A 230686-nucleotide genomic window follows, 5' to 3' on the forward strand; every position below is an offset into this window, starting at 1 on the left:
TCGTCGGCGCAGTCGTACTGTTTGCGGTAACGGTGATATCCCGTTTACGCGGCAAGAAATAAGTTAGGCGATATGGTGAGCGACATCAGAGCGGAATAGTATCTGCTCTGGTGTTTATTTATCGCGTGATTGAAAGAAACTTGCCTTTTAAAATAACGTTAACCTTCCGGTGGAAAAATATTAATTAACCGCCGCGAACGTTTATATTAATCGTATTGTAATTATTGAGTTTTTATTTTTATCCTGATGTTTTATTAGCCATGCTTATGTTTTTTAAAGCGGTTTGAATATGGCGAAGCAGCAAAATAAGCCGATAAAAACCGATAAATCCCCGCCGTCTTTATCCCGCCTTTGAGAGTCCCAGTCTAGAGATAAATTGGCTATAGATAGTTTTTTTTCTCATTTTACAATGGAATAGCGGTATGTTTTTTTATGGCTTCTTTGTTTGATTCCATATTGAAAATCAGGGCATAAATACCCCTGCAGCGCTTGCGCTGCACTATATTGTTCAGCAAGCGATACCGCCACGGATGCCGGGACAAAGATATTCATCAACTCAATTCGTACCCGAATTAATTAAAGGATAACGATGAAAGATAATGAATCTTTTCGGCAGTTTATCGAGCGATTGAGAAATGAGGGCGAACTCATTGATTTCAGACAGCCGGTAGATATTCGCCATATTGCGACATTGGTCGATCAGTCCGATAAGGCCATCATGTTTCACCATGTCATCGGCTACGATATCCCGGTTGTTTCCGGCATCATCCGTTCGCAGAAGCGGGTCATCATGTCGATGGGGTGTCAAACCTATCAGGAAATAGAGGGCAAGCTGCAAAAAGCCATCGATAATCCGCTCCCGCCGACGCGGGTGGCAACGTCCCCCATACAGGAGGTGGTGCTTGAGGGAGACGATATCGATCTGTACAAGCTGCCGATTCCCATGAGTTCGATCTATGACGGCGGCCCGATGATCACCGCCGGGGTGGTAATTGCCCGCGATCCTGAGTTCGGCCTCAATTCCGGCATCTATCGTTTTATCGTCAAGGAGAAGGACCTTACCGGCATCGATCTCGTTACCCCGAATAATATGCGGCTTTTCGCCCAGCGGGCGTTCGAGGCCGGAAAACCTTGTCCCATTTCTATTTCGATCGGCACGCATCCCTATGAAATCATGGGTTCGGGATTTCGCGCGCCGCTCGGCGTCGACGAAATGGCGATTGCCGGCGGACTGCGCGAGACGCCGGTCGAGCTCGCGCCCGGCCACCTGATCGACGTGCCCTGTATCGCGGATGCGGAAATTGTTATCGAAGCGGAAATCCTGCCGACGGGATGGGTCTATCCGGAAGGCCGCTTCGGCGAGTTTACCCGGCTGATGGGCGGCCTGCACTGGAACCCGATCGTGCGGGTAAAGGCGATCCGCAGGCGCAAGGACGCCATTTATTATGCGCTGCATATGCCGTGGGAGAATACCTGGCTTGCCGCGCCTACCCGTTACACGCAGATTCGCCAGGCGCTGAAGACGGCGGGGGTGGCGGTCAAGGATATCAACGTCACCTTGGGGGGATGCGCCTTCTGGCACGCGGTGATCTCCATCAGAAAACAGGCGGGCGAGGGGAAAAACGCCTTGCTCGCCGCGCTCTCGGTTATGGATCTCAAACATGTGGTGGTGGTTGACGACGATATCGACGTCTTCAATCCGGTGGACGTCGAATGGGCCATCGCCACCCGCGTGCAGGCGGACAAGGATCTCGTCATTATCAGCGGCGCGCGCGGCAAACCGCTGGATCCCAGCCTGCCGGTGATGCCGCCCGGCGTGGTGCCGACCACGGCGAAACTGGGGATTGACGCCACCATTTCGGAGGGGATCCCCCATGAGCGCTTTGAGCGCATCGCTTACGCCTATGCGGATAGCGCGCGGCTGGAGGAGTATATCGCCGGCAAAGCGGACGTGGACGGAACCACGGCAAGTGATGCGCAGATCGACGCCGTAGCCGATGAGATCCTGAGCATGATCCGCACCGAGCCGCGTTTCTATACCGACATCGCCGATACGCTTGGGCGCTATAACTTCGAAACCGTCGCCCGCGCCCTGGGCAAACTGCATAGTACGCAACGGCTGTGGCAGGATGCCCGCGGGCGAATGTGCGAGCGCGGGTCAGAGTTTGCCGTGCGCTTTCCGCAGTAAATGCGTCGTTTATTTACCCCCAACGTCAGACCTTCTTATCTTCGGGAAATATTATGCTAACGAAACACGCCATACTTATCGGGGCGCTGATGGCCATCAGCGGACTGTTTTCGGTTGCCGCCGCCCAGGAGTCCGTCATCAAAATCGGCGCGGCGCAGACATCGGCCGCGTCGCTGCCGATTATCGTTGCTGACCAGGAGGGGTTACTGAAAGCCGAGGGGCTTTCCTATCAACGTTTCGATTTCAAAGGCGGCGGCCCGGCGATTCAGGCTCTGGCATCCGGCAGCGTTGATGCGTGCATCTGCGCGGTCGAACATGCGGTTCGCCTACAGGAAAGGGGGCTGGGGGGAAAGGTGCTGGTCTCCCTGGCTGACCGCCACAGCTACGCGTTGCTCGCCGGGGCCGGTTTGTCCGCAACGCGTCTCGCGGATCTCAAAGGGCAAAAAATCGGCATCACCTCCGCGGGCAGCCTGACGGATACCACGGTGCGCTACGCCATTCGCCAAATCGGCCTCGATCCGGATAAGGATTTTAGCCTTATCGCCGTTGGCCGCGCCGGCGCGCAGCGGGCGGCCATCCAGGCCGGCGCTATCTCCGCCGGCATGTTCACCACCCCGGATATCCAGATCACCCTCGCCGATAGCGGCAAGTTCAAGATCCTGGAAGATTACCGCACGCTGGCCTACCCCTCGCAGGGGCTGATCGTAACGGACGCCTGGCTGGAGAAAAATCCGCAGCGGGCCGCCGCCCTTTCCCGGGCCATCACCAAGGCGCTGGCGATTATTCATCAGGATCCGCATGTGCTGACCAAGGCGCTTAAAGAGATGTTCCCCGAGGTTAAAGACGACGCGCTTATCCGGCAGATCGTTACTGACGTCACCTCCGGTTACCTGTCGACCGATGGCGTGCTTTCTCCGGAGAGCTACGCCACCCTTGGCGAGATTGTTCGCGCGGTAAACCCGAACCAGAACGTCTCCCCATACCGGGATATCACCATTAACACGCATCCCTGAGAGGGGGTTAATGCTTTTCGCAACCATGTTCGGGAGCCGTCATGCCCAAGACAACCCTGCCCGGGAGCACCATAAGCGTACGTAATAATGCCGGCTTGCCCGCGCGGCGGTGGTGCCGCAGTTGGCGTTGATTATCGTGCTGCTTTTGCTCTGGGAACTGGCCTCATACCATCTGTACAATCCGTTCTGGGGCAGCCGCCCCAGTATGATTGCCGAGCGCCTGTTCGAACTGGCGCTCAGCGGACATCTGTGGCTGCACACCTCCATCACGCTGCTGGAAGCCGCCGCCGGACTGCTGCTGGCGGCGATTGTCGGCGTGCCCGTCGGCATCGGGCTTGCCTGCGCGCCGCGGCTGGCGCGCCTACTCGATCCCATCATTATGGGGCTGTATGGCCTGCCGCGCGTGGCGCTGGCGCCGCTTTTTATTCTGTGGTTCGGCATCGGCCTGTTTTCCAAAATCACCATGTCGTTCACCATGGTGATCTTTATCTTTATTCTCAATGTGATGGAGGGCATCAGAACCATTGATGCCGACCAGATCGACCTGATGAAATCGATGCGCGCAGGACGGTTATATATCGCCAGAACCGTGCTTTTTCCCGCGGTGGTGCCGTGGATCCTGGCCTCGTTTCGCATCGGCGTCGGCCTGGCGCTGATTGGCGCGGTGGTCGGGGAACTGATCGGGTCCAACCGGGGTCTGGGCTGGTACATTGAAAGCTCCGGCGGCCAGCTCGATACCACCGGGGTGTTCAGCGGTCTGGTTGTGCTTATGATTCTGGCCATGCTCGCCAATTACCTGATCGGCTTTATTGAAAAGAGGATGATCCGGTGGCGTTAATGACCAATATTCATCAGGCGGCGGGAGCGAGCGATCCCCGGCAGCCTTATCGCGCGGAATTGCGCGATCTTCGCGTCGCCTTTCCCCTGGCGGATGGCGCACAGCTTGAGGTTCTCGCGGGGGTTTCGCTGACGGTGGCGGAAGGCGAATTCATTGCCATCGTCGGCCCGAGCGGCTGCGGAAAATCCACCGTGCTGCGCGCGCTTTGCGGTTTGCTGCAACCTTCCGGCGGCATCAGCATGGTGGATGGTAAACCGGTAACGGGCACGCCGCCCGGCGTGGGCTTTATGTTCCAGAAAGATGCGCTCCTGCCCTGGAAAACCGTGAGCGGCAATATTCGCATCGGCGCCGAGCTGGGCGGGATGCCGGCGGAGCAGCGGGACGAGCGCATTGCCGCGCTGATAACGCTTCTGCGTCTGGATGGTTTTGAGCATGCCTGGCCGCATCAGCTCTCCGGCGGGATGCGCCAGCGCGTTTCTTTGGGCCGCCTGCTGGCCTACCAGCCCTCTTTGATGCTGATGGATGAGCCTTTTGGCGCGCTTGATTACCAAACCAAGATCGCCATGGGCAGGGAACTGCTCAGGGTGTGGGAGGCGGAACGCCGTTCGATTATCTTTGTCACCCATGATATTGAGGAAGCGGTGGCCCTCGCTGACCGGGTGATCGTCTTCAGCGCCCGTCCGGCAAGCATCATCGCGGATTACCGCGTTACCTTGCCGCGGCCGCGCCACCTGCGCGCTCTGCGCGGCGCTCCCGCTTTTATCCAACTTACGGAGGCCATCTGGTCCAATTTGGCGCTGCCTTCCTGAATGTCGCGGCGGACTGGTTTTAATTTTTTTAATAAGCGACGCCGTAAACGGCATTTAAATTTAACCGGCCGGCGATGGACTGGATGCCGTATTGAATGCAGAGACGCCTGGTCTGTTATTTAAGGTATAGGGAAAGGTGATATTAGTCGCTAACGATTATTAGCGGCTAAAAAAACGATATACCCGTCATACTTCAAGCTGCAGATGCGTTGGCTGCGTTCAGTCACCCGAATCACTTACTTGAGTAAGCTCATCGGGATTCCTTCCCTTGCCGCCTTCCTGCAACTCGAATTATTTAGGGTATAGCGGAAAATTAGATGGAAAAATCTTCCAGTTTTTTGCCGCTTTCCAGCGCGGCTGTTATGGCTTTTGGCGTTCGCCCCTGACCGGTCCAGGTTTTTTCATCGCCGTTCTCATCAATATATTTGTATTTAGCGGGGCGGGGATGACGTTTTGCTTTGGCCGGTTTAGATTTTACGCTTTCCAACAGTTCCGCCGGGTCTATACCGTCTTCAAGCAATTTAGCGCGAATCGCTTCCAGTTTGGCCAGCCGCGCAGCCTGCTCCTTTTGAACTTTGCTTTCTTCTTCACGGCGCTCTTCAACAATGGCGGTGAATTTGCTTAACAGATCTTCAAGCACCTCAAGATCGGTATCTCTGGCCTGAGCACGAAGAGAGCGGACATTATTGAGGATATTAAAACTCATCATGGGGTTTCCTTATGTTGAAAAGACATTATCAGCATACAAGATATTTGGCGCTAAAACGAGATCGATGTATTGCTATATAAATATTACCTTGTGTTAAATCTGAATTTCATTCAAATATAACAGGTCAGCTATAAGCTATCGCCTTATGCCGCTTGCCGGAAAATCAGCTGAATATTTATTTCTCCTATTGTTCACTCACAATTAATTGATCATATCCCATATCATTTAAATGACCGCGCAGGTAAACCGACCTGGCCGTAAAAGAAAACTAACAGGGATTTACCTGTCGGACGATTTTTAGTTTTGGGGATTATTGCCGCCAATGACTATGACGCGACAAATAGGGTTAATGCAGGCGCCGGACGTTGGGGATGATGGGGTTGTTGTGGTCGGTGCGCGCCGCTTGGCGAGTGATGGTGTCCCCGACTGGAATCGAATTTATTTATTAATTGTTTGTTTTTTAAGTGATTTATTTTTTGTGTGTTTTTATTTATACATGTGCTTATACGTGAATAAAAATTCGGTGATGCCTCCAATCAGTAGATCATGTATTTTTCGATGAAGGCACGAATGACCTCTCCATGCAGTTCTACAGAGCGCGAGAAGCGGACTAGTCTGTTTATTCGGGTTCTCAGCGTCAGGTCGTTACGTTCAATACGTTGAGTAAATATTTTGTGGGTCAGATGTTTTTCTTTGGGAACATCTCTGGCCTAACTCCCGCTGTCGTCGCTGGTTATCATGCAGATTTAAAGGGATGAGCCGCGCCAGCAATTCACGGCTGGTTTCACCGTTCGCGGCCAAAGGTGTCGGTCAGTACGTCACCTGTTTTTGTTTTGTACTCGAAACAGATCCAGTGCTGATGGGTTTTACTACCGACAAAACTCCATTGCGCATCAAGCTTGCAGATCAGCATCACTTCAGCATGGGCTACCGGAGAGGAAGTTATTCATCGTGGCGAGTGTTTTTTAAAGTGCGAATGGCGGTGTAATGCCGATTTCAGCGTCCGGGGGGAAACCTGAGCAGAGTTGCGATGGGTGCAATGATTGTTGACGCTGGCCATGGAAGAACCTCACAAGCGGACGTTATACATCAGATTCAACCAATCATAGACACGACTAGAAATGCTAAGGCCGAGTGATGATGTTGTGCATTTACAATTCTTTACCTTCTGAGTCGAGTAATTATATAGTGATAATGAGTGATAAATACGACTAAATATTATTGAATATGATGGGAGGACTATTAAACAAAACACTATTTACCTATATGTGAAAATCCCCTCTATTTACAAGATGTACTCTACATGTAAATCTATATACATCTTACGAACTCCTTTTGAATCTGAATTTATCTCATGGGTATCGTGCGGCTAAAATAAAAATGGTAAAGGTGTAGTTATGGGTGCTTATTTAAATAAAGGCAAAGAAATACGCTTGATTCGATTAAAGGATGTAATGGCCAAAACCGGGCTTCCGCGTTCAACGATTTATCACAGAATGAAGGATGGTCGATTCCCGCTTAATGTATCGATCGGGGAAAGAACGGTGGCGTGGGTAGAGCAAGAAATTATCGATTGGATTAATAGCAATCTGGTAAATAGGAAAGGAGTGGAGTAATAAAATGAAAAAAATAGAACACTGTAAATACGACAAAGCCATGAACATCATCGCGGCTTATCATCCGGTTCCATTTGAACCTAAATACGGGGATGGCGGTTATGCGATCCGGGTAATTGAAATCTATCGCCTGTTTAAAATGGAGCGCTCATTAGCCGAACTGGAAACTCTGACCGGCTATAACATGCCCAGCTACATGTGTGACCCGGACGAAATCAACGTCCTGATAGAGCGTGGCACGGCGATTTGTGTTACCGCGCAAAAAGCCGTTGATGAAGCTCAGAAAGGCGTTATCCGATACGGCGGCGAGGCTGATATCCTTCACCAAAATATGCCTGATACCAGGGAAAGCCTTGTTTCCATGAAAGAAGCCATGAGGCAGATGCAGGAGCGGCGGTTACAGGCACAAGATGATTTTGAACGGGCTAAATTAATTTACCAGGCGCGATACGGATTATTAGGTTTATTACGCCCCGTTGTGGAAGCAATGCTGAAAAAGAACATCAAAGGCTTTATGAATAAGGTGATGGAAAAGCTGCCGGTTGCTTCTTTACCTGAGTATGCTTATAAAATAAGCTCTTATTCTGATGGTTTAAGCTGTGAATCCCATATTTATGCCTGGTCGGCAATGGATGAATTACAAAAAGCGGTTGAAGAGATATTAAAATGCTGTCGTCACCCCATAGATAAATATGAGTTAAATAATAATGGGATCGCAAAATCTGAATTATGCCGTTTGTATTACGGTCATGACGGTGAACTATTTCGCCAACTCATGCCGGTAAATGATTATGTGAAATTAATGATAGAAACGTTAGAGGCCGAACAATATAAAAATAGCATGATGCGAAACGCACTGTAATTCACCGTATTACCCCATTTTTATAAAAGGATATTTTATGCATCACGTTAATGCTCCTGCATTGGCGGGGGAATTTCATCGCAATTTTACCCGCGGCGCAAGTTATTTAAGCAGCAACAAAAAAACGTTTTCTGTATCAGAAGAGGCAGAAAATAAATTACGCGTCGCCTTACTGGAATCCGGCTGGATGATGCAGGGCATCACCTTGATGGATATGGCGGAAGAAAGCGGTCAGGCGATCACCATTGGGGATAGCAGCCTGCATACCGGGCGTGCGATGGAGGGGCGATTTAATAAGCCGCTGGCTGTCAACGGTACGCCGTATGTGCTGGTTGAAACGGATTCCTGCGCATCGCTGTCGTATGAGCAAATGTCACTCATTGCCAACGTAGGCGGGATTGACCATTTCACCCGAACGGTGGCGGCGTTCTTTGAACGGGCAATGGCGTTAGATATTTTGCGCATCGGGCTAAATGGCGCGTTTCTCAGCCCGGAAACCAATCCCGCGAAGTACCCCAAAGGGGAAGATATCAATCTTGGCTGGCATGCCGTTGCCAAACAATTTAATGGCGGCTCACAAGTGCTGACTGATGCGATCGCCCTGGGAAATGGCGGCGACTTCCCGCACCTGGATGCACTGGCCAATCACCTGATCACCCAAAAGATACCGGAAGGCTTGCGCGAAGATCCGCGCCTGGTGGTATTGGTGGGCGCTGAACTGGCTGCTGCGGAACGGCTACGGCTGTTCAATATGGCAGACCGGCCAGCGGATCTCGCCGCCGCGCAGATGGCCGCCAGTTCAGTGGCGGGGCGCTTTGCCTTTGTTCCGCCGTTTATGCCGGGTAAACGGCTGGCCATTACCACGCTGGAAAACCTGCACGTCTACACGCAAAAACACAGCCGCTACTTTCGGGCTGAATTCATTGATGATCGTTCCGTATATGAGCATAGCTACTGGCGTAATGAGGGGTATGCGCTGGGGGATGGTTATCTGTATGCCGCTGCCGATGAGCAGGCCATCACGCTGTTGCAGTGAGGGAGCATATGAACGATTCACAGTTAACGACCGGCTGGTTTTGCGTGGCCACCGAAGGCGCAACCATTGACGGGCGCTATATCGATCCGGCCTGGCTGAAAGACATGGGGGCGACCTACAACCCGGCACGCTATACCGCGCTGATTTGGGGCGAGCATAAACGCAATGGCGATAACCTGGGGGAAGTGCTGGCCGCAAAACACGAGGTTATTGAAGGCGAATCCCGGCTGTTTGTGCGCATTCGTCCCACGGCGCAACTGGTCAGCTACAACGAGAAAGGGCAAAAGTTGTTTTGCTCGATTGAGATTGAAGAGGATTTCCCCGAAGCGGGGCGGTTTTATCTCAGCGGGTTGGCGGTAACGGACAGCCCCGCCAGTGTGGGAACGGATCGCATCCGCTTTAGCGCTAATCGGGCGTATTTCTCACGCCGTGGGAAACGCGCCCGGCTCAGCCAGCCGATCCCCTGCCGGTTTTCGCTGTCGCCGTCCGGCTGGTATTCAGCGATATCAGGCGGCTAAACGCAGGCAAAAAAATACCCGGTGCGGTAGGCACCGGGTAACACTCCCTTGTCATCTAACGTCATGGCTCGTCACTGAGCAGGAAACACTATGTACGCGATAACGCACCCGGTCAATCACCGGCATTCGGATAAAAATTGCTTGCTGTCGTTAGAAAACGCGGGGTATAGTCTGCCCGTTGCCGCAAAATCGGCAACCGGGCGTGGAAACCCGTGTAACTCGTTGGCGACACCAGACGCGCCTTGCGTCTTTTTTATTGTCGCAGCCTTAGTACACCTATTTTTTACGGCATCGATCCGTACCGAATCAATGGTGGCTCAGGCGGGGCAGCCTACGGGCTGGCCGGTATCCAACGAGGCCGGTATTTCCACCCCCGTCTGGGCTACCACCAATCATGAGCGTGGAAACTCTGGTGGTAGCAATTTAGCTACTCGTTGGAGGTTGACGCCATGTCATCTACCCCTACCCAAACTCACCCTGAATTTGTCTTTTTATTTCTTGCCGTGCGCCGTACTGATGTTCACGCCGTCCCGCACCGTGAAACCGTTATTGCCCCGAATGAACGTAGCGCCCGCCGTCTGCTGGCGCGTGACTATGTGCTCGCTTTTGCTGGCCGTCTGCCGGTTGAGGGGGCGCGTCATGTTTGATAACACGCCGCTGGAACTCGAAGAAATCATCGACCAATGCCGGGCGCTGGCGTATGCGCTGGTTGAACTGGAACAGCCCCAGGCCAAAGAAATTCTGGCCTTTGTTCTATGGGAGCGGCTGGACAACTTGCACCGCGCTTTTCACCAGCCGGTAGCGGGGGGTGACCATGACTAATCCCCTTTTCCCTTGCGGCTACACGCAGAACGGCGAAGAACGTATACACCGTGCCTTACAGGCCACCGAGTGCATGGCCGATCTGTTACGCCACCATGCCGATCACCCCAATAAGCCGCTTAATTCGGACGGCCTTGCCGCCATTTTTGAATGTGTTCGTGACCAGATCAATGGCGCGGTAGAAACCAGCGCATTCTTTGCCGGAGGGGAACGCCATGAGCGCAATTAACATGCCGACCTCACCGGCTTTCAAAATGGCGCTGCTGCGCCATTACATCGCCAGCGCCTTTATTGAGGCCATGACTGCCCAACACGGCCAGGCGGTTTATGTGCTGAACGGTAGCCGCATTCCGCTGACCGCCGACAAGGTGGCGATTAACATCATTCGCCATCTTGAAGCGCCCTATATCGACCAGTTCGGCTGTGATATGGGGCAACCGATGGTGGCGCAGACGCTGTATGAAATGCTCGAACCGGGCTTTATGCGTGAGGCGGTGCGCCTGTCGGCGTATGGCTACCTCTGCTTATCGGCGGTGTACGCGGAGATTGCCAACGGCGCGACGGATGGCGAATTGCCGCCCGGTGCCGTGGTGGAAACGCTGACGGCGGGAGGAAAGGTGCAATGAGCAGACCCAAACTCTCCGAGACGGTCAAGGCGGCAAGCAACCGCTGGGCGCAGATATTACCGGCGCTGGGGATTACGATTCCGGCTAACGGCAGGCACGGCGCCTGCCCGAAATGCGGCGGCACCGACCGTTTCCGCTTTGATGATAAGAACGGGCGCGGGACGTGGTTTTGTTCGCAGTGCGGCAACGGCGACGGGCTGGATTTGGTGCAACTGGTCAGCGGCGGCGACAACAAAACCGCTGCCGATGCGGTGGCGTCCGTGCTGGGCTTACCGGAAGTGCAACACCCGACAACTCCGCCCGCTAGGAAAGAAGCCGACGAAGCCGAAAAGCGCCGCCAGTTCAGCGTCGCCTATCGCAAACTGCGGGCGACCTGTGAGACAGGCGAAAGCGCCTATCTGACCAACAAAGGCTTAACGGGGCACGGCTTGCCCCTGATTGGGCAGGAGAAACAGAGCGGCGGCGTGGCATTTCCTGCCGGTTCACTGCTGCTGCCGCTGACTGACGTTGACGGCCAGGTGACCGGGGCGCAGCTAATCAGCCCGCTAGGGGATAAACGACTGCTGGCCCATTCCACCCTGGCGGGCAGCTTTATTGCCCTGCAACCGCTACCGCTGGATGTGCCGGAGCAGGTCACTATCACCGAGGGCTACGCTACCGCGCTGACGGTGGCGGCACTGACTGAGGGCGTCACGGTGGCGGCTGTTGCCGCCAGTAACTTGCCGAATGTGGCGCAGGCGTTCCGTCAGCGCTGGCCGGATGTGCGGCTGGTGATAGCCGGGGATAACGACTTTGACGACGGCAAGGAAAACACCGGGAAACAGTGGGCGGAGAAAGCGGCCAAAGCGGTGGATAGCTGGGTATCGCTGCCGCCGACGCGCTATAAAGCGGATTGGGATGATTTCAGGCAGGAGCATGGCCAGGAGCGCACCAAAGAGGCGTTGCGCGAGGAAATGATTTTGTTTGGCAAGGGCAAAACCCGTCTGCCGCAAGGCTTCCGGCTGACCAAAGAATACCTGTGGTTTGACAAACTGGTGAACAAGTCGGACGGCGATACGGAAATCCGCAATATCAAGCTGTGCAGCCCGGTACGGGTGACGGCTATCACCTGCGATATGGACGGCAGCAACTACGGCCGCCTGCTGGAATGGGAGGACACCAACGGCGTAAGCCGCAAATGGGCGATGCCGATGGAGCTATTAGGCGGCAGCGGGGAAGAGTTGCGCCGGGTACTGTTGGTTAACGGCCTGTCGTACATCAACACCAACGGCCAGGCGCGGGCGCACCTGATGGAATACCTTTCTCTGTGCAAGCCAGACCGCAAGGTGACGTGCGTCAGTAAAACCGGCTGGCACGGCTCGGTGTACGTGCTTCAGGATGAAGTGATAGGCGAGGGGGCGGAATCGGTGATTCTGCAAACGTCCAGCGTTCAGGGGCGGGATTTTCGCACTGCCGGAACGTTGGCTGACTGGCGCGACCAGGTGGCGCGGTATTGCGTGGGTAACGCCCGCGTGGCGTTTGCCGTCAGCCTGGCCTTTGCCGCGCCGCTGCTAAAGCTGGTCGGCGTCGGGGGCGGCGGCTATCACCTGAAAGGGGAATCGACGGATGGCAAAACTACCACCATGAAGGTGGCGGCGTCGGTGTGCGGCGGCGCGGATTTCTGGCACACCTGGCGCTCAACCGGCAACGCGCTGGAAGGCACGGCCAGCCGCCGTAACGATGCCACGCTGATGCTTGATGAAATCCGCGAGGTAGACGGACGCGAGGCCGGGAATATCGCCTATATGCTGGCCAACGGCCAGGGTAAGGCCAGAGCCAGAACGGACGGCAGCGTAAGGGAAACGAATCGCTGGTGCCTGCTGTTTCTCTCTACCGGGGAACTGTCGCTGGTTGAACATGCCGCTAATGCCGGGGAACGCACCTATGCCGGGGTGGAAGTGCGTATGGTGCAAATCCCCAGCGATTCGGGTAAGTACGGCGTGTTTGAAGAGCTTCACGGCTTTTCGGGCGGTAAGACGTTGGCCGAGCATTTAGAGCAGGCGGTAACGGAATACCACGGCGCGGCGTTCCGCGAGTGGTTGCGCCACCTAACGGCGGATTTATCCGGCATGACGGCGAAAGCCAAAGCGCTGCTGAAAACCTACACCCGCGAGTTAACCCCAGCGGAGGCGGGCAACCAGGTGGGGCGGGCGGTGACGCGCTTTGCGCTGGTGGCGATGGCGGGCGAACTGGCCACCGAAGCGGGGATAACTGGCTGGCCTGCCGGGGAAGCGCTACGGGCGGCAAAAGTCTGTCTGGATGCGTGGATGGTCGATCGCGGCCATGTGGCCAATCAGGAGGAAGCCGCCGCGCTGGAGCAGGTGAAAGACTTTATCACCCGTAACCAGTTCAGCCGCTTTGCCGACTGGCACAACGAATACAGCCGCCCGGCCAATCTGGTGGGCTTCCGGCAAGTGGCCAAAGGCCATAACACAGAGGATGCGGTAACCACGTTTTACGTGCTGTCGTCGGGCTGGAAAGAAATCTGCAAAGGGTTCGATGCAAAGAAAGTGGCGCAGCTTTGCGCCAGGGCGGGGTATCTGGATTTGCCGGAAGATGCTGCCCGGACACAGAAAAACATCCGCCTGCCAGAAATAGGCGTCAAGCGGGTGTACCAGTTTAATAGCAGCGTATTGGGGTAATACTCTCGCGTGAATCTTATTTTTCTGAGGTAACAGAGGTAACACTGGTAACAAGTAGACAGAACAAGGGCTGAACGTGTTACCAGTGAATAAAGGTCAGTGGTAACACTGGTAACAAAAAGCAGTTTGTTACCGCTGTTACCAGTAATGAAAATTCAGTGGTAACAGAGAAAAGTCTTTTATATCAAAGCTGTTACCAGTGTTACCGCTGTTACCACACGCAGAGAAGAGAAACATATTAAAAATGGCCGTCCGTTAAGGCTTTATTTCTGGCGGGCGGGGTTAACAGAATGGAAGGAGTGAGTGATATGAGGATAATGCGTGTTTATTGCCCGGAATGCGGCACGGTGGCCAGGGTGAAGAAAACCCATCGGAAGCATCCGCATATCTCAGATATTTACTGCGCCTGTACCGATGTGGAATGCGGGCATACCTTTGTGATGAATATGACGTTCTCACATACGCTTAGCCCCAGCGCCAAAACCCACGGGCATGTGATTAAGAGCGTGATAGACGGTATCGCGCCGGATAAGCGCAAGGAGATGATCGACATGCTGAGGCAGGCGCAGGAGGACGACAAAAAGGCCGAAAACGTGGACGAGCCGGAAAATTCCCTGGTTGTGGTGCGGCGTAAAATTGGGGAGAAATAAAGCGCGTAACGCCGCATTGGCCATTCTCATTTTTTCAGTTATTCCAACATCATTACTCGTCTGTAAGCCCCGTCCGGCAAGGGATTGCCGGAACGGCGGCGCACTGTCTTTCCCGCCTATTTTTTTTCATTACGCCACACAAAATCGCATCGTGTCTTTAAATTCAAAGAGATAGCGTGATTTTTTGCAAATTTTAGAATTGACGAAAAACGGCAAAACTGAAAAAAGCTGAAATTTGTTTCAATGATTTCAGTTGGCATCGGAACGCACCAACCCAGCCACGGCGCGGGCTGGCGGGTTGGTTTGTAGAAAAAGAAAATTGAAAAATTTCTATGATCCGAAAACCGCAGGCGGGTGCGGTGTAGTGCCGATTTTGTCATGTGAGTGTTTATTTGTGTTGGCACTGATTGCGTTAGCGGGGCGTGGTTGAGATATCTTGCAGAAGGTAGTATTTTTAGTTAATAGCTAAATACGAAGCGTATAGTGTGATTGAGAACGATTTAACACGTTAACGCCTGAGTCACTATACTTAGCGCATGTTCTGTGTATGGGTTAGGTTCAGGTATAACTGATGACTATTTTTCAGGAAGCTCTATGTTTCAGAAAAAATGTGATATCGATTTTTGAAGTATCAGCAGAACGCTTGATTTTTAGATTTTATTGGCTTTTTGTTCTATATGCTAAGGAGGAACAATTGATAGATTCATTAATTCTAAAAAATTATAAAAACTTTAAACTCTTAAAGTTAGATGATCTGAAGCGGATTAATATTTTTTCTGGAAAAAATAACACGGGAAAAACATCCGTATTAGAAGCGATTTTTATGTTTTATGATCGTGCTTCTCCAGATCTAACAATTAAATCCAATGTATGGCGAGGTGTAACAAATATTGAGCTTAGCCCATCTTATCTATGGCAACCTTTTTTTTATAATTTTGATTTAAGTGAGACCGTTTCTATAGAGATTACGGATTCTGGACACAAGGGGAAGGCTGAATATAAACATGTGGAAGAAACTGTTCAAAACTTGACCATTCCTAAAGACTCTATTATAAGAAATAAAATAGAATCTTCTGGTAATATATTAATGGGATCATTAGAGTCAAGTTATTATGGAGATAAGGACCGGTCTGTTGGTAAAACATCATTATTTGTCAATAATAATCAATTAAATATGAATGTTAATGATTTGATGGGAGTCACGAAAGAAACAATATTTTTGAATTCATCAGCTAGAGGTAATGGACAACATGATGCTGAAAGGTTAGGTAAACTTGATATAGAAGAAGGTTTAGATGAAATAACAGATTATCTGCGTATTATAGAACCCCGACTAAAGAGCGTTAGTATCGTACCTAAAGGTTCACACAGTATAGTCTATGCGGATATTGGATTGAAAAGGAAAATACCTTTATCTTCCATGGGGGAAGGGATTAATAAATTTCTTTCAGTTCTAGTCTCTTTGCTCACAAATAGTAAAGGTATTGTTTTAATTGATGAAATTGAAAATGGGATACATTATTCTTTTTTTCCTAAAATTTGGGAAATAATAGATAAGGTTTCTAAAGATAAAAAAACACAAGTCTTTATCACTACGCATAGCAATGACGTTATTAAAGGTGTGTATTCGTACTGGAAAGAGAATTCACAAGATATTTCTGTGAAAGATAAGGATCTTTGTTTTATTCGGTTTGATGAAATAAATAAAAATATAATTCCTAAATATTATGATAGCTCGGCTCTTAATGCTGCGGTTGATCGTGAATGGGATGTTAGATGATGATAGAAAATAAAAAGTTACTTCTTGTTGAGGGAAAGGATGAAGAAGGTTTTTTTGAGGCCCTTTGTGATTTTTTAGGAATTGGTGATATTAAGATTATTAAAACTAATGGGAAAGAGAGATTTAAACCAGAGTTTGATGCTATAATTAATGCGCCTGGATTTGAGATCGTTACTTCATTAGGGATTGTACGTGATGCTGATAATACAATGGCTGGTGCAATTAGCAGCATTAATAGTTCTCTTAAGAAACATAACATGCCCCAACCTCAAGGTCATAATACATTTTCTAGTAATGAAAAAATCAAGGTTGGTATATTTATTGCTCCAGGGTTTCAGGATAATGGAATGCTTGAAAACTTGGTGTTAGAAACAGTATTAACACATCCAGTTAAAAAATTCAGCGATAAGTATATTGATGATCTTAAGGGAAATCTAGCTCCGACAGTTGATGACTGCCAATATAATTTTCCTAGAAATGAACATAAAGCTAGGCTTCATAGTTTCTTAGCAGGGATGGAGCACTACGTGCCAAGCTTAGGAATTGCAGCTCAGAAAGGATACTTTAATTTGGCAAGTGAGTCTTTAAATGATATTAGTCATTTTTTAAGATCTTTATAGATGGGAATGGATAATTAAACATGATTACACTGTGAGCATTTTATTAAAAAATGTCCATACCACTGCAACATTTCCCTACGCCTTTCCAGATACTGCGCATGATTATAAGTTCCACGGATGGAATTTTTATCAACATGCGCAAGTTGGGTTTCAATCCATGCGCTGTTAAATCCATGTTCGTGCAAAATGGTACTCATGGTATGCCTGAAGCCATGACCGGTAAGCCTGCCGTGATAACCCAGCATCTTGATCACTTTATTAATCGCGGCATCGCTCATCGGCTTTCTAGTGTCATTTCGGCCAGGAAAAACAAGCTGATAATAACCAGTAAGCACTTTCAGTTCTTTCAGAATAGCAATCGCTTGTGTGGATAGCGGCACCAAATGCGGGCGGCGTTTCTTCATACGTTCTTTGGGGATCTCCCATAGCGCATTCTCTAAATCAAACTCAGCCCATTCAGCCGAGCGTAATTCAATGGTTCTTACTCCGGTCAGCATTAAAAGCTGAGTGGCGTATTTTGTGATCTGGCTTCCTTTGTAATTATTGACTGCCTTAACAAAGTCGGGCAGTTCACTTTCGGTGAGGAACGGGAAATGATTGCTCTTTGGCTTGTTCATGGCGCTGGCCAGATCCGGTGCCGGGTTATACATAGCGCGTCCCGTTACCACCGCGTAACGGAATACTTCACCACAGCGGCGGCGAATCTTGCTGGCTTGTTCCAACGCACCACGTTTTTCGATCTTTTGCAGAACGGACAAGAGTTCAAGCGGTGTGATCTGGTCTATCGGGCGTTTACCCAGGAACGGAAAAATTTCTTTTGCCAGATAGTGTATAACTTCTTTGCCATACCCTTCTGACCAGGTAGCGAGTTTTGAGGTGTGCCATTCTCTCGCTACTACTTCAAAGGTGTTTTCCGTAGAGAACTGCAAAGAGAGCTTATCCGCTCTACGGGCGTCGCTGGGATTAATACCGTTGCCTAACATGGCTCTGGCTTCATCACGTTTCTTACGAGCGTCGGCAAGAGACACGGTATCGTAAGTGCCAAACGAAATGAGTTTAGGCTTACCGGCGAATCGATAGCGGAAGCGCCAACCCTTTGTCCCTTTGGTATCAATCAGTAAAGACAGCCCGTTGCCGTCATTGAGTGTGTAGGGTTTGTCCTGGGCTTTCGCCTTCTTTATTTTTAGGTCGGTTAGCAGCATGTGTATAAGAAAAAGATCGAACTGAGTGTATACACGATTCTATACGCATATGTGTATAGCTTCTACAAGATTTTATGGTATCAGTTAAGACAGGGGGTTGATTGTATTTTTTGTTTTTAAAGGGTTTTTTAGACGATTGGAGAATGTGTAAGATAGTGTTCTGGTGTCCCCGACTGGAATCGAACCAGTAACTAGCCCTTAGGAGGGGCTTGTTATATCCGTTTAACTACGGGGACTTAGCGCGGAGCCATTATACGCATTTTGGCCCCGATAATAAGCACTTGACTGCTCGTTTGCTCAAAGTGTCAGCACTCAGGCCGCTTTTTTACCCGTCGCCGGTTTTTCCCCGCCGCCTGTCGGCGCTTTCTTGTTTTGGCTGCTCATATCGTTACGGATTTGGGCATGGCTTATCAAGGCGAAAATAAAGGTGCCGCCGATAATGTTGCCCGCCAGCGTCGGCAGCGCAAAAGGCCAGAGAAAATCCTGCCAGGTGATTTGACCGATAAACACCAGGTAAAAAATTTCCGAGGCGCCGGCGACAATGTGGGTGAGGTTGCTGAAAGCGATCAGCCAGGTCATGATGATGATGATCCATATTTTGGCTGAACCGGAGCGGGGGAGCATCCAAACCATGGTGGCGATAATCCAGCCGGAAACCACCGCGTTGGAGAACATTTCACCCGGCGAGTTTTTCATCACTTTCAGGGAAAGCTCGATTAGCGCATCGCGGGTGGCGCCGTCAAAAACGGGCATATAGGTGAACGCCAGCGCCGCCAGCGCCGTACCCGCCAGATTGCCGCCCAGCACCAGCCCCCATAGCCGGGACAGCAGATAAAAGTTATGCCGTGCCGGGTTTTGCATGATGGGCAGTACCGCGGTCACGGTATTTTCGGTAAACAGCTGCTGGCGCGCCATAATAACGATGACAAAACCGATGGTGTAGCCAAAGCTCTGCAGTAAAAAAGCGCCGGGTACGCCCACCAGATTGATGTGCAATATGCCGATGGCCATAAACGACGTCCCCATGGACAGGCCCGCGGCGACGGCCGACCAGAACAGCGCCATGGCGTCACGTTCCAGCTCTTTCTGTCCTTCCTGGCGGATCTCTTCATGGATGGCGGCGGCGGGAGAGGGCAGGATATCTTCATCAATCTCGATCTCTTTTCCCTGGCTTTTTTCTTCGCTTTCGACTTCGTTATCATCATTCCGCGGCTTGGCTTTTTCCTTATGAATAGGCTTTTTCGCTGACGGTTGATTCATCTGTGTTCCCTCTGTTTTTCTGCTGATGGTTATAGCGTAGCCATTTTCAACATATCTGGTAGCGACGGTCGTGCGGTTGCGGGCTTATGCTATGATTCTGTCATGCTGGCGGAGGGTAGCGCGCGTCGGGCGCGGTTTAACCGAGCGGACCGGCCGGCCGTATTTCCCCTGTCGGGGGATTATTGAGAGTTGTCTGACAATCGTCCGAAAAGACAGGAATACACAAGCCGAAGTAGAAGCGAAGCAATAAAATGTTACACTGTTGGCCGATATTCCGCCCTCGCCGCAGCTTGGGGTATGACAGGCAGAACGTAGTATAAACAGGGAGAACAGATATGAATTACCGCCTGAGTGGGGTGGCGTTTGCCAGCTTGTTGCTCGTTGGCTGCGCCAGCTCCGGGGATCGCTCTCAAGAAGGGCGTTCGGACCCGCTTGAAGGTTTCAACCGTTCCATGTTCAGCTTTAACTACAACGTGCTGGACCCTTATCTGGTAAGGCCGGCGGCCGTTGCGTGGCGGGATTATGTACCGACGCCGGCGCGCAACGGGCTGAACAACTTTTTCGGTAACCTGTCGGAACCCGCGGCAATGGTGAACTACTTTATTGAAGGCAAGCCGTACAAGGCGATGATTCATTTCAACCGTTTCTTTCTCAATACCCTGTTGGGAATGGGCGGTCTGATTGACGTGGCGTCAATGGCGAACCCCAAACTTGCAAAAGAGGAGCCTCGCCGTTTCGGCAGTACGCTGGGTAATTACGGTATAGGATATGGGCCGTACGTGGTGTTGCCTGGCTATGGCAGCGTCACCATCCGTGAAGACGGCGGCGGTTACGTCGACACGCTCTATCCGGCGTTGAGCTACCTGACATTCTGGATGTCGGCGGGTAAATGGGTGCTGGAGGGGTTGGAAACGCGGGCGCAGTTGCTGGATTCCGACGGACTGCTGCGTAACTCTTCCGATCCTTATCTGATGGTGCGCGAAGCCTATTTCCAACGGCATGATTTTCTGGCCGGCGACGGGCAGCTTAACGCGCCGGTAAATCCCAATGCGGCGGCGATTGAAGACTCGCTGGGCGAGATCGACTCCGCCCAGTAGCGACGCGTCGTGCTGACCAAGGCGCCTGCGGGCGCCTTTAGCTTTTATAAAATGCTGCTAAACTTGTTTCCCATTGGGGTATTACTCGATTTGTTTCGTAAAAGTTATTACATTGTTGACTGTTTATTTACTTACAAAAATTTCTTTTCTTCTCCAGATAACAATAATGTTGTGTGCTGGCCAGAGCCGATGCCCCTTTGATGCTGAAAAGAGTCAGCCAATTGATTTTTTTGTTAAAAACCGTATTAACAAAAAGGTCATGAAATGATGGTTTTTCGCTATGAAAGGTGCAGGGTCTTGCTGACGATAAGGGATGTCTGAAAAGTCTATTTGCCTGCAATTATAAAAATTCAATGAATAGAGATATAAGTATGAAAAAACTACTCACGATGATTTTATGCCTGAGCATGGTTGGGATATCCCCACTGGCGACGGCGGAAGAAAACGGCACCGCGGACAAAACTACGGATGTGGTGCTGATTGGCGGCGGTATTATGAGCTCGACCCTTGGCGTCTATTTGCAAGAGCTTCAGCCCGACTGGTCGATCGACATGATCGAACGTCTGGATAACGTCGCGGAAGAGAGCTCTAATGGCTGGAACAACGCCGGCACCGGTCACTCCGCCTTTATGGAGCTGAACTATACGCCGGAGCCTAAGAATGAAAGCGACCCGGTCAATATCAGTAAAGCGGTAGAGATCACCGAAGCCTTCGAGATATCGCGCCAGTTCTGGTCGCATCAGATTAAAAACGGCGTGCTTCACGATCCGCACTCCTTTATTAACAGCGTGCCGCACATCAGCTTTGTATGGGGGGATGAAAACACCCGCTTCCTGCAACGCCGCTATGAAGCGATGCAGCACAGCACGCTATACCGCGGGATGGAATTTTCCGATGATCCGAACGTCATCAAAGAGTGGGCGCCGTTGATTATCGAAGGCCGCGATCCGGCACAGAAAATCGCCGCCACCCGTATGCCCATCGGCACGGATGTCAACTACGGCGAAATTACCCGCCAGTTGGTGCGCTCTCTGCAGAAAAAGCAGAATTTCGCCCTGCACCTTAATTCTGAAGTCCGTGATATCAAACGTAATGCGGATAACACCTGGAGCATCACCTACGCCGATCTGAAAAACGGCGAGAAAGAGAGCGTGGTCAAAGCCAGGTTTGTCTTTATCGGCGCGGGCGGGGCGGCGTTGCAACTGCTGCAGAAATCCGGTATTCCGGAAGCTGACGGCTACGGCGGTTTCCCGGTCGGCGGCGATTTTCTGGTAACGGAAAATCCTGAAATAGTGAAGCGCCATCTGGCGAAAGTTTATGGCAAAGCGTCCGTCGGCGCGCCGCCGATGTCGGTTCCGCATCTGGATACCCGTATTTTCGACGGCAAGCCGGTGCTGCTGTTCGGGCCGTTCGCCACATTTTCCAGCAAGTTCCTGAAAAATGGTTCGCTGTGGGATCTGGTAGATTCGGTTACCCTGTCCAACGTTTTACCCATGGCGAAGGTGGGGCTGGACAATTTCGATCTGATTAAATATCTGATTAGCCAGGTGATGATGGACGACGACGACCGTTTCGCCGCATTGAAGGAGTATTTCCCCGACGCGAAGAAAGAAGACTGGAAACTGGTCGTTGCCGGACAGCGCGTACAGGTTATCAAGAAAGATGAGGATAAAGGCGGCGTGCTGAAGCTGGGCACCGAGATTGTCAGCTCGCAGGATGGTTCCATCGCCGCCTTGCTGGGCGCCTCTCCGGGCGCGTCCACCTCGGCGCCGATCATGCTGAGCCTGCTGAAAACGGTCTTTAAGGATAAGGTCGCGACGCCGGAATGGCAGGCCAAGCTGAAGGAAATCATTCCTTCCTACGGCCAGACGCTGGACGGCAATATTGAATTGACCAATAAGATCCGCAGCTACACCAGCAGCGCCTTGCAGTTGAACTATATTGAAGTAAAACCGGAATAACGTTGTGATATGGCGTTGATAAGGCCGTGCAAGCGGCCTCAGCCCATTGATAAAGCTCGTTATTAGGGAGAGCGTGGCGAGGGGCCGTAGCGGCGTAAGCCGCCGGAGCGCCCCTCGGTACGGTAGGCCCGGGTATCGCCGACTTACAGGCGACTTTGTCAGCAATCTCAGGTCGCGCAAGCGGCCTTTTTTACGTTACGGAGCGCAGGTTTAGAACGCGTAGTTGAGGTTCACGCCGTACAGCCAGGCCTTGCCTTCAGAGCTGTAGGTATAAGTGTTTACCCCCACGGGATCCGCCTCGCGGATGGTGACTTTCTTACCGTGCATATAGGAAACCCCCACGTCCACCGACGCGTCTTTATTAAAGGCGTAGGTGGTGCCGGCGCTCAGCCAGAAGCGGTCCTGATCCGGAATGGAGACGGAGCGCTTGTCGGCGGGAACCGGGCTGTCGTCAAAGGCGACGCCGCCACGGAAGGTCCAGTTATCGTCATGATAATAGGTGGTTCCCAGGGCGATACGGTAGGCGTCGCGGAAACCTTCTTCTTTCTGGAATAGCGTCCGCCCATTATTACCCGTCGCTTTCAGCTCCTGGAACTGGCTCCAACTGGTGTAGGCCAGGCTGTAATGCACCGCCCATTTGGGCGCCACGCGATGGTAGGCCGACGCTTCCCACATTTCCGGCAGATTCAGCGTCAGTTTGCCGGGGATGGTCGCTCCCCCGGTGCCTCCGATGGCGACAGGGATGTCGTTGCTGTAATCGCCGTTAAAATCGATATCGACCTTGGAACGGTAGGTCAGGCCGTAGCGGTTGTTTTCATCCACTTCATACAGAATGCCGGCGTTCCAGCCGTAGCCCCACTCTTTACCCTCCAGACGGGATATTTCGGAGGAGGGCTGTAAACCAAGCGCCGGCGCCAGTTCCCCCGCATTGCGAACGATTTTCGCATCGGCGTACACCGCATTCACCCCCAGACCAAAGCTGAAGTGCTGATTGAGGCGATACGCGGCGCTCAGGTTCAGGTTGGAGGTCACCAGATCGGTTTTGCCGCCGATGGAACCCGCGACGTAATTATCGTTGAATTCCGTCGCCAGACCGTAATTGGTCACGGCGGAAGCGCCGATGGCCCACCGATCGTTAAGCGGCATAACAAAGTGCAGGTTCGGCACCCAGGCATGGGGCGCAATGTTTTCGGCATCGGCGTTTTGGCCGGATGAGCTTGAACCGTTCAGATCAATATCCGGGTTTATATAGGTCACGCCGCCGGAGAAAGAGGGACGATCAAACAGGGTCATGGTTGCCGGGTTACGGCTGCCGGAGGCGGCGTTATCCGCGACGGCGCCTTCACCGGAAAACGCGCGTCCCAGACCTGACGAGGAGTATTCGTTGAGCTGGAAGCCAGCCGCGGAAGCGTTTGCTGAAACCAGTGCCACTGCAACAGCAATTGCGGATTGTTTTAACCGGTTTTTTTGGCTCATGACCAAAACCTCTTTATGTGCTCGTGAGTTAACTTTGTTACATCAAGTAACAAGGGACGCGCATTGTAGGGGGCGCTCTCAATCTGGCAAATCGGACCAGTTGCCAAAGTATATGTGGGGAATATTTAAATGTTGCATGTATGTAGTTAAAATATGTCGTAATTGATACAGAAATAAGATCTGCTTAACATTTTGGTTGATTTTAACGGCGAGAATTAGCGAGATTTTACCCTGCTATAACAATGGAATGTGACGGTTCTCACTAAATGCCGCGGCGGGCAGTAAGTTCTAGTGCTGAACTGAACCGGTGAGTAGAATAGAGCGGAAAGTAAGTTTTTTTGAATCGGATCATAGCCGTTGTACAGATCTCCGCCGTATAGAGGAAGAAATGATGACAAACGCCATAAACAAATGTTCTGCCGAAGAAACCGCCGCCTGCTGCTGCGTGGATGTTGGCACGGTGATGGATAACACCGATTGCACCGCGTCTTACAGTAAAATCTTTATCGAGCGGGCCGAGGCCGAGGCCACGCTGCAAGCGCTGACGGATAAAGCCCGTTCGGTGGAGTCGGACCCTTGCCAGATCGAAAGTCGGCTGGAAAGCGTGGACGGCGGCGTGAAGCTGGACATTGATTTCACCTTCAGCTGCCAGGCTGAAACGATGATTTTCCAGCTTGGGCTGCGTTAAGCGGCCTTGTTTCCGTCTCGCCGCGGCTCCCTGCTTTAGTCATCAATTGCAATAGGATAGCTATTTTTATCACTGGCAGATAATTCTGTGATTCTATTTAATTTCAAGATTATCGTTCGCTAACAGGTTGCAAAGATGAGTACGGTGGATGCCGCCCGTCACCGGGCACAGATTCAGTCCCATATTGAACGCTCCGCTCAGCGCTATCTGCGGGTCAGCCATCAGATTCACGCCCGGCCGGAAATCGGCAATCAGGAATTTTTCGCCGCCGAAACGCTGGTCGATGTGCTGCGTGAGGCGGGATTTGCCATCACCCAGAATATCGCCGGGCACGAAACCGGGTTTATCGCCCGCAAGGGGGAAAGGCATAGCGGGCCGCGCATTGGTTATCTGGCGGAATATGACGCGCTGGCTTTGTCCGGCTATCGTCTGCTGACCGAACCGTCGTTGCTGGCGGCGGTGAAAGCGGATTTTCAGCGCACCCACTAGCCGGCCCCGTGCCGGACGGACATTTCCCCTCTCATTTTGCCTCGCCGCGGTTTGCGTAATGTAACTATCTGGTTAACAATCAGATCAGGTCTGACCTGTTGGGCGCAGGCTCGATTTTATCAGTTAACAGGGGAGCGTTTATGAGCGAGGTGTTACCACTGATAACCCGTCGTGGCGATCGCGTGGCGATTGTCGGCGGATTACGTACCCCGTTTGCCCGCCAGGCGACGGCCTATCATGGCGTGCCGGCCGTGGATCTGGGAAAAATCGTGGTGAATGAGCTGCTTATTCGCACCGGCATCGATCCCGAACTGATCGAACTGCTGGTTTTCGGTCAGGTGGTGCAAATGCCGGAGGCGCCCAATATCGCCAGGGAAATTGTGCTGGGAACGGGGATGAGCGAGCATACCGACGCGTACAGCGTATCCCGCGCCTGCGCCACCAGTTTTCAGGCGGTGGCCAACGTGGCGGAAAGCATTATGGCGGGCGTCGTCGAGGTGGGGATTGCCGGCGGGGCGGACTCCTCCTCGGTGCTGCCGATCGGGGTGAGTAAAACCCTCGCCGCAACCTTGGTCGATATCAGCAAAGCCCGCACGCTGCGCCAGCGCCTTAAACTGCTCGCCCGGCTGCGCCCCGGAGATTTGCTGCCCGTCGCCCCCCCGGTGGCGGAATACTCCACCGGCCTGCGCATGGGCGATACGGCGGAACAAATGGCGAAAACCTACGGCATTACGCGGGAAGAGCAGGACGCGCTGGCGCATCGCTCCCATCGTCTGGCCGCCCGCGCCTGGCAGGAGGGGCTGCTGCGCGAAGAGGTGATGACGGCGTACGTGCCGCCTTACCGGCAGGCGCTGGCCGAGGATAATAACGTGCGTCGCGACTCGGCGCCGGAGCATTATGCCCGCCTGCGTCCGGCCTTTGACCGCAGGCACGGCAGCGTAACGGCGGCCAACAGCACGCCGTTGACCGACGGGGCGGCGGCGGTTGTGCTGATGAGCGAATCGAAAGCCAAAAGTCTGGGGATTACCCCGCTGGGTTATCTGCTCAGTTACGCTTTCAGCGCCATCGGCGTGCGGGAGGATATGTTGCTGGGACCGGCTTACGCCTCTCCGCTGGCGTTGGCGCGGGCCGGGGTGGCGTTGTCCGATCTGGCGCTGATCGATATGCACGAAGCCTTTGCCGCCCAGACGCTGGCGAACCTGAAAATGTTTGCCAGCGAGGATTTCGCCCTCAGCAAACTGGGGCGGCCGGCGCCGCTGGGCGAGGTAGAGATGGAGAAATTCAACGTGCTCGGCGGCTCCATTGCCTACGGGCATCCGTTTGCCGCTACCGGCGCCCGGATGATTACCCAGACGTTGCGCGAACTGCGCCGCCGCGGCGGCGGACTGGGGTTGACCACCGCCTGCGCGGCGGGAGGACTGGGTGCCGCAATGGTACTGGAGGTGACGCCATGAACGATCGGCAACCCTTATCCGCATTCCCTACCGGGGCTTCGGCTTTTTCCCTCGCTATCCGCCCGGACAATATCGGCATCGTCACCATCGACGTGCCGGGAGAAAAGGTCAATACGCTGAAAAGCGAATTTGCCGAGCAGATCGTCAAGGTTATTGAACAGGCTCGGCAACATGCGGCGCTGCGCGGGCTGGTGCTGGTGTCGGCCAAGGCGGATTCGTTTATCGCCGGCGCGGATATCGCCATGCTGGACGGTTGTACCAGCGCCGAACAGGCGCAAGATCTGGCCCGAAAGGGGCAGGAAACCTTTTCCTATATCGCCGCGCTGCCCTTCCCGGTGGTCGCGGCGATCCATGGCGCCTGTCTGGGCGGCGGGCTGGAGCTGGTGCTGGCCTGCGATTACCGCCTGTGCTCGCTGGATGAGAAAACGCTGTTGGGGCTGCCGGAGGTCAAGCTCGGCTTGTTGCCCGGTTCCGGCGGCACCCAGCGCTTGCCCCGGCTGATCGGCGTCGCGCCGGCGCTGGATATCATCCTTACCGGGCGCCACGTCCGCGCCGCGCAGGCGCTGAAACTGGGACTGGTGGACGACGCGGTGCCGCACAGTATTTTGCTGCAAACGGCGCTGGAGATGATCAGGCAGGGTAAGCGTAAAGCATCGCCGCCGGACTGGCGCGCCCGCCTGTTGGCGAGCCCGGCGATCCGCCCGCTGTTTTTTAATATCGTTAAGCGCAAAACGCGGGCCAAAACGCATGGCAATTACCCGGCGACGGAGCGGATTATTCAGGTGATTCGCCGCGGAATGGAAAAAGGCATGGCCGAAGGCTACCGGCTTGAGGCCCGCGCTTTCGGTAAGTTGGTTATGACGCCGCAGTCCGCCGCGCTGCGCAGTCTGTTTTTTGCCTCGACGTCGTTAAAAAAAGAGTCCGACGGCGCTGCGGCGCCCCCCATCCGCCGGGTGGGGATTCTGGGGGGCGGGCTGATGGGCGGCGGTATCGCCAGCGTCACGGCGGTGCGCGGCGGTTTACCGGTACGTATTAAAGATATTGATGAGCAGGGCGTTAACCGTGCGCTGAACTACAGCTGGCAGTTGCTGACCAGACGGGTGGAGCGCCGGCGTATGCCGCCAGCCGAGCGGCAACGCCTGATGAGCCTGATTTCCGGCAGCACCGATTACCGGGGGTTCGAACAGAGCGACATGGTGATTGAAGCGGTATTTGAGGATCTGTCGCTGAAACGGCAGATGGTGGCCGAGGTGGAGCGCCATGCCGCGCCGCATACCATCTTTGCCTCGAATACCTCGTCATTACCGATTCACCAGATCGCCGCGCAAGCCCGGCGCCCGCAGCAGGTGATCGGCCTGCATTACTTTAGCCCGGTGGATAAAATGCCGCTGGTGGAAGTGATTCCGCATGCGCACACCAGCGCCGAAACCATTGCCGCCACGCTGGCGCTGGCGCGAAAACAGGGTAAAACGGCGATTGTGGTGGCCGATAGCGCGGGCTTTTATGTTAACCGTATTCTGGCGCCCTACATTAATGAAGCCGCCTACTGTCTGCTGGAGGGCGAACCGGTCGAGTCGATCGATTATGCCCTGGTGCGCTTTGGTTTTCCGGTCGGCCCGTTGACGCTGCTGGATGAAGTCGGCATTGACGTCGCGACCAAAATCGTACCGGTGCTCAGTCAGGCGCTCGGTGAGCGTTTTATCCCGCCTCCCACCTTTGACGCCGTCCTGAGGGATGGCCGTAAAGGGCGTAAAAACGGCAAAGGGTTTTATCGCTATAACCGGAAACGTTATTTCCATTGGCGGCATAAGGCCAGAGAAGTGGACGCTTCAATCTATCCGCTGCTGGATGTGACCCCGAAAGCGCATCTCGATCCGGCGCTGATCGGCCAGCGCTGCGTGATGCTGCTGCTGAACGAAGCGGCCCGTTGTCTGGATGAAAAAGTGATCCGCTGCGCGCGCGACGGGGATATCGGCGCGGTGTTCGGCATCGGTTTTCCCCCGTTTCTCGGCGGCCCGTTCCATTATATGGATCGCCTTGGCATCGCCACGGTGGTAAAAACGTTGCAGGTATTGCAGCAGCAGTATGGCGACAGGTTTGCGCCCTGCGAAGCCTTGCTGGCCATGCGGGACGGTCAGCAGCGGTTCTACCCGCTACCAGACGAGGTTACGCCGTCGGCGCTTCCGCCCGGCGATGCGCCGGTTGACGCTGGTTAATATTGACGCCCAGCCAACACCTAAGGTAGAAAGTGCGCTTTACCGGACGGTTAAATTTACATCAGGCAGCGGCGATAACGATTTTCGTGATAGCCTGTATCGTCCTGCTTCAGTGTGCGCTTATACAACGACTGATTGCTTTATAAGCTTTTTAATTACGATATGTTCGTCAAATAGCGGTGTGATATGCAAGTTTTGATTATGCGTCATGGTGATGCGATACCTGATGCGGCCAGCGACGCGCTGCGGCCTTTGAGCGCGCGCGGCTATGATGAGTCGCGCAAGATGGCAAGCTGGCTGAATAACCAGCAACTGGATATTGATCGTATTCTGGTCAGCCCTTATCTGCGCGCCCGGCAAACGCTGGAGGCGATTCGGGGGCTACTGCCCTTGCCCGAGGGAGATGAATGCCTGTCCGAGCTCACCCCCGGCGGCGATGCCGGCTTTGTCGGCAGCTATCTGCAAGCCCTGGCCAAAGAGGGGACGGAAGCGGTGCTGGTCGTCTCGCATCTGCCGTTGGTCGGCTATCTGGTCGCGGAGTTGTGTCCCGCTGAAAACGCCCCCATGTTCGCCACCTCAGGCATTGCCAGTGTGAGCATTGATACCCCATCGGGGCGCGGCGTGTTTGACTGGCAGGTGAGTCCGGCGCAGCTGGCGCTGAAGAGGTAATCGCCGCCGCGCCGATCTCCCGCCGCCCTGGCTAGCCGAGCGACGGCGCTTCCAGCGCCACCAGTATCAGCAGCGCGGCGTCGCCGCCGAACTCCTTGGGCGCCTGATGGAAAGCCAGCACGTCCGGGTGCTGCGCCAGCCACAGCGGCGTCTGCTGCTTCAGAATGCGTTTGCCGTGGCCGTGCATCACGCAGGCGCAATAAACGTGTTCCCGGCGGCAGGCGGCAAGCAGCGCGCCCAGCTCCTGTTTTGCCTGCTGCTGCGTCAGGCCGTGCAGATCGAGAAACAGTTCCGGGGAGTAGTCGCCCCGCCGCAGTTTTTTCAGTTCGTAATGGCTGGCGCCGGGGCGCACATAGCGCGTCGGCCCCGCGCTTTCCAACTGCGGTTGAAACTCGTCCGAAAAGTAAAAGCTGGCATCGGCCTGCTCCCGCAGCGCCCGCCGGGGAGGCAGTTCGCCGGTTTTGGGACGAACCGGCTTATGGACATAGGTATCCTGGCGTAATTTTTTAGTGCCGGAGACTGAAGTACGAAAAAGCTGTAGTTCTTCGTCGTTCAGCGAATATTTATTACTCATTGGCCGCTCACTTCGCATCGATATCCGTTCAGTTTACCTTTTCTCTTCGCGGCTGCTAAATAAAAGTCGGCGCAACCTTGAGTTCCGCCGGTTATATCTGCTGATTTGTCGCGGGCTTCATGGCAAACTATGCCTTTCTTATGTGTAACAGCGCCAATTTCCATTCAGATGTGTCTGCGGAGGACAAGCTTGGACAAAATTTTCGTCGATGAGGCCGTCAGCGATCTTCATACCATTCAGGATATGTTGCGCTGGGCGGTCAGTCGGTTTAACGCAGCCAATGTCTACTATGGTCACGGTACGGATAATCCCTGGGATGAAGCGGTACAGCTGGTGCTTCCCACTCTGTTCCTGCCGCTGGATATTCCTGAGGATATGTATATTTCCCGCCTGACGTCCAGCGAGCGTCATCGTATTGTCGAACGCGTTATCCGCCGGGTAAACGAGCGCGTCCCGGTGGCTTATCTGACCAATAAAGCCTGGTTCTGCGGGCTGGAGTTTTACGTTGACGAGCGGGTTCTGGTGCCGCGTTCGCCCATCGGCGAGCTAATCGGCAATTATTTCGCCGACCAGTTGCCTAAAGCGCCGGGCCATATTCTGGATATGTGCACCGGCAGCGGCTGTATCGCCATCGCCTGCGCCCAGGCGTTTCCGCAGGCGGAAGTGGACGCGGTGGATATCTCCGACGATGTGCTGGCGGTGACCGAGCAAAATATTCAGCAGCACGGTGTGGAATACCGCGTCACCCCGATTCGCTCCGACCTGTTCCGCGAGCTGCCGGCTATTGCGTACGACCTGATCGTCACCAATCCCCCTTATGTCGATGAAGAGGATATGGCGGATTTGCCGCAGGAGTTCCGCTATGAACCGGAACTGGGATTGGCGGCGGGCAGCGATGGCCTGAACCTGGTGAGGCGCATTCTGGCGAGCGCGCCGGATTACCTCAGCGACGACGGCGTGCTGATTTGCGAAGTGGGCAACAGCATGGTGCACCTGATCGAGCAATATCCCGCCATTCCGTTCACCTGGCTGGAATTCGCCAACGGCGGAGAGGGCGTGTTTATGCTGACCAGGCATCAGCTAATTGATTGTAAAGAATATTTTAGCATTTACCGCGACTGATTCGCGATGGCTAACCCTATCTGTATAGGCTAAGGAGCCGTGATGGCAGGAAACAGTATCGGGCAGTTTTTCCGCGTCACCACATTTGGTGAGTCCCACGGAATTGCCCTGGGCGGTGTTGTCGACGGCGTACCGCCGGGGATCCCGCTGACGGAGGCGGATCTGCAACAGGATCTGGACCGGCGTCGTCCGGGAACGTCGCGCTATACGACCCAGCGCCGCGAGCCCGACCGGGTGCGCATTCTTTCCGGGGTGTTTGAAGGCGTTACTACCGGCACCAGCATTGGTCTGCTGATCGAAAATACCGACCAGCGCTCGCAGGATTACAGCGCCATTAAGGACGTTTTCCGCCCCGGTCACGCCGACTACACCTATGAACAAAAGTTCGGCCTGCGCGACTATCGCGGCGGCGGGCGTTCATCCGCCCGGGAAACCGCGATGCGCGTCGCGGCCGGCGCGATAGCGAAAAAATATCTGCAACAGCGGCACGGCGTGAAAATTCGCGGCTATCTGGCGCAAATCGGCGATATAGCCTGCGAATTGAAAGACTGGGATCTGGTCGAGCAGAATCCGTTCTTCTGTCCCGATGCCGACAAGCTGGAAGCTTTGGATGAGCTGATGCGGGCGCTGAAAAAAGAGGGCGATTCCATCGGCGCCAAGGTCAGCGTGGTGGCGGAATCCGTTCCCGCCGGGCTGGGCGAACCGGTGTTCGATCGTCTGGACGCCGATCTGGCGCACGCCCTGATGAGCATCAATGCGGTCAAAGGGGTGGAGATTGGCGACGGTTTTGCGGTAGTGACCAGGCGCGGCAGCGAAAACCGCGATGAGATTACTCCGCAGGGTTTCCAGAGCAACCACGCCGGGGGGATTTTAGGCGGCATCAGCAGCGGACAGCATATTGTGGCGCATCTGGCGCTGAAACCCACCTCCAGCATTATGGTGCCGGGGCGAACCATTAACCGTCAGGGTGAAGCGGCGGAAATGGTGACCCGCGGACGTCACGATCCCTGCGTGGGGATCCGTGCGGTGCCGATCGCCGAGGCAATGATGGCGATTGTGTTAATGGATCACCTGCTGCGCCAGCGCGCGCAGTGCGGCGATGTGGCGAGTCAGGTTCCCCGCTGGTAAGAGATGATGAAAAAAGGGTTTATCGGGGTTATCGCCCTGGCGCTCGGTGCGTCAGGGGGAATGCAGGTCGGATGGGCGAAAACCCCCTGGCAGGAAATGACGCACCCGGTGGCGGGCGCGGCGCAGTCCATCGGCGGCTTTTCCAACGGCTGTATTATCGGCGCCCAACCGCTGCCGCTGCAATCGCCTGATTATCAGGTGATGCGCGTCGATCAGCGACGCTATTTCGGTCACCCCGATCTGCTGGCGTTTATTCATCGCCTGAGCGCCAATGTAAAACGCCGTACCGCCGCCAATGTGTTGATTGGCGATATGGGCATGCCGGTGGGAGGACGTTTCAGCAGCGGCCACGCCAGCCATCAGTCCGGCCTGGATGTCGATATCTGGCTGCAATTGCCCAAACGGCGCTGGAGCGAGCAGCAGTTGCTTAAACCGCAGCCTATCGATCTGGTTATGGCCAACGGGCGTCAGGTTAACCCGCGCGTCTGGCAGCCAGAGGTAACGACGCTGGTGAAACTGGCGGCGCAAGACCATGATGTAACGCGTATTTTCGTCAATCCGGCGATAAAAAAACAGCTGTGCGCCGAGGCCGGCCAGGATCGCGACTGGCTGCGCAAGGTGCGCCCCTGGTTCGGGCATCGCGCGCATATGCACGTTCGCCTGCGCTGTCCGGCGGATAGCCTGGAGTGTCAGGAGCAGGATTCGCCGCCCGCCGGCGATGGCTGCGGCGCGGAGCTGACCAGCTGGTTCCAGCCGCGCCAGCCGGGGCGTGAATCGCCGGTCAAAACAACGCCGCCTCCATTACCCCCGTCTTGTCAGGCCCTGCTCGACAGACATTTCGCCGCGGAATAACGCATGGACTGGTTTGTCGTCGGGCCGGAAATGTTGGCCATTTTGTTCTTCGTCGCCGTGCTGGCCGGGTTTATCGACTCCATCGCCGGCGGCGGCGGGCTATTGTGCGTGCCGGCCTTGCTGGCCGTCGGGCTGTCGCCCGCCCAGGCGCTGGCGACCAATAAGCTGCAATCCGTGGGCGGTTCGTTTTCCGCCAGCCTCTATTTTATTCGCCGCCGGGCGGTCAGCCTGGGCGAACAGAAGTTGGCCATCGCCTTAACCTTTGTGGGCTCAACCTTTGGCGCCTGGCTGATTCAGCAGATCCACGCCGATTTTCTGCGCCAGCTGTTGCCGCTGCTGATCATCGGCATCGGGCTCTATTTCCTGCTGTCGCCGAAGATCGGCGATGAGGATCGTCAACGCCGTCTGTCCGCCGTTCCCTTTGCGATTGTCGCCGGCTGCGGCGTCGGATTTTACGACGGTTTTTTCGGTCCCGGCGCCGGATCTTTTTATGCGCTGGCGTTCGTCACCCTGAGCGGTTTTAATCTGGCCAAGGCCACCGCCCATGCCAAAATCCTCAATTTCACCTCCAATTTCGGCGGGCTGCTGTTTTTTATGCTCGGCGGGAAAGTAGTGTGGGGGCTGGGGATGGTCATGCTGGCGGGGCAGTTTATCGGCGCGCGTCTCGGCGCCAAAATGGTGCTGAGCAAAGGCCAGACGCTGATTCGTCCCATGCTGGTGATCGTCTCCGCCGTTATGAGCTGCAAACTGATTTACGACAGCCACGGCGGCGAGATCGCCCGTTGGCTGGGACAATTTTTCTGATGACGGTGAATAATATGGGTTGCCATCACTACCAGCAACTGATTGATATCTTTGCCGCCTGCTTTAGCGATGAGTACAACACGCGGTTGGTTAAAGGCGACGATGAGCCAATCTACCTGCCGGCGGACGAGCAGGCGCCGTACCACCGGATTATCTTCGCGCACGGTTTTTACGCCAGCGCGCTGCATGAGATTTCCCATTGGTGCATAGCCGGCGAGCAGCGGCGCCTACAGGTCGACTTCGGCTACTGGTATTGTCCGGACGGGCGCGATGCGCAGACGCAGTCCCGCTTTGAGTCCGCGGAAATTAAACCGCAGGCGCTCGACTGGCTATTCTGCGCGGCGGCGGGTTTTCCGTTTAATGTCAGCTGCGATAATCTGAATGGCGACGGCGAACCGGATCGCATTGCTTTTCAACGTCGGGTTCATGCGCAGGTGATGCACTATCTGCACCAGGGGATCCCGCCGCGTCCGGCGCGCTTTATTAATGCGTTACAGACGTTTTACCATACGCCGCCGCTGACGGCGGCGAGCTTTCCGTATCCCGCCGACCTCTGCTGAGCGGCGCGGAAAACAGTTTAACCGAGGATGATAAATGATCGCAGAATTTGAGGCGCGTATTCTGGCGCTGATTGATGACATGGTGGAGCATGCCAGCGACGATGAACTTTTTGCCGGCGGGTATTTGCGCGGTCATTTGACTGTGTCGGTGGCGGAAGTCGAAGAAAATGGCGAACACACGCTGGAGGCTTTACATGCGCGAGTCAGCGACAGCATTGATAAGGCGATAAAAAACGGCGAGCTTTCCCCGCCGGATCAGATCCTGGTCAACCGCATGTGGGATAATTTATTCCAGCAGGCGCGGAGCCGGCAAACGCACTGACTTCCCATAATCCCGCACGCCCGGGCGCGCCTGGGCTTTCGTCCGGTCAAACCGGTCGCCCCTTGAGCAATTTTCTGATCCAGAATCGATTAGGGTTCAGCGCCGCCAGCGTGTCGCCATCCAGCGGCAGGGGTTCGCCGTAAATCTGCGAGGCCAGAATCTCCGCCGCCAGCGGGGCGGAGCAGAGTCCGCGCGACCCCAGCGCGCCGATGATAAACAGGTTGGGGTAGACCGGCGCGGGCGGCAGGTTTTGCGCGTCGCGCCGCTGCGGCGACAGATGCCGGTAGCAGTCCAGCGTCCGCTGATAGTCGGCGACCGCGCCCACCAGCGGCAAATGATCGCGCAGCGCGCAGCGCACGCCCTGCCGCGCCTGACGGCCGCTGATATCGATCTGCTGCGCCCATTCCGCCTGCGGCAGGCAGTTCAGCAGGCGCCGGCGATTTTCCTGCTGTTCATCGTCCCGGTAGTCGGTGGCGCTATCGCCGCGCTGATAGCTGGCGCCGATGCAGTGTTCCTGATGCCGCGGGCTGACCGGCGTCAGATAGCCGTCATAGCAAAGCACCTGTTTCAGCCGCCGCAGCGCCGGGGTGGTCGGAATATGGCTGACCTGGCCGCGCACCGCATAGCACGGTAAATGTTGGGTCTGATTCCAGTCCGACAGTTGATGTCCGTTCGCCAGAATCAGCGCGGCATGATCCGCCTGCCGCTGGTTATCCAGCGTTAGACGCCAGCCTGAGCCGGTTTGTTCAAGCGCGGAAACCTTGGTGCTCACATGTACGGCCAGCCCCTGTCGCCGCGCCAGCTCCAGCGCCGAGGCGGTCAGCTCCGCCGGGCACAGCCAGCCGCCGTCGGGGTAGGTAACGCCGCCGGCGCCCAGCATCAGACCGTTCACCTCTTCAAGCTGCCGCGCCGTAACGCCGAAAACCAGTTCCGGCGGCCACGCGCCTTGTAAAACCTGCGCAATCTTGCGGGCGCTTTTTTCGTCATAGGCCAGTTGGCTGACGCCGCACCACTGATGTTCAAAAACGACGCCCTGCGCCGCCAGTTCGTCATACTGGCGGCGGGCGAAGGCGAAGGCGGCGGCGAAGAAACGCGACGGGGCGTCGTGCCTGTCGTTCAGCAGAGGGTACAGCGCGCCCTGCCGGTTGCCGGACGCGCCCTGCGCCGGTTGTTGGTCGGCGCAGTACAGCGTCACCCGCGCGCCGCGTCGCTGCAGGGCCAGGGCGGTCAGCACGCCGGCGATGCCGCCGCCGATAATGGCGATATCGTCGGTGGCCGCGGCCGGCGGCCGGGCATACCAGGGGGCGGCGGACGGCGCGGCGATGCCGACGGGAAGATGGCCGCTCAGCATTTCGCGTTTGCGGCCGAATCCTTTGATTTTACTGACGCTGAAACCCGCCTGCCGTAGCCCCCGGCGCACGAAGCCGGCGGCGGTAAAGGTGGCGAAGGTGCCTTGATCGCGGCCAAGGCGCGCCATGGCGTGAAACAGGTTATCCGTCCACATATCCGGGTTTTTGGACGGCGCGAAGCCATCAAGAAACCAGGCGTCGACCTGATGATGCAGCGAGTCGTCCAGCGTAGGCAGCAGCGTGTTGACGTCGCCAAACCACAGGTCGAGCGTGACGCCGCCCTGGGCCAGAATCAGACGGTGGCAGCCGGACAGGGGCAACGGCCATTGCCGTCGCAATTCCGCGGCGTATGTCGCCAGTTCCGGCCATTGGGCGTGCGCCGCCGCCAGATCGTGCCGCCGCAGCGGAAATTTTTCAAAACTGATGAAATGCAAACGGCGCAGTGGCGCGTGGGGATGCTGGGTGCGGAAGACATCGAAAGCCTGCCACAGCGTCAGAAAATTCAGCCCGGTGCCGAAGCCGGTTTCCGCCACTACGCAATTTTCACGCGCGTGGGTGAGAAAACGTTCGGGAAACCGGTTGCCCTGTAAAAACACATGACGGGTTTCCGCCAGCCCATCCTGATTGGAAAAGTAGACGTCATCAAACTGTTGCGATACAGGTGTACCCTGTTCGTTCCAGCTCAACGACGCATGTTGAACGGGGCGGTTATTCACGGCAAATGACTCATTACTCAGGCGGTGCGGCGATTTTAACGGTCCGCCCGCCGCGGAGCAAATTTAGCAAAAGTTCGGCTGATCGGACTTGTTCAGCTTACAAGTGTACGCTAAAGTGCGTTGCGAAATCCCAAACTTTATAAGTGGAAGAGGTATTGAATGAAACGTGCAGTGATTACTGGTCTGGGGATCGTATCAAGCATAGGTAATAACCAGCAGGAAGTTCTGGCATCTCTGCGGGAAGGCCGCTCGGGTATTACTTTTTCTCAGGAGCTGAAAGATTCCGGCATGCGTAGTCACGTCTGGGGTAACGTTAAACTGGACACCACAGGCCTCATCGATCGCAAAGTTGTGCGCTTTATGAGTGATGCATCGATTTATGCTTATCTGTCTATGGAACAGGCGATTAAAGATTCCGGGCTAAGCGACGATCAGGTTTCCAACGATCGTACCGGTCTGATCGTCGGGTCCGGCGGCGGTTCTCCGCGTAATCAGGTTGCCGGCACCGACGGCATGCGGGCCAAAGGTCTGCGCGGCGTGGGTCCCTATATGGTCACCAAATCCATGGCTTCGGGCGTTTCCGCCTGCCTGGCGACGCCGTTTAAAATCCGCGGCGTCAACTACTCCATCAGCTCCGCCTGTGCGACTTCCGCGCACTGTATCGGCAACGCGGTGGAGATGATCCAACTGGGTAAACAGGATGTGGTATTCGCCGGCGGCGGCGAGGAGCTGTGCTGGGAAATGGCCTGTGAATTCGACGCCATGGGCGCGCTATCCACCAAATATAACGAGACGCCGGAAAAGGCTTCCCGCACCTATGATGCGGATCGCGACGGTTTCGTTATCGCCGGCGGCGGCGGCATCGTGGTGGTTGAAGAGCTGGAGCATGCGCTGGCGCGCGGCGCGCACATCTACGGCGAAATCATCGGCTATGGCGCCACCTCCGACGGCGCGGACATGGTCGCTCCCTCCGGCGAAGGCGCCATGCGCTGCATGAAGATGGCGCTGCAGGACGTGGATACCCCGATTGATTATATCAACACCCACGGCACCTCCACCCCGGTTGGCGATGTGAAAGAGCTGGGGGCGATCCGCGAAGTGTTCGGCGACAATGTTCCGGCCATTTCCGCCACCAAAGCCATGACCGGCCACTCGCTGGGGGCGGCGGGCGTGCAGGAAGCGATTTACAGCCTGCTGATGCTGGAGCACGGCTTTATCGCGCCGAGCATCAACGTGGAAACGCTGGATGAGCAGGCGATCGGGATGAACGTCATCACCGAGCCGACGGAGCGCAAGCTGACTACCGTGATGTCGAACGGTTTCGGCTTCGGCGGCACCAACGCCACGCTGGTGATGAGAAAGTTCGAGCGTTAACCACGCGTCGATCGTCAGCCCGCGTCAGGCGGGCTGAGAACGTACCCCCCGTTGCGCCCTGCCTGCAGGGCGTTTCTCTTTTCGCCGCCGGCGAAATCAGAATACCACCCATAACAGAAATAGCGCCACGCCAACGCCGGCGATGGTCCAGAACATCGATTTCTGGAATAACGCCGGCCAGTTAAGCGGCAATGCGGCAATAAGCGGGTTCAGCAGCGGCTGCGGCGCCGTCCAATCGGTTTCCTGCGCGCGCTGTATGCGCTGGGTGAACAGGAAGGTGAGCGCCTCGCTAAGCTGCATCGGCGCCAGCGGCGTCTGCCATCCGGCGTTAAACCGGTTCTGCATATAGTCCAGCAGCATCTGCTGCTCTTGGGCAGTGAGCGGCTGCGGCAACGCCGCCTGCAACGTGGCGATGGCCGCGGTCTGCGGCGATATTGAGGCCGCGTTGGCCGTGCCGGCGGAAGTCTGGGCGGCGTTCGCCGCGGGTTGATTCGGGGCGACATCGGCGGCGAGGGTTGTCGGCGCCCCCTGCGGTAAAGGCGGCGATGAAGCGGTCGGCAACTGCTGCAACGACGCCTGCGTTTGCAGGAACTGGGTCAGCAACGGCAGATTTTTTAGCGGAATCGCCTGCCCGGCATTGAGGTTCTGCATCGTCATCAGCGTGGTCCAGATTTTTACCGGCTGCTCGCCGCTCTGCGACGCCAGGCGGGTAACCAACTGGTTCAGGCTATGCTGCTCGGCCGGCGACAGGGAACGCTCAGGCGGGTTGGCAACGGAGTGCGGCTGGGTGGACGCCGTATTGGCGGGCGCCGTCGGTCCGGGTTGCAACAGCGTCGCCACCTGTTGCAGTTGCGCTTTGTTCAGTGAGCTCAGCGTGGTATGGCCGAATTGCTGATGGATAAAATCACTGACCACCTGTCGGTTATTCCCCTGGGTGAGCAACTCCGTCACCCGTTGCATCAGCTGTTGGCGGGCGCCGTTATCCTGCGCTTGCGTCTGGGTTAAGCGCGTTTGCAACTGCTGCTCCGCCGGCTGATAGTGGCGTGAGGTCAACTCGGCGTTTTCCTGTAGCCCCAGCCCTTGCTTCACGCTGCTCCAGACTTCGCTCGCTTTTAACGTGCCGAGCGCGACGATTTTAACCATCAGGTTTTCAAGCGTGGCGCGCTGTGCGGGCGTCAACGGCGCATCGCCGCCGTCAGTCCCCGGCGCATTGGCCGCCGGTGACGTAGCCTGCGGACTGACAGCGCGATCGCCGGGCAGTGGGGCTCCTGGGCCGCTTACAGGTTGCATACCGATTATCCTCACCGCTGCTAATGGGGCCTGACGATGGGCAGGCAGTCTCAATTATTGAGACGAATCATAGCAAGCTCCATCGCCGTTCGATAGTCACAGATAAGCGCTGAACGTCCGCTGAATCCGGCCTTTGCCGCCGGGCCCCGCGCCGGCCCTCCGCTAATGGGCGCCGCGCGACTTCGCCTTGGCCAACGGGGTGCGTAACCGCTGCGCCAGAATGACCCCCAGCAGCGCAATTCCGCCGCCGATCAGGTGGTAGCCGTGTAACGGCTCATGGAGGAAAATAATGGCGATGGCGGCGGTGAATAACGGCATCAGGTTCATAAAGACGGACGCGGTGCCGGCGCCCAGTCGCATCACGCCCTGGATCCACAAAAAGGGCGCGATAATCGACGCCATAACGCCGGCGAAGGCGACCAGCGGTATGTTCTGGCCGGTGAGTCGCACATTTTCCGTCAGCAAAAAATTGGGCAGCAGCAGAACCACGGCAAAGGCAATCTGCACGTAAAGCGACAGCCAGTTGGGCAGGGGGATGTTCCAGCGTTTGGTTAATACGCCATAGAGCGCATAGGCGCAGACGGCGCCGAACATCATGATTTCACCGGCGCCGATGCCCTGGACAAGAATTTGTTGCGGATGGCCGGCGCTGATCAGCCAGACGATGCCGCCGAACGACAGCAATCCGCCGCCAACGATGCCCACCGTAGGCGCGATGCGCAGCAGCGGAATGCTGATCAACACGGTGAGCAGCGGAATGAGCGATCCCAGAATCCCCATCATCAGCGCGCTGGTGGTGTGCGCCGCGTAGTAAGCCAGACTCTGGTACAGCACCATGCCCAGCAGTCCGAGCGCCAGCAGTTTCCAGCCGTATTGGCGAATGGTGGCTAGGTGCCTGCCGATGCCCGGCAGCATAAACGGCGTCATCACCGCAAAAGCCAGCAGCCAGCGATAAAAAGAGATGGCCGCCGGATCGATGACGGCGGCGGAGAGTTTATTGACGATGATATTAACCGACCAGATCAGCACGGCAATAATGGGGAACAGGGAATTCAAAATAGGGATTCTCAATGATGATGACTAAACAACAGCCGCTGAGTTTAATACCGTTGCGCTTATTTTCCATAGCCAAAATCAGCGAACCGCCGGTCAGGTTTCCGCGCCGCGCGGGCGCTATCCCGCCGCGTTTGCGGAGGGAAGCGGCAATAAAGGCCCACTCCGGCTGCCGATAGCGTTGGGCTTCCTCCCCATTCAGTGGCAAAATAGCCACCCTCTTTTTTCAGGGTAACGGGTTACCGGGGAAGGCAATGAAGGTTGTGGTTGACGAAAATATGCCGTACGCACGCGAACTGTTTAGCCGCCTGGGCGAGGTTCGGACTGTGCCGGGGCGCCCGCTGCCGCGCGCCGCGCTGAACGGCGCCGACGCGCTGATGGTGCGGTCGGTAACGAAAGTGAATGCCGAACTGCTGGCCGGCAGCGGGGTAAAGTTTGTCGGCAGCGCCACGGCGGGCACCGATCACGTCGACCGGAACTGGCTTGACGCCAACGGCATCGGCTTCTCGGCGGCGCCGGGTTGCAATGCGATAGCCGTCGTCGAATATGTCTTTTCTTCCCTGCTGATGCTTGCCGAACGGGATGGATTCCAACTGCGTGATAAAACCGTCGGGATTGTCGGCGTCGGCAACGTGGGCGGACGGCTGAATAAACGGCTGAAAGCCTGGGGAGTCAAAACATTATTGTGCGATCCGCCCAGGGCGGCGCGGGGCGATGATGAAAATTTCCTGCCGTTGGAGGCGCTGGTGAGGGAGGCGGATATCCTGACGCTGCATACCCCGTTATACCTTGACGGCGCGTACCGGACCCACCATCTGGTTGATGAGGCGGTGCTGCATGATTTCGCCGACGGGCGCATCCTGATTAACGCCTGCCGCGGGCCGGTGGTGGATAACGCCGCGCTGCTGAAAGCGTTAAAACAGGGGAAAAAACTCAGCGTTATTCTCGACGTCTGGGAGACTGAACCGGCCTTGTCCACCGAGCTGCTGGCGCTAGCGGACGTGGCAACCGCGCATATCGCCGGCTATACGCTGGAAGGCAAAGCCCGCGGCACCACCCAGGTGTTTGAGGCGTGGAGCCGGTTTATCGGCAATCCGCAGCGGGTGGCGTTGTCTTCGTTGTTGCCGCCGCCGGAATTCTCCGCGCTGACCGTCGCCGCGCCCCTGGATGAAGCGTTATTAAAGCGCCTGGTGCATCTGGTGTATGATGTGCGCCGGGATGACGCCCTGTTGCGCCATTCAGCGCATCAGGAAGGAGGATTCGATCGCCTGCGCCGCCATTATCAGGAGCGGCGCGAATGGTCGTCGCTGCATATTGTCTGCGCCGACGCTGCCAGCGCGCAATGTCTGAACGAATTGGGATTCACCGCGTCGCCGGCCGCCGGCCTGTAACGCGCTGCTACTGCGCCAACGCGGCGGTAATGGCGTTTTATTTACAAGTTAGGGGAGAATAACCACATGTCTGACGGTTGGAATATTGCTCTGCTGGGCGCCACGGGCGCCGTAGGCTCGGCGTTGCTGGAGTTATTGCAGGAGCGCGAATTCCCGGTGGGTGAACTCTATCCGCTGGCCAGCGAACGTAGCGTGGGGGAAATCATCCGTTTTAACGGTAAATCCCGCCGGGTGGAAGATGCGGCGGGTTTCGACTGGTCGCAGGCGCATCTGGCGTTTTTCGTCGCCGGCGAGGAAGCCAGCGAGCGCTATGCGCAAGAGGCGGGAGATGCCGGGTGTCTGGTTATCGACAGCAGCGGCCTGTTCGCCCTGGAGCCGGACGTGCCGCTGGTGGTGCCGGGGGTTAACGCCCACGCGCTGGCCGATTACCGCAACCGCAATATCGTGGCGGTGGCGGATAGCCTGACCAGCCAACTGCTGACGGCGATCAAACCATTGACGGAAGCGGCCGGATTATCCCGCCTGCACGTCACCAATCTGCTGTCGGTTTCCGCGCGCGGCAAAGCGGCGGTGGATGATTTGGCCGGCCAAAGCGCGCGTTTGCTGAACGGCATTCCGCCCGAGGCGGGGATATTTCCCAAACAGCTGGCGTTCAATCTGTTGCCGCTATTGCCTGATAATGAAGGCAGCGTGCGCGAAGAGCGCCGCCTGGTGGAGCAGGTGCGTAAGATCCTGCAGGATGAAGGGCTGCCGGTCTCCGTCACCTGCATCCAGTCGCCGGTATTCTACGGCCATGCCCAGGTGGTGCACCTGGAGGCGCTGCGTCCGCTTTCCGCGGAGGAAGCGCGGGACGAACTGCGGCAGGCCGGCGATATCGAGCTTAGCGAAGAGCAGGATTACCCGACGCAGGTGGGCGACGCCTCCGGCAATGCGCTGCTGAGCATCGGCTGCTTGCGTAATGATTACGGTATTCCCGAGCTGCTGCAGTTCTGGTCGGTGGCGGATAACGTTCGCTTCGGCGGCGCGCTGATGGCGGTGGAAACGGCGGAGCGTCTGGTGCGGGAGTATCTGGGGTAATGTCGCAACCGATGCTGGCGGAGGACAATACCGCGCTGAAAATTGCGCTGGGGATAGAGTACGACGGCAGCCGCTACTATGGCTGGCAGCGGCAGGCGGAGGTCGACAGCGTACAGGGCTGTCTCGAACGGGCGTTGAGCAAGGTGGCGAATGAACCCATCGCGGTGTTCTGCGCCGGACGCACCGACGCCGGCGTGCACGCCACCGGGCAGGTGGTGCACTTTGCGACGCGGGCGGCGCGCAAGGACGCGGCCTGGACGATGGGCGTCAACGCCAATTTGCCGCCGGATATCGCGGTGCGCTGGGTAAAAGCGGTGGATGATGATTTTCACGCCCGTTTCAGCGCCACCGCGCGCCGTTATCGTTATGTCATCTATAATCATCGCTACCGTCCCGCGGTGCTGGCCAGGGGCGTCACCCATTGCTATTTGCCGCTGGACGCCGGGCGGATGGAACGCGCCGGCCAATGTCTGCTGGGAGAGAACGATTTCACCTCCTTTCGCGCCGTGCAGTGCCAGTCGCGCACCCCCTGGCGCAATGTAAATCATTTAAAGGTTAGGCGTCATGGCGCTTATATCGTGGTAGATATTAAGGCCAATGCGTTTGTCCACCATATGGTGCGCAATATCGTCGGCAGCCTGATGGAAGTGGGCTGCGGCAATCAGCCGGAAGGGTGGATTGCGCAGTTGCTGGCGGCGAAAGATCGCTCGTTGGCGGCGGCGACGGCCAGAGCCGAAGGGCTGTATCTGGTCGCGGTGGATTATCCCGCGCGTTTTGCTTTACCGCAGCCGGTGATGGGACCTTTGTTTTTGGACGATTAGTTTCCGGGTGACTCGTTTCTGGCCGGCCGGTGGCGGCCAGAGGTAAAAAGGCGACATCAAGAGAGATGTTTATGGAATTTATACGCTTTATTATTGATTTTATCCTGCATATTGACGTTCATCTGGCGGAACTGGTGGCGCAATACGGCGTGTGGATTTATGCCATTCTGTTTTTGATTTTGTTTTGTGAGACCGGGCTGGTGGTCACGCCGTTTTTGCCGGGAGATTCTTTGCTGTTTGTCGCCGGCGCCCTGGCCGCGCTGCCGTCCAACGCGCTGGATGTGCACCTGATGGTTTTGCTGATGCTGGTGGCGGCCATCCTCGGCGATGCGGTGAATTACACCATCGGCCGCCTGTTTGGGGAAAAGCTGTTCAGTAACCCGGATTCAAAAATTTTCCGCCGCAGCTATCTGGATAAAACGCATCAGTTTTATGCCCGCCACGGCGGCAAGACGATAATTCTGGCGCGCTTTGTTCCTATTGTGAGAACATTTGCGCCGTTTGTGGCGGGAATGGGACATATGAGTTACCGCCACTTCGCGTTCTATAATGTAACGGGCGCTTTGCTATGGGTTCTGCTGTTTACCTATGCGGGCTATCTGTTTGGCGATTTGCCGGTGGTGCAGGAAAACCTGAAGCTACTGATTGTGGCGATTATCCTGGTCTCCATTCTGCCCGGCGTAATTGAAATCGTACGGCACAGAAGAGCCGCCGCGCGCGGCGATGTAAAACAAATGAAGTGAATTTTAACCTCCGGTTCGACCAGTTTTTTATCCACAGTACCGGAGCGTTATGGTTTAATGGGCGGCATTTATGGTCTGTTCACGGCAACAATCCTTGGCGCCGACGCTCCGGCAACGCTGGCAAAGCGCGTCCCGGGCATATTTCAAGCGGCAGCGTCGTCAAGGAATACATGAGCAGCGGACTGGCGTTTGCCAGGTTCAAGCAGAAAGGTTATCAATGAGCTGGATTGAACGAATTCTTAACAAAAGCAATATCACTCCGACCCGTAAAGCGAACATTCCTGAAGGGGTCTGGACGAAATGCGATAGCTGCGGCCAGGTTCTTTATCGCGCCGAGTTGGAACGAAATCTGGAAGTGTGCCCCAAGTGCGATCACCATATGCGCCTCTCCGCGCGCGCGCGCCTGCAGGCTTTTCTGGATAAGGAAGGGACGGTGGAGCTGGGCAGCGAACTGGAACCGAAAGATATCCTGAAATTCCGCGATTCCAAAAAATACAAAGATCGCCTGGCCGCCGCGCAAAAGCAGTCTGATGAAAAAGATGCCCTGATCGTCATGAAAGGCACGCTATACGGTATGCCTGTTGTCGCGGCCTCCTTTGAATTTTCCTTTATGGGCGGTTCGATGGCCTCGGTGGTGGGCGCGCGTTTCGTCCGCGCCGTCGAGCAGGCGCTGGAAGACGGCTGCCCGCTGGTCTGTTTCTCCGCCAGCGGCGGCGCCCGGATGCAGGAAGCGCTGATGTCGCTGATGCAGATGGCGAAAACCAGCGCCGCGCTGGCAAAAATGCGCGACCGCGGCCTGCCTTACATTTCCGTGCTGACCGACCCGACCATGGGCGGCGTCTCCGCCAGTCTTGCCATGCTGGGCGATCTGAATATCGCCGAACCCAAGGCGCTGATCGGCTTTGCCGGTCCGCGGGTGATCGAGCAAACGGTGCGTGAAAAACTGCCGCCGGGCTTCCAGCGCAGCGAGTTCCTGATTGAGAAGGGCGCCATCGACATGATCGTCCGCCGCCCGGATATGCGTTATAAACTGGCGACGATCCTCGCCAAGTTGACCAATCATCCGGAACCCGGCGGCGATGTGGTGGAGGAGAGTCACGATACCGCCTCCGAATCACAGGATGAAGTATAACCGAACCGATGAACAGGAAGCGTGAGCGATGCACCGAACGGCAGCCATGCTTCCTGTATAAAATGAACCGTAAGCCAGTGAACGGGACTCATGGATAATCTTCAAGTACCCCAAGCCACGTCGCCATTGGTCACGTGGCTTCATTATCTTGAGCACCTGCACGCCCAGGCCATTGATTTGGGGCTGGATCGCGTCAGGCAGGTGGCCGGGAATCTTCAATTGTTACAACCCGCCGGCGTGGTATTTACCGTCGCAGGGACCAACGGCAAGGGCACGACCTGCTGTACCCTGGAGTCGATACTGCTGGCGGAGGGACTGCGGGTGGGCGTTTACGGCTCGCCTCATTTGCTGCGCTACACCGAGCGGGTGCGGATTCAGGGCAAAGAACTGCCCGAGACGCAGCACTGTCAGGCATTCGCGGAGATTGAAGCCGGCCGGGGCGATGTGTCGCTCACCTATTTCGAATTCGGCACCCTGGCCGCGCTGCGGCTGTTTAAGCAGGCGCAACTGGACGTGGTGATCCTGGAAGTGGGGTTGGGCGGACGCCTTGACGCCACCAATATCGTCGATGCGGACGTCGCCGTGGTCACCAGCATCGCGCTGGACCATACCGACTGGCTGGGTAAAGACCGCGACAGCATCGGCCGGGAAAAGGCGGGCATCTTCCGCGCCGGCAAACCCGCGGTGGTCGGCGAACCTGATATGCCCGGCTCGATTGCGCAGGCGGCCGCTGAACAGGGCGCGGTGTTGCTGCGCCGCGGCCGCGACTGGGATTTCTCCATACAGCGTGACGGATGGAGCTGGCAGAATAAGCAGCGCGAGCTGTCGGGGCTGCCGCTGCCGCATGTGCCGTTGGCCAATGCGGCCAGCGCCTTGGGCGCGCTGAACTATTCGCCCTTGAACGTCAGCGAAGAGGCGATTCGCCAGGGGTTATCCCAGGCCGCGTTGCCCGGCCGTTTCCAGATTGTCGGCGAGAAACCGCTGCTGATTCTGGACGTGGCCCATAATCCCCATGCCGCCGCTTATCTGGCGAACCGCCTGGCGATGCTGCCGCAGGGCGGGAAAGTCCGCGCGGTGGTCGGTATGCTGGCGGATAAAGACATCGGCGGCACGCTAAGTCATTTAACGCCGCAGGTGGACGAATGGTATTGCGCGCCGCTGGACGTCCCGCGCGGCGCCACGGCGGGGCAACTGGCGCAATATCTGGAGCATTGCCGACAGTTCGCGGATGTGGCCGGCGCCTGGCGGCAGGCGATGTCCGAGTCGGCGGAACAGGATATCGTCATTGTGTGTGGATCTTTTCATACGGTAGCGCAGGTCATGGAAGCGCTGGATGAGGGGAAAGCGTATGGCGAGTAAATTTCAGAATCGTTTGGTCGGCACGATCGTTCTGGTCGCGCTGGGCGTTATTGTGCTGCCCGGCCTGCTGGACGGCAATAAAAAGCACTATGCCGATGAGTTCGCGGCTATCCCGCTGGTTCCCAAACCGGGCGACAGCAACGAAATGGAAGCCTTGCCTGCGTTGAACCAGCCGCTGCCCAGCCAGCCGCCGGAAGGGGCGGCGTCCGCCATGGAGGATAAGAGCGCGGCTTCCGATGCCGAAACTCCCGGGATAATCGCCCGGCCGGAAAGCCCGCCTCCGGCAACGACGGCTCCCCCGGCGACGATCGCGCCGCCGGCGGTGGTTGAGCGCCCGACGGCGCCCAGTGAACCCAAGGCGCAGCCTAAGGTGGAAGTGAAACCCAAATCTGAACCTAAAGCGGAACCGAAGCCTGAAGCCAAACCGGAGACCAGGCCCGCGCAACAGGCGCCCGCCGGGCAAGCCTATGTGGTACAACTTGGCGCATTGAAAAACGCCGACAAGGTGAATGAGATTGTCGCCAAGCTGCGTCTTTCCGGCTACCGGGCCTATACCGTGCCGGCCACCCCGGTGGCGGGGCAGATAACCCGTATTTATGTCGGGCCGGACGCGTCAAAACAGAAGCTGCAGTCTTCGCTGGCGGAATTACAGCGGCTCAGCGGATTGAGCGGTCAGGTCAGATCGTACAGTGTGCGTTAAAGGATTAACGCGCCGGCGGGCGGTTTTTGTTCTGTCCGCCGATTGATAAAATCGGCGGAAATACGCTACGCAAACGTTTTCTTTTTCTGTTAGAATTCGCCGCGAACAGGATGATGCGGCGGCCGGGCGGTTGGCATCGTTCATAATTAGGATGGCTCATGGTTTGGGTTGATTACGTCATTATCGGCATCATCGGATTTTCGGCTCTGGTCAGCCTGATCCGGGGGTTTATACGTGAAGCGTTGTCGCTGGTGACCTGGGGATGCGCATTTTTTGTCGCCAGCCATTACTACGCTTATCTGGCGGTGTATTTCACCCGCTTTGATGACGAACTGGTCCGCAACGGCATCGCCATTGCCATTCTGTTTATTGCGACCTTGATTGTGGGTGCTATTGTCAACTATGTGATCGGCTCTTTGGTTGAACGCACCGGATTGTCGGGCACCGATCGCGTATTGGGCGTCTGTTTCGGGGCGCTGCGCGGCGTGTTGATTGTTTCCGCGCTGCTCTTTTTTCTGGATACCTTTACCGGTTTTTCACAGAGCGCCGACTGGAAGCAGTCCCAGTTAGTTCCGCAGTTCAGTTATATTATCAGGTGGTTTTTTGACTACCTGCAAAGCACGTCAAGTTTCTTGCCGCAGCATATAGAGCTGCGATAGCGTTGATGAGGAAAAGACACCATGTGCGGTATTGTCGGTATCGCCGGTTTTACACCGGTCAACCAGTCTATTTATGACGCGTTAACGGTGTTGCAACACCGTGGGCAGGATGCCGCAGGCATCATAACCATTGATGCCTTAAACTGTTTTCGCCTGCGCAAGGCCAACGGCTTGGTGAAAGATGTGTTTGAAGCACGGCACATGCAACGTTTGCAAGGCAATATGGGCATCGGTCATGTGCGTTACCCTACCGCGGGCAGTTCCAGCGCCTCCGAAGCGCAGCCTTTCTACGTTAACTCGCCGTTCGGCATCACTCTGGCGCATAACGGTAATCTGACCAACGCTCACGAACTGCGTAAAAAGCTGTTTGAACAAGAGCGTCGCCATGTCAACACCACCTCGGATTCGGAAATTCTGCTGAATATTTTTGCCAGAGAGCTGGATCGTTTTCAGCACTATCCGCTGGAAGCCGATAATATTTTTGCCGCCGTTGCCGCCACGCATCAGCAGATTCGCGGCGCTTATGCCTGCGTGAGCATGATTATCGGCCACGGTATGGTGGCGTTCCGCGATCCCAACGGCATTCGCCCTCTGGTTATCGGTAAACGCGATCTGGAAGACGGCCGCATCGAATATATGGTGGCGTCGGAAAGCGTGGCGCTGGATACGCTGGGTTTTGAATTCCTGCGCGACGTGGCGCCGGGCGAGGCGATTTACATCACCGAGAAAGGACAGCTGTTCACCTGCCAGTGCGCCGAGAACCCGAAGAGCAACCCTTGTCTGTTCGAGTACGTTTACTTTGCGCGTCCGGACTCGTTTATCGATAAAATTTCCGTGTACAGCGCCCGCGTGCGCATGGGGCAGAAGCTGGGCGAGAAGATCGCGCGTCAGTGGGAAGATCTCGATATCGACGTGGTGATCCCCATTCCCGAGACCTCCTGCGACATCGCGCTGGAAATCGCGCGCATCATTGATAAGCCGTATCGCCAGGGATTCGTCAAAAACCGCTATGTGGGCCGGACCTTTATCATGCCGGGGCAGCAGGCGCGCCGTAAATCCGTGCGCCGCAAGCTGAATGCCAACCGCGCCGAGTTCCGTGATAAAAATGTGCTGCTGGTGGATGACTCCATCGTGCGCGGCACCACCTCGGAGCAGATTGTCGAGATGGCGCGCGAGGCGGGAGCCAAACGGGTCTACCTGGCGTCGGCGGCGCCGGAAATCCGCTTCCCCAACGTGTACGGCATTGATATGCCGAGCGTAAATGAACTGATTGCCCACGGCCGCGAAGTGGAGGAGATCCGCCAGCTTATTGGCGCGGATGCGTTGATTTTCCAGGACCTGGACGATCTGATCGCCGCGGCCCGCGAGGATAACCCGGATATCACCCAGTTTGAATGCTCGGTATTCAACGGGGTCTATGTGACCAAGGACGTCGATCAGGGCTATCTGGACTACCTGGAAGTACTGCGCAATGACGACGCCAAAGCGCTGCGCAGCCAGAGCGAAGTGGAAGATCTGGAGTTGCACAACGAAGGTTGAGCGCTGAAAATCTTGTAGTGCGATAACGAAAAGGGGAGTGCGTTCGGGCGCGCTTCCCTTTTCTTATTCTTGCCTATCGCCCGCCGATGCGGCAAAGTCAGCGCAGATTCGTTATTCGCGTTGAGCGTCAGGCGCGCTCAGTTCAGAGGCAGTATTGATGAAACGACTTATTATCGGCATTTCCGGCGCCAGCGGCGTGATTTACGGCGTTCGCCTGCTGCAGGTGCTACAGGCGGTTGAGGGAATAGAAACCCATCTGATTATCAGCCAGGCGGCCCGGCAGACGCTGCCGCTGGAGTCTGACTTCACTCTGCGCGAGGTTCAGGCGCTGGCGGATGTGGTGCACGATACGCGTGATATCGCCGCCAGCCTCTCTTCCGGATCGTTCAAGACGGCGGGAATGGTGATTTTGCCCTGCTCGATAAAAACCCTGTCGGGGATCGCCCATAGCTACAGCGACACTTTGCTGACGCGGGCGGCGGACGTGGTGCTGAAAGAGCGTCGCCCGCTGGTGCTTTGCGTGCGTGAAACGCCGCTGCATCTGGGGCATTTGCGCATCATGACTCAGGCGGCGGAGCTGGGGGCGGTTATTATGCCGCCGGTGCCCGCTTTTTATCATCGCCCGCAAACGGTGCAGGATATTATCGATCAGACGGTGAACCGGGTTCTCGATCAGTTTGAGATCACGTTGCCGCAAGATCTGTTTACTCGTTGGCAAGGCGCGTAAATCCTGCATATTTTTTGCGCATTGATTGAAATTACGATAGGTAAAAATAAGATTCGTCGCCCCGTTTTGGGGCTTTTTTGCGCTCATGCCCCATTATATTGCGCGAATGCACTTTAATGGCGCCAGTAGATCGCCATCGTTGTTGCCCTGAGAGCGGCCGATGTCATTCTTTCAGAGGAAGTAAGTGTAAAATAGTTTATTAATTAATTGCTTATATCGTTTATCACGCTTTGCTGCTCGTGTTTTATGACCTTATTAATAGTGATTTCTTATTATGGCATGAAAACTGCAATATCGCGGTGGACGACATGTGGCAATCATGTGGCGCTTTAAGGCGATAGCTGATTCTGACTCCGGCAAATAAACTTTGCCCTTCCATCCACATTGATAAGGATAACAATATGAAAAAACTGATAAAAGTTTTACCGCTGGCATTCATTCTGGCGGCAGGAAGTACCATGGCGGATATTCCTAAAAATATTAAATTAGGCACCGATCCATCTTATGCCCCTTTTGAATCGAAAAGTGCCAGCGGTGAACTGGTCGGGTTTGATATCGATCTGGCAAAAGAATTATGCAAACGTATCGCGGCCAACTGTACCTTTGTCGAAAGTGACTTTGATGCGTTGATTCCGTCGCTGAAAGCGAAAAAAATCGACGCCATTATCTCTTCGCTCTCCATCACCGAAAAACGCCAGCAGGAAATTTCCTTTACTGAAAAACTGTATGCAGCCAACGCGCGTCTGATTGCCAAGAAAGACGCCGATATTCAACCGACGCAGGCATCCCTGGCCGGCAAACGCGTTGGCGTATTACAGGCCTCCACCCAGGAAGCCTATGCCAATGCTTACTGGCAGCCGAAAGGCATTGAGGTTGTCGCTTACCAGAATCAGGAATTAATCTATTCCGACTTGACGGCCGGCCGTATTGACGCCGCGTTTCAGGATGAGGTGGCGGGCAGCGAAGGTTTTCTGAAGCTGGCTATCGGCAAGGATTATGCGTTTGCCGGCCCGGCGGTAAAAGATGATAAATATTTCGGCGTGGGCACCGGTATGGGGCTGCGTAAAACGGATACCGAGCTGAAGGCCGCGCTGGATAAGGCCTTTGAGGAAATGCGTAAAGACGGCACCTACGATACCCTGGCGAAAAAATACTTCGATTTTGACGTCTACGGCGGCTAAGTCTCCGTTATTGGTTGTTTTGGTCGCTGATAAACCGCGACGGCAGGCCGCGGTTTATCAGGATGCCCGCCCGCGCGTGAGTAACGCCGGCAAAGGCCGTACGACGGATTCAGCAAGTCCGTCACGCCACAATGCCTGGCGGTTAACCTCCATTTTACTCTTAACGGATATGAGCAATGCTGTATGGCTACTCGCAATTAATTCTGGATGGCGCGGCGATGACGCTGGAGCTGGCGGTGAGTTCGCTGCTGCTGGCGTTGGTCATCGGGCTGATCGGCGCCGGCGCGAAGCTGTCCGCCAATCGGCTGCTGTCGGGATGTTTCTCCTGCTATACCACGCTGATTCGCGGCGTGCCCGATCTGGTGCTGATGCTGCTGATTTTTTACGGTCTTCAGATCGCGCTGAATAGCATAACGGAGGCGCTGGGTTTCAGCCAAATCGATATCGATCCCCTAACGGCCGGCGTTATCACGCTGGGCTTTATCTACGGCGCCTATTTTACCGAAACATTTCGTGGCGCCTATCTGGCGGTGTCTCGCGGTCAGATTGAGGCCGCCGTCGCTTTTGGTTTTACGCCGATGAAAGTATTTCGCCGCATCCTGTTTCCCTCAATGATGCGTTTTGCTTTACCCGGTATCGGTAATAACTGGCAGGTTATTTTAAAGGCGACGGCGCTGGTGTCGCTGCTTGGCCTGAATGATGTGATTAAGGCAACGCAACTGGCCGGTAAAGGAGCGCATGAGCCATTTTATTTCGCACTGGTCGCTGGAGCGATGTATTTGATCTTTACCACTGTCTCCAACGGGGTTCTGTGGTGGCTGGAAAAACGCTATTCGCAGGGAGTCAGAAAAATAATCTATGAGTGAGATCCTGCAACAATACTGGCAGTCTCTGCTATGGAGCGACGGTTATCGCCTGACCGGTCTGGCGATGACCATGTGGCTGCTGATTTCCTCCGTGGCGATTGGCGGGACGTTGGCGTTACCTCTGGCGGTGGCCAGAGTCTCGCCGCGGCGTCGGTTCAGCCTGCCGGTTTGGATATTTACCTATGTTTTTCGCGGTACTCCGCTTTATGTGCAGCTATTGGTGTTCTATTCCGGGGCTTACAGCCTGGAGATTGTACGCGGAAGCGATCTGTTAAACGCGTTTTTCCGCAGCGGTTTGAACTGTGCCGTTCTGGCGCTGGCGCTCAATACCTGTGCTTATACCACTGAAATTTTCGCCGGTGCGATTCGTTCCGTTCCCTATGGGGAAATCGAAGCCGCCAGGGCCTATGGCTTCTCTCGCTTTAAGCAATACCGCTGCATTATTCTGCCGGGCGCCCTGCGTATCGCGCTGCCGGCTTACTGTAACGAAGTGATCCTGATGCTGCACTCCACGGCGCTGGCGTTTACCGTCACGGTGCCGGATATTCTGAAGATCGCCCGCGACATTAATGCCGCAACCTACCAGCCGTTTCACGCCTTCGGCATCGCCGCGGCGATCTATCTGGCGGTTTCTTTTGCGTTAATCGGGTTGTTCAGAAAAGCGGAACAGCGCTGGTTACGCCATCTTATTACCCGTTCATCCCATTAAATCCAGGAATAGAGTATGTCGAATAATCAGTTGATGGTGACGGATCTGCATAAACGTTATGGTCAGCATGAAGTGCTGAAGGGCGTTTCGCTACAGGCTAACGCCGGGGATGTGATTTCGATTATCGGATCGTCCGGCTCCGGCAAAAGCACCCTGCTGCGCTGCATCAACTTTTTGGAAAAACCCTGCGAAGGGACCATCTATGTCAACGACCAGGAAATCCGCATGGTGCGCGATAACGGCGGTGAGTTGAAGGTGTTCGATAAAAAACAGCTGCAGATGTTGCGTACCCGTCTGACGATGGTATTTCAGCATTTTAACCTGTGGAGCTTTATGACCGCGCTGGAAAACGTGATGGAGGCGCCGGTTCAGGTATTGGGGCTGAGTAAGGCCGAGGCGCGCCAGCGCGCGGCGTTTTATCTGGATAAAGTGGGCATCACCGGGGAGGCGCAGAGTAAATACCCGGCCAATCTCTCCGGCGGACAGCAGCAGCGGGTATCGATTGCGCGGGCGCTGGCGATGGAGCCGGAAGTGCTGCTATTCGACGAACCCACCTCCGCGCTGGATCCGGAACTGGTCGGCGAGGTGTTGCGTATTATGCGGCAACTGGCGGAAGAGGGGAAAACGATGGTGGTGGTCACCCATGAAATGGAGTTTGCGCGCCACGTTTCCAGCCATGTGATTTTTCTGCACCAGGGCGTGATTGAAGAAGAGGGGCCGCCGGATGTGCTGTTCGGCAGCCCCAAAAGCCCCCGTTTACAGCAGTTTCTGTCGGGAACCCTGAAATAATTTCGTTTCGGCTGGCGTTACGTCAGCCGGTTTTTTTCGTCACGTCCCGCAGCGCCTCTTCCAGTTCAAAAAAGCGAAAGCCGAAACCCGCCGCCTCCAGCCGCTGCGGAATGGCCCGCTGCCCGCCCAGCACCAGCGTGGCGGCTTCCCCCATCAGCAGCTTGATGGCCCAGGCGGGAGCGCGCACCAATCCCGGCCGGTTCAGCACCTGCGCCAGCATGGCCGAAAACTGTTCGTTGCGCACAGGATAGGGCGACACCATATTGAACGGGCCGCTAAGCACTGTGTTATCCAGCAGATAAATAATCCCGTTCACCATATCGTCGAGATGAATCCACGGCATGTACTGTTTGCCGGACCCCAGCGGGCCGCCAAGGCCCAGACGGAATAGCGGTAACATCTTGGTCAGCGCGCCGCCCTGCGCGGAGAGGACGATGCCGGTGCGCAACAGGCAGACGCGGGTTTTGTCGCTCTCGGCGGACTGCGCCAGCGCTTCCCAGCGGGCGCAAAGATGATGGGTGAATTCGTTGGCGGGGGTTTCATCCTCCGTTACCAGCGCCGCCCCCTGATCGCCGTAATAGCCCACGGCGGATCCGGAGATAAAAACGGCGGGCGGTTCGCTGCTGGCGTTAATCAGGTTGGCAAGCCGTTCGGTAATACTCCAGCGACTTTGGCTCAGGCGCTGTTTCTGCTGCGGAGTCCAGCGTTTGTCGGCGATCGGCTCGCCCGCCAGGTTAATCACGCCGTCGAAATCGTTCAGCGCGGTTTTATTGTTCAGCGTCGACCAGTATTCCACCTTATCGCCCAGTCGCTTCCGGGCGCGTTCGGGATCGCGGGTCAATACGGTGACCTGGTGGGAAAGCAGCTGTAATCGTTCAATCAGATGGCGGCCGATAAGACCGGTTCCACCGGTAATTAATAATTGCATATCTTACCTCATTGAGAACCCATGCCGGCCAGGGGGTGTCATAAGGCTTTTTCCTGACGGGCCACGGCTAGCGTGATTCCTTGTAATAGCGCATGGTCATGGAGACCGAGTCGGCGTAGCGCAGGGCGAAGGGTTTATCCACTTCAACTTCAGCATAGGTGATCCAGTCATGATTGCTGGCGATATCAAGCACATCCTGGGTTAATTTTTCCAGCAGGGCAAAACGGTGCTCCTCAATATGGCGAATAATATTCTTGGTGATTGTACGGTAATTCAATGCATCATCGATATTCTCGCTATGTCGCGCGCGCGCCGCCGGGTAGTGGATCGTCACGTTGACGACAATATCCTGCCGGTTATTGATCTCTTCTTCTTTAATTCCAATGAACGTGCGTAACCGCAGGTTTTTTATACGGATAATTGCATCGTTGTTGCTGTGTGACATTCATCGGCCCTCGGTGATAATTGATGTTTGGCTAACCATACCAGAAGATAACCGCAGGCCGAATGGGATGAATAGCAGAATAATTACCGCTCAGCCAATTTGTAGGCGCGCTCCGTGGCCGGACGGGCATTAATCCGCTCATACCAGCTTTTCACCGCCGGATAGTCGGCAAGATCAATACGTTGACGGGCATAAGAGACCACCCACGGATAGGTGGCGATATCGGCGATGCTGTAATTTTCACCCGCCAGCCAGGGGCTTTTCTGCAGCTGTTTATCCAATACGCGGTATAAGCGCTGCGTTTCCTGCTGATAACGCTCAATGGCGTAGGGAACGGGCTGCGGCGCGTAGTGGTTGAAGTGGTGGTTTTGCCCCAGCATCGGGCCGAAGCCGGCGACCTGCCAGAATAGCCATTGCAGCGTCGCCGTGCGTTCGCGCAGATCCCGGCTCAGCAAGGCGCCGCTTTTTTCCGCCAGATAGAGCAGGATCGCCCCCGATTCAAACAGGCTGATGGCGGCGCCGCCATCGGCGGGCTGATGATCGACGATCGCCGGGATCTTGTTGTTGGGAGAGATGGTCAGAAACGCCGGCTTAAACTGCTCGCCGGTGCTGATATTAACGTGATGAAGCTGGTAGGGAATATTTGTCTCTTCAAGAAAAAGGGTGATTTTATGCCCGTTGGGGGTAGGGGCGTAATAGAGATCAATCATAAATAGCGTCTCCGTTGCTGGAACTGCGTGACTATCGATCACGTTTGATCACGTTGCCGTTCGGGCAGGATTAACCTGCCGTTTCTGAAAAGCCGGGAGATTACCCTACCACTTCTGCGGCGGGAAAATAAGCGGCGCCGAGCTAATCTTGTGGCGCGGATCAAGCTGCCGCGCGCATGTCGATGGGTAATACCCTAGGCTGTTTATGGCGCAGGCCGCGCGTTTCGCATCTCAATGGCGCATGCCCTGAAATTATGCATCAAATGCCGCATTATGGAGCGGACCGTCTCGGCGCGGTGCGCAAGACGGTGATGGATCGTTGGCAGATCGGCATAGCGCGGGCATATTTTCTCTCCGGCCATCTGGTACGCACTTTGCAATATCCCTGGATAATATATTGATACCAAAGGATGGCAACATGAAAAGCAATAACGCGGAACCGGGGTTAAAACGGACCCTGGGCAGTTTCCATTTATGGGGGATCGCCGTCGGGTTGGTGATTTCCGGTGAATATTTTGGCTGGAGCTATGGCTGGGCGCAGGCCGGTACGCTGGGGTTCCTGATCACCGCCTTGGCGATCGCCGCCATGTATTGCGCCTTTATCTTCAGCTTCACCGAGCTGACCACCTCGATACCCCATGCCGGCGGCCCGTTCGCCTATGCCTACCGCGCTTTTGGCCCGACCGGCGGTTTTATCGCCGGGTTCGCCACGCTGATCGAGTTTGTATTTGCCCCGCCGGCTATTTCCATGGCTATCGGCGCCTATCTGAACGTGCAGTTTCCGGCGCTGGATCCCAAATGGGTCGCCGTCAGCGCCTATCTTGTTTTTATGGGACTCAATATCCTGGGCGTCGGCATCGCCGCCACCTTTGAATTGATGGTGACGCTGCTGGCGATTTTTGAGCTGTTGGTGTTTATGGGCGTGGTCGCTCCCGGTTTTGAATGGGACAACTTCACCAATCTGGGCTGGGCGGGGTCAGACGAATTCAGCGCGGTGGCGATCTCCGGTATTTTTGCCGCCATCCCGTTCGCCATCTGGTTCTTTCTGGCGATTGAGGGCGCGGCGATGGCGGCGGAGGAAGCGAAAGATCCGCGCCGCACCATTCCGCGCGCCTTTATCTGCGGCATCCTGACGCTGACGCTTTTAGCCATTGGCGTCATGCTGTTTGCCGGCGGCGTGGGAGACTGGCGTCAACTGGCGAATATCAACGATCCGCTGCCCCAGGCCATGAAGCTGATCGTCGGCGGCGATAGCGGCTGGCTGCATATGCTGGTATGGCTCGGGCTGTTCGGTCTGATTGCGTCGTTCCACGGCATTATCATGGGTTATTCCCGGCAAATATTCGCACTGGCGCGGGCGGGCTATCTGCCTAAGCCGCTGGCGCGCATCCATACCCGCTTCCGTACGCCTCACCGGGCGATTCTGGCCGGAGGCGTGGTCGGCATCGCCGCCATCTTCTCTGATTCGCTGGTAACCATCGGCGGGCAGCCGCTGACGGCCAATATCGTCACCATGTCGGTATTCGGCGCCATTGTGATGTATATCACTTCAATGGCGTCGCTGTTTAAACTGCGGCGCAGCGAACCTGAGCTGGACCGTCCGTTCCGCGCGCCCTGGTATCCCTTTGCCCCGGCGTTTGCGCTGGTGATGGCGATAATCTGTCTGGCGGCCATGGTGTATTACAATAGCTTATTGGCGACGATTTTCGCCGCCATGATGCTGATAGGCTACGGCTGGTTTCGCCTGACCGGCGAATCGCGCGATGCCGCGGCGTTGGACCCGCAGTTGACGGCGTCCAAGTAAGCGACGGATTTACACACCGGACAGCCGCCCGTTGTCCCGATGGCGGGTGGTTGCCGACACCATTGAGGCGCAAGCATGTATCAGACTACGCTGAGTCACCGCAGCTACCGTTTTAATGATTTGCGCGAGCTGATGGCCAAGGCGTCGCCGGCGCGTTCCGGCGATATCCTGGCCGGCGTGGCGGCGCAAAGCGCCGAGGAACGTATGGCGGCGCGCATGGCGCTGGCCGATTTACCGCTGGATACCTTTCTACAGCAGGCGTTGATTCCTTACGAACAGGATGAGGTGACGCGACTTATTATCGATACGCATGACCCTAAGGCGTTTGCCGCGATTTCTCATCTGACGGTGGGGGATTTTCGCAACTGGCTGTTAAGTGAAGGTACCGATAGCGCGCTGCTGGCCCGGGTCGCCCCCGGCATCACTCCTGAAATGGCGGCGGCCGTCAGTAAAATCATGCGTAATCAGGACCTGATCCTGGCGGCCAAAAAATGCCGCATCACCACCCGATTCCGCAACACCATCGGCCTGCCGGGGCACATTAGCGTACGGTTGCAGCCTAACCATCCGACCGACGATCTGAAAGGCATCGCGGCAAGCATGCTGGACGGTCTGCTGTACGGCAGCGGCGATGCGGTGGTGGGCATCAACCCCGCCAGCGACAGCCTGCCGCTGCTGGAAAAGTTGAACTATATGCTGGATGACGTCATCAGCCGTTTCTCCATCCCGACGCAATCCTGCGTGCTGACGCACGTTACCAATACCTTGCAATTGATGGAGCGGGGCGCTCCCGTCGATCTGGTGTTCCAGTCGATCGCCGGCACCGAGGCCACCAACGCCGGCTTTGGTTTTAATCTGGCCACGCTGGAAGAAGCGCATCAGGCGGCATTAAGTCTGAAGCGCGGTACGGTGGGCAATAACGTGATGTATTTTGAAACCGGGCAGGGGAGTTGCCTGTCCGCCAACGCGCATCACGGGGTGGATCAGCAAACCTGCGAGGCGCGGGCCTATGCGGTGGCCCGCCGTTTCTCTCCGCTGCTGGTGAATACGGTGGTAGGGTTTATCGGTCCCGAATATCTGTATGACGGCAAACAGATTATCCGCGCCGGGCTGGAGGATCATTTCTGCGGCAAGCTGCTGGGCGTTCCGCTGGGATGCGACGTGTGTTACACCAACCATGCCGAGGCCGACCAGGATGATATGGACACGCTGCTGACCCTGCTCGCCAATGCCGGACTGACGTTTCTGATGGGCGTTCCGGGTGCGGACGACATTATGCTCAACTATCAGAGCACCTCCTTTCATGACGCCCTTTACATCCGCGAACTGCTGGGGCTGAAGCATGCGCCGGAATTCGGCGCCTGGCTGGAGCAGATGAGGATCATCGACGCACAGGGACGCCTGTGCGATGCCGGCAGTCAGCACCCGCTATTACGGCATCAACCCTATCTGGAGGAGAACGCATGAGCAAGGTGATCCACGCTAACCCCTGGGAGGCGCTGCGCGAGTTTACCGCCGCGCGCATCGCGCTGGGGCGTGCCGGGGCCAGCATGCCGACGGGGGAGCTGTTGAAGTTCGGCATGGCCCACGCCCAGGCCCGCGATGCCGTACATCAGGCGTTCGACAGTGAAACCCTGGCTCGTCGCCTGGAAAGCGCGGGACTGAAAACCCTTAGGGTGCACAGCGCCGCGCAAAGCCGGGAGCAGTATCTTTGCCGCCCCGATTTAGGGCGCCGGCTTGCCGATGAGAGCCGCGAGTTGCTGCGGGCCTCGTCCGTTAAGCCGGCCGATCTGCTGCTGGTGGTGGGCGACGGTCTCTCTTCCAAGGCGGTACATCGGCAGGCTGCGCCGTTGATCGCGGCACTGCTGCCTTATCTCTCCCGTCTGGAACTCTCGCTGGCGCCCGTCGTGTTGGCGCATCAGTCGCGCGTGGCGCTGGGAGACGATATCGGCGAGTGTTTGCAGGCCAAGGCCGTCGCCATTCTGATCGGCGAGCGGCCGGGACTTTCTTCACCGGACAGCCTGAGCGTTTATCTGACCTGGGGGCCTCATACCCGGCGTCTGGAGTCGGAGCGCAACTGTATTTCCAATATCCGTCCCGAAGGGCTGGATTATCCCCAGGCCGCCTTTAAGCTGGCCTGGCTGCTGGAGCAGTGCTTCCGGCGCCGCCTGTCGGGGATTCAACTGAAGGACGAAAGCGACAATCCCGTGCTGCACGGGCGCATCGCGCCGCCGTCCGCCGGGTTGCCGTCATGCTAGCCCCCATGTGAAAACGGCTTTGCGGCGACGGCGCGATTTATCCTGAATTCGGGGTAAGACCGGCGGCGTAACTTTGGTAAACTATGGAGGTATGACTGATAACGTGCTTTGGGGCGCTAACCAAAGTCACTGGAGTCGCCGAACCCTGTTTTAACCTTGAGAAGGCGGCGACTGCGACGCGAGAAAGGGTATAAACGATGAAATTAATGTTTGCTTCAGACATCCACGGATCCTTGGCCGCCACCGATCGGGTGCTGGATATTTTTGAGCAAAGCGACGCCGCGTGGTTGATCCTGCTGGGTGACTTTCTGAATCACGGTCCGCGAAATCCATTGCCTGAACGCTACCTGCCGGCGGATGTCGCCGCCCGGCTGAACGCCTATGCGCGGCGTATCATTGCGGTACGGGGAAACTGCGACAGCGAGGTGGATCAGATGCTGCTTGATTTCCCGGTGACGGCGCCTTGGCAACATGTGCTATTGCCGAAAAATCGCCTTTTCCTTACCCACGGTCATCTCTATCATCCCGACAATCTTCCGCCGTTAAATACCGATGACGTGCTGGTTTACGGCCATACGCATATTCCCGTGGCGGAGAAGCGGGGTGACCTATACTACTTTAATCCCGGCTCGGTGAGCCTACCCAAAGGCGGCTACCCCGCCAGCTACGGGATGCTGTCGCAGGGCGCCTTACAGGTTCTTCCGTTGCAAGGCGGGGAACCTATTGCACAAGTGACGATTAGCCACTAATTTAGCGGTTGTCTCCCGGCAACACACCATTATTCAACACCGACGCGCGCGGCAACGCGCCAATACTAAAGGGTTTCAGAGGATGGCGGAACAAAGTCAGTCAGCAGGCACCGAGTGGGTGGATATCGTCGATGAAAACAATCAGGTTATCGCCCAATCCAGTCGTCAGCAGATGCGTGCTCAGTGTCTGCGCCATCGGGCTACTTATATTGTCGTGCATGACGGCATGGGGAAAATCCTGGTTCAGCGCCGGACCGAAAGCAAAGATTTCTATCCGGGATGGCTGGACGCGACGGCCGGCGGCGTCGTGCAGAGCGGAGAGAATATGCTGGAGTCCGCCCGGCGCGAGGCGGAGGAAGAGCTTGGTATTGCCGGGGTGCCCTTTGCCGAACATGGTTTGTTTTACTACGAAGGGGAAAATTGCCGGGTGTGGGGGGGATTATTCAGCTGCGTCACGCACGGGCCGTTTGCGCTTCAGGAGACGGAAGTCGACGAGGTAAGCTGGCTGACGCCCGAAGAGATCACCGCTCGCTGCGACGAGTTTACGCCCGATTCGCTTAAAGCCCTGTCGCTGTGGCTGACGCGCTACAACGACAAACACTACGGCAAACCGCTCTCGCCTGAAAGCCGGGTAGATAGCCAGGGCAAACCCGAAGGCAGCGACGCCATTGAACTGGAAAAGTAACCGCGCCTTTTAATAACCTGAACGTCAGGCTTTCGCCTGCCGTTCAGGCAGTTGACAAAGTTCGTTATTAGGGAGAGCGTGGCGAGGGGCCGTAGTGGCGTAAGCCACCGGAGCGCCCTCGGTACGGTAGGTCCGGGTATCTCAGGATCACAGGCGAGGTTGCCGACCGCTGGGGTTAACGCACAATAATCCCCAGCAGGATCCCCAACGCGCCGAAGTCCGCGTCACTGAACGTGGTGTTGGCGAAACCGATTTCCCCCAGCACCGGCAGCAGAAACACCGGCAGAATGGTAATCAGCAGCCCTTGGGCAAAAGCGCCCAGAATCGCCCCGCGGCGTCCGCCGGTGGCGTTGCCGAATACGCCGGCGGCGGCGCCGACGAAGAAGTGCGGCACCACGCCGGGAATAATCACCGTCATGTCGAGCAGATACAGCGCGAACATGCCGAGAATACCGGCGGCGAAGCTGCTGAGAAAACCGACCAGCACCGCGTTTGGCGCATAGGGAAACACCACCGGGCAGTCAAGCGCCGGTTTGGCGTTGGGCACCAGCCGGTCGGAAATACCTTTAAAAGCCGGGACGATTTCGGCGATCACCATGCGTACGCCCTGTAAAATAATATACACGCCCGCGGCAAAGGTAATGGACTGGATAAGCGAGAACATCAGCCAGTGCTTGCCGCCGCTGATGCTCTTGACGAATTCCGGTCCGGCGAACAGGCAGGTAATGATAAAGATAATGCTCATGGTGAAGGCGATCGCCACCGGCGTATCCCGCAGGAACAGCAGACTCTTCGGTACGTTCATATCTTCGGTGGAATGCGCCTTGTTGCCGAACCGGCTGCCGATAAAGCCGGACAGCACGTAGGAGAGGGTTGAAAAATGGCCGATCGCCACCTCGTCCGAACCGGTGACTTTTTTCATATACGGGTGCACAATCGCCGGGAAGAACACCATCGCGGCGCCGACCACCACCGAACCGACGGCAATCAGCGTCACGCCGGATATTCCCGCGGTCGCCAGGATCACCGCCACCATCATCGACATAAACAGCGTGTGGTGTCCGGTCAGAAAGATAAACTTCCACGGCGTGAAACGGGCGATAAGGATATTAATCACCATGGCGAAGAACATGATCATCGCCATTTCCTTGCCAAAGCTTTTCTGCGCTACCGAGACAATCGCCTCATTGTTCGGCACCACGCCCTGAATACCGAACGCGTGCTGAAAGATATTGGCGAAATCCCCCAGCGATGCCACCACCAGCCCCGCGCCGGCGCCCAGAATAAGGAAACCCATCACCGTCTTGACCGTGCCTTTAATACATTCGGTAACGGGTTTTTTCTGGGCAATAAGACCAATTAAGGCGATCAGGCCGACCAGGATCGAAGGCTCGGACAGCACGTCGCTCATCAAAAAACGAAAGAAATCCATACTCACCTCCGGTTACAGGGCGCCCAGTTCGCTGAGCGCGACGGACAAACGTTCTTTCATGGCGTTTTTGTCGATCATATTGTCGAGCGAGACGATTTTCCCGCTAACGGACTGGGCGACCAGCTGTTCCGCGATATCTTTGGTGCCGACAAAGATGTCGCTTGGCGTGCCCTTGGCCGATCCCAGATCGACATGGTCGACCTCGGCGCTGACGCCCAGATCGCGGATGATGTTTTTGATGCTCATTTCCATCATCAGGCTGGTGCCTAAACCGTTACCGCAAACGACTGTGATTTTCATGTTAATAACTCCGGAACTGGTGATTAATAGGATGCAATAATCGCGAGGATCTGTTGCGGGGTGGTGGCTTGCATAATGGCGGCGGTGTCATCGCCGTTGTCGAATAGCGCCGCCAGTTGTGAAATCGCCTCAATATGGCTGTTGCCGTCGGGAGCGGCCAATACCACCAGCAGCCTGACCGGATCGTTGTCGCCGGCCGCAAAAGCCACGCCGCTGCGGATCACCGTCAGGCTCAGTGCCAGACGATTCGCCCCTTCTTCCGGGCGAGCGTGCGGCATGGCGATGCCGGGGCCAATGACGTAATACGGGCCAATCGCCTGGTGCGAGCGGTAAATGGCTTCCAGATAACGAGGCTCGATGGCGTGATTATCGATCAGCGGCTGACAGGCGGCGGCCACGGCGCCGCGCCAGTCATCTACACGGTCAATCAGTTGGATAACATCCGGCGTTAACAGATTTTTAACATTTACGTTTCTCTCTCTTTACGTTATATCGCAGAGCGTAGTGGCTTTATTGGCTGATTAATGTGATGGGGCTCCCACTTGGTAGCGCTAACTGATAGCGCTACCAAATTATGTGATAGCGCTATCAATAATGATGTGATGCTTTGAAGATACCGCCCCGCGGCGGTTACAATGGGGCTTCATATCATCCAACGGCTGCGGCGGGGCACGATGTCGGAAACAGGGAATAGCGGAATGGAAAAATCACGTAAACGCCGCACCACCGGGCGGGTTACCCTGCAGGATGTGGCGAACTACGCCGGCGTTGGCATGATGACCGTCTCGCGGGCGCTGAGAACGCCGGAACAGGTGTCGGATAAGCTGCGTGAGAAAATAGAGCAGGCCGTGGAGACGTTGGGGTACATTCCCAACCGCGCGGCGGGGGCGCTGGCTTCCGGGTACAGTAACACCATTGCGGTACTGCTCCCTTCGCTGGCCGACCAGGCCAGTTCGGCCTTTATGCAGTCGCTGCAACAGGTGCTTAAGCGCAACAATTACCAACTGCTGCTGGGCTGTCATGATTACAATCAGCAGCATGAGGCCAGCATTCTTGGCGCTCTGCTGCAAAATAATCCCGATGCGCTGGTGGTATTCGGATCGCAGCTTGCCGACGGCACCTGGCAGTCCGTTGAACGGGCGTCGGTACCCGCCTTGAATATTGCCGGAGACGGCAACCCGTATGCCAACCTGACCCTTACCGTCGATTTTCCCGCCGCCGCGCAAGAGCTTACCCGACATTTACTGGCGCGGGGTTGCAAGAATATCGGTTACGTTTGTGCGCATATGGATAATCGCCTGCAACGTCAGCAGTTGAACGGCTGGCACAAGGCCATGCTGCAAGGCTACCAGAATGCCGATCTGGTGGTCGCGACGCCGGATGCCTCCAGCATGCGGTTTGGCCGCTATGCCTTGGGCGAGCTGCTGCTCAGGCAGCCGGAGCTGGACGCGCTGGTCTGCAGCCATGAAAATATTGCCCTCGGGGTATTGTTCGAGTGTCAGCGCCGGTTGATCAAGGTGCCGGGAAATCTGGCGATAGCCTGCCTGGACGGCAGCGACAATTGCGATCAAACCCATCCGGCGTTGACGTCGGTGCGGGTGGATTATGAAAAAATGGGGCGGGAGACCGGCAAGCTGCTGACGGCAATGCTAAGCGAAAGCGTAGCGGAGCCGGTCAATCGTCCGTTCAGCTATCGATTTGAGCCCGGCGCCAGTAGTTGAGGCGTACCGGTCGGTCGCTAAGCGAAAAAAAACGCCAACCCGCGGGTTGGCGTTTAGCCTGTATCGGGCGGCAGAATTAAAGCTGGGTCGCCTGAATCGCCGTCAGGGCGACGGTGTAAACGATATCGTCCACCAGGGCGCCGCGCGACAGGTCGTTAACCGGTTTGCGCATACCTTGCAGCATCGGCCCGATGGAGATCAGGTCCGCCGAACGCTGCACCGCTTTGTAGGTGGTGTTGCCGGTGTTCAGATCCGGGAAGATAAACACCGTCGCTTTACCCGCCACCGGCGAGTTCGGCGCTTTGGAGAGCGCCACGTCGGCCATGATGGCCGCGTCGTACTGCAGCGGTCCGTCGATGATCAGATCGGGGCGTTTTTCCTGCGCCAGCTGGGTGGCTTCACGCACTTTTTCCACATCGCTGCCGGCGCCGGAGTTGCCGGTGGAGTAGGAGATCATCGCCACGCGCGGGTCGATGCCGAAAGCGGCGGCCGAGTCCGCGGACTGAATGGCGATTTCAGCCAGCTGCTCGGCGGTCGGATCCGGGTTGATGGCACAGTCGCCGTAAACCAGAACCTGCTCCGGCAGCAGCATAAAGAAGACGGAAGAGACCAGCGAACTGCCCGGCGCGGTTTTAATCAGCTGCAGCGGCGGGCGGATGGTATTGGCGGTGGTGTGTACCGCGCCGGAAACCAGGCCATCGACTTCGCCCTGTTCAAGCATCAGCGTGCCCAGCACCACGTTGTCTTCCAGCTGTTCACGGGCAACCACCTCGGTCATGCCTTTGCTCTTGCGCAGTTCAACCAGACGTGGAACATAACGCTCACGTACGGCAACCGGATCGACGATCTCAATGCCTTTGCCCAGCTCGACGCCCTGAGCGGCGGCGACGCGCTGGATCTCTTCCGGGTCGCCCAGCAGCACGCAGTGGGCGATGCCGCGTTCAGCGCAGATAGACGCCGCTTTAACGGTACGCGGCTCATCGCCTTCCGGCAGAACGATGCGCTTGCCTGCTTTGCGCGCCAGTTCGGTCAACTGATAGCGGAACGCCGGCGGGGAGAGGCGACGCGAACGCTCGGATGCGGCGCTCAGCGACTCAATCCACTGGGGATCGATATGGCGCGCCACGTACTCCTGCACTTTTTCCACGCGCTGGTGGTCGTCCGCCGGCACTTCAAGGTTGAAGCTTTGCAGGCTGAGAGAAGTCTGCCAGGTATTGGTCTTGACCATAAAGACGGGCAGGCCGGTCTGGAACGCGCGTTCGCACAGCTTGCTGATGCTGGGATCCATTTCATAGCCGCCGGTCAACAGCAGGGCGCCGATTTCGATACCGTTCATGGCCGCCAGGCAGGCTGCAACCAGTACGTCCGGGCGGTCGGCGGAGGTGACCAGCAACGAACCGGGGCGAAAATGCTCCAGCATGTGCGGAATGCTGCGCGCGCAGAAAGTAACGGATTTGATACGCCGCGTCTGGATGTCGCCTTCGTTGACGATGCGGGCATCCAGGTGCTTCACCATATCGATGGCGCGCGTGGCGATCAGATCGAAGTTCCACGGAATGCTGCCCAGCACCGGTAACGGGCTGTTGGCGAACAACTGCCTGGGATCGACATTCGCCACGTTGGCTTTGGTTGAATCATCAAAGATTTCAGACAGGTCGGGACGGGTACGGCCTTGCTCATCCACCGGCGCGTTCAGCTTGTTGATGATCACGCCGGTAATGTTTTTGTTCTTGCTACCGCCGAAGCTGGAGCGGGCCAGTTCGATACGCTCTTTCAACTGCGCCGGCGAGTCGTTGCCCAGCGCTATCACAAAGACGATTTCCGCATTCAGGGTCTTGGCGATTTCATAGTTCAGCGCATTGGCGAACTGATGTTTGCGGGTCGGGACCAGCCCTTCCACCAGAACCACTTCCGCATCTTGGGTATTTTCATGGTAGCGGGCAATGATTTCTTCCATCAGCACGTCTTGCTGATTGGAGCTTAGCAAGGCTTCAACGTGGCTCATTTGCAGCGGTTCGGCGGCATTGATGGATGAGTTGGCGCGGATGATGGTGGTGGTCTGGTCCGGTTTGTTATCGCCGGAACGGGGCTGGGCGATAGGCTTGAACACGCTCAGGTGTACGCCTTTTTGCTCCATGGCGCGAATGACACCAAGGCTGACGCTAGTCAAGCCGACGCTGGTGCCTGTAGGGATCAACATGATTGTACGGGACACGGCTGAACCTCTTTACGGTTGCTCGTTAGTCAAAAACAACTCCGTCAGCCTGAGCTGACGGAGTTGGGATTTATTTTTACGCTGTCAGACGGAGGGCGTCCTGGGCGATCACCAATTCTTCATTGGTGGGAATAACCAGCGCCGGGCGGCTGCCGTCTTTGGCTATGTTGCCGCCTTTGCCGAAGCGCGCGGCCAGATTACGCTCGTGATCGACAGCAAAGCCCAGCAGGCCCAGCTTGTTCAACGTCAGTTCACGTACCATCGCGGCGTTTTCACCGATGCCGCCGGTGAAAACCACCGCGTCCAGGCGGCCTTCCATCAGCGCGCTGTACGAACCGATGTATTTGGCCAGGCGGTGGCAGTATACGTCCATGGCGCGTTTGGCATCTTCTTTGGTGGTATAGTTATCTTCAACATAGCGGCAGTCGCTGGTGACTTCGGTCAGGCCCAACAGGCCGGACTCTTTGGTCAGCAATTTGTTGATTTGTTCTACGCTCATGCCCAGCGAATCATGCAGGTGGAAGACGATCGCCGGATCGATATCGCCGCTGCGGGTGCCCATCACCAGCCCTTCCAGCGGGGTCAGCCCCATGGAAGTATCAACGCACTTGCCGTTACGCACCGCGGCGACGGAACCGCCGTTACCCAGATGGCAGGTAATCACGTTCAGTTCGTCGACCGGTTTGTTCAGCGCTTCGGCCGCCTGTTGCGTGACGAAGAAATGGCTGGTGCCGTGCGCGCCGTAGCGGCGGATATGGTGATCCGTATACAGTTTGTACGGCAGGGCATAAAGATAGGACTCTTCCGGCATGGTCTGATGGAACGCGGTATCAAATACGGCCACGTTTTTATCAGCCAGCTTCGGGAAGGATTTCAACGCCTCGGCGATACCGATCAGGTGAGCCGGATTGTGCAGCGGCGCGAAAGGTACGGAATCCTTGATGCCCTGCAGGACATCGTCATTGATAACGGCCGACCGGGTGAATTTCTCACCGCCGTGCACGATACGATGACCGATGGCAACCAGTTGAGCAGACAGCTCTGGTTTCTGGGCCAGAATGGTATTAACGATGAAGTTCAGCGCCTCGCTGTGAGCTGCGCCAGCACCCAGTGCGGCTTCCTGTTTACCACCCTCGATTTTCCATTTGATACGGGCTTCGGGAAGGTGGAAGCACTCGGCCAGACCAGACAGGTATTCTTCCCCGTTAACAGCATCGATGATGGCGAACTTCAGGGATGAACTACCACAATTAAGAACCAGTACTAACTTACTCGACATGGAAGTACCTACTTGTTATATATGGTTAAAAAAATGCCAAACGCAGCTAGCGTATCGCATATCGCTGTTAGCATTTATGATTAACATCATACCTTGGTGTGAAACACCCGACATGACGATGAAAAAGTGCCGATGTTATCAAGTATTGTTATACCGAATGCACAGTATAATGACATGACACTGGCCTTATGAAGCCGCAGTTTAATAAGGCGATGGGTCATCGCCGATGGCTGTCGACAGCACTTGTTGCGCCATGGGGAATTATATCCCGTGCGAATAGTCTTACAGCGTGAGTATATGGCGGCTAAAAGGCGCGACTAGAATACCGATAGCGTCCGGCAAACACAAAATATATTTTAACCTTGTCAAAATGAGTTGTTGATTTGTGAGAAAGTTTTATTCTTTATCAGTAAAGTTGAGGGGTGACCATGGCAACGAAACCTAGCGGTCGAATCAGTTGGCTACAGTTACTCCAGCGCGGGCAACGCTATATGAAAACCTGGCCCGCGGATAAACGTCTGGCGCCGGTGTTTCCCGAAAACCGGGTGGCCCGCGCCACGCAGTTCGCGATTCGGCTTATGCCGCCGCTGGCGGTATTTACCCTGACCTGGCAGATTGCGCTTGGCGGGCAGTTGGGGCCGGCAATCGCCACCGCGCTCTTTGCCTGTAGCCTGCCGATGCAGGGGCTATGGTGGCTGGGGCGTCGTTCGGTTACTCCTTTACCCCCTACGTTATTGCAATGGTTTCATGATATCCGCCATAAGCTGCTTGAGTCCGGCCTGGCGCTGGCCCCGCTGGAGGAAACGCCGACCTATCAAGCGCTGGCCGAGGTGCTGAAACGTGCGTTTAAACAGCTCGACAAAACATTTCTCGACGATCTGTGATCTCCGTCAGATAGACGGCGGGCGGAAGGCTATTTTTGCCCTTGCTGCCGCGTTAAATCAAAAAACCGGGCGCTACGGCTACCGCGACACGATTCAGTATGCGATTCTGCTGGCAAGATAATAGCGATCGGCGCCATGCCGGAAATAGAGGTTCAGGAGAGCACGATGGAAATGACGAATGCCCAGAGATTGATCCTTTCAAATCAATATAAAATGATGACCATGCTCGATCCGGATAATGCAGAGCGCTACCGCCGGTTGCAAACCATCATCGAGCGCGGCTACGGTTTGCAAATGCGCGAGTTGGATCGCGATTTCGGCGATCTGAGCGAAGAGGTCTGTCGCACTATTATCAACATCATGGAAATGCATCACGCCCTGCAGGTCTCCTGGGGGAATCTGAAAGATAAGCAGGATCTGGACGAACGCCGCCTGGCCTTTCTGGGCTTTGACGCCGCCACCGAGGCGCGTTATCTCGGCTTTGTGCGTTTTATGGTGCACGTGGAAGGGCGCTATCCGCATTTCGATTCGGGAACGCATGGTTTTAACGCCCAGACAAAAATGTGGGATAAATATGGCAGAATGCTGGCTATCTGGCAGTCTTGTCCGCGTCAGTATCATTTGAGCGCGGTCGAAATCGCCCAGATTATCAACGCCTGATTAATTGCCAAGGAGCCCGCCGTGGAGTGTAAAGGTTTTCTGTTTGATCTGGATGGTACGCTAGTCGATTCATTGCCGGCCGTTGAGCGGGCCTGGGCTAACTGGGCGCAAGCGCACGGTATCGAACCGCAGGACGTTCTCGATTTCATTCATGGCAAACAGGCGATTACCTCTCTGCGCCACTTTCTCAAGGGGCAGACAGAAGAATCGATCCAGCTGGAGTTCGCCGCGCTGGAAAAAATAGAGGCGGCGGATACGCACGGCGTTGTCGCCATGCCGGGCGCGAAGGCGCTGCTGGAACGGCTGGATGGGCTGGGTATTCCCTGGGCGATCGTCACGTCCGGCACCGTGCCTATCGCCAGCGCCCGTCATCAGGCCGGCGGGTTGCCTGCGCCGCATGCCTTTATTACCGCGGAGCAGGTGGCGCAGGGCAAACCCCATCCCGACGCCTACTTGTTAGGCGCACGGCGGCTGGAATTGAAACCGCAGGATTGCGTCGTCGTCGAAGACGCCCCCGCCGGGGTTTTATCCGGTCTGGCTGCAGGCTGTCAGGTTATTGCGGTAAAGGCGCCGTCCGATACGCCGCAACTCGATCGGGTTGACCTGATCCTGGATTCGCTGGCGCAATTGCGCATTGAGCCGTCGTCTAACGGCGCCCGGATTATCCTCAATCGGTAGTTTCGTCTAACTTATTGATAAAAACTTACTAAATATGATCAAACCTCGTATCCGCGGGGTTTTTTTATGGCAGACTATCCCTGTCTGCCACCCTTCGGGCCGCAGCAGGGCAGCGTTAAAAAATGCTCCTGCATTTTTTTATGGCAGACTATCCCTGTCTGCCTCCTTCCCATCCTATTGGTTCGCAGCAGAATGCTTATCCATGAGTTTTTTTCCGTCAGGGGAACCGTTTTGAATAGCGAACTTCTCTGGGTCTTATCCTTGTTGCTGATCGCCATTGTGTTGTTTACCACCAATAAATTACGCATGGACGTGGTTGCGCTACTGGTCATTATCGCTTTTGTGCTGAGCGGGACATTGACGTTACCGGAGGCGCTGGTGGGTTTCAGCGATCCCAACGTTATTCTGATCGCCGCCCTGTTTGTTATTGGCGAAGGTCTGGTGCGTACCGGCGTGGCTTATCAGGTCGGCGACTGGCTGGTGCGGGTTGCCGGCAACAGCGAAATAAAAATGCTGGTGCTGTTGATGGTCGCCGTCGCGCTGCTGGGCGCATTTATGAGTTCAACCGGCGTGGTGGCCATCTTTATTCCGGTAGTGCTTAGCGTGTCCGCACGCATGAAAACATCGCCGGCGCGGCTGATGATGCCGCTCAGTTTTGCCGGGCTGATCAGCGGGATGATGACGCTGGTGGCCACGCCGCCCAATATGGTCGTCAGCAGCGAACTGGTGCGGGAAGGTATCGACGGGTTCGGTTTTTTCAGTATGACGCCGATTGGCATCGTGGTGCTGTTGATCGGCGTGGCGTATATGATGGTGGCTCGCTACTGGCTCAGCGACGCCCAAACCGCCGCGGCCAAAGAGGGGTGGAAAAGAAGAACTTTTCGCGATCTTATCCGCGATTACAAACTAACGGGCCGGGCGCGCCGTTTGGCCATCCGCCCCGGTTCTCCTTTTATCGGCCATCGGCTGGACGATCTGCGTCTGCGTCAGCGCTATGGGGCGAATATCGTTGGCATTGAACGCTGGCGCAAATTTCGCCGGGTGATGGTCAGCGTGGCGGGAAATACGGAGCTGCGGCTTAATGACGTTCTGCTGATCGATATGTCCGCCTCGGAAGTCGATTTACGCGAGTTCTGCACCTCGCAGCGTCTGGAGCCGATGGTACTGCGCGGCGAGTATTTCTCCGAGCAGGCGCGTGATGTGGGGATGGCCGAGGTCTCCTTGATCCCTGATTCCGAACTGTTGGGGAAAACCCTTTACGATGTCGGTTTTCGCAGTCGCTATGGTCTTAGCGTGGTGGGGATCCGGCGCAACGGTGAAGCAATGGAAGGGATTCTGGCTGACGAACAGCTGCAGTTGGGCGATATTTTGCTGGTTATCGGCGACTGGCGCATGATTCGGCAGTTGCACACGCAGAAAAACGACTTTCTGCTGCTTAGTCTGCCCGCGGAGGTGGATGACGTGGCCCCGGCGGTCAGTCAGGCCCCCCATGCGCTGTTCTGTCTGGCGCTGATGGTGGCGATGATGCTGACGGACGAAATTCCCAATGCGGTTGCGGCGCTGATTGCCTGCTTATTGATGGGAAAATTCCGCTGTATCGATATGGAAGCGGCCTACCGCTCCATTCACTGGCCGAGCATTATCCTGATTGTGGGGATGATGCCGTTCGCGCTGGCATTGCAGCAAACCGGCGGCGTAACGCTGATCGTTAATGGGCTTATGGATGTCGCCGGGGGATCCGGGCCTCATATCATGCTGGTGTGTCTATTTATTCTTTGCGCCGTTATCGGCCTGTTTATCTCCAATACCGCGACCGCGGTGCTGATGGCGCCAATTGCCATCGCCGCGGCGAAACAGATGGGGGTGTCGCCCTATCCTTTTGCCATGATCGTTGCGATTGCGGCTTCCGCCGCTTTTATGACGCCGATATCATCACCGGTGAATACGCTGGTGCTGGGACCGGGAGGATATAAGTTCGGCGACTTTGTGCGTATCGGCGTTCCATTCACCGTACTGGTGATGATCGTCAGCGTGATAATGGTTCCATGGATTTACCCTTTCTGACGCGTGCGGGGCGCTCGCGGCATAAGGAGGCGTTACAACGGGGAGTCCTGGCTGATCTCATCCAGCGATAAACTGAAGCTGGGGATGAATACGGTCATGAAATAATCCATCTCCGGGCTTTGGCGCTGCTGTAACGTTTTTTCCAACCGGGCCTTGGCCAGGGCAAATTCCGTGTTGCCCGCCGACAACTCCTCCAGACATTTCAGATAGGCACACAGCGCATCGGCCTGCTTGACGATCGCCCGCTCTTCTTCGCTCATCTGTTGTTCGTCCAGCAAAGAGTGGTAATCCTGCTGTAGTTCCGCCGGCAGCATATCGATCAGTTTCTGCCGGGCTATCTTTTCAATTTTCTTATATTCATGGGCGATCTGCGCATTGTAATACTTGATGGGGGTAGGCATATCTCCGGTCAGAACTTCGCTGGCGTCGTGGTACATCGCCAGCAGGGCGATACGCTCCGCATTAATGTTGCCATTGAACTTGCGGTTTTTTATCACCGCCAGCGCGTGGGCGACAAAGGAGACCTGAAGACTGTGCTCTGATACGTTTTCTGTGCGGACGTTACGCATCAGCGGCCAACGGCTAATGAGTTTCAGACGGGATAAATGGGCAAAAAAGTGACTCTGAATCATGACAATCTCTCGGACAGCGGCACGATGGAAATCTATTGTGGCACCTGGCGGGGATAATGCAAACATCACCCCGCTCCGGCGCGGGCGCTCAGACGGCACGCCCGGCGCCGGGAAACGGGCGTTGCGTTACTGGCGATAGTTCTCCAGGAAGCGGCCCAGCTTATGCACGGCCATATCCAGTTCGTCGATACGGGGCAGAGTCACGATGCGCACATGGTCCGGATAAGGCCAGTTGAACGCCGTTCCCTGAACCAGCAATACTTTTTCCTGCAAAAGAAGATCCAGCACCAGTTTCTGGTCGTCTTGAATGTTAAAGCGTTTGGCGTCGATACGCGGAAACATATAGAGCGCGCCGCGCGGTTTTACGCAGGATACGCCGGGGATCTGGTTAATCAGCTCCCAGGCGCGGTTACGCTGTTCGTATAATCGCCCTCCGGGCTGAATAAACTCGCTGATGCTTTGATAACCGCCAATGGCGGTCTGAATGGCGTGCTGCATGGGAACATTGGCGCACAAACGCATCGACGCCAGCATTTCCAATCCTTCGATGTAGCCTTTGGCGTGCTTTTTCGGCCCGTTCAGCACCATCCAGCCCTGGCGGAAGCCGGCGACGCGATAGGTCTTTGATAACCCGTTAAAGGTTAAGGTCAGCAGATCCGGCGCCAGTGCGGCAATCGAATGGTGCCGGGCATCGTCATAGAGGATTTTGTCGTAAATTTCGTCGGCGAAAATGATCAGGCCGTGTTCGCGGGCGATGGCCACGATTTCCAGCAGCAGTTCTTTGCTGTATACCGCGCCCGTCGGGTTGTTGGGATTAATAATCACAATTCCCCGGGTACGAGGCGTGATCTTGCTGCGGATATCGTCCAGATCCGGGAACCAGTCGGATTCTTCATCACATAAATAATGTACCGCGTTGCCATTGGACAGCGACACGGCCGCCGTCCACAGCGGGTAGTCCGGCGCCGGGACCAGCATCTCATCGCCGCTGTTGAGTAATGCCTGCATCGACTGCACAATCAGTTCGGAGACGCCGTTGCCGATATAAACGTCTTCGACGGTCATATCGCGCATATCTCTGGCCTGGTAGTGCTGTACGATGGCTTTACGCGCCGAATACAGGCCTTTGGAATCACAGTAGCCCTGCGCCGTCGGCAAATTACGGATAACGTCGACCAGAATTTCATCAGGGGCTTCAAAGCCGAAAGGGGCCGGATTGCCAATGTTCAGCTTAAGGACTTTATTGCCTTCTTCTTCCAGGCGCTTGGCTTCCTTCAGAACTGGACCACGGATGTCATAACAGACGTTCTCCAGTTTCTTTGATTTTTCAATCGGAGACATAAATATTACAAACCTTTTGCGGGAAAAGCGTATTCTCGGGTGGAATAGCATAACCTGCTTAATGTACTCCTCCCATAGTACCTTTTGAAGAATGATTATCGCTTTCTCTGCAAATTATTACCCTGATGCACTATGAGGGTTGTGTACTAGTCTGATAGTGCGATAGGGTGAGTGGCAGCAGGAACTTTCGCCACCGAATGGCTTTGCTATGAAAATACGCCTGCGGTTATTCAAAATAATGGAGATTATTTATTTTGCAGGCTGAAAAAAGAAAGGTAATTTTTATCGGATTAATCGTTTAACAATTAAGGAGGTGGATCCTTTAAAATAAGGATGACTCATCAATTGAAAAGGCGATTGTGGTAACGAAATATAAGTATTTTTTTGCCCTTATCGTGCGTCTGCGATAGTGTCTTTAAACTGTATGGGTTGTTACCAATACATGTAATAAAACACCAGGAATATTTTTGTTAAAAATTAAAATAGATAAGTGATGAATCGTATGACTAATGCAAATCGACCAGTACTTAATCTTGATCTTGACCTATTGAGAACGTTTGTCGCCGTTGCGGATTTGAACACTTTTGCCGCCGCGGCCGTTGCCGTACGCCGTACGCAATCGGCGGTCAGCCAACAAATGCAACGTTTAGAGCAACTCATCGGCAAAGAGCTGTTTGCCCGTCACGGGCGCAATAAACTGTTGACCGGACACGGTATCCAGTTTCTTGGATACGCCAGAAAAATATTACAACTCAACGATGAAGCATGTACTTCATTAATGTACAGCGATATTCAGGGCACCCTCAACATCGGCGCCTCCGATGATACCGCCTACACCATCCTTCCTTATATTTTACATCGGGTAACCTCTGTTTTTCCTAAATTATCCATAGCCGTCAGCGTGAAACGCAGCGCGGAAATGTTGGAAATGCTACATCAGGGAAAAATTGATCTGGTGATTACCACGATGAGCAGTATGGCATTTCCCCACATCTTATTACGAACGTCGCCAACGCTGTGGTATTGCGCCGCCGATTATGCGTTCAGACCGGAAGAGCCCGTCCCGCTGGTGGTAATGGATGACCCCAGCCCTTTCCGCACCCTGGCGTTGGAGTACCTGACCGCGGCAGGCGTCCCCTGGCGGATTTCTTACGTGGCATCAACGCTGTCGGCCGTCCGTGCCGCGGTTAAAGCCGGTCTGGGGGTAACCATCCGCTCGGTGGAGATGATGAGCCCTGAGCTAAGAGTGCTGGGCGAGGAGGACGGGTTGCCGAGGCTGCCGGAAACCCGTTATTTTCTGTGCAAAAATCCGCAGCATGAAAGTGATCTGGCAACGGCGATTTTTAATGTGATTGGGGCGGGCGCTAAATCCTATATGCCAGCGGCGGATGATGCTTTGCTCGGTAATGACATCAACATCCCGCCTGCGGCGCCTCTGCTGAAGGATGTAATATAGCGGCGTGAAAAGTCGGACATCGTTCGGGTCAAAGGATCCGACCTGAACGATGGCGGCTTATATTATCGCGTTGTACCCAGGTTAACGAATCTGTATTCGGGCCTTTTCTCCTCTCCCAGACGGGCGAAAAGTTGTTATCGCCGCTCCTCCTCGTATTTATGAAATCATGGTTCCTTTTTTTTAAACTGAAGGTGTAAAAAATCATCCCGAAACCGCTGTTGACCCGGCCAGTTTTTTTACTAACTAAATTGGGAAAAATGTGTGCCAGATCAAAAAATAACCCTAATAACACTATGGGAGAACAGGCATTTCTTTTGAAAATGGTATAGTGGCCGGGTAAACCTAAAGTTGCCTGCGATAGCAAGTTGTTAATGTGTAACTGCCACTGACTCGATTTAGCCTGAGAGGGGGGATGGATATGTTAACAAAACTGTATGCATGTAAACTAATATACTGCTATTTTTAGTAAGGTTGAAAAAAAGGTTATAAAATTAGGGGTTCAGCCAGAGGGAAGCCGCTTACCTGACACGTTTCCGTGCTTTTTGTATGGTTATTGACCTTTTCCTTTTAATCGATGTGGTGCATTAGCTGCCGAAAATGAAGAGCAGACGTTACCCGCCACTTTTGATGAGTAAGCAACGAGTATGTCAACAACTACTGAAGTCCTCGCCCATCATTGGGCATTCGCGCTATTCCTTATCATCGCCGTGGGCCTGTGCGGCTTCATGTTGACGGGGGGATTTTTGCTCGGCGGCAGAGCAAAGGCCAGAGCTAAAAATACACCTTATGAATCCGGGATTGATGCGGTAGGCTCCGCGCGTTTGCGCCTGTCCGCCAAGTTTTATCTGGTCGCCATGTTTTTTGTCATCTTCGATGTTGAAGCCTTATATCTATACGCTTGGGCCGTTTCCATCCGGGAAAGCGGCTGGGTTGGCTTTATCGAAGCAGCCATTTTCATTTTGGTGCTGCTGTCCGGTTTGATCTACCTGGCACGCATCGGGGCGCTGGACTGGATCCCCGAGCGTTCCAAGAGACGGGTCGTTAAATCAGACGCGGTAAGCTCCGCCAACAATCATCAGCAGTAACAGCGAGGCATTTAAGATGGACTATACGCTCACCCGCATAGAGCCGGACGGTGAGAATGACCGTTATCCCCTGCAACGGCAGGAGATCGTTTCCGACCCTCTGGAGCAGCATGTTCACCGCAGTGTCTATATGGGCAAGCTGGAGCATGCGCTTCACGATACGGTGAACTGGGGTCGCAAGAACTCCCTTTGGCCTTATAACTTCGGCCTTTCCTGTTGCTATGTGGAAATGACAACCTCTTTTACCGCGGTACACGACGTGGCCCGTTTCGGTTCCGAAGTTATCCGCGCCTCGCCGCGCCAGGCCGATTTCATGGTCGTCGCCGGGACGGTGTTCACTAAAATGGCGCCGGTCATCCAGCGTCTGTACGAACAAATGCTTGAGCCCAAATGGGTCATTTCCATGGGAGCCTGCGCCAACTCCGGCGGGATGTACGACATTTACTCCGTGGTGCAGGGCGTCGATAAATTCCTGCCCGTCGACGTGTACATCCCCGGCTGCCCGCCGCGCCCCGAAGCCTATATGCAAGCGCTGTTACTGTTACAAGAATCAATCGGCAAAGAGCGTCGCCCGCTGTCATGGACGGTAGGGGAGCAGGGCGTTTATCGCGCCAATATGCAGTCCGAACGCGAACGTAAACGCGGTGAGCGCATCGCGGTGACCAATCTGCGTTCCCCCGATGAGATTTGACCGGTAAATGATGAGTATCCCGATCGCGTAATATCACGATAACAGTGTGCGGACGGGATCAGATACAGAAAATGGCACATTTAATGTGGTGACATATTTATGACAGATTTAACGACGCACGATATCGCTCAGCCAGCCTGGCAAACCCGCGATCACCTTGATGATCCGGTGGTTAGCGAACTGTGCAACCGTTTTGGGCCGGAAGCATTTACCGTACAGGCGACGCGCACGGGCGTTCCCGTCGTATGGATTAAACGTGAGCAATTACTGGAAGTCGTTTCTTTCCTGAAAAAACAGCCGCAGCCTTATGTGATGCTGTTTGATTTGCACGGCATGGACGAACGTTTGCGCACCCATCGCGAGGGTTTGCCGGCCGCTGATTTCTCTGTTTTTTACCACCTGATTTCCATCGAGCGTAACCGCGACATCATGCTGAAGGTCGCGCTGGTCGAAAGTGACTTGCATCTGCCGACCATGACCAAACTGTTCCCCAACGCCAACTGGTATGAACGTGAAACCTGGGAAATGTTCGGGGTCACCTTTGACGGCCATCCCCATTTGACGCGCATCATGATGCCGCATTCCTGGGAAGGGCATCCGCTGCGCAAGGATTATCCGGCGCGCGCCACCGAGTTCGATCCTTTCGTGCTGACCAAGCAGAAAGAAGATCTGGAAATGGAGTCGCTGACTTTTAAACCCGAAGAGTGGGGCATGAAGCGCGGCACCGAAAACGAAGACTTCATGTTCCTCAACATGGGGCCGAACCACCCCTCGTCGCACGGCGCTTTCCGTCTTATTCTGCAACTGGACGGCGAAGAGATCATCGACTGTATTCCCGATGTCGGCTATCACCACCGCGGCGCGGAAAAAATGGGCGAGCGTCAGTCCTGGCACAGCTACATTCCTTATACCGACCGCATCGAATATCTGGGCGGCTGCGTCAACGAGATGCCCTATGTGCTGGCCGTTGAAAAACTGGCGGGCATCGAGGTGCCGGATCGGGTTAAAACCATTCGCGTCATGCTGTCCGAACTTTTCCGCATCAACAGCCACCTGCTATATATCGGTACTTATATTCAGGATGTCGGCGCCATGACGCCGATCTTTTTTCTGTTCACCGATCGCCAGAAAATTTACGATCTGGTGGAAGCCATCACCGGATTCCGTATGCACCCGGCGTGGTTCCGCATCGGCGGCGTGGCGCACGATCTGCCGCGCGGCTGGGAACGCCTGCTGCGCGAGTTCCTCGACTGGATGCCATCCCGTTTGGACACTTATGTCAAGGCCGCTTTGCAGAACACCATCCTGAAAGGCCGTACCCAGGGGGTAGCCGCCTACAACGCCAAAGAAGCGCTGGAGTGGGGCGTTACCGGCGCCGCTCTGCGGGCGACCGGCGTCAATTTTGACGTGCGCAAACAGCGTCCCTATTCCGGTTATGAAAACTTTGACTTTGAAGTGCCGGTGGGCAACGGCATCAGCGACTGCTATAGCCGGGTGATGCTGAAAGTTGAAGAGCTGCGCCAGAGCCTGCGTATTCTGGAACAGTGCCTGAACAACATGCCGGAAGGGCCGTTCAAGGCGGATCACCCGCTGACCACGCCGCCGCCGAAGGAACGCACGCTACAGCATATTGAAACCCTGATTAACCACTTCCTCCAGGTTTCCTGGGGGCCGGTCATGCCCGCCAATGAATCCTTCCAGATGATTGAGGCGACAAAAGGCATCAACAGTTATTACCTGACCAGTGACGGCGGCACCATGAGCTACCGTACTCGTATTCGCACGCCGAGCTATCCGCATCTGCAGCAGATTCCGTCAGTTATCCGCGGATGTCTGGTATCCGATCTGATCGTTTACCTCGGCAGTATTGATTTTGTCATGTCAGATGTGGACCGCTAATTATGCACGATCATAACAACACTCACGATCATATCGGCGTTCAGGGGCAACCCGCCGCCGTTTCACTGACGAAAGATACTGTTTTTGTGCTGAGCGACGCGGAGCGTGACGCCATCGAGCACGAAAAACATCACTATGAAGATGCGCGCGCCGCTTCGATCGAGGCGCTGAAAATCGTGCAAAAGCAGCGCGGCTGGGTGCCGGACGGCGCCATCAAGGCGATCGCCGACCTGCTGGGCATTCCGGACAGCGACGTAGAGGGCGTGGCGACATTTTACAGCCAGATTTTCCGCCAGCCGGTGGGGCGTCACATCGTGCGCTACTGCGATAGCGTGGTTTGCCATATCAACGGTTATGAAGGCGTTAAGGCGGCCCTGGAGCGCAAACTCAGCATCAAGCCGGGACAGACTACGTTCGACGGACGTTTCACCCTGTTGCCCACCTGCTGCCTGGGGAACTGTGACAAAGGTCCGTCAATGATGATTGACGATGATACCCACACCCACGTCAAGCCTGAAGATATCGAATCGTTATTGGAGCAGTATCAATGAGTAAAAACATTGTCCTGACTGCTGAGCAGCATCCTCTGACCTGGCGTCTACGCGATGACGAACAGCCGGTATGGCTGCAAGAGTATCGCGGCAAAAACGGCTATGCCGGCGCGAAAAAAGCGTTGAGCGCCATGGCCCAGGATGAGGTGGTTTCCGTGGTTAAAGACGCCGGTCTGAAAGGGCGCGGCGGCGCGGGCTTTTCCACCGGGCTGAAATGGAGCCTGATGCCGAAAGACGAAAGCATGAATATCCGCTATCTGTTGTGCAACGCGGATGAAATGGAGCCGGGTACCTACAAAGACCGCCTGCTGATGGAGCAGCTTCCGCATTTGCTGATAGAAGGGATGCTGATTAGCGCCTTTGCGCTGAAAGCCTACCGCGGCTACATCTTCCTGCGCGGCGAATATATTGAAGCGGCGGTGAATCTGCGCCGGGCCATTGAAGAGGCCAAAGACGCCGGTCTTTTGGGCAAAAATATCCTCGGCAGCGGGTTTGACTTCGAGCTGTTTGTGCATACCGGCGCCGGCCGCTATATCTGCGGCGAAGAAACGGCGCTGATCAACTCGCTGGAAGGCCGTCGCGCCAACCCGCGCTCGAAACCGCCTTTCCCGGCTTCCGCCGGCGCCTGGGGCAAACCGACCTGCGTCAATAACGTGGAAACGCTGTGTAACGTGCCGGCCATCATCGAACATGGCGCGGCCTGGTATCAGGGGTTGTCCGCGGGGAAAAGCAAAGATGCCGGCACTAAACTTATGGGTTTCTCCGGCCGGGTTAAAAATCCGGGCCTGTGGGAGCTGCCGTTCGGCACCACCGCGCGCGAGATCCTGGAGGATTACGCCGGCGGTATGCGCGACGGGCTGACGCTGAAAGCCTGGCAGCCCGGCGGCGCCGGTACCGACTTTCTGACGGTGGATCATCTCGATCTGCCGATGGATTTCGAACATATCGCCAAAGCGGGCAGCCGCCTGGGCACCGCGCTGGCGATGGCGGTCGATCATGAAATCAACATGGTTTCCCTGACCCGCAATCTGGAAGAGTTTTTCGCCCGTGAGTCTTGCGGCTGGTGTACCCCGTGCCGCGATGGTTTGCCCTGGAGCGTAAAACTGCTGCGCGCGCTGGAGCGCGGGGAAGGGCAACCGGGAGATATTGAAACGCTGGAGCAGCTTTGCCGCTTTCTGGGGCCGGGCAACACCTTCTGCGCCCACGCGCCGGGGGCCGTGGAACCGCTGCAAAGCGCCATCAAATATTTCCGCAATGAATTTGAGGCGGGTATTTCTCCACAATATCTGGGTAACACCAAAGCGATTGGCGGCATTCAACCCAACCTGTTGAAAGAACGCTGGTAACTAATCGCCTGATGAGCTTGAGATGCAGTAAATGTATCCGCCGGGCGGCGCAAACAAGCCGCCCTCATAAACAGAATTTTTGATTAGCGCCTGTGGTAACTCAGGCCTTTATGGAAGCATGCTGACTATGGCTACTATTCATGTAGACGGCAAGGAGTATGAAGTAAACGGCGCGGACAACCTGCTTGAGGCCTGTCTGTCCCTGGGACTTGATATTCCTTATTTTTGTTGGCACCCGGCGCTGGGGAGCGTAGGCTCCTGCCGCCTGTGTGCGGTCCGGCAATATCAGAACGCGGAAGACACCCGCGGTCGCCTGGTAATGTCCTGTATGACGCCGGCAGCCGACGGTACCTATATTGCTATTGAGGAAGAAGAAGCCACGCTATTCCGTAAAACGATAGTCGAGTTTCTGATGACCAATCACCCGCACGACTGTCCGGTGTGCGAGGAGGGGGGCAACTGCCACCTGCAGGATATGACGGTGATGACGGGACACAATTTCCGTCGCTATCGTTTTACCAAGCGCACTCATCGCAATCAGGATCTCGGGCCGTTCATTTCCCATGAGATGAACCGCTGTATCGCCTGTTACCGCTGCGTTCGCTACTACAAGGATTATGCAGACGGATCCGACCTCGGCGTTTACGGCGCGCACGATAACGTCTACTTCGGGCGCCCGCAGGACGGCACGCTGGAAAGCGAGTTCTCCGGTAATCTGATCGAGGTTTGTCCCACCGGCGTCTTTACCGACAAAACGCACTCCGAGCGTTACAACCGTAAATGGGATATGCAGTTTGCGCCGAGCATCTGCCAACAGTGCAGCGTCGGCTGCAATACCAGCCCGGGCGAACGCTATGGCGAGCTGCGCCGCGTTGAAAACCGTTTCAACGGCAGCGTAAACCACTACTTCCTATGCGACCGCGGTCGTTTTGGCTACGGTTACGTCAATTTGCAGGATCGTCCCAAACGGCCGCTGCAACGCCGCGGCGAGGACTGGATTGCGTTGAATGCCGACCAGGCGTTGCAGGGGGCGGCCGACGTGCTGCGCCAGGCAAAGAAAACCATCGGCATCGGTTCGCCGCGCGCCAGCATCGAAAGCAACTTTGCGCTGCGCGAGCTGGTGGGGGCGGAAAACTTCTATACCGGCATCGCCCAGGACGAACAGGATCGTCTGCAACTGATCCTGAAGGTGTTGCGCGAAAGCGGCGTACGTACCCCGGCGCTGCGTGAGATAGAGAGCTACGACGCCGTGCTGGTGCTGGGAGAGGATCTGACCCAGACCGGCGCCCGCATTGCGCTGGCGGTGCGTCAGGCGGTGAAGGGCAAGGCGCGTGAAATGGCGGCGGCGCAGAAAGTGGCCGACTGGCAGATTGCGGCCATTATGAACATCGGTCAGCACGCCAAGCATCCGCTGTTTATCACCAACGTCGATGATACCCGTCTGGACGATATCGCCGCCTGGAACTACCGCGCGCCGGTGGCCGATCAGGCGCGGCTGGGCTTTGCCATCGCCCATGCGCTGGACGACGGCGCCCCGGCAGTGCCGGATCTGGCCGCCGGGCTTGAGCAGAAAGTGGATATCATCGTTCAGGCGCTGGCCGGGGCGAAAAAGCCACTGATTATCTCCGGCACCAACGCCGGCAGCCGCGATATCATCGCGGCGGCGGCCAACGTGGCGCAGGCGCTGAAGGCACGCGGTTCCGACGTCGGCATCACCTTTGTCGCTTCCGCGGCGAACAGCATCGGCCTGTCGATGATCGGCGGCGGTTCGCTGGATGAGGCCCTGGCGCAGTTGGAAAGCGGCGAGGCCGACGGCGTGGTGGTATTGGAGAACGACCTCTATCGCCATGCACCTGCCGCGCGCGTCGACGCGGCGCTGGAGAAAGCCGGCAATCTGATCGTGCTGGATCATCAGCGCACCCGCATCATGGAGAAAGCCAGCCTGATCCTCTCATCGGCCAGTTTTGCCGAGAGCGACGGCACGCTGATCAACCAGGAAGGGCGCGCCCAGCGTTTCTTCCAGGTGTATGACCCCACTTACTACGACGACCAGGTGGTGATGCTGGAAAGCTGGCGCTGGCTGCACTCGCTGTTTATTACCTATAACAGCCGCCAGATCGACTGGACGCAGCTCGACCATGTGATTGACGCCTGCGTCGCCGCGCTGCCGCAGCTGGCGGCGATCAAGCAGGCCGCGCCTGATGCCTCCTTCAGGATCAAGGGGCAAAAGCTGGCCCGTTCGCCGAACCGTTCAAGCGGGCGAACCGCGATGCGCGCCAATATCAGCGTGCACGAGCCGCGTCAGCCGCAGGATAAAGACACCATGTTCGCTTTCTCGATGGAGGGGAACAACAGCCCGACGGCCGATCGCCAGCAGATTCCATTCGCCTGGGCGCCGGGCTGGAACTCGCCGCAGGCGTGGAACAAGTTCCAGGATGAAGTGGGCGGTCATCTGCGCCACGGCGATCCCGGCGTGCGCCTGATTGAAGCGGGCGAGAAGACGCTGGATTATTTCGCCGATATCCCGGCCGCCTTCGTCGCCCAGTCGGGCAACTGGCGCGTGGCGCCGTATTATCATCTGTTCGGCAGCGACGAGTTGTCGCAGCGCTCGGCGGTGATTCAACAACGTATGCCGGAGCCTTATGTGGTGGTTAATCCCGCGGATGCGGCGGCGTTGGGGGTTAATCCGGGTTCGCTGGTGGAGTTGAGCTGCGGCGGTCAGACATGGCGTTTGGCGCTGCGGCTAAGCGCCGGACTGAGTCAGGGACAGGTTGGTTTACCGTTGGGGCTGCCGGGCATCGCCCCGGTGCTGGCGGGCGCAACCGTTGAGAATCTGCGGGAGGCTGCACAATGAGTTGGTTGACACCGGATCTCCTGGAGATACTGAGTTCTGTCGGAAAAGCGGTTGTTATCCTGCTGGTCGTGGTGACCTGCGGGGCATTTATGAGTATGGGCGAACGTAAGCTGCTGGGGCTGTTCCAGGGGCGTTACGGACCGAACAGGGTCGGCTGGGGCGGTTCGTTACAGCTGGTCGCCGATATGATCAAAATGTTCTTCAAAGAAGACTGGGTGCCGAAGTTTACCGACAAAGTGATCTTCACCCTGGCGCCGATGATCGCCTTTACCTCGCTGTTGCTGGCCTTCGCCATCGTACCCATCACCCCGACCTGGGGCGTATCGGACCTGAATATCGGGCTGCTGTTTTTCCTGATGATGGCCGGTCTGGCGGTTTACGCGGTGCTGTTCGCCGGTTGGTCGAGCAACAACAAATATTCATTGCTGGGCGCGGTGCGCGCATCCGCACAGACCCTGAGCTACGAAGTGTTTCTCGGATTGTCGCTGATGGGTATCGTCGCCCAGGCCGGCTCCTTCAATATGCGCGACATCGTGGATTCCCAGGAACATTTGTGGAATATCATCCCGCAGTTCTTCGGCTTCGTCACTTTCGCCATCGCCGGGGTGGCGGTGTGTCACCGCCACCCGTTCGACCAGCCCGAAGCGGAGCAGGAGCTGGCGGATGGCTACCACATTGAATATTCCGGTATGAAATTCGGTTTGTTCTTCGTGGGGGAATATATCGGCATCGTCACGGTTTCCGCCCTGATCGTCACCCTGTTCTTCGGGGGCTGGCACGGTCCGTGGCTGCCGCCGTTCATCTGGTTTGCCCTGAAAACGGCTTTCTTTATGATGATGTTTATTCTGATCCGCGCCGCGCTGCCGCGTCCGCGTTATGACCAGGTGATGTCCTTCGGCTGGAAGATCTGCCTGCCGATAACCCTACTGAACCTGCTGGCGACCGCCGCGGTCATTTTGTACAACGCTCAATAAGGGGTGAATAAACCATGACATTAAAAGATTTAGTGGTTGGTTTCGGCACCCAGGTACGCAGTATCTGTATGGTGGGTTCGAACGCTTTTAAAAAGCGCGAAACCAGAATGTATCCTGAAGAGCCGGTGAACCCGCCGCCGCGCTTTCGCGGCCGTATCGTACTGACGCGCGATCCGGACGGCGCGGAGCGTTGCGTGGCCTGTAACCTGTGCGCGGTGGCCTGCCCGGTGGGCTGTATCTCCCTGCAGAAAGCGGAAACCAAAGATGGCCGCTGGTATCCTGAATTCTTCCGCATCAATTTCTCGCGCTGCATTTTCTGTGGTTTTTGCGAAGAGGCCTGCCCGACCACGGCGATTCAGCTGACGCCGGATTTTGAAATGGGGGATTACAAACGTCAGGATCTGGTTTACGAAAAAGAAGATCTGCTGATCTCGGGGCCGGGTAAATATCCGGAATATAACTTTTACCGGATGGCCGGCATGGCTATCGATGGGAAAGATAAAGGCGAAGCCGAAAACGAAGCCAAACCCATCGATGTCAAAGGCCTGTTGCCCTAAGGAGCTAGCATGGAATTCGCTTTTTATATTGCGGGTCTGATTGCGGTAGTGGCGACGCTGCGCGTCATTACCCATACCAACCCGGTACATGCGCTGTTGTATCTGATCGTTTCTCTTATTGCCATCGCCTGCGTGTTTTTCTCGCTGGGGGCTTACTTTGCCGGCGCGCTGGAGATCATCGTTTACGCGGGCGCCATTATGGTGCTGTTCGTGTTTGTGGTGATGATGCTCAACTTGGGAAATTCCGTGGTCGAGCAGGAACGCGCATGGCTTAAACCCACCGTCTGGATAGGGCCATCATTGCTGTCGCTGGTATTGCTGGTAGTGATAGTGAAGGGCATTCTCAGTCTGGATGACCAGGGCATTAGCGGAGAAGTGGTGGATGCCAAGTCGGTGGGCATCGCGCTGTTCGGCCCTTATGTTCTCGCCGTTGAACTGGCCTCGATGCTGCTGTTGGCAGGGCTGGTGGTCGCTTTCCACGTCGGTCGCGAAGACAAACGCGGTGAGGTTATCGCCAAAGAAACCGCGCGCCAGGATGTTGATAATAAAATAACAGGGGAACGCGCATGATTCCGTTACAACATGGTTTGATTTTGGCAGCCATCCTGTTTGTTTTGGGGCTGACCGGGCTGATTATCCGTCGTAACTTGCTGTTTATGCTGATAAGCCTGGAGATAATGATTAACGCTGCGGCGTTGGCGTTTGTGGTGGCGGGCAGTTACTGGCATCAGGCGGACGGGCAGGTGATGTATATTCTGGCGATTACGCTGGCGGCGGCTGAAGCCAGCATTGGGTTGGCGCTGCTGTTGCAACTGTACCGCCGCCGCCAGAATCTGAATATTGATACGGTCAGTGAGATGCGCGGATGAACTTACTCTATTTAACAATACTATTCCCGCTGCTTGGCTTCCTGCTGTTGGCGTTTTCCCGCGGCCGCTGGTCGGAGAATCTGTCTGCGACGGTCGGTGTGGGTTCCGTCGGACTGGCGGCGCTGACGGCGGCCTGGGTAGTGGCTGATTTTCTTGGTCGGCAACATAGCGGTGCGGGCGTATTTGACCAGCATCTGTGGACCTGGATGGCGGTGGGCGACTTTAATATCGGCGTGACGCTGACGCTTGACGGCCTGTCGGCCACCATGCTGTCCGTGGTTACCGGCGTGGGTTTCTTTATCCACCTGTACGCTTCCTGGTATATGCGCGGTGAAGAGGGGTACTCGCGTTTCTTCGCCTATACCAACCTGTTTATCGCCAGCATGGTGGTGCTGGTACTGGCGGATAACCTGTTGCTGATGTACCTCGGATGGGAAGGGGTGGGGCTGTGCAGCTATCTGCTGATCGGTTTCTACTACACCAATCCGAAAAACGGCGCGGCGGCGATGAAAGCCTTTGTGGTGACGCGCGTCGGGGACGTATTTCTGGCGTTTGCGCTATTTATTCTGTATCGGGAACTGGGCACGCTCAACTTCCGCGAGCTAATGGTGCTGGCGCCGCAACAGCTGGCGGAGGGTTCCCCGGCGATTACCTGGGCGACCCTGATGCTGTTGGGCGGCGCGGTGGGCAAGTCCGCTCAGCTGCCGCTGCAAACCTGGCTGGCGGATGCGATGGCGGGTCCGACGCCGGTCTCCGCGTTGATCCATGCGGCGACCATGGTTACCGCCGGGGTTTATCTGATTGCCCGTACCCACGGTTTGTTCCTGATGGCGCCGGAGGTTTTGCATCTGGTGGGCATCATCGGCGCGGTAACGCTGGTATTGGCGGGGTTCGCCGCGCTGGTGCAGACGGATATCAAACGCGTGCTCGCCTATTCCACCATGAGCCAGATCGGCTATATGTTTCTGGCCCTCGGCGTGCAGGCGTGGGATGCGGCGATTTTCCACCTAATGACCCACGCGTTTTTCAAAGCGCTGCTGTTCCTCTCTTCCGGTTCGGTGATTCTGGCCTGCCACCACGAGCAGAATATCTTCAAAATGGGCGGCCTGCGTAAGAAGATCCCGCTGGTGTACGCCTGCTTCCTGGTGGGCGGCGCGGCGCTGGCGGCGCTGCCGCTGGTTACCGCCGGTTTCTTCAGTAAAGACGAGATCCTGGCGGGCGCCTGGGCCAACGGCCATATCAATCTGATGGCGGCAGGGCTGGCCGGCGCCTTTATGACCTCGCTGTACACTTTCCGTATGATCTTCATCGTGTTCCACGGCGAGGAAAAAACCCATGCGCATGCGGTCAAAGGGATATCCCATCATTTGCCGCTGATCGTATTAATGGTGCTGTCCACCTTTATCGGCGCGCTGATTGTGCCGCCGTTGCACGGCGTACTGCCGGAAACGACGGAACTTGAGCACGGCCGGATGATAACGCTGGAAATCGCCTCCGGCGTGGTCGCCGTCGCGGGAATCGTGCTGGCCGCGCTGCTGTGGCTGGGCAAACGTCAGCTGGTGACCGGTATCGCGCAAAGCGCGCCCGGACGTTTCTTCTCAACCTGGTGGTTCCATGCCTGGGGATTCGACTGGCTGTACGACAACGTTTTCGTCAGACCTTATCTGGCCGTCGCCAGGCTGTTGCACCGCGATCCGCTGGACGCGCTGATGACTATTCCGGCCTTCATTACCCGTTGGGGTAATCGCGGGCTGACGGTGAGCGAAAATGGTCAGGTGCGCTGGTACGTTGCCTCCATGGGATTGGGCGCCGTCGCGGTATTGGCGTTGTTACTGCTGGTTTAAGACGGTAACCGGAACGTACAAGGGTAGGGCATTCCTGATGAGAGCGCCCGCCACGGCAAGTTTTCAGATTTCTTTAATTTAGGGACACAAAGCGCCATGCTACTACCTTGGCTAATTCTTATCCCCTTTATCGGCGGTCTGCTGTGTTGGCTGTCTGAGCGTTTAGGTGCGAAAGTACCGCGCTGGATCGCGCTGATTGCGATGGGGTTGACGTTGGTGCTATCTCTGCAACTGTGGTTGCAGGGTGGCTATTCTTTGGCCACGCCCGGCGCACTGCCGCAATGGCAGGCCGAATTCACCGTGCCGTGGATCCCGCGCTTTGGCATTGATTTCCATCTCGCGCTGGATGGTCTTTCGGTGCTGATGGTGGTGTTAACCGCGCTGCTGGGCGTGTTAGCGATACTCAGTTCATGGAATGAAGAGCACCACAACCAGGGGCTTTTCCACCTTGGGATATTGTGGACGCTGGTCGGCGTTATCGGCGTGTTCGTCGCCATCGACCTGTTCCTGTTCTTCTTCTTCTGGGAAATGATGCTGGTGCCGATGTATTTCCTCATCGCCATATGGGGACACAAAGGTTCTGACGACAAAACCCGAACCGCCGCGGCAACCAAATTCATCATTTATACCCAGACCAGCGGTCTGGTGATGCTGATCGCCATTCTGGCGCTGGTATTCGTGCATCACGATGCGACCGGCGTCTGGACCTTCAATTACGAAGCGCTGCTGAAGACCGAGATGTCGTATGGCATCGAATACCTGCTGATGCTGGGATTCTTCGTCGCGTTCGCGGTGAAAATGCCGTTGGTGCCGGTACATGGCTGGTCGCCGGATGCCCATAGCCAGTCTCCGACAGCGGGTTCCGTCGACCTGGCCGGGCTGTTGATGAAAACGGCGGCCTACGGTTTACTGCGCTTCAGCCTGCCGCTGTTTCCCAATGCCTCCCACGAATTTGCGCCCATCGCCATGTGGCTGGGGGTAATCAGCGTATTCTACGGCGCCTGGATGGCCTTTAATCAGACTGATATCAAGCGGTTGGTCGCTTACACCTCGGTTTCCCATATGGGTTTTGTGATGATCGCCATATATTCCGGCAACCAACAGGCTTTTCAGGGCGCGGTTATCCTGATGATTGCTCACGGTCTGTCGGCAGCGGGTCTGTTTATCCTGTGCGGTCAGCTGTACGAGCGCGTGCATACCTGGGATATGCGCCAGATGGGAGGGCTATGGGCCCGTCTCAGGTATCTGCCGGCGCTGTCGCTCTTTTTTGCCGTCGCCACGTTGGGTATGCCGGGAACCGGCAACTTTGTCGGGGAATTTAATATTCTGATCGGCAGCTATCAGGTTGTTCCGCTGATTACCGTGATTTCCACTTTCGGTCTGGTATTTGCGTCGGTTTATTCGCTGATGCTGATGCAACGTGCTTATTACGGCGCCCCGAAATCAGAACAACCGCTGCCGGGTATGACGATGCGCGAGCTGTCCGTCGTTATGCCTCTGGTGGTATTACTGGTGTTGTTAGGGGTCTTCCCGCAGCCGATTCTGGATACCTCCAGTGCCGCGATGTCAAATATCCAGCAGTGGTTTATGTCGTCTGCTCCAGATTCAATACTTTCAACAACAAGGCCGTAATTCGCCATGACAATAACTCCTCAACAACTAATCGCGCTATCGCCGCTGTTAATCGTCGGATTGACGGTAGTGGTTGTGATGCTGTGCATTGCGTGGCGACGCAACCATTTTGTCAACGCAACCTTGACGATTATCGGTCTGAGCATCGCGCTGCTGTCACTTTACTTTGTAGGCCAGGCAGGGCCGACCGATGTGACCCCGCTGCTGCGGGTTGATGGTTTTTCCATGTTCTATACCGGACTGGTGCTGCTGGCCAGTCTGGCGACCAGTACCTTTGCTTATTCATGGTTGGAAGGGTATGCGGATAACCGTGATGAGTTCTATCTGCTGGTGCTGATTGCCGCGCTGGGTGGGATCTTGCTGGCGAGCGCAAATCATCTTGCGTCGTTGTTCATTGGCATTGAATTGATTTCGCTGCCGCTGTTTGGACTCGTCAGTTATGCCTTCCGCCAGGCGCGTTCGCTGGAGGCCGGTATAAAATATATGTTGCTCTCGGCGGCGTCGTCTGCATTCCTGCTGTTCGGTATGGCGCTGGTGTATGCCGATTCGGGCAGTCTGACCTTTGCCAGCCTGGGGCGGAGTCTGAGCGACCTTCATATCCATGAGCCGCTGTTGCTGGCGGGCTTGGGGATGATCATCGTCGGCGTGGGCTTTAAGCTGTCGCTGGCGCCTTTCCAACTGTGGACGCCGGATGTGTATCAGGGCGCGCCGGCGCCGGTTTCGACCTTTCTGGCCACCGCCAGCAAAATCGCCATTTTCGGCGCGGTGATGCGTCTGTTCCTCTACGCGCCGATGGTGGACAGCGACTCGGTCAGAATCGCGCTTGGCGTGATTGCTTTTGTCTCCATTGTGTTCGGCAACGTGATGGCGGTTTCGCAGCGCAGCATCAAGCGGTTGCTGGGGTACTCATCCATTGCGCATATGGGGTATCTGCTGGTTGCATTGATCGCGGTGCAAAGTCATCAACTGGCGCTGGAAACGGTCGGCGTCTATCTGGTGGGCTATCTGTTTGCCAGTCTCGGCGCCTTTGGCGTGGTCAGTCTGATGTCGAGCCCGTGCAGCGCTCCGGAAGCCGACTCCATGCTGTCCTATCGCGGTCTGTTCTGGCATAAGCCGGTATTGTCCGCGGTGATGACGGTGATGATGCTGTCGCTGGCCGGTATCCCGATGACGCTGGGCTTCTTCGGCAAGTTCTATGTATTGGCCGTCAGCGTTAACGCCGATCTGTGGTGGCTGGCCGGCGCGGTGGTGCTGGGTAGCGCGATTGGTCTCTACTATTATCTGCGGGTGATGGTCAGCCTGTATCTGGATGCGCCGCAGGTGGCGACGCGTGAAGATGCGCCGGGAAGCTGGGCATTAACGGCCGGCGGCGCGGTGGTGGTGATTTCAGCCATAGTGGTGCTGGTACTGGGTTTTTACCCGCAGCCGCTGATTGGGCTGGTTCAACTGGCGCAGCCCATAATGTAACCGCCAGCAGAAAACCTTGCCTGACGTGAAAACCGCCGCAGATTTTTATCTGCGGCTTTTTTTATGGCGGGCTATCCTTGCCCGCCACCTTTCAGGCCGTCGCAAGCGACGTTGAAAAACGCTCCTGGCGTTTTTTTTATGGCGGGCTATCCTCCCCGCCATAAAAAAACCGACTTTAGGAATGATCTGCCCCTATAAGGCGCTACAGAAGCGCAGAATTGTCTATAGTTAACTGGACAACCATTTTTCATAAGGAAAGGGAGCACTGTATGGCAGCCGAAAAAAAACAACCTGAAGAGATTCGTATCGACGACGATCTAAAACTCTTGACTGAAACGCTGGACGAAGTGCTACGTTACACCGGCGACCAGGCCGACAAAGCCTATCTTGATCTGAAAAAGAATGCGGAGAAAGCGCTGCTTGAGGTCAAAGCGCGCATTGGCGCAACCGATAGTTACTACGCCCGCGCCAAACAGGTGGCGGATAAAGCCGATGTCTACGTGCACGACAAACCCTGGCATGGCATCGGCATCGGCGCGACGGTCGGGCTGGTGCTCGGGTTGTTATTAGCCAAACGATAGTGGATAAGACTATTGGTTGATAGGCCGGTCGGCGTATCAACCTTTGGTAATACCCCGTCACGGCGGTCGGCCGGGAGCAGAGCCTAGTCTTTTAACCGGGGTGCCGGCGGGCGATATCAGGGGTGATAGCGGTAAATATTCTGATCGATGCGCCGATCGCCAAGCTTTTCTCCCCCTTTTTCGATGCGATAAAAAGCAAATCCCAGACGCCGCGCCAGCGCGTTGCTGCGCGCGTTTTCCACCGAGGCTTTTATCACGCAGCGCTTGACGATCCCGGCGTCGATATAGGCTTTTATCATGGTGCCGACCGCCAGTGAAACCACGCCTTTGCCTTCAAATTTTTCGCCAATCCAGTAGCCAATCACCCCTTCCTGCTCCCGGATGGTGTTGAACGAGACGATGCCGGCGATAATGCCGTCCCAGCGAATGACATAGACCGCGGCGACGCCGGCGAAAAACTCATCCCGGTTGGTTTTGATGGTGTTTAGCGTGTCATTGATATCTTTTACCGAGTCCGGCCAGGGCAGGGTTCGGCGCAGGCGGGGCTTTTCCGCCTGAATCAGCGCGAAGAGCGCGGCGGCGTCGTTCTCATCCTGGATGCTTAAACGCAGGTGAGGGGGATAATGCAATTCATACAGCGTTTTCATTCCGGCTCCTTAATAAAGATCATTTCTTGCAGCAACGGTATTTACACCTGCGGGGCTGCGTCAATAAGCGCCGCGCGGTAGAAACATCGTCCCGTCTAAAACCGCGTACTCCGGGCATAAACCACGCGTTGCTGTTTTCGCGCCGGACTAACCGCGATTATGCGGCTATCTTGTGGCATAATGCGTGCCATATCACATTTTGACTTGAGTAAGTGCTGTGTTAAGTACCAACAATATCACCATGCAGTTCGGCAGCAAGCCGTTGTTTGAGAACATTTCCGTTAAGTTTGGCGGCGGCAACCGTTACGGTTTGATCGGCGCGAATGGCTGCGGCAAATCCACCTTTATGAAAATCCTCGGCGGCGACTTGGCGCCGAGCGCCGGCAACGTTTTTCTCGATCCGAATGAACGCCTGGGGAAACTGCGCCAGGATCAGTTCGCGTTTGAAAAATACAGCGTGCTGGACACGGTGATCATGGGCCATGCCGAGCTGTGGACGGTAAAAGAAGAACGCGATCGTATCTACGCGCTGGCCGAAATGAGCGAAGCGGACGGTTATAAAGTGGCCGATCTGGAAGTGCAGTACGGCGAGATGGACGGTTACAGCGCGGAAGCCCGCGCCGGCGAACTGCTGCTGGGCGTCGGCATTCCCGTGGAACAGCACTACGGCCCGATGAGCGAAGTGGCGCCGGGCTGGAAACTGCGCGTGCTGCTGGCGCAGGCGCTGTTCGCCGATCCGGATATTCTGCTGCTGGATGAACCGACCAACAACCTGGATATCGACACCATCCGTTGGCTGGAGCAGGTGCTGAACGATCGCAACAGCACCATGATCATCATTTCCCATGACCGTCACTTCCTGAATATGGTGTGTACCCATATGGCGGATCTGGACTACGGCGAACTGCGTATTTATCCCGGCAACTATGACGAATACATGACCGCCGCCACCCAGTCGCGCGAACGCCTGCTGGCGGACAACGCCAAGAAAAAAGCGCAGATTTCCGAGCTGCAGTCTTTCGTCAGCCGTTTTAGCGCCAATGCCTCCAAATCCAAACAGGCGACCTCCCGCGCCCGGCAGATTGATAAAATCCAGCTGGAAGAGGTGAAGGCCTCCAGCCGCCAGAATCCGTTTATTCGCTTCGAGCAGGATAAAAAACTGTTCCGTAACGCGCTGGAAGTGGAGGCGCTGGCGAAAGGGTTTGATGGCGCTCCGCTGTTCAGCAAATTGAATCTGATGGTGGAAGTGGGTGAAAAGGTCGCGATTCTAGGCACCAACGGCATCGGTAAATCGACGCTGCTGAAAACGCTGGTCGGCGATCTCCCGCCGGATAGCGGCAGCGTGAAATGGTCGGAAAATGTCAAGATCGGCTATTACGCCCAGGATCACGAATACGAGTTTGACGACGCGCTGACGGTATTTGACTGGATGAGCCAGTGGAAGCAGGAAAGGGATGATGAACAGGCGGTGCGCAGCGTGCTGGGCCGTTTGCTGTTCAGCCAGGATGATATCAGGAAGAAGGTCAAGGTGCTGTCGGGCGGCGAAAAGGGCCGCATGCTGTTCGGCAAACTGATGATGCAGCGTCCGAATATTCTGGTGATGGATGAACCGACCAACCACCTGGATATGGAGTCCATCGAGTCGCTGAACATGGCGCTGGAAATGTACCAGGGCACGCTGCTGTTCGTTTCTCACGATCGCGAGTTCGTCAGTTCGTTGGCGACCCGTATTCTGGAGATGACGCCGAATAGCGTCATCGACTTCACCGGCAACTACGAAGATTATCTGCGCAGTCAGGGCATTCAATAATCCGGCCTGAAAACGGCGCTGTTTTTTTCGCTTCAGGCAGTACGGTTGATACCGTGCTGCCTTTTTGTTTACTCTTTCAGCTATCAATGGGTGCCGGGCCGCGTCGTTTTTATTCGCCGTTCACTAACCAATATTAGCGCTATTTATTGTGCCGTGGATTATCAGGTTATAAGGAGATTTCCTGTTAGCTGGATTGAAAATCTGAGGCGTCAGAATTTTTTTTTAAACTAAAAAATCTAAAGTAACTAATATTAATTGTTAATTTCGGAGTATAAAAAAAAGCCGTATACGCCGTGGCAAATAAACAAATAAAGACAATGCGTATATGTTAAAAAATCTTTTTATATCAGTGCGTTTTAAATAATCAATTAAACGATTACGTCCGGTGACTAATCGATTTAGCTAATTAAATATAAATATCATGATAATCCCACGCGGGTTATTGCGATTATTTCTCATTTAAACGATAGCCATGTCCCTTTAAATAGATGCCATGCGTATAAAGTCACAGTTATAACAGAAATAAGAAATCTATTGTCCCGCCGATTGATGAAGATCAAGTCTGTTAACTTAACTTACTCATTACCATAACCCCACACATATTGTGTGTTCCTCCGTTCGGGTTACAGGAGAATAATAAAAAATGAGTGGGGAAAATTTCATGCTTTCCCATCACGGCGTTAATCGTCGTGATTTTATGAAGTTATGTGCGGCACTGGCGGCATCGATGGGGTTGGCGGATTGCGCCGTGGCGGAAATCGCCCGGTCAGTAGGTTCCACGCAGCGCCCGCCGGTTATCTGGATCGGCGCGCAGGAGTGTACCGGCTGTACCGAGTCCCTGCTGCGGGCGACGCATCCAACCATTGAGAATCTGTTGTTAAACACCATCTCGCTGGAATATCACGAAGTGCTCTCCGCCGCGTTCGGCGAACAGGCGGAGGAAAATAAGCACCGTGCCATCGAGCAATACAAAGGGAAATACGTACTGGTCGTCGACGGTTCGATCCCGATCAAAGACGGCGGCATCTACTGCATGGTGGCCGGCAAACCGATAGTGGATCATATCAAGGAGACGGCCGAACACGCCGCCGCCATCATCGCCATCGGCTCCTGTTCCGCCTGGGGCGGCGTCCCGGCGGCGGGCAGCAACCCGACCGGCGCGGTCAGCCTGCAGGAGATCCTGCCGGGGAAAACGGTGATTAATATTCCCGGCTGCCCGCCGAATCCGCACAACTTCCTGGCCACTGTGGCGCATATCATCACCTATCAACGTCCGCCGGCGTTGGATGGCGAGGGCCGGCCGACATTCGCCTACGGCCGCCTGATCCACGAAAACTGCGAGCGCCGCCCGCATTTCGACGCCGGACGTTTCGCCAAGGAATTCGGCGATGAAGGGCATCGTCAGGGGTGGTGTCTCTACCATCTGGGCTGTAAAGGGCCGGAAACCTACGGCAACTGTCCGACGCTGGAGTTCTGCGACGTGGGCGGCGGCATCTGGCCGGTGGGCATCGGCCACCCTTGCTATGGCTGTAACGAGAAGGGCATCGGCTTCACCAAGGGTATTTTCCAGCTGGCCAACGTGGAAAATCCCACGCCGCGGGTGGAAAAACCCGACGTCCATAGTCCTGAGGGCGGGCATATCTCCGCCACCGCGACGGGTTTGATCGGCGGCGTGCTTGGCGTGGTCGGCGGCGTCAGTCTGATGACCGTGCGTGAATTGGGGCGTCAGCAAAAGCAGGCGGCTCACAAGCAAAGTCAGCAGGACGCTGGAAACCCACCCCGGGAGGGTTAGGCCGTGAACAGACGCAATTTTTTCAAGTTGGCCTCCGCCGGCGCGTTGCTGGCCGGTACGCCCCAGGCGGGTCAGGCCGCGGCAACCAATAAACAACCCATTCCCGGCGCCCTGGGGATGCTTTATGACTCCACGCTGTGCGTCGGCTGCCAGGCCTGCGTGACCGAATGTCAGCAGCTCAATAAGCTGACCTACAATCCGGACAGCAAAATCTACGCCGGCGGGAACGCCATCTGGTCGAACAACGATAAGCTCAGCCCTTACACCAATAACATTATTCAGGTGTGGAGCTCCGGCGACGGCAAAAACAAGGATCAGGTTGAGAACGGTTACGCCTATATCAAAAAGCAGTGCATGCACTGCGTCGATCCCAACTGCGTATCGGTTTGTCCGGTTTCCGCGCTGAAGAAAAATCCCAAAACCGGCGTGGTTCATTACGACGCCGACATTTGCACCGGCTGCCGTTACTGCATGGTGGCCTGTCCGTTCAACATCCCCAAGTACGATTACGAAAACCCGTTCGGCAAACTGCATAAATGCGAGCTGTGCAATCAGCCGGGGCTGGAACGACTGGACCAGGGCGGCCTGCCGGGCTGCGTGGACGTCTGTCCCACCGGCGCGGTCATTTTCGGTACGCGTGAAGAGCTGCTGGCCGAAGCCAGGCGCCGTTTGTCGCTGTCGGCCGGCGATGAGTATCACTATCCGCGCCAGACGCTGAGCAAAAAGGATACCTATCTCCATACCGTTCCGAAATACGACCAGCACGTCTATGGCGAAAAAGAGGCGGGCGGCACCCAGGTGCTGGTGCTGGCGGGCGTGCCTTATCAGAATCTTGATCTGCCCGAGCTGGCGGAACTTTCCACCGGCGCGCGCTCCGAGCATATCCAGCACACCCTGTATAAAGGCATGGTGCTGCCGCTGGCGGTATTGGCGGGGCTGTCGGTGCTGGTTCATCGCAATACCCGCGCGGACCGGCAGGATCACCAGGATCCGGCGGACGATAAACCCGCCGATAAGAAACAGGAGAACGATCATGACGGCGCATAAAGCGAGTCCGTTAGGCGGGCGTCTGGTCAGTTGGCCGGTGATGTTGCTGGCGCCGTTTGTCATTCTGTGCGCGCTGCTGATAGTGAAACGTCTGGTTTTCGGCATCGGCTCCGTTGCGGCGCTGAACGGCGGCTATCCCTGGGGGATCTGGATCGCCTTCGACCTGCTGGTGGGTACCGGTTTCGCCTGCGGCGGCTGGGCGCTGGCCTGGGCGGTGTATGTGTTTAACCGCGGCGAATACCACCCGCTGGTTCGTCCGGCGCTGTTGGCCAGCCTGTTCGGCTATTCACTGGGGGGGCTGTCGATCACCATCGACGTCGGGCGTTACTGGAACATTCCGTACTTCTTTATCCCCGGCTATTTCAATACCTCATCGGTACTGTTTGAAACCGCGGTCTGTATGACGATCTATATCGGCGTCATGGCGCTGGAGTTCGCGCCGGTGATCTGCGAGCGCATGGGCTGGAAGGTGTCGCTCAGGCGGTTAAATAAAGTGATGTTCCTGATTATCGCCCTCGGCGCGCTGCTGCCCACCATGCACCAGTCGTCAATGGGGTCGCTGATGATTTCCGCCGGGTTTAAGGTCCATCCGCTGTGGCAGAGCTATGAGCTATTGCCGCTGCTGTCGCTGCTGACGGCGTTCATCATGGGTTTTTCCATCGTGATGTTTGAGGGGTCGCTGGTGCAGGCCGGGCTGAAAGGCCGCGCCGCGAACGAAAAGCATCTGTTCGCCCGGCTGACGCAAATCATTCAGGTACTGCTGCTGCTGTTTGTGGTGCTGCGTTTCGGCGAGCTTATCTGGCGCGATAAAACTGGGTATCTGTTTACCGCCGATCGTTTCGCCATCACCTTCTGGTGCGAAATCGCGTTGATGGTTTTCCCGCTGATCCTGTTCCGCTTCAAACGCTGCCGCAATGACTCGCGTCTGCTGTTTATCGGGGCGCTGAGCATGCTGTTCGGGGCCGCGCTGTGGCGGCTGAGCTATTCCCTGCTGGCGTTCAATCCCGGCGGCGGCTATCACTACTTCCCGGCTACGTCGGAAGTGCTGATCTCCATCGGTTTTGTGGCGATTGAAGTCTGCGCATACATCTTGTTAATCCGGCTGCTGCCGGTACTTCCCGCGCTGGAAGGCGTTCATAAGAATTATCAGGCCGAGGTAAAGCATGAGCCAACGCATCACCATTGATCCCATTACCCGTATTGAGGGACACCTGCGCATTGATTGCGAAATTGAACAGGGGAAAGTCACTAAGGCCTGGTCGTCCGGCACCATGTGGCGTGGGATGGAAGAGATTGTAAAAGGTCAGGATCCGCGCGATGCCTGGATGATAGTGCAGCGTATCTGCGGCGTTTGCACCACGGTGCACGCCATCGCGTCCGTGCGGGCGGTGGAGAATGCCTTGCAGCTCAACGTTCCGGTCAACGCCCAGTATATCCGTAACCTGATCCTGGCGGCGCACAGCATCCATGACCATATCGTGCATTTTTATCAGCTTTCCGCGCTGGACTGGGTTGACGTCACCTCCGCCCTGGAGGCGGACCCGCAAAAGGCCGAAGCCTTACTGAAGGGGCTGTCCGACTGGCCGCTGAACAACGCGGCGGAATTCACCAAAGTGCAGCAGAAGGTGAAAGATCTGGTGGCCAGCGGCCAGTTGGGCATTTTTGCCAACGGCTATTGGGGACACCCGGCCATGAAGCTGCCGCCGGAAGTTAACCTGATCGCGGTCGCCCACTATCTCCAGGCGCTGGAGTGTCAGCGCGACGCCAACCGCATCGTGGCGATCCTCGGCGGTAAAACGCCGCATATCCAGAATCTGGCCGTGGGCGGCGTCGCCAACCCGATCAATCTGGATGCGCCCAGCGTGCTGAACCTGGAACGCCTGATGTACGTGAAGTCGTTTATCGATCGTCTGAGCGATTTTATCGAGCAGGTCTATAAGGTGGACAGCGTGGTGATTGCCGCCCACTATCCCGAATGGCTGAGTCTGGGGAAAGCCGCCGATCACTACCTCAGCGTGCCTGAACTGCCGACGGACGATAAAAACGGCGGTTTCCTGCTGGCGGGGGGCTACCTGGAAAACGGCGACTTTGCCAAATATCGCCCGATTACCAGCCATAACGATCCCTTTCTGATCGACGGCATCAAGGAGAGCGGCAAGCACGCCTGGTATCAGGATGACGAACCGCTGGCGCCGTGGGAAGGGCTGACGCGCCCGAACTACACCGGCTGGCAGGATGACGGCAAATACTCCTGGGTCAAGGCGCCGACCTTCTACGGCAAGACCGTCGAGGTGGGGCCGCTGGCCTGGCTGCTGTGCAGTCTGGCGGCCAAACATAAAGAGACCGACGCGCATTTCGCCCAGGTCGGCGCGGCGTACCACAAATTGACCGGCCAGCAGCTGCAGACGGAACATCTGCACTCCACGCTGGGCCGGGTGATCGGCCGTACGGTGCACTGCTGCGTGCTGAAGGATACGCTGGCGCAGCAATGGCAGGCGTTGGTGACCAATATCGGCAACGGCGATCACCAGACCTTTATCAAACCCGATCTGTCGCCGGACACCGAGTTCCGCGGCGTGGGGTTCGGCGAAATGCCGCGCGGCATGCTGTCGCACTGGATCGTGTTTAAAAACGGCAAAATCACCAACTATCAGGCGGTGGTTCCCTCCACCTGGAACTCCGGGCCGCGCAACTTCGAGGGCGTCGCCGGGCCTTATGAGCAGTCGCTGGTGGGAACGCCGATAGCCGATCCCCATAAGCCGCTGGAAGTGGTGCGCACCATCCACTCCTTTGACCCGTGCATGTCCTGTGCGGTGCATATTGTGGATACGGTAAACGGCAATGAAGTGACCAGGGTCAAGGTGCTGTGATGAACATACTGGTGCTGGGGATCGGCAACCTGCTGCTGAGCGATGAAGCCGTGGGCGTGCGCATTATCGAGGCGTTAGAGCGGCGCTATAGGTTTTCGCCGCAAATCGACATCCTTGACGGCGGTACGTCGGGCATGGAGCTGATGGAAGCGATGGCCGGACGCGATCACCTGATTGTGGCGGATGCGGTGCTGAGCGGGCAGGCGCCGGGGGAGGTGGCGGTACTGCGCGACGACGAAGTGCCGGCGCTGTTCACCCGCAAGATTTCCCCGCACCAGTTGGGCTTATCCGATGTGCTGATGGCGTTGCGGCTGACGGGCGAATTCCCGCAAAAGCTGACGCTGGTGGGGGTGGAGCCGGAGTCGCTGGAGGTGAATATCGGCCTGACGGCAACCGTTACGCGGGCGCTGGAGCCGGCCTTACAGCAGATTATCGCGGCGCTGCGGCAAAGCGGCGTCACCGTCAGCGAACGTGAGCATGACGAGGTCTGTAGTGAATAACCCAGTTGAAGCAGGCGATTTGGACCAGATGCCGGGCGAGCGCAAAGAATCCGCGCTTACTATCCGTCATGATGGTCATCCGGCGGCCTGGCTGGAACCGATGTTCGAGCAGGTCGCGCGGGAAAAGATGCGGATGCTGCCTTTTTATCGTGAAGGCATCCCGGTCAGGGCCTGCGGCTTTACCCTGTTTGAACGGCAGTGGGTCGGCTGTCTGCTGACGCCGTGGATGATAAGCCTGCTGGTGCTGCCGGGACCGGAGCAGGTGTGGCCGGTCAGAAAATTGGCCGATCGTCTGGCGCTGGCGCTGCCCTGCGGCAACGTGACGTTTATCGTCGGCGAGATGTCAGGGAAGCAGTATCTCTCCTGTTCGCTGATGTCGCCCATCGACGGCGGCATCAGCGGGGAGCAGGCGGTTCTGCTGGCGGAGCAGAGCGCGAAAATGGCGCTGTCGTTCCCCGTCGCGGACGGCGATGCGCCGCAGAATATCGGCCGCCGGGCGCTTTTCAGTCGCAATCGGAGTGAACGCCATGCATGAGATTTCCATGTGCTATAGCGCACTGGAACTGATTGAACAGCAGGCCCGTCAGCATCATGCCCGGCGGGTGACCGCCGTGTGGCTGGAAATAGGCGCGCTTTCCTGTATTGAGGAGAGCGCCCTGCGTTTTTGTTTTGAGTCAGCCTGCCGGCAAACGCTGGCGGAAGGATGTGAACTGCACGTTGCGGTTCGGCCGGCCAAAGCCTGGTGCTGGGAGTGCAGCGCCGTGGTGGAAATCGTCAACCATGACGCCGGGTGTCCGCAGTGCGGCAGCCATAATCTGCGAGTGGATGACGGCGACAGTATGCAGCTAAAGCAGTTAGCGGTGGAGTAACAACGGTTTTAAACCGGGAGGAGATCCCTATGTGTACCACATGCGGTTGCGGTGAAGGGGAAAGCAGAATCGAGGGTGACGAACATTCTCATCAGCATGACCATCATCACGGCCACGATCACGAACACGGTCATCAACACGACCACGATCACGGCCATCAACACGATCATCACCACGGCCACCATCACGGCGGTAAAATAAAGAGCCGCTGCGTGATTATCCATCACCACCATTATCACGGCGCTGTCCATAACCACTATTACGCGTTGCCGCCCAAGGGCGCTAAGCCGTCGGCCAAAGGCGCCGCCGACGAGGGCGAGGCCGCCTTTCAGCCCGAGGTCAGGGAGCAGGATCTGCATTACGGACGGGGCGCGGCCGGAACGCACGCGCCGGGCGTCGGGCAGCAGCGTCTGCTGCAGATTGAAATGGACGTGCTGAGCAAGAATAACCATCTGGCGCAGCATAACCGGGAGCATTTTCAGGCGCGGAATATCCTGGCGCTGAACCTGGTTTCCAGCCCCGGCTCCGGTAAAACCACGCTGTTGACTTCTACGCTGAACCATATCAGCCAGCGCCTTTCCTGTGCGGTGATCGAGGGCGATCAGCAAACCACCAACGACGCCGAGCGTATCCGCGCCACCGGCGTTAATGCGATTCAGGTGAACACCGGCAAAGGGTGCCATCTGGATGCGCAGATGGTGCACGACGCCGCGCACCGTCTGCAACTGGCGGACAACAGCCTGCTGTTTATCGAGAACGTCGGCAATCTGGTGTGCCCGGCGGGGTTCGACCTGGGCGAACAGGCCAAGGTCGCGGTGCTTTCGGTGACCGAAGGCGAAGACAAGCCGTTAAAATATCCCCATATGTTCGCCGCGGCCTCATTGATGATCATCAATAAAATCGATCTGTTGCCGTATGTGGATTTCAGTCTGGAAGCCTGCGTGGCCAATGCCCGCCGCGTTAACCCCGAGATTCAGGTTATCGCCCTGTCCGCCAGCAGCGGCGAAGGGATGGACGAATGGCTGGGCTGGCTGGAGGCGCAGCTATGTGCCTAGGCATTCCAGGGAAGGTGATTTCAGCGGGGGATGATATCCACCAGCCCGCTTATGTGGACGTTTGCGGCGTACAGCGTTCGGTGAATATTGCGCTGGTATGCGAAGGTTCGCCCGCCGACCTGATCGGCCAGTGGGTGTTGGTGCACGTCGGTTTCGCCATGAGCCTGCTGGACGAACAGGAGGCGCAGGATACGCTGGCGGCCTTGCAGTCGATGCGCGCCGTGGGGCTGGAACTGGATGAAATGCGTCAGAGCGGAGCCGATTATGCAGTACGTTGATGAATTCCGCGATCCCGAGCTGGCGAAAGCGCTGCTGCAACGTATTCGGGCGCTGGTGGCCGATATGCCGCAGCTGCGTGAACGCCCGCTACAGCTGATGGAGGTCTGCGGCGGCCATACCCACGCCATTTTCAAATTCGGGCTGGACCGGCTGCTGCCGCCGGAAATCGAGTTCGTCCACGGTCCGGGCTGCCCGGTTTGCGTGCTGCCGATGGGGCGTATCGACGCCTGTCTGGAAATTGCGGCGCATCCCGAGGTGATTTTCTGCACCTTCGGCGACGCCATGCGCGTGCCGGGGAGGAACGGTTCGTTGCAGGACGCCCGCCGCCATGGCGCCGATGTGCGCATCGTCTATTCGCCGCTGGATGCGCTGGCGCTGGCGGAGAAAAATCCGCAGCGGCAGGTGGTGTTTTTCGGGCTGGGATTCGAAACCACCATGCCGAGCACGGCGCTGACGCTGCAACAGGCCAAACGCCGCAACATCGGCAATTTCACCCTGTTTTGCCAGCACATCACCATTATTCCGACCCTGAAGAGCCTGCTGCAACAGCCTGATTTGCGCATCGACGGTTTTCTGGCGCCGGGGCACGTCAGCATGGTGATCGGCGCTTATCCCTATCAGCCGCTGTGCGATCGCTTTCATAAACCCTTTGTGGTCACCGGGTTCGAACCGCTGGATATTTTACAGGCGCTGCTGATGCTGGTAAGCCAGCTGCACGACGCGCGCTGCGAGGTGGAAAACCAGTACCGGCGCATCGTGCCGGACGGCGGCAATCCGCTGGCGCAGCAGGCGATGGAGGAGGTGTTTGAAATCAAGGCCAGCAGCGAATGGCGCGGGTTGGGCGAAATAGCCGAATCCGGTATGCAGCTGCGGCCCGCCTATGCCGACTTTGACGCCGAGCGCCGTTTTCATCCGCGGCAGCAGCGCGTGGCCGACGAGCCGGGATCGCGCTGCGGCGACGTATTGACCGGGCGCTGCAAGCCGGCGGATTGTCCGCTTTTCGCCCGCAGCTGTACCCCGCAAAATGCGATAGGGGCGCTGATGGTCTCCTCCGAGGGAGCCTGTGCGGCTTATTATCAGTATCGGCGGGAGTGCGCCTGAATGAGTAGTCCAAAAGAGATGCAGCCAAAAGAAATTACCCTGGCGCACGGCAGCGGCGGCCGGGCGATGCAGCAGTTGATTGAACAGCTGTTTTTGCAGGCGTTCGACAATCCGCTGCTGGGGCAGCGGGAAGATCAGGCCAGACTGCCGCTGGCGCCGTTGACGCAGCAGGGCGATCGGCTGGCGTTCACCACCGACAGCTACGTTATCGATCCGATTTTTTTCCCCGGCGGGGATATCGGTAAACTGGCGGTGTGCGGCACGGCGAATGATATTGCGGTCAGCGGGGCGACGCCGCAGTATCTCTCCTGCGGTTTTATTATCGAAGAGGGATTTTCCGGCGCCGACCTGCGCAGGATCGTGGAATCCATGGCGCAAACCGCCCGCGACGCCGGGATACAGATCGTCACCGGGGACACCAAAGTGGTGCCGCGCGGCGCCGCCGACAAAATCTTTATCAATACCTCCGGGATCGGCGCGATTCCGACGGATATTCGCTGGGGCGCCGGGGAGATTCGTCCGGGGGATAAAATTATCGTCAGCGGTACGCTGGGCGATCACGGCGCCGCCGTTCTCAACCTGCGCGAACAGCTGGGGCTGGAGGCGGAGCTCGCCAGCGACTGCGCGGTGCTGGCGCCGTTGATCGCTCCGCTGCGTGATATTGCCGGGGTGCGCGCCCTGCGCGACGCCACCCGCGGCGGGGTGACCGCCATCCTGCATGAGTACGCCCAGGCCAGCGGCTACGGTATGGAAATCAACGAAAGCGCATTGCCGTTGAAGCAGGCGGTGCGCGGCATTTGTGAAATACTGGGGCTGGAGGCGCTGAATTTCGCCAATGAGGGCAAGCTGGTGCTGGTGGTGTCCACCGAGGCGGAAAGCGCCGTATTGGCCGCGCTGCGCGCGCATCCGCTAGGCCGTGACGCGGCAACCATCGGTTCGGTGACGGAAAAACCGCAGGTGCGGCTGTGCGGGGTGTTCGGCGCCTCGCGGCTGCTGGATCTGCCGCATAACGAGCCGATGCCGCGGATTTGCTGACGACATGTCCCCTTGCAGGGAGAAAGCGCCCCCCTGACAAGGGCTGTCTCTTATACACAAATGCAGGGAGTCATGACGGGTTTTGCCGTTACCCGGCGTAAGGAATTATGCTGAGGTGAACTTGACCGCCGAGTGAGCAGCATGGATGCTGCGAAAACCAGTGCCGCGTCGGGAACGCGTCACTGGTGGCTCGAATAGCGGTCATGGGCGCCGAAGGCACCTGCGCAGCAGGCATAATTTCAGCCGGAAGCCAGGGTTCTCAGGGCTGCGGCGACTGAGCGCCCTGAGTCGGGCGCGTGCTTCGACGTGGCATAAAAATGCCTTTCTTTTCGCGCACGAAATAGCACTGAACTTACATAGAAACCTGTATACACAGAAGCCTGTATAAACAGAAAAGGAATATACCCCACGTAAGCATGAACAATAACGGCATTCAGATCCGCGTAAAAGGCAAAGTGCAGGGGGTGGGGTTTCGGCCTTATGTCTGGCAGTTGGCGCAGCAACTGAAGCTGTGCGGCAGCGTCAGCAACGACGGCGCCGGGGTGCTGATTCATCTTTATCAGTCGGAAAATATTGAACGCTTTATCAACGCGCTGCCGGCCGGATGCCCGCCGCTGGCGCATATCGACAGCATTACCCGCCGGCCGTGGCAGTGGACGGCCGTACCTACGGCGTTTGTTATCGAACACAGCGGCGCCGGGCGGATGGATACCCAGGTGGTGCCGGACGCCGCCACCTGCGAGGCGTGCCGGCGCGAACTCAACGACCCGGCGAATCGCCGCTATCGCTACCCCTTTATCAACTGCACCCACTGCGGTCCCCGCTTTACCATAATCCGCCGGATGCCCTACGACCGCCCGTTTACCTCGATGGCGGATTTCCCGCAGTGTCCGCAATGCCTGGCCGAGTACCGGCAGCCGGCGGATCGGCGTTTTCACGCCCAGCCCAACGCCTGCCCGCAGTGCGGTCCGCAGGTCTGGCTGGAGAATGGCGCATCGCAGCGACTGGCCGAGGGGGAAGACGCCATCCGTCAGGCCGCCGGCGCCCTGCGGGCGGGGAAAATCGTGGCGATTAAAGGGATTGGCGGCTTTCACCTGGCCTGCGACGCCACCAATACCCAGGCGGTGCAGCGCCTGCGCCAACGCAAGCATCGTCCCGGCAAGCCGTTGGCCGTTATGGCGCCGGATGCCGCGTGGCTTGAGAGATGCGCCGCCGTCGACGATATGCCCGCGGCGTTGCGGTTGCTGCAAAGCGGCGCCGCGCCGATTGTGCTGCTGCCCTGGCGTCAGGACGGCCCGCTGTCGGCGTCGATCGCCCCCGGCCTGTCCGAGGTCGGGATGATGCTGCCCGCCAATCCGTTGCAACATCTGCTGCTGGCGCAGGTAGATCTGCCGCTGGTGATGACCTCCGGCAACGCCAGCGGCAAACCGCCCGCCTTGAGCAATGCGCAGGCGACGGAGCAGCTTGGCGCCATTGCCGATCGCTGGTTAATGCATAACCGGGATATTGTGCAGCGGGCCGATGACTCGCTGGTCAGGCTGCACCACCAGGGTTTATTCAAGAGCAGGGCGGAAATGCTGCGCCGGGCGCGCGGCTACGTACCGGACGCCCTGCCGCTGCCGCCGGGGTTTGCCGGCCAGCCTGCGCTGCTGGCGCTGGGGGCGGATTTAAAAAACACCTTTTGCCTGCTGCGTGATGAAAACGCGGTGGTCAGCCAGCATCTTGGCGATCTGGAGGACAGCGATGTCGAACGGCAGTACCGCCAGTCAATCGCCTTGTTTGAGGATATTTACCGTTTCGCCCCCGGCGCGCTGGCGGTTGATGCGCATCCCGGCTATATCAGCCATCGCCTGGGCAAACAGCTGGCCGAACGGCGGCATATTCCCTGTATCGAGGTGCTGCACCATCACGCCCATATCGTCTCCTGTCTGGCGGAGCATCAATGGCCGCGCGACGCCGGGCCGGTTATCGGACTGGCGCTGGACGGCATCGGCTATGGCGCCGACGGCCGGTGGTGGGGCGGGGAGTGTTTGCTGGCGGACTATGCCCAGTGCCGTCATCTCGGCGGCTTGCCCGCCGTAGCGCTGCCCGGCGGCGATCTGGCCGCCCGCCAGCCGTGGCGCAACTTGCTGGCGCAGTGGCTGCGTTTTGTTCCTGACTGGCAGTCGTTACCGCAGGCCTCGGCGATCCCGGCGTCCTCTTCCGCTTTGCTGAGCAGGGCGATTGCGCGCGGCATCAATGCGCCGCCGGCCTCATCCGCCGGCCGGTTATTTGACGCCGTCGCGGCGGCAACGGGATTTCCGCACGAGGCGCAAAGCTGGGAAGGGGAGGCGGCCTGCTGGCTGGAGTCGCTGGCGTGGCGCAGCGAGCGGTTTCAGCGTCAGCGGGCGCAGTGGCGGCCGCCGGTCGCGCTGCCGGTGTTGGCGGACGGCAGGCTGGATCTGGCCGCCTTCTGGCGGCAGTGGCTGGATTACCGCGCCGCGCCCGCCGACAAAGCCTATGCGTTCCATTACGCGCTGGCGCAGGGATTTGCCGCCCTGGCCCGGCGCGCCGCCCGGCGGCACGGCATCCATACGGTGGCGCTGTCCGGCGGGGTGATGCATAACCGCCTGCTCTCCGTGCTGCTGCATCAGCAGCTGTCAGGGCTGACGGTGCTGCAGCCGCAGCGGCTGCCCGCTGGCGACGGCGGGCTGTCGCTGGGGCAGGCGCTGATCGCGGCGGCGCAATTATCGCCTGCGGGCGCTCAGGGGTAAAATCCCCGATTAAGCGCCAGCACCGCTTCGGCGACGCGCGGATAGAAGTCGGACTCCAACTCCCCCCGTTCGAACAGGGTAGTGTTCTTTATCCCGAAGCTGCGGAAATTAAACTTCAGAGAGTTTTCAATTATGCGAGTCGTATCGCATTTTTATCTGATAAAGCACTTGCAATATTTTTTGGCTTGTCAGGTTAATTAATTTTAATACGGGGTTTTTTATTTTCATTTTTATAACATTATTAAACGTTAATTCGGATAACATGATGAAAAATATAAATAATAAAAAAGTAACTTGTAGGTTTTATTTTAAATAAAATATGAAAATAGGTTAATGGAAAGCAAATCCGCCGCTAAAATAAACTATCGCCCGCCAAGGGGAGATCGGGCGCGTTGATAAATAAAAATAATTATCATTTAATTATCCTATTGCCTTTGAGGGGATGGATATAAATGAACATCGATTTGACGCCCTATTATGCCCAGCCCGGCGCCCAGCCGTTCGGCGCGCGGCGCATGGCCATGCCTTGGCGCAACCATGTGCCGCTGTCGGCTGAACAGATCCCCGCCGGCTGGCAGGCATTGAAACAGCAGGTTTTACCCGCCCGCAAGCGTCTGCTGTATTTACATATTCCTTTCTGCGCCACCCACTGCACCTTCTGCGGTTTCTATCAGAATAAACTGCGTGCGGACAGTACCGAAACCTACACCCGCTATCTGTTGCAGGAGCTGGCGATGGAGGCGGACAGCCCGCTGCATCAGGCGGCGCCGATCCACGCCGTCTATTTTGGCGGCGGCACGCCGACGGCGCTGTCGGCGACCGAACTGGCGCGGATAATCACCGCCATTCGCACCTCATTGCCTCTCGCCCCCGACTGCGAGATTACGGTTGAAGGCAGGGCGATGGATTTTGACGATGCGCGTATCGACGCCTGCCTGGACGCGGGGGCCAACCGTTTTTCCATCGGTATTCAGACCTTTGACAGCCGTATTCGCCAGCGCATGGCGCGCACCTCGGATAAAGGGCAGTCTATCCGCTTTCTGGAACAGTTGTGCCGGCGCGATCGCGCCGCGGTGGTGTGCGACCTGATGTTCGGTCTGCCGGGGCAAACGACGGAAACCTGGCGGGAGGATCTGAATATTGTCAGTAATTTGCCGCTGGACGGGGTCGATCTCTACGCCTTGAATTTATTGCCCACCACGCCGTTGGCGAAAGCGGCGGAAAATAAGCGGGTGGAACTGCCGGATGTCGCCGCCCGGCGTGATTTTTACCGTACCGGCGCCTCCTTTCTGGCGGACGCCGGCTGGCATCAGTTAAGCAACAGCCATTGGGCCAGAACCACCCGCGAGCGCAATCTGTATAACCTGCTGATAAAGCAGGGCGCGGACTGTCTGGCGCTGGGCAGCGGAGCGGGCGGTAATCTCAACGGCCAATCTTATATGATGGAGCGCAGCCTGGAGCGCTATTACCAGGCCCTGGATCAAGGGCAAAAACCAATCATGATGATGACGCCGGCCAGCCCGTCCGGCCCCTGGCAGCACCAGCTTCAGGCCGGGATCGAAGTAGGGCGGCTTAAACTGCCTCAGCTAACCCGCCACGCCGATGCGCTTCAGCCCTTGCTGACCCAGTGGCATCAGTCGGGGCTGACCCGTGATGATTCCACCTATCTGCGTTTGACCGACGACGGCCGTTTCTGGGCGAACAACCTGATGCAGGCGTTACAACAGATTATTCCGCAGCTTAATGCCGAAGAACACGCCCACTAGCCGGAGACTAACCATGACATTGTATGAATTATTGGCAACCGAGCCGGATGGCACGCTGGAAGATATCGCCGCTCAGTATGACACCTCGCTGTTCGACGTGGTTAAGGCGTTACCCGAAGTTCAGCGTACCCTGGTCGCCGGCGAGCGGTTCGACCAGGTCTGGGAGGCGATTGCCGGCTGGGGGGAAGTGACGTTAATCAGCCATACTGCGGATGCCATTCTGGAATTTAAAAGCGAGCTGCCGAGCGGCGCGCACCGCCACGGTTACTTTAACCTGCGCGGCAGGAATGGGCTAAGCGGGCATATTCGGGCGGTAAACTGCCGGCATATCGCTTTTATCGAGCGCAAGTTTATGGCAATGGACACAGCATCTGTGGTGTTTTTTAATGCCGCCGGAGCTGCTATGTTTAAAATCTTTCTCGGACGGGATAGCCATCGCCAGCTGTTAACCACCCAGGTTGAGGCGTTCCGTACCTTGGCGCTTGAGCTACAGCCGGAGCAGGTATGACGTGGTTACTCTTTGGAGCGGGTCAGGGAGTGGGGCGCTGTTTGTTGCAGCGCGCCATTGAATGCGAGCAGCCGGTGGTGGCGGTGCTGCGGAGTGCCGAACAGGTCGCGCACTGGCGCGGGCAGGGCGTCACCGTGGTGCAGGGCGATGCCCGCGACGCCGATACCGTGGCGCAGGCCTGCCGCCTGGCGGGGCGAGCGGCTATCGTCGTCTCGACCATGGGCGGCGGCGAGGTGAACTATCAGGGCCACCGGGTAGTGATTGACGGCGCCGAACAGGCCGGGATAACGCGCATGCTGCTGGTGACCTCCATGGGCTGCGGCGAGCAATGGCCCTTGTTGTCGCCGCGCGCCAAAGCCGCTTTCGGGCTGGCGGTGCGGGAAAAGTCGCTGGCGGAAAGCTGGTTGCAGACCAGTTCGCTGGATTATTGCATCGTCCGTCCGGGGGGATTGCTGGATGTGGTCGCCACGCACAACGCCCAGCTTACGCAGGGCAATGCGATGCTGGGCCTGGTCTCCCGTCAGGATGTGGCGCTGAGCGTCGATCGGCTCTTACAGCAGCCGGTATTTGGCAACCAGATTTACAGCCTTATCGATCCGGAGCTTGAGCTGCCGTTGATGCCATAACCCCCTTGCGCCGCCGCCGGGTAAATTGCCCCCTGTTATCTTTTTCGGTCTATGCTTTAGTCAGGACGTAATGTTGTATTTTTGTTAATTGCGCGCCGGCGCAATTTTTTTCCTGAGAGCAATACTCGTAAGCATAACGGTGGTGGTGATGGATGAAGTGAAACGCATTCTGAGCGAAGAAATTGATAAAATTAACCGGGAAGAAAAACGCGGCGATAATAAGATCAGATTCAGCCGGAAATTTATGCAGTCTCATCCGTATCTTTTTTCCACGATGTTGATTAGCTACATTCCGGTGGCGGCCATTCTGCTCTATGCCCCTTATTTCGGTTGGTACTACGCCGTCGGCTTTACCGTCTTTGTGCTGGTGATGGTGCTGGCGTTGTCATTGGACATTCGTCCCAAATTTCGCTTTGAAGATATCGACGTGCACGATCTGCGTATTTGCTACAACGGCGGCTGGTTCACCACCCGGCACATGTCGCCGGCGGCGGTGGATAAATTGCTGAACAATGAACATGTCCCGCCTGATGTGAAAACGGGGATAGACAGAATCCTGCACCACAAAGGCGCGGTGGTTTTTTACGACGTCTTCTCGCTGGCCTATCGCCAACCGCCGCCGGCGTGAGTTCTGTACTGTTTTAATGGCTCAATGCTACGATGACATCGCCGCGCGTTAGTGCTGAGTGCGGCGGGATATCCCGTTAATTTCAGCTACCACAGGCAGAAAAGGAAGATGAGCGAGAAGGCGTTGTTGGTTATTCAGATGGGCGAGCCGCCGGAAGATATTGCGGCTCAGGTCGGGCAGCAGGGGAAATGGTTTGCCGATGCGCTGCCGGAGCGGCATGATGCGTTACGGGTGATACGCCCGGATCGCGGCGAGGCGCTGCCGACGTTTGAGCGGGTATCGGCGGCGATTATTTCCGGTTCCTGGGCGATGGTCACCGATCGGCTGGCGTGGAGCGAATATACCGCCGGCTGGGTGCGCGAAGCCTTTCACGCAGAGGTGCCGATGCTGGGCGTCTGCTACGGACATCAGCTGCTGGCGCATGCGCTGGGCGGCACGGTGGGAGACAACCCCAACGGCCCGGAATTGGGGCTTCAGACGGTAACGCTGCACCCAGCGGCGGAAAAAACGCTTTGCCTGCAACATCACCCTTCACGGTTCACCGCCTACCTTACCCACCGTCAGTCGGTGCTGGTTGCGCCGCCGGGGGCGGAGATTCTGGCCGCGTCACAGGCCGACCGCTGCCAGATAATTCGCTACAGCGATAAGGTGCTGAGCGTACAGTTCCATCCGGAATTCAATGCGCAGATCATGCTGGCCTGTTTGCGGCGTAATGAAACCCGGCTGCGCGAGCTGGGTTTTGACGTTGAGCGCATGATGCAACTGAGCGACGAACCGCTGTGGGCGCGAAAAATCCTGCTGGATTTCGTTCAGCAGTATGCCGCCCGCTAGCCGCGCCGCGTTATTTCCCCCCGATCGGTAAACTTTTTCCCGGCAGGGCTGCTTATGTATTAAGCGGCCTTATCTATCGGCACGTCTGAACAAAATTACTTCTCCAACTGTTATATAAAAAAATAACCTCTCAAACCCCTGAAATAATACCTATACTTAATGTGGTTTTTGGCTGGTGTAACCAGCGCTTTATTCCATCTTATAAAAAGAAATAAAAACTTTATTTTCAATGTAAGCCATGTAGTGCGAGGCACTTTCCATGCAGGTCAGCAGACGACAATTTTTTAGAATATGCGCGGGCGGCATGGCCGGAACCACGGTGGCGGCGCTGGGTTTTTCGCCCGCCGCCGCGCTGGCGGAAACCCGGCAATATAAGTTGTTGCGCGCCAAAGAGACGCGCAATAACTGCACCTACTGTTCGGTGGGGTGCGGCATTTTGATGTACAGCCTGGGCGATGGCGCCAAAAACGCCAAACCCTCCATTTTTCATATCGAAGGGGACCCGGACCATCCAGTGAGCCGCGGCGCATTGTGTCCGAAAGGGGCGGGACTGATTGATTATATTCATAGCGACCAGCGGCTTAAATATCCCGAATACCGCGCGCCGGGTTCGGATAAGTGGCAGCGCATCAGCTGGGCGGAGGCCTATGAGCGCATCGCCAAACTGATGAAGGCCGACCGGGACGCCAACTTTATCGAGAAAAACGACGCCGGGGCGACCGTTAACCGCTGGCTGACCACCGGCATGCTGTGCTCATCGGCGGCGAGTAATGAAACCGGAATGCTGGACTTCCGTTTTACCCGCGCGCTGGGGATGCTGGGGATCGATACGCAGGCGCGCCTGTGCCATGCCCCGAGCGTATCGGCGCTGGCGCCCACATTCGGCCGCGGCGCTATGACAAACAACTGGGTCGATATCAGAAACGCCAACGTGGTGCTGGTGATGGGCGGCAACCCGGCGGAGGCGCATCCGGTGGGCTTCCGCTGGGCGGTGGAAGCCAAAATCAAAAACGGCGCCAAGCTGATCGTGGTCGACCCGCGCTTTAACCGCACCGCATCGGTCGCCGATCTTTACGCCCCGATCCGCGCCGGTTCAGACATTACTTTCCTGCTGGGGGTGATTCGCTATCTGCTTGGCAACAATAAGGTGCAGATGGAGTATGTGAAGTCCTACACTAACGCCAGCCTGCTGGTGCGCGAGGACTACCGTTTCGATGACGGTATTTTCAGCGGCTACGACCCGCAGGCGCGCAAATACGATCGCGCCTCCTGGCAGTACGAACTGGATGAAAACGGCTTCGCCAAACGCGATGCCGCCCTGAGCCACCCGCGCTGCGTATGGAACCTGATGAAGCAGCACGTGGAGCGCTACACGCCGGAGGTGGTTTCCAGCATCTGCGGCACGCCGCAGGACGAGTTTCTCACCATCTGCGACATTCTGGCCTCCACCTGCGTGCCGGACCGAACGGCGACCATTCTGTATGCGCTGGGCTGGACGCAGCACACCACCGGTTCGCAGATGATCCGCGCGGCGGGGATGATCCAACTGCTGCTGGGAAATATCGGCATGATCGGCGGCGGCATCAACGCGCTGCGCGGCCACTCCAATATTCAGGGCTACACCGATCTGGGGCTGCTCTCGCTGCGCCTGCCGGGCTACATGGATCTGCCGTCGGAAAAACAGACCACCTTGCAGGACTATCTGGCGCAAATCACGCCGCAGGCGCTGCTGCCGGATCAGGTCAACTACTGGAAAAACACCCCTAAATTCTTTATCAGCCTGATGAAAAGCCTGTACGGCGATAAGGCGCGCAAAGAAAACGACTGGGGATTCGACTGGCTGCCGAAGTGGGATCAGAGCTATGACGCGCTGAATTTCACCCAGCGCATGATCGAAGGCAAGGTCAACGGCTATATCGCCCAGGGATTTAACCCGATAGCCGCCTTTGCCGACTCCAACAAGGCGCGCGATGCGCTGAAAAAACTGAAATTTCTGGTGATTATCGACCCGCTGGCCACCGAGACTTCGAATTTCTGGCAAAACCACGGCGAGTTGAACGAGGTGGACCCGGCGCAAATCCAGACGGAGGTTTTCCGCCTGCCTTCAAACTGTTTTGCCGAGGAAAACGGATCGATCGTCAATTCCGGCCGCTGGCTGCAGTGGCACTTCAGCGGCGCGGAGCCGCCGGCGGAAGCCCGGCACGACGGGGTGATTCTGGCCGGCATTTTCCTGCGCCTGCGGGAGATGTACGCCAAAGAGGGCGGCGCCAATCCTGAACCGGTGCTCAATATGGCGTGGAATTACCTCGACCCGGAAGACCCGACGCCGGAAGAGGTGGCGAAAGAGGGCAACGGCTACGCGCTGGAAGATATTTACGACGAGCAGGGCAACCTGGTGCTGAAAAAAGGCCAACTGCTGGCCGACTTTTCGCAACTGCGCGACGACGGCGCCACCGCCAGTTTCTGCTGGGTGTACACCGGCTGCTGGACCGAGCAGGGCAACCAGATGGCGCGGCGCGACAACGCCGATCCCTCCGGCCTGGGCAACACCCCCGGCTGGGCCTGGGCCTGGCCGCAAAACCGCCGCATTCTGTATAACCGCGCCTCGGCGGACGAACAGGGCAACCCCTGGGATCCGAAACGCGAACTGATTCGCTGGACCGGAGAGCGCTGGACCGGCATCGACATCCCCGACTACGGCAATGCGCCGCCCGGCAGCGGCGTGGGGCCGTTTATTTTACAGGCCGAGGGGCTGGGACGCCTGTTCGCCATCGACAAGCTCGCAGACGGTCCGTTCCCGGAACACTACGAGCCGGTGGAATCGCCGCTGGCGAAGAGTCCGCTGCACGAAAACACGCGCTTCAATCCGGCGGCCCGACTGTTTGACGCCGACCGCCGGCGTATGGGCGCCGCGGCTGAATTCCCCTATGTGGCGACCACCTACTCGATTACCGAACTGTTTCGTCACTGGACCAAACACGCGCGCCTGAACGCCATCGTCCAGCCGGAGCAGTTTGTCGAAATCGGCGAAGCGCTGGCCGGGCAGAAAGGCATCCGCGCCGGCGATATGGTGAAGCTCAGCAGCAAACGCGGCTATATCAAGGCCAAAGCGGTGGTCACCAAACGCATCCGCACGCTGATGATCGAAGGCCGGCCGGTGGAAACCATCGGCGTGCCTTGCCATTGGGGATTCGAAGGCGCCACGCAGAAAGGGTTTCTGGCCAATATTCTGACGCCGCACGTTGGAGATGCCAATACCCAGACGCCGGAATACAAGGCGTTCCTGGTTAATCTGGAAAAGGCGTAGCGGAGAGCGATTATGGCCATGCAATCACAAGATATTATTCGTCGCTCGGCGACGAACTCTCTGACGCCGCCGCCGCAGGCGCGCGATCATCAGGAGCCGGTCGCCAAACTGATCGACGTCACCACCTGTATCGGCTGTAAGGCCTGTCAGGTCGCCTGCTCCGAATGGAACGATATCCGCGACGAGGTGGGACATAACGTCGGCGTGTACGATAACCCGACCGACCTGAGCGCGAAATCCTGGACGGTGATGCGTTTTGCGGAGGTGGAGGAGCAAGGCAGACTGGAATGGCTGATCCGCAAGGATGGCTGTATGCACTGCGCCGATCCGGGCTGCCTGAAAGCCTGCCCGGCGGAAGGGGCTATCATTCAGTATGCCAACGGTATCGTCGATTTCCAGTCGGAACAGTGCATTGGCTGCGGCTATTGCATCGCCGGCTGCCCGTTTGACATACCCAGAATGAATAAACAGGACAACCGCGTTTACAAATGCACCCTGTGCGTCGATCGCGTGGCCGTCGGTCAGGAGCCGGCCTGCGTTAAAACCTGTCCCACCGGCGCCATCCATTTCGGCACCAAGGCGGCGATGAAGGATCTGGCGGCGGAGCGGGTGAGCGAACTCAACACGCGCGGCTATGAGCATGCCGGGCTGTACGACCCGGCCGGCGTGGGCGGCACCCATGTGATGTACGTTCTGCACCACGCGGACCGGCCGCAGCTCTATCACGGCCTGCCGGACAACCCCGGCATCAGCCCGACGGTAACCTTCTGGAAAGGGATCTGGAAACCGCTGGCGGCGATTGGCTTTGCCGCCACATTCGCCGCCAGCGTATTCCATTATGTCGGCGTGGGTCCGAATCGCGTAGAAGACGATGAAGAGGACGCGGATGAGGCGCATCATGAGGATAAGCAACATGAAGAAGAGTAATCGGATTCAGCGCTATAGCGCGCCGGAGCGCATTAATCACTGGATTGTGGCTTTCTGCTTCGTGTTCGCCGCTATCAGCGGTCTGGGTTTTTTATTCCCTTCGCTCAACTGGATGATGCATATTCTGGGCACGCCGCAGCTGGCGAGAATTGTGCATCCCTTTGTGGGGGTGGTGATGTTTATCGCTTTTCTGTTAATGTTTTTCCGCTACTGGAAACACAACCTGATTAACCGCGACGATATCGAATGGGCGAAAAACATCCATAAGATTGCCAGAAACCAGGAAGTCGGCGATACCGGCAGGTATAATTTCGGCCAGAAATCTGTGTTCTGGCTGGCGATTATCAGCCTGTTATTACTGCTGGCGAGCGGCATTGTGATGTGGCGGCCGTACTTTGCCGACGCATTCCCCATCCCGGTTATTCGTCTGGCCCTGCTGGTGCATTCTCTGGCGGCGGTAGGGCTTATTCTGGCGATCATGGTGCATATCTATGCGGCCTTATGGGTGAAGGGGACCATTACCGCCATGGTGGAAGGCTGGGTGTCGACCTCCTGGGCGAAGAAGCATCATCCGCGCTGGTATCGTGAGCTACAACGTAAACAACAGGAAAATAAACCCTGATGAGTATCCGCATTGTTCCTCAGGAACAGTTAGAAAGTAATGAAAAATCGAACGCGGCGGGAAATATTCCGCCGCTGCTGTTCGCCAATCTGAAAAGTTTGTACGACAGCCGCGCCGAGCGTCTACGACAGCTGGCGCAGGATCATCCGCTGGGCGACTATCTTGCGTTTGTCGCCGGCGTGGTGGACGCCCAGCGCAAAGCGCTGCACGACCATCCGCTGCGGATGGATCTGACCGAGGTGTTAAAACAGTCCGGCGATCGTCCGCCGCTGGATATCGAGGTATTTCCGCGCGATACGCACTGGCACACCCTGCTGCGCGCGTTGATCGAAGAGCTTAAGCCCGAAGCCGGCGGGCAGGTACTGGCCACGCTGGAAAATCTGGAAAAGTCGTCGCAGCAGGAGCTGGAAACCATGGCGAGCGCGTTGTTCAGGCATCAGTTCAGCGCGGAAAATAACGATAAAGCCCCGTTTATCTGGGCGGCGCTGTCGCTGTTCTGGGCGCAAATGGCCGCAAACATTCCCGGCAAAGCCCGCGCGGAGCCGGGCGAGCACCGTCAGTTCTGCCCGGTGTGCGGCAGCATGCCGGTTTCCGGCGTGGTGCAGCTCGGCGCCGGCAGCGGGCTGCGCTATCTGCACTGTAATTTGTGCGAAAGCGAGTGGCACATGGTGCGGGTGAAGTGCAGCAACTGCGAAGAGTCAAGCGATCTGAACTACTGGTCGTTGGACAGCGAAAACGCGGCCATCAAGGCGGAAAGCTGCGGCCACTGCGGCACCTATCTGAAAATTCTGTATCAGGAAAAGGATCATCGGGTGGAAGCGGTGGCCGACGATCTGGCGTCGCTGGTGCTGGATGTGAAGATGGAAGAGGAGGGCTTTTCCCGCAGTAGCATCAATCCGTTCCTGTTCCCGGAAAGCGCAATCTGATGCGCGTCTGGCGCATCGGGGGGACGCCTCGCGCGGTAAGACTCCAGCCGGAGTCTTACCCCTGTTTATTTCCGCGCGTTGTTTCCGCTATCGCTTTTGGCGCGCAAACAGGGCGAATGAGCCGATGGCCAGCGCATAGCACACCACGATGGTCAGCGCCATGGAGAGGGCGGACATACCGTGCAGGCCGGTGAGCGGAACGCTTATCGCCCCCAGGGTAAACATGCTGACGCCGAGCAACGCCGATGCGCTGCCGGCCTTATCCCCCTGGCTCTGCATCGCCAGCGCCGACGCGCTGGGACCGACGATGCCGATAATGATAATGGTGAAGAACAGCGGGATCAGCAGCCATACCAGCGGCGCCTGCAAAGCGGCCGCCAGCAGCAACAGCAACGATGATACGGCGGCGATCAGCAGTCCCAGCTTCAGTATGCGCATTTCCCCCCAGTGGCGGCTCAGGCGTACGGAAATCTGCGCGGCGCAGATCAATCCCACTCCGTTGATGGCGAAGCACAGGCTGAACATCTGCGGGCTAAGCTGATAAATCTCCTGCAACACAAACGGCGATGCGCCGATATAGGCGAACATGCCGGCGCCGGCGAATCCTTGGGCCAGACATAGCCCCATAAACTGGCGTTGCGTCAGCAGGCTGCCCAACGAAGCCAGCAGCGACGCCACGCCGCCGGTAACCCGGCGATGCGGCTCAAGGGTTTCCGGCAGGCGCAGGGCGGACAGCAGCAGTAGCAGGACGGCGATCGCCGACAGCGCGAAAAAAATCCCCCGCCAGTTCATAATGTTCAGCATGGCGCCGCCCATCACCGGCGCCAGAATCGGCGCCAGGCCGTTAATCAGCATCAGCAGGGCGAAAAAGCGCGTCAGTTCATGGCCCGAATAAAGATCGCGCGCCACCGCGCGGGAGAGCACCGCGCCGCCGGCGCCGGCCATGCCCTGAATCAGGCGCGCCGCGATCAGGTGGTTGATATCCTGCGCCAGCGCGCACCATAGCGAAGCCGCCAGAAAAATCAGCAGTGAAAACAGCAGCGGGCGCCGCCGTCCCAGCTTGTCGCTCAGCGGGCCGAAAATCAGCTGGCCGGCCCCCAGGCCAAGTAATCCCGCCGTCAGGCTTAACTGCGCGGCGGCTGTGGAGGAGGACAGGTCCGCGGTTAACTCCGGCAGGGCGGGAAGATAGAGGTCGGTGCACAGCGGGCCCAGCGCCGCCAAAAAACCCAGAACCAGGGCATAGCCCAAACGGGACGATCGTATAGTTTTACTCATCGGTGATGGTTTCATCAGAAAAGGTGTATTGAAAAATATGCTGATAGAGCTGGTTTAACTCATCCGGCGGGGCTTTCTGGCTGGTGAGCATGCGAAACGCCGTTCCTTCGGACAACACCGCCATTAACTCGACGCGCGCGGCGATTTGCGGCGGAGTCAGATGCGGATGGCGCTGTTGCAACAGGACGGCGGCCCGCTGAAACAGTCTGGCGTCGGCTTCTTGCAGGATCGCCGCGACACGGCGATTCCGGGTCGCCTCCGCGGTCACTTCCAGCATCAGCGCCTGGTCGTCCTCGCGGGTGGCTTCATCACCGGGCAGGGCGCGTTGCGCCAGCATGTGCGCCATTTGCGCCAGGTGATTTTCCTCTAAGCGCAAAAAGTGCAGTTTACTGTTGACGATCCGGCTGACGATTTCTTCAATAATGGCGTCTTTGCTGGCGAAGTAACGGTATATTTGCCCGACGCTAAGCTGCGCGCGGGCGGCGATTTCCGCCATCCCCGCGCCGTGAAATCCCGAACGGCGAAAACAGAGGCGCGCCGCGGCGATAATCTGGTCGCGCCGGGCTATGGTCCGTTCGCTCCTGGCGGTGGTCTGTTGCACTCTGGTTAATTCTCCTCGTGTGAGAACGATCATCTTTTACCAAAACCTTACGTAATCTTGTGAGAAGAGCCGGTCTCTCTTGCCTGATAATGAGAATGAACGTTCATTCTCAATTATAGGGCATGATTTCATGCAAGGTAAACGCTTTATTTTGTTCCTGGCAGTATTACTTTCCGGCTGTGAACGCGCCGCCGAACCGGCGCAGGTCAAAGCGGCCGTCGAGGTCACCGTCGAAACATTGCAGCCGCAGTCGGTGGTGTTGAACAGCGTATTGAATGGCAGAACCGTCGCCGCCATGGTCTCCGATGTGCGGCCGCAGGTGGACGGCATTATTCAGCAACGCCTGTTCACCGAAGGCGGCGAGGTGCAGGCCGGACAGGTACTGTATCAGATCGATCCGGCCAGCTATCAGGCCGCCTACGACGAGGCGGCGGCGGCATTGAAAAACGCGCAGGCCGGCGTACGGGCGGCAAAGCTGAAAGCGCAGCGCTACGCCCGTCTGGTCAAAGAAGAGGGGGTGTCGCGCCAGGATGCCGACGATGCGCAAACCAGCTATGAAGAGAGCTTGGCTACGGTGGCGGAAAAGCGGGCCGCGCTGAAAACCGCACAAATCAATTTGGGCTACACGCGGATCAAGGCGCCGATTTCCGGTCGTATCGGCATCTCTTCCGTTACCCCCGGCGCGCTGGTGACCGCCAGCCAGACCTCCGCGCTGGCAACCATTCGTCAGCTCGATCCCATCTATATCGATCTCACCCAGTCCAGCCGCGAGCGTCTGGCGCTGCGGCGCTTGCGGCAAAGCGAACGGCCGGAGGTGTCGCTGAAGCTGGAAAACGGCGAAACCTACGCCTCCCGCGGGCGGTTACAGTTGTCCGAGGTGGCGGTGGATGAGTCAACCGGATCGGTCACCCTGCGGGCGACCTTTCCCAACGCCGAGCATCTTTTGCTGCCCGGCATGTATGTTCACGCCACCGTTGACAACGGCATCGATCCGGCGGCAATTCTGGCGCCGCAGCAGGGCATCACCCGGGATGCGAAGGGAAATGCCAGCGCGCTGGTGGTCAATGATCAACAGCGGGTGGAACAGCGTCAGGTGGTGACCGAGCGGGCGATCGGCAATCGCTGGCTGGTATCGGAAGGATTGAACGCCGGCGATCGGCTGATTATCGAAGGCACCGATAAGGTGAGCGTCGATGATACGGTACAAGCCGTAGAAGTCACATCCTCCACCGCGGATGCGGCGGCCGCAGAGACCGAGGTGAAATCCTGATGTTTTCTCGTTTCTTTATTTATCGGCCGGTATTCGCCTGGGTGATCTCGATTGTCATCATGCTGGCCGGCGTATTGGCGATTCAGTCTCTGCCCATCGCCCAGTACCCGGACGTAGCGCCGCCGTCGGTGTCGATAACCGCGACCTACACCGGCGCTTCGGCGGAGACGCTGGAAAACAGCGTAACCCAGATCATCGAACAACAGCTTACCGGGCTGGACGGACTGCTTTATTTTTCCTCGTCCAGCAGTTCCAGCGGCGAAGCCAGAATCATCGCCACCTTTAAACAGGGCACCAATGCCGATACGGCGCAGGTGCAGGTGCAGAACAAGGTGCAGCAGGCGTTAAGCCGTTTACCGACGGAAGTGCAGCAGCAGGGGGTGACGGTAACCAAATCGCAAACCAGCTTTCTGCTGATTATGTCGCTGTACGACATCACCGATAAAGCCAGCGGAGCGGACATCGCCGACTATATGGTCAGCAATTTGCAAGATCCGCTGGCCCGCGTCGACGGCGTGGGGGATGTCAGGGTCTTTGGTTCGCAGTATGCGATGCGCATCTGGCTGAATCCCACCCGGCTGGCCGCCTACGACCTGATGCCGTCGGATGTTTCCTCGGCTATTGAAGCGCAGAATACCCAGGTCTCGGCGGGTAAAATCGGCGCGCGGCCCTCCCGTGACGATCAGCAGCTTACCGCCACGGTGATGGCGCAGTCGCGGCTGAAAACGCCCGAACAGTTCAACAACATCATTGTAAAAAGCCAATCCAGCGGGGCGGTCGTTCGGCTGGGAGACGTGGCGCGCGTGGAGCTGGGGGATGAAGATTACAGCACGGTAACGCGGCTGAACGGCCACCCGGCGGCGGGGATCGCCGTGATGCTGGCTCCCGGCGCCAATGCGCTGGCTACCGCGGAGCGGGTGAAAGCCAAGACCGCGGAGTTTGTGAGCACCATGCCGCAGGGATATGAGGTCGCCTATCCTAAAGACAGCACCGATTTTATCAAAATCTCGGTGGAGGAGGTGGTGAAAACCCTGTTTGAAGCCATCCTGCTGGTGGTGATAGTGATGTTTCTGTTCCTGCAAAACCTGCGTGCGACGCTGATCCCCACCATCGCCGTCCCGGTGGTATTGCTGGGAACCTTTGGCGTGCTGTCGGTATTCGGCTATTCCATCAACACCCTCACGCTGTTCGGCATGGTGCTGGCGATAGGGCTGCTGGTGGACGACGCCATTGTGGTGGTGGAAAACGTCGAGCGGGTGATGCGTGATGAAAACCTTGCGCCGGCGGCGGCCACTGAAAAGTCGATGCGGGAGATTTCCGGCGCGCTGGTGGGCGTGGCGCTGGTGCTGAGCGCGGTGTTTCTGCCGATGGCGTTCCTGGGCGGATCGACCGGGGTGATTTACCGCCAGTTCTCCATCACCATTGTTTCTTCCATGCTGCTGTCGGTGCTGGTCGCGCTGACGCTGACGCCCGCGCTGTGCGCCTCGCTGCTGAAGCAGACGGCGCACCGAATTGAGAAAAAGGGCTTTTTCGCCGGCTTTAACCGGGGTTATCAGGGCATGCAGGATCGCTACTCCGGCAAGGTCGCCCGGGTGCTGCATAGCCCGATGCGCTACATCGTTCTGTATGCGCTGTTGATTACCGGCCTGGCCCTGATGTTTATCCGCCTGCCGTCCGGTTTTCTACCGACGGAAGATCAGGGCAACGTCATGGTGCAGTTCACCCTGCCGGCGGGGGCGACCGAGGCGCGCACCACCAAGGTGGGCAAAGCGATTGAGCGCTATTTCCTGACCGAAGAAAAGGACAATACCGCAGCCATTTTCATTATTTCCGGGTTTAACTTCAGCGGCAGCGGGCAAAATGCCGGGATGGCGTTTGTGGCGTTAAAAAACTGGGACCAGCGGAGCGGCGCCGAAAACAGCGCCGAGGCGATTTCGGCGCGGGCGACGCGGGCGTTGTCCCAACTGCGCGATGCGCAGGTCTTTACCCTGACGCCGCCGGCGGTGGACGGGTTGGGGCAGTCCAGCGGCTTTACCTTTGAGCTGCAGGCTACCGGCACCACCGATCGCGCAACGCTGCTGCAACTGCGGGATCAACTGCTGGCGGCGGCCGGTAAAAACAGCCAACTGGCGGCGGTTCGTCCCAACGACCTGACGCAGATGCCTCAGCTACAGGTGGATATCGATAATGACAAGGCCAGCGCGCTGGGGCTGGCGATGAGCGATGTCAGCGCGACGCTCAGCAGCGCCTGGGGAGGAAGCTATGTTAATGATTTTATTGACCGCGGGCGGGTGAAAAAAGTCTATATCCAGGGCGATGAGGATTCGCGCAGCAAGCCGGAGGATCTGGATAAGTGGTTTGTGCGCGGCAGCAACAGCGCGGGCGACAGCGTGATGACGCCGTTCTCCTCTTTCGCCACCACGCGCTGGATCTACGGACCGGAAAGCCTGTCGCGTTACAACGGTCTGGCGTCCTATGAAATTCAAGGGGCCGGCGCATCGGGGGTGAGTTCCGGGGCGGCAATGGACGAAATGCAACGGCTGGCAAGTCGGTTGCCGAAAGGCACCACCTATGCCTGGAGCGGACTCTCCTATCAGGAGCGGCTGGCCAGCGGGCAGGCGTTCTCGCTGTATGCGATTTCGATTCTGGTGGTGTTCCTGTGTCTGGCGGCGCTGTATGAAAGCTGGAGTATTCCGTTTTCCGTTATGTTGGTGATTCCGCTCGGCGTGGTGGGGGCGGTATTGGCCGCCACGCTGCGCGGGCTGGAAAATGACGTCTATTTTCAGGTGGCGCTGCTGACCACCATCGGGCTATCGGCGAAAAACGCCATCCTGATTGTGGAGTTTGCGGAAACCGCCTATCAGCGCGGGGCGACGCTCTATGCCGCGGCGCTGGAAGGGGCAGTTACCCGCTTGCGTCCGGTGCTGATGACCTCACTGGCCTTTATCGTCGGGGTTTTCCCGCTGGCGATCTCCTCCGGCGCGGGGGCCAACAGCCGTGTTTCCATCGGTTCCGGCATTGTGGGCGGAACCCTGACGGCGACCGTGCTGGCCGTTTTTCTGGTGCCGATGTTCTTTGTTCTGGTAAGACGCGTATTTCCCAAGCGTACCGGCAAAGCGCTGCCTGGCGTTGACTCATCGAGGGAAGAATAATGCGTAGTCGTCAATTTATCGTTGCTTTGTTACCCCTGCTGCTGGGGGGATGTTTGTCGCTGGATCCGGACTATCGCCATCCCGACGCACCGGTGCCCGCGGCCTGGCCGCAGCAGGAAACCGTATCGTCTGCGCAACCCGAAGCCGGCGCCATTGCGTGGCGTTCGGTGATCGTGGATGAAAAATTGCAGCGCATTATCGATATCGCGCTCAGCGATAACCGGGATTTACGCAAGGCGCTGGCGGATATCGAAGCGGCGCGCGCGCAATACGGCATTCAGCGGGCGGAGCAGTTTCCCGCCGTCAACGCGGGCGTGGAAGGCACCCGCAGCCGGGCGCTGACCAGCGATTCGTCGTCGAATAACAATTCCACGGCGATAAGCCAGAGCTACGGCGCCAATCTGGCGCTCAGCGCCTTCGAACTGGATCTGTTCGGCAAGGCGCGCAGCCTGAGCGCCGCCGCGCTGGAGAGCTATCTGTCAACGGAGGCGGCGGCGAAAAGCACCCGCCTGACGCTGATTGCCGATACGGCGACGGCCTATATCGCGCTGGCGACGGCGCGCAGCGATCTGCAACTGTCGCGGGAAACCATGCAAAGCGCCCGCCACTCGCTGGAGGTGACGCGCAACCGGCAGCGCAACGGCGTCGCCTCCGGCGTGGATGTGTCGCAGGCTGAAACCGTGTATCAACAGGCGCGGGCCGACGTGGCCGGCAACACGACGGCGGTGGCGCAGAGCAAAAACGCGCTGGATCTGCTGGCGGGACAACCGGTTGACGATGCCCTGCTGCCCGCCGATCTGGACTCGCTGGCAACGGCGGTGGCGCCGGTATCCGCCGGACTCTCCTCGGCGGTGCTGTTGCAGCGACCGGACGTGCTGGCGGCGGAGCATACGCTGAAATCGGCGAATGCCGACATTGGCGCGGCGCGGGCCGCATTTTTCCCCAGCCTGACGCTGACCGCCAGCGGGGGCGTCGGCAGCGGCGCGCTCTCTTCGCTGTTCAGCCACGGCGCCGGGGTGTGGTCGTTCGCCCCCAGCCTGAGCCTGCCCATCTTCGACGGCGGCGCCAACCGCGCCGCGTTGCAGTACGCGGAGGCGCAGAAAAAAGGCTATATCGCCAGCTATGAAAAAGCCATTCAGTCCGCGTTTCAGGAGGTGGCTGATGCGCTGGCCCGTAAGGCCACCATTGACGAGCAGCTTACGGCGCAGCGGGATTACGCCGCCGCCGCCGAACGCAGCTACCGGCTGGCGGATTCGCGCTACCGGGAAGGGGTCGATACCTATCTGAACGTGCTGGATGCGCAGCGCACCCTCTACAGCGCCCGGCAGACGCTGATCGTCATCGAGCAGACCCGGCTGAACAATCTGGTGACCTTATATAACGCGCTGGGCGGCGGGGTGGCGACGCAGTAGCGCCCCTTGTCGGGGGGAGGAGCCAACGTGCTCCCTCCTCTGCGAAGGGGAGATACCGACCTGCGCTAGAACGACGTCAGCCGTTGCAGGGCGGTCAACTGTTCCACCGCTTCATGCATGGCGTCCATGCCTCTGGCGGCCTCTTTCATCCTCCCCATGTTGGTGGTCAGATTATGGCGCTCCTGGCTGGTTTCCGTGCTCATGGTCGCTATCTGATCGGCGGCGGAGATGCTCTGGTCGGCCATCTCCTGGGTGGTGCCGACCGTTTGCGCGGCAACGCCGCGGATGCGCTCAATGGTCTCGACGGCGGAGCGGATATTGTTGCGTGTGGCGTCCGCCTGATCCTTCGACGAGCGGGCCAGACGGCGTACTTCGTCCGCCACCACGGCGAAACCGCGTCCCGCCTCGCCGGCCCGCGCCGCTTCCACGGCGGCGTTGAGCGCCAGCAGGTTGGTCTGATCGGCGATGCCGCTGATGCCGACGGTGATCTGGGTAATGCCGAGGGAAATCTGTTCCAACTGGTTGAGCTCATGCTCCAGATTATCCTGCGCGCTGCGGGTCTGGGTGGCGGCTTCGCTGATGGCGCGAATGCTGGACTCCGCCACGTCCAGGGTTTCGCTCTGGCGCGCGGTGGCGCGCTCAAGCTGCGGCAGGGCGGTCAGCAGCGGGTTGAGCTCTTCCTGGTAGGCCACCACCCGCTCGATCACCCCGGATTGGATGGCGTGCATCGCCTCCCAGCGGCGCAGCGCCCGCTGGGCGTAGTGGCCCGCATAGGCGGCGTACTCAATGGGGAAATGGGACATCGCCTTGACGTCATGGTCGAAGAACGCCAGCGCGGATAGCGTCTGGTTGATGGGGACGCCGAAAATTTCGCCAAAGCTGGAAAAACCGGCCGCCGGCACGTCATCAAAAAAACTGGCCTGTCCCAGGCTGGCGGCGTTATTCACTCTGCGCAGCACGCAGTCATTGAGCAGCAGGCCGCTCGGCTTGCCTTTCCCCGTCAGAAACTGCTGCCAGTCACGTCGGGTGGCGGCGACAAAATCCGTTGCCTGCAACAAATACAGGCGGTCGCCGAACTCCAGATCGCAGAAGAAGGCGACGCTGTCAGCCTGAATGGCGGCCACCGAGCGAATGAAATACTCGTCATCCACCTTTACTCCAAAGGTCTTTCCCTCCAGGTGGTTGCCGATCTGATCCGGTTTGCAGCGCAGGTAGTCGGACAGCGCGCTGATAATCGGCTGCGGGCGTCCGTTGGCGTCGAATACCGAGGTGACGGTGCGGGCGACCGGATCGGCTTCGGCCACCAGCCAGCTTTGTGCGGTCGGCTCAAAGTTCTGGCTTTTGAACGGGGCAAAGGATTTTCCTGGCGCCATATGGCAAAACACCAGTACCGCCTTGCCTTGTAATACGCCGTCATGGTTGCCGATATAGGTGGCGCTGAAGTCGAGTTTTCCCCCGGCCGAGCCGCCGATGGCCATGCAGGGGAAGCGGCCGCTGGCGTACCACGCCTGCATCAGAAAGCCTTCGGCGGCGGAGAGTCCGTCGCAGTAGATCATGGCGAAAGTGCGATCGGCGGAAAGCGGCATGGAGACGTTGACCCGCTCCAGCTCCTGACGAATGGCCGCCACGCGCTGGCCGGCGGTCATTTTTTCCCGGACGTGCAAATCAATAACGTGCGCTTCGTGGCGGGATATCAACGTCTGCGGCAGCCATAGCCAACTACCCTGGCTGCCGGCCATGTCGCAATAGGCGGAGGTTTTCGGGCGGTTGCACAGGGCGCCGGTTGAAGAGAGCGTAAGTACCGTAAGGTTGGCGTCGGAAAAACGCCGCCAGGCCTGGCTGACGGTGGGGAAATCCGCCTCGGGGGGCACAAAGGCCAGCAAAATCCCCGCTTTGGCGGAAAGGCCGAGGCTGCTCGGCGAGGCGGGTAAGGCTTCACAGTCAAAGACGCCGCTCGCGGGCGATTGATGACCGAAAATCGTTGCTCCTGCACGAAAAGACGACAAAATTCCCATAGTAGTTCCCTCTCTTCAATTGAATCATGCACAAAGCGAATCATTGAATAAAAACAGTCTAATCCTTGAGGCGGGCGCAGTATGAGTGGCGGGTCACGTTTATCCGCGCCGTCGGTAGTCAGCTTTTGCGCAGACGCGCGGTCAATCCCTTGAGGAAATAGCGCAGCACCTGATCGCCGCAGGCGCGGTAGTTTTTGTGTTCCGGCGCGCGCAGCATGGCGGTCAGCTCCGGCTGCGACAGGCGGAAATCCTGGGACTGCAGAATCTCCTGAATATCGGTGGTTTTCAGGGAAAACGCCACGCGCAGTTTTTTCAGGATAATGTTGTTGGTGATTCTGCGCTCCACTTTGGGCGCCGGGCGGCCGTCGTCTTTTCCGCGCTGGCGGATAATCAGGCCGTCAAGAAATGTACCCATCAGGATATCCGGGCAGGGCTGGTAGCCTTCCTCCTCTTCTTTTTTGATAAAGCCGGCTATCTGCTGCGGGGTGATACGGGTATCCATCAGCGCCAGGATCTCAATCAACTGCTGGTTATTCAAATTCAACATGTAGCGCAGGCTACGTAGTACATCGTTATTTATCATTACCGGATTTTTCTCGCCGCTTATTAATGGCGGGTAGTATAAAACGCGGGGGAGGATAAAGCGATGCGCGAAAGGATGCCCGACGGACTCGGCGGCGCGCCCGCGGGCCATCAGGCCGAACCGCGACGGGGCGGTTTCGGCCTGATGGCCGGCCGGCCCGATCAGTGGAAGGTCTCTCTGCCGGTAAAATGACCTATCCAGCCCGCGGGGTTGGTAAAGATGCGGATGGCGACGAAATCCGGGGATTCGCCGCTGTCAAACCAGTGCGGCGTATTGGCCGGCACGCGCAGCAGATCCCCCGCCTCGCAGGTGAGCCGGAACACGTTGTCGTTAATCGGCACAAAAAAGGTGCCGCTGCCGTAAACGAAAAAGCGCACTTCATCTTCGCTGTGGGTGTGCTCCTGAAGGAACTTTTCCCGTAGTTCCTGACGCTGCGGGTGATCCGGCGTCAGTCTGATCACATCCGATGAGGTATAGCCTTCCTGCCGTTTGAGCCGTTCAATCTCATCGTGGAAGTGGGCGAGCAGCGCTGCGCTGCTGGCTTCATGGCTGATGCCGTCGACGGGCCAGTGCTCCAGTTGAATGCCGGCGCCGGCAAGCAGCGCGGCGATATCGTCGAAGCGGGAGAGCTGTTGCAGCGGTTGGGCGATCTGCGGACGCTGGAAAATGGACAGAGTGGTCATGGTCTTCACCTCGGGTATTCATCGCTAGTCCGTTAACCATTATCTTTCTATGGATAAAAAACAAGACGCTTTATTTATATCTTATTCCAGTGTTTTTATAGCCCAAAACGGGGTGTGTTAATATTTTTAACCAGTGGTTAACGCTATTCCCAATTAGTTAATAGCTATTATCATTTTTGTTATTTAGATTTAAATTTTTCTGCTGTTAGCATCCCTTATCGCAACTAACTGTATAAAAATTAGGATAAAAAACCATGACCGCTCATTTTCGTCGTATAGGTCTGCTGGCGTTGCTGGTCGGCCTGGCCGGCAACGCACAGGCCGCGGATGAATCGCTTTCGCTCAAGGGAAAAACCATCGGCGTCGCCGTGGTGGGGACGCAACATTTCTGGGATCGCGAGGCGTACAAGGGCGCGACCGAAGAGATAGAAAAACTGGGCGGCAGCGTGGTGGGCGTGGACGGCGGGCGCGACAATCAGGTGCACGCCAACAACCACGATATTCTGCTGGCGCGCAAGGTGGACGCGGTGGTGAGCATTCTGGGGGACAGCGCGGTGGAGCCCAAGTTCAAGGCGCTGCGCGACGCGGGCATCCCGGTATTTACCGTCGATCACGTTTCGCCGTATTCCATCAACAACACCACCTCCGACAACTATGCCATCGGCTCCACCATCGGGCGTTACACGGCGGACGTGCTGGGCGGCAAGGGCAATGTCGCGGTGTTCAACGCCTTCTCCAACTCGCTGCGCATCTGCGGCATCCGCTACGATCTGTGGAAGTATGTATTGCAGGACTATCCTGACATCAAAATCATTCAGCCGGAGCTGGCGGAGCAATATTCCAACTCGCCGGAAGATGCGCGCAAGAAAACCCTTGAGCTGCTGAGCCAGTATCCGAAGGGCACGCTGGATGCGATTCACGTGGCGTGCTGGGACCAGCCGGCCATCGGCGTGGTGCAGGCGCTGGAAGAGACCGGGCGCGACAAGGACGTGAAAGTGACGGCGATTGACGCCGGTCCGGAAACGCTGGAAATCATGGCGGAAAAAGAGAGCCCGTTTGTCGCCAACGTCGCGCAGCAGCCGCGTCTGATCGGTACCCTGGCGGCGAAAAACGTGGCCCGCCACTTTGGCGGCGAAGCCCTGCTGCCGCAAACCTTTGTGCCGGTGCTGCCGGTGAAAGGGGAAGCGGAGGCCAAAGCGGCCTATAAGCAACTCGGCTACGGCGAGCTTAAGTAACCCATGACGGCGCACCAACAGGCGGCGGACTCGGCGTCGCCGGGGCTGGCGATGACGCGGATTGGCAAGCGCTTTGCCGGCGTTACCGCCCTCGACGATGTTTCGCTGCACGCCCGGCCGGGGGAAATCCTCGGCCTGATCGGCGAAAACGGGGCGGGAAAGTCCACGCTGATTAAAATCCTCGCCGGGGTATACGCCCCGGACAGCGGCGCGATCCGCTTCGACCGCCGGTTGATTAACCCGGTCACGCCCGCCGCCGTTCACGCCCACGGCGTACGGGTTATCCATCAGGAACTCCATTTGATCCCGCATTTTACCGTCGCCGAATCGGTGTTTATCGGTCAGGAGCGCCGCCATCGCTGGCTGGGGCTGGATCGGCGGCGGATGCGCCGGGAAACCGAGCGTTTCTTTCAGCAAACGCTACAACTGCCGATGGACGCCAACCGCTTAATCAGTGATTTGAGCCTGGCGGAGCGCAAGCTGGTGCAGATAGCGCGGGCGCTGATCGACGGCAACGCCCGGCTGGTGGTGTTTGACGAACCGACGGCGCCGCTGGAGGCGCGCGAGGCCGGCCTGCTGCTGCAAACCATTCTGGCGCTAAAGCAGCGCGGCATCGCCATTATCTATATTTCTCATTATCTCAACGAGATAGCAGAGATTTGTGACCGTGTCACGGTGCTGCGCAACGGCCGCAAGGTCGCCACGCTGGAAGGGGAGGCGGCACGGCATATCGACGGCATGATCCAGCTGATGGTGGGGCGCGATATTAACAGCCTGTTCGCCGCGCCGCGTCGCGCCGCCGCATCCGAGCCTCCTTTTTTGCGGGTGGATAGGCTGACCGACGGGCGGCATTTCCGCCCGCTCGGCTTTTCGCTGGCGCGGGGCGAGATTGTCGGCATCGCCGGCCTGCTGGGATCGGGGCGCGAGGCGCTTATCGACACGCTGTACGGCTTAACCCCGGCGCGCGGCGGACGTATCGAAATTGACGGCGTGGCGCGCCGCATCAGCTCCCCGGTGCGGGCCACCGCGCTGGGGATGGCGCTGGTGCCGCGCGACCGTCGCCATCTGGGGCTGCTTTTGCCCTGGTCGGTGGCGGACAATATCAATCTCTCCTCGCTGCCCGCGGTGGCGAGCCTCGGCTGGCTGCGGCGCGCCAGGGCCAACCAGCGGGCGCGCCAGCTGGCCGATAAGCTGGATATCCGTCCGCGCGAGGTCGGCCTGCCGGTGCGCTATCTGAGCGGCGGCAATCAGCAGAAAGTGATTCTGGCCCGCTGGCTGAGTACCGCCAGCACGCTGTTTATCCTGGACGAGCCGACGCTGGGCGTGGATATCGGCGCCAAGGCGGAAATCTACCAACTGACCCGCCAACTGGCGGAGCAGGGGCGCAGCGTGCTCGTCTCCTCCAGCGACGCCGGCGAACTGCTGGGGCTGTGCGACCGCGTTCTGGTGATGTGGCGCGGCGAACTGATTGCCGATGTGGCGACCGAACGACTCTCCGTCGACGCGCTGCTGGCGCTGACCAGCGGCGGCGCGGAAACGGAAAAGGAGGCAATATGATACCTCTTGCCGCTCTGGTGCCGGCCGGCTGGCGGCCGTCGGCGCTGCTCGATAAAATTCCGCTGCTGTTATTCGCCGCGCTGCTGCTGTTTCTGTGCCTGCAGGCGCCCTATTTTCTCTCCTGGCGGAATATCGCCATTATCCTGCGCCAGACGGCGCCGCTGGCGATACTGTGCTTCGGTCTGGTGTGCGTTATCGCCGGCGGCGGCGATGACGTGGTGGCGGGCGGCATCGATCTGTCGCTGCCGGCCATTGCGGTGCTGGCGGTGGCGATCGTCAGCCACGGCCTGACCAACGGCGACGACGGCTACCTGTGGCTGACGCTGTCGGCGCTGTGCGCCGCGCTGCTGGCGGGCGGGCTGAATGCGCTGCTGGTGGTGCTGGTGCGTCTGCCGCCGCTGCTGGCGACCCTGGCCTGTTCCGTGGCGCTCACCGGTTTGACCAATCTGCTTACCCGGCAGCGGCGCATCAGCGTCAGCGATCCGGCTATCGTGGCGTTTCGCGATAACAGCCTGTTGGGACTGCCGCTGGCGGTGTGGTTTATGCTGCTGGTTTTCGCCCTGTTTCAGTTTATTGTTCACCACAGCCGCTGGGGGCAGCATTTGCAGGTGGCGGGCGGCAATGCGGAAACGGCGCAGATGTCCGGGCTTTCCGGGCGCGCGCTGGTGACCGGCTCCTATCTGCTGGCGGCGCTGGCGGCGGCGTTGGCCTCGTTAACACTGCTGGCGCAGGGTTCCGGCAGCTCGCCCGGCACGGCGGAACCGCTGCTGCTGGAGATGGTGCTGGCGACCTTTATCGGCGCCTCGTTTTCCCGCCGCCGGGTGGTCACCATCTGGGGCGCGCTGCTGGGGGCGCTGCTGGTCAATGCGCTGTCAAACGGGCTGGCGCTGCTGCGGGTGGATATCTTTTGGGTCGGCGCCATCAAGGGCGCGTTGATTTTGCTGGTGCTGGGCGCGGCCTCGCTACAGCTGCGGAGGCGCGCATCGTGAAGCAGAGCGTTATGCCTTCCCCGGCCTTGCCCCGGCGCGACAATCCGCTGCTGACGCTGTTTGTCCGCTACGGCTTTTTGCTTATCCTGCTGGCGTTTTTGCTGTTCTTCGCGCTCAGCAGCCCGGTATTTCTGACTTTCGTCAACTGGGGCAATTTGTTGCAGGGGAGCGCGGTGCTGCTGATCGTGGCGCTGGCGATGACGCTGGTGGTCACCGCGGGCGGCATCGACCTGTCGGTGGGGGTGGCGCTGGACTTCGGCGCCGCGTTCGCGCTGGTGGCGCTCAAAGTCTATCAACTGCCGTGGCAGGCGGCGGTGCTGGCGGCGTTGGCGGGCGGCGCGCTGGTGGGGCTGCTGAATGCCGGGCTGATTATTTATTGCCGCATAAAACCCTTTCTGGCCACGCTGGGCACCTGGTTTATCGGCAGCAGCGTCGAGCGTATCTATACCGACGGCGGCGGTCCGATCGCCTATCGGCGCATGGCGCCGGAATATCACCAACTGGCGGTGGGCGACCTGTGGGGGATACCGCTGCCGATCCTTATCGGGCTGGCGCTGCTGATAATCTACTACCTGTTTTTTGAGCGCACCATCGCCGGTAAACGCATCCACGCCATCGGGCTGAATGCGTCGGCGGCGCTGATCGCCGGCGTCAACGTGCGGCGCACGCTGTTCTGGCTGCTGATTGTCTCCTCAATGACCTGCGCCGTCGGCGGGGTGATCCTCTCCGCCAATCTGCGGCAGTTTACCCCGCTGGCGGGGCAGGCGTACCTGATGGACGCCATCGCGGCGGTGTTTATCGGCACCGCGTTTCATGCGCACGGGCGGCCGAACGTGCCGGGTACGCTGATCGGCGTGCTGTTCCTCGGCATGATCGCCAACGGACTGAACCTGATGGGATTGAATTTTATGGTAAAAGACGCCCTGACCGGTATTATTCTGGTGGTGGCGCTGGCGCTGTCGTTTTTGCAGGGGCGCCTGCGGCAGCGTCGGTAAACGGAGACGGCGGCAGGGCCTGGGATGATAAAAGGAGTCGAAGTGAGTCAGTTTGATGCGGTTTTTGTCGGGTTAACCATTCTGGATATCGCCGGTCGTCCGGTCAGCGCCCTCCCGCCCGGCGGCGGGGTGGAGTTTATCGATCGGATCCGCCTGAATCCGGCGGGTACGGCCAGCGGCGCGGCGATGAACGCCGCCAAGCTGGGGATCCGCACCGCCACCGCCGCCTGTCTGGGGGAGGATGAAAAAGCCGACTTTATTCTCGGCGTCTATCAGCGGCTGGGGATTGATTGCTCGCTGGTGCAGCGCACCCGCGAGGCGGAGACCTCCGCCACCATTCTGGCGATCCGCCCGGACGGCGAGCGTTCGGCGCTGCATTATCGCGGCGCCTCCGACCGGCTGTTTATCGCCGAGCAGGATTTTGACGCGGTATGCAATACGCGCTTTCTGCACCACGGCGGCACCGGGCTGCTGGCCAGGATGGATCAGGGACAGAGCGCCCGGCTGCTGCGCCATGCCAAGGCGCGCGGGGTCACCACCAGTCTGGATCTGATCGCCCCGGACGGCGGCACCCTGTCGCTGCTGGCGCCGCTGCTGCCCGATGTCGACTATTTTATGCCGTCGCGCCAGGAAGCGACGTTTTTGTCGGGGCGGGAGAAACTGGCCGACAGCGCGGCGTTCTTTCTCGATCGGGGCGTGGGGGTATGCATTTTTAAAGCCGGCGCCGACGGTTCCTACGTGTTCGGGCAGGATTTTGCGCTGCATATTCCCGCCTATCGGGTTCCGGTGGTGGATACCACCGGCTGCGGCGATAGCTACTGCGGCGGTTTTATCGCCGGGCTGGCGCGCGGCTGGGATCTTGAGCGCGCCTGCCGTCTCGGGTCGGCGGTTTCCGGCCTGGTGGCCACCGGGCTCGGCTCCGACGCCGGCGTGGTGGACTGGGAGGAGACCCTGCGGTTTATGGCGCAGGCGGAGACGTTGTAACCTGGTGAAATTAATGTGAATACCCCACCCCGACCCTCCCCTTCGCAGGGGAGGGAGCAAGTAGCTCCTCCCCCTGGCAAGGGCTGTCTCTTAGTCACATATATACTGTTAACGGTATATGTGAGTTCAGCGCTATTTCGTGCGCTAGAAGGCCGTCATTTCTCTGCTATGTCGCAGCACGCGCCCGACGCAGGGTGGTTCAAGCGCCACCACCCTCCGGACCCGGGCTGTGGCTGAAATCACGTCGCTGACGCGATGCCTTCGGCGGTCGCCCCCTTTCCCGAACCGCCAGTGACGCGTTCCCGACGCGGCACTGGCTTGCGCCGCTTCCCTGCGGCGCATTCGCGGGGTCGTCCACCTCAGCGTGATTTCTTACGCCGACGAAAAGCGAAAAACAAAGAACCAAGAATGAACCCAAGACCAGAATACACATGGCCTCTAGAGGTTCCTTGGATTTGTGTATAAGAGACAGTCGCAGGGGAGGGCGCGATTAGCTCCTCCCCCTGACAAGGGGGAGGCCGGGAGGAGGTCAACGCTCCGCCTACTTCCACATATACAACAGCGGCTCGCCGCCGACGAAACGCTCCAGTTCGGCGGCGATCATCGCGGTGTGTTTGCTCAGGGTTTCCCGCGTGGCGCCGGCGATATGCGGGGTGATCACCACGTTGTCGAATTCGGTGACGAACGGATGATGCCGCCAGAGCGGCTCGCTGTCGTAGACGTCCAGCGCGGCGCCGGCCAGCCGTTTGTCGCGCAGCGCGGCGATCAGATCCTCTTCGCGCACCACCGCCGCGCGCGAGGTGTTGATCAGGTAGGCGTGCGGCCGCATGCGGCTGAGCAGCGCGGCGTTAACCAGGCCCCTGGTCTGCGGGGTGCTGTTCAGGTGCAGGCTGACGAAGTCCGCTGCGGCGAACAGCGCTTCCAGCGTGGTTTTGCGTACGCCGGGTTCGTCAATTTCCTCCGCCGCGACGTAGGGATCGGCGATCAGCAACTGCATGCCGAACGCCCGCGCCAGCCTGCCCACCCGTTTGCCGATGCTGCCGTAGCCGACGATGCCCAGCGCTTTGTTGCGCAGTTCGCTGCCTTTAAATACCTCGTACGGGCTCTCTTTGGTGACGTCCCAGACCACGTCCTGCCGCAGGCCGGCCTGTGCGGCGTGGCTTTGCCGGTCGTCGCGGGTGAACTCGCCGCGTTTTAACGCCGCGTGCGCCTGCGGAATATGGCGCGCGACGTTGAGCATCAGCGCCAGCGTCAGCTCCGCGGCGGCATCGGCGTTGCGCCCCGGCGTATAGATCACTGGAATGGCGCGATCCCGCGCCGCGGCGACGTCGATATTCACCGGATTGGCGCGGGTGCAGGCGATAAGCCGCAGGCGCGGGCAGGCGGCAATTACCCCGGCGGTGATGTCGTCATAGCTGGTTATTATGATCTCCGCGTCCTGCGCCAGCGTAATCAGCGCCGCTTCGCTCAGTTTTGGTTTGCCGACGGCCCAGCCGTCCAGCACCAGTTCGCCCAGCCGACGAAACCGATCGAGGCTGCCGTCATACTCGGCGGTAAAAATGATTTTCATAATAGCGGCTCTTCTGAAAGCGTGTTTAGCGCCTGCTCGCGGGCCAGCCACAGGGGCTGCAACTGGTCGCGCAGTTGGCGAAAGACGGGGAACAGCGTCTGGTAATGGCGATGGGCGCGGGGATCGGGGACAAACGCCTGCCGCCCCGCATCGCCCGCCAGATCCGAGGGAACGATTTTTTCGCCCACGGCGAGCGCCGCCAGCACCGCCGCCCCGCGGGCGCTGAGCTCTTTTACCGGGCTGGCGATCACCTTGCGTCCGGTGCAGTCGGCGATGATTTGCAGCCACCAGGGGGAGGCCGCGCCGCCGCCGGCGATATAGAGATCGCCGCCGTCAGGGTAATCGGTCAGCGAATCCTTGATGGCGTAGGCCAGCCCTTCGAACACCGCGCGCAACAGGTGATCGTTGGTGGTGTGCCGGCCGATGCCGAAGAAGCCCGCCCGGGCGAACTGGCTATAGAAGGGCGCCCGTTCGCCGTTCAGGTAAGGCTGGTAAAATACGCCGTCGCTGCCCGGCGCAATGCGGCTGATTCGCTCGCCAAGCTCGTCGAAGTCGGCGGTATCCGCCAACTGCGTCAGCGCCCAGTCAATGTTCGGCGTGCCGGACTGCATGGCGAACAGATTGAGGTAGTGGCCCGGCCAGGCGTGGGCGACAAAGCGCGTTTGGGGACTGACGCGCGCCAGACCGCGGCAGACAATCCCGGTGCAGCAGGTGGTGCCGAGGATGGTGAAAATATCCCCGTCGTGAACCGCGCCGATACCCAGCGCGGCGGCGGAGACGTCCAGCGCGCCGGCGCAGATCGGGGTTTTGGCCGGCAGGCCGGTGAGGGCGGCGATGTCGTCGCTCAGCGCGCCGGCGATTGCCTGCGGTTGCAGCAGCGGCGGAAACAGATGGCGGAACGCGCCCAGATCCAGCGCATCCAAGACGGTATCCGACAAGGTTTCGCTGTGCAGGTCCAGCAGCGAGGTGCCGGCATCGGTTAATTCAAGGTTGGCCCTGCCGGTCAGGCGAAAGCGCACCCAGTCTTTGGCAAAGAAAAAGTAGTCCGCCGCGTGCAGCGACTGGGGTTGATGCCGCGCCAGCCAATGCAGGATCAGGCTGCTGTTGCACGGCAGCAGCGGGGAGCCGGTGGCGGCGAACAGTGCGGCTTCAAGCGCCGGATCCTGTTTTAGCTGCGATACCCGCTGCGCCGCGCGGGTATCGCTCCACAGTATGGCGCGGCGGACGGGTTCTCCCCGGCGGTCGCTCAGCCATACGCCTTCTCCCTGGCCCGTCAGCCCGATGGCTTTTAACCGGCCCAGCCGCAGCAAGGGAGAGCGCGCCAGCGTGGTCAAGGTCGCCAGCACGCCTTGCCATAAGCCGGTCATATCCTGTTCCGCATAACCTGGCAAAGGCGTCTCGGTGGCGTTGGCGGCGGAGGCGATCTGATGTTCATTAAACGCGGAATCGAACAGCACCGATTTAACCTTTGAGGTGCCGATATCAATGCCAATGTAGTAATCCATCCGTCACTCACCTTCTGTATTGCGGGCGAAATCAGGGTAATGGAAAATCCGGCGGCTCTATATTCCTATATTGGCAAAGTAAATTCTGATTTGTGAAATATGCTCGTCATACTTCTACCGTTCACTCTGCAACTGCCGCCGGGTTACATCTCGATCCGCTGCGCCAAAATGGCATCCAGCAACCCCGGAAAGCGGCTTTGCATTTCGCCGTGGCGTAAGCGGTTGATATGGGTGGTGCCGATATTGGTGGTGTGGATCAGGCCCGAATCACGCAATACCCGGAAATGGTGGGAGACGCTGGATTTCGGGCGGCCGCCGTCGAGATCGCCGCAGGTGGCTTCACCCAGGCGGGCCAGGCGGCGGACAATCTCCATGCGTACCGGATCGCTTAAGGCGTACAGTACGCGCTCAAGGACAAATTCATCGGCTGTGGGGTGTTTGAATGCTCTCATGGGCGAATTATAGCGGCCGGGTTGTTTAAAATCTATTATTCTAATAATATCGAAATATGGAACTATTCTCCAACCCATATAGGAAACGCCCATGTCAGCACTATTTCAACCCTTTACACTGAAAGATGTCACGTTGCGCAACCGTATCGCCGTGCCGCCCATGTGCATGTATTCCGCCAATGACGGCCTGATCAATGACTGGCATCAGGTGCATTACGCGTCGCTGGCGCGCGGCGGCGCCGGGCTAGTGATCGTCGAGGCCACCGCGGTGGCGCCGGAAGGGCGCATTACCCCGCGCTGCGCCGGCATCTGGAATGATGAACTGGCGCAGGCGTTCGTTCCGGTGGTCAAGGCGATTAAGGCGGCCGGCTCGGTGCCGGGCATTCAAATCGCCCACGCCGGGCGTAAGGCCAGCGCCAATATTCCGTGGGAGGGGGACGACCATATCGCCGAGGGCGACCCGCGCGGCTGGCAGACCATCGCCCCGTCCGCCATCCCCTTTGGCGCCAATCTGCCCAGAAAACCGCGGGAAATGACGCAGCACGATATCGACCGCGTACGTAATGATTTTGTGGCGGCGGCGCGGCGGGCAAGAGAGGCGGGCTTTGAGTGGCTGGAGCTGCATTTCGCCCACGGCTATCTGGGGCAGAGCTTCTTCTCCACGCATTCCAACCAGCGCGGCGATCGCTACGGCGGCAGTTTCGATAACCGCAGCCGTTTTGTGCTGGAAACGCTGGCGGCGGTGCGCGAGGTGTGGCCTGAGCGCTTACCTTTGACCGCCCGCTTTGGCGTAATTGAGTTTGACGGGCGCGATGAGGAGACGCTACAGGAGTCGATTGAGCTGACGCGCCGCTTTAAACAAGCGGGGCTAGATATGCTCAGCGTAAGCATCGGCTTCTCGACGCCGCAGGCTGATATTCCCTGGGCGCCGGCGTTTCTGGGGCCGGTTGCCCGCCAGGTTCGTCAGCAGGCGGATATTCCCGTGTCGTCCGCCTGGGGCTTCGGCACCCCCGACCTTGCGCAGCAGGCCGTCGCCGCCGAACAGCTGGATCTGGTGATGGTCGGCAAGGCGCATCTGGCTAATCCGCACTGGAGCTATTTCGCGGCGAAGGAACTGGGCGTTGAGCGTCCGTCCTGGACCTTGCCCGCCCCTTATGCCCACTGGCTGGAAAGATATTAATTCCCGTCCGTCGCGGAGGATGGCGGCGTTATCGCCGTCATCCGCCATCTTTTTGTCTCTACAGATTGTTTTCCTGCGTATTCAGCGCCTGTTGCAGATCGTCGATCAGATCCTGCGGGTTTTCAATGCCGACGGAGAGGCGCAACAGCTGCGGCGTTATCCCTTTTTGCAACCTTTTTTCCAGCGGCACCGAGGCGTGCGTCATGGCAAAGGGTTGGCTGATCAGGCTTTCCACGCCTCCCAGACTTTCCGCCAGCGTAAACAGCCGGGTTTTCTGGATAACCGCGCGGGCGTAGCCCTCGTCGCCCTGCAAACGTACCGAGATCATGCCGCCCGCGGCGGACATCTGCCGCTGCGCCAACCCGTACTGCGGGTGGCTGGGCAGTCCCGGGTAGTAGACCTGTTTCACCTGCGGCTGCTGTTCCAGCCAGCGGGCGATGGTCAGCGCGCTTTCACTGTGGCGCGCAATCCGCAGCGCCAGCGTACGAATTCCCCTTAAGGTGAGGAAGCTGCTGAACGGATCGAGGATGCCGCCCACGGCGTTTTGCAGATAGGCGAGCTGGGTCGCCAGTTCAGGGTTATCGCCCACCACCGCCAGCCCGGCAATCACGTCCGAATGGCCGTTAAGGTATTTGGTGGCGGAGTGGATCACAATATCGAATCCCAGATCCAGCGGCCGTTGCAGGGCGGGGGAGGCGAAGGTGTTATCCGCCACGCTGATAAGCCGGTGTTTTTGGGCGATGGCGGCTATCGCCGCCAGATCCGCCAGCTTGAGCAGCGGATTGGTCGGGGTCTCGACCCAGATCAGCCGGGTCTGCGGCGTGATGGCGCGCTCCAGCGCCTGGGTATCGGCGGGGTCGACGTAGGTGACCTGTAGCCCGGCGGTGCGTTTGCGCACGTTTTCCAGCAGCCGCCAGGTGCCGCCGTAAAGGTCGTCCACAGCCACCACATGGCTGCCGTGATCGAGCAGTTCGAGGATTGTCGAGCTGGCCGCCAGCCCGGAGGCGAAAGCGAATCCCCGCGTGCCGCCCTCCAGTTCGGCGATGGCGGCTTCCAGCGCGCCGCGGGTCGGATTGCCGCTGCGGGAATACTCATAGCCGGCGTGTTCCCCCGGCGCGCGTTGGGCAAAGGTGGAGGTGGCGTAAATGGCGGGCATCACCGCGCCGGTGCCGTCGGGGGTATAGCCGGCGTGGACGGTCTGGGTATCAAAACGGCTCATGGCATATTCCTTGTTATGTCAGAAAAGGGGGGATCAGCGCAGCGTCTGCCGCCAGTGATTCAGCACATCCGTGCGGGTAATCAGCCCCAGAAAGCGTTCGCCATCCAGAATGATGGCGACATGTCCCTGATCGAAGGTCGCCAGCAGTTCATCGTGCGACGCCTCTTTACGCAGGGTTTTTAGCCGATCGGTCATCGCTTCGCGGGCGGTAAGCGAGAAGTGCTGCGCATTTTTTTTCAGGCTGTTGAGCAGGTCCCACTCATCGATGATGCCCACCACCCGATCGTTTTCCAGCACCGGAAGCTGAGAGATGTCATACAGGCGCATGCGGGCATGGACCACCGCCAGCGTATCATCGGGGGCCACCGATACCGTGGCGCCCTCGTCGTGCCGGTAGGTGATCAGGTCGCGCAGATCGCCGTGCGGCGGACGTTTAATCAATCCTTGTTCCACCATCCAGTAATCGTTGAACATTTTGGAGAGATATTTGTTGCCGCTGTCGCACACCAGGGTGACCACCCGCTTCGGCTCCGTCTGGGCGCGGCAATAGCGCAGGGCGGCAGCCAGCAGCGTGCCGCTCGACGACCCGGCCAGCACGCCCTCCTTACGCAGTAATTCCCGCGCCGTCGTAAAGGATTCGGCATCGCTGATGGCGTAAGCCTGTTTGACCCGGCTGAAATCGGCCAACTCGGGGATAAAGTCTTCGCCGATGCCTTCCACCCGCCAGCTTCCGGCCTCGCCCACCGCGCCGTGGCGCAGGTAGTCGGTGAGGATTGATCCTTCCGGGTCGGCCAGCACGAATTCGGTCTGCGGCGATACCTGCGCAAAGTAGCGGCTGAGACCGCCCAGCGTGCCGCCGGAACCGACGCCTACCACCACCGCGTCAATCTGATGATCCAACTGCCGCCACAGTTCCGGGCCGGTGGAGCGGTAGTGCGCCTCCGGGTTGGCCGGGTTGTTGAACTGGTCGATGTAATAGGCGCCGGGAATCTCCGTCGCCAGGCGGCGGGCATAATCCTGATAGTAATCCGGGTGCCCTTTAGCGACGTCGGATCGCGTCAGCAGCACTTCTGTTCCCAGCGCCCGCAGATGAAAAATCTTTTCCCGGCTCATTTTATCCGGCACCACCAGCACCAGCCGATAGCCTTTCAGCGCGGCCACCAGCGCCAGCCCCAGACCGGTATTGCCGGCGGTGGCCTCAATAATGGTGCCTCCCGGCCGCAGCCATCCCTGCCGTTCCGCGTGTTCAATCATCGATAAGGCGACGCGGTCTTTGATCGACCCGCCGGGATTCTGATTTTCCAGTTTTACAAACAGCCGACAGGGGCCGGCGTCGAAATGGGTCAGCTCAAGCAACGGCGTCTGGCCGATAAAATCGAGCACGGAAGCGGGGATCGCCATGGTTTTTCCGTCCTGATAGAGAAAGGTGATGCACCATATTAGATCCGCCATGAAACCGGCCGAACGAAATAAATCACCAATGAATATGCATATATGTGATATAAAATCCTGTTTGGCCGTGCGGATGTATGGGCGCGCAGCAGTTCGGACGTATATACTTCCGGCGACGTAAAAGGGAAATCACCCTGCGCAGGCAAAACCGGCGGCGGGAGGTCAGCTTGCTGACGGGGACGAACGTTATCTGAAGTGGGGAGAATGGCGGCTTAACGCGCGCAGGTTAATGTCCGGCGGGCATGTAGGCGTTCAATTGCGCACTAGGCGCGTGGTGCAGAAACGCTTTGATCATCGTGGTCAGTTTTCCGCTTTCAACCAGGAAGCCATCGTGCCCGTAGAGTGAATCCATTTCCATATAGCGTGCATCGGCGATATGTTGCGCCAGATAGCGTTGCTCAAGCGGGGGGAACAGCAGGTCGGAGGTAATGGAGACCACCAGCGTTCTGGCTGTGATCTTTTCCAGCTCCGCCTGCGCGCTTTTTTTATTCCGGCCGATATTATGGCTGTCCAGCGCGTTGATCAGGCACCAATAGCTGTAGGCGTCAAAGCGGCGGATAAATTTTTCGGCCTGATAGCGTTGGTAAGACGCGGCCACAAACTGGCTGAATTTATGGCAATCCTGCTCTGCCTGGGTGTGCTGGTAGGTATGGAAGTTGCGATAAGAGAGCAGGGCGATGCTGCGGGCGGCCATCAGCCCCTGTTTGCCGCCGTGCGGATTGACGCCGTCGAAGGTGCTGTCGGCGGACAGCGCCAGCCGCTGGCTTTCATTAAACGCCAGTCCCCAGGGAGAACTGGCCGCGTTGGCCGCCAGTATCGCCGCGTGCTGAATCCGCTCGGGCTGTTGTATCGCCCACTCCAGCGCCTGTTGTCCGCCCATGGAGCCGCCGGTGAGCAAAAAAATCCGTTCGATGCCCAGATGGCCGGCGAGCAGGCGGTGCGCCGCGACCATATCCCTGACGGTGATTAACGGGAAGTCCAGCAGATAGGGTTTCCCGCTGCGTGGATCCGGGCTTTGCGGGCCGGTGGAGCCATACGGCGAACCCAGCACGTTGGCGCAGACGATAAAATAGCGCGCAGGATCGAACAGCTTGCCGCCGCCGACCAGCTCCGGCCACCAGTTCGAAACGTCCGAATTCGCGGTCAGCGCATGACATATCCAGACGACGTTGGATCGCTGCCGATTAAGCGCGCCATAGGTGTGATAGGCGATATCGATACGCGGGAGCGTTGTACTATTCTCCAGCGTAAAGGGCGCGTCATGATGATAATAGCGCGGCGCTGACATGGGGCGTCACTCACTTGCCCGAAGCGTACGCTGGATATCCGCCTGGCGACCGTCAATATGCGCAACGCCGACCGAAACGCGCCGTCCGGCGTCCTGCCCGGCCTGTAATTGCGCTGTTTGCAACGTTAATGATGACATTACTTTCCCCGTCCGATAGAGAAGCCCGGCTGCCAGAAAATCATAATCAAATAGGCTTGTTAACTGCGTAAAAACGCTATTCTTTGCCGTTTTTTGGCTTATCTTCCCTGGCGGCAGTTGCTACTGCGCCTGCAAATAATCCTGATACCAGCGGTCAAGCTGCTCGGTTATCGGACGCGCGGCGGCATCGAACTGCCGTCCATCCAGCTTTCTGACCGGGGTGATCCCGGCCAGCGTACCGGTGACGAAGGCTTCATCGGCGGTGAGCGCCTGCGCCAGCGTAAAGTCTTTTTCCCGTACCGGCAGGCCGTGCCGGCGGGCGAGGTTCAAAATTGTCCGGCGGGTAATGCCGTTGAAGCAGTACAGCCCGGATGAGGTCCAGAGTTCGCCCCGGCGTACGATAAAAAAGTTGGTGGAGTTACAGCTGGCGACAAAGCCGTGCGGATCGAGCATTAGCGCTTCATCGGCGCCGGCCTCCAGCGCCTGCAGCAGCGCCTGAATCAGATTGAGCCGGCTGTGGGAGTTGAGACGCAGGTCGAACACGTCCGGGCCGCTGGCGCGATAGGTTGCGGTGAACAGCGCCAGCCCGCGTTTTTTCGCCGCGCTGTCCACCACCTTGTGTTCCGCCACGCAGACGATGGTGGCGCCGCCGAGAATAAAGCGCGGATCCTGATTGGGGGTGCGTTTTTTGCCGCGGGTGATCATCAGGCGCAGGTGCGCGCCGTCCTCCATGCCGTTGACGCTCAGCGTCCGCCGCATAATGTCGATCAGGGCTTCCCGGCTGTGACCGATATCCAGTCGGATGGCCGCCGCGCCCTCGAACAGCCGGTCCAGATGGGCGTCGAGCGCCACCAGACGGCCGTTAACCAGCCGCAATCCCTCCCATACGCCGTCGCCGCACACGTAGCCGGAATCAAAAACCGACACCACGGCCAGATCGCGATGGACAAACTCGCCGTTTACATACACCAGAACATCATCATTGCGCGCGTCTTGCAGATAAGCCTGACTGCTCTGGCCGGACATCACTGGATTTATCATTATTCCCTCCGGATTAAAAAGCGCGTTCGGCGAAGCGGGCAAGAAATTCCCGGGTACGCGCCTGGCGCGGATGTTTAAGCACCTGTTCCGCGCTGCCCATTTCATGGATAACGCCGTTTTCGATAAAGATCACCCGATCGGCGAAATGCCAGGCAAATCCCAGTTCGTGGGTCACCAACAGCAGCGTGCGGCCCTCCTCCGCCAGTTGACGAATGGTGTGCAGCACTTCGCCCACCAGTTCCGGGTCGAGAGACGATGTCGGCTCGTCGAACAGCATGATCTCCGGCGACATCGCCAGCGCCCGCGCGATGGCCACCCGCTGTTGCTGACCGCCCGACAGGCTGGCCGGCCAGGCGTGCTGCTTGTTGCCCAGCCCCACCTTTTGCAACTGCGCGCCGGCGATGATGTCCGCCTCGCCGCGCGGCATTTTTTTAACCGACAGCAGGGCTTCGCGTACGTTTTCCAGCACCGTCATATGCGGGAAGAGATTGAATTGCTGGAATACCATGCCGACCCGTTCCCGTACCGCGCACAGTTGTTTTTCCTGATAGCGGCGGCGTCCGTCGCCGTCCGGCCGGCCGAGAACCTCGCCTTCCAGTTCAATAGTGCCGGCGCTGGGGATTTCCATAAAGTTCAGGCAGCGCAGCAGGGTGCTTTTCCCCGAGCCGCTGCCGCCGATAATGGCGATTTTTTCGCCGCGGCGCACATCCAGGTCGATGCCTTGCAATACCGGCTGGTCGCCAAACTGTTTGCGCAGTCCGCGAATGCGTAGAATAGGGTGTTGGTTCATCTGTCGGTTTCTCTTGCAGATTAAGAATGCGGGCGGAAGCGGCGCTCCAGACGGGCGGCAAGATAGCTGCCCGGCCAGATCAGTACGAAATAGAGCAGCGCCACCACCGTCAGAATCTCCAGCGGACGATAGTGGGTGCTGCTTAGCAGCCGCCCCTGATACATCAGTTCGTTCACCGCCAGGATCGACGCCAGCGAGGTGACTTTCGCCAGTTCAATCATGCGGTTGGTCAGCGCCGGCAGCATGCGGCGGTACACCTGCGGCAGCACCACCCGGCGCAGGATGACGCGCTGCCGCATCCCCAGCGCTTTGGCGCCTTCCCACTGTCCCCGCTCGATGGACTGCAGGCCGGCGCGGAAAATTTCCGTGCAGTAGGCGGCGGTATACAGCGTCAGGGCCAGCGCCGCGGCGCCGAAGGTGGAGAACTGTATCCCCACCAGTATCGGCAACGCGTAGTAAAACCAGATCAGCTGAATCAGCACCGGCGTATTGCGGAACACCTCTACAAACGCGGCGATCGGCAGGCGCAGCCAGCGCCGGGCGCCGGCCCGGCCGATAGCGAAAACCAAGCCGACGGCGGTGCCGATCGCGCCGGCCAGCAGCCACAGTTGCAGCGTAACGCCCAACCCTTTCAGCAGCACCGGCGCATTTTCCCACACCAGTGAGAAATCCCATTGATAATCCATCCGCGTTTCCCCTTATGGCCGGCTATCCGCCAGCGATAGACGTTTTTCGATGTGCTGGCCGATCAGGCTGATAATCAACAGCAGGGTGAAATAGATCACCGCCACCACGGTGTAGACCTCAAGCGGCCGGTAGGTCTGGCTGTTAAGCTGCATCGCCTGGTAAAGCAGTTCGCCGTATGCCAGCGAGGAGGCCAGCGAGGTGGATTTGATCAGCTCAAAGGAGCGCTCGATAAAAGGGGGGATCATCCGGCGCAGCGCCTGGGGTAAAATCACCCGCCGCAGCGCCGTCGCGCGCGTCATGCCCAGCGCCTTGGCGCCTTCCCACTGGCCGCGGGCGATGGAGGAAATACCGCCGCGGTACACTTCGGCGTAAAACGCCCCCGACTGGGCGGAAAGGGCGATAACGGCGGCGGCAAACGGCGAGGGCGCCAGCGGCGTCACCACCGGCAGGGCGTAGTAGATCCAGAAAAAGTGAACCAGGGCCGGGGTATTGCGATAAAAACCGATCAGCACCACGGCCGGGAGGCGCAGCAGCCTGAGCGGCGACATTTTCATCGCCGCCAGCAGCATACCCGCCGTCATGCCGATCAGAATGCTGGCGGCGCCGATCTTTACAGTTCCCCATAACCCGTCCAGCAGTAGCTGATGATAAGGCCAGATTGCGGCGAAATCCCATTGATAGGACATAAAATGCATAACCCCTGGAATGAAGAAAGTGGCGAAAAGGCATTGTTATTGTTAGAACCTGTGCATCTTAGCATTGTCAAAAAGTGATAAATAAATAATAAAAGAGGGTGCTAATATTCGTTTTATGTATAAAAAACGTTAAGTCCGACGATGACCATATCCGCGTTGCCGCCTATCACCTCACGCCTGACCGCCTTTGCCAGCCAACTGACGCCGGAGGCGATCCCCGCCGCGCTGCGGCAAAAAATGGCGCTGCATTTTATCGATAGCCTGGGCTGCGGTATTGCCGGGGCCGACAGCCGCGTGGCGCGCGACAGCGCCCGCGTTATCCGCGCCCAGTACGCGCCGGGCGCCGGCATCGCGCTGGATGGCGGCACGCCGTTGTCGCCGGTGGGGGCGGCGTTTCTCAATGCCGCGGCGATCAACGCGCTGGATTATGATGACGGCTATGAGGTGGCGGGGCGGGGGATGGGACATCCCGGCGCGACGCTGGTCGCGGCGGCGCTGGCCGCCGTGGGGCCGCGGCCGATCGGCGGTCGGGCGCTGATTCGGGCGCTGACCGCCGCCTACGAGATCAACGGCCGGGTGATCCTGTCGCAACAGCCGAGCAGCGAACGTTTTCAGCAGGTTTACGGCGTTTGTCAGCATGAATCGCTGGGGGCCGCCGTCGCCTATGGCCTGCTTACCGGCTGCGACGCCGACGGGCTGGAAAACGCGCTCGGTCTGGCCGCATCGCTGACGCCGTTGCCCAGCCTGCATAAGTACAACTGGCGGCAGCGGCCGCTGGTGTCGTTTAAAGACTACAATGCGCCCGCCGCGGAGGCGGGGGTGCGCGCCGTCGAACTGCACTACGGCGGCATTGTCGGCCCGCGCGACGTGCTGGCCGGCGAGCAGGGCTTCTGGCGCATGATGGGGTCCGACCGCTTTGACGAGTCGCTGTTGATCGGCGAACTGGGCGAGCAGTGGCTGGCGCGACACGCCAGTTTCAAAGCCTATCCGGTCTGCCGCTGGCTCCATACGGCGCTGGAGTCGTACGAGCGCCTGCCGCCGCACCTCGTGACGCCCCAGTTGGTTGAGCGCGTTCAGGTGACGGGCAGCCAGACGCTGGCGTCCTGCTTTGCCGACGCGCGACCGCTTAACGCCACCGATGCTCAGTTCAGCCTGCCCGTGGCGCTGGCCTGTCTGGCATACGACGTGCCGCGCCACCGCTGGAGCGACGAAGAGACATTGGCCGACCCGCGGATACTGGCGTTTGCCGATAAGGTGGAGATTGGCGTGGACCCGGAACTGAACCGCCTGATGTTACAGCAGCGGCGGCCGGTATCGCGCGTGGAGGTGGTGGTCGGCGGCAGAACGCTGAGCGGGGCGCGCATCGACTTTCCGCTCGGCTGCGCGCAGCATCCGTTGTCGGAAGCGCTGGTGCTGGACAAGTTTGCGCGCAACCTGTCGGCGCGCGCCGCGCCGCCGGTGATTGACGCGGCTATCGCGGCCCTGTCCGAGCTTGAACGCTGTGCGGATATCGGGGCGATTATCGCCCCGTTGCTGGAAACGCGCTAGGCAAGGCCGGCCGACCCAAAAGAAGCTGGCCGGCGCGCGCGGCGGGTTACTTCCACTCCTCTTTGATTACCGACGGCACTTTGCTGACGTCGACGCCGCGCAGCGTCAGCGCCTGCTCGTAATACTGCTGGGTTTTACCCGAGGTATACAGTTTGGCGAAGGCATCGTTGAGGAATTGACGGAATGTCGGGTCGGACTCTTTGCGGATGGCGCCGCTGGTACTGACGGAGACAATCGGCTTAGGCAGGATCAGGTTGCCTTTGCCCACTTTGGCCTGTTGCAGCGCCAGCGCCGGATGGAAATAGGAGAGGGCGTCCACCCGGCCGGCGTAGAAGGCGGCGACGCCTTCATCCATATTGGTGAAGCGTACCAGCTGTACCTTCGGCAGCCGTTTGGTCAGAATCAGGTCCGGGCTGGAGCCGAGGGTGACGCCGATTTTAATGTCCGCCCGGTTGAGATCGTCCCAATTGGCGACCTCGATGCCGTCGCGCACCAGCACGCCCTGCGCATACCAGAAGAACGGCTGATCCGGGAAATCGACCGCTTTTTTGCGCTCATCCGTCGGATCCAGCACCAGCATGGTATCGATCTGGCCGGTTTGCAGCGCGGCAATCGCATTACCCCAGGTGGTCTCCACCGGCACCAGCTTGACGCCCAGCTCCTTTGCCAGATCTTTACCCACGTTATAGCCGATACCATCCCATTGGCCGGTGGCCGGATCTTTGAAATACCAGGGCTCTCCCTGCGCCACCCCGATGCGCAGTTCGCCGGTTTGTTTTATATGCTGCCAGGTTGACGTTTCCGCCGCCTGACTGAAAAAAGGGGCGGTGACCAGCGTCAGCGCCATCAATACCTGGTGAAGTGAAAATTTCATTATTTATTACCCTTTATTATTGCGTTATTGACTCGTGCATTCGCGCTGTCAGAGTAACCAAATATTTATAAGTAAATTAGTCGTTTTTGTAGTATGTAATTCCATGTGGGTATAAATATAGGCGAATAAATAATCAGCGATCGTTGCCGGCGGCGCTTGTCGGGGCGGCGATCGCCATAGCGATTATATGAATGAGCTTTTCCACTATTTGCATTTTACCCCTTGGGGAAAATGGGGATTAATACCTGAGAGCCTCAGCGCAAACGCCTATCGGCGCTGCGATGGCCGGAAAACTATGACCGTGCGTTCCGTTGCCGGTCTGATTCGCAGAGGGATTCATATGTCTTGTTACCGTTGTTGCAGCGACTCCGACAGATATTCAGGCGATTTTTACGGCGTAATTACGGGAGTCCGCTATGAGCACCATCACATCCTTACCGATACTCGACCTATCGCAGCTTGACGGCAACGCCGAACATCGGGCCGCTTTTCTGGCAAAACTGAACCGCGCCGCCCGGGACGTCGGTTTTTTCTATCTGGCCCATCATGGCGTCAGCGACGCGCTGCAACAGCGGGTACAGCAGCTGGCGCGGGAATTTTTCTCCCTGCCGGACGAAGAGAAACAGCGCGTGGCCATGATTCACTCCCCCCATTTTCGCGGCTATAACCGCGCCGGTTCGGAGTTGACGCGCAACCAGCCGGACTGGCGCGAGCAATTTGATATCGGCGCGGAACGTCCCGCGCTGTCGCTGCTGGGGGACGACCCCGCCTGGCGGCGGCTGCAAGGCCCCAATCTGTGGCCCGCGGCGCTTCCCGAACTGAAAACCACGCTGCTGCAGTGGCAACAGGAGATGACGCGCATGTCGTTGCGCCTGCTGCGGGCGTTCGCCGAAGCGCTGGAGTTGCCGGTCACCGCGTTTGATGCGCTATATGGTGAAAAACCCAATGAGCATATCAAGCTGATCCGCTATCCCGCTCAGCCGAATGACGGCGGCCGGCAAGGCGTCGGTTCCCATAAGGATTCCGGTTTTCTGAGCTTTTTATTGCAAGATAACCAGCAGGGGCTTCAGGTGGAAATAGAGTCCGGACGCTGGATCGACGCGCTGCCGCTGGCCGGCTCTTTTGTCGTCAATATCGGCGAACTGCTGGAACTGGCGAGTAACGGCTATCTGCGGGCGACGGTGCATCGGGTGGTTTCGCCGCCGCCGGGCCGGGAACGCCTCTCCATCGCCTTTTTCCTCGGCGCCCAATTGGATGCCGTGGTGCCGGTCTACCGCTTAGCCGACCACCTCGCCGCCAAGGCGCTGGGGCCGGCCAGCGATCCGCATAATCCCCTGTTGCGCGACGTAGGCTGGAATTACCTCAAGGGGCGGTTGCGTTCCCATCCTGATGTCGCCGCGCGTTATTACGCGGACGTTTTAGCCGCCAAAGAAACCATAACAACCTAAAGAAAGAAGGAAGCTCAGCATGAAAAAGCGCGTCATTTTCTCTTTGACAGGGATGGCGTTTTGTCCGCAGGCGCAGGTCTGGCGTTGACGGCGCAGGCCGCCGACGCCGCCCGTATTACCTGCTGTGCGACGAAGCCACCAGCGCGCTCGACCCGGAAACCACCGAGTCGGTGCTGGCGCTGCTGCCGGATTATGACGCCCATCCGCGGATTTACCTCAGATACAGCCCCCCTGGCGACCTGCGGTCTGATTTCGCACGTTGGCGGCTATCTGCGCCGCCAGCCGGGCGATCACCCGTTGCTGTGCCAGCACGGTGTCCGCAGCGTCGCCGGCGGTATTTTCCGTCAGTTGGCTGCCGCATACCAATCGGGGGCGGTCGGCAAATCCTAGGCTCCAGTCCGCGGCAAACTTCACGTATTGGTTGGGCCAGACGTCGAAACGACGCACTTGGAGGTGAATTTTCACCACCGGTTTCCCTTCCTGACGCGCCAGGCCGGAAACATCCTGCGCGCCCAGGCGCTGAACCAGTTCGCTGGAGAGCGCGGTGCGGATCTCGTCGCTTAGCGGGCTTAGCCAGCGCGCGTCGTCGAGTACCACCAGCCCGCTGTCGCCCTGGCGCACCACCAACTGGGGCTGGTCAATCTGCACCGGAACGCCCACCGGCAGTAGCGCGATGGCGAATGGGGCGGGCGCAGAGGCTGCGGCCGTGTCGGTCTGTGACGGCAGCAGCGTGTAGTAATGCGGCGCGGTGGAAACGACGCACCCCGCCAGCAGCAATACGCCGGCCGGCAGGGACAAGCGGACGGAAGAGATCATTTTTTCGTTCCTTGGGGAGAGAAGGCGGCGCGCTCCGCCGCCGCCGGGGTTGCCGGACGGCCGCGCAGCAGCGCTTCCGGATGGCGTTCGAGCAGGTCGGAGAACACCCGCAGCGAGCGCATGGCGCGCCGCATTTCCTGCAATGTCTGCTCCAGGTTGAGCATCATGGGCGCATCCTCCGCCAGCAGATCCTGCGTGGCGGCAAGCAGCTGACCGGTCTGGCGCAGCGCGCGGTTCGCTTCCGGCAGGGTCTGGCTGTTGAGCAGCCGCAGGGTTTTATCAAAATCGGCGAGGGCGTTATCCAGATTATGCCCGATGGATTCCAGCGGCATTTTGTCGACCTTGCTGACGATACTGGCAAGCTGTTCCTGCAACTGTTCGAATCCGCTGTTGACCGTCGGGATCATCAGCGGCCAGGCGTTGACCTCAAAGGGAACCTTTGCCGCCTGCGGGACAAAATCAAGCGAGACATAGAGCTGCCCGGTCAGCAGATTACCGGCGCGGGCCTGGGCGCGCAGACCGTGCGCCACCATATCGCGTACGAATAGCGCCGTCTGTCTCCGGGTATCTTTTTCCGCCTTGGGCAATTTTTCCAGCACTGCTCCCAGCCGGTTGGGATAAACTTCGATGCCTACCAGGGTAGGGAAGCGATAGCCGGACTGGCTATAGTCCAGGGAGATGGAGGCCACCCGGCCGACCTTGATGCTGGAGAATTCGACGGGAGCGCCGATGGCCAAACCGCGCAGCGATTGTTCAAAGCGTAATTTAAATACAATCGGTTCCCCGTCCGGCGCGGCCATGGCGGATTCGGGGTCTTTCGCCAGCGTGAACGTCGCCTGATCGGCGGCGGGAGGGCTATTTTGCCCGTAATCGGCAGAGGCGAAAGCGATGCCGCCGGCGATGATGGAGGTCATGGTCTGCGTTTTTAGCCGGAAGCCGTCTGCCCCGAGCGAGACGTCAATGCCGCTGGCGTTCCAGAAATGGGTATCCTGGGTGACGAAACGGTCATAGGGGGCGTCGACAAAAATGTGTAGATTGACGCTGCGGCCGTCATCCGCGAGCTGATAAGAGACGATGCGTCCGACCTGAACGCGGCGGTAGTAGACCGGGGAGCCGATATCCAGCGAACCCAAATCATCCGTCAGTACCTTGAAGCGACGGCCTGGCATACCGTTAATTATCGCCGGCGGGTTTTCCAGTCCGACGAATTCCCTGGCGGACTGAACCGCGGTGCCTTTGTCCACGCCGATGTAGGCCCCGGAAAGCAGGGTATCGATACCGCTTACGCCGCCGGCGCCGACGCGCGGGCGAACCACCCAGAAACGGGTATCGGAGCGGGCGAGGTCTTTGGCATTGTTGTTCAACGACACGGTGGCGACGACGCGTGAACTGTTGTCGCTCAGCGCGATCGACTCGACGATGCCGACCGTGACGTCTTTGTATTTAACCGCGGTTTTGCCCGCTTCAAGTCCGGATGCGGTCTGAAAGGTGATGGTGATTTCAGGCCCCTGGGACATCCACGCGTGGATAAGCATGGCTATGCCGAGCAGCGCGGCGACGGCCGGCATCAGCCAGATAAGCGATCCTCGCCAGCGGCGGCGGATAATGATCGGTTCCTCGGGCGTCAGCGCTTGTTCATTTTTGGTCGGCATCGTTCTCACCATCCCAGATTAGTCGCGGGTCGTAACTCATGGCGGACAGCATGGTGAAAATCACCACCAGTCCGAAAAACAGGATGCCGCTGCGCGGCTCCACTTCACTTAAGGCGTTAAATTTGACCAGCGCGGAGACGATGGCCACCACCACCACGTCGAGCATCGACCAGTAGCCGATCACTTCCGTCAGGCGGTAGAGCGCGGCGCGCTCGCGCATGGCCCAGCGGCTGTGATAGGCCGAGGTGAGCAATAGCAGCCCGAGCGCCAAAAACTTGGTGCCGGGAACGACGACGCTGGCGACAAAGATAAGCAGCGCGATGCCGTAGGAACCCGACTGCCAGAAGTCGATGATGCCGCCGGTGATGGTGCTGTCGCCGCCTCTGCCGAGCAGCGTGCTGTACATCACCGGCAGCACGTTGGCGGGAATGTAGAGGATTATCGCCGTGAGCAGCAGGGCCAGAGACAGCCGATGGCCGGCGGCGCGCCGATAGCGCAGGGGAGAGAGGCAGCGCGGGCAGAGGGATGGCTGCAATCCGGCGTGCGTATCCCGGCACGCCAGCCCGCAGGTGTGACAGCCGATTATGCCCATTTGCCTCGCGCGGGAAAGTTGGCTCATGCTATGGCTCCGGCGCGCCGCCGCCGGGATGCCAGTTCCCACAGCGCGTGCGTATCCTGATGGCAGATGATGGCGATCAGAAACATCAGCGCCGCCATAGCCCAACTGCCGGCGCCGGAGGCAACCTGCAAAAAACCGTCGAGTTTGACCGCGGCGACCATCAGCCCCAGCATCCCCACTTCTATCATGCTCCACGGCCGCAGCCAGCGGAGCATCTTCATGGCGGGAATAAAACCGGGCGCCGTCCGGTCGCGACGCGCAAAGACCAGTATCCATCCGAGGAGGGCAATTTGCAGACATGGCGCCAGCATCAACAGCAGAAAGGCGCAGACGGCCAGCGGCAAGGTGGCGCCGTGAGACAGGGCGGCGACGCACTGCCAGAGCGTGACCTCGTTGCGCAGACCGTACAGGCTGACCTGCAATATCGGGCATACGTTGGCGATAATGAAGGCGATTCCCGCGGTTATCGTCAGCGCCAGCCAGCGTTCGAACGCCGCCGGGCCGGCGCGGTACAGCGTAAAACCGCAGCGACGGCAGCGGGCTTCGGCGCCCGCGGCTAGTATCCGGCGGTGGTATACGCTGTCGCAGTGTCGGCAGATCACCAGGTCGGGAAAGGTTTTCATCGCGCCCGGCCATGTCTACTTGAGCATATCGAGCAGCTCTTCCGCGCCTTTATCAATCCCTACCTCGGCGGCGCTTAACGAACCAATGGTGGCGCCGACGTTAAGCGCGTTCGGATATTGCTTGGCGACGTAGGCGTTGAGCAGGCGATTGGTCTGCGCGTCGTAAATTTCCACCGCATAACTCACCGAACCGCCCAGCATGCCTTGCTTGCCGCGAATGGACTGCACGATATTATAGGGACCGCCCGCCAAATCGAACTTGGTGACGGTGCCCGCCACCTGCGTGGTGGTTTCCGCGCCGGTCAGAGTCAGCTTGATGCGCAGGGTATGCGGCGCCGCGGTATTGACCTGTTGGAAACGGGTTTTCAGGGTGTTGATAAAGGTGTTCTGCATATACAGGGCCAGCGCCTGACGATCTTCCTGCTCTATGTCGTCAAACTGGTTATCGGCGCCCTGGTAGATGACCACGGGCTCGATAATGACGTTTGCGTATTGCTTCCAGTCCACCGGCGTAGCATAACGGTACGGAATGCGGTCAGATTCGTCGCCGCTGTTCGGGCGTAGCTGCGGTGAGGAGTCGATGCCCGAGTAAAGGGCGGGTTGCGTTCCGGCGCATCCGGCTAAAGCGATGCCCAGGGTCAGAATTGCCGATCGAAATGCTTTGGTGGAAAGGTTCATTTGAAACATCCTATTCAAAATGTGGCGTAGGTATCTGTCAAAACCTGCCTGTTGTCACAAAGGCGACCAGTGAGCGGCAGAGGCTTCCGCAGTCCGCCTTTACAAGGTCTGAACCGGGGGGTAAAGTAATGTTTGATAACAAAACAAAACTGTACGGTTTAGTTTTCACTGATATCTTTTGTTTGTCAAGAAAATGTACAGGTTGGTTTACTTATAAATTACACAACGGGAGTGACAATGAAAGTACGGACGCAGGCTCGTCGCGAAGCTATCATTGAGGTCGCCGCCAAACTCTTCCAGGAGATGGGCTATGAACGCGCGTCAATGAATGAACTGGCAAAACGGCTTGGCGGCTCAAAAGCAACGTTGTATAGCTATTTTTCCTCCAAGGAGGAGCTTTTCGTTGCCGTTGTCCGCGCCGTTACCACCGTGCATTTGTCTGATGCCGTTGCCGAGTTGGCGGCGCAGCCGGGCGAAAAGCTATCCCTTGAAACCTCGCTGATGCGTTTCGGCGAGCGTATGCTGTGCGTGTTAACTAACGACGGCAGCGCGATAGCGGTTTATCGTATGGTGGTGGCGGAAGCGGGGCGCTCGAACATCGGCATGTTGTTTTACCAGTCCGGGCCGACCGAGTGTATCGACGTGCTGACCATGCTGATGACGGAAGCGATGCAACGCGGCGAACTGCGTGCGGCGGATGCGCGCGTCAGAGCGTTGCAATATCTGGCGCTGATTACCGCGGAGTCGGAAGTGCGTCTCTACCAGTGCGATCCTGATCCGCTGGATACTGAAGAAATTCACCAGATGGTCAAACGCGCGGTGGATCTGTTTCTTGCCGGAGCGGCGGCCCATTAACGCCTTGCCGCATCAGGCATCATCTCCTGCTGATTAGCGGCGGCGATAGTCGCCGTCATAACGCCGATCGTATTGGCGATCGCCAATACGATCGGCGTTACGGTCGCGATCATCGCGGTAACCGTCGTTATAGTGCGGTCGGTGATGATGGTTGCGGTCGTGTCCCCCGATGGAAATACATCCGCTTAATAAAAACACAGCGGCGAGGCACCCTGGCAGTAATCGTTTTTTCATAGCATCCTTCCCGTTTCCAATGGTCTCTGGGGAGCGTCACCAGGAACCTGCGCAAGAGATTTTCCATACCGGCCGCATGCATTGTTCCCGCTGGGCGGCGGCACGCCGAATTTCCATAAATGAACCGTACGGTTTAGTTTTATATGAATGTTATATATCTGTCAAGAAAATGTGTGAGTTGGTTTATTTATCGAATTAGGGAAAAATGAGAATGTGAACCAACGTTCGCCGGAGAGCGATTATTGCGCTTGCCGGGCCGCTGTTAATCTGTATGCATTATTTGCCACGGCATATGACGAGGAAAACCATTACCCATGAAAATTACTGATGTACGGGCCATTCTGGTCAATCGGTATCTGTTTGTTGAAATCACCACGGACGAAGGGCTTAAGGGGATTGGCGAATCCGGCGCCTGGGGGTTTCTCGATGCCTCGAAGGGGGCGGTCGACGCGCTGCGTACCTATCTTATCGGACAGGATCCGCTGCGCATAGAGCATCACTGGCAGTATATGTACCGCTGCTGGCATTTTCGCGGCGCGGCGATTATGGGCGCCATCAGCGCCATTGATATCGCCCTGTGGGATATCGCCGGCAAATACTATGCCGCACCGGTATACAATCTGCTGGGGGGGCGCTGTCGGGACAAGGCGCGGGTCTACGCCCATGCCGGCGGCAAAACCACCGGGGAAACCATTGAAAATCTGAAGAAGGCCAAGGCCCAGGGATTCACCGCCATTGGTCATCTGTCGCCGTTTCTCGATGAATCGCGCGATACCCCGTATTTCATTACCCACGCCAGGGAAATGGCGGAAGCGATTGAGCGCATCGGCGCCTATCGCGACGCGGTGGGTAATGAGGTGGATTTGTGCATTGAAGTGCACCGGCGGTTGAAACCGGCGGACGCGGTGGTGTTTTCCCGCGGCATTGAGCCATTTTATCCCTACTTTATTGAAGACCCTATCGGCGCCGATAATTTTGACTCGATGGCCGAGGTGGCGGATAAAATCAACATTCCCATCGCTACCGGCGAGCGGCTGAACAATCCGCAGGAGTTCGCCATGCTGATCAAGCGCAATGCGGTTTCCTATGTGCGTCCGGACGTCTGCATGTGCGGCGGCATTACCGGGGCGAAGAAGATCGCCGCGCTGGCGGAAGCGCACGACCTGATGGTGGTGCCGCATAATCCGCTCAGCCCGGTGTCCACCGCCGCCTGTTTGCAGATAGCCGTCAGCATTCCCAATTTCGCCCTGCTGGAATATCCCGGAGACGACCAGCCGGCGCTGTCGGAAAAATTCGGCGCCACCGGGGTAGAGAACGGCGTGCTGAAAAAAGACATGGTGAAAAACACCTTCCAATGTACCGACGGATTTATGGAAATTCCGACGGCGGCGGGTATCGGTATCGAACTGGCCGATAATCTGGAGGAGCGTTTCCCCTATCGCCGCCGCGGTCTCAAAACGCGACTGCACGTTGACGGTTCAGTGGTGGATCAATAACCGCCCGCGGCGCAAATCAGATATCCTTCGGCAGCGCATCGATATAGGGTTGAATTTGCGCCCGGTTTTTCAAAACAATCTGCTGGCCGGCCGGTTCGGCGGATTGCTCCGTTTGCAGACCCAGTCGCTTCAGGGTGTGATACAGAAAAGCCTGCCGGCAGCTTAACGCCACTTCCCCGTCTTCCATGCCGTAATCCAGCTTCCATGATACCGTCATGGTAATAATCATGACTTATGGTGCTAATCCGGGTCAGGGCGGACCTGAAAGTTATTTTTCTTGTCATATTGGTGGCAAAAGTTCAGTGCTTATTCATTATGTGGGTGAGCGAGAATTAAAACCTCAGGGTTAACCCTGATGCCGGTTCGGGTCAGAGAATCTAAATTAACGGAAAAACACTCCTTTTTATTGGAGAATATCAGACAAAATGCGCTGCCGTAGATACTCTCCAGGTTTTGTTCGGCAATCGTCAATAATGGATGTTCAGGAAATTTGTTGGCTATGGTTACCTGTGCTGAAACAGACTCCTGTCCAAAATATACCGCATCGCATCGTGACGAGAAAAGTCATGAATATTTTTTTATTATCACGAAATTAAAGATCGGATTCTTTGGCGTATCCGCCGTCAGGGCGGATAGAGAATAAACGGAGGAGAATACACGAAGCGGAGGGATTTTATTTTACCCAGGCCAGTACGAATAACTGATAATACCGGCCACGGTTTGATAAACCTGGTCGGCCTTCGCCAGCGACATTTCATCTCTTAGTCTGGACGACTCTGTTTTAGCGGAAACTATCGCGGTAGAAAGTAAAAATAGGGCGAATACAGGCCAATTTTTCACCATATCCTAATCCAACCCTAGCAGGAAAAAATTAATTCAAACATAATGCAATATATTTAATATTTAGTATGGTGTAGGAGATGCCGTATTTGGACATATTCGCCATCAAATTGGCCGTAACGCCCGTTCTGATGCTGATTGTTTCGTTGGCCGTCAGGAAGTGGGGCGGTTTCGTCGGCGGCATACTTTCCGGTATGCCGCTGACTTCCGGGCCGGTCGCCTTTTTTCTGGCTATCGAGCAGGGGCCGCAGTTCGCCGCTCAGGCGGCATCCGGCGCGCTGTCCGGGCTGGCCGCGGTATTGCTCACCTACCTTTTCTACCTTGTCGCCACCCGCGAGCTGACGATCCCGGCGGCGTGCGTCTGTTCGGTGGCGCTCTTCGGGCTTATCTCCTGGCTGTTGCTATGCGCCGGTGCGCCGCAGGGAGTGATTGTCATCAGCCTGGTGGCGATAGGTATTATTCTGCGCTTAACCCATGCCGGGGAGAAAGAGACCAGGGAAACGGCGATACCGTTCTGGGATATTCCGTTGCGTATGCTGACGGCGACCGCGATGCTGTTTGCCATTACCGGTTCGGCGCAGATATTGGGGCCGCAGGTTAGCGGCGTTCTCTCTCCCGTACCGGTTATCGCCTGGCCGCTGACGGTATTTGCCCATAGCCAAAGGGGCAGAGGGGAAATGGCCGCGGTGGTGCGTGGCAATGCGGTAAGCGCGTTGGGCGTCATCATTTTCTATGTGACTATCGGGGAACTGCTTCTTAAGGTCGGGTTATTGACGACATTTGTCGTGGCCTTCGCCGCTTCCATACTGGTGACGACGCTGTTGGCCGAAGTCATGCGGCGCTCGGTGAGGGCGACCACCTAAATACATTTGCCGTCACCGCGTCCGATCAACAATCAGTGCGTCATGTCCGAGTTAACATGACATACCGGTCGCTCCGGTCACCGACTTGTGTATGCTTCTGCGGATTAATAAGAGACATCCTGTCTCTCACGGTAAATTTTTTCCTGACGATTTATCACTCGGTGGTCGTCCTCCTGCACCTCGAATCATTCAGGGCAGATGACTACCCTCGATTAAGAATACGAAGAAAATCCTGTTTATTTGAAATAAGAGAGAGTGCATTAGCAATGATTTCGTCACTAAAAATCGATGCGACTTGTTTTAGGACATCAATATGCTCTTTCTCTTTAGCGATAACGCCAATCGCGATAAACATCACACTGCTGTTGCTTCTATCCCAAATAACGCCATCGGGAAACTGAAAAATCTCAACGCCTTTTTTTACAATGATATTGGTAGCCGATTTCGGCAGGTGAGGCAAGGTAATGCCATTTCCCAGAAAGGTGGAGACCTGTTGTTCTCTTTCATTGAGAAAGGCAACGCAATCCTGGCTGACATATCCTTTTTCTTTAAAAGATCTACCGACCATGGATAGGACTTCCGCTTTGTTTTTTGCCTGACAGCCTAAATGAAGATTATTGATTGTAATATCATCTATCATGCTCTGTACCCTCTGCTTTTTTTCCCGCATCTCGAATTGTTTCTGCTATATAACTTGTTTTTTTTCATATGTAATCGCGTTGACTATTGTCCGGAGGACAGCTCTTCCTCTAATTGCTCCAGTGATTTATTCGAGGTTTCCGGCAAGGCGTATACGACAAAGATAATAGCCAGATAGTTGATGACGGCCAGTATAAGGAATACGGGGCCTAAACCGAGTTCAGCCTGAAGCACCGGGAATAAATAGCTGACGATAGCGTTCATAATCCACATGAAAAATACGGAAATACCCATGGATACTCCGCGGATTTTTAATGGGAACAGTTCGGCTAGCACCACCCAGGTCAGGAAACCCATGGTACATTGCATTACGCCGACAAATAATGCGCCCAGTAGCCAGATCGCCGTGGCTTTTATATCGCCGGTCAGGGTGTAGTCAGCGGCGGCAATGACCAGATGCAAGGTTGCCATAAGAGCAAAACCACTGACGATTAGCGTTTTCCGTTTAAACCGGTCAACCAGGAAAAGTACCCCGACCAACATACCGCCGACGGAGAATACGCCGTTGAGCACATTACATATCAAGGATGTTCTTTCGGAAAAACCAGCGGTACGAAGTATTTCCGTACCATAATACATAATAACATTAACCCCGGTTGTTTGTTGGGCGGCAGCCCAGACGATGCCCACCAGAATGAGTTTGAAAATCCAGGGCGTATTGAGAATGATTGACAGCGTGCCTTTCGCATGCAGCTTCTTTTCTGCTTCGATATTAATCAACGTCACGATATCTTCAAATTCTTTAACCGCTCTTTCTACCGGCCGAATTTGTTTTAAAATGGCTAATGCTTCTTCTCCGCGATTTTTGCTAACCAGCCATCGGGGGCTTTCCGGCGAACGCCACATGCCGATGAGCAATCCAATGGCGGGTAATGCCTGAACCATTAACATATACCGCCAAACATCCGGGAGATGTCCCCAGACATAACCAATAACAGCGTTAACCGCAAACGCGGATAATTGGCCGATGACGATGGCCACTTCATTTAATCCTGTGAGCTTTCCTCGCATTTCGGTTGGCGCGACTTCGGATATAAATGTAGGCGCCGTGACCGAAGCGCCACCCACGGCATAGCCGAGTAAAAATCTGGCAATCAACAGGTTGGTGATATTGGGCGCCAGCGCAGACATAAACGCGCCAAACAAGAAAAGGAATGATAAATATAATAAATATTTTCGCCGACCCATATAGTCGGCTAGTTTGCCGCCGCAGACGCTGCCCAGGGCGGCCCCGACTAAAAGTACGCTCATGACGAGACCTTCGGTCGTCGGTGTGAGCGCCATATTTTCTTTTAGGGAAAGGAAGGCGCCGTTAATCACGCCAGTGTCATAACCAAAGAGCAGGCCTCCGAATGTGGCGACTAATGTTATTTGATGCAATCGTTTTCGCTGTTGTATATTGAGTACCATTGTTAGCGACATATCTTTACCTTTTATTCAGTTAATCATGTGATGCCAAAAACCCCTTAATATATTCATGTTAATGGCTGTTACACCTTATGAATAAAAGGCGGTAAGGGTTCTTGGTTCTGTGAACGATTATTTGGCTAAATTTTTATATAAATAAAGTTGATAAAAGTTTTATTAATATGATTGCCACCGAAGGTTTTATTTTCTGCGCTTGCTTACAATTTTATTGTTTTCTTGCTTTAAGTTTTAACCCATCGGCGTTCCTTCGCTGATTAAATAATGGCTTCCAATACTTGAGAAACTCGTCATTCATCATTTATTCCCTTTGCTATTCAATAGCAGCAAGGCAAAACGCGCCTTGCGGGGGAGTCACACATCGTCATTAAATACCGGCGACCTCGCGAATATAACGCCTGGCTTTAACGGCATATTCAAAAGGATTGGCTTTGGCGGGATCTTGTTCGGCCTCGACCACGATCCAGCCTTGGTAACCAAAATCCTCCAGTAACTTAAAGACCGGCCTGAAGTCAATCACCCCGTCGCCCGGTACGGTAAAGGTTCCTTTTTTCACGCCATCCAGGAAACTCAATTTATGGGCGCGAACCTCGGCGACGATCTCGTCCCGCACATCTTTCAGATGAACGTGCTTGATGCGCGGCAAGTGTTTGCGCAGGATTTGCAACATGGCTTCCTGTGAACCTTCTGAGTAGTAAGCGTGGCCGGTGTCATAGAGCAGGTAAACATCATCATTCACCAGATCCATGAAACGATCGATTTCCTCAGCAGTCTGAATGCCGGTGCCCATATGGTGATGCAGGGCGACGGTCATATTTTTTTCAGCTGCGAGATCCGCCAATTTATTGTACCCGTCGGCCACTAAGCGCCATTCTACATCGGTAAAGATAGGCCGTCCTTCCAGTACCGGCTTTGGCGTACCCTGGGTACTGCGCGACTGCTCGGAACAACCAATGACGGTTGCCCCCATAGCATGAAGAAAATCCCGGTGAGTGATAAACTCATCAAGGGTTTTGGCTTTTTGCCCGTCAGCAAAAAACGTACTGAACCAGGCATTGCAGATTTGAATGCCGCGCATATCCAGCATCGGTTTGAGAACCTTGGGATCCCGCGGATATTTACTGCCCACTTCGCTGCCGGTAAAACCCGCCAGCGCCATTTCGCTGACCGTTTGCTGAAATGTATTTTCCTTTCCTAAATCGGGCATGTCGTCATTGGTCCAGCCGATGGGGGCAATGGCGAGTTTGACTTTATTTTTATCCATGATAAATACACCTCGAATAGAGCGATAATAGAGAAATTTCCTCACGGTTGCTCATGGGACATGACGCCTTAATGTTGGCGTGTAAACCGGCGTATCCCGATTGCCATACTGGAAAAGATTATCGTGATGCATACCGATTCAGAGTATCTGTTCTGTCTTGCTATATAAGAATATATCTTTCATATTATATTTTTGCAGAAAAAATATTCCATTTTGAGATAGGGATCATATATTGAAAGGTATTTATTGCGCCTGCACCTGGCTTGCCTACTTCCTTTAGGGCGGTATTTACTGCAAGTGTAATGATAAATAACTCTATTTTTATAAAGTTACATGATTGTATTTGCCGGGTTTTATTAAGATTTGGGTGAATGGGCGTTATAAAAATGACCGGCAGTGATTGATGAATATGATACGTTTTTATCAAATTTTTTTAAAAATTAAATTCCATATTAAAATAATACAAAATTTTTATTTTGCATTATTCCATCTTCATCTAAATCCGTTGCAAGCGCCGCACCATCGGCGTTTACTGACAATAACCACCGAAGATGCGGGCCAAAGGCGACTCAGTATTGACGGGCCTTGCCGATATTTTCTGCCAATAGGTCTGCGACGGACTGTATATCCGCGCAGGTGGAGACCTGTGCGCCGCCGACTCGCCACCAACTGAAATAACCGGGGATCATGGTTTTCGGCAGCACTTTGATATCGATCAGCGTCGAGATACTCTGCCGTCTGGCGTCTTCCAGCGCATGATGCAACTCCTCTACCGTGGTGACTCGATAGCTTTTACAGCCGTAGCCCTCGGCTATTTTGGCAAAATCTACCGGCACCAGGGCGCCGTCAAGCCGGGATGGAGATTTATCCCGGAAACGGAATTCGGTGAAAAAACTTTGCATACCGTGCCCCAACTGTAGGTTGTTAATGCAACCGTTGGCCATATTATCGAACAGCAACACGTTGATTTTTCTACCTTCCTGAATACTGGTGACCAGTTCGGAATGCGACATCATAAAGGCGCCATCGCCCACCAGCGCGTATACTTCCCGGCGCGGCTCAGCCATTTTAACGCCCAGCGCCGCGTTGACTTCGTATCCCATACAGGAGTAGCCATATTCAACGTGATAGCGCTGGGGGGAGGTTGTACGCCAGATACGCTGTAAATCCCCCGGCAGGCTGCCGGAAGCGGCGACAATCACCGCGTCTTGCGGGATGCTTTCATTGACGATGCCCAATACCCGGCTCTGGGTCAGCAGCGAACCGGTGATACGGTTGAATTCGGCAAAAACGGATTTATGGTCAAGGCCATCGTTGATTTCGGGCGCAAAATCGTCGCCGGTGTAATTAATGGCGTAAACGCGCTTCCGCTCCGCCTGCAATTGGTTGCGCACCTCGGTGACGCGATCCCCCCAGTCCGCGCGCCAATCTTCCGACAACATGTATTGATTGAGCGCAATCAGCGCCTGGCGTGCGTCTGCGGTGATCTGGCAAGCGTCGAGCTTGTAGGCGTCGAAACGATTGATATTGAGGTTCAGGAACGAAACCGCCGGATTCTGGAAAATCCATTTGGAAGCGGTCGTAAAGTCGGTATAACGGGTGCCGACGCCAATAATTAAATCGGCGTCTTGGGCCAGTTGGTTGGCGGCCAGGGTGCCGGTTTCGCCGATACCGCCGACATTCAGCGGATGGTCGGAAAGCAATGCGCCTTTCCCGGCCTGAGTTTCGGCGAAGGGAATGCGGTAACGTTCGGCAAAATCCCGCAGCGCCTGTGCGGCGTCCGAGAATTGAACGCCGCCGCCGCAAATCAGCAACGGTTTGCTTTTACGCAATAATAATTCCTTTGCCTGGTCCAGCATATCCGCGGTGGGGGAGCGGCGCTCGATGCGGTGCACCCTTTTTTGAAAGAAATAATCAGGATAATCATAAGCCTCACCCTGGACATCCTGCGGCAGGGACAGCGTGACCGCACCGGTTTCCGCCGGGTCTGTCAGCACACGCAGGGCGCTAATGCAGGCGCTCATCAATTGCTCGGGGCGGGAGATCCGATCCCAGTATTTGCTCACGGCGCGAAACGCGTCGTTGGTGCTGATGCTGAGATCATAGGACTGTTCGATTTGTTGCAGCACCGGATCGGGCTGCCGGGTGGCATAGACATCACCGGGCAGCAGCAGCAGAGGAATGCGGTTGGCGGTGGCGGTGGCCGCCGCCGTAATCATATTGGCGGCGCCGGGGCCGACGGAAGAGGTACAAGCATAGATTTGCCGGCGCAAAGACTGCTTGGCATAGCCGATGGCCGCATGGGCCATGCCTTGCTCGTTTCGGCCCTGATGGATATGCAGTTGCCCGCTATCCTGCTCCAAAGCCTGCCCGATCCCCAGAACATTGCCGTGGCCGAAGATGGCAAAAATTCCTTTGATGAATTTTGTTTCGACACCGTCAACCTCGACATATTGGTTATCTAAAAAACGGACCAATGCTTGTGCCGTGGTTAATCTGATTTTGTTCATATTTTCCTTCCATTTCCTCTAGCCTGCGGGGAAACACGGCGGTCAGGATAACCGCCCCATAAATCGATCTGAGAAAGACGTAGGGTTATGATTAATCGGGTGATGAAGTCATAGCGCCATTATAAGGATTCCCTTGTTCAAAAAAATAAAAAACAAAATATTAATTTCATTTGTGAGAGAAGGGTCAAATAATGAAAATTTCATTTTTCTGCCAGAGGAAGGTCTGCGTCCCGCGGTTTTGACGGTGTTTCTTTCACCATTATAGGGGATATTTATTGTTTATCATGAGGATGGGTTTAGCGATGGGAATGGCATGCGATTTGTTTTTTAACACTCAATGTGGATAAGATTTTCCATTTGTATATTTTGTGAAATTTTATGTCCTTGACTACGCGATGCCTGAGGGATTTTGCTCATTGGCATTCTGGCGCGCTTGGACGGGCAATGCTTGATTGATGGGGTGGAGCCGTCTTTTCCAGCGCCGAGAGAAAATATGGGTGATGCTTCTTGAAAGGGGTTCTGACCAAACGATCCTTTCCAGCACGCATGACCGGCATATTTGATAAAATGACGAAATATTTTCAATAATAGGTTGATTTGAATTTTTCAGTCGTAATAATCAATGTCAGCGCTTTTGCTGAAATCCACGGTGTGCTGTTTTCATGACAACTTCTTCCTCCCAACTCTCGTCATTGCAGGATGATATACGTAACCGCTACGATACGCTTAGCAAGCGATTGAAGCAGGTGGCGCGCTATATGCTGGATAATAGCACCAGTATCCCTTTCGATACGATTGCATCCATCGCTGAAAAGGCCAATGTTCCGCCCTCGACGCTGATTCGTTTCGCCAACGCGTTCGGGTTTGACGGTTTCAATGAAATGAAACAGGTATTTCGTCAACACATCATGGAAGATACGGTCAGCTATACCGAACGCGCCCGATTATTTCGCCAGGTTGCCGGTAAAGAGGCCGATGTACCGGAAACGCCGATGGAAATACTGAGCATGTTCAGCATGGTCAATAGTCTGGCGTTACAGCAACTACCGGGCCAGATCAAAGAAGAGGATTTGTCCCGGGCGGTGCAACTCCTGGCAAATGCCAACAACATTTATGTTATTGGGTTACGCCGCTCTTTCAGCCTCGCTTCCTATTTGACCTATGCCTTGCGGCATCTGGAGCGTCGCGCTTTTCTTATCGACGGGCTGGGCGGCATGTTTTCCGAACAACTGAGCATGGTGCAGCCCGATGATGTGGTGATCGCCATCAGCTATTCGCCGTACGCCCAGGAAGTCGTGGAACTGGTCTCCATGGGGGCTAAAAGCGGCGCCAAGCAAATTGCCATTACCGATAGTCTGGTCAGCCCGCTGGCCGCGTTCAGCGAAGTCTGCTTTGTGGTGCGTGAAGCGCAGGTAGACGGGTTTCGTTCCCAGATCTCTTCCATGTGTCTGTCCCAGACGCTGATGCTGTCCCTGGCGATGCAAAGCGCTTCCCTCCCGTCCAACGATAGGCAAAATGTCGACTGATTACGATGCCGGATGAATAAGCCCCCCGCCTTGTCATTCTCGCCAACGACTTGCGGGAATGACGGAGGGAAGGGGCGCTTGAGGCGGTTAAGACCGCCGGGGGTATTCCGCCGAGTTGATCCAGGCATGATCCTTTTCCCAGGTGAACTGCCATTTACGTACCGGGCCGGCCATAACATTAAGATAATAACTGTCGTAACCTGCGATAGTCGCTACCGGATGATAGCCGCGCGGAACTTTTACCACGTCGCGATCGTACACCGGCAAACATTCATCAAGCGAGCGGTCATCGGTGTAAACCCGTTGCAGGCAAAACCCTTGGACCGGGTCGAGACGATGATAATAGGTCTCTTCCAGATAGGTTTCATCGGCCGAGTTTTCCGTATCATGTTTATGGCTGGGATAAGAGCTGGTATCCCCCTCCGCGGTAAATACCTCGACCACCAGCAGGCTATCCGCCGGGTCGTTTTCCGGCAGGATATTATGAACCAGCCGCTTATTTCGGCCCTTGCCCCGTTGTTCTACCCCGACGTCTCCCGGTGCGATAAGCCGCGCCGGTAAATCGCCGTTGCCGGGCGCCCGGCAAACCGCGAGTTCCAAATCGGTTTGCGCAGTAATATGCACCTGGTCGTGATGGGGTACGTAAACCGAAAAAGGCGGTATACGTTCAAAAGGGCTCATGCGTTTACCGATATCGCTGAATTCGACGTGGCGGGTGGCGATGGTGGCTAGGCCCGCCACCAATACCAGGCAAAGCTCCTGGTCGCCGCTGTCGAGATCCAACGACTGCCCTTTTTTAAGCAGGTAGGCGTCAAAACCGACATAACGCCAGCCGGCATTGGCCGGAGTAATGTGCTGGATACGCCCGCTGACGTCTCCGGCATGATACTTTGATAGTAACGTGGTCACATAATCCTCCTGTGCAAATCAGCGTCCCACGCCCCGATCGCCGGGTTGCGCTCCGGCTAAGGGGAGAGAAAGGCGTGGCGAAATCCTTGTTACCCTATCTTTTTGGAATAAATATTTCAATTTTATTGTTATGAAATTTTAATTTAATGAGAGGGGACGCACAGTTAATCCCCCTTTCCGGCCACCCTATCGGCTGAGGAATCCCCAGAAATCAGGGTAAGGAATGTCTGTAAGCGCAGTGAGGGTTTCGTGCGCACTAACCTCAGTCGATTTCTGCCACCGTTGCAGCACGCGCCCGACACGGGGCGGCTCAATCGCCGCCGCCCCGTGGCCCCAGGCTTTTCGCGAAATCGCGTCGCTACGCGATGCCTTCGGCGTTCGTGACCGCTGGTCGGGCCGCCATTGACGCGCTCCCGGCGCGGCACTGGCTTTCGCGGCGTCCCAGCCGCTCACCCGGCGGTCACGCCCACCTCAGCGCGATTTTTTACGCGAAGGAAAACCTTTAAAAAACAGCATCCTGTTATCTAAGATGATTTATCAAACAATACTTAATTATTTTCTGGGGATCCCTCAGCCCTATCGGGGGCGCTAATTCATTAAAAAATATCGTGTTTTTAGCCCTCCCTGGAAAAGGGAGGGCCGGGGTGGGGTTAAACCACGCAGGTCTGTCGTCAAACTCAAGTCAATAATGCCGCTTAAATCGTACCGTCCCAGGAATCCACTTTTTCACGTTTACGTTCTTCCTCGTCAAACCAGCGGCTGGTAACGCATTTGGTTTCGGTATAAAAGCGCATGCCGTCTTTACCCAGGCAATGCAGATCGCCAAAAAATGAGTTTTTATGGCCAGAGAAGGGGAATACGCCGACCGGTACCGGAATGCCCACATTGATGCCGACCATGCCGCCGTGGGTCCGTTTCTGAAATTCCCGCGCATAATGACCGTTCTGCGTGAAGATCACCGAACCATTGGCGAGCGGGTTCTGGTTCATGATGCGTAATCCTTCCTCAAAGTCTTTCACCCGTTTGAAGCAGAGAACCGGTCCGAAAATTTCCTCGGTACCGATGCTCATGTCCTCGGTTACGCGATCAAACAGCGTCGGGCCGACGTAATAACCGTTCTCAAAACCCTCCACTTTATAGTTGCGACCGTCCAGCACGAGTTCGGCGCCTTGTTCGATGCCTTTGGTTATCCAATTTTCCACCGACTTTTTGTGTTCGGCGGAGATAACCGGTCCCATATCCGTCTCTTTGCGGTAACCCGGCCCAACCTTCAGCGCTTGTACTTTTTCCAACACGGCCGCAATCAGCCGATCGGCGATCTCTTCCTGGACCACGACCACCGGCAACGCCATACAGCGTTCTCCCGCACAGCCGAAGGCGGCATTGATAATGCCCGCCGCAGTACGGGCGATGGGGGCGTCGGCCAGCACCAATGCATGGTTTTTAGCTTCGCACAGCGCCTGGACGCGTTTACCGTGCGCCGCCGCTTTGGAGTAGACGTGCAGACCCACCGGGGTCGAACCGACGAAAGAGACGCCGTTGACGTCGGGATGGGTCAGGAATAGGTCGGCCTCGTGACGCGAGCAGGTCACAATATTAATGACGCCGTCGGGCGCGCCGGCTTGCTGGTAAAGTTTGGCGATTTCCATACAGGTTATCGGCGTCATGCTGGCGGCCTTAATCACGATGGTATTGCCGGATGCGATACAGAGCGGCGCCATCCAGCCCATCGGGATCATGGCGGGAAAATTGAACGGCACGATACCGGCAAATACCCCGATGGGTACACGATAAAGGGTGGTATCAATGCCGGCCGACGCGTCCATCAGACTTTCGCCGGCTAATAATGTCGGGATGGAACAGGCCAGTTCGGTTCCCTCCTTAGCCTTAAGCACGTCGCCCTGGGCATCGCCCCAGGCTTTGCCGTTTTCCCTGGCGACCAGTTCCGTCAGCCGCTCCTCATGTTTGATCAGCAGTTCGCGCACCTGGAACATGATCTGCGCACGTTTGATCGCCGGCGTGTTCGACCAGGCCGGGAACGCTTTACGGGCGGCGGTGATGGCGTTTTTCACTTCATCCTCGGTGCAGCAGGGAGCCTTGGCGATAATTTCGCCGGTACTGGGGTTATGCACGTCCATAAAGCGGGTGGTTTTGGAGTCGAGCCAGCGACCGTCAACCAAATACTGTAATGTTTGCACTGTAGACATATCTATTTACTCCATCATTTAGTCAAGCTCTCTTTCGTTTGTCAGGCATCGTCGTGCTTAACGGCTTATGCCTTGGCTGCCATGCGGTCCTGCTGCGTAATTTTTTGTCCGCTCGGGGATGCATTCGTGCCGGATGTTCAGATCTTTGGCGCGCCCGCGACACGGCGCCGCGTTCGGGTAAATACATGGCGCGTTACTGCCGACATTATAGGCGCGTTATGTCCTGTAAGAGTCTATTTTGGAATAAAAATTCCATTTGTGGGATATTGATCAAAAAATGAAACTAATATTTCCTATCGCGCTTCAGCGCAGGGAAAAAGCCTGTCTCTTTATAAAATAACCATTTTAAACAATGAATTATGTTTGTTTAGTCAATTTAATTATATTAAACACTGCCATTTTTATTATTGTATATAACTATAAAAATCATTTAATTATAATTAAATGGTCATATAAATGTTATCGCCGGCACACATTTTAGAAGTGTTTTATTTTAATTCGATTGAAAATGAAATTTTTATTCCTCATAATATTCTCAGGCTTTTATTCATGGGGATTGCATATTATGGGTACAGCGCAGCAGCAAAAGACGCTTGATGTCATTTGCATCGGGCGCATCGCGCTCGATTTGTACGGACAACAAATCGGTTCCCGATTGGAAGATATGACCACCTTTGCCAAATATTTGGGCGGATCGTCGGGAAATGTCGCTTATGGCACGGCGGTTCAGGGGCTGAAGTCCGGCATGCTGGCGCGGGTGGGCGACGAGCATATGGGCCGTTTTCTGCGCGAGGAATTGCAGCGCGCCGGCGTGGATACCCGTTACCTCATTACTGATAAAGAGCGGTTGACGGCGCTGGTGATTTTAGGCGTAAAAGATCAGGAGACGTTTCCGTTAATTTTCTACCGTGATAACTGCGCGGATATGGCGCTGAGTACTGAGGATATCGACGAGGACTACATCGCTTCCAGTCGGGCGGTGGCGATAACCGGTACCCACCTTTCCCATTCCAATACCCGCGCCGCTGTGCTCAAAGCGCTGGAATTCGCGCAGCGCCACGGTCTGCGCCGGGCGCTGGATATCGATTACCGGCCGGTACTTTGGGGGCTAACCACCCTGGGGGACGGCGAAACCCGTTTTATCCCTTCCGAGCGTGTTACCCGTGAATTACAGCAAGTGCTGCACCATTTCGATCTGATTGTCGGGACTGAAGAAGAATTCCATATTGCCGGCGGCAGCACCGATACGCTGGCGGCGCTGCGTAATGTCCGTCAGGTGAGTCAGGCGACCCTGGTTTGCAAGCGGGGAGCGCAGGGATGCTCGGTATTCGAAGGGGAGATACCGACCGGTTGGGACCAGGTGGCGCTCTATAGCGGCGTCAGAGTGGACGTTCTGAATGTGCTGGGGGCGGGCGACGCCTTTATGTCCGGCCTATTGCGCGGTTATCTCGACGATGAAGGGTGGGAACAAGCCTGCCGTTACGCCAATGCCTGCGGCGCGCTGGTGGTGTCGCGACACGGTTGCGCGCCGGCGATGCCGACCCGTCTTGAACTGGACGACTATCTGTCGCGGGAGCAATCGGTGCCGCGGCCGGATAAAGATGAACGGTTGAATCATCTGCATCGAGTTACCACCCGCAAGCAACAGTGGCCTGAACTCTGCGTGTTTGCATTTGATCACCGCAAGCAATTGGCGGATATGGCCCACGCCGCCGGGCGGGACGAGAGCGATATCCCCCCGTTGAAATTGCTGTTGCTGCAAGGGGCGCGGGCCGCCGCCGGCGAGGCGGGATTGAAAAATAATGCCGGCATCCTGGCGGACACGACATACGGTCAGGCGGCCCTTAACGATATCACCGGCCAGGGATGGTGGATTGGGCGCCCGATAGAGTTGCCTGGCTCGCGGCCACTGCGTCTGGAGCATGGCGACATCGGTTCCCAACTGGTGGGGTGGCCGCTGGAACATGTGGTGAAATGCCTGGTGTTTTATCACCCTAAGGATAGCGTGGCGACGCGACTGGAACAGGAAGCGTCAATCACCGAGGTCTATCATGCCTGTTGCCAGTCCGGCCACGAACTGTTGCTGGAAGTGATCCTGCCGCATGACAACTCGGACCGGGACGAAAGGCACTATGGCGAGATCCTGTCGCGCTTTTATTCGCTGGGCATCCAGCCGGACTGGTGGAAACTGCCGCCGCTGTCATCTACTGGCTGGCGGGGTATCAGTCAGATCATCGAACGGTATGACAGCCAGTGCCGGGGGGTGGTGATTTTGGGGCTGGATGCGCCGGAAGCATCCTTGAAAGCGGGTTTTGCGGCGGCGGCGGATGCGCCCTGGGTGAAAGGATTCGCGGTGGGGAGGACGATATTCGGCGAACCGGCCGCTAAGTGGTTTAGGGGTGAACTGGACGATCGCCAGGTGGTGGAAGCAGTGAAACAGAATTTCCTCAGGCTGATCGGATACTGGCGGACTTATCGTCCCGCCCCCCTCTGAACACGGCCGCAACGGCATACCTTGGCGCGGGGGAAATCCTTGTCCCGCGCAATCATCCGCGATATCGATTTCTCTCTCCAATGCGTGATTTATCCGCGGTATGGCGGCGTCGGCATGAAAACGACGGCGTGACCGCGCTTGATGAATTAATGTTTTCTTATTTTTTATAATGAAAAAATAATTTCTTTTGTAGTGATTGCCATTCGAAATATGATTGTGGCTGATTAACGTCAATAACAGCAGTGGTTCGGTATCAATGACCGCGATATCCGCCCGGCAGGGCGACACAGCCTGAGTATAGGCTGGTATAGCTATTTCACGGTTGCCGATATGTCCTAAACCGGCGGAAAACGGGGCTTTGCCTGAATCGATGGAACGCTTGCCGGGGCGCCATGTGAAAAATGCCTCTCTGGTTGGCAATAGTTTGATCTCTCCCTCAAAATAAAATTATTTTTCCATAAATTAATTATATGAAATTTTAATGCGTATATACTCATTAGTACTTTAATAGGGGACGGTGCTTCAGCCGCGCTCCGGGGTTTTCGGCCGTTGGACGTTGCGCCGAATGATTCATTCTGGCAGTCGACATGTCTATCGTTAAAGGTGAAATTCCCAATGAAAACAATGAGTAGAGATTATATCAATTTGTTGATTGTCTGGAGGATATAGAGCGATGAAATCGCGGGGGCAAAATAATCACACCCTTCTATGTGATTAATTTTTATTGTGAGGATCATTATGTTGAAAATTGCATTATTGGGGGCAGGACGTATCGCCAAGATCCATGCTAATAATATCCATGCGCATCCTGATTCAATACTGTACTCCGTTTCAGATATTAGCGCGGATGCCGCCCGGTCTTTGGCGGATCAATATCAGGCCAGGGTGCTTTCTGTCCAGGAAGCGATAAATCATCCCGAAGTGGATATTGTATTAGTTGCGACATCGACGGAAACCCATGCCGAGTTCTCTTTGCTGGCGGCTAAAGCCGGAAAAGCCATCTTCTGTGAAAAACCTATTGATTTGAATATTGATCGTGTGAAAGCCTGTGTGGCTGAAATCAACGACCTCGGCGTGCCTTTCATGATCGGTTTCAACCGTCGTTTCGATCCGAATCATGCACATTTGCAACGCGCCTTGCGTGCGGGAGAAATCGGTGAGTTGGAACATCTGCAAATCAGCTCCCGGGACCCGTCCCCGGTCCCTGATGATTACCTTGTGGCGTCCGGCGGTATGTTTAGGGATATGACCATTCATGATTTCGATATGGCGCGATTCCAGCTTGGCGAAGAGCCGGTTTCCGTCTCGGCAATCGCATCCGCGCTTATCAGTCCTGCGGTAAAAGCGGCAGGCGATATTGATACGGCGGTTGTCACACTGCAAACGGCCTCAGGAAAGATTGCGGTGATCAATAATAGCCGACGGTCTGGTTACGGATATGACCAGCGAATCGAAGCCCATGGTCAGAAGGGATCCTTGCGCGTTGACAACGTTCCCATTACGACGCTGGTTAAGCTTACCGAAGAGGGCGGCGTACAGGCGCAGAAACCCCTGTACTTTTTCCTGGAGCGTTATCACGATGCCTTCAGGGAAGAATGGGATGCATTTATTACCGCAGTCAAGACGAAAACACCGATTCCCTCTACCGCCAGTGACGGTTTGAAAGCATTAATGCTTGCCGAGGCGGCGATCGAGTCGCTGAGAACCCAGAAAGTCATTAATGTCTCATTAGACGGGGTTTAGCATGGACTGGGCCGCCACAGGGCTATCGCTGTTTTATACCCTCGGCTGTTTCTGATACCGCTACTGATTACCGACGGAATAATCTCTTCTATCCTCCTCAACCTCATCGTTCCGGTGAGGTTTCTATTTCGAATCAAACATTTCCCGGACGGGGTGTTAACCCGGAAATAATCATTATCCGAAAATTAAATTTGAATTAACTCATCGTAATGGAGTCGAACGTAGACTCAATGACAGCACCCTACTCAGATAAAGAGGTTAGCCTAATTCAGACAGGGACAGCGCAAGTTATGACAATCTCACCTTAATAATAGCGTGTTATGAATAATCCCCCGTTAAAGACTGCTTGCTAATAATTAGAGACACACACTATATGCTTACTCCCCCGGAAAAGTTTTTACCCTATGCCCATCCGAGAAACTGGTTATTGTGGTTTGGCCTGGGGGTGCTGTTTCTCCTGGTTCAGTTGCCTTATCCCATGCTGGTCAAGCTTGGCGGCTGGTTAGGCCGCCGCTCGATGCGTTTTTTAGCAAGACGGGTGGCGATAGCCAGACGCAACCTGGAACTGAGCTTTCCCGACGCCGATGCGCGGCAGATCGACGCCAAAGTCGCCGACAACTTCTCCTCCCTCGGCATCGGCCTGATGGAGACGGGTATGGCGTGGTTTTGGCCCGACAGACGAATAAAAAAGTGGATTGAGGTGACCGGGCTGGAGCATTTGCAGGCGGCGGAGGAGAAACGGCGCGGGGTTATCGTTATCGGCGTGCATTTTATGACGCTGGAACTGCATTTCCGCATGTTGGGGTACTGCAAGCCGATGACCGTGATGTATCGGCCGCATAACAGCGACGTTATGGAGCTGGTGCAAAAATGGGGGCGCTCAAGGTCGGGCAATAAGCTGGTCAGCCGCAAAAAGCTGATCGGTATGGTGCATACCTTAAAACGCGGCGGCGTCGTCTGGTTCGCTCCCGATCAGGACTACGGCCCCAAAGGCAGCGTATTCGCGCCGTTCTTTGGCGTAGAGCGCACGGCCACTTCCAACGGCACCTTTATCATCGCCAGACTGGCCCGGCCGGAACTGGTTACCGCGGTGGTGATCCGTAAACCCGGCGCCCAGGGATATCGATTAAGCATTTCCCCCGCGCTGCAAGATTATCCCTACGACGACGGCCTGGCGGCCGCGCGCTATATCAATCGGGTTATCGAAGACGAAATCGTCAAGGCCCCCGAGCAGTATCTTTGGCTGCATCGGCGTTTTAAAACGCGCCCGGCCGGCGAAGCGTCCCTGTATGATTAGCAGCGCGCGGTGCCGGCCGCGGAACGATATTTAACGGTTCGCCGTTTTATCGACTACACTTATCTTTCTTTCTCTGCCTTTCTCCATCAAATCATCGCCGCTGCCGTCAGCCGATGACGATTTCCCGTATTGAAAGCCCGTCATTACGCCTTCAGGGACGGGCTCTACATGCCGACATGCCTGCGTCAATAAGGTCTGCCAGCTTCTGGATGTTACCTTCAATAGCGCCTGCGCGGATTTTCACGTTCAGGCTACAAGGCGATTATGAAAATATTCCCACGCGCGTTTATTTTTTCGCGTAAAGCCTCGCCGCCCTGGAATGATATTCTGCCGGTAAGAGGCGAGCTGTTCGGTATGGAGCGCCTGGAACAGCATGGGCGTACGCTTGCCGCCGCTCAGTTGGTGACCCTTTCGCCGCCCGTCGTGATGTTTTTACACCATCGCTTGAACGATAACGCCAAAGTGCTGTTGGCCGCCTATCGCGCCAGCGCCGCGGAGCTGGAAAGCGGCGGCAGTGTGGTGCCGGCCGCGGAATGGCTATTGGATAACTATCATCTGGTTGCGGCGCAGATCCGCGAAATCCGCGAAGATCTGCCTCCGCGCTATTACCAGCAGTTGCCGAAATTATCGCAGGGACCTTTTGTCGGCTATCCGCGGGTATTTGGTCTGGTATGGGCGTTTATCGCCCACACCGACAGCCATGTCGATCCTGAAGCGTTGCGCCGTTTTATCATGGCCTATCAAGGCGTACAGCCGCTGACGATAGGGGAACTGTGGGCCGTCGCCATTACCCTGCGTATCGTGCTGATAGAAAATCTGCGGCGGCTGGCCGATCAGATGACCGCGGGACGTCTGGCGCGCGCCGAGGCGGAGCTGGCCGCGAACCGTCTGTTGCAGGCGGAGGACGGACAGGCCGCTCTGGCGAAGGAGATCGCCCGCCACCACGATGGGCCGTTATCCGAAACCTTTGCCGCCCAGTTGGTGAAGCGGCTGCGCGATCAGGATCCGCGCACCACTCCGGCGTTGGGCTGGCTGGAACACCGGCTTAATCAGCAGGGGAGTTCGGCGGAGAAGGTGGTGCAAAACGCGCAGCAGCGTCTGGGCGTGTCCAACGTCACGGTGCGCAATATTATTACCAGCATGCGGCTGATCTCCGATATCGACTGGGCGACGTTTTTTGAAAGCGTCAGCCTGGTGGATGCGCGTCTGCGGGCAGGCAGCGCCTTTGCGCAGATGGATTTCACCACCCGCAATCGCTATCGCAGCGCCATCGAACAGCTGGCGCGGCAAGCTCCCTGCAGCGAACTGGATATTGCCGAAAAGGCCCTGTCGCTGGCTCAGGGCGAGTCTGATTCGCCGTCTGCGGGCGAGCTTGACGATCGTAAGCGCGAGCCGGGGTATTACCTGATTGCCGAAGGCCGGCCGCGGCTGGAAGCGGAGATTGGCTTTCGCCCCAAAACGCTGCTGCGTTTTAACCGCCTGACGCTACGGGCGGGGCTGGCGGGCTATGTGGGCGCCATCGGTTTTTTTACCGCGTTGTTGCTCGCCGCGGCGCTATCCGTGTTGTCATCCTCCGCCGTTTCCGGCGTCTGGCTGCTGTTTATCGCGTTTATCTGCCTGATTCCGTTCTCCGAGGTGGCGACGGCCTGGGTTAACCGGCTGGCGGCCAGCCTGTTCGGCGCCGCGCCGCTGCCGGGACTGGAACTGCTGCAAGGGGTGCCGACCCATTGCCGGACGATGGTGGTCATACCCACCCTGTTATCCAGCGAGCAGGATATTCTGCAACAGGTGGAACAGCTGGAAGTCCATTACCTCTCCGGCGGCCAGGGCGATATCACCTTTGCCCTGCTGGCGGATGGCGTTGATGCCGATAGCGAAATCCTCGCCGGCGATGGGCAACTATTGACGCGGGCATCTCTGGCGATACGGCAGATCAATCAGCGTTATGGCCCGGGAGAGGCCGGCGATCGCTTTTTACTGTTGCACCGCAGAAGGCTGTTCAACGCCGGTGAAAACGTCTGGATGGGCTGGGAGCGTAAACGGGGAAAACTGCATGAGCTTAACCGGCTGTTGCGCGGCGCCTCCGATACCAGCTTTATCCCGGTAGACGGCGTCGCCGTGCGCGTTCCGACCGGTGTGCGCTATGTGATTACGCTGGATGCCGATACCCGTTTACCCCGCGACGCGGCCCTGAAACTGATCGGCAAAATGGCGCATCCGCTTAACCAGCCGCGATGGGATGCCGGCGGAGAGCGCATCGTCGCCGGCTACGCTATTCTGCAACCCCGCATTACCCCCTCTTTACCGGCGGGCCGCGAAGGTTCGCGCTATCAGCGTATTTTCTCCGCGCCGGGCGGCATCAACCCTTATGAGGCCTCGGTGTCCGACGTTTATCAGGATCTGTTTGGCGAAGGTTCCTACACCGGAAAAGGGATCTACGATGTGGATGCTTTCGAACGGGCGCTACAGGATCGCATACCGGAAAACAGCCTGCTGAGCCACGACCTGTTTGAAGGCGTTTATGCGCGGGCGGGGCTGGCCTCGGATGTCGAACTGGTGGAGGCGTTTCCTTCGCGCTACGACGTTATCGTAAAGCGGCAACACCGCTGGACGCGCGGCGACTGGCAACTGCTGCCGTGGATCCTGGGGCTGGCGCGCTCCGGGGCGGGCAAGGCGGCGCGCTTATCGGCGCTGGGACGCTGGAAAATGATCGACAATCTGCGCCGTTCGCTGCTCGCGCCCAGCCTGTTGCTGCTGCTGTTTGTCTGCGGCGCGCTGCCTTTGGCGCTGGCATGGAAAGGCCTGGCTATGGTACTGCTGGTGCTGGCGTTTCCCGCCTGCCTGCCCGCGTTATGGGATGTGATTTCCCGCTGCTGGCGCGCGCTGACAAGAGAACAGCCGCTTAAGCAAAGCCACCCTTTCCGCCATCTGTTCAGCGATCTGAAACTGGCGTTTATGCAGGTCTTCCTTTCGCTGGCGTTTCTTGCCGATCATAGCTGGCGTTCGCTGGATGCCTTGGCCCGCACCATGGTGCGCTTGACCCTAACCCGGCGGCATTTGCTGGAGTGGACCACCGCCGCGCAGTCAGGACGCCGCCCGCGGCTGACGTTGAAGGGTTTTTATCGGCAAATGGTTGGCGGGCTGCTGTTGAGCGCGGCGGTGGTGGGCTGTTCGCTGGCGGCGGCGCCCGGCAATTGGCCGCTGTGGCTGCCGCTGGCGCTGTTGTGGCTGGCGTCTCCGGCGCTGGCGCTGTGGGTCAGCCGGGAACGCGGCATAACGCGTCAGGAAAATATCGCCGCCGCCGACAAGCGCGCGTTGCGCTTGACCGCCCGGCGCACCTGGCGCTTTTTTGAAACCTTTGTCACCGAAAATGAGCACCATCTACCGCCGGATAATTTTCAGGAACAGCCTAAGCCGGTTATCGCTCACCGCACTTCGCCGACCAATATCGGCCTGTATTTGCTCTCCACGGTGGCGGCGCGGGATTTCGGCTGGATCGGCATCGTCGATGTGCTCGAACGTCTGGAAGCGACATTAACCACCTTGGAGCGGTTACAGCGTTTCAGAGGCCATTTTCTTAACTGGTACGACACGCGGGATTTACACACGCTGCAGCCGGCCTATGTCTCCTCGGTGGATAGCGGAAACCTGGCGGGCAACCTGATAGTGCTGGCGAATGCCTGCGAGCTATGGCTGGAAGAGGACGGGGAACAGGATATTCGCGAGCCGTTGGCCGACCATATGCAACTGATTCGCGAGTCGCTGTTTCTGCACCGGGAAACGCAGGGGGAACCGGCGTTGCTCCAGCGGTTGGGTAAGATCGACGCGTTGCTGAACAGCGATCTGCCGCCTGAACGCCTGTTGACGGAATCGGCGCTGCAGGCGGATCAACTGCTGCGGCTGGCGGAGGGGCTGTTGCCGCGCGCCGAGGACGGCGCCGTCGCCGAGCCGCTTTTCTGGATTAACGCCGCCCGGCGGATGCTGGCGGCGCATAAAAACCAACAGGGCGTTTCGGCCGCGCTGAACGAGCGTTTGCAGGCGCTGGCTTCCCGCTCGCGCAAGATGGCGCTGGATATGGATTTCGCCTTTCTTATCGATCCCGAGCGTAAGCTGCTGTCGATCGGCTATTTAATGGCGGAAAATCAGCTGGACGTCAGCTGTTACGACCTGCTGGCCTCCGAGGCCAGACTGGCCAGCCTGTTCGCCATCGCCAAAGGCGATGTCGGCACCCGGCACTGGTTCCGTCTGGGGCGGGCGGCGGTGCTGACCGGCCGGGGCGCGGCGCTGATGTCCTGGTCCGGTTCGATGTTCGAATACCTGATGCCGTCGCTGGTGATGCAGGCGCCGGTGGGCAGTTTGCTGGAGCAGACGACGAGTCTTATCGTCGCCCATCAGCAGGCCTACGGCCGTAGCGCATCGGTGCCCTGGGGCATTTCCGAGTCGGCGTATAATGCTCGTGATATAGATTTCACCTATCAGTATTCCAATTTTGGCGTCCCAGGCTTGGGGTTAAAGCGCGGTCTGGCGGATAACCTGGTGGTGGCGCCCTATGCCACCGGGCTGGCGACCATGGTCGATCCGCTTGCCGCATGCCGCAACTACGAGCGGCTGGCGGAGATGGGGGCGTCCGGGCGTTACGGCTTCTATGAAGCGCTCGATTTTACCCCTTCACGCTTGCCGGAGAATAAAAAGGTGGCCATTGTTTACAGCTTTATGGCCCACCATCAGGGAATGACGCTGGTGGCCATCGCCAACGCCCTGCATGACGGCCACATGCGCCGCCGTTTCCATCGCGAGCCGATGATTCAGTCCTGCGAACTGCTGTTGCAGGAGAGTCTGCCGGCGCATGTGGCCATCGCCGAGCCTCAGCCTGACGATGTGAAAGCCAGCGGGAGCGAAAGCCGTAACGAGACCGCCGCGCTGCGACGTTTTTCCGCCGCGCCCGCGGGAGCGCCGGTCACGCATTTACTCTCCAACGGACGCTATGCCGTGATGCTGACCACCAGCGGATCCGGTTACAGCCGCTGGGGCGAGCTGGCGGTAACGCGCTGGCAGGAAGACACCACCCGCGACAGTTCGGGCAGCTTTATTCTGCTGCGCGATATGCGCAGCGGCCGCATCTGGTCCGCCGGCGAACAGGGGCAGCTCAGCGAATCGGCGGGAAATCTTCCCGTGCCGTCCGGCCTTATCAGTAGCAAAATCGGCGTTGCGGCGCATCGCTACGACGTTATTTTCGGGGAGGATCATGCCTCCTTTATCCGCCATGAACGCACGCTGACCACCACGCTGGACGTCCTGGTGTCGGGAGAAAGCGATGGCGAAGTGCGGCGGATAACCCTGACCAATAGCGGACGGCGGCGGCGTGATATCGAGTTGACCTCCTACGCGGAGGTGGTGCTGGCGACCCCCGCCGCCGATAGCGCGCACACCGCGTTTTCCCGCATGTTCGTGCAGACGGAATATCTGGAGGAAATCTCCACCCTGGTTGCCACCCGCCGACCGAGATCGCCGGATGAGCGGCCGGTGTGGGCGGCGCATTTTGTGGTGCTGGAAGGGGTTATCGGCAGCAAAATGCAGTATGAGTCGGATCGCTCCCGTTTTATCGGCCGGGGCAAGTCGGTGATGACGGCGGATGCCATTTTAGGCCATCAGGGGTTGTCCAACACCACTGGCACCGTGCTTGATCCTATCTTTTCGCTGCGCCAGCAGGTGCGTATTCCCGCCGGTAAAACCGTTCGCCTGGCGTTCTGGACGGTGGTGGCCTCTTCCCGCGATGAGCTGATTGATGTGATTGATAAACATCACGATCGCAGCGCCTACGAGCGTGATAAAACCTTTGCCTGGACCCAGGCTCAGGTTCAGTTGCGCCATCTTGGCGTGAAGTCCGAAGAAGCGGCGGATTTTCAGCGTCTGGCCGCGCCGATACTTTATGCCGACCCGCGTTTCCGGGCGCCGCCTGAATCGATAGTCAACGGCGCGGGAATGCAGTCCGGGCTGTGGCCGCTGTCCATATCGGGCGATCTGCCCATCGTGCTGTTGCGCATTGACGATATTGACGATATGGCGCAGGTTCATCAACTGCTGCGGGCGCATGAATATTGGCGCCTGAAGCTGCTGAATGTGGACCTGGTGATAGTTAACGAACGCTCCTCTTCCTATATCCAGGACCTGCAGATCGCCATTGAAACGGCGATCCGCAGCAGCCAGTCGCGGCCCAGGCTGGAGGGGGCGTCAACCCGCGGCGAGGTGTTTGCGCTGCGCGCCGATATGATGACCACCGAAGCCAGAGCCCTGCTGTTATCGGTCGCCCGGGTCTCCCTGACGGCGCGCCGGGGGCCGATCTCCCATCAGTTGGCGCTGATTCCCCATTCTCCTCTCCGCGCCCGCCCGCCGCGCACGCCGCAACCGAGCGTGCCGGACAGCGCGCCGCAGCCTGAGATGCTGGAGTTTTTCAACGGCATCGGCGGGTTCGCCCGGCAGGGACGCGAGTATGTCATGCGTCTCGACGCCGGACACGCCACCCCCGCGCCCTGGATCAATGTCATCGCTAACCCGGCATTCGGCTTTCAGGTCTCGGCGCAGGGCAGCGGTTATACCTGGGCGGAGAACAGCCGTGAAAATCAGCTGACGCCCTGGGGCAATGACGCGGTGGTCGATCCCGGCGGCGAGGCGTTGTACGTACGGGACGACGTCAGCGGCGTGCTGTGGACGCCGACGGCATGGCCGATCAACGACGGCGGTTGCTATATTGCCCGCCACGGCTTCGGCTATAGCCGTTTTACTCATCACGCCAACGGCATTGAGCTGGAGTTATTACAGTTCGTCCCGCTGGCCGATCCGCTAAAAATATCCCGCCTGCGCCTGCATAATACCTCGCCGCAAACGCGGCAACTGACCATCACCGGCTATGCCGAGTGGGTATTGGGAACCTCGCGCAGCGGCAGCGCTCCTTACCTTTTAAGCCGGGTGGATGCGCAAACCGGGGCGATGCTGGTCGGCAATCCCTGGTCCGGCGCTTTTCCCGGACGGGTCGGCTTCGCCGATTTAGGCGGCTGGCAGTCGTCGTACACCGCCGACAGAACCGAGTTTCTGGGGCGCAACGGACATATGCGCGCGCCGGCCGCGCTGCTTGAGGGCGTGCGGCTGTCGGGGAATACCGCGGCGGGATACGATCCCTGCAGCGCACTGCAGACCCACGTCGCCATCGCCCCCGGCGAGCAGTTGGAGATCGTCTGGTTTATCGGTCAGGAGGCGTCCGCGGCGCAGGCCGGCAAGCTGATCGAGAAATATCGCGAGATCGATCTGGATCAGGTGCTGGCCGAGGTCGAGGCGCACTGGACGGAGGTAACCGGCGCGGTACAGGTTAAAACGCCGGACCGGGCGATGGATATTATGCTCAACGGCTGGCTGCTCTATCAGACCCTGTCATGCCGTATTCAGGCGCGCTGCGGCTTTTATCAGGCCAGCGGGGCCTATGGCTTCCGCGATCAGTTGCAGGACGGCATGGCGCTGACCTTTTCCCGTCCGTATGAGACGCGCAGCCATCTGCTGCGCGCCGCCGGCCGGCAGTTCGCCGAGGGGGACGTGCAGCACTGGTGGCTGCCCCATTCCGGCGCCGGGGTCAGAACCCATATCTCCGACGATCGGGTCTGGCTGGCTTTCGCCACCGCGACCTACGTGCAAACCAGTCAGGATTACGCGGTGCTTGCCGAACCGATCGCCTTTCTGGAAGGGCCGCCCGTGGCGCCGGGGGAACACGACGCGTTCTTCCAGCCGATGCAGTCTGCGGAATCCGCCTCGCTGTTCGAGCACTGCGCCCGCGGCCTGGATCAGTGCCTGCTGCTGACCGGCGCCAACGGTCTGCCGCTTATCGGCGGGGGGGACTGGAACGACGGCATGAACCGCGTCGGGGAAGGCGGCAAAGGGGAGAGCGTATGGCTCGGCTGGCTGCTGATCCGCACCATCGCCATCTTCGCTCCGCTGGCGGATACGCGTGACGCGCCGCGGGCCGAGCGCTGGCGCCGGCACGCCGAGTCGGTGCGGCAGGCCATTGAACAGACGGCCTGGGACGGCGCCTGGTATCGCCGCGCCACCTTTGACGACGGCAGCTGGCTGGGCAGCCATACTAACGATGAGTGCGCCATAGATGCGATCGCTCAGTCGTGGGCGGTGCTTTCCGGCGCCGCCGATCCGCAGCGGGCGGCGACGGCGATGGCCTCGCTGGATGAGCACCTGATTCGCCGGCATGACGGTCTGGCGCTGCTGTTCACGCCGCCGTTTGATCGCACCGCGCGTGATCCCGGCTATATCAAAGGCTATCCGCCCGGACTGCGCGAAAACGGCGGGCAATACACCCATGCGGCGATGTGGTCGGTGCTGGCTTTCGCCCGGCTGGGGCAAGGCAATAAGGCCGGCGAGCTGTTTGCCCTGCTGAATCCCATTAATCATGGCTCAACTCCGGAACAGGCGGCCATCTACCGGGTCGAGCCTTACGTCATCGCCGCCGACGTCTATTCGGTGATGCCGCATGCCGGGCGCGGCGGCTGGACCTGGTACACAGGTTCGGCGGGGTGGATGCACCGCGCGGGCATCGAGGGCATTCTGGGGATCGGCCGGGAAGGCAATCAACTGCTGCTTAGCCCTTGTATACCAGATTACTGGCCTGGTTTTGAGGCGGAAATCACCCTCGGGGCGTGCCGTTATCTGATTAGCGTGGTGAATGATAATCACCGCTGCCGGGGAATTTCACAGGCAACGCTGGATGATAGGGTCATCCCGGCCGATAATGAAAAGGTGCGGGTTGAATTGGTCGCGGGGGAGCATCGCATCAGACTGGTGCTATGACGGCGCGGTGAAGGTTGTATCCCGCAAATGCTGACTACCCGTCGCGCCTGACGCTGAAAACGTCTTTGTCCCGGCAACGGAACAAAGGCGGCGGCGATCAGAACTTCACGTTTACCGACAGGATCGCGTAAAGTGAAAGAGAGGGATCTTAGCCCCTGTTTTTTGCCCGCATCGCTGATGTCGTCTTGTTAGCGGACATTAATACGTATTCGCATTGAGGAAAACATGGATAATTTTCAAAAAGATATTGATGAGAGAACCAATCTCACCTCCGCTAACAAGTTTGAACTGTTATTGTTCCGCTTAGGAAGCGCATCCCCTGAACTGCCGTCGGAGCTGTTCGGTATCAATGTGTTCAAGCTGCGCGAGATCGTTCCCATGCCCGCGCTGACCAAAGCGGCGGGGATGAAGTCGCCCATGCTGGGCATGGTGAATATTCGCGGACAGGTTATTCCGGTTATCGATCTTCCCGCCGTCGCCGGCTGCGTGCCGGAGACGGGGCTCAATATTCTGCTGGTGACGGAATATGCGCGCAGCACCCAAGCTTTCGCGGTGGAGTCGGTTGACGATATCGTCCGGCTTGACTGGACTCAGGTGCTTACCGCCGAAGCCGGCGTCAGCAGCAGCTACATCACCAGTATCGCCCGGCTGGACAGCGATAAAGAGAGTAACCGTCTGGCCCAGGTGCTGGACGTGGAACAGATTCTGCACGACATCATCCCGGTCGACCGTAATATCCATATAGACGATGAGCAAACCAGGGCGTTCAATTTCAAACCGGGAGCGGTTGCCATTGTGGCCGAGGATTCCAAGGTCGCCCGTTCGCTGCTGCAACAGGGGCTGGATATGATGGCGATCCCCGCCGCGATGCACGTTACCGGACTGGAAGCCTGGAAGAAAATCAAGGCGATGGCGCAACAGGCGCAGGCGGAAGGCCGGCCGATTTCCGACAAGATCGCCTTTGTGCTGACGGATTTGGAAATGCCGGAGATGGATGGCTTTACGCTGACGCGCAATATCAAGCACGATGATTTCCTCAGAAATATCCCGGTGATTATTCACTCGTCTCTGTCCGGCAGCGCCAACGAAGATCATGTGCGCAAGGTCGGGGCGGATGCCTACGTGGCGAAATTCGAAATCAACGAACTGGCGACGGTTATTCACGGCGTGCTTGACGGCGCCAAACCGGCTCAGGCCCAACGCGGCTAATCGCCGGTAATTTAATGGCGGCAGCGCAGCAAAAAAGCCCGCTCAGGGAAAACGAGCGGGCTTTTTTAATTTTTTCCGCCATCGCCGGGCGGTAGGGGGTAATATTTTCAGTGCAGGCTTTTTCTTATTTAAAATGTTTTTTGCAATGACGCTTTTATAGTTATTTTTCAGAAAATATTAGTTTTATTTATTATATGCAGATGCGTTTTTATCTCCGTTTTTCATCGTATATTGTCTTAACAAGCGAGAGGAAAAAATATTTCTATTTAATAGGGGATAGCGATGAAATATAAATATTTTCGGCCGATATTGGCCGCAATGGTATTAATCAACATCGGTTTTAGCGCCGTCGCCGCCGATCTTACCGTGGCATACCAAACCATCCCCGATCCCTCTCAGGTGGCTCAGGCGGACGGCGCGTATGAAAAAGCCACCGGGCTGAAAATCGACTGGCGCAAATTCGACGCCGGCGCGGAAGTGATTGCCGCGGTGGCCTCCGGCGGGGTGCAGATCGCCTATCTGGGATCCAGTCCTTATGCCGCCGCGGTCAGTCAGAAGGTGCCGGTTGAAACGCTGCTGATCGCCTCCAAACTGGGTGCCAGCGAAGCGCTGGTGGCGCGCAATGGCGCCGGTATCGCCACGCCTGCGGATTTGGTGGGTAAAAAAGTGGCGACGCCCTTTGTTTCCACCAGCCATTACAGCCTGCTGGCGGCGCTCAAGCACTGGAATATCGACGCGAAAAAAGTGCAGATCCTCAATCTTAACCCGCCGGCGATTAGCGCCGCCTGGCAACGCGGCGATATCGACGCCGCCTATACCTGGGACCCGGCGCTCGGCGTGGCGAAAGCGAGCGGCAAGGTGCTGATCTCCTCAGGCGATCTGGCGAAGCTTGGCGCGCCGACGTTTGATGTCTGGCTGGTGCGCAAAGACTTCGCCGAGAAGCATCCCGAAGCGGCGAAAGCGTTCGCCAAAGTCACCCAGGATGCCTACGCCCGCTACCGCCAGGATCCGCAGGCCTGGCTGGCGGATAAAGGCAATATCGATAAACTGGTGAAAATCACCGGCGCCAATGCGGAAGATATCCCCGGCTTGTTGCAGGGAAATACCTATCCGCTGGCGGAGGAGCAGCGGGAATCCCTGGGCGCGCCGACGGTGAAGGCTATCGGCGATACGGCGGCGTTTCTCAAGGAGCAGGGGCGCATCGATGCCGTTTTGCCTGACTACACGCCTTATGTTACCGCCAAATATGTCCCGGAATGATGTTTTGACGGCGACCCCGCGCCTGCCGCCGCACGCGGGATGATTTGCCAGCGGATACACTGATGACATTACTGAAACTTGAACAGGTTAGCGCGCAATACAGCGCTACCGAACGGCCGGTGCTGGCAGATATTTCGTTGACGCTGTCCGCCGGCCAGCTGATGGTGGCGCTGGGGCCGTCGGGCAGTGGAAAAACCACGCTGCTTAATTTGATCGCCGGGTTTATTCAGCCGGTCGCCGGGGCCATCTCGCTTGATGGCGCGGCCATCAGCGGGCCGGGGCCGGAGCGCGGGGTGGTTTTCCAGCATGACGTTCTGCTGCCCTGGCAGGACGTTCTGGGCAATGTGGCTTTCGGGCTGCAACTGGCCGGCGTGCCCAGGGCTGAACGTGAACAGAAAGCCCGCAGGCTGCTGGCGCAGGTCGGGCTGACCGGGTATGACCGCCGGGCGGTGTGGCAGCTTTCCGGCGGACAGCGGCAGCGGGTGGGGATTGCCCGGGCGCTGGCGGCCGACCCGCGCATTTTACTGCTGGACGAGCCTTTTGGTGCGCTGGATGCCTTTACGCGCGAGCAGATGCAGGAGTTGTTGCTCACCGTGTGGCAAAAAGCGGCCAAGCCGGTTTTTTTGATTACCCACGATATTGAAGAGGCGATCTTCCTCGCCACCGATCTGATCGTCATGTCGCCCCATCCCGGACGCATCGTCGAGCACCTGAAGCTGGAGTTTGGCACCCGTTACGCCGGCGGCGAGAGCGCCAGGGCGATAAAATCCGATCCGCTGTTTATTGAATCGCGGGAGTATGTGCTCTCCCGCGTGTTTGCCGACCGTGAACAGTTTGCAAACCACGAGGAGGGGAAATCATGAGCGCCCTTGATAACGCGGCGACGCGGCAAAACAACGCTGGAAAACCGCCCCTACCCGGCGCTAAAAAACCGCTGCCGCTGATGGTTATCAGCGCTTTCAGCGTGACGGCGCTGCTGCTGGCGTGGTGGCTGGTCACCCGCCTTAATCTGATTGAGCCGTTGTTTCTTCCTTCTCCCGGCGCGGTTTTGCGACGGCTGTGGCAACTGGCGACGGTGGGATATATGGACTCCACCCTGTGGCACCATTTATACGCCAGCCTGCAACGTATCGGACTGGCGTTGCTGGCGGCGCTGCTGACGGCCATCCCGCTGGGGGTCGCCATCGGCCGCAGCCGGATTGCCCGCGGGATATTTGATCCGCTTATCGAGTTTTACCGGCCCATCCCGCCGCTGGCCTATTTGCCGCTGATTGTGATCTGGTTCGGCATCGGCGAGTTTTCCAAAGTGCTGTTGATCTACCTGGCTATTCTGGCGCCGGTGGTTATCGCCACCGCCGGCGGCGTGCGCAGCGCGGATCCCGCCAGAGTCAGCGCCGCCCAGACGCTGGGCGCGACGCCGTGGCAGCTGATTCGCTATGTGATTTTTCCCGGCGCGCTGCCGGATATTCTGATCGGGATCCGCATCGGGCTGGGCGTCGGCTGGTCAACCCTGGTGGCGGCGGAGCTGGTGGCCGCCACGCAGGGACTGGGGTTTATGGTGCAGGCGGCCTCACAGTTTCTGGTCACCGATGTGGTGATCCTGGGGATTTTCGTTATTGCCATCGTTGCGGTGGTGATGGAGATCGGGCTGCGTTATCTGCAACGCAAACTGGCTCCCTGGCACGGTCAGACAGCCTGACGCCGTAGTCGGCGAGGGCGATTTTCAGCGCGTTATCCACAATAAGGTTGCTTATATTTTCCGGCCGTTTGCTCATCGTTGGCTACCTGACTTGTTATGAGGCAGAAGCGTACCCGGCGCGGTCAATGCCAGCTGTTCCCCCAGCTTGAGACGCTGAATTTTCCCGGACGCGCCGCGCGGCAGATTGTCGACCACATGGAAAGCGTGCGGGGTTTTGTATTTCCCCAGTTTCCGGCGGCACCATTCGCGCAGCGCCGCTTCATCCAGCGGATAACCGGCCTTCAGGACGATGGCGGCGGCGATTTCCTGTCCGTAGTGGGCGTCGGGAATGGCGAACGCGGCGGCTTCCATCACCGCCGGGTGCCTGGCCAGCACATCGTCGATTTCCCGCGGCGCGATATTTTCGCCGCCTTTGATAATCAGCTCCTTCAGCCTGCCGGTAATAAAATAGAAGCCGTTATCATCGCGGTAGCCTAAATCACCGGTACGCAGCCAGCCGTCCCGGATGGCCGCGGCGGTCTGCGCGGCATCCTGGTAGTAGCCGTTCATCACGCTGGCGCCGCGCAGCATGATTTCTCCCACGCGGTTATCCGCCAATCGCTCTCCCTGCGCATCGACCACCGCCGCCTGAACGCCGCAGGGCAGCCCGACGCTGCCGTATACCCGCTCGTCGTGGGGGTTGCAGAAAACCAGCGCAGCGGACTCCGTCATCCCCATGCCCTCAATCACCGGGATGCCGAAACGCCGTTCAAACTGCTGATGGTGGGTTTGCGGCAGCGGCGCGGACGCCGAGCGGGCGAATTTCACCTGCGGATAGCGATGCGCGCCGCCGGGGGCGTTCAATAAAAAGGCGATCATGGTGGGCACCAGGTTCAGCCAGGTGCAGCGATGTTTGCTGACGGTTTGCCACCAGGCGGAGACGGAAAAGCGCCCCATGGCGACCAGGCTGCCCCCTGAAAACAACGGAACCAGGGTGCCGATAACCCAGCCGTTAATATGATAAACCGGCAGGGCGCTCAGCAGCCGATCCTCGGGGCCAAGCCGATGCCAGCGGCTGATTTCCCGCGCGGCGGCGAACAGATTGGCATGGCTGAGCAGCACCCCTTTGGGCCTGCCGGTGGTGCCGGAGGTGTACATCAATAACGCCGGATGCGCCGGCGCCGCCCGGTAAAGCGCCGCCGGGGGCGCAGATAACGCCTGCGGCGCGGCGGGCCACCGCTCCTCGGTGACGATGGCGGGGCCGGGTGAGGGAAGCCGCCGCGCGATGTCCCGCAAACGGGGCGCGAACTGCCGGGCGGTAAAAATAATGCGCGCGTCGCTGTGGGGGATAATCCACTCCAGCGTCTCATCGGTCGCCAGCAGATTAAGCGGCACCACCACATATCCCGCCAGCATCAGAGAGAGCGCCAGCCTGACGGTATCAAAACCGCCGCTCAGCAGAAAGGCGATTTTATCCCCCGGCCGGCAGCCTTGCGCCTGCAACCACTGCGCCGTGGTGACTGCGCTGTGTAATAGCTGGGCGAAACTCAGGGTATCGGTCGATTCCGCGGCCAGAATAAAGCGTGCGTCCGGGCGCTCGGCGGCCTGGCGCAGTAAGCTATCCTGTAACGTCGCCAATGGCGCGCTCATCGGTAGCGCCTCTGCAAATAATCGCCCAGCACGTCCTCCAGCGTCGGAACCTGTTCCGCTATCGGCGAGACGATGCTGACCCGATTAAAAAAATGACGATAGTTGAGATTATCCGAGAAATGATTTTTGCCCCAGGTGCCGCAGCCCAGCGTCAGGGTAAAGGGCAGGCCGTTATTGAAGTTGCCGCCGGTGGCGAAACAGTGCCCCTGATTGACGATCACCCGGCTGGCCGGCAGCGAAAGCCCGGCCTGCAACGCCTCGCGCTCGTCACGGGTATGCAGGCCCACGGAGTGGCCGGCGCCCTGCCAGCGGTAGATCTCTTTTACCGTCTCACAGGCATGGTGAAAATCGTCAACCTGGTACAGGGTTAATACCGGGGCAAGCTTTTCGCCGGAAAAGGGGAACTGCGGGCCGATTCCCTGCTCCTCCACCAGCAGAAAACGCGCTTGACGGCATTCCGCACGCGCCAGTCCGGCGATTTCCGCCAGCCGTCCTGCCGGGCGGGCAATGCTATCGCGGGCCAGTTTCCCCGCCGACCACAGCGCCTGCCGGAGCTGCTGCTTTTCCGCCGCGCTTAACAGCACGCCGCCTTGCCTGATCAGCGCCGCCACGGTTTGCCGATAAACCGCCGCCGGAACGATCAGGCTATTTTCCGACGAACAGCTGGTGGCGTTGTCGAAGGTTTTGGAGGCCGCGATATGGGCGGCGGCGCTCTCGATATCGGCGCTTTCGCTAATGATGCTGGCGACGTTGCCGGAGCCGACGCCAAAGGCCGGCGTGCCGCTTTGCGCCGCCGCGGCGATATTTTTCCGTGAACCGGTGGCGACCACCAGATCGGCCTGTTGCAGCAACTCCTCCGTTTGGCGGCGATTGACCGGCATCGGCAGCATCTGCACCAGATCGCGCGGCGCCTGAACAAAATCCAGCTCGTGGTGGATATACTCCAGCATGCGGGCGCACACCTTAGCCGCCGCGGGGGAGGGGGCGATAATAATGGCGTTGCGGCATTTGACGGCGTTGATGATGTTGTTGATAACCGTGGCGACCGGGTTGGTGGAGGGGGTAATCGCCGCCACGACCCCCACCGGCCGGGCGATCTCGATAATCCCTTTTTCCGCTATCTCATTGATGACCCCGACGCTGCGCTTTCCCTGAAGATCGCGCAGCAGGCCGATGGTTTTACGGGAATTCTTCGCCACTTTATCGTTGATATCGCCCAGGCCGGTATCCGCAACGGCCTGGGTCGCCAGCGCCTGGTTATGTTCGGGATGGATAATGGCCCACGCCAGCGCGTCCACCACCCGATCGATTTGCCGTTGCTGGTAATGATCGATCTGTTGCTGGGCGTCGCGCGCGCGTTTTACCAGCTGGTTTACCGCCGCGTCGCTCTCCGTGGGGGTTGTCTGACATCGAGAGCGGTCGGCGGTCATTTACTGAGACCCGAGGTAGGATGCCAGATGGCGACGTCCTGCGCATCGATGCGTTTGGGCAGCAGTCCCTCCTTGAAAAAGGCGTCGGCGATATGCTGCTGTTCGCTCAGGCCGTCGTGCGTCACCGGTTTTACCTGATACGTGCGGTTGGCGTTGGCCAGTTTGACCGTATCAACGTCCAGATTTCCCCATAGCGGCCCCAAGAGCGCGGCGGCCTGGTCGGGATTGGCTTTCACCCACTGGCCGGTTTTTTCCAGTTGCTGATAAATGATATTAAGAATTTCCGGATGCCGGCCGGCGTAATCCGTGGAGGCAAGATAATAGCGCTGATAGCTGGCCAGTCCTTTGCCATCGGCCAGAACCCGCGCCCGTTGCTGAACGATGGCGCTGGAGACAAAGGGTTCCCAGGTTACCCAGGCGTCGATATTGCCGCTTTCCAGCGCCGCCCGGCCGTCCGCCGGCGTCAGGTAGGCCGGCGTAATGTCTTTAAAAGAGAGATTGGCCTTGGCCAGGGCGGCAATCAACAGGTAATGGCTGCCCGCCGCTTTGGTGACGGCGATGCGTTTGCCCTTTAACTCCGCCAGGTTTTTTAGCGGGGAATGCTCCGGCACCAGAATCGCCTGAGCCGCGGGAGAAGGGGTTTCCAGCGCAAAATAGGTCAGCCTGGCGCCGGCCGCCTGGGAAAATACCGGCACGGTGTCCGCCACATCGGCGGAAATATCCACATTGCCCAGATTAAGCGCTTCCAGCAACGGCAGCCCGCTGGAGAACTCATGCCAGGTAACTTTCACCCCCTGCTGATTTAAGGTTTTTTCCAGCTCGCCTTGCAGTTTGAGGATGGTCAACAGGGTGGACGATTTTTGGTAGCCGAGACGCAGGGTTGATTCCGCCTGAGCCGGCGGGAGCGTAAAGAGCAATAATAGCAACAGAATCAGTGCGGTCAGGCGGAGATTAACCCAATATAATCGCGACATAAAAAGATACCCCATCAAGTGAGCGGAAATAAGAAAAACAAGGGGTATGCTTTAGAAAATTCTCTATACTGTCAAAGATGATATTTATCTTTTTATTGCTGATTTTTCACCTAGGTGAATATCTTAATATCATTTTGTGCATAGCAAAGATGATATTGTCGATAGAGTAAAATAAATGAAAAACAATAGATTGAGTTTCGGAATTATTGCTGCGCGATGGTTGCGTATTGATTTATCGACGATATTACTCTTTCTTAATTTTCAAGCCGATACGTAAATGGCAAACCTCTGCGCACCGCGATTAGATGTTAGACAAATAATTTCTATCCTTATTAGTAACGGGTATTTCAGACTACCGTTTGATAAATATTAGGATGCATTACGGTTTCCTATTTTATGGTGCATTAAATCGACGATGAACGTATGGATTAAATCGACGGCGACACGCCTGACCCCCTGGCTGATTCCGCTACTGTTGATCGCCGTCTGGCAAGGGGCGGTGACGGCCGGCTGGTTGTCCACCCGCATTTTGCCGGCGCCGGGCGCGGTGCTTAAAGCTGGCTGGACGCTGGCCTACAGCGGCGAGCTATGGCAACACCTGGCGATCAGCAGCTGGCGGGCGGCGGTGGGGTTCGGCATCGGCGGCGGCATCGGGTTATTGCTGGGATTGATTACCGGACTGTCGCGCTTCGGCGCCTTACTGATCGACAGTACGGTGCAGATGGTGCGTAATGTCCCCCATCTGGCGCTGATCCCGCTGGTTATTCTCTGGTTCGGCATTGATGAATCCGCCAAGATTTTCCTGGTGGCGCTGGGCACCTTCTTCCCTATCTATCTGAACACCTATCACGGAGTGCGGCATGTGGATGCCGGACTGGTGGAGATGGCGCGTAATTACGGGCTCTCCGGTTTCTCGCTGTTTCGTCAGGTGATCCTTCCCGGCGCGCTGCCGTCCATTCTGGTCGGCGTGCGCTTTGCGCTGGGATTGATGTGGCTGACGCTGATTGTGGCGGAAACCATTTCCGCCAGCTCCGGGATCGGCTATCTGGCGATGAATGCCCGCGAGTTTCTGCAAACCGACGTGGTGGTGATGGCGATTATTCTGTACGCCGTGCTCGGCAAACTGGCTGACGTCGCCGCCCGCCTGCTGGAACGCAGCTGGCTGCGCTGGCATCCCTCGTATCAATCTGTCGGAGGTGCGGCATGAGCGCTCGTATTTACGCCGTTAATCAGGGCATTCCGCTGGTTACGCAGCGGCTCGATAAACAGTTTAATCAGCGATCCGTATTGCATAACCTGGACCTGCAGATCCCCGCCGGACAGTTTATTGCGGTGGTCGGGCGCAGCGGCTGCGGCAAGAGCACGCTGCTGCGGCTGCTGGCCGGGCTGGAGAAACCCAGTTCGGGGCGGCTGCTGTCGGGCAATCAGCCGCTGCATCAATTGCAGCAGGATATCCGTCTGATGTTTCAGGATGCCAGACTGCTGCCGTGGAAAACGGTGATTGAAAATATCGGCCTCGGCCTGAAGGGCGACTGGAAGCCCAAGGCGCGGGAAGCGCTGGAGGCGGTGGGGCTGTCCGGTCGGGAAAACGACTGGCCGGCGGCGCTCTCCGGCGGCCAGAAACAGCGCGTGGCGCTGGCCAGGGCGCTGATTCATCGCCCGCGTCTGCTGTTGCTGGATGAACCGCTGGGCGCGCTGGATGCGCTGACGCGCATTGAAATGCAGCAGTTGATTGAAAGCCTGTGGCTGGAACAGGGGTTTACCGTGTTGCTGGTGACCCATGACGTCAGCGAAGCGGTCGGCATCGCCGATCGGGTGATCCTTATCGAACAGGGAAATATCGGCCTGGATTTGCAGATCGATCTGCCTAGGCCCCGTCAGCGCGGGCAGGCCCGCCTGGCGGCGCTGGAGCAGGAAATTCTGGAACATATCTTTAATCGCCATGACGAGAAGCGCGCCGGGGACGAAGCGGATAGCGGCCTCAAGTACCACGAGGGGCGGCAATGAGTGAGGAAACGCTGATATTAAGCCCGCAGGAGGCGCGTCTTTTACACTCCCAGGATACGCCCCCGCGGGACGACGCGGGCGGTTCGCGGCGAACCGAGCGCATATTGGCCGACATCCTGCAGGGAAAACCCGCCATCGACGTTGAGCGTGCCCGCTATTTCACCGAGTCGATGCGCGCCACCGAAGGGCAATTGCTGATTCTGCGCTGGGCGAAGGCGATGTATCACATCGCGCAGAACATCACCGTGTATATCGACGATGAACAGCTGATCGTCGGCCGCGCCGGTAAACCGGGGCGCTATGGCATTCTCTATCCCGAACTGGACGGGGATTTTCTCGACGCCGCCATCAGCCAGCTTCCCGCGCGGCGGGAATCGCCGTTTATCATCGATAAGCAGGATAGCGCGGTGATCCGCGAGGAGATCACCCCCTACTGGCAGGGTAAAACCTACCATGAGCATTTATCCCAGGCGCTGCCGGAAGAGACGCTGCGCCTGACTTACGACCCCGCCGATCGCCAGACTTCGCGCTTTATCGTCAATGAAACCTCCTCTTTTCGCTCCTCCATTCAATGGGTGCATGATTATGAAAAGGTATTGAAGCGCGGTTTCAAAGGCATCCGGCAGGACGCCGAGCAGCGCCTGGCGCAGCTGGACCCGTTTAATCCGGTCGATAACGTGGAGAAGGCGCCGTTCCTACAGGCGATTATTATCGCCGCCGACGCCGTCGTGCTGTGGGCGCAGCGTCATGCGCGGCTTGCCGCAACGCTGGCGCAAAAAGAGAATAACCCCCGGCGGCGGCAGGAGCTGCTGGAGATCGCCGAACGCTGTGAATGGGTGCCGGAGCATCCGGCGCGCGACTTCCGCGATGCGCTGCAGGCGCAGTGGTTTACCCAGCTTTTTTCCCGTCTGGAGCAGAAAACCGGCACCATTATTTCCAACGGTCGTATGGACCAGTATCTTTTCCCTTATTATCAGCGCGACGTTGAGCAGGGGATATTGAATGACGAACAGGCGCTGGAATGGCTCTCCTGCATGTGGGTCGCCATGGCGCAGTTTGTGGATTTATATATTTCGCCCACCGGCGGCGCCTTTAACGAAGGCTATGCCCACTGGGAGGCGGTGACCATCGGCGGGCAGACGCCGCAGGGCATGGATGCCACCAACCCCTTGTCGCACCTGTTTTTACGCTCCAAACGCGAATTCCCGCTGCATTATCCGGATCTGGCCGCCCGTATTCACAACCGCACGCCGGCGCGTTTCCTGCACGATATTGCGCAGACGATTAAAGAAGGCACCGGCTTTCCTAAATTGATCAATGACGAAGAGGTGGTCCCCTTATTGCTCTCCAAAGGGGCCGGGTTCGAGCAGGCCTATGACTATGCGGTTTCCGGCTGCGCCGAATGCCGGATGCCGAACCTTGATACCTATACCAGCCCCTGCGCCTATATCAATTTCCCGGCGGCGCTGGAAATGACGCTGTATAACGGACGGATGCAGCGCTACGGCGGCGAACTGCTGGGGCTGGAAACCGGCGATCCGCTGGATTTCCCCACCTGGGAGGCGTTCTGGCAGGCCTATCTCCGCCAGCATATCAATTTTCTGCGTCACGCCTTTATTCAGCAAAAGATCATCATCGATTTGCGCGCCAGGCATTTTGCCTGGCCGCTGGGAACGGCGCTGCATGATTTAGCCATGGACGCCTGCAAAGATATTCATCAGCCGGTGATTGAGGGCGGGATTGATTTAGGCTACTTCGAATTTATGGGCTACGGCACGGTAATTGATTCGCTGGCGGCGATTAAAAAGCTGGTCTACGAAGAGCGGCGCATCTCCATGCGGCAATTGCTGGCGGCGCTGGAAAACAATTTCGAACATCATCAGGTGCTGCGCGCCCTGCTGATGAACGCGCCCAAATACGGCAACAACGATCCCTACGCCGACGATATCGGCAAGGCGCTGGATAAGGTCTGCCTGGAATTCACCCGGCAGTATTCGCAAACCCTGGGGGTGCATCTCGATCTGCGGCTGGTGCCGTTCACCTCCCACGTGCCGTTCGGCAAGGTGGTGCATGCCACGCCAAACGGCCGTAAAGCCTGGATGCCGCTGTCGGACGGCTCCTCGGCGTCTCAGGGATGCGACGCCAAAGGGCCGACGGCGGTGCTGCTGTCGAATTATCAGACTAAAAACTATCAGTTCCGCGAGCGGGCGGCGCGCCTGCTGAATATCAAATTCACTCCGTCCGTCGTCGCCGGGGAGACGGGCACGCGGAAACTGTGCGATTTGATCCGCGCCTGGTGCGACCTGAAATTGTGGCACGTGCAATTTAACGTGATCAACCGCGAAACCCTGCTGGCGGCCAAGGCCGATCCGGAACGCTATCGGGGGCTGATTGTGCGCATTGCCGGCTACAGCGCCTATTTCACCGATTTGTCGCCGGATTTACAGGACGATCTGATCGCCCGCACCGGTCATGAAATGTTCTAGGCGCATGCCGTCGCGGCTGCATTATCCGCCGCCCGATTACGGTAAATAAACTATGCCGCTTCCTGCTGAACAGCCCACCGGCTGGGTGTTTAATACCCAGCGCTACTCCCTGCATGACGGCGCGGGCATCCGCACCCTGGTGTTTCTCAAGGGCTGCCCGCTGCGCTGCGCATGGTGCAGTAATCCCGAATCCCAGCACGGCAGGCCGGAAATCGCCGTTGACGGGCGCAAGTGTCTGGGGCGCACGGCCTGCGGCCTGTGCGAGCATCAATGCCCGGCGGCGGCGCTGGCTTACACGCCCGTGGGGGAGGTGCGGATCGATCGCCGCCGCTGCTCGAACTGTCTGCAATGCGTCGCTCCTTGCCCGACGCGGGCTTTGCACCACTTCGGCGAGCGGATGACGGTACGCCAGGTGCTGGATATCGTCGAGTCCGACGCGATTTTTTATCTGCGCTCCGGAGGCGGCTTAACGCTGAGCGGCGGCGAACCGCTGATGCAGGGGAACTTTTCGCTGGCGCTGTTGCGGGAAGCGAAGAAACATCATATCAATACGCTGCTGGAGACCTGCGGGGAAGGGAACTGGTCGGTATTGCGCGCGCTGGCCGCTTACACCGACGCCGTCTACTTTGACGTGAAAAGCCTGAACGACCAACGGCACCGCCGCTTTACGCGGCGCGGCAACCGGCGCATCCTGCACAATCTGCTGCGGCTGCGCCGGGAATTTCCCGACCTGCCCATTCATGTCCGCACCCCGCTGATTGCGGGATTTAACGCTACGCGGGAGGATATCGACCAAATCGTCGATGTTGTGCTGTCGCTGCCGCGCGTCAGCTATGAAATCCTGCCTTATCACCGTTTAGGCAGCGACAAGTACCGCCTGCTGGGCCGGGACTATTTTCCCGACGAGCAACGGCTTGAGAATAACGGCGCCGCCGATATTATCCGGCATGCCGCCATGCGCTGCGGCGCGCGCTATGGCGTGCCGGCCGGGTGAGCGGGGCCGATTTGCGCCGGGAGGCTGCGCGGCCTTTAAAGAGTGCGCGCTGGAGCGGCCAACAGTTTTGTGGCGGTATCTTCATCGGTGACCAGGCCGGTTATCCAGCCGCCGCGCAGCACCGCCTGAATGGCGCGGAACTTCTCCTCCCCGCCGGCAAAGGCAATAACCGGTTTTTCGGGGTATTGCCTGATGGTGACGCTGGTCAGGCGGTCGTCCATCGCGCTCGGCACCCGCTGGCCGTCGGCGCCGATAAAGTGTCCCACGATCTCCGCCGTCACCCCCGCCGCGGTCAGGCTCTCCACTTCTTCGGTGGTGATAAAACCGTCGTAATGCAGCGGACAGTGATAGTTCATCTGGCCGATGCCGATAAAGGTGACGTCCGCCTGCGCCGCTTTCTCGGTGACCATGCGATAGATGCGGTGATTACACCACAGCTCTTTATCCGTCAGATTGTCGGCGAATAACGGCGCCGGCAAAATAAAGTATTTGCCCTGGGTTTTCTCCGCCATCCACAGCGGGACGTCGTAACGGGTACAGGAACCGTCCGCGGCGATGGCGCCGATAAGCGATACGCAGCTGTGCTGGGGGCGATCGATTTGCGGCAGCTCGTTGATGGTGGAGCGCAGCGCCCGTCCCGAACCCACGGCGATGACCTGCGGGGATTCCCGGTGGATAAACTGCGCCATCAGCTCGGCGCCGGCCACGGCGATCATCTTATTAAGGCTGGCGCTGTCCATACCGGCGGAGGGCACCACCAGGCTGGTCGACAGGCGAAAATGATGGGCCAACTGCTGGGACAATGCCGTGCAGTCGGCGACCGGATGCGTGATATTCACCCTGACCAGGCCGTGCTCGGAGGCCAGCGCCACCAGCCGCTGGGCCGCCTGGCGGGAAACCCCCAATAGCTCGGCGATCTCATGCTGGGTTTTGCCCGCCACGTAATACATCCAGGCGGCCCGCGCGGCGTGATCCAATTTCCTATCGGTTTTACTCATTGATGGTACTCACTTTTAGCAGTGTCAAAACTATAACCCGCCGGCGACAGGCGGGTAAATCGCTCATTTGCGATATGTGAGCTAAAGCTCATTCATTGGGCTATTATTCAACTATGCTCTTTTCCCAGGCAATTACTCATTTTGTGAGCTTATGCTCATCATCCTGTTGCGAGGTAATAGATATTATGACCACCTTAGAGCACTTTACCTGGATGCATATCGGCGCCGGTTCATTTCACCGCGCGCATCAGGCCTGGTATCTGCACCGCCTGTTGCTGCAGGGCGACCTACGCTGGTCGATAGCGCTGGGCAATATTCGTGACGACGCCAATCCGCTGCTGGAGACCCTGGCGCAACAAAATGGAGAATACGTCCTGGAAACCGTAACGCCGGCCGGGGAGCGCAGCTATGAAAAAATCACCTCTCTGCGCGCCATTATCCCCTGGGACCCGCAGCTGTCGGCGCTGGTTGAGCAGGGCGCCGACGCCGCAACGCGCGTTATCTCCTTTACCGTGACCGAGGGCGGCTATTACCTCGACACCCATTTCAGGCTGGATCAATCAAACGCCGATATCCAGGCCGATCTGCAGGGCGGCGTGCGCACCATTTACGGCGCCGTCGCGCATATTCTCCGTACCCGCCGGGCGCGGAACAGCGGCGGGGTCACGCTGCTGAGCTGCGACAATGTGCGCCACAACGGCGAACGTTTCCACGACGGGCTGAGCGAATTTCTGACCCTGCAGGGCGAGGGCGATTTACTGGCCTGGGTGAACGGCCATACCACCACGCCGAACACCATGGTCGACCGCATTACGCCGCGTCCGGCCGCCGATATCGCCGCCCGCGTCAAAGAAAAGCTGGGGGTGGACGACCGGGCGCCGGTGATGGGGGAATCCTTTATCCAGTGGGTGGTGGAGGATAACTTTATCGCCGGGCGCCCGGCGCTGGAAAACGTCGCCGTCGAGATGGTGGATTCGGTGGCGCCCTATGAAGAGGCGAAAATCCGCATCCTCAACGCCAGCCACAGCTGCATCGCCTGGGCCGGCACGCTGATCGGCCAGTCCTATATCCATGAAAGCACCGGCACCGACGCTATCCGCCGGATGGCCTATGACTACGTGACCGAGGATGTGATCCCGTCGCTGGCCCCCAGTCCGCTGGATCTCGGCCAATACCGCGACGTGGTGCTGGAAAGATTCGGCAACCCCTATATCCGCGACACCAACCAGCGGGTGGCGGCCGACGGGTTTTCCAAAATTCCAGGATTTATCACCCCGACGCTGATCGAGTGCTACGCCCGCGGCCAACAGCCCAGGGCCAGCGCGGCGCTGCCGGCGCTGTTTTTTATCTTTATGCGCCGCTGGCATGAGGGAACGCTGCCGTACGCCTATCAGGACGGCATTCTGGATGAGGCGGCGACCCACGCCATGTTCGCTTCGGCCGATCCCCTCGCCGGCTACGCGCGCGATGAGAAGCTGTTCGGGCCGCTGGCCGCCAAAGAGGAGTTCGAACAGTTGCTGCGCGAGACCGTTGCCCGGCTTGATGCCTGGGCGCGGGCCAATGCGCCGCTGGCCGTCAGCCATTAATTTCACCCTACCTTAACCCAGAGGGAGCGATTATGTATCTCGGTCTTGATTTAGGCACCTCGGAGATAAAAATCGTCATTATCGACGACGCGGGGACGCTGGTCGCCGGCGAAGGCGAAGCGCTGACCGTACAGCGGCCGCACCCGCAGTGGTCGGAACAGGACCCGGCCCAGTGGTGGGCGGCCGCCAACCGGGCCATCGGCCGGTTACGCGCCCGCCATGGGGATATCTGGCCGGGCATTCGCAGCATCGGCCTGTCCGGGCAGATGCACGGAGCGGTGCTGCTGGATGCAGCCGATCGGGTTCTCCGACCGGCCATCCTGTGGAATGACACCCGCTGCGCCGCGGAGTGCGACGAACTGACCGCGCGGGCGCCGGAACTGCATCGCATCGCCGGTAATCTGGCGATGCCCGGTTTTACCGCCCCCAAGCTGCTGTGGGTGGCTAAACACGAACCGCAACTATTCGCTCGCATCAACACCGTGCTGTTGCCGAAGGATTATCTGCGCCTGATGATGAGCGGCGAGAAAGTCTCCGACATGTCCGATGCGGCGGGAACCCTGTGGCTGGACGTCGCCCAACGGGACTGGTCGGACGCGCTGCTGCAAGCCTGCGGTCTGACGCGTGACCATATGCCCGCGCTGGTGGAGGGCTCCGCGCCTTCCGCCCGCCTGAAGGCGGATGTGGCCCGCGAGTGGGGGCTGGCGGAAACGGTCATCGTCGCCGGCGGCGGCGGGGATAACGCCGCCAGCGCCGTGGGGATTGGGGCGGTGAACAGCGGCGACGCGTTTATCTCCCTGGGCACCTCCGGGGTGATTTTTGTGGTCAACGAAAGTTTTCGCCCCAATCCGCAGTCGGCGGTGCATGCGTTCTGCCATGCCCTGCCGCAGCGCTGGCACCAGATGAGCGTCATGCTTACCGCGGCCAGCGCCCTGCGCTGGCTGTGCCGCATTTTGCGTACCGATGAACCCACCCTGCTGGCGGAAGTGGCCGAGCTGAGCAAGGACGAGCAACTGCGGGCGCCGATCTTCCTGCCCTATCTTTCCGGCGAACGTACTCCCCATAACGACCCTATCGCCAGCGGCTCCTTCCACGGCATGACGCACTCCACCGAGCGCGCCGCGCTGGCCTATGCGGTGCTGGAGGGCGTCGCCTTCGGCCTGGTCGACGGTCTGGAGGTGATGAAGCAGGCCGGCAGCCGCATCGAACAGTTTTCGCTGATCGGCGGCGGCGCGCGCAGTCCCTGGTGGGCGCAGCTGATTGCCGACGTGATGGATATCCCGGTGGTGACGCACCGGGACGGCGCGGCCGGCGGCGCATTGGGCGCCGCGCGCCTCGGCTGGCTGGCGGCTGGCGGCGATGAGGCGCAGGTGTGCGCCAAACCGGCGATCGATAGCCGTTTTACCGCCGGCGGCGAGCGGGCCGAACGGCTGCGCGGCCGTTTAGCCCGTTACCGGCTGTTTTACCGTCAGCAGGTGGAGGCCAGGACAAGGGTTCAATAGCCCCTGGGGCTTCCCGACCGGCGGCAAATACCATAAGAAGTAGACGGCTTCGCCCTACCTGACGTCTACCCCATCGCAAAAAGAGAAGGAAAGAGACAGATGAAAAAAGTATTAGCGGGTCTTCTTCTGGCCGCAGCAGCAGTTACGGTTTCCGCCCACGCCGAAGATAAAATCAAAGTGGGTTTTGCCAACCGCACCCTTAACGGCGCCTTTTTCAACGGGCTGACCGAATATATGAAGATCCATGCCAAAGAGCGCGGCTACGATCTGATTACCACCGATGCGCGCGGGGATCTGACCAAGCAGATTTCGGACGTTGAAGATATGATCTCCCAGGGGATTAATTATCTGGTGTTGAATCCGCAGGATCCCGAAGCGGGCCTGCGCATTACCCAAATCGCCAAACGCGCGGGCATTCCCACCGTTATTCTCGATAGCGATATTTCCCTGGATGCGCCGGTGATTACCCGCGTCCAGGCCAACAACGCCAGAAACAATATCGCCATCGGCGAATATGCGGTGGAGCAATTCGGCAACAAGCCGATGAACTGCGTGCTGATCAGCGGCAACCAGGGGAATCTGGTGGGCGAAGCCCGGCGCTCCAACTTTATCCGCGGGGTGATGGAAGCCCAGTTGCGCAAATATAACCAGACCAACCTGACCATCGTCAGCCAGGGCTGGGGCAACTGGGATCAGCAGGGCGGTCTGAAAGCGATGGAGGATATCGTCGTCGCCCACGGCAGCAAGATTAACTGCGTCTACAGCGAAATGGATGATATGGCGCTGGGGGCGATACTGTCGTTAAAAGGGGCCAATAAGCTGCAGGAGGTAAAAGTCTTCGCCCATGACGGCTATAAAAGAGGGCTGGAAGCCGTGGAGCGCGGCGACCTGCAGGCGACGGCCGCCAACAACCCCAACACCCTGACGGCCACCGTGCTGGATATCATCGCTAAATACCAGGCGGGCAATAAGGAGTTCCCGGATTACGTCTATACCCCCACCGTACTGATCACCAAAGATAACGTAAAGAAAGTCTACGATCCTGAATCGCTTTTCTAAGTCGCTTCCCCCTGGCGAACCAGGGGGGCTGAAAATGAGGTATTTTCATGGACCAGTATGCGGTGGTTATCGAGCAGGTTAAAAAAAGTTTTGGCGGCGTCCATGCGCTGAAAAACATCGATTTGCAAGTGAAGAGGGGCAGTATCCACGCCATTGTGGGAGAAAACGGCGCCGGTAAATCCACCCTGATGAAGATTCTGTCCGGCATCTATATCAAGGACGGCGGAACCATCCACATCAATGGCAAAGAGGTCCACTTCACGTCGCCGAAGCAGAGCCGGGAAAATCATATCGGCATTATTTACCAGGAGCTGGCGCTGGCCCCGGACCTCACCGTGGCGGAGAATATTTTCCTCGGCGATCTCGGCTTCGGCGGCCGGTTGGTCAACTGGAAAAAAATGAACCAGAAGGCCGCCCGGGTATTATCCAATCTGGGCTTTCATATCCCCCCCACGGCACGGCTCGGTTCCCTGAGCGTCGCCTACCAGCAAATGGTGGAAATCGCCAAGTCGCTGGCCAGGGACGTGAAGATCTTGATCCTGGACGAACCCTCGGCGGTATTGTCGCACCGCGAGATCGATATCCTGTTCGGCCAGCTAAAACTGCTGAAAGGCCAGGGGGTGACCATTCTGTATATCTCCCACCGTCTGGAGGAGATATTCGCCATCGCCGACGCGATTACGGTGATCAAGGATGGCGAAACGGTGACCGACCTGGACCCCGCCACCTGCACCGAAGATGACATTATTTCCAGCATGGTGGGGCGTAAATTCGAAAATCTTTATCCGCCGAAAAACGTTCCCCGGCAAGAAACCGTGCTTGAGGTCTACGGCATGTCCACCAAGTCGCTGCTGAAAGATATCAATCTCAGCGCCAGAAAAGGCGAAATCGTCGGCCTGGCGGGGCTGGTGGGCTCCGGGCGCACGGAAATTTCCCGCTGTCTGTTCGGCCTGGACCGTATGACCGCCGGACGGATTGTGAAAAACGGCAGGGAGATCGCCGTGCGCCATCCCGCCGACGCCATGCGCCAGGGCATCGGTCTGGTGCCGGAGAGCCGCAAAGAGCAGGGCGCCATTCTATCCCGGCCCATCCGGGAGAATATGACGTTATCGAATTTAAAACGCGTTTGTTATCGCTTCGGCATTTTAAATTACCGCCGCGAGCGGGCGCTCAGCGAACAGTCGCGTCAGCGGCTGTCGATTAAATTGGGTTCGGTGGAAGATCCTATTTCCAGCCTCAGCGGCGGGAACCAGCAAAAAGTGGTGATCGCCAAATGGCTGGCCACCGAATGCGATCTGCTGATCCTTGACGAACCTACCCGCGGCGTGGATGTCGGCGCCAAGGTGGAAATTTATAACGTGATTCATGAATTAGCCGAAAAGGGCTACGCCATTATTGTGATTTCTTCGGAGATGATCGAGGTCATCTCCCTGGCTCATCGGGTGTACGTGATGAGCGAAGGAACCATCACCGCCGAACTGCACGGCGACCAGATCACCGAAGAGAACATTATGCGCTTCGCCATACCCAAACGTGCTTTAGCGTAGCTGAGGAAAGATTATGGAAACGGTAAAAGTCCCGACCAAAAACACCGATTTCGCATTGCGAAGCAAGACGCTGCATTTTTTTGCCAACAACTCGACGCTGCTGGTGTTTTTCGTCATGTTGATCGTGGCCAATTTTTTATCCGACCGTTTTTACACGCCGGAGAATATTACCAATGTCTTAAGGCAGAGCGTGCCGCTCGGGCTGGCGGCCATCGGCATGCTGTTCGTGATCCTGACCGGCGGCATCGACCTCTCCGTGGGGTCGATTATGGCGCTGGTCTCGGTGGCGGTGGCGCTGCTGATCCCGGAAATCGGGGTGATGCCGGCGATAATCGCCGGCGCCGGCATCGCCACGCTGGTGGGGGCCGCCGCCGGGAGTCTGGTGACCTTTTTCAATATCGCCCCGTTTATCGCCACGCTGGCCATGATGACCATCGCCCGCGGCGTGGCGCTGATCGCCGCCAAGGGGCAGCCGGTTTTTATTGACGATGTGTCCTATGTGAATTTCGGCACCGGCTACCTGTTGGGATTGCCGCTGCCGGTCTATGTGTTTATCGCCTTTGCGCTGCTGGCGCATTTTGTTTATCGCTACACGGTGTTTGGCCGTCTGGTGGTGTCCATCGGCTCCAATGAAACCGCCACCCGCTTTGCCGGCGTCAGGGTGGATTGGTACAAATTCGCCGTCTACGCCCTGAGCGGACTGGCGTGCGGCCTGGCCGGCGTGCTGGCCTCCACCCGCACCGGCGTGGGGTCGCCGGTGATGTCCATCGGCTTTGAGCTGGACGTGATCGCCGCGGTGGTGGTGGGCGGCGCCAGCCTGGCGGGAGGACGCGGCACGGTGGTCAATACCATTATCGGCGTGCTGATCCTGAGCATTATTTCCAACCTGATGAATTTAATGAATATATCCGGCTATAACCAGCAGGTGGTAAAAGGGGTGATCATTATCGTCGCCGTGATGCTGGAGAGTTTTAAATCCCGGGCGCGGGCATAAACAGAGCGCAGGCTGGGCCGCAGCGCGTGCAGGCGGAGCACGCGACGGACAGCCAATGGAAGCAGGAATATTTTCCCCGGCGCGCTCTTGCCCGCGCCGGGCATAAATCCGGATGGCGTTTTCCCTGCCGGAACAGCGAAACCGGCTAAACTCGGCCTCCCGCATGATAGCGTATTTATTCGCCGCCTCTCTGTTTCCACGCTCGCATGGCGCTGGAAACCGCATATATCACCGGATCAAAATAGAATCTAACGATCAAAATTACCCATTTGATTTACTTGACCTATTAAAGTGTTATTTTTGATCGTTTTTGTCGATCATAAACGTAAACTTCCTTTGCCGTCAGCCGATAAATAACAGGCGTTAGAAATATTTTTCAGTCATAACGCGCATGTGCTCACCCGAAGTGCGAGGTCTCTGCCGGCAAGATTTCATAACCGCTCGTTCGATGCGGTTTCACAAGATTGACAAGCATCATTTTCCACGCACCTCAAGCTCTGCGGCAACCTCCCGTTACAAGCCGGGATATGACTGATGTTAAACGGATGCAATCAATACGCGCGGCATTAACGCAAAGGTTTGCATCGGGCAAGCCTTATCCACACGAGGGAAGTGAGAAAGTGAAGAACTATAAAATCGGCATTCGGCTGGGGGTGGGATTTGGCGTGCTTATCGTCTTTTCTCTGGTGATGTTGGCTTGCGGTATCTATCAACTGCATCAGATTGATCAACGTACCCGCCAGATGATGCAGGAGCCGTTGCAGAAGGAGCGGCTGGTAACGGACTGGTATGGCGTTATCAGCGCCAGCGTGCAACGCACCACCGCCATTGCCCGCAGCAGCGACGATGCGTTATCCGAACTGTTCGCGGCGGAAAACGCCGTTGCCAGCACGGGGTCCAGCGAACGGCAGGCCGAATTCGCCGGGCGGATCGCCGGTCCGCAGGAGAAAGCGTTGTTCGACAAGCTGAATGAGGTTCGTCAGAGCTATATCAAGGTGCGCGACCTTATCATCACGGTGAAGTCGAGCGGACAGCTTGAACAGGCTTTAACGCTTTTTGAGCAGGATTTCCGACCGGCGGCGCGTAACTATCTGGATACGCTGCAGGCCCTGCGCGACTTCCAGCGCGCCAGCATCGACCAACTGGGTTCGGATATTTCCCGAGGAGCCAGCAACGGTTATCTCTTTCTGGGCATTATCGGCCTGCTGATCGCGGTCGCCGGTTCGCTGCTGGCCTGGGTGCTCACCCGCAGCATCGTGCGGCCGCTGGAACACGCGGTGCGGATCACCAATGCGGTGGCCGACGGCGATCTCACCCAGGAGGTGCGTCCGGAAGGCCGGGATGAGACCGCGCTGTTGCTCCATGCCCTGCGGAACATGACCGTACGGCTGCGCACCATCGTCGGCGAGGTGCGCCAGGGGGCGGCATCCATCGCCGGGGCGTCTTCGCAAATCTCCGCGGGCAACCTAGACCTTTCCAGCCGTACCGAAGAGCAGTCCAGCGCGTTGCAGGAGACGGCGGCCGCCATCGAACAACTGGCGTCCACCGTGCGCCAGAACGCCGACAACGCCAAACAGGCCAACCAGATGGCGCAGTCCACCGCCGGTCAGGCCCAGTCCGGCGGGCAGTTGGTAAGCGAAGTGGTGCAGACCATGGGGGCGATAGACACCTCATCCAAGAAGATTGTCGACATAATCGGGGTGATCGACAGCATCGCCTTCCAGACCAATATCCTGGCGCTTAACGCGGCGGTGGAAGCCGCCCGCGCCGGCGAGCAGGGCCGGGGCTTCGCGGTGGTGGCCAGCGAAGTGCGCAGCCTGGCCCAGCGCAGCGCGTCGGCGGCCAAGGAAATCAAGGAACTGATCGACCATTCGGTGCAGACCGTGGAATCAGGCAACCGGCTGGTGGAACAGGCCGGATCGTCGATACTGGAGATTGTCGGCGGCGTACGCAAAGTCAGCGATTTGGTGAGTGAAATCAGCGCGGCCAGTCAGGAACAGTCACTGGGGATTGACCAGGTGAATGTGGCGGTGACCCAGATGGAGCAGACCACGCTGCAAAATGCGGCGCTGGTAAACGAGGCGGCGGCGGCCACCCAGTCGCTGCAACAGCAGGCCGAGCAGTTGGAGCGGGGAGTAAGCGTATTTCGGCTGACGGGCGAACAGCAAATATCCGGTGGTTCGTCAGCGGCCGGCAAGCCAGCCTCCGCCGCTACGGCCCCCTCTGTCGCTCTGGAGCATAAACCGGCGACGGTCGGCGGCAAATCAGCGGCCTCAGGCGAAGGGAACTGGACCACTTTTTAATAAAAATCGCCGTCGGCTCCCTGCCGGCGATGACAATCAAGCTCGATAACGCCGTGCTGCGCATTTTCAGCGCCGCGCGGTTTCACCGTGGCCTCAGCGCGTAAATTGGCGCTCCGGCCAAAATATGTTATTGATATCCGTAGTAGCATTCTCATCAACGGATACCGATATGTCTCAACCGGTTATACCTCTTTCCGCCGCGCGTAATCTGCACCTCGCCGCACAACATTTGCAGCATCCCTTAAAGCGTAAACCCGTGCGGGACGATCTCCTCTCCGCCATCAGAAACATGGCGTTGCTGCAAATCGACACCATCAGCGTCGTGGCGCGCAGCCCTTATCTGGTGCTTTTTAGCCGCCTCGGACATTATCCGACTCCCTGGCTGGAAGAGATGCTGGCCGAAGGCAAACTGTTTGAGTACTGGGCGCATGAAGCCTGTTTCATTCCCATCGAAGATTACCCGTTATTACGCCACCGTATGCTGCAACCTGAAAAAATGGGTTGGAAATATTCACAGCAATGGCTTGAAACGCATCAACAGGATATCACCGCGCTTTTGAGCCATATCGCTGAAAACGGACCGGTGCGCTCCGCCGATTTCAGTACGGATAGGCCCTCGTCCAGCGGCTGGTGGGACTGGAAACCGCATAAAAAACACCTTGAAACGCTGTTTACCGTCGGAAAACTGATGGTGGCGGAACGGCGCAATTTTCATCGCGTGTATGATCTCGCCGAACGCGTATTGCCAGGCTGGGACGACGCCACGCGGGCCTTGCCCCAGGACCAAGCCGAAATTGAGATGTTGCGCCGATCCGCCGAGTGCCTCGGTCTCTTCAAAGCCGAATGGTTGGCCGATTACTACCGGTTAAAGCGTATTAAAACCGGCGAGGTTATTTCCCGCTTGCTGAACAGCGGGGAGCTCACTGCGGTGAATGTCGACGGGCTGGAAGGGCAATATTATGTACACCGCTCACAGTACGCATTGTTGCAACAGGCGCTACAGGGGCGGATAAGCTCCACGGTAACCACGCTGCTTTCACCTTTTGACCCTGTGGTATGGGACAGAAAACGCGCGCTGACGTTGTTTGGCTTCGACTATCGATTGGAGTGCTATACGCCGCAAGAGCGGCGTCGGTACGGTTATTTCACCCTGCCGATATTAAACCGCGGTGAGCTGATAGGCCGGGTGGATGCCAAAATCCATCGCCAAGAGGAGGTGTTTGAAATTAAAACGCTGCATCTGGAAGAGGGAATAAAAATCACTACGCGACGCATTAAGGATCTCACCGGGGCATTCAGCCGCTGTGCGCGCTGGCACGGCGCGGAAAAAGTCATTATAAGGCATATTCCCGCTGTGTTGCATTCAATATGGGGCAACGGCTGGTCGCTGGATGGCGCTGAATGATGGAAAAGAAAGCGACTATCGACAGTCTGATAAAACCATGATGATTCGCCCTCCGGACAGGAAATGGGATTAGTCCGACAGGATATGCGCCGGGAAAAAGACTGTTTCTGGTAATATTGCTCTATCAGAGCACGATTTCGGGGCAGTATTTGCAACCGACGTCCGGGGGCGCTTCAGGATTGGTTTGTTTGAAATAATGATGTTCTTAAGTTGAATATAAAAATGCGACATTATAAGGTCTCCGATTTTGGATAGAACTGAATTGGGGGCAAGAATCGCTATCGGATAAGAATAAACCTGTCTGGAACTACGGAATAAATTCTGCTACAATTAATATACTTATAAATATAATAATTGAGGTCTGGCATTGTACATATATATTATTAGTATTCTCGCTGTCATGTTTTATGTTTTTTTTCTGATATACAGAAAAAACAAACAGAAGAGAGAAAGAAATAAGGTGGTTGAACCTTTAGTATTGTTTTTTGAGGCAAGGCATAGGGAGCTTGATGCTGGAACGCTTAATTTGACGGCAAAAGTGCCCTTCAGCGTTATTAAAAATGTTATCAAATGTTTGAGTCCGGATGAAAGAGAAGAATTTCGCGCACATTTAAAATCATACCGGGAGATTAAAGAACGATTGATATATACTAAATATTACGAAAGCGAAAAACCTATACTGCTTAGGCGCGCAAAAAATCATGTTAAAGACATATTGGAAGCTATACATATTCAGCCCTGATATGTGTTTGTATCTGTCCTGTGGCCGGTGAGACCGGGTATCCTGGATCTGTCTCTGGGAGCAGGATTGGGTTCTCATATGTCTTGTGAACAGCGGGGAAAACTTGCCTGCTAGTACTCGCCGACGCTGAGTGCACGGCCGAGACGGCACAACGGCTATTGATGGATCCATACACCCAGTGATGGGCGGCGGTCAGATCGATCGGGTCGGGCAGAGGGCGTTGACATGGCAAGTTGATCACAACGACATGCTGCGTACGCGCGATCATTCCCGATCGCGCGAAATGGCAAGACTTTGGCAAAGGTTGTGTCTTACACGGAAGAGAGGCCAAAACGTAAGCTGGATTTTCTGAAGGGCAAAGGAACGGTTCCTGATCACTTTGATGAGCTGAACGGCGCAGAAATACAGGATATGTTTGAAGGGAAATATGAATTATGTATTTACTTGATACCAATATTTTTCTCTTTCTTGCTTATAGCTCAGAACACCTCACGGAAGAGGAAAAAAATATTATTCAGGATGCCGAGAATGAACTCTATTTCAGTGCCGCCAGTATTTGGGAAGTCGCTATCAAGTATGCGTTAAATAAGCCCGATTTCAATATCAACCCGGATGCGTTAAGAAAAGGACTGTTTGATAATGGATTCAAGGAACTAGCGGTTAAAGGAGAACACTCTCTCAATCTGTTGAATTTCCCGGAATCCTTATCCAAGGATCCTTTTAATAGAATGCTTATTGCTCAAGCTAATTATGAAAACTTATCCTTATTACGTCGAATAATAAAATAATCGATTTTTTCGCCAATTTTATAAAAGTTACACCTAATCGGTAATTGATCTTACCCAGCATATATGGACATGTGACTATCGGAAAGTGCCGTAATCGTCGCTCCTGATTACAAGTCAGAGCTGGATTCTGGTTTCCAATCGCACTGGCTAATAGCAACAATGCGGACGCAATCCTTCCTTTTTCCGATGGACTTAATAATGGACTTAACAGTACCGGATACCGGTGGATTTCAGTGGAAGTCGTTGGCGCGTGGAAAGATGATTTTTATCCATCTTTCAATGACCTGTGAACATCAGTAGGCATCCACAGAACAAGAAATGGCTCCCCCGACTGGACTCGAACCAGTGACATACGGATTAACAGTCCGCCGTTCTACCGACTGAACTACGGGGGAATCGTGTGAACGGGGCGCATCATATCCGGCGTCTGCGGTGCTGTCAACGGCAAAATCGGGGTTGCCGTCCGACCGTTTAGGCCCTGTACAATTCTTATTTATCGCCGGTTAATAAATCGCGGACGACCGGTAATTGGTGCTGTTTTGCCATGCTTTGAGGCGGATCAGCGGATCCTGACGGTAGAATCCGGTAAAGCATTGGTATAACGCCGGGAATCGTTCAGCCAGTAATTCCGGTGCGCTGAAGAAATATTCGGAAAGCACCGCAAAGCATTCGGCGGGATCTTGGGCGGCGTAAGGATCCATGCTGGTCGCGGCTTCGCCTACCAAATCAATTTCTTCCTGCAGCGCTTCCATCGCGGCATGTAAATGCTGTTCCCATAGGGCGATATCGCGCAGCGCGATAGGTGGAACGCCGGTAGCGATGCCGCCGCTGCGTATATCCAGCTTGTGCGCCACTTCATGAATAACCAGATTAAACCCGGACAGGTCGAACGAATCCTGTACTTCCTGCCAGTTAAGGACAATCGGCCCTTGATCCCAGCTCTGTCCGGATTGGACGATCTTGCCGGTATGCACCAGTCCGATATCGTCCTGCCATTCGTCATCGACAATAAAAGGACCGGGATAAATCAGCACTTCATGAAAGCCGTTCAAGCACTCAAGGCCCAGTTCCAGCACAGGCAAAGCAAACAATAGTGCGATGCGCTGCTGCATGATTTTCGTTAACGTCAGCTCCTGTAAGGGAATAAGGCGTTTTTGCCTCAGCAACTGGCCGGCAATATTAATCAGCCGCTGCCGTTCCGCGTCGTTTAAAGGCGCCAGTAGCGGGATAGATATTGCCGGCAGCCAGAGGTCGAGCGGTTCCGCCTGAAGTTCGTTTGTTTTCCACGGCCACTTAATCATGCTGTTGCTCGCAAAGTCATCACTTGAGTTTAAAGACAAGAGCTAGTGCTGTTAAAATGCCGCAAAAGCGGGCATTATAGCAACCGCTTAAATGGAGAGATGCCGGAGCGGCTGAACGGGACGGTCTCGAAAACCGTTGAGGGAGCAATCCCTCCGAGGGTTCAAATCCCTCTCTCTCCGCCACTATTCAAACAGTTAGCCCATTGTACGTCTACGACATTCATCACACTTGATATATCGACCTTCCCGTTATCCCCGTTGCAAATATGCCGCAATTGCCGGCTGCGTAACAGTGGAAAACTGCGCCGCAGCGCGCGTTTGGTAATGAGATATTATAATCAGCAAGCCCGGCGGTTAGGGCTTGCCGCGCATGCGTGGTTACTTTCCGGCAATAAAATAATCGTTGTCATCTATCATAGGGACGTATGCTCGTACCCATTCGCTGCCGTCAATGATTTCCCAGCTATGTCCTTCGCCCTGGAGATCTTCGGCAAGAAGCACGGTTCCAGGAGCAATGATAAATGTGGCGCCGTCGCTGACTTTAAATTTCAGCGTGCCTTTTAGCGTGATGACATACTGTTTTCTGGGGGCGGGATGAACGTTCTTCTCCCAATCTTCCGTGGAGTTGCTGATCCAGAATTTTTGCGCCGGGATTTTTTCGAAAGCCGGAATACTTCCGGTTAAAAAGGCCGAGTGGTTGTCTGGCGTACTAATTAGCTTGATTGCCGGTATTCGCGCGTCGGCGCTTTTTGTTGCCGTTGGCGACGCACAATACCCGGCCGCGGACACGGCTAAACCGGCCAGCGCCAAAAGAAATAATTTTGCTTTTTTCATTAACTGCAATCCATGTGATGTGTTGTTATTTAACCACTATTTGTTAAAGCCCTCTATTGTTCGAAAGCGTTGAAACGCATGTCGCACGGTGCAGGATACTACATCAATCCTGCGACGGCGGGCCAGGTGATTACTCCGATTACATCAATCGGCACCGCTGCCGGGAGTAATTTCATGCAGTATCGCGAAGTAAATTTGTCAGATTGCGCACTATGTACTAATTTCATAGTCAATCATCAAATAACGGAGGCTGATATGGGGTTTTGGCGCATCGTTTTTACAATTATTCTGCCGCCGCTGGGCGTGTTGTTGGGGAAAGGCATCGGCTGGGCATTTGTCCTGAATATCATTCTGACATTGCTGGGATATTTCCCGGGGTTGATTCATGCTTTCTGGGTGCAGACGAAAACTAACGGTATCTGAGTAAGCGCCGCGCCGAACTCTGTAACCGCGCGTGCTGCATGATAAGTAACATAGACGATGCACTATTTTAAACGGACGACGCCATTGGCGTCGTCCGTTTTTTGCCGTATTCCTGCCGGAAATTTCTCCTCTGACGCTGTTCAGTATGCGGCCAGAAATGTTATTCTGATCACATATTGCTGCTATCGCATATCCGTATTGCCAACGCTTTAACACCATCTGTTTCATCATCGATTTCGGCCTTTATCGCTGGTGGCGAGCGGCGTTTTGGGCGTTAAAACAAGATATGCAGCATATACAGGTATCCGCGCCTTGCCATTCTATTAATTAAAAATGCGGAGGCAGCAGCGAGCTTTGTCGCGTTCGGGGAATCAAGATGATTGATGTGCTTATAAAAGCCTTCTCGTTTGTTCTTGTTATTATTATCGGGTACTGGCTGAAACAGCGCGGCGTATTGCAACGTTCCGACAGCCTTGCGCTGTCGAAAATCATGATGAATATTACCTTGCCGGCGGCGGTGATTACCGGGTTTGCCAGCTTCAAGGTCGATCATTCATTGCTGATTCTGGTGGCGCTGGGGCTGGGGTGTAATCTTTTGCTGATGGGCGCGGGGTATTGGATTGCCCGCAAGGGCCCGGATGAGAAGAAAGCCTTCTATATGATCAATTCGCCGGGCTACAACATCGGTTGTTTTACCTTGCCTTATGTCCAGAGCTTTCTCGGACCGGCGGGCATCGTCGCCACCTGTCTGTTTGATGCCGGGAATTCCGTTATCTGTACCGGCGGCAGCTACGTTGCGGCATCGCATGCTACGGGGCGCAGCGCCGGCCTGAAAAATACTTTTAAGCGGCTATTTTCCTCCATCCCCTTTGATGTCTATATGCTGCTGTTGATCGCCGCGCTGTTTGATCTGTACCTTCCCAGTCAGATTACCTTGATTACCTCGACCATTGGCAATGCCAACCCGTTTCTTGCCATGTTGATTATCGGCATGATGCTGGAAATCAATATTAACCGGGCGGCGCTGGCGAATGTCGCCAAGGTGCTGTTGCTGCGCTATAGCGTCGCCACCCTGTTTGCCATGGCGTTTTATTACTATACGCCGCTACCGCTGGAAATCCGTCAGGTGCTTGCAGTGGTGGTGTTTTCGCCGGTATCGTCGCTGGCGCCTCTATTTACCTCGAGATTCAGCGTGATGTTCGCGTCGGTCTCCAGCTTTGCCAATTCATTATCGGTCATCATCAGCATTACCATCATGACGACGTTGTTGACGTTGATGCAGTCATAAGGATGGCGATTCGTTGGCACCGCCGCCGGATTTGACCACCCGGTTACGTCCTTGCTGCTTGGCTTGATACAACGCGATATCCGCCCGGTTGATTAGCATGTCCAGCGTTTCATCCTGCAGGCATTGCGCTACGCCGCAGCTGATAGTGATATGAATGGCCTCATCGCGATACGGCACTTCGGTTATTTCAACCTCGCGGCGCAGCGTTTCCGCGCGTTGCAGCGCATCGTCGATATTGCAGTTATCCAGCAGAACCACGAATTCTTCCCCTCCCCAACGGCATGCCCTATCGCTATGGCGTATTGACTTCTGAAGTAGTCGGGCTATTTTTTGCAACACCAAATCACCAACGCCGTGCCCGTAGCGATCATTGATCATTTTGAAATTATCAAGATCAATCAGCAGGATGGATAAGGGCTTATATTGAGCCGACTGTTTGGCGCACAGGCGCCTAAAGAAATAATCGAAAGCCTGGCGGTTCATCATGCCGGTCAGCTTATCCGTGGTCGCCATTTGCTCCAAACGGCGCTGATAGCCGCCGATGGTCACCCACAGCAGGAATAAAAACAGGAAGCTGACGACGACGCTGACGCTAAGATTTTTCATCAGCGTAGTGAAAAGCTGCCTCTCACCCGGGTGATTGTTCTGCTCTATCATCAAATACCAGTCAAACTCAGGCAGCAGCCGGGTATTAAGAAATATTTTGTTGCCTTGTGATTGGTATTCATAAGCGCCGCCGGGCACAGTGAGAATGGCGGTGGCAAACGCTGACAGCCCGGGCTGTTGTTGGATCTTCAACTGTCGGTCGTAGCTTTTTCCATGCAAGGTTACGTTACCGGTTTTATCAACAAAATAAATCGTCCGGTTATAGCGCTGCTCGTATTTTTCGATAAGGTGCTTTACCCGCTCGACGGGAATGCCTATGCCGGTAACGCCAATGAAATTGCCTTCATAATCCATAACCTTGTGGTTAATGAAGATGTCCAGATGCGAGCGGTCTTCAGGATTGACGCGGATATCGATGAAGTAGGGCATGTCTTCCGACAGGGCTTTGGCCTGAAAATACCACTGATCCTCTGGGGAGTTCGGCGAGATAATTCGCTGAATACGCAGGGGGTCGTAGAAACGCTTGGTTTTCTCAGAGGCAAAAAAGGAAAATAAAGTGTCGAAGCGGCGGTCGATCTCTTTCAGATAGCGAATCATCGCCTGCGGGTTGTTTTCATTATCGAGTACCCAGTCGCGCACAAAGGTATCGTGAGCCATCAGCGATGAGATAAAGATAGGTTTCAGCAGGTCCTGCTGGATTTCGGAGTAGACATTATCACTGGTCAGGGGCAAGGTGTTTTCTTTTATGTCCGCTTCCAGAGATTTTTTTGCCACTTCATAGCTGGTCCAACTGATAATCAGAAACGCGCTGAGCAGCATGATGGCAAATAACACAATTGCCCGTGGTTTATTCAGCCAGAGTGAATTTATCATCAATCCTGTCAGCAACGCGGCGTTCCTCGTATAGTCGACTAACCAGAGGCAGACGGAAAAGCATCATTAACCCTCATGACCGCCGGTAAATACCTTATGGAAGTTAAGCAGGCAAATAGGAAAACATCAATAAAAAGCGTCCTCACCGGCGGTAAAACATGGATGATGAAGAGGTTGGAACGCCGTGCTTTAGCTCGTATCGTTCCGGCATACAACGCAACGATGCGCCGCAGAATGGTTTATTATTAATCAATCGCCGTTAATAAATCCGCAATTCCGGGAGGAAATGTAATGATTGGTATTTTATTGTGGTGTTGTTAAATGTAACTTGTGAATGCCGCTGAAATAATGCTATCAATTAGTGGTAAAAACGGTAATTAAGTCGGGTGGGTAATGATAACAGAACAATGTAAAAATAAGCAGGGTCGCCCAACAGCACTTTTATTTATTAATCAAAAAGCGAGAAATGGTGATTCATCAACGTCGTATGTGAACCAATTATTACAGGCCCATGGCATCGCGGTGATTGAACCCGGCGCACAGGACTCAGGCACCAGCGGCGATATTATTCGTGCCCATGCCAATGACGTGGATTTTGTTATTATCGGCGGCGGCGACGGCACGCTCAACGCCGCGGCTCAGGCGCTGGTCGATACCGGGCTGCCATTGGGGGTGTTGCCGTTAGGCACGGCAAATGATTTTGCCCGCACCCTGGATATTCCCAAGGATTTAAAACAGGCGGTACAGATTATTGCCGACGGATATTTAAGATCCATCGATCTGGGGGAGGTTAACGGCCACCTGTTTTTTAATGTCTCCAGTATCGGTTTTTCGGCGGCGCTGGCGCGCGGATTGTCCGCCGAGTCTAAAAAGCGCTGGGGAACGCTGGGATATGCGCTGGCCGCGTTTAAATTACTCAAGCAGAGTCGGCCGTTCAGGGCTGAAATTGAACACGATGGCGTCAGAGAGCGGGTTAGAACCGTTCAGGTTTCCGTGGGCAACGGCCGATTTTACGGCGGGGGCATGACGGTGGAACAGACGGCTGCCCCGGACGACGGTCGGCTTGACGTTTATAGTCTGGAGGTTTCCCACTGGTGGGAAATCATCGCGCTGGTTCCCTTTCTGCGCCGGGGAACCCACGGCCGCTGGCGAAAAGTACGGGCTTTTTCCGCGACCCGTTTAACGTTGCATACCGCAAAGCCGCATGATATTAATGCCGATGGTGAGCTAGTTGGCAAAACGCCGGCGATATTTACCCTTAAAGCACGCGCGATTCGCGTATTTTCCCCGCAAAAAACGGCGGCTAATTAAATTTATATAAGTGATGACGATGCAAACAATTATTTCCGCGATACTGGCTTTCTTTCTGTTTGAACCTATTGAAAGCGAATTAAACCGCTATGCGGAATCCGCGAATATGTCGCAAGAAACGGCTCGGCAGGTATTGTCATGTTTAAAAGCAGACACGCCGAAAATTGTGGCGAAAGCGCAGTCGGACCTATGGTGGACCACCACAACCATTCTGTCGATTTGGACGGGAACGTCCGATATTAAGCAGGTTATTAGCGAAGCGGCGCCGACCTGCGCCGCGCCCTTTAATAAAGTTAATAAAGTGGCCTGACGGCGAATAATGGACCAAGCAAGGCGGCTAAGTTTTCAGGTCGGCCGCCGGGCCGGCCTGAATATCGCTGATTAATATGGTTGCCGCTATTTAAAAATACGAAAGCGCTCTTCATCCGCAATGTAGGTTTTCTCACCCGCGGGCTGTTCAATCGAACCAAAGGGCAACTGGGCGCGCAATTTCCAGCTTGCCGGCAAGTCCCACTGTTTTTTCACATCGTCATCAATCAGCGGGTTGTAATGCTGCAATGAGGCGCCGATTTTTTCCTGCGCCAGCGCGGACCACACGGCGAACTGGGCTATCCCGGTAGAGTGTTCCGACCATACGGGGAAATTATCCGCGTACAGGGCGAATTTCTGTTGTAACTCTTCAATCACTTTGTTGTCTTCGAAAAACAGCACCGTACCCGCGCCGGCGGCAAAGGATGCCAGCTTTTTCTCCGTTGATTCAAAAGCATCGGCGGGAACAATTTTTTTCAACTGCTGTTTAACGATATCCCAGAGTTTTTCGTGTTGTTCGCCGAACAGCACCACGGCGCGGGAGCTTTGGGAGTTAAAGGACGAAGGGCTTTGCTTAACGGTTTCGGTAATCAGCGAAACAACCTGATCTTCCGATATCGGCAGTGTTTTGCCGATGGCATAGATAGAACGACGAAGCTTGATGGATTGCAAAAAAGCATTACTCATGGTCTGTTCCTCTTTACATGACGCTTAATGCGCTACGGTGGCACTAGTATATGGCGTATTCAATACAATAGTGTGTTGATTTGTATATTTATATTTACTAATGATTGATAAATTTATTATAACGGCGCCGGGCGAATATCTATCAGCCGTGACAGACCGGGCAGGCGGGATGCTTCGGCAGCTTTATTTCGCGCAATTGCATCGTCATGGCATCGAAAATCAACAGTCGGCCGCTGATGACCTGGCCGTATCCCGTCAGCAGCTTGATGGCCTCCAGCGCCTGCAAACTGCCGATGGCGCCGACCAGCGGAGACATCACGCCCGCTTCCGCGCAGGTCAGCGCGTTTTCGCCGAACAGCCGGCTGAGGCAGCGATAGCAGGGCTCATCCGGCCGGTAGGTAAATACGCTGATTTGTCCTTCCATGCGAATGGCGGCGCCGGAAATCAGCGGTTTTTTCAGCTGAAAGCCAATACGATTAAGACGATCGCGGATGGCGACGTTATCGGTGCAATCGACGATCGCCTGGTGTTTTTCCACCAGCGCGCTTAACGCCGCATCGTCCAGATTGGCGTTGACGGTATCGAGCGACAGATGCGGATTGATTTCCGCCAGGGCGATGCGCGCCGAGTCAACCTTGGGCATGCCGATACGGTCGTCGCGGTGCAATACCTGACGCTGAAGATTGGAGAGCGACACCTGGTCGAAGTCCAGCAGCGTCAGATGCCCGATGCCCGCCGCCGCCAGATATTGCGCGGCGGCGCAGCCCAGTCCGCCGAGTCCGACAACCAGCAGACGCGCGGCTTTCAATTTTTCCTGTCCGTCAAAATCGAAGCCGCGCAGCATAATCTGGCGATTATAACGCAGCTCCTCCTGGCGACTGAGTTCCGGCAGCACGATCAATTTCCCAACAGCGCGTTAAAAGGTTCGATTTCCACCCATTCGCCGGCGGCGACATGGCCCCGTTCCGCCTCCAGCACGATAAAGCAGTTGGCGAGGCTAAAGGAGCTGAAGACGTGCGACCCCTGGTGGCCGGTGGTGGCGACTTCCAGCTCGCCCTGCGGGTTACGGCTGAAAATGCCGCGCTGAAAATCGGTGCGCCCCACCGTTTTTTTCAGCGCGCTGGTGGTTTTCACCCGTATCCGGGTCGGCAGGCGCCACTGGGTATACCCCGACAGCCGGGCCAACAGCGGCTGGACTAGTTGATAAAAGGTCAAGGCGGCGGAAACCGGGTTGCCCGGCAGGCCGCAGAACCAGGCATGTCGCAGTCTACCGAAAGCGAAGGGTTTACCGGGCTTGATGGCCAGCTTCCAGAAATGGATATCGCCCAGTTCCTCCAGCATCTGTTTGGTGTAGTCCGCCTCGCCGACGGAAACGCCGCCGCTGCTGATCGCCAGGTCGGCGCCGATGTCCGCCCGGTGAAAGGCGTCGCGCAGCGCGGCCGGATCGTCGCGGACGATCCCCAAATCGTCGACCTCGCAGCCAAACTGCTCAAGCATCAGGCGTACCGCAAAGCGGTTGGTATCGTAAATCTGCCCGTCCTGCAGCGGCTGGCCGACGGGCTGAAGCTCATCGCCGGTTGAAAAGACGGCGACTTTCAGGCGGCGGACCACCTCCACCCGGGCAATCCCCAATGACGCCAGCAGGGGCAACTGCGCCACGCCCAGTTTGACCCCGGCCGGCAGCACCTCGGCGCCGGCGCGGATATCTTCTCCCGCCAGACGAATATTCTGTCCCGCTTTCACCGCCTGAGTGAAGCGCACGCCCGCGTCGCTCACCTCGGCATGTTCCTGCATAACGACGGCATCGGCGCCGGCGGGGAGCGGGGCGCCGGTCATAATGCGGATGCAGCTCCCGGTCGGCCATGCGGCGGTAAAAGGCGCGCCGGCAAAGGCTTTGCCGGCTACCGGAAGCGGAGTTGCGGATGATAAATCCGCGCGGCGGACGGTGTAGCCATCCATCGCGGAATTGGCAAACGGCGGAACGTCTAACGGGGAGGCGATGGCGCCGGCGGTAATCCGCCCCGCCGCGTCATACAGCGAAACGGTTTCCGTTTCCGCGATGGCATCTATCCGGGAAAGCATGCGTTCCCGAGCCTGTTCGAGCGTCAATAAATCTGTGCGTGCGCTTTTCATCCGTACTCCATGATTGTTTATGCCCGCAGGCAAAAACGCTTACCGTATGCCAATATTATGTCAGAGATTACGGCGGGGGAGAACGCGAGCGGGTCAAGTTCAGGCCGCGGCGGGTAAAAAACGCGGCCGGGAAAACGTCCGGACGAAGGGGGGGAGGTTATGCTCGTTAACATAATGTTCTGCCGGCGTTTTTATAAAAGCCGCCTTTCAGTTTCCGCTTTACATCCTGTTTTGCGCTAAATATAGTCAAAAATTGTCATGTGGCTTACAGGGATATGACCGCGTCAGCTATTTTGCCGTAACCGCGCCATGACATTCCGGCATCCCGTTTATATGGAGATTCACCGTTAATGACACACACACGGCATCATGCGCCGCCTTTTCCCCCGGAGTCGGGGCTTTTTCTGCCGGATGGCCGGGTGCTGGCGGTACGCGATCTGGGCGTCTATTTCGAGCAGCAAGGTCAGCGTACCGATGCGGTGCGTGATTTGACCTTTACGGTGGATCGCGGGGAAACGCTGGCCATTGTCGGCGAGTCCGGGTCGGGCAAGTCGGTGACTTCGCTGGCGTTGATGCGCCTTGTCGAACAGGCGGGGGGCATGATTTCTCAGGGCGAGATGCTGTTTCGCCGGCGCAACGGCCAGGTGTTGGATTTGAAAACCGCCCGTCAGCCGCTGATGCGTAAGCTGCGCGGCGCCGATCTGGCGATGATTTTTCAGGAGCCGATGACCTCGCTGAATCCGGTGTTTCCGGTGGGCGAACAGATTGCCGAGTCCATTCGTCTGCATCAGGGGATGGATCACCAGGCCGCTCGCCGCGAAGCGTTGCGTATGCTGGATTTGGTCAGGATCCCCGAAGCCCGCAATGTGCTGGATCGCTACCCTCATCAACTCTCCGGCGGCATGCGTCAGCGGGTGATGATTGCCATGGCGCTTTCCTGCAAGCCGTCGCTGTTGATTGCCGATGAGCCGACCACGGCGCTGGACGTCACCATTCAGGCGCAGATCCTGCAGCTTATCCGGGTATTGCAGCAGGAAATGGCGATGGCGGTGATCTTTATTACCCACGATATGGGGGTGGTGGCCGAGATCGCCGACCGGGTGCTGGTGATGTATCGCGGTGAAAACGTCGAGGCCGGCGCCGCCGTCGACATCTTCAGCGCGCCGCGCCATCGCTATACCAAAGCGCTGCTGGCGGCGGTGCCGACGCTGGGCTCGATGCGCGGACAGCCGTTTCCGCTAAAATTTCCGCTGCTGAATCAGGACGCGCAGCCGCTGGCCGACGGCGAGCCGCAGAATACCATTCCGGCCGGCGCGGCGCCGATTTTGCAGGTGAAAAATCTGGTGACGCGTTTCCCGCTGCGCAGCGGCATCCTGAACCGGATAACGCGCGAGGTCCATGCGGTGGAAAAGGTGAGTTTCGATCTCTACCCTGGGGAAACGCTGGCGCTGGTGGGGGAGTCGGGCTGCGGCAAGTCCACCACCGGGCGGTCGCTGCTGCGCCTGGTGGAGAGCCGGAGCGGGACGATCGCCTTTAACGGGCGGCAGATTGATCGGCTGACCGGCGCGACCTTGCAGCATTTGCGCCGGGATATTCAGTTTATTTTTCAGGATCCCTACGCCTCGCTGGATCCCCGTCTGACGGTCGGCTTTTCCATTATGGAGCCGCTATTGGTGCACGGCATCGGCAACCGTCAGGAGGCGGAGAAACGGGTGGCCTGGCTGCTGGCGCGGGTCGGGCTGGAGCCTGAGCACGCGCGACGTTATCCCCATGAGTTTTCCGGCGGGCAGCGTCAGCGTATCTGTATCGCCAGGGCGCTGGCGCTTAATCCGAAGGTGGTGATTGCCGATGAAGCGGTTTCCGCGCTGGATGTGTCCATCCAGGCGCAAATCGTCAATTTGATGCTGGAGCTACAGCGCGAGTTCGGCATCGCCTTTCTGTTTATTTCGCATGATATGGCGGTGGTGGAGCGGATCAGCCACCGGGTGGCGGTGATGTATATGGGGCAGATTGTGGAAATCGGTCCGCGCAGCGCGGTGTTCGAAAATCCGCAGCACCCCTATACCCGCAAACTGATGGCGGCGGTGCCCGTTGCCGATCCGTCGCGCCGCCATCGCGAGCAGGTTTTACTGGTTGACGAAGTACCGAGCCCGATCCGGGCAATAGGCGATGAACCTACCACCGCGCCTCTGGTTCAGGTTGGCGAGCGGCATTTTGTCGCTCATCATCCGATAGCCGGCGCTTATTGACAGGGAATCATATGGAGAACATAACACGATGAATGTTATCACTTTAAAGCGTAGCTGGTTACTTGCCGCCGGCGTCGCCGCGGCGATGGCGACGGCGCCCGCCTGGGCGGCCAAGGACGCGGTTATCGCCGTGGGCTCCAATTTCACCACGCTGGATCCTTACGACGCCAACGACTCGTTATCGCAAACCGTCGCCAAATCGTTCTATCAGGGGCTATTTGGTTTCGACAAGGATATAAAACTGATCAACGTGCTGGCGCAAAGTTATGAAACCAGCCCGGACGGCCTGGTATATACCATCAAGCTGCATTCCGGCGTCAAGTTTCACGACGGCAGCGATTTCAACGCCGCGGCGGTCAAGGTGAATCTGGATCGCGCCAGCAATCCGCAAAACCGCCTGAAGCGTTATAACCTGTTTAAAATGATCGACAAAACGGAAGTGGTTGACGATCAGACGGTAAAAATCACGCTGAAAACGCCGTTCTCCGCCTTTATCAATAATCTGGCGCACCCGGCGGCGGTGATTATCTCTCCGGCGGCGCTGCAGCAGTATGGCAAAGAGATCGGTTTCCATCCGGTGGGCACCGGGCCATACCGTTTCGTCACCTGGAATCAGACCGATTACGTCAAGGCCGAGAAGTTTGCCGGCTACTGGAAGTCGGGGCTGCCGAAACTGGACAGTATTACCTGGCGCCCGGTAGTGGATAACAACACCCGGGCGGCGCTGCTGCAAACCGGCGAGGCGCACTTCGCGTATCCGATCCCGTTCGAGCAGGCCGCCGTGCTGGAGAAAAACGACCAGCTGGCGCTGGTTTCCACCCCCTCTATTCTGCATCGCTATATCAGCCTGAACGTCACGCAGAAGCCGTTTGATAACCTCAAGGTGCGGCAGGCGATTAACTACGCCATTAACAAGGACGCGTTGATTAAAGTGGCCTTTTCCGGCTACGCCACCCCGGCGGAAGGGCCGCTGCCGCCCAGCATTGATTATGCGGTGAAGTATCAGCCCTGGCCTTACGATCCGGCAAAAGCGCGCGAGCTGCTGAAGGAAGCCGGTTATCCGGATGGCTTCACCACCACGCTGTGGTCGTCGCATAACCACAGCACCGCGCAGAAAGTGCTGCAGTTTACCCAGCAGCAGCTGGCGCAGGTGGGCATCAAGGCGCAGGTCACCGCCATGGATGCGGGCCAACGCGCCGCCGAGGTGGAGGGCAAAGGGGTGAAAGAGACCGGGGTGCGGATGTTCTATACCGGCTGGTCGGCCTCCACCGGGGAGGCCGACTGGGCGCTGTCGCCGCTGTTCGCCACCTCGTCCTGGCCGCCGGCGCTGTTCAATACCGCGTTTTACAGCAATCCGCAGGTTGATGCCGATCTGGCGAACGCGCTGAAAACCACCGATCGGGCGCAAAAGCAGCAGCTGTATAAAGACGCGCAGGATAAAATCTGGGCCGACGCGCCCTGGGTATTCCTGGCGACCGAGAAGCTGGTTTCCGCCAACAGCAAGAAGCTGAGCGGGTTTTATGTGATGCCGGATACCGCCTTCAGCTTTGAAGAAGCGGATCTGCAGGAGTAAGCCCGCCGGCAGGGCAAGCGGGACGGCGCGCCATCGGCCGTCCCCCATTTTCAGTAACCCCCCCACTCAACGGAGAGCCAGTCACATGTATGTGGAAAACTGCCCATGCTGAATTATTTTATTAAACGGTTACTGGGATTGATCCCCACCTTATTGATCGTGTTGGTGCTGGTGTTCCTGTTTGTTCATCTGTTGCCGGGCGATCCGGCGCGTTTGGCCGCCGGGCGGGAAGCGGACGCCGTGGTGATAGAGATGGTGCGTCAGGATCTGGGGCTGGACAAACCGCTGCCGCAGCAGTTCTGGCATTTCTTCACCAATGTGTTACGGGGCGATTTCGGCACGTCGATCGTTTCCAAACGGCCGGTAACCGAAGAAATCGCCGCCCGCTTTATGCCCACTTTCTGGCTGACGGTCAGCAGTATGGCGTGGGCGGTTATTTTCGGCATAGCGATAGGGGTGGTCTCCGCCGTATGGCGCAACGGCTGGCCCGACAGAATCGGCATGACGCTGGCGGTATCCGGCATTTCCTTTCCGGCGTTCGCCCTCGGCATGCTGTTGATGCAGATATTTTCCGTCGAACTGGGCTGGCTGCCCACCGTCGGGGCGGACAGCTGGCGGCACTATATTTTACCTTCCATAACCCTGGGCGCGGCGGTCGCCGCGGTAATGGCCCGCTTTACCCGCGCCTCATTCGTCGAAGTGATGCAGGAAGATTATATGCGCACCGCCCGGGCCAAGGGCGTGCGCGAATCGCTGGTGGTGGTGAAGCACGGTTTACGCAATGCGCTGATCCCCGTCGTCACCATGATGGGGCTGCAGTTTGGCTTTCTGCTCGGCGGCTCGATAGTGGTTGAGAAGGTGTTTAACTGGCCGGGGCTGGGGCGGCTGTTGGTGGATTCCGTTGAAATGCGCGACTACCCGGTTATCCAGGCGGAAGTGCTGCTGTTTTCGCTGGAGTTTATTCTTATCAACCTGCTGGTGGATATGCTGTATGCCGCGATTAACCCGGCGATTCGCTATAAATAAGGAAAGGGAATGATAAATTGGCGACGTAAGGCGCAGATGTCGGCTCTGCCGACGATCGGGGAGAATCGAATCCGCACGCCGTGGCGCGAGTTCTGGCGGCGTTTCCGCCATCAGCACGTGGCGTTGCTGGCCGGCGTATTTGTGACGCTGCTGATTGTCGTTGCCCTGCTGGCGCCTTATCTGATCCCCTATGACGCGGAAAATTACTTTGACTATGAGCGGCTCAATGAAGGGCCGTCCATGGCGCACTGGCTCGGGGTGGACTCCCTGGGGCGGGATATTTTCAGCCGCATTCTGCTGGGGGCGCGGATTTCGCTGGCCGCCGGCATTTTCTCCGTTTTGGTGGGCATGCTTATCGGCACCTCGCTCGGCCTGCTGGCGGGCTATTATGAGGGATGGTGGGATCGGGTGATTATGCGTATCTGCGATGTGCTGTTCGCCTTTCCCGGCATCCTGTTGGCGATTGCCGTGGTGGCGATTATGGGCAGCGGGATGGCGAATGTGATTGTCGCGGTGGCCATTTTCAGCATTCCCGCGTTCGCGCGACTGGTGAGGGGCAATACGCTGGTGCTGAAACAGCAGACCTATATCGAGTCGGCGCGCAGCATCGGCGCGTCCGACTGGACGATCGTTTTCCGCCATATCCTGCCCGGCACGGTCTCTTCCATCGTGGTCTATTTCTCCATGCGCATCGGCATGTCGATCATTACCGCCGCCAGCCTGTCGTTTCTCGGACTGGGGGCGCAGCCGCCCACGCCGGAGTGGGGCGCCATGCTCAACGAGGCCCGTTCCGATATGGTGATCGCGCCGCACGTGGCGCTTTTCCCCAGCCTGGCGATTTTCCTGACGGTGCTGGCCTTCAATCTGTTGGGCGATGGACTGCGCGATGCGCTGGATCCGAAGCTGAAAAGCTGAAAGCGCGGCGTAAGCCGCAGCAATCATCCGCAGCCCCGCGACCTGTCGCGGGGTTTTTTTATGGGAGGCTGTCCTTGCCTGCCACCCTACGGGCTGAAGAATCCCCAGAAATCAGGGTAAGGAATGTCTGTAAGCGCAGTGAGGGTTTCGTGCGCACTAACCTCAGTCGATTTCTGCAACCGTCGCAGCACGCGCCCGACACGGGGCGGCTCAGTCGCCGCCGCCCCGTGGCCCCGGGCTTTTCGCGAAATGATGAACCCCGTTGGGGTTCACCCTACGGGCCAACGCAAGCGTTGTTCCATTTTGCGTTGCAAAATGGTGTCGTCTCTACGCGATGCCTTCGGCGTTCGTGACCGCTGGTCGGGCCGCCATTGACGCGGGATACTCGCCCCATCCCTGGGGCTCGCCCTGCGGGCCAGCACAAGTGCTGTTCAAAAACGCTCCCGGCGTTTTTGTCCGGCGCGGCACTGGCTTTCGCGACGTCCTGTCGCTCACCCGGCGGTCACGCCCAACTCAGCGCGATTTTTTACGCGAAGGAAAACCTTTAAAAAACCACATCCTGCTATCTAAGACGATTTATCAAATAATGCTTAATTATTTGCTGGGGATTCCTCAGCCCTCCGGGCCGTCGCAGGCGACGTTGAAAAACGCTCCTGGCGTTTTTTTATGGCGGGCTATCCCTGCCCGCCACCCTCCGGGCCGTCGCAGGCGACGTTGAAAAACGCTCCTGGCGTTTTTTTATTTAATAAACGCGCGGCCGTATCGAGCATTGACGGCGATGAAAACCCGTTATATCCGCCCATCAGGCCGTTTGGCGCCGACGCGCGGTCAGCTATTACTGGCTGCTGGGTAACCATATAAATATTTGTTGGTTGATAAATAATGTGTGCAACTTTAAATATTCGTTTGTTTATTTGTTAAAAGAATTCACCTGAAATATCCGAAAAACAACATCGCATTAATAAAGGAGCATCATGTCAAGGATTACCGCAATCAGAAAAACGGCCATCGCCGCGCTATGCGGGTTGAGCTGGGCGCTGGGCGGATGGCAGGCGGCGCAGGCCGATACGTCGCCGCAACGGGAAGCGCCGCAGGAGAAGACCGCGGCGCAACCGGCGGCGTCCGCCGCCGAGGGCAACCGAATTCCGCCCTGTCATTGATACGCCGTCCCGGCCTTTGTCCGGCGTTCGCGTCGTGCGAATAGCGCCGATCGCCGGATGCGGCGCATACGCCAGCCGCCGCCATCCTACAGTTATACGACATATTCAATATGAGGTATTTTTGTCATGTCTAATCAGTCAGTAAGCAACAAAAGGCATGCCGCCGCACTGCTGGCGCTGAGCACGACGCTGATATTGTGGTTGCAGACGGCGTCCGGCGCGCCGCAACCGTTGAAAAGCATTACGCTGCAACTCGACCCCGCCACGGCGGTGGCGCAGGAAAAAGGCTTCTTCAAGGAAGCGTTCGACAAGATCGGCATCAACGAGGTAAACCTGATCGCATCCGGCAGCGCCGAACTGCTGGGCGCGGAGGCGGCGCACCTTAACCACGGCGGCATCGCGGTGGCGCAGCGCATGATCTATCCGGCGGTGGTGCATCACGCCAACGGACTGGATGCGGTTATCGTCTGGGAATCTGAGCCTTCCGACAAATACCGTACGCCGATTATCGCCCGGGTGGACAACAAGGAGATTAACCAGGTTCAGGACCTTGACGGGCGTAAATTCGCCAGCAGCCGGGTGAGCTGCTACTGGACGGCGCCCACCGAGATCCTGACCAAGGCGGGCTTGCCGCTGGACTCCCGCAAACAGCAGGGGCGGGTGCGCTATCAGTCGATGGATAACAGCGCCGCGGTAGCCGCCGCGCTGCTGAGCGGCTCCATCGATGCCACGGCGGTGCATCTCGGCACCTCCGGCGCGGCCGCGCTCTATACCTCCGGCCAGGTGAAAGTGATCGGACGCACCCCGGACGACGGCGTCTACGTCAACGGCGCGGGCCGGGTTTCCTACTTTGCGATGCGTTCGTTTGCCGAAAACTACCCGCAGGCTATCCAGGCGTTTCTGGTGGCGGTCGCTCGCGCCAAGACGTGGGCGCATGAGAACCCTGATGAAGCGGCGGTTATCGTCGCCAAAGCCACCCGCGTGCCGGAGCATATCGCCAAGTTCCAAATCACCGATCCGTCGCAGTTCTACTTTATGCGCGGTGAGGAAGACGCCGACAGCGTGCGTAGCAATATCAAAACCTTCCAGGCCTGGTACATCGCGCAGGGGGACGACATCCTGAGCGAGCGCAATCTGAGCGATACCCAGGTCGATAAACTGGTCGACGCCCGCTTTTTCAAAGGCGGCGCTTATTCGGCCTATAACTGACCGCCGCTCGCTTAAACAGGACCACAGGACCGATAACCATGAGTGATAACATTCTTGACGGCGTGGCGACGGCGAAGCCCGTACGCCGCCGGCGATCGGGGAACTGGATCGGCTTTATTCTGCCGCTGGCGATCCTGTCCGGCTGGCAGGCCGCGTCCCATTATCAGTGGGTCCCGCCGGTCTTTCTGCCGTCGCCGGGGCGAACGCTCGCCTCGTTCTGGGATCTGCTGACCAAACAGTCGTTCGAGCAGGATTTTTTTATTAGCATCACGCTGGTGTCGCAGTCATTCCTGCTTGGCGCGCTGGCCGCGCTGCTGCTGGGGATCGCCGCCGGCATGTCCCGCAAGGTGGAAAACTTCTTCGGCCCGACGTTCGACACTATCCGCCATATTCCCGGCATCGCCTGGCTGCCGCTGATTATTCTGTGGCTGGGGGTGGGGGCGCCGGCCAAGACGCTGGTGATCGCCAAGTCGGTGTTTTTCCCGGTGTTTCTCAATACGCTGCAGGGGATCCGCAACGTCGATCGCAACTACATTGAGCTGGGGGAGGTGCTGCGCCTGACGCGCTGGCAAACCCTGCGACGCATCGTGATCCCGGCGGCCTTGCCTAATGTGATGGTAAGCCTGCGTTACAGCGCCGGGCTGGCGTGGGCGCTGGTGGTGGTGGCCGAGGGCATCGCGGGGCAGGTGGGGATCGGTTTTCTGATCTTCCGCGCCCAGTCGCTGCTGCTGACCGACCAACTGCTGGTCTGCATGGCGACCATCGGCATCGTCGGTTTTCTGATCGACCGGTTAATGCTGGCGCTGCAAAAACGCGCGCTGGTATGGAAGCAGGGCTATGAGGGCTAACCCATGACCGAGACACTGCATGTACGCGGCGTGACCAAACGTTATGCGCACGAGGGAGCCGCATCGCACGAGGTGCTGCGCGGCATCGATTTAACGGTGGAGCCGGGCGAATTCGTCAGCATCGTCGGGCCGAGCGGCTGCGGCAAGAGCACCCTGCTGCGGCTGATTGTCGGACTGGATCAGGACTACCAGGGCGAGATTACCCTGGGCGCGCGGCGTATTAGCGGTCCCGGCCCGGAGCGCGGCATCGTGTTTCAGGACCACCGTCTGCTGCCGTGGCTGACGCTGGAGGAGAACATCGCGCTGGCGGTGGAAAACGTCTCCTGGCCGGCGGCGCGCAAACGCGACGCGGTGCGCGAACATATTGAGCTGGTCGGGCTGACGGGCTACGAGCAGGCCTTTCCCCACCAGCTTTCCGGCGGCATGGCGCAGCGCGCCGCCATTGCCCGCGGGCTGGTGGCGCGCCCGGAAGTGCTGCTGCTGGATGAAC

At 57.3% G+C, this 230686-nt stretch carries 202 protein-coding genes, 3 tRNA genes and 3 pseudogenes (2 of these 208 only partly in view); 144 read left to right on the forward strand and 64 right to left on the reverse strand.

Annotated features, from left to right (window positions below; translation table 11 throughout):
* From EH206_RS06585 to EH206_RS06605, 5 genes are all read left to right on the forward strand, one after another.
* A protein-coding gene (locus tag EH206_RS06585) for a DUF808 family protein (RefSeq protein ID WP_009112006.1) crosses the window boundary here: on the forward strand, positions 1-62 show its final stretch. 850 nt of this gene lie to the left of the window's left edge; only the last 62 of its 912 coding nucleotides appear in the window; its start codon lies beyond the left edge, outside the window; the stop codon is at positions 60-62.
* 527 nt (positions 63-589) lie between these two features.
* A complete protein-coding gene (locus EH206_RS06590; RefSeq protein ID WP_009112007.1) occupies positions 590-2188 on the forward strand; it encodes a UbiD family decarboxylase in 1599 nt (532 codons plus the stop codon).
* 53 nt (positions 2189-2241) lie between these two features.
* Entirely contained in the window at positions 2242-3201 is a 960-nt protein-coding gene (locus EH206_RS06595; RefSeq protein WP_009112008.1) for an ABC transporter substrate-binding protein, read from the forward strand.
* A 112-nt stretch (positions 3202-3313) separates the two neighbouring features.
* Positions 3314-4039, forward strand: coding sequence for an ABC transporter permease (locus EH206_RS06600; RefSeq protein WP_369750655.1), 726 nt, complete (start codon positions 3314-3316; stop codon positions 4037-4039).
* Entirely contained in the window at positions 4039-4848 is an 810-nt protein-coding gene (locus tag EH206_RS06605; protein WP_040342996.1) for an ABC transporter ATP-binding protein, read from the forward strand. The genes EH206_RS06600 and EH206_RS06605 overlap by 1 nt, the downstream gene beginning before the upstream one ends.
* A 313-nt stretch (positions 4849-5161) precedes the next feature.
* On the opposite strand, the gene EH206_RS06610 is transcribed toward EH206_RS06605, so the two are convergent.
* The gene (locus EH206_RS06610; protein ID WP_009112012.1) at positions 5162-5557 is read right to left on the reverse strand and encodes an H-NS family histone-like protein; all 396 of its coding nucleotides are present in this window, start codon (positions 5555-5557) and stop codon (positions 5162-5164) included.
* Between the two features lie 536 nt (positions 5558-6093).
* A pseudogene (locus EH206_RS06615) lies at positions 6094-6503 on the reverse strand (IS1 family transposase); the annotation flags it as partial.
* Between the two features lie 451 nt (positions 6504-6954).
* On the opposite strand from EH206_RS06615, the gene EH206_RS06620 reads away from it, so the two are divergent.
* The 13 genes and pseudogenes from EH206_RS06620 to EH206_RS06680 all read left to right on the forward strand — a co-directional run bounded on the left by EH206_RS06620 (position 6955) and on the right by EH206_RS06680 (position 16768).
* Positions 6955-7173, forward strand: coding sequence for a helix-turn-helix transcriptional regulator (locus tag EH206_RS06620; protein WP_009112013.1), 219 nt, complete (start codon positions 6955-6957; stop codon positions 7171-7173).
* A 4-nt stretch (positions 7174-7177) separates the two neighbouring features.
* Positions 7178-8035 carry a hypothetical protein gene (locus EH206_RS06625; RefSeq protein WP_009112014.1) on the forward strand — a complete coding sequence of 286 codons (858 nt, stop codon included), beginning with the start codon at positions 7178-7180 and terminating at the stop codon, positions 8033-8035.
* A 37-nt stretch (positions 8036-8072) separates the two neighbouring features.
* Positions 8073-9071: a P2 family phage major capsid protein gene (locus EH206_RS06630; protein WP_009112015.1), complete on the forward strand. Its 999-nt coding sequence runs from the start codon at positions 8073-8075 to the stop codon at positions 9069-9071.
* 8 nt (positions 9072-9079) lie between these two features.
* Positions 9080-9589 (forward strand): GPO family capsid scaffolding protein, encoded by a 510-nt coding sequence (locus tag EH206_RS06635; protein ID WP_009112016.1) that lies wholly within the window; start codon positions 9080-9082, stop codon positions 9587-9589.
* A gap of 90 nt (positions 9590-9679) precedes the next feature.
* A pseudogene (locus EH206_RS06640) lies at positions 9680-9955 on the forward strand (ash family protein); the annotation flags it as partial.
* A gap of 83 nt (positions 9956-10038) precedes the next feature.
* Positions 10039-10236: a host cell division inhibitor Icd-like protein gene (locus EH206_RS06645; RefSeq protein ID WP_136163925.1), complete on the forward strand. Its 198-nt coding sequence runs from the start codon at positions 10039-10041 to the stop codon at positions 10234-10236.
* Positions 10229-10411: a hypothetical protein gene (locus EH206_RS06650; protein ID WP_009112017.1), complete on the forward strand. Its 183-nt coding sequence runs from the start codon at positions 10229-10231 to the stop codon at positions 10409-10411. The genes EH206_RS06645 and EH206_RS06650 overlap by 8 nt, the downstream gene beginning before the upstream one ends.
* Entirely contained in the window at positions 10404-10640 is a 237-nt protein-coding gene (locus EH206_RS06655; RefSeq protein ID WP_009112018.1) for a hypothetical protein, read from the forward strand. The genes EH206_RS06650 and EH206_RS06655 overlap by 8 nt, the downstream gene beginning before the upstream one ends.
* Positions 10627-11037, forward strand: a complete 411-nt coding sequence (locus EH206_RS06660) for a hypothetical protein (protein WP_009112019.1) — start codon at positions 10627-10629, stop codon at positions 11035-11037. The genes EH206_RS06655 and EH206_RS06660 overlap by 14 nt, the downstream gene beginning before the upstream one ends.
* Positions 11034-13718, forward strand: coding sequence for a DUF927 domain-containing protein (locus tag EH206_RS06665; protein WP_009112020.1), 2685 nt, complete (start codon positions 11034-11036; stop codon positions 13716-13718). The genes EH206_RS06660 and EH206_RS06665 overlap by 4 nt, the downstream gene beginning before the upstream one ends.
* Positions 13719-14026: 308 nt before the next feature.
* Positions 14027-14368, forward strand: coding sequence for an Ogr/Delta-like zinc finger protein (locus EH206_RS06670; protein WP_009112021.1), 342 nt, complete (start codon positions 14027-14029; stop codon positions 14366-14368).
* 571 nt (positions 14369-14939) lie between these two features.
* Positions 14940-16148: an AAA family ATPase gene (locus EH206_RS06675; RefSeq protein ID WP_009112022.1), complete on the forward strand. Its 1209-nt coding sequence runs from the start codon at positions 14940-14942 to the stop codon at positions 16146-16148.
* On the forward strand, positions 16145-16768 hold the full coding sequence (locus tag EH206_RS06680) for a DUF3226 domain-containing protein (RefSeq protein ID WP_040342998.1): 624 nt from the start codon (positions 16145-16147) through the stop codon (positions 16766-16768). Before EH206_RS06675 ends, EH206_RS06680 begins: the two co-directional genes overlap by 4 nt.
* A 14-nt stretch (positions 16769-16782) precedes the next feature.
* On the opposite strand, the gene EH206_RS06685 is transcribed toward EH206_RS06680, so the two are convergent.
* The 3 genes from EH206_RS06685 to EH206_RS06695 form a co-directional block, all read right to left on the reverse strand.
* Positions 16783-17970 carry a tyrosine-type recombinase/integrase gene (locus EH206_RS06685; RefSeq protein ID WP_009112024.1) on the reverse strand — a complete coding sequence of 396 codons (1188 nt, stop codon included), beginning with the start codon at positions 17968-17970 and terminating at the stop codon, positions 16783-16785.
* A 161-nt stretch (positions 17971-18131) separates the two neighbouring features.
* Positions 18132-18206: transfer RNA gene (locus EH206_RS06690), tRNA-Arg, on the reverse strand.
* A gap of 76 nt (positions 18207-18282) precedes the next feature.
* Entirely contained in the window at positions 18283-19230 is a 948-nt protein-coding gene (locus tag EH206_RS06695) for a formate/nitrite transporter family protein (RefSeq protein ID WP_009112025.1), read from the reverse strand.
* Positions 19231-19565: 335 nt separating this feature from the next.
* Here EH206_RS06695 and mlaA point away from each other — a divergent pair, with 335 nt between their 5' ends.
* Both mlaA and mqo read left to right on the forward strand, forming a co-directional pair.
* Entirely contained in the window at positions 19566-20327 is a 762-nt protein-coding gene (mlaA, locus tag EH206_RS06700; RefSeq protein WP_009112026.1) for a phospholipid-binding lipoprotein MlaA, read from the forward strand.
* A 371-nt stretch (positions 20328-20698) separates the two neighbouring features.
* Entirely contained in the window at positions 20699-22288 is a 1590-nt protein-coding gene (gene mqo, locus EH206_RS06705) for a malate dehydrogenase (quinone) (protein WP_009112027.1), read from the forward strand.
* A 210-nt stretch (positions 22289-22498) separates the two neighbouring features.
* Here the strand turns inward: mqo and fadL are convergent, their stop codons facing one another.
* Positions 22499-23764 carry a long-chain fatty acid transporter FadL gene (gene fadL, locus EH206_RS06710; RefSeq protein WP_009112028.1) on the reverse strand — a complete coding sequence of 422 codons (1266 nt, stop codon included), beginning with the start codon at positions 23762-23764 and terminating at the stop codon, positions 22499-22501.
* Between the two features lie 391 nt (positions 23765-24155).
* On the opposite strand from fadL, the gene EH206_RS06715 reads away from it, so the two are divergent.
* The 5 genes from EH206_RS06715 to sixA all read left to right on the forward strand — a co-directional run bounded on the left by EH206_RS06715 (position 24156) and on the right by sixA (position 29280).
* A complete protein-coding gene (locus EH206_RS06715) occupies positions 24156-24452 on the forward strand; it encodes a YfcZ/YiiS family protein (RefSeq protein ID WP_009112029.1) in 297 nt (98 codons plus the stop codon).
* Between the two features lie 135 nt (positions 24453-24587).
* Positions 24588-24941 (forward strand): N-acyl-L-amino acid amidohydrolase, encoded by a 354-nt coding sequence (locus EH206_RS06720; protein ID WP_009112030.1) that lies wholly within the window; start codon positions 24588-24590, stop codon positions 24939-24941.
* 140 nt (positions 24942-25081) lie between these two features.
* On the forward strand, positions 25082-26395 hold the full coding sequence (fadI, locus tag EH206_RS06725; RefSeq protein WP_009112031.1) for an acetyl-CoA C-acyltransferase FadI: 1314 nt from the start codon (positions 25082-25084) through the stop codon (positions 26393-26395).
* Positions 26392-28611, forward strand: a complete 2220-nt coding sequence (fadJ, locus tag EH206_RS06730) for a fatty acid oxidation complex subunit alpha FadJ (protein ID WP_009112032.1) — start codon at positions 26392-26394, stop codon at positions 28609-28611. Before fadI ends, fadJ begins: the two co-directional genes overlap by 4 nt.
* Before the next feature lie 186 nt (positions 28612-28797).
* Positions 28798-29280: a phosphohistidine phosphatase SixA gene (gene sixA, locus EH206_RS06735; RefSeq protein ID WP_009112033.1), complete on the forward strand. Its 483-nt coding sequence runs from the start codon at positions 28798-28800 to the stop codon at positions 29278-29280.
* A 31-nt stretch (positions 29281-29311) separates the two neighbouring features.
* Here sixA and smrB read toward each other — a convergent pair whose 3' ends face one another.
* Complete coding sequence (gene smrB / locus EH206_RS06740; RefSeq protein WP_009112034.1) at positions 29312-29854, reverse strand: endonuclease SmrB; 543 nt, start codon at positions 29852-29854, stop codon at positions 29312-29314.
* Between the two features lie 189 nt (positions 29855-30043).
* Between smrB and prmB the strand changes: the two genes are divergently transcribed.
* From prmB to EH206_RS06770, 6 genes are read left to right on the forward strand one after another with little or no spacing between them, the layout of a single operon-like run.
* Positions 30044-30976 carry a 50S ribosomal protein L3 N(5)-glutamine methyltransferase gene (gene prmB / locus EH206_RS06745; RefSeq protein ID WP_009112035.1) on the forward strand — a complete coding sequence of 311 codons (933 nt, stop codon included), beginning with the start codon at positions 30044-30046 and terminating at the stop codon, positions 30974-30976.
* Between the two features lie 42 nt (positions 30977-31018).
* Entirely contained in the window at positions 31019-32104 is a 1086-nt protein-coding gene (gene aroC / locus EH206_RS06750; protein ID WP_009112036.1) for a chorismate synthase, read from the forward strand.
* A gap of 6 nt (positions 32105-32110) precedes the next feature.
* Entirely contained in the window at positions 32111-32956 is an 846-nt protein-coding gene (mepA, locus tag EH206_RS06755; RefSeq protein ID WP_040342999.1) for a penicillin-insensitive murein endopeptidase, read from the forward strand.
* Between the two features lie 3 nt (positions 32957-32959).
* A complete protein-coding gene (locus EH206_RS06760; protein ID WP_009112038.1) occupies positions 32960-33760 on the forward strand; it encodes a sulfite exporter TauE/SafE family protein in 801 nt (266 codons plus the stop codon).
* A gap of 14 nt (positions 33761-33774) precedes the next feature.
* Positions 33775-34320 carry an elongation factor P hydroxylase gene (locus EH206_RS06765; RefSeq protein WP_040343723.1) on the forward strand — a complete coding sequence of 182 codons (546 nt, stop codon included), beginning with the start codon at positions 33775-33777 and terminating at the stop codon, positions 34318-34320.
* 34 nt (positions 34321-34354) lie between these two features.
* Positions 34355-34642, forward strand: coding sequence for a YfcL family protein (locus tag EH206_RS06770; protein ID WP_009112040.1), 288 nt, complete (start codon positions 34355-34357; stop codon positions 34640-34642).
* A gap of 46 nt (positions 34643-34688) precedes the next feature.
* Here EH206_RS06770 and mnmC read toward each other — a convergent pair whose 3' ends face one another.
* On the reverse strand, positions 34689-36707 hold the full coding sequence (gene mnmC / locus EH206_RS06775) for a bifunctional tRNA (5-methylaminomethyl-2-thiouridine)(34)-methyltransferase MnmC2/FAD-dependent 5-carboxymethylaminomethyl-2-thiouridine(34) oxidoreductase MnmC1 (protein WP_009112041.1): 2019 nt from the start codon (positions 36705-36707) through the stop codon (positions 34689-34691).
* 159 nt (positions 36708-36866) lie between these two features.
* Between mnmC and fabB the strand changes: the two genes are divergently transcribed.
* Positions 36867-38081: a beta-ketoacyl-ACP synthase I gene (fabB, locus tag EH206_RS06780; protein ID WP_009112042.1), complete on the forward strand. Its 1215-nt coding sequence runs from the start codon at positions 36867-36869 to the stop codon at positions 38079-38081.
* A 96-nt stretch (positions 38082-38177) separates the two neighbouring features.
* Here fabB and flk read toward each other — a convergent pair whose 3' ends face one another.
* From flk to EH206_RS23020, 3 genes are all read right to left on the reverse strand, one after another.
* The gene (flk, locus tag EH206_RS06785; protein WP_009112043.1) at positions 38178-39371 is read right to left on the reverse strand and encodes a flagella biosynthesis regulator Flk; all 1194 of its coding nucleotides are present in this window, start codon (positions 39369-39371) and stop codon (positions 38178-38180) included.
* 162 nt (positions 39372-39533) lie between these two features.
* Positions 39534-40427, reverse strand: a complete 894-nt coding sequence (locus tag EH206_RS06790) for a DMT family transporter (protein WP_009112044.1) — start codon at positions 40425-40427, stop codon at positions 39534-39536.
* Entirely contained in the window at positions 40381-40641 is a 261-nt protein-coding gene (locus tag EH206_RS23020; RefSeq protein ID WP_040343001.1) for a hypothetical protein, read from the reverse strand. The genes EH206_RS06790 and EH206_RS23020 overlap by 47 nt, the downstream gene beginning before the upstream one ends.
* Before the next feature lie 37 nt (positions 40642-40678).
* Here EH206_RS23020 and pdxB point away from each other — a divergent pair, with 37 nt between their 5' ends.
* From pdxB to hisP, 14 genes are all read left to right on the forward strand, one after another.
* Positions 40679-41815 (forward strand): 4-phosphoerythronate dehydrogenase PdxB, encoded by a 1137-nt coding sequence (pdxB, locus tag EH206_RS06795; RefSeq protein WP_009112046.1) that lies wholly within the window; start codon positions 40679-40681, stop codon positions 41813-41815.
* A gap of 66 nt (positions 41816-41881) precedes the next feature.
* Entirely contained in the window at positions 41882-42892 is a 1011-nt protein-coding gene (locus EH206_RS06800) for an aspartate-semialdehyde dehydrogenase (RefSeq protein WP_009112047.1), read from the forward strand.
* The gene (truA, locus tag EH206_RS06805; protein ID WP_009112048.1) at positions 42892-43713 is read left to right on the forward strand and encodes a tRNA pseudouridine(38-40) synthase TruA; all 822 of its coding nucleotides are present in this window, start codon (positions 42892-42894) and stop codon (positions 43711-43713) included. The genes EH206_RS06800 and truA overlap by 1 nt, the downstream gene beginning before the upstream one ends.
* Before the next feature lie 71 nt (positions 43714-43784).
* Entirely contained in the window at positions 43785-44456 is a 672-nt protein-coding gene (locus EH206_RS06810; RefSeq protein ID WP_009112049.1) for a DedA family protein, read from the forward strand.
* A 217-nt stretch (positions 44457-44673) separates the two neighbouring features.
* Positions 44674-45588 (forward strand): acetyl-CoA carboxylase, carboxyltransferase subunit beta, encoded by a 915-nt coding sequence (gene accD, locus EH206_RS06820; RefSeq protein WP_009112050.1) that lies wholly within the window; start codon positions 44674-44676, stop codon positions 45586-45588.
* 90 nt (positions 45589-45678) lie between these two features.
* On the forward strand, positions 45679-46947 hold the full coding sequence (folC, locus tag EH206_RS06825) for a bifunctional tetrahydrofolate synthase/dihydrofolate synthase (protein WP_009112051.1): 1269 nt from the start codon (positions 45679-45681) through the stop codon (positions 46945-46947).
* Positions 46937-47647: a cell division protein DedD gene (gene dedD / locus EH206_RS06830; RefSeq protein WP_009112052.1), complete on the forward strand. Its 711-nt coding sequence runs from the start codon at positions 46937-46939 to the stop codon at positions 47645-47647. The genes folC and dedD overlap by 11 nt, the downstream gene beginning before the upstream one ends.
* 158 nt (positions 47648-47805) lie before the next feature.
* Positions 47806-48306, forward strand: coding sequence for a colicin V production protein (gene cvpA, locus EH206_RS06835; protein WP_009112053.1), 501 nt, complete (start codon positions 47806-47808; stop codon positions 48304-48306).
* 21 nt (positions 48307-48327) lie between these two features.
* Complete coding sequence (purF, locus tag EH206_RS06840; protein WP_009112054.1) at positions 48328-49845, forward strand: amidophosphoribosyltransferase; 1518 nt, start codon at positions 48328-48330, stop codon at positions 49843-49845.
* Between the two features lie 157 nt (positions 49846-50002).
* A complete protein-coding gene (locus EH206_RS06845; RefSeq protein ID WP_009112055.1) occupies positions 50003-50572 on the forward strand; it encodes a UbiX family flavin prenyltransferase in 570 nt (189 codons plus the stop codon).
* Between the two features lie 401 nt (positions 50573-50973).
* Positions 50974-51753 (forward strand): lysine/arginine/ornithine ABC transporter substrate-binding protein, encoded by a 780-nt coding sequence (locus tag EH206_RS06850; RefSeq protein WP_009112056.1) that lies wholly within the window; start codon positions 50974-50976, stop codon positions 51751-51753.
* Between the two features lie 176 nt (positions 51754-51929).
* A complete protein-coding gene (locus EH206_RS06855) occupies positions 51930-52619 on the forward strand; it encodes a histidine ABC transporter permease HisQ (protein WP_009112057.1) in 690 nt (229 codons plus the stop codon).
* Positions 52612-53328, forward strand: coding sequence for an ABC transporter permease (locus tag EH206_RS06860; RefSeq protein WP_009112058.1), 717 nt, complete (start codon positions 52612-52614; stop codon positions 53326-53328). Before EH206_RS06855 ends, EH206_RS06860 begins: the two co-directional genes overlap by 8 nt.
* A gap of 15 nt (positions 53329-53343) precedes the next feature.
* Positions 53344-54117 (forward strand): histidine ABC transporter ATP-binding protein HisP, encoded by a 774-nt coding sequence (gene hisP / locus EH206_RS06865; RefSeq protein WP_009112059.1) that lies wholly within the window; start codon positions 53344-53346, stop codon positions 54115-54117.
* A gap of 22 nt (positions 54118-54139) precedes the next feature.
* Here hisP and EH206_RS06870 read toward each other — a convergent pair whose 3' ends face one another.
* The 3 genes from EH206_RS06870 to yfcG form a co-directional block, all read right to left on the reverse strand.
* Positions 54140-55045, reverse strand: a complete 906-nt coding sequence (locus EH206_RS06870; protein WP_009112060.1) for a TIGR01777 family oxidoreductase — start codon at positions 55043-55045, stop codon at positions 54140-54142.
* A gap of 67 nt (positions 55046-55112) precedes the next feature.
* Positions 55113-55490 (reverse strand): dihydroneopterin triphosphate 2'-epimerase, encoded by a 378-nt coding sequence (gene folX / locus EH206_RS06875; protein ID WP_009112061.1) that lies wholly within the window; start codon positions 55488-55490, stop codon positions 55113-55115.
* Between the two features lie 83 nt (positions 55491-55573).
* On the reverse strand, positions 55574-56200 hold the full coding sequence (yfcG, locus tag EH206_RS06880) for a GSH-dependent disulfide bond oxidoreductase (protein WP_009112062.1): 627 nt from the start codon (positions 56198-56200) through the stop codon (positions 55574-55576).
* Between the two features lie 418 nt (positions 56201-56618).
* On the opposite strand from yfcG, the gene eat reads away from it, so the two are divergent.
* The 5 genes from eat (at position 56619) to yfcD (ending at position 61696) form a co-directional block, all read left to right on the forward strand.
* Positions 56619-58004: an ethanolamine permease gene (gene eat, locus EH206_RS06885; RefSeq protein ID WP_009112063.1), complete on the forward strand. Its 1386-nt coding sequence runs from the start codon at positions 56619-56621 to the stop codon at positions 58002-58004.
* Positions 58005-58079: 75 nt separating this feature from the next.
* Positions 58080-59471 (forward strand): ethanolamine ammonia-lyase subunit EutB, encoded by a 1392-nt coding sequence (locus EH206_RS06890; protein WP_009112064.1) that lies wholly within the window; start codon positions 58080-58082, stop codon positions 59469-59471.
* Complete coding sequence (eutC, locus tag EH206_RS06895; RefSeq protein WP_009112065.1) at positions 59468-60262, forward strand: ethanolamine ammonia-lyase subunit EutC; 795 nt, start codon at positions 59468-59470, stop codon at positions 60260-60262. The genes EH206_RS06890 and eutC overlap by 4 nt, the downstream gene beginning before the upstream one ends.
* Before the next feature lie 197 nt (positions 60263-60459).
* A complete protein-coding gene (gene yfcE / locus EH206_RS06900; RefSeq protein ID WP_009112066.1) occupies positions 60460-61011 on the forward strand; it encodes a phosphodiesterase in 552 nt (183 codons plus the stop codon).
* 82 nt (positions 61012-61093) lie between these two features.
* Positions 61094-61696, forward strand: coding sequence for an NUDIX hydrolase YfcD (yfcD, locus tag EH206_RS06905; protein ID WP_009112067.1), 603 nt, complete (start codon positions 61094-61096; stop codon positions 61694-61696).
* A gap of 175 nt (positions 61697-61871) precedes the next feature.
* Here yfcD and EH206_RS06910 read toward each other — a convergent pair whose 3' ends face one another.
* From EH206_RS06910 to EH206_RS06920, 3 genes are read right to left on the reverse strand one after another with little or no spacing between them, the layout of a single operon-like run.
* A complete protein-coding gene (locus tag EH206_RS06910; protein ID WP_009112068.1) occupies positions 61872-63128 on the reverse strand; it encodes a PTS ascorbate transporter subunit IIC in 1257 nt (418 codons plus the stop codon).
* A gap of 12 nt (positions 63129-63140) precedes the next feature.
* Positions 63141-63428 (reverse strand): PTS sugar transporter subunit IIB, encoded by a 288-nt coding sequence (locus tag EH206_RS06915; protein WP_009112069.1) that lies wholly within the window; start codon positions 63426-63428, stop codon positions 63141-63143.
* Positions 63429-63451: 23 nt separating this feature from the next.
* Positions 63452-63883, reverse strand: a complete 432-nt coding sequence (locus EH206_RS06920; protein ID WP_040343004.1) for a PTS sugar transporter subunit IIA — start codon at positions 63881-63883, stop codon at positions 63452-63454.
* 243 nt (positions 63884-64126) lie between these two features.
* Here EH206_RS06920 and EH206_RS06925 point away from each other — a divergent pair, with 243 nt between their 5' ends.
* On the forward strand, positions 64127-65149 hold the full coding sequence (locus EH206_RS06925) for a LacI family DNA-binding transcriptional regulator (RefSeq protein WP_040343006.1): 1023 nt from the start codon (positions 64127-64129) through the stop codon (positions 65147-65149).
* A 76-nt stretch (positions 65150-65225) separates the two neighbouring features.
* On the opposite strand, the gene pta is transcribed toward EH206_RS06925, so the two are convergent.
* Both pta and ackA read right to left on the reverse strand, forming a co-directional pair.
* Positions 65226-67364, reverse strand: coding sequence for a phosphate acetyltransferase (pta, locus tag EH206_RS06930; protein WP_009112071.1), 2139 nt, complete (start codon positions 67362-67364; stop codon positions 65226-65228).
* Between the two features lie 76 nt (positions 67365-67440).
* Entirely contained in the window at positions 67441-68643 is a 1203-nt protein-coding gene (gene ackA, locus EH206_RS06935) for an acetate kinase (RefSeq protein ID WP_009112072.1), read from the reverse strand.
* A gap of 428 nt (positions 68644-69071) precedes the next feature.
* Here ackA and yfbV point away from each other — a divergent pair, with 428 nt between their 5' ends.
* The 4 genes from yfbV to EH206_RS06955 all read left to right on the forward strand — a co-directional run bounded on the left by yfbV (position 69072) and on the right by EH206_RS06955 (position 72929).
* Positions 69072-69527 carry a terminus macrodomain insulation protein YfbV gene (gene yfbV / locus EH206_RS06940; protein WP_009112073.1) on the forward strand — a complete coding sequence of 152 codons (456 nt, stop codon included), beginning with the start codon at positions 69072-69074 and terminating at the stop codon, positions 69525-69527.
* A gap of 165 nt (positions 69528-69692) precedes the next feature.
* Positions 69693-70187, forward strand: a complete 495-nt coding sequence (locus tag EH206_RS06945) for a YfbU family protein (protein ID WP_009112074.1) — start codon at positions 69693-69695, stop codon at positions 70185-70187.
* A 21-nt stretch (positions 70188-70208) separates the two neighbouring features.
* On the forward strand, positions 70209-70865 hold the full coding sequence (locus EH206_RS06950; RefSeq protein WP_009112075.1) for a sugar phosphatase: 657 nt from the start codon (positions 70209-70211) through the stop codon (positions 70863-70865).
* A gap of 231 nt (positions 70866-71096) precedes the next feature.
* The gene (locus EH206_RS06955; protein ID WP_040343725.1) at positions 71097-72929 is read left to right on the forward strand and encodes an SLC13 family permease; all 1833 of its coding nucleotides are present in this window, start codon (positions 71097-71099) and stop codon (positions 72927-72929) included.
* Positions 72930-72961: 32 nt separating this feature from the next.
* Here EH206_RS06955 and yfbR read toward each other — a convergent pair whose 3' ends face one another.
* Positions 72962-73561 carry a 5'-deoxynucleotidase gene (gene yfbR / locus EH206_RS06960; RefSeq protein ID WP_009112077.1) on the reverse strand — a complete coding sequence of 200 codons (600 nt, stop codon included), beginning with the start codon at positions 73559-73561 and terminating at the stop codon, positions 72962-72964.
* A 126-nt stretch (positions 73562-73687) separates the two neighbouring features.
* Positions 73688-74902: a pyridoxal phosphate-dependent aminotransferase gene (locus EH206_RS06965; RefSeq protein ID WP_009112078.1), complete on the reverse strand. Its 1215-nt coding sequence runs from the start codon at positions 74900-74902 to the stop codon at positions 73688-73690.
* Between the two features lie 502 nt (positions 74903-75404).
* Here EH206_RS06965 and lrhA point away from each other — a divergent pair.
* The 15 genes from lrhA to elaB all read left to right on the forward strand — a co-directional run bounded on the left by lrhA (position 75405) and on the right by elaB (position 92708).
* Positions 75405-76358 (forward strand): transcriptional regulator LrhA, encoded by a 954-nt coding sequence (gene lrhA, locus EH206_RS06970; RefSeq protein ID WP_040343726.1) that lies wholly within the window; start codon positions 75405-75407, stop codon positions 76356-76358.
* Positions 76359-77002: 644 nt separating this feature from the next.
* Positions 77003-77443 carry an NADH-quinone oxidoreductase subunit A gene (locus tag EH206_RS06980; protein ID WP_009112080.1) on the forward strand — a complete coding sequence of 147 codons (441 nt, stop codon included), beginning with the start codon at positions 77003-77005 and terminating at the stop codon, positions 77441-77443.
* 16 nt (positions 77444-77459) lie between these two features.
* Positions 77460-78134, forward strand: coding sequence for a NuoB/complex I 20 kDa subunit family protein (locus EH206_RS06985; protein ID WP_009112081.1), 675 nt, complete (start codon positions 77460-77462; stop codon positions 78132-78134).
* Positions 78135-78233: 99 nt separating this feature from the next.
* A complete protein-coding gene (nuoC, locus tag EH206_RS06990; RefSeq protein WP_009112082.1) occupies positions 78234-80033 on the forward strand; it encodes an NADH-quinone oxidoreductase subunit C/D in 1800 nt (599 codons plus the stop codon).
* A gap of 2 nt (positions 80034-80035) precedes the next feature.
* On the forward strand, positions 80036-80584 hold the full coding sequence (gene nuoE, locus EH206_RS06995) for an NADH-quinone oxidoreductase subunit NuoE (protein WP_009112083.1): 549 nt from the start codon (positions 80036-80038) through the stop codon (positions 80582-80584).
* Positions 80581-81930 (forward strand): NADH-quinone oxidoreductase subunit NuoF, encoded by a 1350-nt coding sequence (nuoF, locus tag EH206_RS07000; protein WP_009112084.1) that lies wholly within the window; start codon positions 80581-80583, stop codon positions 81928-81930. Before nuoE ends, nuoF begins: the two co-directional genes overlap by 4 nt.
* 127 nt (positions 81931-82057) lie before the next feature.
* Positions 82058-84784, forward strand: a complete 2727-nt coding sequence (gene nuoG / locus EH206_RS07005; protein WP_009112085.1) for an NADH-quinone oxidoreductase subunit NuoG — start codon at positions 82058-82060, stop codon at positions 84782-84784.
* Positions 84781-85758 carry an NADH-quinone oxidoreductase subunit NuoH gene (gene nuoH / locus EH206_RS07010; protein ID WP_009112086.1) on the forward strand — a complete coding sequence of 326 codons (978 nt, stop codon included), beginning with the start codon at positions 84781-84783 and terminating at the stop codon, positions 85756-85758. Before nuoG ends, nuoH begins: the two co-directional genes overlap by 4 nt.
* A gap of 14 nt (positions 85759-85772) precedes the next feature.
* Positions 85773-86315 carry an NADH-quinone oxidoreductase subunit NuoI gene (gene nuoI / locus EH206_RS07015; protein ID WP_009112087.1) on the forward strand — a complete coding sequence of 181 codons (543 nt, stop codon included), beginning with the start codon at positions 85773-85775 and terminating at the stop codon, positions 86313-86315.
* 9 nt (positions 86316-86324) lie between these two features.
* Positions 86325-86885 (forward strand): NADH-quinone oxidoreductase subunit J, encoded by a 561-nt coding sequence (gene nuoJ, locus EH206_RS07020; protein ID WP_009112088.1) that lies wholly within the window; start codon positions 86325-86327, stop codon positions 86883-86885.
* Positions 86882-87184 carry an NADH-quinone oxidoreductase subunit NuoK gene (gene nuoK / locus EH206_RS07025; protein WP_009112089.1) on the forward strand — a complete coding sequence of 101 codons (303 nt, stop codon included), beginning with the start codon at positions 86882-86884 and terminating at the stop codon, positions 87182-87184. Before nuoJ ends, nuoK begins: the two co-directional genes overlap by 4 nt.
* Positions 87181-89028: an NADH-quinone oxidoreductase subunit L gene (gene nuoL / locus EH206_RS07030; protein WP_009112090.1), complete on the forward strand. Its 1848-nt coding sequence runs from the start codon at positions 87181-87183 to the stop codon at positions 89026-89028. Before nuoK ends, nuoL begins: the two co-directional genes overlap by 4 nt.
* A 96-nt stretch (positions 89029-89124) precedes the next feature.
* Positions 89125-90660 (forward strand): NADH-quinone oxidoreductase subunit M, encoded by a 1536-nt coding sequence (gene nuoM / locus EH206_RS07035; RefSeq protein WP_009112091.1) that lies wholly within the window; start codon positions 89125-89127, stop codon positions 90658-90660.
* Positions 90661-90666: 6 nt separating this feature from the next.
* The gene (gene nuoN / locus EH206_RS07040) at positions 90667-92127 is read left to right on the forward strand and encodes an NADH-quinone oxidoreductase subunit NuoN (protein ID WP_009112092.1); all 1461 of its coding nucleotides are present in this window, start codon (positions 90667-90669) and stop codon (positions 92125-92127) included.
* 269 nt (positions 92128-92396) lie between these two features.
* Positions 92397-92708: a stress response protein ElaB gene (gene elaB, locus EH206_RS07045; RefSeq protein WP_009112093.1), complete on the forward strand. Its 312-nt coding sequence runs from the start codon at positions 92397-92399 to the stop codon at positions 92706-92708.
* 116 nt (positions 92709-92824) lie between these two features.
* On the opposite strand, the gene EH206_RS07050 is transcribed toward elaB, so the two are convergent.
* Positions 92825-93355 (reverse strand): GNAT family N-acetyltransferase, encoded by a 531-nt coding sequence (locus EH206_RS07050; protein ID WP_009112094.1) that lies wholly within the window; start codon positions 93353-93355, stop codon positions 92825-92827.
* Between the two features lie 241 nt (positions 93356-93596).
* On the opposite strand from EH206_RS07050, the gene EH206_RS07055 reads away from it, so the two are divergent.
* The 22 genes from EH206_RS07055 to fdhE all read left to right on the forward strand — a co-directional run bounded on the left by EH206_RS07055 (position 93597) and on the right by fdhE (position 118607).
* Positions 93597-95165 (forward strand): ABC-F family ATPase, encoded by a 1569-nt coding sequence (locus EH206_RS07055; protein ID WP_040343728.1) that lies wholly within the window; start codon positions 93597-93599, stop codon positions 95163-95165.
* Positions 95166-95808: 643 nt separating this feature from the next.
* On the forward strand, positions 95809-96957 hold the full coding sequence (hybO, locus tag EH206_RS07060) for a hydrogenase 2 small subunit (RefSeq protein ID WP_009112096.1): 1149 nt from the start codon (positions 95809-95811) through the stop codon (positions 96955-96957).
* A gap of 3 nt (positions 96958-96960) precedes the next feature.
* A complete protein-coding gene (gene hybA / locus EH206_RS07065; RefSeq protein WP_009112097.1) occupies positions 96961-98004 on the forward strand; it encodes a hydrogenase 2 operon protein HybA in 1044 nt (347 codons plus the stop codon).
* A complete protein-coding gene (gene hybB, locus EH206_RS07070) occupies positions 97991-99190 on the forward strand; it encodes a Ni/Fe-hydrogenase cytochrome b subunit (protein ID WP_009112098.1) in 1200 nt (399 codons plus the stop codon). The genes hybA and hybB overlap by 14 nt, the downstream gene beginning before the upstream one ends.
* A complete protein-coding gene (gene hybC / locus EH206_RS07075) occupies positions 99168-100874 on the forward strand; it encodes a hydrogenase 2 large subunit (RefSeq protein WP_009112099.1) in 1707 nt (568 codons plus the stop codon). The genes hybB and hybC overlap by 23 nt, the downstream gene beginning before the upstream one ends.
* Entirely contained in the window at positions 100874-101374 is a 501-nt protein-coding gene (locus EH206_RS07080; protein WP_009112100.1) for a HyaD/HybD family hydrogenase maturation endopeptidase, read from the forward strand. The genes hybC and EH206_RS07080 overlap by 1 nt, the downstream gene beginning before the upstream one ends.
* 28 nt (positions 101375-101402) lie before the next feature.
* On the forward strand, positions 101403-101909 hold the full coding sequence (hybE, locus tag EH206_RS07085; RefSeq protein WP_050815595.1) for a hydrogenase-2 assembly chaperone: 507 nt from the start codon (positions 101403-101405) through the stop codon (positions 101907-101909).
* Positions 101902-102243, forward strand: coding sequence for a hydrogenase maturation nickel metallochaperone HypA (gene hypA, locus EH206_RS07090; RefSeq protein WP_009112102.1), 342 nt, complete (start codon positions 101902-101904; stop codon positions 102241-102243). Before hybE ends, hypA begins: the two co-directional genes overlap by 8 nt.
* A gap of 29 nt (positions 102244-102272) precedes the next feature.
* Positions 102273-103298, forward strand: a complete 1026-nt coding sequence (hypB, locus tag EH206_RS07095) for a hydrogenase nickel incorporation protein HypB (RefSeq protein WP_009112103.1) — start codon at positions 102273-102275, stop codon at positions 103296-103298.
* On the forward strand, positions 103289-103576 hold the full coding sequence (hybG, locus tag EH206_RS07100) for a hydrogenase maturation factor HybG (RefSeq protein ID WP_009112104.1): 288 nt from the start codon (positions 103289-103291) through the stop codon (positions 103574-103576). The genes hypB and hybG overlap by 10 nt, the downstream gene beginning before the upstream one ends.
* Positions 103563-104678, forward strand: coding sequence for a hydrogenase formation protein HypD (hypD, locus tag EH206_RS07105; RefSeq protein ID WP_009112105.1), 1116 nt, complete (start codon positions 103563-103565; stop codon positions 104676-104678). Before hybG ends, hypD begins: the two co-directional genes overlap by 14 nt.
* Before the next feature lie 18 nt (positions 104679-104696).
* Positions 104697-105713, forward strand: coding sequence for a hydrogenase expression/formation protein HypE (gene hypE / locus EH206_RS07110; protein WP_040343009.1), 1017 nt, complete (start codon positions 104697-104699; stop codon positions 105711-105713).
* Between the two features lie 416 nt (positions 105714-106129).
* Positions 106130-108466, forward strand: a complete 2337-nt coding sequence (hypF, locus tag EH206_RS07115) for a carbamoyltransferase HypF (protein WP_009112107.1) — start codon at positions 106130-106132, stop codon at positions 108464-108466.
* Between the two features lie 452 nt (positions 108467-108918).
* The gene (gene hutW / locus EH206_RS07120; RefSeq protein ID WP_009112108.1) at positions 108919-110232 is read left to right on the forward strand and encodes a heme anaerobic degradation radical SAM methyltransferase ChuW/HutW; all 1314 of its coding nucleotides are present in this window, start codon (positions 108919-108921) and stop codon (positions 110230-110232) included.
* 13 nt (positions 110233-110245) lie between these two features.
* On the forward strand, positions 110246-110740 hold the full coding sequence (gene hutX, locus EH206_RS07125) for a heme utilization cystosolic carrier protein HutX (protein WP_009112109.1): 495 nt from the start codon (positions 110246-110248) through the stop codon (positions 110738-110740).
* Positions 110737-111366, forward strand: a complete 630-nt coding sequence (locus EH206_RS07130) for an NAD(P)H-binding protein (protein WP_009112110.1) — start codon at positions 110737-110739, stop codon at positions 111364-111366. Before hutX ends, EH206_RS07130 begins: the two co-directional genes overlap by 4 nt.
* A gap of 148 nt (positions 111367-111514) precedes the next feature.
* On the forward strand, positions 111515-111994 hold the full coding sequence (locus tag EH206_RS07135; RefSeq protein WP_009112111.1) for a YlaC family protein: 480 nt from the start codon (positions 111515-111517) through the stop codon (positions 111992-111994).
* A 108-nt stretch (positions 111995-112102) separates the two neighbouring features.
* Positions 112103-112825, forward strand: a complete 723-nt coding sequence (locus tag EH206_RS07140) for a glutamine amidotransferase (protein ID WP_009112112.1) — start codon at positions 112103-112105, stop codon at positions 112823-112825.
* Between the two features lie 259 nt (positions 112826-113084).
* Complete coding sequence (gene fdnG, locus EH206_RS07145) at positions 113085-116132, forward strand: formate dehydrogenase-N subunit alpha (protein ID WP_009112113.1); 3048 nt, start codon at positions 113085-113087, stop codon at positions 116130-116132.
* 12 nt (positions 116133-116144) lie between these two features.
* Complete coding sequence (fdxH, locus tag EH206_RS07150; RefSeq protein ID WP_009112114.1) at positions 116145-117059, forward strand: formate dehydrogenase subunit beta; 915 nt, start codon at positions 116145-116147, stop codon at positions 117057-117059.
* The gene (gene fdoI, locus EH206_RS07155; RefSeq protein WP_009112115.1) at positions 117046-117681 is read left to right on the forward strand and encodes a formate dehydrogenase cytochrome b556 subunit; all 636 of its coding nucleotides are present in this window, start codon (positions 117046-117048) and stop codon (positions 117679-117681) included. Before fdxH ends, fdoI begins: the two co-directional genes overlap by 14 nt.
* A complete protein-coding gene (gene fdhE / locus EH206_RS07160; protein WP_009112116.1) occupies positions 117681-118607 on the forward strand; it encodes a formate dehydrogenase accessory protein FdhE in 927 nt (308 codons plus the stop codon). The genes fdoI and fdhE overlap by 1 nt, the downstream gene beginning before the upstream one ends.
* Positions 118608-118694: 87 nt before the next feature.
* On the opposite strand, the gene EH206_RS07165 is transcribed toward fdhE, so the two are convergent.
* Complete coding sequence (locus EH206_RS07165; protein ID WP_009112117.1) at positions 118695-119882, reverse strand: multidrug effflux MFS transporter; 1188 nt, start codon at positions 119880-119882, stop codon at positions 118695-118697.
* Positions 119875-120516, reverse strand: a complete 642-nt coding sequence (locus EH206_RS07170; protein WP_009112118.1) for a TetR/AcrR family transcriptional regulator — start codon at positions 120514-120516, stop codon at positions 119875-119877. Before EH206_RS07170 ends, EH206_RS07165 begins: the two co-directional genes overlap by 8 nt.
* 97 nt (positions 120517-120613) lie before the next feature.
* On the opposite strand from EH206_RS07170, the gene EH206_RS07175 reads away from it, so the two are divergent.
* Genes EH206_RS07175 through EH206_RS07185 form a run of 3 tightly spaced genes read left to right on the forward strand, consistent with a single transcriptional unit; the run spans position 120614 to position 126317 of the window.
* A complete protein-coding gene (locus EH206_RS07175) occupies positions 120614-121753 on the forward strand; it encodes an efflux RND transporter periplasmic adaptor subunit (protein WP_009112119.1) in 1140 nt (379 codons plus the stop codon).
* Positions 121753-124905: an efflux RND transporter permease subunit gene (locus EH206_RS07180; protein ID WP_009112120.1), complete on the forward strand. Its 3153-nt coding sequence runs from the start codon at positions 121753-121755 to the stop codon at positions 124903-124905. Before EH206_RS07175 ends, EH206_RS07180 begins: the two co-directional genes overlap by 1 nt.
* Positions 124905-126317, forward strand: a complete 1413-nt coding sequence (locus EH206_RS07185) for an efflux transporter outer membrane subunit (RefSeq protein ID WP_009112121.1) — start codon at positions 124905-124907, stop codon at positions 126315-126317. The genes EH206_RS07180 and EH206_RS07185 overlap by 1 nt, the downstream gene beginning before the upstream one ends.
* Before the next feature lie 65 nt (positions 126318-126382).
* Here the strand turns inward: EH206_RS07185 and EH206_RS07190 are convergent, their stop codons facing one another.
* The 3 genes from EH206_RS07190 to EH206_RS07200 all read right to left on the reverse strand — a co-directional run bounded on the left by EH206_RS07190 (position 126383) and on the right by EH206_RS07200 (position 129598).
* Positions 126383-128332, reverse strand: a complete 1950-nt coding sequence (locus EH206_RS07190; RefSeq protein ID WP_009112122.1) for a methyl-accepting chemotaxis protein — start codon at positions 128330-128332, stop codon at positions 126383-126385.
* Between the two features lie 118 nt (positions 128333-128450).
* A complete protein-coding gene (locus EH206_RS07195; protein WP_009112123.1) occupies positions 128451-128915 on the reverse strand; it encodes a YehS family protein in 465 nt (154 codons plus the stop codon).
* Positions 128916-129076: 161 nt separating this feature from the next.
* Positions 129077-129598, reverse strand: a complete 522-nt coding sequence (locus tag EH206_RS07200; protein ID WP_009112125.1) for a 1,2-dihydroxy-3-keto-5-methylthiopentene dioxygenase — start codon at positions 129596-129598, stop codon at positions 129077-129079.
* 254 nt (positions 129599-129852) lie between these two features.
* Here EH206_RS07200 and EH206_RS07205 point away from each other — a divergent pair, with 254 nt between their 5' ends.
* The 5 genes from EH206_RS07205 to EH206_RS07225 are packed head-to-tail and all read left to right on the forward strand — an operon-like array spanning position 129853 to position 135358.
* Positions 129853-130833 carry a sugar ABC transporter substrate-binding protein gene (locus EH206_RS07205; protein WP_009112126.1) on the forward strand — a complete coding sequence of 327 codons (981 nt, stop codon included), beginning with the start codon at positions 129853-129855 and terminating at the stop codon, positions 130831-130833.
* 3 nt (positions 130834-130836) lie between these two features.
* Complete coding sequence (locus tag EH206_RS07210; protein ID WP_009112127.1) at positions 130837-132390, forward strand: sugar ABC transporter ATP-binding protein; 1554 nt, start codon at positions 130837-130839, stop codon at positions 132388-132390.
* Complete coding sequence (locus tag EH206_RS07215) at positions 132387-133379, forward strand: ABC transporter permease (RefSeq protein ID WP_009112128.1); 993 nt, start codon at positions 132387-132389, stop codon at positions 133377-133379. Before EH206_RS07210 ends, EH206_RS07215 begins: the two co-directional genes overlap by 4 nt.
* 11 nt (positions 133380-133390) lie before the next feature.
* Positions 133391-134374, forward strand: coding sequence for an ABC transporter permease (locus tag EH206_RS07220; protein ID WP_040343013.1), 984 nt, complete (start codon positions 133391-133393; stop codon positions 134372-134374).
* Between the two features lie 42 nt (positions 134375-134416).
* Positions 134417-135358 carry a carbohydrate kinase family protein gene (locus EH206_RS07225; protein WP_040343017.1) on the forward strand — a complete coding sequence of 314 codons (942 nt, stop codon included), beginning with the start codon at positions 134417-134419 and terminating at the stop codon, positions 135356-135358.
* A 541-nt stretch (positions 135359-135899) separates the two neighbouring features.
* Here EH206_RS07225 and EH206_RS07230 read toward each other — a convergent pair.
* The 3 genes from EH206_RS07230 to EH206_RS07240 form a co-directional block, all read right to left on the reverse strand.
* Complete coding sequence (locus EH206_RS07230) at positions 135900-136928, reverse strand: 2-hydroxyacid dehydrogenase (RefSeq protein WP_009112131.1); 1029 nt, start codon at positions 136926-136928, stop codon at positions 135900-135902.
* Positions 136925-138433, reverse strand: a complete 1509-nt coding sequence (locus EH206_RS07235) for an FGGY-family carbohydrate kinase (protein ID WP_009112132.1) — start codon at positions 138431-138433, stop codon at positions 136925-136927. Before EH206_RS07235 ends, EH206_RS07230 begins: the two co-directional genes overlap by 4 nt.
* A 143-nt stretch (positions 138434-138576) precedes the next feature.
* A complete protein-coding gene (locus EH206_RS07240) occupies positions 138577-138885 on the reverse strand; it encodes an ArsR/SmtB family transcription factor (RefSeq protein WP_009112133.1) in 309 nt (102 codons plus the stop codon).
* Between the two features lie 91 nt (positions 138886-138976).
* Here EH206_RS07240 and EH206_RS07245 point away from each other — a divergent pair, with 91 nt between their 5' ends.
* Complete coding sequence (locus tag EH206_RS07245) at positions 138977-140065, forward strand: NADH:flavin oxidoreductase/NADH oxidase (RefSeq protein WP_009112134.1); 1089 nt, start codon at positions 138977-138979, stop codon at positions 140063-140065.
* A 58-nt stretch (positions 140066-140123) separates the two neighbouring features.
* On the opposite strand, the gene EH206_RS07250 is transcribed toward EH206_RS07245, so the two are convergent.
* The 8 genes from EH206_RS07250 to EH206_RS07280 form a co-directional block, all read right to left on the reverse strand.
* A complete protein-coding gene (locus tag EH206_RS07250; RefSeq protein ID WP_009112135.1) occupies positions 140124-141284 on the reverse strand; it encodes a trans-sulfuration enzyme family protein in 1161 nt (386 codons plus the stop codon).
* A gap of 33 nt (positions 141285-141317) precedes the next feature.
* On the reverse strand, positions 141318-142685 hold the full coding sequence (locus tag EH206_RS07255; protein WP_009112136.1) for a pyridoxal-phosphate dependent enzyme: 1368 nt from the start codon (positions 142683-142685) through the stop codon (positions 141318-141320).
* A 277-nt stretch (positions 142686-142962) separates the two neighbouring features.
* Positions 142963-144024 carry a homoserine O-acetyltransferase MetX gene (metX, locus tag EH206_RS07260; RefSeq protein ID WP_009112137.1) on the reverse strand — a complete coding sequence of 354 codons (1062 nt, stop codon included), beginning with the start codon at positions 144022-144024 and terminating at the stop codon, positions 142963-142965.
* Positions 144025-144030: 6 nt separating this feature from the next.
* Entirely contained in the window at positions 144031-144162 is a 132-nt protein-coding gene (locus EH206_RS23510; RefSeq protein ID WP_255342523.1) for a hypothetical protein, read from the reverse strand.
* 120 nt (positions 144163-144282) lie between these two features.
* Positions 144283-145203: an aminotransferase class IV gene (locus tag EH206_RS07265; protein WP_009112138.1), complete on the reverse strand. Its 921-nt coding sequence runs from the start codon at positions 145201-145203 to the stop codon at positions 144283-144285.
* A gap of 13 nt (positions 145204-145216) precedes the next feature.
* Positions 145217-145993, reverse strand: coding sequence for an amino acid ABC transporter ATP-binding protein (locus EH206_RS07270; RefSeq protein WP_009112139.1), 777 nt, complete (start codon positions 145991-145993; stop codon positions 145217-145219).
* Between the two features lie 20 nt (positions 145994-146013).
* Positions 146014-146679: an amino acid ABC transporter permease gene (locus tag EH206_RS07275; RefSeq protein WP_009112140.1), complete on the reverse strand. Its 666-nt coding sequence runs from the start codon at positions 146677-146679 to the stop codon at positions 146014-146016.
* Positions 146680-146691: 12 nt separating this feature from the next.
* Positions 146692-147366 (reverse strand): amino acid ABC transporter permease, encoded by a 675-nt coding sequence (locus EH206_RS07280; RefSeq protein ID WP_009112141.1) that lies wholly within the window; start codon positions 147364-147366, stop codon positions 146692-146694.
* A 150-nt stretch (positions 147367-147516) separates the two neighbouring features.
* On the opposite strand from EH206_RS07280, the gene EH206_RS07285 reads away from it, so the two are divergent.
* Positions 147517-148923 carry an MmgE/PrpD family protein gene (locus EH206_RS07285; RefSeq protein ID WP_009112142.1) on the forward strand — a complete coding sequence of 469 codons (1407 nt, stop codon included), beginning with the start codon at positions 147517-147519 and terminating at the stop codon, positions 148921-148923.
* A gap of 46 nt (positions 148924-148969) precedes the next feature.
* Here the strand turns inward: EH206_RS07285 and EH206_RS07290 are convergent, their stop codons facing one another.
* Positions 148970-149797, reverse strand: coding sequence for a transporter substrate-binding domain-containing protein (locus tag EH206_RS07290; RefSeq protein WP_040343021.1), 828 nt, complete (start codon positions 149795-149797; stop codon positions 148970-148972).
* A gap of 416 nt (positions 149798-150213) precedes the next feature.
* Here EH206_RS07290 and EH206_RS07295 point away from each other — a divergent pair, with 416 nt between their 5' ends.
* Both EH206_RS07295 and EH206_RS23615 read left to right on the forward strand, forming a co-directional pair.
* Positions 150214-151245: an isopenicillin N synthase family dioxygenase gene (locus tag EH206_RS07295; protein ID WP_009112144.1), complete on the forward strand. Its 1032-nt coding sequence runs from the start codon at positions 150214-150216 to the stop codon at positions 151243-151245.
* A 107-nt stretch (positions 151246-151352) separates the two neighbouring features.
* A pseudogene (locus EH206_RS23615) lies at positions 151353-151436 on the forward strand (methionine ABC transporter ATP-binding protein); the annotation flags it as partial.
* Positions 151437-151461: 25 nt separating this feature from the next.
* Here the strand turns inward: EH206_RS23615 and EH206_RS07305 are convergent.
* Genes EH206_RS07305 through EH206_RS07325 form a run of 5 tightly spaced genes read right to left on the reverse strand, consistent with a single transcriptional unit; the run spans position 151462 to position 155633 of the window.
* The gene (locus EH206_RS07305) at positions 151462-152061 is read right to left on the reverse strand and encodes a PqiC family protein (protein WP_009112145.1); all 600 of its coding nucleotides are present in this window, start codon (positions 152059-152061) and stop codon (positions 151462-151464) included.
* Complete coding sequence (locus EH206_RS07310) at positions 152058-153713, reverse strand: PqiB family protein (protein ID WP_009112146.1); 1656 nt, start codon at positions 153711-153713, stop codon at positions 152058-152060. The genes EH206_RS07305 and EH206_RS07310 overlap by 4 nt, the downstream gene beginning before the upstream one ends.
* A complete protein-coding gene (locus tag EH206_RS07315) occupies positions 153697-154332 on the reverse strand; it encodes a paraquat-inducible protein A (protein WP_009112147.1) in 636 nt (211 codons plus the stop codon). Before EH206_RS07315 ends, EH206_RS07310 begins: the two co-directional genes overlap by 17 nt.
* Positions 154329-154955, reverse strand: coding sequence for a paraquat-inducible protein A (locus EH206_RS07320; RefSeq protein ID WP_009112148.1), 627 nt, complete (start codon positions 154953-154955; stop codon positions 154329-154331). The genes EH206_RS07315 and EH206_RS07320 overlap by 4 nt, the downstream gene beginning before the upstream one ends.
* A 15-nt stretch (positions 154956-154970) precedes the next feature.
* Positions 154971-155633, reverse strand: coding sequence for a DUF3313 domain-containing protein (locus EH206_RS07325; RefSeq protein WP_009112149.1), 663 nt, complete (start codon positions 155631-155633; stop codon positions 154971-154973).
* A 237-nt stretch (positions 155634-155870) separates the two neighbouring features.
* On the opposite strand from EH206_RS07325, the gene EH206_RS07330 reads away from it, so the two are divergent.
* Complete coding sequence (locus tag EH206_RS07330; RefSeq protein WP_009112150.1) at positions 155871-156488, forward strand: TetR/AcrR family transcriptional regulator; 618 nt, start codon at positions 155871-155873, stop codon at positions 156486-156488.
* Positions 156489-156521: 33 nt separating this feature from the next.
* Here the strand turns inward: EH206_RS07330 and EH206_RS07335 are convergent, their stop codons facing one another.
* Positions 156522-156722 (reverse strand): hypothetical protein, encoded by a 201-nt coding sequence (locus tag EH206_RS07335; protein ID WP_009112151.1) that lies wholly within the window; start codon positions 156720-156722, stop codon positions 156522-156524.
* Positions 156723-157036: 314 nt separating this feature from the next.
* Between EH206_RS07335 and dgoD the strand changes: the two genes are divergently transcribed.
* On the forward strand, positions 157037-158218 hold the full coding sequence (dgoD, locus tag EH206_RS07340; protein WP_009112152.1) for a galactonate dehydratase: 1182 nt from the start codon (positions 157037-157039) through the stop codon (positions 158216-158218).
* 16 nt (positions 158219-158234) lie between these two features.
* On the opposite strand, the gene EH206_RS07345 is transcribed toward dgoD, so the two are convergent.
* The gene (locus EH206_RS07345) at positions 158235-158435 is read right to left on the reverse strand and encodes a BrxR family transcriptional regulator (protein WP_232216575.1); all 201 of its coding nucleotides are present in this window, start codon (positions 158433-158435) and stop codon (positions 158235-158237) included.
* Between the two features lie 89 nt (positions 158436-158524).
* On the reverse strand, positions 158525-158719 hold the full coding sequence (locus EH206_RS23620) for a YfiR family protein (RefSeq protein WP_425456677.1): 195 nt from the start codon (positions 158717-158719) through the stop codon (positions 158525-158527).
* 419 nt (positions 158720-159138) lie between these two features.
* Here EH206_RS23620 and EH206_RS07355 point away from each other — a divergent pair, with 419 nt between their 5' ends.
* Positions 159139-159921 (forward strand): hypothetical protein, encoded by a 783-nt coding sequence (locus EH206_RS07355; protein ID WP_040343026.1) that lies wholly within the window; start codon positions 159139-159141, stop codon positions 159919-159921.
* A gap of 202 nt (positions 159922-160123) precedes the next feature.
* Here EH206_RS07355 and EH206_RS07360 read toward each other — a convergent pair whose 3' ends face one another.
* The 4 genes from EH206_RS07360 to iolD all read right to left on the reverse strand — a co-directional run bounded on the left by EH206_RS07360 (position 160124) and on the right by iolD (position 165819).
* Positions 160124-160561, reverse strand: a complete 438-nt coding sequence (locus EH206_RS07360; protein ID WP_009112155.1) for a PTS mannitol transporter subunit IIA — start codon at positions 160559-160561, stop codon at positions 160124-160126.
* 83 nt (positions 160562-160644) lie between these two features.
* Positions 160645-162042: a sugar porter family MFS transporter gene (locus EH206_RS07365; protein WP_009112156.1), complete on the reverse strand. Its 1398-nt coding sequence runs from the start codon at positions 162040-162042 to the stop codon at positions 160645-160647.
* Positions 162043-162412: 370 nt separating this feature from the next.
* Complete coding sequence (iolE, locus tag EH206_RS07370) at positions 162413-163309, reverse strand: myo-inosose-2 dehydratase (protein ID WP_009112157.1); 897 nt, start codon at positions 163307-163309, stop codon at positions 162413-162415.
* Between the two features lie 569 nt (positions 163310-163878).
* Positions 163879-165819 (reverse strand): 3D-(3,5/4)-trihydroxycyclohexane-1,2-dione acylhydrolase (decyclizing), encoded by a 1941-nt coding sequence (gene iolD / locus EH206_RS07375; RefSeq protein WP_009112158.1) that lies wholly within the window; start codon positions 165817-165819, stop codon positions 163879-163881.
* Positions 165820-166481: 662 nt separating this feature from the next.
* On the opposite strand from iolD, the gene EH206_RS07380 reads away from it, so the two are divergent.
* A complete protein-coding gene (locus EH206_RS07380; RefSeq protein ID WP_009112159.1) occupies positions 166482-167345 on the forward strand; it encodes a MurR/RpiR family transcriptional regulator in 864 nt (287 codons plus the stop codon).
* Between the two features lie 87 nt (positions 167346-167432).
* On the opposite strand, the gene iolB is transcribed toward EH206_RS07380, so the two are convergent.
* Together iolB and EH206_RS07390 are read right to left on the reverse strand one after the other, a co-directional pair.
* Positions 167433-168254 (reverse strand): 5-deoxy-glucuronate isomerase, encoded by an 822-nt coding sequence (gene iolB / locus EH206_RS07385; protein WP_009112160.1) that lies wholly within the window; start codon positions 168252-168254, stop codon positions 167433-167435.
* 695 nt (positions 168255-168949) lie between these two features.
* Entirely contained in the window at positions 168950-170461 is a 1512-nt protein-coding gene (locus tag EH206_RS07390; protein WP_009112161.1) for a CoA-acylating methylmalonate-semialdehyde dehydrogenase, read from the reverse strand.
* A gap of 565 nt (positions 170462-171026) precedes the next feature.
* Here EH206_RS07390 and EH206_RS07395 point away from each other — a divergent pair.
* The 8 genes from EH206_RS07395 to tauC all read left to right on the forward strand — a co-directional run bounded on the left by EH206_RS07395 (position 171027) and on the right by tauC (position 189007).
* A complete protein-coding gene (locus EH206_RS07395) occupies positions 171027-172955 on the forward strand; it encodes a bifunctional 5-dehydro-2-deoxygluconokinase/5-dehydro-2-deoxyphosphogluconate aldolase (RefSeq protein ID WP_009112162.1) in 1929 nt (642 codons plus the stop codon).
* A gap of 738 nt (positions 172956-173693) precedes the next feature.
* Complete coding sequence (gene iolG, locus EH206_RS07400; RefSeq protein WP_009112163.1) at positions 173694-174698, forward strand: inositol 2-dehydrogenase; 1005 nt, start codon at positions 173694-173696, stop codon at positions 174696-174698.
* 373 nt (positions 174699-175071) lie between these two features.
* Complete coding sequence (gene lpxL / locus EH206_RS07405; protein WP_009112164.1) at positions 175072-175995, forward strand: LpxL/LpxP family Kdo(2)-lipid IV(A) lauroyl/palmitoleoyl acyltransferase; 924 nt, start codon at positions 175072-175074, stop codon at positions 175993-175995.
* A 264-nt stretch (positions 175996-176259) separates the two neighbouring features.
* Positions 176260-184839 carry a glycoside hydrolase family 94 protein gene (locus EH206_RS07410; protein WP_009112165.1) on the forward strand — a complete coding sequence of 2860 codons (8580 nt, stop codon included), beginning with the start codon at positions 176260-176262 and terminating at the stop codon, positions 184837-184839.
* A gap of 225 nt (positions 184840-185064) precedes the next feature.
* The gene (locus tag EH206_RS07415; RefSeq protein WP_009112166.1) at positions 185065-186048 is read left to right on the forward strand and encodes a chemotaxis protein; all 984 of its coding nucleotides are present in this window, start codon (positions 185065-185067) and stop codon (positions 186046-186048) included.
* A 282-nt stretch (positions 186049-186330) separates the two neighbouring features.
* Positions 186331-187308, forward strand: a complete 978-nt coding sequence (gene tauA / locus EH206_RS07420) for a taurine ABC transporter substrate-binding protein (RefSeq protein WP_009112167.1) — start codon at positions 186331-186333, stop codon at positions 187306-187308.
* A gap of 62 nt (positions 187309-187370) precedes the next feature.
* On the forward strand, positions 187371-188171 hold the full coding sequence (gene tauB, locus EH206_RS07425) for a taurine ABC transporter ATP-binding subunit (protein ID WP_009112168.1): 801 nt from the start codon (positions 187371-187373) through the stop codon (positions 188169-188171).
* A complete protein-coding gene (gene tauC, locus EH206_RS07430; protein WP_009112169.1) occupies positions 188168-189007 on the forward strand; it encodes a taurine ABC transporter permease TauC in 840 nt (279 codons plus the stop codon). Before tauB ends, tauC begins: the two co-directional genes overlap by 4 nt.
* Before the next feature lie 72 nt (positions 189008-189079).
* Here tauC and EH206_RS07435 read toward each other — a convergent pair whose 3' ends face one another.
* Genes EH206_RS07435 through EH206_RS07445 form a run of 3 tightly spaced genes read right to left on the reverse strand, consistent with a single transcriptional unit; the run spans position 189080 to position 193040 of the window.
* A complete protein-coding gene (locus EH206_RS07435) occupies positions 189080-190636 on the reverse strand; it encodes an AMP-binding protein (protein WP_009112170.1) in 1557 nt (518 codons plus the stop codon).
* Positions 190633-192066, reverse strand: a complete 1434-nt coding sequence (sauS, locus tag EH206_RS07440; protein WP_009112171.1) for an acylating sulfoacetaldehyde dehydrogenase — start codon at positions 192064-192066, stop codon at positions 190633-190635. Before sauS ends, EH206_RS07435 begins: the two co-directional genes overlap by 4 nt.
* The gene (locus tag EH206_RS07445) at positions 192063-193040 is read right to left on the reverse strand and encodes an aliphatic sulfonate ABC transporter substrate-binding protein (protein WP_040343028.1); all 978 of its coding nucleotides are present in this window, start codon (positions 193038-193040) and stop codon (positions 192063-192065) included. The genes sauS and EH206_RS07445 overlap by 4 nt, the downstream gene beginning before the upstream one ends.
* A 415-nt stretch (positions 193041-193455) precedes the next feature.
* On the opposite strand from EH206_RS07445, the gene ssuC reads away from it, so the two are divergent.
* The 4 genes from ssuC to EH206_RS07465 are packed head-to-tail and all read left to right on the forward strand — an operon-like array spanning position 193456 to position 198527.
* Positions 193456-194247, forward strand: a complete 792-nt coding sequence (ssuC, locus tag EH206_RS07450) for an aliphatic sulfonate ABC transporter permease SsuC (protein ID WP_009112173.1) — start codon at positions 193456-193458, stop codon at positions 194245-194247.
* Positions 194244-195047, forward strand: coding sequence for an aliphatic sulfonates ABC transporter ATP-binding protein (gene ssuB / locus EH206_RS07455; RefSeq protein ID WP_009112174.1), 804 nt, complete (start codon positions 194244-194246; stop codon positions 195045-195047). The genes ssuC and ssuB overlap by 4 nt, the downstream gene beginning before the upstream one ends.
* Positions 195044-197533, forward strand: a complete 2490-nt coding sequence (gene hpsG, locus EH206_RS07460) for a (2S)-3-sulfopropanediol dehydratase (protein ID WP_009112175.1) — start codon at positions 195044-195046, stop codon at positions 197531-197533. Before ssuB ends, hpsG begins: the two co-directional genes overlap by 4 nt.
* Positions 197534-197585: 52 nt before the next feature.
* On the forward strand, positions 197586-198527 hold the full coding sequence (locus tag EH206_RS07465) for a glycyl-radical enzyme activating protein (protein ID WP_009112176.1): 942 nt from the start codon (positions 197586-197588) through the stop codon (positions 198525-198527).
* A 35-nt stretch (positions 198528-198562) separates the two neighbouring features.
* On the opposite strand, the gene EH206_RS07470 is transcribed toward EH206_RS07465, so the two are convergent.
* Complete coding sequence (locus tag EH206_RS07470) at positions 198563-199525, reverse strand: sugar-binding transcriptional regulator (protein ID WP_009112177.1); 963 nt, start codon at positions 199523-199525, stop codon at positions 198563-198565.
* A 185-nt stretch (positions 199526-199710) separates the two neighbouring features.
* On the opposite strand from EH206_RS07470, the gene dalD reads away from it, so the two are divergent.
* From dalD to EH206_RS07520, 9 genes are all read left to right on the forward strand, one after another.
* Positions 199711-201111: a D-arabinitol 4-dehydrogenase gene (gene dalD, locus EH206_RS07475; RefSeq protein WP_009112178.1), complete on the forward strand. Its 1401-nt coding sequence runs from the start codon at positions 199711-199713 to the stop codon at positions 201109-201111.
* Positions 201112-201143: 32 nt separating this feature from the next.
* Complete coding sequence (gene xylB, locus EH206_RS07480; protein WP_009112179.1) at positions 201144-202613, forward strand: xylulokinase; 1470 nt, start codon at positions 201144-201146, stop codon at positions 202611-202613.
* 99 nt (positions 202614-202712) lie between these two features.
* Entirely contained in the window at positions 202713-203672 is a 960-nt protein-coding gene (locus EH206_RS07485; protein WP_009112180.1) for a substrate-binding domain-containing protein, read from the forward strand.
* Positions 203673-203719: 47 nt separating this feature from the next.
* Positions 203720-205219 (forward strand): sugar ABC transporter ATP-binding protein, encoded by a 1500-nt coding sequence (locus EH206_RS07490; protein ID WP_009112181.1) that lies wholly within the window; start codon positions 203720-203722, stop codon positions 205217-205219.
* Positions 205220-205334: 115 nt separating this feature from the next.
* A complete protein-coding gene (locus EH206_RS07495) occupies positions 205335-206213 on the forward strand; it encodes an ABC transporter permease (protein ID WP_050815642.1) in 879 nt (292 codons plus the stop codon).
* Between the two features lie 620 nt (positions 206214-206833).
* Positions 206834-208516 (forward strand): methyl-accepting chemotaxis protein, encoded by a 1683-nt coding sequence (locus tag EH206_RS07500; protein WP_009112183.1) that lies wholly within the window; start codon positions 206834-206836, stop codon positions 208514-208516.
* A gap of 169 nt (positions 208517-208685) precedes the next feature.
* Complete coding sequence (locus tag EH206_RS07505) at positions 208686-209921, forward strand: winged helix-turn-helix domain-containing protein (protein ID WP_009112184.1); 1236 nt, start codon at positions 208686-208688, stop codon at positions 209919-209921.
* Positions 209922-210381: 460 nt separating this feature from the next.
* Positions 210382-210663, forward strand: a complete 282-nt coding sequence (locus EH206_RS07510; protein ID WP_136163984.1) for a hypothetical protein — start codon at positions 210382-210384, stop codon at positions 210661-210663.
* A 434-nt stretch (positions 210664-211097) separates the two neighbouring features.
* Positions 211098-211451 carry a type II toxin-antitoxin system VapC family toxin gene (locus EH206_RS07520; RefSeq protein ID WP_009112185.1) on the forward strand — a complete coding sequence of 118 codons (354 nt, stop codon included), beginning with the start codon at positions 211098-211100 and terminating at the stop codon, positions 211449-211451.
* Between the two features lie 319 nt (positions 211452-211770).
* On the opposite strand, the gene EH206_RS07525 is transcribed toward EH206_RS07520, so the two are convergent.
* Both EH206_RS07525 and mtfA read right to left on the reverse strand, forming a co-directional pair.
* Positions 211771-211846: transfer RNA gene (locus EH206_RS07525), tRNA-Asn, on the reverse strand.
* A 108-nt stretch (positions 211847-211954) separates the two neighbouring features.
* On the reverse strand, positions 211955-212752 hold the full coding sequence (gene mtfA / locus EH206_RS07530) for a DgsA anti-repressor MtfA (RefSeq protein ID WP_009112186.1): 798 nt from the start codon (positions 212750-212752) through the stop codon (positions 211955-211957).
* Positions 212753-212845: 93 nt separating this feature from the next.
* On the opposite strand from mtfA, the gene EH206_RS07535 reads away from it, so the two are divergent.
* Positions 212846-212935, forward strand: a tRNA-Ser gene (locus EH206_RS07535).
* A 195-nt stretch (positions 212936-213130) separates the two neighbouring features.
* Here EH206_RS07535 and EH206_RS07540 read toward each other — a convergent pair.
* Positions 213131-213586: a cupin domain-containing protein gene (locus EH206_RS07540; protein ID WP_009112187.1), complete on the reverse strand. Its 456-nt coding sequence runs from the start codon at positions 213584-213586 to the stop codon at positions 213131-213133.
* A 255-nt stretch (positions 213587-213841) separates the two neighbouring features.
* On the opposite strand from EH206_RS07540, the gene EH206_RS07545 reads away from it, so the two are divergent.
* Both EH206_RS07545 and EH206_RS07550 read left to right on the forward strand, forming a co-directional pair.
* The gene (locus tag EH206_RS07545) at positions 213842-214009 is read left to right on the forward strand and encodes a YqaE/Pmp3 family membrane protein (protein WP_009112188.1); all 168 of its coding nucleotides are present in this window, start codon (positions 213842-213844) and stop codon (positions 214007-214009) included.
* 376 nt (positions 214010-214385) lie between these two features.
* Complete coding sequence (locus tag EH206_RS07550) at positions 214386-215297, forward strand: AEC family transporter (RefSeq protein WP_009112189.1); 912 nt, start codon at positions 214386-214388, stop codon at positions 215295-215297.
* Here EH206_RS07550 and EH206_RS07555 read toward each other — a convergent pair.
* The gene (locus EH206_RS07555) at positions 215292-216776 is read right to left on the reverse strand and encodes a sensor domain-containing diguanylate cyclase (protein ID WP_369750656.1); all 1485 of its coding nucleotides are present in this window, start codon (positions 216774-216776) and stop codon (positions 215292-215294) included. The genes EH206_RS07550 and EH206_RS07555 overlap by 6 nt on opposite strands.
* Positions 216777-216872: 96 nt before the next feature.
* Between EH206_RS07555 and EH206_RS23025 the strand changes: the two genes are divergently transcribed.
* The 3 genes from EH206_RS23025 (at position 216873) to EH206_RS07565 (ending at position 218397) form a co-directional block, all read left to right on the forward strand.
* A complete protein-coding gene (locus EH206_RS23025; protein ID WP_156803274.1) occupies positions 216873-217025 on the forward strand; it encodes a hypothetical protein in 153 nt (50 codons plus the stop codon).
* Between the two features lie 144 nt (positions 217026-217169).
* Positions 217170-218087, forward strand: a complete 918-nt coding sequence (locus EH206_RS07560; RefSeq protein ID WP_009112191.1) for a lipid kinase — start codon at positions 217170-217172, stop codon at positions 218085-218087.
* A 19-nt stretch (positions 218088-218106) separates the two neighbouring features.
* The gene (locus EH206_RS07565) at positions 218107-218397 is read left to right on the forward strand and encodes a hypothetical protein (protein ID WP_009112192.1); all 291 of its coding nucleotides are present in this window, start codon (positions 218107-218109) and stop codon (positions 218395-218397) included.
* 86 nt (positions 218398-218483) lie between these two features.
* Here EH206_RS07565 and EH206_RS07570 read toward each other — a convergent pair whose 3' ends face one another.
* The 3 genes from EH206_RS07570 to moeA all read right to left on the reverse strand — a co-directional run bounded on the left by EH206_RS07570 (position 218484) and on the right by moeA (position 221216).
* On the reverse strand, positions 218484-219083 hold the full coding sequence (locus EH206_RS07570) for a nitroreductase family protein (RefSeq protein ID WP_009112193.1): 600 nt from the start codon (positions 219081-219083) through the stop codon (positions 218484-218486).
* 142 nt (positions 219084-219225) lie between these two features.
* A complete protein-coding gene (moeB, locus tag EH206_RS07575; protein ID WP_009112194.1) occupies positions 219226-219978 on the reverse strand; it encodes a molybdopterin-synthase adenylyltransferase MoeB in 753 nt (250 codons plus the stop codon).
* 2 nt (positions 219979-219980) lie between these two features.
* The gene (gene moeA, locus EH206_RS07580; protein WP_009112195.1) at positions 219981-221216 is read right to left on the reverse strand and encodes a molybdopterin molybdotransferase MoeA; all 1236 of its coding nucleotides are present in this window, start codon (positions 221214-221216) and stop codon (positions 219981-219983) included.
* Positions 221217-221566: 350 nt separating this feature from the next.
* Here moeA and gsiA point away from each other — a divergent pair, with 350 nt between their 5' ends.
* The 8 genes from gsiA to EH206_RS07620 form a co-directional block, all read left to right on the forward strand.
* Positions 221567-223465, forward strand: coding sequence for a glutathione ABC transporter ATP-binding protein GsiA (gene gsiA, locus EH206_RS07585; RefSeq protein ID WP_009112196.1), 1899 nt, complete (start codon positions 221567-221569; stop codon positions 223463-223465).
* A gap of 28 nt (positions 223466-223493) precedes the next feature.
* Positions 223494-225038 carry a glutathione ABC transporter substrate-binding protein GsiB gene (gene gsiB, locus EH206_RS07590; RefSeq protein ID WP_009112197.1) on the forward strand — a complete coding sequence of 515 codons (1545 nt, stop codon included), beginning with the start codon at positions 223494-223496 and terminating at the stop codon, positions 225036-225038.
* 105 nt (positions 225039-225143) lie between these two features.
* Positions 225144-226064: a glutathione ABC transporter permease GsiC gene (gsiC, locus tag EH206_RS07595; RefSeq protein WP_009112198.1), complete on the forward strand. Its 921-nt coding sequence runs from the start codon at positions 225144-225146 to the stop codon at positions 226062-226064.
* Positions 226065-226073: 9 nt separating this feature from the next.
* Complete coding sequence (gsiD, locus tag EH206_RS07600) at positions 226074-226979, forward strand: glutathione ABC transporter permease GsiD (protein ID WP_009112199.1); 906 nt, start codon at positions 226074-226076, stop codon at positions 226977-226979.
* A gap of 974 nt (positions 226980-227953) precedes the next feature.
* A complete protein-coding gene (locus EH206_RS07605) occupies positions 227954-228139 on the forward strand; it encodes a hypothetical protein (RefSeq protein WP_009112200.1) in 186 nt (61 codons plus the stop codon).
* A gap of 126 nt (positions 228140-228265) precedes the next feature.
* Positions 228266-229348, forward strand: a complete 1083-nt coding sequence (locus EH206_RS07610; RefSeq protein ID WP_009112201.1) for an ABC transporter substrate-binding protein — start codon at positions 228266-228268, stop codon at positions 229346-229348.
* Between the two features lie 38 nt (positions 229349-229386).
* Positions 229387-230196 carry an ABC transporter permease gene (locus EH206_RS07615; protein WP_009112202.1) on the forward strand — a complete coding sequence of 270 codons (810 nt, stop codon included), beginning with the start codon at positions 229387-229389 and terminating at the stop codon, positions 230194-230196.
* Between the two features lie 3 nt (positions 230197-230199).
* Positions 230200-230686: the 5' portion of an ABC transporter ATP-binding protein gene (locus tag EH206_RS07620; protein WP_009112203.1), read on the forward strand. The gene runs 296 nt beyond the window's last position; the window shows 487 of its 783 coding nt (coding positions 1-487); its start codon is at positions 230200-230202; the stop codon falls past the right edge of the window.

Source organism: Brenneria nigrifluens DSM 30175 = ATCC 13028, from assembly GCF_005484965.1.
GTDB classification, from domain to species: Bacteria; Pseudomonadota; Gammaproteobacteria; order Enterobacterales; family Enterobacteriaceae; genus Brenneria; species Brenneria nigrifluens.

Excerpts from the sequence above, each read along its gene's own strand:
- EH206_RS07610 (WP_009112201.1), top strand. The coding sequence starts at position 228,266 with ATGTCTAATCAGTCAGTAAGCAACAAAAGGCATGCCGCCGCACTGCTG.
- EH206_RS06765 (WP_040343723.1), top strand. The coding sequence starts at position 33,775 with ATGGGTTGCCATCACTACCAGCAACTGATTGATATCTTTGCCGCCTGC.
- nuoI (WP_009112087.1), top strand. The coding sequence starts at position 85,773 with ATGACATTAAAAGATTTAGTGGTTGGTTTCGGCACCCAGGTACGCAGT.
- EH206_RS07205 (WP_009112126.1), top strand. The coding sequence starts at position 129,853 with ATGACCGCTCATTTTCGTCGTATAGGTCTGCTGGCGTTGCTGGTCGGC.
- mepA (WP_040342999.1), top strand. The coding sequence starts at position 32,111 with ATGAAAAAAGGGTTTATCGGGGTTATCGCCCTGGCGCTCGGTGCGTCA.
- EH206_RS06845 (WP_009112055.1), top strand. The coding sequence starts at position 50,003 with ATGAAACGACTTATTATCGGCATTTCCGGCGCCAGCGGCGTGATTTAC.
- sauS (WP_009112171.1), bottom strand. The coding sequence starts at position 192,066 with ATGACCGCCGACCGCTCTCGATGTCAGACAACCCCCACGGAGAGCGAC.
- EH206_RS07270 (WP_009112139.1), bottom strand. The coding sequence starts at position 145,993 with ATGAACCAACACCCTATTCTACGCATTCGCGGACTGCGCAAACAGTTT.
- EH206_RS06630 (WP_009112015.1), top strand. The coding sequence starts at position 8,073 with ATGCATCACGTTAATGCTCCTGCATTGGCGGGGGAATTTCATCGCAAT.
- EH206_RS07550 (WP_009112189.1), top strand. The coding sequence starts at position 214,386 with ATGATTGATGTGCTTATAAAAGCCTTCTCGTTTGTTCTTGTTATTATT.
- EH206_RS07255 (WP_009112136.1), bottom strand. The coding sequence starts at position 142,685 with ATGGCGATCCCCGCTTCCGTGCTCGATTTTATCGGCCAGACGCCGTTG.
- EH206_RS07315 (WP_009112147.1), bottom strand. The coding sequence starts at position 154,332 with ATGAGCCAACTTTCCCGCGCGAGGCAAATGGGCATAATCGGCTGTCAC.
- EH206_RS06595 (WP_009112008.1), top strand. The coding sequence starts at position 2,242 with ATGCTAACGAAACACGCCATACTTATCGGGGCGCTGATGGCCATCAGC.
- EH206_RS07540 (WP_009112187.1), bottom strand. The coding sequence starts at position 213,586 with ATGAAAAAAGCAAAATTATTTCTTTTGGCGCTGGCCGGTTTAGCCGTG.
- EH206_RS07055 (WP_040343728.1), top strand. The coding sequence starts at position 93,597 with ATGCAGTTCGGCAGCAAGCCGTTGTTTGAGAACATTTCCGTTAAGTTT.
- EH206_RS06720 (WP_009112030.1), top strand. The coding sequence starts at position 24,588 with ATGAGTACGGTGGATGCCGCCCGTCACCGGGCACAGATTCAGTCCCAT.
- nuoE (WP_009112083.1), top strand. The coding sequence starts at position 80,036 with ATGCACGATCATAACAACACTCACGATCATATCGGCGTTCAGGGGCAA.
- smrB (WP_009112034.1), bottom strand. The coding sequence starts at position 29,854 with ATGAGTAATAAATATTCGCTGAACGACGAAGAACTACAGCTTTTTCGT.
- moeA (WP_009112195.1), bottom strand. The coding sequence starts at position 221,216 with ATGAAAAGCGCACGCACAGATTTATTGACGCTCGAACAGGCTCGGGAA.
- EH206_RS07180 (WP_009112120.1), top strand. The coding sequence starts at position 121,753 with ATGTTTTCTCGTTTCTTTATTTATCGGCCGGTATTCGCCTGGGTGATC.
- iolG (WP_009112163.1), top strand. The coding sequence starts at position 173,694 with ATGTTGAAAATTGCATTATTGGGGGCAGGACGTATCGCCAAGATCCAT.
- EH206_RS07240 (WP_009112133.1), bottom strand. The coding sequence starts at position 138,885 with ATGAGAGCATTCAAACACCCCACAGCCGATGAATTTGTCCTTGAGCGC.
- truA (WP_009112048.1), top strand. The coding sequence starts at position 42,892 with ATGTCGCAACCGATGCTGGCGGAGGACAATACCGCGCTGAAAATTGCG.
- gsiA (WP_009112196.1), top strand. The coding sequence starts at position 221,567 with ATGACACACACACGGCATCATGCGCCGCCTTTTCCCCCGGAGTCGGGG.
- ackA (WP_009112072.1), bottom strand. The coding sequence starts at position 68,643 with ATGTCGAGTAAGTTAGTACTGGTTCTTAATTGTGGTAGTTCATCCCTG.
- EH206_RS07325 (WP_009112149.1), bottom strand. The coding sequence starts at position 155,633 with ATGAACCTTTCCACCAAAGCATTTCGATCGGCAATTCTGACCCTGGGC.
- EH206_RS07220 (WP_040343013.1), top strand. The coding sequence starts at position 133,391 with ATGCCTTCCCCGGCCTTGCCCCGGCGCGACAATCCGCTGCTGACGCTG.
- dgoD (WP_009112152.1), top strand. The coding sequence starts at position 157,037 with ATGAAAATTACTGATGTACGGGCCATTCTGGTCAATCGGTATCTGTTT.
- EH206_RS06650 (WP_009112017.1), top strand. The coding sequence starts at position 10,229 with ATGTTTGATAACACGCCGCTGGAACTCGAAGAAATCATCGACCAATGC.
- ssuC (WP_009112173.1), top strand. The coding sequence starts at position 193,456 with ATGAACGTATGGATTAAATCGACGGCGACACGCCTGACCCCCTGGCTG.
- EH206_RS07615 (WP_009112202.1), top strand. The coding sequence starts at position 229,387 with ATGAGTGATAACATTCTTGACGGCGTGGCGACGGCGAAGCCCGTACGC.
- EH206_RS07310 (WP_009112146.1), bottom strand. The coding sequence starts at position 153,713 with ATGCCGACCAAAAATGAACAAGCGCTGACGCCCGAGGAACCGATCATT.
- EH206_RS06670 (WP_009112021.1), top strand. The coding sequence starts at position 14,027 with ATGAGGATAATGCGTGTTTATTGCCCGGAATGCGGCACGGTGGCCAGG.
- EH206_RS07560 (WP_009112191.1), top strand. The coding sequence starts at position 217,170 with ATGATAACAGAACAATGTAAAAATAAGCAGGGTCGCCCAACAGCACTT.
- EH206_RS07490 (WP_009112181.1), top strand. The coding sequence starts at position 203,720 with ATGGACCAGTATGCGGTGGTTATCGAGCAGGTTAAAAAAAGTTTTGGC.
- fdoI (WP_009112115.1), top strand. The coding sequence starts at position 117,046 with ATGAAGAAGAGTAATCGGATTCAGCGCTATAGCGCGCCGGAGCGCATT.
- EH206_RS07505 (WP_009112184.1), top strand. The coding sequence starts at position 208,686 with ATGTCTCAACCGGTTATACCTCTTTCCGCCGCGCGTAATCTGCACCTC.
- tauB (WP_009112168.1), top strand. The coding sequence starts at position 187,371 with ATGACATTACTGAAACTTGAACAGGTTAGCGCGCAATACAGCGCTACC.
- EH206_RS06645 (WP_136163925.1), top strand. The coding sequence starts at position 10,039 with ATGTCATCTACCCCTACCCAAACTCACCCTGAATTTGTCTTTTTATTT.
- EH206_RS06715 (WP_009112029.1), top strand. The coding sequence starts at position 24,156 with ATGACAAACGCCATAAACAAATGTTCTGCCGAAGAAACCGCCGCCTGC.
- EH206_RS07380 (WP_009112159.1), top strand. The coding sequence starts at position 166,482 with ATGACAACTTCTTCCTCCCAACTCTCGTCATTGCAGGATGATATACGT.
- EH206_RS06945 (WP_009112074.1), top strand. The coding sequence starts at position 69,693 with ATGGAAATGACGAATGCCCAGAGATTGATCCTTTCAAATCAATATAAA.
- fadI (WP_009112031.1), top strand. The coding sequence starts at position 25,082 with ATGAGCGAGGTGTTACCACTGATAACCCGTCGTGGCGATCGCGTGGCG.
- iolD (WP_009112158.1), bottom strand. The coding sequence starts at position 165,819 with ATGAACAAAATCAGATTAACCACGGCACAAGCATTGGTCCGTTTTTTA.
- gsiD (WP_009112199.1), top strand. The coding sequence starts at position 226,074 with ATGATAAATTGGCGACGTAAGGCGCAGATGTCGGCTCTGCCGACGATC.
- EH206_RS07170 (WP_009112118.1), bottom strand. The coding sequence starts at position 120,516 with ATGATCGTTCTCACACGAGGAGAATTAACCAGAGTGCAACAGACCACC.
- nuoN (WP_009112092.1), top strand. The coding sequence starts at position 90,667 with ATGACAATAACTCCTCAACAACTAATCGCGCTATCGCCGCTGTTAATC.
- EH206_RS07495 (WP_050815642.1), top strand. The coding sequence starts at position 205,335 with ATGTTGATCGTGGCCAATTTTTTATCCGACCGTTTTTACACGCCGGAG.
- EH206_RS07130 (WP_009112110.1), top strand. The coding sequence starts at position 110,737 with ATGACGTGGTTACTCTTTGGAGCGGGTCAGGGAGTGGGGCGCTGTTTG.
- hutX (WP_009112109.1), top strand. The coding sequence starts at position 110,246 with ATGACATTGTATGAATTATTGGCAACCGAGCCGGATGGCACGCTGGAA.
- sixA (WP_009112033.1), top strand. The coding sequence starts at position 28,798 with ATGCAAGTTTTGATTATGCGTCATGGTGATGCGATACCTGATGCGGCC.
- EH206_RS06660 (WP_009112019.1), top strand. The coding sequence starts at position 10,627 with ATGAGCGCAATTAACATGCCGACCTCACCGGCTTTCAAAATGGCGCTG.
- EH206_RS07245 (WP_009112134.1), top strand. The coding sequence starts at position 138,977 with ATGTCAGCACTATTTCAACCCTTTACACTGAAAGATGTCACGTTGCGC.
- EH206_RS06980 (WP_009112080.1), top strand. The coding sequence starts at position 77,003 with ATGTCAACAACTACTGAAGTCCTCGCCCATCATTGGGCATTCGCGCTA.
- EH206_RS06965 (WP_009112078.1), bottom strand. The coding sequence starts at position 74,902 with ATGTCTCCGATTGAAAAATCAAAGAAACTGGAGAACGTCTGTTATGAC.
- metX (WP_009112137.1), bottom strand. The coding sequence starts at position 144,024 with ATGTCAGCGCCGCGCTATTATCATCATGACGCGCCCTTTACGCTGGAG.
- EH206_RS07415 (WP_009112166.1), top strand. The coding sequence starts at position 185,065 with ATGGATAATTTTCAAAAAGATATTGATGAGAGAACCAATCTCACCTCC.
- EH206_RS07570 (WP_009112193.1), bottom strand. The coding sequence starts at position 219,083 with ATGAGTAATGCTTTTTTGCAATCCATCAAGCTTCGTCGTTCTATCTAT.
- EH206_RS07445 (WP_040343028.1), bottom strand. The coding sequence starts at position 193,040 with ATGTCGCGATTATATTGGGTTAATCTCCGCCTGACCGCACTGATTCTG.
- nuoG (WP_009112085.1), top strand. The coding sequence starts at position 82,058 with ATGGCTACTATTCATGTAGACGGCAAGGAGTATGAAGTAAACGGCGCG.
- EH206_RS07410 (WP_009112165.1), top strand. The coding sequence starts at position 176,260 with ATGAAAATATTCCCACGCGCGTTTATTTTTTCGCGTAAAGCCTCGCCG.
- dalD (WP_009112178.1), top strand. The coding sequence starts at position 199,711 with ATGACCACCTTAGAGCACTTTACCTGGATGCATATCGGCGCCGGTTCA.
- fdnG (WP_009112113.1), top strand. The coding sequence starts at position 113,085 with ATGCAGGTCAGCAGACGACAATTTTTTAGAATATGCGCGGGCGGCATG.
- elaB (WP_009112093.1), top strand. The coding sequence starts at position 92,397 with ATGGCAGCCGAAAAAAAACAACCTGAAGAGATTCGTATCGACGACGAT.
- eutC (WP_009112065.1), top strand. The coding sequence starts at position 59,468 with ATGAGCAAGGTGATCCACGCTAACCCCTGGGAGGCGCTGCGCGAGTTT.
- EH206_RS07435 (WP_009112170.1), bottom strand. The coding sequence starts at position 190,636 with ATGAGCGCGCCATTGGCGACGTTACAGGATAGCTTACTGCGCCAGGCC.
- EH206_RS07135 (WP_009112111.1), top strand. The coding sequence starts at position 111,515 with ATGGATGAAGTGAAACGCATTCTGAGCGAAGAAATTGATAAAATTAAC.
- EH206_RS07230 (WP_009112131.1), bottom strand. The coding sequence starts at position 136,928 with ATGAAAATCATTTTTACCGCCGAGTATGACGGCAGCCTCGATCGGTTT.
- EH206_RS07210 (WP_009112127.1), top strand. The coding sequence starts at position 130,837 with ATGACGGCGCACCAACAGGCGGCGGACTCGGCGTCGCCGGGGCTGGCG.
- nuoM (WP_009112091.1), top strand. The coding sequence starts at position 89,125 with ATGCTACTACCTTGGCTAATTCTTATCCCCTTTATCGGCGGTCTGCTG.
- EH206_RS07295 (WP_009112144.1), top strand. The coding sequence starts at position 150,214 with ATGAGCACCATCACATCCTTACCGATACTCGACCTATCGCAGCTTGAC.
- folC (WP_009112051.1), top strand. The coding sequence starts at position 45,679 with ATGGATAATCTTCAAGTACCCCAAGCCACGTCGCCATTGGTCACGTGG.
- hybC (WP_009112099.1), top strand. The coding sequence starts at position 99,168 with ATGAGCCAACGCATCACCATTGATCCCATTACCCGTATTGAGGGACAC.
- EH206_RS07545 (WP_009112188.1), top strand. The coding sequence starts at position 213,842 with ATGGGGTTTTGGCGCATCGTTTTTACAATTATTCTGCCGCCGCTGGGC.
- EH206_RS07250 (WP_009112135.1), bottom strand. The coding sequence starts at position 141,284 with ATGAGCCGTTTTGATACCCAGACCGTCCACGCCGGCTATACCCCCGAC.
- tauC (WP_009112169.1), top strand. The coding sequence starts at position 188,168 with ATGAGCGCCCTTGATAACGCGGCGACGCGGCAAAACAACGCTGGAAAA.
- hisP (WP_009112059.1), top strand. The coding sequence starts at position 53,344 with ATGTCGAATAATCAGTTGATGGTGACGGATCTGCATAAACGTTATGGT.
- EH206_RS06685 (WP_009112024.1), bottom strand. The coding sequence starts at position 17,970 with ATGCTGCTAACCGACCTAAAAATAAAGAAGGCGAAAGCCCAGGACAAA.
- EH206_RS06625 (WP_009112014.1), top strand. The coding sequence starts at position 7,178 with ATGAAAAAAATAGAACACTGTAAATACGACAAAGCCATGAACATCATC.
- yfcE (WP_009112066.1), top strand. The coding sequence starts at position 60,460 with ATGAAATTAATGTTTGCTTCAGACATCCACGGATCCTTGGCCGCCACC.
- EH206_RS07555 (WP_369750656.1), bottom strand. The coding sequence starts at position 216,776 with ATGATAAATTCACTCTGGCTGAATAAACCACGGGCAATTGTGTTATTT.
- hypB (WP_009112103.1), top strand. The coding sequence starts at position 102,273 with ATGTGTACCACATGCGGTTGCGGTGAAGGGGAAAGCAGAATCGAGGGT.
- folX (WP_009112061.1), bottom strand. The coding sequence starts at position 55,490 with ATGTCACACAGCAACAACGATGCAATTATCCGTATAAAAAACCTGCGG.
- EH206_RS07185 (WP_009112121.1), top strand. The coding sequence starts at position 124,905 with ATGCGTAGTCGTCAATTTATCGTTGCTTTGTTACCCCTGCTGCTGGGG.
- EH206_RS07140 (WP_009112112.1), top strand. The coding sequence starts at position 112,103 with ATGAGCGAGAAGGCGTTGTTGGTTATTCAGATGGGCGAGCCGCCGGAA.
- EH206_RS06675 (WP_009112022.1), top strand. The coding sequence starts at position 14,940 with ATGACTATTTTTCAGGAAGCTCTATGTTTCAGAAAAAATGTGATATCG.
- EH206_RS06915 (WP_009112069.1), bottom strand. The coding sequence starts at position 63,428 with ATGAAAATCACAGTCGTTTGCGGTAACGGTTTAGGCACCAGCCTGATG.
- EH206_RS06800 (WP_009112047.1), top strand. The coding sequence starts at position 41,882 with ATGTCTGACGGTTGGAATATTGCTCTGCTGGGCGCCACGGGCGCCGTA.
- aroC (WP_009112036.1), top strand. The coding sequence starts at position 31,019 with ATGGCAGGAAACAGTATCGGGCAGTTTTTCCGCGTCACCACATTTGGT.
- yfcD (WP_009112067.1), top strand. The coding sequence starts at position 61,094 with ATGGCGGAACAAAGTCAGTCAGCAGGCACCGAGTGGGTGGATATCGTC.
- nuoK (WP_009112089.1), top strand. The coding sequence starts at position 86,882 with ATGATTCCGTTACAACATGGTTTGATTTTGGCAGCCATCCTGTTTGTT.
- EH206_RS06770 (WP_009112040.1), top strand. The coding sequence starts at position 34,355 with ATGATCGCAGAATTTGAGGCGCGTATTCTGGCGCTGATTGATGACATG.
- EH206_RS07345 (WP_232216575.1), bottom strand. The coding sequence starts at position 158,435 with ATGACGGTATCATGGAAGCTGGATTACGGCATGGAAGACGGGGAAGTG.
- EH206_RS07470 (WP_009112177.1), bottom strand. The coding sequence starts at position 199,525 with ATGAGTAAAACCGATAGGAAATTGGATCACGCCGCGCGGGCCGCCTGG.
- EH206_RS06910 (WP_009112068.1), bottom strand. The coding sequence starts at position 63,128 with ATGGATTTCTTTCGTTTTTTGATGAGCGACGTGCTGTCCGAGCCTTCG.
- EH206_RS07275 (WP_009112140.1), bottom strand. The coding sequence starts at position 146,679 with ATGGATTATCAATGGGATTTCTCACTGGTGTGGGAAAATGCGCCGGTG.
- xylB (WP_009112179.1), top strand. The coding sequence starts at position 201,144 with ATGTATCTCGGTCTTGATTTAGGCACCTCGGAGATAAAAATCGTCATT.
- tauA (WP_009112167.1), top strand. The coding sequence starts at position 186,331 with ATGAAATATAAATATTTTCGGCCGATATTGGCCGCAATGGTATTAATC.
- EH206_RS07215 (WP_009112128.1), top strand. The coding sequence starts at position 132,387 with ATGATACCTCTTGCCGCTCTGGTGCCGGCCGGCTGGCGGCCGTCGGCG.
- EH206_RS06870 (WP_009112060.1), bottom strand. The coding sequence starts at position 55,045 with ATGCAATTATTAATTACCGGTGGAACCGGTCTTATCGGCCGCCATCTG.
- EH206_RS07390 (WP_009112161.1), bottom strand. The coding sequence starts at position 170,461 with ATGTCTACAGTGCAAACATTACAGTATTTGGTTGACGGTCGCTGGCTC.
- pdxB (WP_009112046.1), top strand. The coding sequence starts at position 40,679 with ATGAAGGTTGTGGTTGACGAAAATATGCCGTACGCACGCGAACTGTTT.
- yfbR (WP_009112077.1), bottom strand. The coding sequence starts at position 73,561 with ATGATTCAGAGTCACTTTTTTGCCCATTTATCCCGTCTGAAACTCATT.
- mtfA (WP_009112186.1), bottom strand. The coding sequence starts at position 212,752 with ATGATTAAGTGGCCGTGGAAAACAAACGAACTTCAGGCGGAACCGCTC.
- hybB (WP_009112098.1), top strand. The coding sequence starts at position 97,991 with ATGACGGCGCATAAAGCGAGTCCGTTAGGCGGGCGTCTGGTCAGTTGG.
- lpxL (WP_009112164.1), top strand. The coding sequence starts at position 175,072 with ATGCTTACTCCCCCGGAAAAGTTTTTACCCTATGCCCATCCGAGAAAC.
- hybO (WP_009112096.1), top strand. The coding sequence starts at position 95,809 with ATGAGTGGGGAAAATTTCATGCTTTCCCATCACGGCGTTAATCGTCGT.
- EH206_RS07355 (WP_040343026.1), top strand. The coding sequence starts at position 159,139 with ATGCCGTATTTGGACATATTCGCCATCAAATTGGCCGTAACGCCCGTT.
- EH206_RS23025 (WP_156803274.1), top strand. The coding sequence starts at position 216,873 with ATGGAAGTTAAGCAGGCAAATAGGAAAACATCAATAAAAAGCGTCCTC.
- EH206_RS06590 (WP_009112007.1), top strand. The coding sequence starts at position 590 with ATGAAAGATAATGAATCTTTTCGGCAGTTTATCGAGCGATTGAGAAAT.
- nuoC (WP_009112082.1), top strand. The coding sequence starts at position 78,234 with ATGACAGATTTAACGACGCACGATATCGCTCAGCCAGCCTGGCAAACC.
- fdhE (WP_009112116.1), top strand. The coding sequence starts at position 117,681 with ATGAGTATCCGCATTGTTCCTCAGGAACAGTTAGAAAGTAATGAAAAA.
- EH206_RS23510 (WP_255342523.1), bottom strand. The coding sequence starts at position 144,162 with ATGTCATCATTAACGTTGCAAACAGCGCAATTACAGGCCGGGCAGGAC.
- gsiC (WP_009112198.1), top strand. The coding sequence starts at position 225,144 with ATGCTGAATTATTTTATTAAACGGTTACTGGGATTGATCCCCACCTTA.
- EH206_RS07320 (WP_009112148.1), bottom strand. The coding sequence starts at position 154,955 with ATGAAAACCTTTCCCGACCTGGTGATCTGCCGACACTGCGACAGCGTA.
- nuoJ (WP_009112088.1), top strand. The coding sequence starts at position 86,325 with ATGGAATTCGCTTTTTATATTGCGGGTCTGATTGCGGTAGTGGCGACG.
- EH206_RS07565 (WP_009112192.1), top strand. The coding sequence starts at position 218,107 with ATGCAAACAATTATTTCCGCGATACTGGCTTTCTTTCTGTTTGAACCT.
- EH206_RS07190 (WP_009112122.1), bottom strand. The coding sequence starts at position 128,332 with ATGGGAATTTTGTCGTCTTTTCGTGCAGGAGCAACGATTTTCGGTCAT.
- hypA (WP_009112102.1), top strand. The coding sequence starts at position 101,902 with ATGCATGAGATTTCCATGTGCTATAGCGCACTGGAACTGATTGAACAG.
- mqo (WP_009112027.1), top strand. The coding sequence starts at position 20,699 with ATGAAAAAACTACTCACGATGATTTTATGCCTGAGCATGGTTGGGATA.
- yfbV (WP_009112073.1), top strand. The coding sequence starts at position 69,072 with ATGGCAACGAAACCTAGCGGTCGAATCAGTTGGCTACAGTTACTCCAG.
- EH206_RS06635 (WP_009112016.1), top strand. The coding sequence starts at position 9,080 with ATGAACGATTCACAGTTAACGACCGGCTGGTTTTGCGTGGCCACCGAA.
- mlaA (WP_009112026.1), top strand. The coding sequence starts at position 19,566 with ATGAATTACCGCCTGAGTGGGGTGGCGTTTGCCAGCTTGTTGCTCGTT.
- EH206_RS06925 (WP_040343006.1), top strand. The coding sequence starts at position 64,127 with ATGGAAAAATCACGTAAACGCCGCACCACCGGGCGGGTTACCCTGCAG.
- EH206_RS07465 (WP_009112176.1), top strand. The coding sequence starts at position 197,586 with ATGCCGCTTCCTGCTGAACAGCCCACCGGCTGGGTGTTTAATACCCAG.
- EH206_RS07395 (WP_009112162.1), top strand. The coding sequence starts at position 171,027 with ATGGGTACAGCGCAGCAGCAAAAGACGCTTGATGTCATTTGCATCGGG.
- hypF (WP_009112107.1), top strand. The coding sequence starts at position 106,130 with ATGAACAATAACGGCATTCAGATCCGCGTAAAAGGCAAAGTGCAGGGG.
- purF (WP_009112054.1), top strand. The coding sequence starts at position 48,328 with ATGTGCGGTATTGTCGGTATCGCCGGTTTTACACCGGTCAACCAGTCT.
- nuoH (WP_009112086.1), top strand. The coding sequence starts at position 84,781 with ATGAGTTGGTTGACACCGGATCTCCTGGAGATACTGAGTTCTGTCGGA.
- fadJ (WP_009112032.1), top strand. The coding sequence starts at position 26,392 with ATGAACGATCGGCAACCCTTATCCGCATTCCCTACCGGGGCTTCGGCT.
- cvpA (WP_009112053.1), top strand. The coding sequence starts at position 47,806 with ATGGTTTGGGTTGATTACGTCATTATCGGCATCATCGGATTTTCGGCT.
- EH206_RS07175 (WP_009112119.1), top strand. The coding sequence starts at position 120,614 with ATGCAAGGTAAACGCTTTATTTTGTTCCTGGCAGTATTACTTTCCGGC.
- eat (WP_009112063.1), top strand. The coding sequence starts at position 56,619 with ATGAAAAGCAATAACGCGGAACCGGGGTTAAAACGGACCCTGGGCAGT.
- EH206_RS06855 (WP_009112057.1), top strand. The coding sequence starts at position 51,930 with ATGCTGTATGGCTACTCGCAATTAATTCTGGATGGCGCGGCGATGACG.
- hypD (WP_009112105.1), top strand. The coding sequence starts at position 103,563 with ATGCAGTACGTTGATGAATTCCGCGATCCCGAGCTGGCGAAAGCGCTG.
- accD (WP_009112050.1), top strand. The coding sequence starts at position 44,674 with ATGAGCTGGATTGAACGAATTCTTAACAAAAGCAATATCACTCCGACC.
- EH206_RS06810 (WP_009112049.1), top strand. The coding sequence starts at position 43,785 with ATGGAATTTATACGCTTTATTATTGATTTTATCCTGCATATTGACGTT.
- EH206_RS07335 (WP_009112151.1), bottom strand. The coding sequence starts at position 156,722 with ATGAAAAAACGATTACTGCCAGGGTGCCTCGCCGCTGTGTTTTTATTA.
- hybE (WP_050815595.1), top strand. The coding sequence starts at position 101,403 with ATGCCGGGCGAGCGCAAAGAATCCGCGCTTACTATCCGTCATGATGGT.
- EH206_RS07200 (WP_009112125.1), bottom strand. The coding sequence starts at position 129,598 with ATGACCACTCTGTCCATTTTCCAGCGTCCGCAGATCGCCCAACCGCTG.
- EH206_RS07280 (WP_009112141.1), bottom strand. The coding sequence starts at position 147,366 with ATGTCCTATCAATGGGATTTCGCCGCAATCTGGCCTTATCATCAGCTA.
- EH206_RS06665 (WP_009112020.1), top strand. The coding sequence starts at position 11,034 with ATGAGCAGACCCAAACTCTCCGAGACGGTCAAGGCGGCAAGCAACCGC.
- EH206_RS06760 (WP_009112038.1), top strand. The coding sequence starts at position 32,960 with ATGGACTGGTTTGTCGTCGGGCCGGAAATGTTGGCCATTTTGTTCTTC.
- iolE (WP_009112157.1), bottom strand. The coding sequence starts at position 163,309 with ATGGATAAAAATAAAGTCAAACTCGCCATTGCCCCCATCGGCTGGACC.
- EH206_RS07265 (WP_009112138.1), bottom strand. The coding sequence starts at position 145,203 with ATGATAAATCCAGTGATGTCCGGCCAGAGCAGTCAGGCTTATCTGCAA.
- EH206_RS07485 (WP_009112180.1), top strand. The coding sequence starts at position 202,713 with ATGAAAAAAGTATTAGCGGGTCTTCTTCTGGCCGCAGCAGCAGTTACG.
- hypE (WP_040343009.1), top strand. The coding sequence starts at position 104,697 with ATGCAGCCAAAAGAAATTACCCTGGCGCACGGCAGCGGCGGCCGGGCG.
- fadL (WP_009112028.1), bottom strand. The coding sequence starts at position 23,764 with ATGAGCCAAAAAAACCGGTTAAAACAATCCGCAATTGCTGTTGCAGTG.
- EH206_RS07520 (WP_009112185.1), top strand. The coding sequence starts at position 211,098 with ATGTATTTACTTGATACCAATATTTTTCTCTTTCTTGCTTATAGCTCA.
- yfcG (WP_009112062.1), bottom strand. The coding sequence starts at position 56,200 with ATGATTGATCTCTATTACGCCCCTACCCCCAACGGGCATAAAATCACC.
- hybG (WP_009112104.1), top strand. The coding sequence starts at position 103,289 with ATGTGCCTAGGCATTCCAGGGAAGGTGATTTCAGCGGGGGATGATATC.
- EH206_RS06695 (WP_009112025.1), bottom strand. The coding sequence starts at position 19,230 with ATGAATCAACCGTCAGCGAAAAAGCCTATTCATAAGGAAAAAGCCAAG.
- EH206_RS07290 (WP_040343021.1), bottom strand. The coding sequence starts at position 149,797 with ATGAAATTTTCACTTCACCAGGTATTGATGGCGCTGACGCTGGTCACC.
- EH206_RS07195 (WP_009112123.1), bottom strand. The coding sequence starts at position 128,915 with ATGATAAATAACGATGTACTACGTAGCCTGCGCTACATGTTGAATTTG.
- EH206_RS07330 (WP_009112150.1), top strand. The coding sequence starts at position 155,871 with ATGAAAGTACGGACGCAGGCTCGTCGCGAAGCTATCATTGAGGTCGCC.
- dedD (WP_009112052.1), top strand. The coding sequence starts at position 46,937 with ATGGCGAGTAAATTTCAGAATCGTTTGGTCGGCACGATCGTTCTGGTC.
- nuoF (WP_009112084.1), top strand. The coding sequence starts at position 80,581 with ATGAGTAAAAACATTGTCCTGACTGCTGAGCAGCATCCTCTGACCTGG.
- EH206_RS06850 (WP_009112056.1), top strand. The coding sequence starts at position 50,974 with ATGAAAAAACTGATAAAAGTTTTACCGCTGGCATTCATTCTGGCGGCA.
- EH206_RS06890 (WP_009112064.1), top strand. The coding sequence starts at position 58,080 with ATGTATCAGACTACGCTGAGTCACCGCAGCTACCGTTTTAATGATTTG.
- gsiB (WP_009112197.1), top strand. The coding sequence starts at position 223,494 with ATGAATGTTATCACTTTAAAGCGTAGCTGGTTACTTGCCGCCGGCGTC.
- EH206_RS07285 (WP_009112142.1), top strand. The coding sequence starts at position 147,517 with ATGACCATATCCGCGTTGCCGCCTATCACCTCACGCCTGACCGCCTTT.
- hpsG (WP_009112175.1), top strand. The coding sequence starts at position 195,044 with ATGAGTGAGGAAACGCTGATATTAAGCCCGCAGGAGGCGCGTCTTTTA.
- EH206_RS06655 (WP_009112018.1), top strand. The coding sequence starts at position 10,404 with ATGACTAATCCCCTTTTCCCTTGCGGCTACACGCAGAACGGCGAAGAA.
- EH206_RS06605 (WP_040342996.1), top strand. The coding sequence starts at position 4,039 with ATGACCAATATTCATCAGGCGGCGGGAGCGAGCGATCCCCGGCAGCCT.
- EH206_RS07305 (WP_009112145.1), bottom strand. The coding sequence starts at position 152,061 with ATGATCTCTTCCGTCCGCTTGTCCCTGCCGGCCGGCGTATTGCTGCTG.
- EH206_RS06680 (WP_040342998.1), top strand. The coding sequence starts at position 16,145 with ATGATGATAGAAAATAAAAAGTTACTTCTTGTTGAGGGAAAGGATGAA.
- EH206_RS06985 (WP_009112081.1), top strand. The coding sequence starts at position 77,460 with ATGGACTATACGCTCACCCGCATAGAGCCGGACGGTGAGAATGACCGT.
- ssuB (WP_009112174.1), top strand. The coding sequence starts at position 194,244 with ATGAGCGCTCGTATTTACGCCGTTAATCAGGGCATTCCGCTGGTTACG.
- EH206_RS06610 (WP_009112012.1), bottom strand. The coding sequence starts at position 5,557 with ATGATGAGTTTTAATATCCTCAATAATGTCCGCTCTCTTCGTGCTCAG.
- EH206_RS07050 (WP_009112094.1), bottom strand. The coding sequence starts at position 93,355 with ATGAAAACGCTGTATGAATTGCATTATCCCCCTCACCTGCGTTTAAGC.
- flk (WP_009112043.1), bottom strand. The coding sequence starts at position 39,371 with ATGCAACCTGTAAGCGGCCCAGGAGCCCCACTGCCCGGCGATCGCGCT.
- EH206_RS07235 (WP_009112132.1), bottom strand. The coding sequence starts at position 138,433 with ATGGATTACTACATTGGCATTGATATCGGCACCTCAAAGGTTAAATCG.
- EH206_RS06620 (WP_009112013.1), top strand. The coding sequence starts at position 6,955 with ATGGGTGCTTATTTAAATAAAGGCAAAGAAATACGCTTGATTCGATTA.
- fabB (WP_009112042.1), top strand. The coding sequence starts at position 36,867 with ATGAAACGTGCAGTGATTACTGGTCTGGGGATCGTATCAAGCATAGGT.
- lrhA (WP_040343726.1), top strand. The coding sequence starts at position 75,405 with ATGACTAATGCAAATCGACCAGTACTTAATCTTGATCTTGACCTATTG.
- EH206_RS07080 (WP_009112100.1), top strand. The coding sequence starts at position 100,874 with ATGAACATACTGGTGCTGGGGATCGGCAACCTGCTGCTGAGCGATGAA.
- EH206_RS07365 (WP_009112156.1), bottom strand. The coding sequence starts at position 162,042 with ATGTCGCTAACAATGGTACTCAATATACAACAGCGAAAACGATTGCAT.
- EH206_RS06860 (WP_009112058.1), top strand. The coding sequence starts at position 52,612 with ATGAGTGAGATCCTGCAACAATACTGGCAGTCTCTGCTATGGAGCGAC.
- nuoL (WP_009112090.1), top strand. The coding sequence starts at position 87,181 with ATGAACTTACTCTATTTAACAATACTATTCCCGCTGCTTGGCTTCCTG.
- EH206_RS07360 (WP_009112155.1), bottom strand. The coding sequence starts at position 160,561 with ATGATAGATGATATTACAATCAATAATCTTCATTTAGGCTGTCAGGCA.
- EH206_RS07165 (WP_009112117.1), bottom strand. The coding sequence starts at position 119,882 with ATGAGTAAAACTATACGATCGTCCCGTTTGGGCTATGCCCTGGTTCTG.
- hutW (WP_009112108.1), top strand. The coding sequence starts at position 108,919 with ATGAACATCGATTTGACGCCCTATTATGCCCAGCCCGGCGCCCAGCCG.
- fdxH (WP_009112114.1), top strand. The coding sequence starts at position 116,145 with ATGGCCATGCAATCACAAGATATTATTCGTCGCTCGGCGACGAACTCT.
- EH206_RS07605 (WP_009112200.1), top strand. The coding sequence starts at position 227,954 with ATGTCAAGGATTACCGCAATCAGAAAAACGGCCATCGCCGCGCTATGC.